Annotated in this window: 213 protein-coding genes, 4 tRNA genes and 2 pseudogenes; 82 read left to right on the top strand and 137 right to left on the bottom strand. The window is 73.0% G+C overall.

The window, feature by feature from the left end; genetic code table 11:
- Positions 1–155 precede the first annotated feature (155 nt).
- From AC4BGE_RS11960 to AC4BGE_RS11930, 7 genes are all read left to right on the top strand, one after another.
- A complete protein-coding gene (locus tag AC4BGE_RS11960) occupies positions 156–683 on the top strand; it encodes a TasA family protein (protein ID WP_490575410.1) in 528 nt (175 codons plus the stop codon).
- A gap of 68 nt (positions 684–751) precedes the next feature.
- Positions 752–1,387, top strand: a complete 636-nt coding sequence (locus AC4BGE_RS11955; protein ID WP_490570665.1) for a signal peptidase I — start codon at positions 752–754, stop codon at positions 1,385–1,387.
- Between the two features lie 125 nt (positions 1,388–1,512).
- Entirely contained in the window at positions 1,513–2,718 is a 1,206-nt protein-coding gene (locus AC4BGE_RS11950) for an Ig-like domain-containing protein (RefSeq protein WP_490570666.1), read from the top strand.
- Positions 2,718–3,116 (top strand): hypothetical protein, encoded by a 399-nt coding sequence (locus tag AC4BGE_RS11945; RefSeq protein ID WP_490570667.1) that lies wholly within the window; start codon positions 2,718–2,720, stop codon positions 3,114–3,116. The genes AC4BGE_RS11950 and AC4BGE_RS11945 overlap by 1 nt, the downstream gene beginning before the upstream one ends.
- Positions 3,117–3,118: 2 nt before the next feature.
- The gene (locus AC4BGE_RS11940) at positions 3,119–3,829 is read left to right on the top strand and encodes a response regulator (RefSeq protein WP_490575409.1); all 711 of its coding nucleotides are present in this window, start codon (positions 3,119–3,121) and stop codon (positions 3,827–3,829) included.
- The gene (locus AC4BGE_RS11935) at positions 3,822–5,057 is read left to right on the top strand and encodes an ATP-binding protein (protein ID WP_490575408.1); all 1,236 of its coding nucleotides are present in this window, start codon (positions 3,822–3,824) and stop codon (positions 5,055–5,057) included. Before AC4BGE_RS11940 ends, AC4BGE_RS11935 begins: the two co-directional genes overlap by 8 nt.
- Before the next feature lie 19 nt (positions 5,058–5,076).
- Complete coding sequence (locus AC4BGE_RS11930; RefSeq protein ID WP_490570670.1) at positions 5,077–5,742, top strand: PaaI family thioesterase; 666 nt, start codon at positions 5,077–5,079, stop codon at positions 5,740–5,742.
- Positions 5,743–5,748: 6 nt separating this feature from the next.
- Here AC4BGE_RS11930 and AC4BGE_RS11925 read toward each other — a convergent pair whose 3' ends face one another.
- The gene (locus tag AC4BGE_RS11925) at positions 5,749–7,263 is read right to left on the bottom strand and encodes an NAD(P)/FAD-dependent oxidoreductase (RefSeq protein ID WP_490575407.1); all 1,515 of its coding nucleotides are present in this window, start codon (positions 7,261–7,263) and stop codon (positions 5,749–5,751) included.
- 259 nt (positions 7,264–7,522) lie between these two features.
- Between AC4BGE_RS11925 and AC4BGE_RS11920 the strand changes: the two genes are divergently transcribed.
- Positions 7,523–8,470 (top strand): ATP-binding protein, encoded by a 948-nt coding sequence (locus AC4BGE_RS11920; protein ID WP_490575406.1) that lies wholly within the window; start codon positions 7,523–7,525, stop codon positions 8,468–8,470.
- 54 nt (positions 8,471–8,524) lie between these two features.
- Here the strand turns inward: AC4BGE_RS11920 and AC4BGE_RS11915 are convergent, their stop codons facing one another.
- The 3 genes from AC4BGE_RS11915 to AC4BGE_RS11905 all read right to left on the bottom strand — a co-directional run bounded on the left by AC4BGE_RS11915 (position 8,525) and on the right by AC4BGE_RS11905 (position 9,175).
- Positions 8,525–8,872, bottom strand: a complete 348-nt coding sequence (locus AC4BGE_RS11915; protein WP_490575405.1) for a metallopeptidase family protein — start codon at positions 8,870–8,872, stop codon at positions 8,525–8,527.
- 58 nt (positions 8,873–8,930) lie between these two features.
- Positions 8,931–9,007, bottom strand: a tRNA-Asp gene (locus AC4BGE_RS11910).
- 95 nt (positions 9,008–9,102) lie between these two features.
- Positions 9,103–9,175: transfer RNA gene (locus tag AC4BGE_RS11905), tRNA-Glu, on the bottom strand.
- 103 nt (positions 9,176–9,278) lie between these two features.
- Between AC4BGE_RS11905 and AC4BGE_RS11900 the strand changes: the two genes are divergently transcribed.
- From AC4BGE_RS11900 to AC4BGE_RS11890, 3 genes are all read left to right on the top strand, one after another.
- A tRNA-Phe gene (locus AC4BGE_RS11900) sits at positions 9,279–9,352 on the top strand.
- A 92-nt stretch (positions 9,353–9,444) separates the two neighbouring features.
- Entirely contained in the window at positions 9,445–10,896 is a 1,452-nt protein-coding gene (locus AC4BGE_RS11895; protein ID WP_490575404.1) for a hypothetical protein, read from the top strand.
- Positions 10,897–10,997: 101 nt separating this feature from the next.
- The gene (locus AC4BGE_RS11890; protein ID WP_490575403.1) at positions 10,998–12,125 is read left to right on the top strand and encodes a Glu/Leu/Phe/Val dehydrogenase dimerization domain-containing protein; all 1,128 of its coding nucleotides are present in this window, start codon (positions 10,998–11,000) and stop codon (positions 12,123–12,125) included.
- A gap of 84 nt (positions 12,126–12,209) precedes the next feature.
- Here AC4BGE_RS11890 and AC4BGE_RS11885 read toward each other — a convergent pair whose 3' ends face one another.
- The 3 genes from AC4BGE_RS11885 to purF all read right to left on the bottom strand — a co-directional run bounded on the left by AC4BGE_RS11885 (position 12,210) and on the right by purF (position 15,332).
- Positions 12,210–12,410, bottom strand: coding sequence for a DUF3073 domain-containing protein (locus tag AC4BGE_RS11885; RefSeq protein ID WP_490575402.1), 201 nt, complete (start codon positions 12,408–12,410; stop codon positions 12,210–12,212).
- A gap of 185 nt (positions 12,411–12,595) precedes the next feature.
- Positions 12,596–13,699: a phosphoribosylformylglycinamidine cyclo-ligase gene (purM, locus tag AC4BGE_RS11880; RefSeq protein WP_490575401.1), complete on the bottom strand. Its 1,104-nt coding sequence runs from the start codon at positions 13,697–13,699 to the stop codon at positions 12,596–12,598.
- Positions 13,700–13,745: 46 nt separating this feature from the next.
- Entirely contained in the window at positions 13,746–15,332 is a 1,587-nt protein-coding gene (purF, locus tag AC4BGE_RS11875; protein ID WP_490575400.1) for an amidophosphoribosyltransferase, read from the bottom strand.
- Positions 15,333–15,540: 208 nt separating this feature from the next.
- On the opposite strand from purF, the gene AC4BGE_RS11870 reads away from it, so the two are divergent.
- The gene (locus AC4BGE_RS11870; protein ID WP_490570679.1) at positions 15,541–17,289 is read left to right on the top strand and encodes a sensor histidine kinase; all 1,749 of its coding nucleotides are present in this window, start codon (positions 15,541–15,543) and stop codon (positions 17,287–17,289) included.
- A 12-nt stretch (positions 17,290–17,301) separates the two neighbouring features.
- Here the strand turns inward: AC4BGE_RS11870 and AC4BGE_RS11865 are convergent, their stop codons facing one another.
- From AC4BGE_RS11865 to AC4BGE_RS11850, 4 genes are read right to left on the bottom strand one after another with little or no spacing between them, the layout of a single operon-like run.
- Entirely contained in the window at positions 17,302–18,648 is a 1,347-nt protein-coding gene (locus AC4BGE_RS11865) for a dipeptidase (protein ID WP_490570680.1), read from the bottom strand.
- A 16-nt stretch (positions 18,649–18,664) separates the two neighbouring features.
- Complete coding sequence (locus tag AC4BGE_RS11860) at positions 18,665–19,474, bottom strand: GNAT family N-acetyltransferase (RefSeq protein WP_490575399.1); 810 nt, start codon at positions 19,472–19,474, stop codon at positions 18,665–18,667.
- A 3-nt stretch (positions 19,475–19,477) separates the two neighbouring features.
- Entirely contained in the window at positions 19,478–19,834 is a 357-nt protein-coding gene (locus AC4BGE_RS11855) for a sterol carrier family protein (protein WP_490570682.1), read from the bottom strand.
- 48 nt (positions 19,835–19,882) lie between these two features.
- A complete protein-coding gene (locus AC4BGE_RS11850) occupies positions 19,883–20,290 on the bottom strand; it encodes a hypothetical protein (RefSeq protein WP_490570683.1) in 408 nt (135 codons plus the stop codon).
- A gap of 55 nt (positions 20,291–20,345) precedes the next feature.
- On the opposite strand from AC4BGE_RS11850, the gene AC4BGE_RS11845 reads away from it, so the two are divergent.
- On the top strand, positions 20,346–20,606 hold the full coding sequence (locus AC4BGE_RS11845; RefSeq protein WP_490570684.1) for a hypothetical protein: 261 nt from the start codon (positions 20,346–20,348) through the stop codon (positions 20,604–20,606).
- A 15-nt stretch (positions 20,607–20,621) separates the two neighbouring features.
- On the opposite strand, the gene AC4BGE_RS11840 is transcribed toward AC4BGE_RS11845, so the two are convergent.
- The 3 genes from AC4BGE_RS11840 to AC4BGE_RS11830 are packed head-to-tail and all read right to left on the bottom strand — an operon-like array spanning position 20,622 to position 24,858.
- The gene (locus AC4BGE_RS11840) at positions 20,622–21,554 is read right to left on the bottom strand and encodes a 2-hydroxyacid dehydrogenase (protein ID WP_490575398.1); all 933 of its coding nucleotides are present in this window, start codon (positions 21,552–21,554) and stop codon (positions 20,622–20,624) included.
- A gap of 11 nt (positions 21,555–21,565) precedes the next feature.
- Entirely contained in the window at positions 21,566–23,851 is a 2,286-nt protein-coding gene (gene purL, locus AC4BGE_RS11835; RefSeq protein WP_490575397.1) for a phosphoribosylformylglycinamidine synthase subunit PurL, read from the bottom strand.
- Between the two features lie 29 nt (positions 23,852–23,880).
- Positions 23,881–24,858 carry a peptidoglycan-binding domain-containing protein gene (locus AC4BGE_RS11830; protein WP_490575396.1) on the bottom strand — a complete coding sequence of 326 codons (978 nt, stop codon included), beginning with the start codon at positions 24,856–24,858 and terminating at the stop codon, positions 23,881–23,883.
- A 235-nt stretch (positions 24,859–25,093) separates the two neighbouring features.
- Between AC4BGE_RS11830 and AC4BGE_RS11825 the strand changes: the two genes are divergently transcribed.
- From AC4BGE_RS11825 to AC4BGE_RS11815, 3 genes are all read left to right on the top strand, one after another.
- Positions 25,094–26,551 (top strand): glycoside hydrolase domain-containing protein, encoded by a 1,458-nt coding sequence (locus tag AC4BGE_RS11825; protein ID WP_490575395.1) that lies wholly within the window; start codon positions 25,094–25,096, stop codon positions 26,549–26,551.
- 110 nt (positions 26,552–26,661) lie between these two features.
- A complete protein-coding gene (locus AC4BGE_RS11820; RefSeq protein ID WP_490575394.1) occupies positions 26,662–26,862 on the top strand; it encodes a hypothetical protein in 201 nt (66 codons plus the stop codon).
- A gap of 185 nt (positions 26,863–27,047) precedes the next feature.
- Complete coding sequence (locus tag AC4BGE_RS11815) at positions 27,048–28,397, top strand: MFS transporter (protein ID WP_490570691.1); 1,350 nt, start codon at positions 27,048–27,050, stop codon at positions 28,395–28,397.
- Between the two features lie 163 nt (positions 28,398–28,560).
- Here AC4BGE_RS11815 and AC4BGE_RS11810 read toward each other — a convergent pair whose 3' ends face one another.
- The 12 genes and pseudogenes from AC4BGE_RS11810 to AC4BGE_RS11755 form a co-directional block, all read right to left on the bottom strand.
- Positions 28,561–28,965 (bottom strand): SdpA family antimicrobial peptide system protein, encoded by a 405-nt coding sequence (locus AC4BGE_RS11810; protein ID WP_490575393.1) that lies wholly within the window; start codon positions 28,963–28,965, stop codon positions 28,561–28,563.
- 31 nt (positions 28,966–28,996) lie between these two features.
- A pseudogene (locus tag AC4BGE_RS11805) lies at positions 28,997–29,299 on the bottom strand (sporulation delaying protein family toxin); the annotation flags it as partial.
- 133 nt (positions 29,300–29,432) lie between these two features.
- Positions 29,433–29,858, bottom strand: coding sequence for an SdpI family protein (locus AC4BGE_RS11800; RefSeq protein WP_490575392.1), 426 nt, complete (start codon positions 29,856–29,858; stop codon positions 29,433–29,435).
- A gap of 90 nt (positions 29,859–29,948) precedes the next feature.
- Positions 29,949–30,434: pseudogene (locus AC4BGE_RS11795) on the bottom strand (IS5 family transposase); the annotation flags it as partial.
- 46 nt (positions 30,435–30,480) lie between these two features.
- Positions 30,481–30,924 (bottom strand): DUF3817 domain-containing protein, encoded by a 444-nt coding sequence (locus tag AC4BGE_RS11790; RefSeq protein ID WP_490570695.1) that lies wholly within the window; start codon positions 30,922–30,924, stop codon positions 30,481–30,483.
- The gene (gene purQ / locus AC4BGE_RS11785; protein ID WP_490570696.1) at positions 30,921–31,589 is read right to left on the bottom strand and encodes a phosphoribosylformylglycinamidine synthase subunit PurQ; all 669 of its coding nucleotides are present in this window, start codon (positions 31,587–31,589) and stop codon (positions 30,921–30,923) included. Before purQ ends, AC4BGE_RS11790 begins: the two co-directional genes overlap by 4 nt.
- The gene (gene purS, locus AC4BGE_RS11780; protein ID WP_490570697.1) at positions 31,586–31,879 is read right to left on the bottom strand and encodes a phosphoribosylformylglycinamidine synthase subunit PurS; all 294 of its coding nucleotides are present in this window, start codon (positions 31,877–31,879) and stop codon (positions 31,586–31,588) included. Before purS ends, purQ begins: the two co-directional genes overlap by 4 nt.
- A 40-nt stretch (positions 31,880–31,919) precedes the next feature.
- Positions 31,920–32,102 carry a hypothetical protein gene (locus tag AC4BGE_RS11775; protein ID WP_490575391.1) on the bottom strand — a complete coding sequence of 61 codons (183 nt, stop codon included), beginning with the start codon at positions 32,100–32,102 and terminating at the stop codon, positions 31,920–31,922.
- Entirely contained in the window at positions 32,102–33,658 is a 1,557-nt protein-coding gene (locus AC4BGE_RS11770) for a long-chain-fatty-acid--CoA ligase (protein WP_490575390.1), read from the bottom strand. Before AC4BGE_RS11770 ends, AC4BGE_RS11775 begins: the two co-directional genes overlap by 1 nt.
- Before the next feature lie 9 nt (positions 33,659–33,667).
- Positions 33,668–34,105, bottom strand: a complete 438-nt coding sequence (locus AC4BGE_RS11765) for an SRPBCC family protein (protein WP_490575389.1) — start codon at positions 34,103–34,105, stop codon at positions 33,668–33,670.
- 3 nt (positions 34,106–34,108) lie between these two features.
- Positions 34,109–35,035, bottom strand: a complete 927-nt coding sequence (locus tag AC4BGE_RS11760; RefSeq protein ID WP_490575388.1) for a phosphoribosylaminoimidazolesuccinocarboxamide synthase — start codon at positions 35,033–35,035, stop codon at positions 34,109–34,111.
- A gap of 10 nt (positions 35,036–35,045) precedes the next feature.
- Positions 35,046–36,371 carry a hemolysin family protein gene (locus AC4BGE_RS11755; protein ID WP_490575387.1) on the bottom strand — a complete coding sequence of 442 codons (1,326 nt, stop codon included), beginning with the start codon at positions 36,369–36,371 and terminating at the stop codon, positions 35,046–35,048.
- 41 nt (positions 36,372–36,412) lie between these two features.
- On the opposite strand from AC4BGE_RS11755, the gene AC4BGE_RS11750 reads away from it, so the two are divergent.
- Positions 36,413–36,721 (top strand): antibiotic biosynthesis monooxygenase family protein, encoded by a 309-nt coding sequence (locus AC4BGE_RS11750; RefSeq protein WP_490570703.1) that lies wholly within the window; start codon positions 36,413–36,415, stop codon positions 36,719–36,721.
- Here the strand turns inward: AC4BGE_RS11750 and atzF are convergent.
- Genes atzF through AC4BGE_RS11730 form a run of 4 tightly spaced genes read right to left on the bottom strand, consistent with a single transcriptional unit; the run spans position 36,705 to position 43,609 of the window.
- Complete coding sequence (atzF, locus tag AC4BGE_RS11745; RefSeq protein WP_490575386.1) at positions 36,705–38,444, bottom strand: allophanate hydrolase; 1,740 nt, start codon at positions 38,442–38,444, stop codon at positions 36,705–36,707. The two genes, AC4BGE_RS11750 and atzF, sit on opposite strands and share 17 nt — an antisense overlap.
- Positions 38,441–42,085, bottom strand: coding sequence for an urea carboxylase (uca, locus tag AC4BGE_RS11740; protein WP_490575385.1), 3,645 nt, complete (start codon positions 42,083–42,085; stop codon positions 38,441–38,443). The genes atzF and uca overlap by 4 nt, the downstream gene beginning before the upstream one ends.
- The gene (locus AC4BGE_RS11735) at positions 42,078–42,740 is read right to left on the bottom strand and encodes an urea amidolyase associated protein UAAP2 (RefSeq protein WP_490575384.1); all 663 of its coding nucleotides are present in this window, start codon (positions 42,738–42,740) and stop codon (positions 42,078–42,080) included. Before AC4BGE_RS11735 ends, uca begins: the two co-directional genes overlap by 8 nt.
- Positions 42,737–43,609: an urea amidolyase associated protein UAAP1 gene (locus tag AC4BGE_RS11730; RefSeq protein WP_490570707.1), complete on the bottom strand. Its 873-nt coding sequence runs from the start codon at positions 43,607–43,609 to the stop codon at positions 42,737–42,739. The genes AC4BGE_RS11735 and AC4BGE_RS11730 overlap by 4 nt, the downstream gene beginning before the upstream one ends.
- Positions 43,610–43,738: 129 nt before the next feature.
- On the opposite strand from AC4BGE_RS11730, the gene AC4BGE_RS11725 reads away from it, so the two are divergent.
- Positions 43,739–44,344 carry a TetR/AcrR family transcriptional regulator gene (locus tag AC4BGE_RS11725; protein WP_490570708.1) on the top strand — a complete coding sequence of 202 codons (606 nt, stop codon included), beginning with the start codon at positions 43,739–43,741 and terminating at the stop codon, positions 44,342–44,344.
- Between the two features lie 19 nt (positions 44,345–44,363).
- Here AC4BGE_RS11725 and AC4BGE_RS11720 read toward each other — a convergent pair whose 3' ends face one another.
- On the bottom strand, positions 44,364–45,854 hold the full coding sequence (locus AC4BGE_RS11720; protein ID WP_490575383.1) for a high affinity choline transporter 1: 1,491 nt from the start codon (positions 45,852–45,854) through the stop codon (positions 44,364–44,366).
- A 195-nt stretch (positions 45,855–46,049) separates the two neighbouring features.
- On the opposite strand from AC4BGE_RS11720, the gene AC4BGE_RS11715 reads away from it, so the two are divergent.
- Entirely contained in the window at positions 46,050–46,931 is an 882-nt protein-coding gene (locus tag AC4BGE_RS11715; protein WP_490575382.1) for an MBL fold metallo-hydrolase, read from the top strand.
- Positions 46,928–47,533 (top strand): TetR/AcrR family transcriptional regulator, encoded by a 606-nt coding sequence (locus tag AC4BGE_RS11710; protein WP_490575381.1) that lies wholly within the window; start codon positions 46,928–46,930, stop codon positions 47,531–47,533. The genes AC4BGE_RS11715 and AC4BGE_RS11710 overlap by 4 nt, the downstream gene beginning before the upstream one ends.
- Before the next feature lie 13 nt (positions 47,534–47,546).
- On the opposite strand, the gene AC4BGE_RS11705 is transcribed toward AC4BGE_RS11710, so the two are convergent.
- The 10 genes from AC4BGE_RS11705 to AC4BGE_RS11660 form a co-directional block, all read right to left on the bottom strand.
- Positions 47,547–48,794, bottom strand: coding sequence for an MDR family MFS transporter (locus AC4BGE_RS11705; RefSeq protein ID WP_490575380.1), 1,248 nt, complete (start codon positions 48,792–48,794; stop codon positions 47,547–47,549).
- Positions 48,791–49,372, bottom strand: a complete 582-nt coding sequence (locus AC4BGE_RS11700) for a cysteine hydrolase family protein (RefSeq protein WP_490570713.1) — start codon at positions 49,370–49,372, stop codon at positions 48,791–48,793. The genes AC4BGE_RS11705 and AC4BGE_RS11700 overlap by 4 nt, the downstream gene beginning before the upstream one ends.
- Entirely contained in the window at positions 49,369–50,055 is a 687-nt protein-coding gene (locus tag AC4BGE_RS11695; protein WP_490570714.1) for a cysteine hydrolase family protein, read from the bottom strand. Before AC4BGE_RS11695 ends, AC4BGE_RS11700 begins: the two co-directional genes overlap by 4 nt.
- An 86-nt stretch (positions 50,056–50,141) precedes the next feature.
- Complete coding sequence (locus tag AC4BGE_RS11690) at positions 50,142–51,137, bottom strand: ABC transporter permease (protein ID WP_490575379.1); 996 nt, start codon at positions 51,135–51,137, stop codon at positions 50,142–50,144.
- A 4-nt stretch (positions 51,138–51,141) separates the two neighbouring features.
- On the bottom strand, positions 51,142–52,056 hold the full coding sequence (locus AC4BGE_RS11685) for an ABC transporter permease (protein WP_490575378.1): 915 nt from the start codon (positions 52,054–52,056) through the stop codon (positions 51,142–51,144).
- Entirely contained in the window at positions 52,040–53,782 is a 1,743-nt protein-coding gene (locus AC4BGE_RS11680) for an ATP-binding cassette domain-containing protein (RefSeq protein WP_490575377.1), read from the bottom strand. The genes AC4BGE_RS11685 and AC4BGE_RS11680 overlap by 17 nt, the downstream gene beginning before the upstream one ends.
- Positions 53,783–53,786: 4 nt before the next feature.
- Entirely contained in the window at positions 53,787–55,358 is a 1,572-nt protein-coding gene (locus AC4BGE_RS11675; RefSeq protein ID WP_490570718.1) for an ABC transporter substrate-binding protein, read from the bottom strand.
- Positions 55,359–55,469: 111 nt separating this feature from the next.
- The gene (locus AC4BGE_RS11670) at positions 55,470–56,099 is read right to left on the bottom strand and encodes a cysteine hydrolase family protein (RefSeq protein ID WP_490575376.1); all 630 of its coding nucleotides are present in this window, start codon (positions 56,097–56,099) and stop codon (positions 55,470–55,472) included.
- Between the two features lie 101 nt (positions 56,100–56,200).
- Entirely contained in the window at positions 56,201–56,797 is a 597-nt protein-coding gene (locus AC4BGE_RS11665) for an antibiotic biosynthesis monooxygenase (protein WP_490575375.1), read from the bottom strand.
- 63 nt (positions 56,798–56,860) lie between these two features.
- A complete protein-coding gene (locus tag AC4BGE_RS11660; RefSeq protein ID WP_490575374.1) occupies positions 56,861–58,303 on the bottom strand; it encodes an FAD-dependent oxidoreductase in 1,443 nt (480 codons plus the stop codon).
- A gap of 26 nt (positions 58,304–58,329) precedes the next feature.
- Here AC4BGE_RS11660 and AC4BGE_RS11655 point away from each other — a divergent pair, with 26 nt between their 5' ends.
- From AC4BGE_RS11655 to AC4BGE_RS11640, 4 genes are read left to right on the top strand one after another with little or no spacing between them, the layout of a single operon-like run.
- On the top strand, positions 58,330–59,520 hold the full coding sequence (locus AC4BGE_RS11655; protein ID WP_490575373.1) for a CaiB/BaiF CoA transferase family protein: 1,191 nt from the start codon (positions 58,330–58,332) through the stop codon (positions 59,518–59,520).
- 31 nt (positions 59,521–59,551) lie between these two features.
- A complete protein-coding gene (locus AC4BGE_RS11650; protein ID WP_490575372.1) occupies positions 59,552–60,439 on the top strand; it encodes a cyclase family protein in 888 nt (295 codons plus the stop codon).
- Positions 60,436–61,923, top strand: coding sequence for an MmgE/PrpD family protein (locus tag AC4BGE_RS11645; RefSeq protein WP_490575371.1), 1,488 nt, complete (start codon positions 60,436–60,438; stop codon positions 61,921–61,923). The genes AC4BGE_RS11650 and AC4BGE_RS11645 overlap by 4 nt, the downstream gene beginning before the upstream one ends.
- A complete protein-coding gene (locus AC4BGE_RS11640; RefSeq protein WP_490570725.1) occupies positions 61,920–63,392 on the top strand; it encodes a dihydroorotase in 1,473 nt (490 codons plus the stop codon). The genes AC4BGE_RS11645 and AC4BGE_RS11640 overlap by 4 nt, the downstream gene beginning before the upstream one ends.
- A 3-nt stretch (positions 63,393–63,395) precedes the next feature.
- On the opposite strand, the gene AC4BGE_RS11635 is transcribed toward AC4BGE_RS11640, so the two are convergent.
- Positions 63,396–64,325: a hypothetical protein gene (locus tag AC4BGE_RS11635; protein ID WP_490575370.1), complete on the bottom strand. Its 930-nt coding sequence runs from the start codon at positions 64,323–64,325 to the stop codon at positions 63,396–63,398.
- 17 nt (positions 64,326–64,342) lie between these two features.
- Here AC4BGE_RS11635 and AC4BGE_RS11630 point away from each other — a divergent pair, with 17 nt between their 5' ends.
- Together AC4BGE_RS11630 and AC4BGE_RS11625 are read left to right on the top strand one after the other, a co-directional pair.
- Entirely contained in the window at positions 64,343–65,365 is a 1,023-nt protein-coding gene (locus AC4BGE_RS11630) for an MDR family NADP-dependent oxidoreductase (RefSeq protein ID WP_490575369.1), read from the top strand.
- Positions 65,362–66,165 (top strand): SDR family oxidoreductase, encoded by an 804-nt coding sequence (locus tag AC4BGE_RS11625; protein WP_490575368.1) that lies wholly within the window; start codon positions 65,362–65,364, stop codon positions 66,163–66,165. Before AC4BGE_RS11630 ends, AC4BGE_RS11625 begins: the two co-directional genes overlap by 4 nt.
- A gap of 99 nt (positions 66,166–66,264) precedes the next feature.
- On the opposite strand, the gene AC4BGE_RS11620 is transcribed toward AC4BGE_RS11625, so the two are convergent.
- The 14 genes from AC4BGE_RS11620 to AC4BGE_RS11555 form a co-directional block, all read right to left on the bottom strand.
- Entirely contained in the window at positions 66,265–67,584 is a 1,320-nt protein-coding gene (locus AC4BGE_RS11620; RefSeq protein ID WP_490575367.1) for a hypothetical protein, read from the bottom strand.
- Positions 67,585–67,788: 204 nt separating this feature from the next.
- A complete protein-coding gene (locus AC4BGE_RS11615) occupies positions 67,789–68,655 on the bottom strand; it encodes an HpcH/HpaI aldolase/citrate lyase family protein (RefSeq protein ID WP_490575366.1) in 867 nt (288 codons plus the stop codon).
- Positions 68,645–69,805, bottom strand: a complete 1,161-nt coding sequence (locus tag AC4BGE_RS11610) for an acyl-CoA dehydrogenase family protein (RefSeq protein ID WP_490575365.1) — start codon at positions 69,803–69,805, stop codon at positions 68,645–68,647. Before AC4BGE_RS11610 ends, AC4BGE_RS11615 begins: the two co-directional genes overlap by 11 nt.
- 10 nt (positions 69,806–69,815) lie before the next feature.
- Positions 69,816–70,250, bottom strand: coding sequence for a Zn-ribbon domain-containing OB-fold protein (locus AC4BGE_RS11605; protein WP_490575364.1), 435 nt, complete (start codon positions 70,248–70,250; stop codon positions 69,816–69,818).
- Positions 70,247–71,395 carry an acetyl-CoA acetyltransferase gene (locus tag AC4BGE_RS11600; RefSeq protein ID WP_490575363.1) on the bottom strand — a complete coding sequence of 383 codons (1,149 nt, stop codon included), beginning with the start codon at positions 71,393–71,395 and terminating at the stop codon, positions 70,247–70,249. The genes AC4BGE_RS11605 and AC4BGE_RS11600 overlap by 4 nt, the downstream gene beginning before the upstream one ends.
- A complete protein-coding gene (locus AC4BGE_RS11595; protein WP_490570734.1) occupies positions 71,392–71,859 on the bottom strand; it encodes a MaoC family dehydratase in 468 nt (155 codons plus the stop codon). Before AC4BGE_RS11595 ends, AC4BGE_RS11600 begins: the two co-directional genes overlap by 4 nt.
- The gene (locus tag AC4BGE_RS11590) at positions 71,856–72,368 is read right to left on the bottom strand and encodes an FAS1-like dehydratase domain-containing protein (protein WP_490570735.1); all 513 of its coding nucleotides are present in this window, start codon (positions 72,366–72,368) and stop codon (positions 71,856–71,858) included. The genes AC4BGE_RS11595 and AC4BGE_RS11590 overlap by 4 nt, the downstream gene beginning before the upstream one ends.
- Complete coding sequence (locus AC4BGE_RS11585; RefSeq protein ID WP_490570736.1) at positions 72,365–73,606, bottom strand: Rid family hydrolase; 1,242 nt, start codon at positions 73,604–73,606, stop codon at positions 72,365–72,367. Before AC4BGE_RS11585 ends, AC4BGE_RS11590 begins: the two co-directional genes overlap by 4 nt.
- Positions 73,603–75,003 carry an MmgE/PrpD family protein gene (locus AC4BGE_RS11580; RefSeq protein ID WP_490575362.1) on the bottom strand — a complete coding sequence of 467 codons (1,401 nt, stop codon included), beginning with the start codon at positions 75,001–75,003 and terminating at the stop codon, positions 73,603–73,605. The genes AC4BGE_RS11585 and AC4BGE_RS11580 overlap by 4 nt, the downstream gene beginning before the upstream one ends.
- A gap of 2 nt (positions 75,004–75,005) precedes the next feature.
- On the bottom strand, positions 75,006–76,286 hold the full coding sequence (locus AC4BGE_RS11575) for a CaiB/BaiF CoA transferase family protein (RefSeq protein WP_490575361.1): 1,281 nt from the start codon (positions 76,284–76,286) through the stop codon (positions 75,006–75,008).
- Positions 76,287–76,291: 5 nt separating this feature from the next.
- Positions 76,292–77,320 carry an LLM class flavin-dependent oxidoreductase gene (locus AC4BGE_RS11570; protein ID WP_490575360.1) on the bottom strand — a complete coding sequence of 343 codons (1,029 nt, stop codon included), beginning with the start codon at positions 77,318–77,320 and terminating at the stop codon, positions 76,292–76,294.
- A gap of 10 nt (positions 77,321–77,330) precedes the next feature.
- Positions 77,331–77,897 (bottom strand): MaoC family dehydratase, encoded by a 567-nt coding sequence (locus AC4BGE_RS11565; protein WP_490570740.1) that lies wholly within the window; start codon positions 77,895–77,897, stop codon positions 77,331–77,333.
- Positions 77,894–78,634, bottom strand: coding sequence for an alpha/beta fold hydrolase (locus AC4BGE_RS11560; RefSeq protein WP_490570741.1), 741 nt, complete (start codon positions 78,632–78,634; stop codon positions 77,894–77,896). The genes AC4BGE_RS11565 and AC4BGE_RS11560 overlap by 4 nt, the downstream gene beginning before the upstream one ends.
- Positions 78,631–78,957 (bottom strand): antibiotic biosynthesis monooxygenase family protein, encoded by a 327-nt coding sequence (locus AC4BGE_RS11555; RefSeq protein WP_490571069.1) that lies wholly within the window; start codon positions 78,955–78,957, stop codon positions 78,631–78,633. The genes AC4BGE_RS11560 and AC4BGE_RS11555 overlap by 4 nt, the downstream gene beginning before the upstream one ends.
- Positions 78,958–79,005: 48 nt before the next feature.
- On the opposite strand from AC4BGE_RS11555, the gene AC4BGE_RS11550 reads away from it, so the two are divergent.
- Positions 79,006–79,845, top strand: coding sequence for a hypothetical protein (locus AC4BGE_RS11550; RefSeq protein WP_490570742.1), 840 nt, complete (start codon positions 79,006–79,008; stop codon positions 79,843–79,845).
- The gene (locus AC4BGE_RS11545) at positions 79,842–80,702 is read left to right on the top strand and encodes an NAD-dependent epimerase/dehydratase family protein (protein ID WP_490575359.1); all 861 of its coding nucleotides are present in this window, start codon (positions 79,842–79,844) and stop codon (positions 80,700–80,702) included. The genes AC4BGE_RS11550 and AC4BGE_RS11545 overlap by 4 nt, the downstream gene beginning before the upstream one ends.
- A gap of 120 nt (positions 80,703–80,822) precedes the next feature.
- On the opposite strand, the gene AC4BGE_RS11540 is transcribed toward AC4BGE_RS11545, so the two are convergent.
- From AC4BGE_RS11540 to AC4BGE_RS11515, 6 genes are all read right to left on the bottom strand, one after another.
- Positions 80,823–82,202 (bottom strand): hypothetical protein, encoded by a 1,380-nt coding sequence (locus AC4BGE_RS11540; protein ID WP_490575358.1) that lies wholly within the window; start codon positions 82,200–82,202, stop codon positions 80,823–80,825.
- The gene (locus tag AC4BGE_RS11535; protein WP_490575357.1) at positions 82,199–82,858 is read right to left on the bottom strand and encodes a neocarzinostatin apoprotein domain-containing protein; all 660 of its coding nucleotides are present in this window, start codon (positions 82,856–82,858) and stop codon (positions 82,199–82,201) included. The genes AC4BGE_RS11540 and AC4BGE_RS11535 overlap by 4 nt, the downstream gene beginning before the upstream one ends.
- 27 nt (positions 82,859–82,885) lie before the next feature.
- Positions 82,886–85,801 carry an ABC transporter permease subunit gene (locus AC4BGE_RS11530; RefSeq protein WP_490575356.1) on the bottom strand — a complete coding sequence of 972 codons (2,916 nt, stop codon included), beginning with the start codon at positions 85,799–85,801 and terminating at the stop codon, positions 82,886–82,888.
- The gene (locus AC4BGE_RS11525) at positions 85,798–86,553 is read right to left on the bottom strand and encodes an ABC transporter ATP-binding protein (RefSeq protein ID WP_490575355.1); all 756 of its coding nucleotides are present in this window, start codon (positions 86,551–86,553) and stop codon (positions 85,798–85,800) included. Before AC4BGE_RS11525 ends, AC4BGE_RS11530 begins: the two co-directional genes overlap by 4 nt.
- Positions 86,531–87,841, bottom strand: a complete 1,311-nt coding sequence (locus AC4BGE_RS11520; RefSeq protein ID WP_490575354.1) for an ABC transporter substrate-binding protein — start codon at positions 87,839–87,841, stop codon at positions 86,531–86,533. The genes AC4BGE_RS11525 and AC4BGE_RS11520 overlap by 23 nt, the downstream gene beginning before the upstream one ends.
- 114 nt (positions 87,842–87,955) lie before the next feature.
- Positions 87,956–90,067, bottom strand: a complete 2,112-nt coding sequence (locus AC4BGE_RS11515; RefSeq protein WP_490575353.1) for a hypothetical protein — start codon at positions 90,065–90,067, stop codon at positions 87,956–87,958.
- 79 nt (positions 90,068–90,146) lie between these two features.
- Here AC4BGE_RS11515 and AC4BGE_RS11510 point away from each other — a divergent pair, with 79 nt between their 5' ends.
- Both AC4BGE_RS11510 and AC4BGE_RS11505 read left to right on the top strand, forming a co-directional pair.
- The gene (locus AC4BGE_RS11510; RefSeq protein WP_490570750.1) at positions 90,147–90,818 is read left to right on the top strand and encodes a class E sortase; all 672 of its coding nucleotides are present in this window, start codon (positions 90,147–90,149) and stop codon (positions 90,816–90,818) included.
- Position 90,819: 1 nt separating this feature from the next.
- Positions 90,820–90,975, top strand: coding sequence for a hypothetical protein (locus tag AC4BGE_RS11505; protein WP_490575352.1), 156 nt, complete (start codon positions 90,820–90,822; stop codon positions 90,973–90,975).
- 20 nt (positions 90,976–90,995) lie between these two features.
- Here the strand turns inward: AC4BGE_RS11505 and AC4BGE_RS11500 are convergent, their stop codons facing one another.
- The 14 genes from AC4BGE_RS11500 to AC4BGE_RS11435 form a co-directional block, all read right to left on the bottom strand.
- Positions 90,996–91,748 (bottom strand): maleate cis-trans isomerase family protein, encoded by a 753-nt coding sequence (locus tag AC4BGE_RS11500; RefSeq protein ID WP_490570752.1) that lies wholly within the window; start codon positions 91,746–91,748, stop codon positions 90,996–90,998.
- Positions 91,745–92,440 carry a hypothetical protein gene (locus tag AC4BGE_RS11495; protein ID WP_490570753.1) on the bottom strand — a complete coding sequence of 232 codons (696 nt, stop codon included), beginning with the start codon at positions 92,438–92,440 and terminating at the stop codon, positions 91,745–91,747. The genes AC4BGE_RS11500 and AC4BGE_RS11495 overlap by 4 nt, the downstream gene beginning before the upstream one ends.
- Positions 92,440–93,243: an SDR family oxidoreductase gene (locus AC4BGE_RS11490; protein ID WP_490575351.1), complete on the bottom strand. Its 804-nt coding sequence runs from the start codon at positions 93,241–93,243 to the stop codon at positions 92,440–92,442. The genes AC4BGE_RS11495 and AC4BGE_RS11490 overlap by 1 nt, the downstream gene beginning before the upstream one ends.
- Positions 93,240–94,193: a hypothetical protein gene (locus tag AC4BGE_RS11485; RefSeq protein WP_490575350.1), complete on the bottom strand. Its 954-nt coding sequence runs from the start codon at positions 94,191–94,193 to the stop codon at positions 93,240–93,242. The genes AC4BGE_RS11490 and AC4BGE_RS11485 overlap by 4 nt, the downstream gene beginning before the upstream one ends.
- Positions 94,190–94,930 (bottom strand): hypothetical protein, encoded by a 741-nt coding sequence (locus tag AC4BGE_RS11480; protein WP_490570756.1) that lies wholly within the window; start codon positions 94,928–94,930, stop codon positions 94,190–94,192. The genes AC4BGE_RS11485 and AC4BGE_RS11480 overlap by 4 nt, the downstream gene beginning before the upstream one ends.
- The gene (locus AC4BGE_RS11475) at positions 94,927–96,234 is read right to left on the bottom strand and encodes an aromatic ring-hydroxylating dioxygenase subunit alpha (protein WP_490575349.1); all 1,308 of its coding nucleotides are present in this window, start codon (positions 96,232–96,234) and stop codon (positions 94,927–94,929) included. The genes AC4BGE_RS11480 and AC4BGE_RS11475 overlap by 4 nt, the downstream gene beginning before the upstream one ends.
- 10 nt (positions 96,235–96,244) lie before the next feature.
- The gene (locus tag AC4BGE_RS11470) at positions 96,245–97,246 is read right to left on the bottom strand and encodes an alpha/beta hydrolase family protein (RefSeq protein ID WP_490570758.1); all 1,002 of its coding nucleotides are present in this window, start codon (positions 97,244–97,246) and stop codon (positions 96,245–96,247) included.
- Positions 97,247–97,256: 10 nt separating this feature from the next.
- Positions 97,257–98,066, bottom strand: a complete 810-nt coding sequence (locus AC4BGE_RS11465) for a hypothetical protein (RefSeq protein ID WP_490570759.1) — start codon at positions 98,064–98,066, stop codon at positions 97,257–97,259.
- An 82-nt stretch (positions 98,067–98,148) separates the two neighbouring features.
- Complete coding sequence (locus AC4BGE_RS11460; RefSeq protein WP_490570760.1) at positions 98,149–99,588, bottom strand: aldehyde dehydrogenase family protein; 1,440 nt, start codon at positions 99,586–99,588, stop codon at positions 98,149–98,151.
- On the bottom strand, positions 99,585–100,799 hold the full coding sequence (locus tag AC4BGE_RS11455; RefSeq protein ID WP_490575348.1) for an FAD-dependent oxidoreductase: 1,215 nt from the start codon (positions 100,797–100,799) through the stop codon (positions 99,585–99,587). Before AC4BGE_RS11455 ends, AC4BGE_RS11460 begins: the two co-directional genes overlap by 4 nt.
- Complete coding sequence (locus AC4BGE_RS11450) at positions 100,796–101,710, bottom strand: isocitrate lyase/PEP mutase family protein (RefSeq protein WP_490570762.1); 915 nt, start codon at positions 101,708–101,710, stop codon at positions 100,796–100,798. Before AC4BGE_RS11450 ends, AC4BGE_RS11455 begins: the two co-directional genes overlap by 4 nt.
- Positions 101,707–103,215, bottom strand: a complete 1,509-nt coding sequence (locus AC4BGE_RS11445; protein ID WP_490575347.1) for an aldehyde dehydrogenase family protein — start codon at positions 103,213–103,215, stop codon at positions 101,707–101,709. The genes AC4BGE_RS11450 and AC4BGE_RS11445 overlap by 4 nt, the downstream gene beginning before the upstream one ends.
- Positions 103,212–104,516, bottom strand: coding sequence for an acyl-CoA dehydrogenase family protein (locus AC4BGE_RS11440; protein WP_490570764.1), 1,305 nt, complete (start codon positions 104,514–104,516; stop codon positions 103,212–103,214). Before AC4BGE_RS11440 ends, AC4BGE_RS11445 begins: the two co-directional genes overlap by 4 nt.
- The gene (locus AC4BGE_RS11435) at positions 104,513–105,799 is read right to left on the bottom strand and encodes a flavin reductase (RefSeq protein WP_490570765.1); all 1,287 of its coding nucleotides are present in this window, start codon (positions 105,797–105,799) and stop codon (positions 104,513–104,515) included. The genes AC4BGE_RS11440 and AC4BGE_RS11435 overlap by 4 nt, the downstream gene beginning before the upstream one ends.
- Positions 105,800–105,948: 149 nt before the next feature.
- On the opposite strand from AC4BGE_RS11435, the gene AC4BGE_RS11430 reads away from it, so the two are divergent.
- Positions 105,949–106,656 carry a GntR family transcriptional regulator gene (locus AC4BGE_RS11430; RefSeq protein ID WP_490570766.1) on the top strand — a complete coding sequence of 236 codons (708 nt, stop codon included), beginning with the start codon at positions 105,949–105,951 and terminating at the stop codon, positions 106,654–106,656.
- Positions 106,657–106,677: 21 nt separating this feature from the next.
- Here AC4BGE_RS11430 and AC4BGE_RS11425 read toward each other — a convergent pair whose 3' ends face one another.
- On the bottom strand, positions 106,678–108,330 hold the full coding sequence (locus AC4BGE_RS11425; protein ID WP_490575346.1) for a carbon-nitrogen hydrolase family protein: 1,653 nt from the start codon (positions 108,328–108,330) through the stop codon (positions 106,678–106,680).
- An 89-nt stretch (positions 108,331–108,419) separates the two neighbouring features.
- Here AC4BGE_RS11425 and AC4BGE_RS11420 point away from each other — a divergent pair, with 89 nt between their 5' ends.
- On the top strand, positions 108,420–109,811 hold the full coding sequence (locus AC4BGE_RS11420) for an MFS transporter (RefSeq protein ID WP_490570768.1): 1,392 nt from the start codon (positions 108,420–108,422) through the stop codon (positions 109,809–109,811).
- Positions 109,812–109,836: 25 nt separating this feature from the next.
- Here the strand turns inward: AC4BGE_RS11420 and AC4BGE_RS11415 are convergent, their stop codons facing one another.
- Genes AC4BGE_RS11415 through AC4BGE_RS11405 form a run of 3 tightly spaced genes read right to left on the bottom strand, consistent with a single transcriptional unit; the run spans position 109,837 to position 112,312 of the window.
- Positions 109,837–110,424 carry a hypothetical protein gene (locus AC4BGE_RS11415; protein ID WP_490575345.1) on the bottom strand — a complete coding sequence of 196 codons (588 nt, stop codon included), beginning with the start codon at positions 110,422–110,424 and terminating at the stop codon, positions 109,837–109,839.
- A gap of 8 nt (positions 110,425–110,432) precedes the next feature.
- Positions 110,433–111,092: an isochorismatase family protein gene (locus AC4BGE_RS11410; RefSeq protein ID WP_490575344.1), complete on the bottom strand. Its 660-nt coding sequence runs from the start codon at positions 111,090–111,092 to the stop codon at positions 110,433–110,435.
- A 5-nt stretch (positions 111,093–111,097) separates the two neighbouring features.
- Positions 111,098–112,312, bottom strand: coding sequence for a CaiB/BaiF CoA transferase family protein (locus AC4BGE_RS11405; RefSeq protein WP_490570771.1), 1,215 nt, complete (start codon positions 112,310–112,312; stop codon positions 111,098–111,100).
- 64 nt (positions 112,313–112,376) lie between these two features.
- On the opposite strand from AC4BGE_RS11405, the gene AC4BGE_RS11400 reads away from it, so the two are divergent.
- The 4 genes from AC4BGE_RS11400 to AC4BGE_RS11385 all read left to right on the top strand — a co-directional run bounded on the left by AC4BGE_RS11400 (position 112,377) and on the right by AC4BGE_RS11385 (position 117,002).
- Positions 112,377–113,315, top strand: coding sequence for a hydroxymethylglutaryl-CoA lyase (locus AC4BGE_RS11400; RefSeq protein ID WP_490575343.1), 939 nt, complete (start codon positions 112,377–112,379; stop codon positions 113,313–113,315).
- A gap of 26 nt (positions 113,316–113,341) precedes the next feature.
- Positions 113,342–114,889 carry a class I adenylate-forming enzyme family protein gene (locus AC4BGE_RS11395; protein WP_490575342.1) on the top strand — a complete coding sequence of 516 codons (1,548 nt, stop codon included), beginning with the start codon at positions 113,342–113,344 and terminating at the stop codon, positions 114,887–114,889.
- Between the two features lie 78 nt (positions 114,890–114,967).
- Positions 114,968–116,284 carry a DUF4437 domain-containing protein gene (locus AC4BGE_RS11390; RefSeq protein WP_490575341.1) on the top strand — a complete coding sequence of 439 codons (1,317 nt, stop codon included), beginning with the start codon at positions 114,968–114,970 and terminating at the stop codon, positions 116,282–116,284.
- Position 116,285: 1 nt separating this feature from the next.
- A complete protein-coding gene (locus tag AC4BGE_RS11385; RefSeq protein ID WP_490575340.1) occupies positions 116,286–117,002 on the top strand; it encodes a hypothetical protein in 717 nt (238 codons plus the stop codon).
- Positions 117,003–117,075: 73 nt separating this feature from the next.
- Here the strand turns inward: AC4BGE_RS11385 and AC4BGE_RS11380 are convergent, their stop codons facing one another.
- The 7 genes from AC4BGE_RS11380 to purD form a co-directional block, all read right to left on the bottom strand.
- Positions 117,076–118,173, bottom strand: a complete 1,098-nt coding sequence (locus AC4BGE_RS11380; protein ID WP_490570776.1) for an NAD(P)H-binding protein — start codon at positions 118,171–118,173, stop codon at positions 117,076–117,078.
- A gap of 38 nt (positions 118,174–118,211) precedes the next feature.
- Positions 118,212–118,532, bottom strand: a complete 321-nt coding sequence (locus AC4BGE_RS11375) for a Dabb family protein (protein ID WP_490575339.1) — start codon at positions 118,530–118,532, stop codon at positions 118,212–118,214.
- 29 nt (positions 118,533–118,561) lie between these two features.
- Positions 118,562–119,335: a maleate cis-trans isomerase family protein gene (locus tag AC4BGE_RS11370; RefSeq protein ID WP_490570778.1), complete on the bottom strand. Its 774-nt coding sequence runs from the start codon at positions 119,333–119,335 to the stop codon at positions 118,562–118,564.
- 129 nt (positions 119,336–119,464) lie between these two features.
- Positions 119,465–119,917 carry a hypothetical protein gene (locus AC4BGE_RS11365; RefSeq protein WP_490575338.1) on the bottom strand — a complete coding sequence of 151 codons (453 nt, stop codon included), beginning with the start codon at positions 119,915–119,917 and terminating at the stop codon, positions 119,465–119,467.
- A 108-nt stretch (positions 119,918–120,025) separates the two neighbouring features.
- Entirely contained in the window at positions 120,026–120,613 is a 588-nt protein-coding gene (locus tag AC4BGE_RS11360; RefSeq protein ID WP_490570780.1) for a DUF1707 SHOCT-like domain-containing protein, read from the bottom strand.
- Between the two features lie 55 nt (positions 120,614–120,668).
- The gene (purB, locus tag AC4BGE_RS11355) at positions 120,669–122,087 is read right to left on the bottom strand and encodes an adenylosuccinate lyase (RefSeq protein ID WP_490575337.1); all 1,419 of its coding nucleotides are present in this window, start codon (positions 122,085–122,087) and stop codon (positions 120,669–120,671) included.
- Complete coding sequence (purD, locus tag AC4BGE_RS11350) at positions 122,084–123,388, bottom strand: phosphoribosylamine--glycine ligase (protein WP_490575336.1); 1,305 nt, start codon at positions 123,386–123,388, stop codon at positions 122,084–122,086. Before purD ends, purB begins: the two co-directional genes overlap by 4 nt.
- A gap of 97 nt (positions 123,389–123,485) precedes the next feature.
- Here purD and AC4BGE_RS11345 point away from each other — a divergent pair, with 97 nt between their 5' ends.
- Positions 123,486–124,274 (top strand): hypothetical protein, encoded by a 789-nt coding sequence (locus AC4BGE_RS11345; protein WP_490575335.1) that lies wholly within the window; start codon positions 123,486–123,488, stop codon positions 124,272–124,274.
- Here AC4BGE_RS11345 and AC4BGE_RS11340 read toward each other — a convergent pair.
- Complete coding sequence (locus AC4BGE_RS11340; protein WP_490570784.1) at positions 124,265–125,107, bottom strand: SDR family oxidoreductase; 843 nt, start codon at positions 125,105–125,107, stop codon at positions 124,265–124,267. The genes AC4BGE_RS11345 and AC4BGE_RS11340 overlap by 10 nt on opposite strands.
- A gap of 103 nt (positions 125,108–125,210) precedes the next feature.
- On the opposite strand from AC4BGE_RS11340, the gene AC4BGE_RS11335 reads away from it, so the two are divergent.
- A complete protein-coding gene (locus tag AC4BGE_RS11335; RefSeq protein WP_490570785.1) occupies positions 125,211–125,828 on the top strand; it encodes a TetR/AcrR family transcriptional regulator in 618 nt (205 codons plus the stop codon).
- Positions 125,829–125,862: 34 nt separating this feature from the next.
- A complete protein-coding gene (locus AC4BGE_RS11330; protein ID WP_490575334.1) occupies positions 125,863–126,531 on the top strand; it encodes a DUF6891 domain-containing protein in 669 nt (222 codons plus the stop codon).
- 16 nt (positions 126,532–126,547) lie between these two features.
- Here the strand turns inward: AC4BGE_RS11330 and AC4BGE_RS11325 are convergent, their stop codons facing one another.
- A complete protein-coding gene (locus tag AC4BGE_RS11325; protein WP_490570787.1) occupies positions 126,548–127,837 on the bottom strand; it encodes an adenylosuccinate synthase in 1,290 nt (429 codons plus the stop codon).
- A 188-nt stretch (positions 127,838–128,025) separates the two neighbouring features.
- Between AC4BGE_RS11325 and AC4BGE_RS11320 the strand changes: the two genes are divergently transcribed.
- Complete coding sequence (locus tag AC4BGE_RS11320; RefSeq protein ID WP_490570788.1) at positions 128,026–128,937, top strand: diacylglycerol/lipid kinase family protein; 912 nt, start codon at positions 128,026–128,028, stop codon at positions 128,935–128,937.
- Between the two features lie 18 nt (positions 128,938–128,955).
- On the opposite strand, the gene AC4BGE_RS11315 is transcribed toward AC4BGE_RS11320, so the two are convergent.
- A complete protein-coding gene (locus AC4BGE_RS11315) occupies positions 128,956–129,933 on the bottom strand; it encodes a DNA-binding response regulator (protein ID WP_490575333.1) in 978 nt (325 codons plus the stop codon).
- 245 nt (positions 129,934–130,178) lie between these two features.
- Between AC4BGE_RS11315 and lysS the strand changes: the two genes are divergently transcribed.
- The 7 genes from lysS (at position 130,179) to AC4BGE_RS11280 (ending at position 137,554) form a co-directional block, all read left to right on the top strand.
- Positions 130,179–131,939, top strand: a complete 1,761-nt coding sequence (lysS, locus tag AC4BGE_RS11310) for a lysine--tRNA ligase (protein ID WP_490575332.1) — start codon at positions 130,179–130,181, stop codon at positions 131,937–131,939.
- A 52-nt stretch (positions 131,940–131,991) separates the two neighbouring features.
- Positions 131,992–132,318, top strand: a complete 327-nt coding sequence (locus tag AC4BGE_RS11305; protein WP_490575331.1) for a hypothetical protein — start codon at positions 131,992–131,994, stop codon at positions 132,316–132,318.
- 171 nt (positions 132,319–132,489) lie between these two features.
- Complete coding sequence (locus tag AC4BGE_RS11300) at positions 132,490–132,864, top strand: hypothetical protein (protein WP_490575330.1); 375 nt, start codon at positions 132,490–132,492, stop codon at positions 132,862–132,864.
- Between the two features lie 13 nt (positions 132,865–132,877).
- The gene (locus tag AC4BGE_RS11295; RefSeq protein ID WP_490575329.1) at positions 132,878–133,303 is read left to right on the top strand and encodes a DUF3151 domain-containing protein; all 426 of its coding nucleotides are present in this window, start codon (positions 132,878–132,880) and stop codon (positions 133,301–133,303) included.
- 27 nt (positions 133,304–133,330) lie between these two features.
- Entirely contained in the window at positions 133,331–134,659 is a 1,329-nt protein-coding gene (locus AC4BGE_RS11290; RefSeq protein ID WP_490575328.1) for an outer membrane protein assembly factor BamB family protein, read from the top strand.
- A 42-nt stretch (positions 134,660–134,701) separates the two neighbouring features.
- Entirely contained in the window at positions 134,702–136,186 is a 1,485-nt protein-coding gene (locus AC4BGE_RS11285) for a DHA2 family efflux MFS transporter permease subunit (protein ID WP_490575327.1), read from the top strand.
- A 102-nt stretch (positions 136,187–136,288) separates the two neighbouring features.
- Positions 136,289–137,554 (top strand): hypothetical protein, encoded by a 1,266-nt coding sequence (locus tag AC4BGE_RS11280; protein ID WP_490575326.1) that lies wholly within the window; start codon positions 136,289–136,291, stop codon positions 137,552–137,554.
- Positions 137,555–137,613: 59 nt separating this feature from the next.
- Here AC4BGE_RS11280 and fbaA read toward each other — a convergent pair whose 3' ends face one another.
- The 3 genes from fbaA to AC4BGE_RS11265 form a co-directional block, all read right to left on the bottom strand.
- Positions 137,614–138,648, bottom strand: coding sequence for a class II fructose-bisphosphate aldolase (gene fbaA, locus AC4BGE_RS11275; protein ID WP_490575325.1), 1,035 nt, complete (start codon positions 138,646–138,648; stop codon positions 137,614–137,616).
- Positions 138,649–138,714: 66 nt separating this feature from the next.
- The gene (locus AC4BGE_RS11270; protein WP_490575324.1) at positions 138,715–139,383 is read right to left on the bottom strand and encodes a YdeI/OmpD-associated family protein; all 669 of its coding nucleotides are present in this window, start codon (positions 139,381–139,383) and stop codon (positions 138,715–138,717) included.
- Between the two features lie 9 nt (positions 139,384–139,392).
- Positions 139,393–140,037: a TrmH family RNA methyltransferase gene (locus AC4BGE_RS11265; RefSeq protein WP_490571070.1), complete on the bottom strand. Its 645-nt coding sequence runs from the start codon at positions 140,035–140,037 to the stop codon at positions 139,393–139,395.
- A 139-nt stretch (positions 140,038–140,176) separates the two neighbouring features.
- Between AC4BGE_RS11265 and AC4BGE_RS11260 the strand changes: the two genes are divergently transcribed.
- Positions 140,177–140,926 (top strand): DedA family protein, encoded by a 750-nt coding sequence (locus tag AC4BGE_RS11260; RefSeq protein WP_490570800.1) that lies wholly within the window; start codon positions 140,177–140,179, stop codon positions 140,924–140,926.
- Between the two features lie 2 nt (positions 140,927–140,928).
- Here AC4BGE_RS11260 and AC4BGE_RS11255 read toward each other — a convergent pair whose 3' ends face one another.
- Genes AC4BGE_RS11255 through pyrE form a run of 3 tightly spaced genes read right to left on the bottom strand, consistent with a single transcriptional unit; the run spans position 140,929 to position 142,588 of the window.
- On the bottom strand, positions 140,929–141,639 hold the full coding sequence (locus AC4BGE_RS11255; protein ID WP_490570801.1) for a hypothetical protein: 711 nt from the start codon (positions 141,637–141,639) through the stop codon (positions 140,929–140,931).
- A complete protein-coding gene (locus AC4BGE_RS11250) occupies positions 141,636–141,980 on the bottom strand; it encodes a PadR family transcriptional regulator (RefSeq protein WP_490575323.1) in 345 nt (114 codons plus the stop codon). The genes AC4BGE_RS11255 and AC4BGE_RS11250 overlap by 4 nt, the downstream gene beginning before the upstream one ends.
- 53 nt (positions 141,981–142,033) lie before the next feature.
- The gene (gene pyrE, locus AC4BGE_RS11245) at positions 142,034–142,588 is read right to left on the bottom strand and encodes an orotate phosphoribosyltransferase (RefSeq protein ID WP_490570803.1); all 555 of its coding nucleotides are present in this window, start codon (positions 142,586–142,588) and stop codon (positions 142,034–142,036) included.
- Between the two features lie 40 nt (positions 142,589–142,628).
- On the opposite strand from pyrE, the gene AC4BGE_RS11240 reads away from it, so the two are divergent.
- Positions 142,629–143,840, top strand: coding sequence for a pyridoxal phosphate-dependent aminotransferase (locus AC4BGE_RS11240; RefSeq protein ID WP_490575322.1), 1,212 nt, complete (start codon positions 142,629–142,631; stop codon positions 143,838–143,840).
- Here AC4BGE_RS11240 and AC4BGE_RS11235 read toward each other — a convergent pair.
- The 3 genes from AC4BGE_RS11235 to clpB form a co-directional block, all read right to left on the bottom strand.
- Complete coding sequence (locus AC4BGE_RS11235; RefSeq protein WP_490570805.1) at positions 143,831–143,971, bottom strand: hypothetical protein; 141 nt, start codon at positions 143,969–143,971, stop codon at positions 143,831–143,833. The genes AC4BGE_RS11240 and AC4BGE_RS11235 overlap by 10 nt on opposite strands.
- A gap of 227 nt (positions 143,972–144,198) precedes the next feature.
- Positions 144,199–145,275 (bottom strand): hypothetical protein, encoded by a 1,077-nt coding sequence (locus tag AC4BGE_RS11230; RefSeq protein WP_490570806.1) that lies wholly within the window; start codon positions 145,273–145,275, stop codon positions 144,199–144,201.
- Positions 145,276–145,345: 70 nt separating this feature from the next.
- Positions 145,346–147,940, bottom strand: a complete 2,595-nt coding sequence (gene clpB, locus AC4BGE_RS11225) for an ATP-dependent chaperone ClpB (protein WP_490570807.1) — start codon at positions 147,938–147,940, stop codon at positions 145,346–145,348.
- Positions 147,941–148,116: 176 nt separating this feature from the next.
- On the opposite strand from clpB, the gene AC4BGE_RS11220 reads away from it, so the two are divergent.
- Both AC4BGE_RS11220 and AC4BGE_RS11215 read left to right on the top strand, forming a co-directional pair.
- Complete coding sequence (locus AC4BGE_RS11220) at positions 148,117–148,662, top strand: response regulator (RefSeq protein ID WP_490570808.1); 546 nt, start codon at positions 148,117–148,119, stop codon at positions 148,660–148,662.
- Positions 148,659–149,438: a pentapeptide repeat-containing protein gene (locus tag AC4BGE_RS11215; RefSeq protein WP_490570809.1), complete on the top strand. Its 780-nt coding sequence runs from the start codon at positions 148,659–148,661 to the stop codon at positions 149,436–149,438. The genes AC4BGE_RS11220 and AC4BGE_RS11215 overlap by 4 nt, the downstream gene beginning before the upstream one ends.
- Positions 149,439–149,442: 4 nt before the next feature.
- Here AC4BGE_RS11215 and AC4BGE_RS11210 read toward each other — a convergent pair whose 3' ends face one another.
- The 6 genes from AC4BGE_RS11210 to AC4BGE_RS11185 form a co-directional block, all read right to left on the bottom strand.
- Positions 149,443–149,703, bottom strand: a complete 261-nt coding sequence (locus tag AC4BGE_RS11210) for a hypothetical protein (protein ID WP_490575321.1) — start codon at positions 149,701–149,703, stop codon at positions 149,443–149,445.
- A 101-nt stretch (positions 149,704–149,804) separates the two neighbouring features.
- Positions 149,805–150,245 carry a heat shock protein transcriptional repressor HspR gene (locus AC4BGE_RS11205; RefSeq protein ID WP_490570811.1) on the bottom strand — a complete coding sequence of 147 codons (441 nt, stop codon included), beginning with the start codon at positions 150,243–150,245 and terminating at the stop codon, positions 149,805–149,807.
- A gap of 2 nt (positions 150,246–150,247) precedes the next feature.
- Entirely contained in the window at positions 150,248–151,402 is a 1,155-nt protein-coding gene (gene dnaJ, locus AC4BGE_RS11200; RefSeq protein ID WP_490571071.1) for a molecular chaperone DnaJ, read from the bottom strand.
- Positions 151,403–151,470: 68 nt separating this feature from the next.
- A complete protein-coding gene (gene grpE, locus AC4BGE_RS11195) occupies positions 151,471–152,148 on the bottom strand; it encodes a nucleotide exchange factor GrpE (protein ID WP_490570812.1) in 678 nt (225 codons plus the stop codon).
- The gene (gene dnaK, locus AC4BGE_RS11190; protein ID WP_490570813.1) at positions 152,145–153,998 is read right to left on the bottom strand and encodes a molecular chaperone DnaK; all 1,854 of its coding nucleotides are present in this window, start codon (positions 153,996–153,998) and stop codon (positions 152,145–152,147) included. Before dnaK ends, grpE begins: the two co-directional genes overlap by 4 nt.
- Positions 153,999–154,179: 181 nt before the next feature.
- On the bottom strand, positions 154,180–155,880 hold the full coding sequence (locus AC4BGE_RS11185) for an ABC1 kinase family protein (RefSeq protein WP_490575320.1): 1,701 nt from the start codon (positions 155,878–155,880) through the stop codon (positions 154,180–154,182).
- A 77-nt stretch (positions 155,881–155,957) separates the two neighbouring features.
- Here AC4BGE_RS11185 and AC4BGE_RS11180 point away from each other — a divergent pair, with 77 nt between their 5' ends.
- Together AC4BGE_RS11180 and AC4BGE_RS11175 are read left to right on the top strand one after the other, a co-directional pair.
- Positions 155,958–156,749 carry a hypothetical protein gene (locus tag AC4BGE_RS11180; RefSeq protein ID WP_490570815.1) on the top strand — a complete coding sequence of 264 codons (792 nt, stop codon included), beginning with the start codon at positions 155,958–155,960 and terminating at the stop codon, positions 156,747–156,749.
- Between the two features lie 24 nt (positions 156,750–156,773).
- A complete protein-coding gene (locus AC4BGE_RS11175; protein WP_490570816.1) occupies positions 156,774–158,003 on the top strand; it encodes an MFS transporter in 1,230 nt (409 codons plus the stop codon).
- 7 nt (positions 158,004–158,010) lie between these two features.
- Here the strand turns inward: AC4BGE_RS11175 and AC4BGE_RS11170 are convergent, their stop codons facing one another.
- The 5 genes from AC4BGE_RS11170 to AC4BGE_RS11150 all read right to left on the bottom strand — a co-directional run bounded on the left by AC4BGE_RS11170 (position 158,011) and on the right by AC4BGE_RS11150 (position 164,314).
- Positions 158,011–158,598, bottom strand: coding sequence for a hypothetical protein (locus tag AC4BGE_RS11170; RefSeq protein WP_490570817.1), 588 nt, complete (start codon positions 158,596–158,598; stop codon positions 158,011–158,013).
- 118 nt (positions 158,599–158,716) lie between these two features.
- The gene (locus AC4BGE_RS11165; protein ID WP_490575319.1) at positions 158,717–159,622 is read right to left on the bottom strand and encodes a ferredoxin family protein; all 906 of its coding nucleotides are present in this window, start codon (positions 159,620–159,622) and stop codon (positions 158,717–158,719) included.
- 20 nt (positions 159,623–159,642) lie between these two features.
- A complete protein-coding gene (locus AC4BGE_RS11160) occupies positions 159,643–162,612 on the bottom strand; it encodes a helix-turn-helix transcriptional regulator (protein ID WP_490570819.1) in 2,970 nt (989 codons plus the stop codon).
- Positions 162,613–162,650: 38 nt separating this feature from the next.
- Positions 162,651–162,797 carry a hypothetical protein gene (locus AC4BGE_RS11155; protein ID WP_490570820.1) on the bottom strand — a complete coding sequence of 49 codons (147 nt, stop codon included), beginning with the start codon at positions 162,795–162,797 and terminating at the stop codon, positions 162,651–162,653.
- A gap of 152 nt (positions 162,798–162,949) precedes the next feature.
- A complete protein-coding gene (locus AC4BGE_RS11150; RefSeq protein WP_490575318.1) occupies positions 162,950–164,314 on the bottom strand; it encodes a formimidoylglutamate deiminase in 1,365 nt (454 codons plus the stop codon).
- Between the two features lie 71 nt (positions 164,315–164,385).
- Between AC4BGE_RS11150 and AC4BGE_RS11145 the strand changes: the two genes are divergently transcribed.
- On the top strand, positions 164,386–164,988 hold the full coding sequence (locus tag AC4BGE_RS11145; RefSeq protein WP_490575317.1) for a nitroreductase family protein: 603 nt from the start codon (positions 164,386–164,388) through the stop codon (positions 164,986–164,988).
- A 16-nt stretch (positions 164,989–165,004) separates the two neighbouring features.
- On the opposite strand, the gene mnhG is transcribed toward AC4BGE_RS11145, so the two are convergent.
- Genes mnhG through AC4BGE_RS11115 form a run of 6 tightly spaced genes read right to left on the bottom strand, consistent with a single transcriptional unit; the run spans position 165,005 to position 171,332 of the window.
- Complete coding sequence (mnhG, locus tag AC4BGE_RS11140; RefSeq protein WP_490570823.1) at positions 165,005–165,373, bottom strand: monovalent cation/H(+) antiporter subunit G; 369 nt, start codon at positions 165,371–165,373, stop codon at positions 165,005–165,007.
- Positions 165,370–165,672 carry an MrpF/PhaF family protein gene (locus AC4BGE_RS11135; protein ID WP_490570824.1) on the bottom strand — a complete coding sequence of 101 codons (303 nt, stop codon included), beginning with the start codon at positions 165,670–165,672 and terminating at the stop codon, positions 165,370–165,372. Before AC4BGE_RS11135 ends, mnhG begins: the two co-directional genes overlap by 4 nt.
- On the bottom strand, positions 165,669–166,226 hold the full coding sequence (locus AC4BGE_RS11130) for a Na+/H+ antiporter subunit E (RefSeq protein WP_490575316.1): 558 nt from the start codon (positions 166,224–166,226) through the stop codon (positions 165,669–165,671). The genes AC4BGE_RS11135 and AC4BGE_RS11130 overlap by 4 nt, the downstream gene beginning before the upstream one ends.
- Positions 166,223–167,917: a Na+/H+ antiporter subunit D gene (locus AC4BGE_RS11125; protein WP_490575315.1), complete on the bottom strand. Its 1,695-nt coding sequence runs from the start codon at positions 167,915–167,917 to the stop codon at positions 166,223–166,225. Before AC4BGE_RS11125 ends, AC4BGE_RS11130 begins: the two co-directional genes overlap by 4 nt.
- Positions 167,914–168,450, bottom strand: a complete 537-nt coding sequence (locus AC4BGE_RS11120) for a Na(+)/H(+) antiporter subunit C (RefSeq protein WP_490570827.1) — start codon at positions 168,448–168,450, stop codon at positions 167,914–167,916. The genes AC4BGE_RS11125 and AC4BGE_RS11120 overlap by 4 nt, the downstream gene beginning before the upstream one ends.
- A complete protein-coding gene (locus AC4BGE_RS11115; RefSeq protein ID WP_490575314.1) occupies positions 168,447–171,332 on the bottom strand; it encodes a Na+/H+ antiporter subunit A in 2,886 nt (961 codons plus the stop codon). The genes AC4BGE_RS11120 and AC4BGE_RS11115 overlap by 4 nt, the downstream gene beginning before the upstream one ends.
- Before the next feature lie 296 nt (positions 171,333–171,628).
- On the opposite strand from AC4BGE_RS11115, the gene AC4BGE_RS11110 reads away from it, so the two are divergent.
- Together AC4BGE_RS11110 and AC4BGE_RS11105 are read left to right on the top strand one after the other, a co-directional pair.
- Positions 171,629–172,717 (top strand): HpcH/HpaI aldolase/citrate lyase family protein, encoded by a 1,089-nt coding sequence (locus AC4BGE_RS11110; RefSeq protein WP_490575313.1) that lies wholly within the window; start codon positions 171,629–171,631, stop codon positions 172,715–172,717.
- The gene (locus AC4BGE_RS11105) at positions 172,714–173,580 is read left to right on the top strand and encodes an HpcH/HpaI aldolase/citrate lyase family protein (RefSeq protein ID WP_490570830.1); all 867 of its coding nucleotides are present in this window, start codon (positions 172,714–172,716) and stop codon (positions 173,578–173,580) included. The genes AC4BGE_RS11110 and AC4BGE_RS11105 overlap by 4 nt, the downstream gene beginning before the upstream one ends.
- Positions 173,581–173,586: 6 nt before the next feature.
- Here AC4BGE_RS11105 and AC4BGE_RS11100 read toward each other — a convergent pair whose 3' ends face one another.
- A complete protein-coding gene (locus AC4BGE_RS11100; RefSeq protein WP_490570831.1) occupies positions 173,587–174,411 on the bottom strand; it encodes a hypothetical protein in 825 nt (274 codons plus the stop codon).
- Between the two features lie 517 nt (positions 174,412–174,928).
- On the opposite strand from AC4BGE_RS11100, the gene AC4BGE_RS11095 reads away from it, so the two are divergent.
- Together AC4BGE_RS11095 and AC4BGE_RS11090 are read left to right on the top strand one after the other, a co-directional pair.
- Positions 174,929–175,072, top strand: coding sequence for a hypothetical protein (locus AC4BGE_RS11095; RefSeq protein WP_181309788.1), 144 nt, complete (start codon positions 174,929–174,931; stop codon positions 175,070–175,072).
- Between the two features lie 146 nt (positions 175,073–175,218).
- Entirely contained in the window at positions 175,219–175,734 is a 516-nt protein-coding gene (locus AC4BGE_RS11090; RefSeq protein WP_490575312.1) for a hypothetical protein, read from the top strand.
- Positions 175,735–175,782: 48 nt separating this feature from the next.
- Here the strand turns inward: AC4BGE_RS11090 and AC4BGE_RS11085 are convergent, their stop codons facing one another.
- Complete coding sequence (locus AC4BGE_RS11085) at positions 175,783–177,549, bottom strand: GDSL-type esterase/lipase family protein (RefSeq protein WP_490575311.1); 1,767 nt, start codon at positions 177,547–177,549, stop codon at positions 175,783–175,785.
- Positions 177,550–177,727: 178 nt separating this feature from the next.
- On the opposite strand from AC4BGE_RS11085, the gene AC4BGE_RS11080 reads away from it, so the two are divergent.
- The 4 genes from AC4BGE_RS11080 to AC4BGE_RS11065 all read left to right on the top strand — a co-directional run bounded on the left by AC4BGE_RS11080 (position 177,728) and on the right by AC4BGE_RS11065 (position 181,467).
- Positions 177,728–178,660, top strand: a complete 933-nt coding sequence (locus tag AC4BGE_RS11080; RefSeq protein ID WP_490575310.1) for a hypothetical protein — start codon at positions 177,728–177,730, stop codon at positions 178,658–178,660.
- Positions 178,661–178,663: 3 nt separating this feature from the next.
- Positions 178,664–179,947 (top strand): methyltransferase, encoded by a 1,284-nt coding sequence (locus tag AC4BGE_RS11075; protein ID WP_490575309.1) that lies wholly within the window; start codon positions 178,664–178,666, stop codon positions 179,945–179,947.
- Positions 179,944–180,570, top strand: a complete 627-nt coding sequence (locus AC4BGE_RS11070) for a TetR/AcrR family transcriptional regulator (RefSeq protein WP_490575308.1) — start codon at positions 179,944–179,946, stop codon at positions 180,568–180,570. The genes AC4BGE_RS11075 and AC4BGE_RS11070 overlap by 4 nt, the downstream gene beginning before the upstream one ends.
- A 156-nt stretch (positions 180,571–180,726) precedes the next feature.
- Positions 180,727–181,467: a LamG-like jellyroll fold domain-containing protein gene (locus AC4BGE_RS11065; RefSeq protein WP_490575307.1), complete on the top strand. Its 741-nt coding sequence runs from the start codon at positions 180,727–180,729 to the stop codon at positions 181,465–181,467.
- Positions 181,468–181,583: 116 nt separating this feature from the next.
- Here the strand turns inward: AC4BGE_RS11065 and AC4BGE_RS11060 are convergent, their stop codons facing one another.
- Complete coding sequence (locus AC4BGE_RS11060; protein WP_490570838.1) at positions 181,584–182,168, bottom strand: hypothetical protein; 585 nt, start codon at positions 182,166–182,168, stop codon at positions 181,584–181,586.
- A gap of 87 nt (positions 182,169–182,255) precedes the next feature.
- Positions 182,256–182,420: a hypothetical protein gene (locus AC4BGE_RS11055; protein WP_490570839.1), complete on the bottom strand. Its 165-nt coding sequence runs from the start codon at positions 182,418–182,420 to the stop codon at positions 182,256–182,258.
- A 142-nt stretch (positions 182,421–182,562) separates the two neighbouring features.
- Between AC4BGE_RS11055 and AC4BGE_RS11050 the strand changes: the two genes are divergently transcribed.
- The 6 genes from AC4BGE_RS11050 (at position 182,563) to AC4BGE_RS11025 (ending at position 188,944) form a co-directional block, all read left to right on the top strand.
- The gene (locus tag AC4BGE_RS11050; protein WP_490575306.1) at positions 182,563–185,955 is read left to right on the top strand and encodes a (Fe-S)-binding protein; all 3,393 of its coding nucleotides are present in this window, start codon (positions 182,563–182,565) and stop codon (positions 185,953–185,955) included.
- A gap of 139 nt (positions 185,956–186,094) precedes the next feature.
- Positions 186,095–186,646: a toxin-antitoxin system HicB family antitoxin gene (locus AC4BGE_RS11045; RefSeq protein WP_490570841.1), complete on the top strand. Its 552-nt coding sequence runs from the start codon at positions 186,095–186,097 to the stop codon at positions 186,644–186,646.
- A gap of 80 nt (positions 186,647–186,726) precedes the next feature.
- Positions 186,727–187,566, top strand: a complete 840-nt coding sequence (locus AC4BGE_RS11040; protein ID WP_490575305.1) for a DUF4097 family beta strand repeat-containing protein — start codon at positions 186,727–186,729, stop codon at positions 187,564–187,566.
- A 38-nt stretch (positions 187,567–187,604) separates the two neighbouring features.
- The gene (locus AC4BGE_RS11035; protein ID WP_490570843.1) at positions 187,605–187,751 is read left to right on the top strand and encodes a hypothetical protein; all 147 of its coding nucleotides are present in this window, start codon (positions 187,605–187,607) and stop codon (positions 187,749–187,751) included.
- A gap of 31 nt (positions 187,752–187,782) precedes the next feature.
- On the top strand, positions 187,783–188,127 hold the full coding sequence (locus AC4BGE_RS11030; protein WP_490575304.1) for a TraR/DksA family transcriptional regulator: 345 nt from the start codon (positions 187,783–187,785) through the stop codon (positions 188,125–188,127).
- Positions 188,128–188,182: 55 nt separating this feature from the next.
- The gene (locus AC4BGE_RS11025) at positions 188,183–188,944 is read left to right on the top strand and encodes a class I SAM-dependent methyltransferase (protein ID WP_490575303.1); all 762 of its coding nucleotides are present in this window, start codon (positions 188,183–188,185) and stop codon (positions 188,942–188,944) included.
- Here the strand turns inward: AC4BGE_RS11025 and AC4BGE_RS11020 are convergent.
- The 7 genes from AC4BGE_RS11020 to dcd form a co-directional block, all read right to left on the bottom strand.
- Positions 188,848–189,855: a glycosyltransferase family 2 protein gene (locus tag AC4BGE_RS11020; protein ID WP_490575302.1), complete on the bottom strand. Its 1,008-nt coding sequence runs from the start codon at positions 189,853–189,855 to the stop codon at positions 188,848–188,850. The genes AC4BGE_RS11025 and AC4BGE_RS11020 overlap by 97 nt on opposite strands.
- 54 nt (positions 189,856–189,909) lie before the next feature.
- A complete protein-coding gene (locus AC4BGE_RS11015; protein ID WP_490570845.1) occupies positions 189,910–190,860 on the bottom strand; it encodes a siderophore-interacting protein in 951 nt (316 codons plus the stop codon).
- Positions 190,861–190,882: 22 nt separating this feature from the next.
- Positions 190,883–191,713, bottom strand: coding sequence for an ABC transporter ATP-binding protein (locus AC4BGE_RS11010; RefSeq protein ID WP_490571072.1), 831 nt, complete (start codon positions 191,711–191,713; stop codon positions 190,883–190,885).
- Between the two features lie 2 nt (positions 191,714–191,715).
- Positions 191,716–192,780 carry a FecCD family ABC transporter permease gene (locus AC4BGE_RS11005; protein WP_490570846.1) on the bottom strand — a complete coding sequence of 355 codons (1,065 nt, stop codon included), beginning with the start codon at positions 192,778–192,780 and terminating at the stop codon, positions 191,716–191,718.
- Positions 192,777–193,814: a FecCD family ABC transporter permease gene (locus AC4BGE_RS11000; RefSeq protein WP_490570847.1), complete on the bottom strand. Its 1,038-nt coding sequence runs from the start codon at positions 193,812–193,814 to the stop codon at positions 192,777–192,779. The genes AC4BGE_RS11005 and AC4BGE_RS11000 overlap by 4 nt, the downstream gene beginning before the upstream one ends.
- Entirely contained in the window at positions 193,811–194,851 is a 1,041-nt protein-coding gene (locus AC4BGE_RS10995) for an iron-siderophore ABC transporter substrate-binding protein (RefSeq protein ID WP_490575301.1), read from the bottom strand. The genes AC4BGE_RS11000 and AC4BGE_RS10995 overlap by 4 nt, the downstream gene beginning before the upstream one ends.
- Positions 194,852–194,955: 104 nt before the next feature.
- On the bottom strand, positions 194,956–195,531 hold the full coding sequence (gene dcd, locus AC4BGE_RS10990; protein WP_490570849.1) for a dCTP deaminase: 576 nt from the start codon (positions 195,529–195,531) through the stop codon (positions 194,956–194,958).
- A gap of 51 nt (positions 195,532–195,582) precedes the next feature.
- Here dcd and AC4BGE_RS10985 point away from each other — a divergent pair, with 51 nt between their 5' ends.
- From AC4BGE_RS10985 to AC4BGE_RS10975, 3 genes are all read left to right on the top strand, one after another.
- Entirely contained in the window at positions 195,583–196,344 is a 762-nt protein-coding gene (locus AC4BGE_RS10985; protein ID WP_490575300.1) for an SGNH/GDSL hydrolase family protein, read from the top strand.
- 40 nt (positions 196,345–196,384) lie between these two features.
- A tRNA-Gly gene (locus AC4BGE_RS10980) sits at positions 196,385–196,460 on the top strand.
- A complete protein-coding gene (locus AC4BGE_RS10975) occupies positions 196,460–197,104 on the top strand; it encodes a DUF2461 domain-containing protein (RefSeq protein ID WP_490570851.1) in 645 nt (214 codons plus the stop codon). Before AC4BGE_RS10980 ends, AC4BGE_RS10975 begins: the two co-directional genes overlap by 1 nt.
- 10 nt (positions 197,105–197,114) lie before the next feature.
- Here the strand turns inward: AC4BGE_RS10975 and AC4BGE_RS10970 are convergent, their stop codons facing one another.
- Entirely contained in the window at positions 197,115–197,573 is a 459-nt protein-coding gene (locus AC4BGE_RS10970; RefSeq protein ID WP_490570852.1) for an RrF2 family transcriptional regulator, read from the bottom strand.
- Between the two features lie 279 nt (positions 197,574–197,852).
- Here AC4BGE_RS10970 and AC4BGE_RS10965 point away from each other — a divergent pair, with 279 nt between their 5' ends.
- Positions 197,853–199,736, top strand: a complete 1,884-nt coding sequence (locus AC4BGE_RS10965) for an acyl-CoA dehydrogenase (RefSeq protein WP_490570853.1) — start codon at positions 197,853–197,855, stop codon at positions 199,734–199,736.
- 76 nt (positions 199,737–199,812) lie between these two features.
- Here the strand turns inward: AC4BGE_RS10965 and AC4BGE_RS10960 are convergent, their stop codons facing one another.
- Positions 199,813–201,558 carry an NHL domain-containing thioredoxin family protein gene (locus tag AC4BGE_RS10960; RefSeq protein ID WP_490575299.1) on the bottom strand — a complete coding sequence of 582 codons (1,746 nt, stop codon included), beginning with the start codon at positions 201,556–201,558 and terminating at the stop codon, positions 199,813–199,815.
- A 43-nt stretch (positions 201,559–201,601) separates the two neighbouring features.
- On the opposite strand from AC4BGE_RS10960, the gene AC4BGE_RS10955 reads away from it, so the two are divergent.
- A complete protein-coding gene (locus AC4BGE_RS10955; RefSeq protein WP_490575298.1) occupies positions 201,602–202,420 on the top strand; it encodes a maleylpyruvate isomerase family mycothiol-dependent enzyme in 819 nt (272 codons plus the stop codon).
- The gene (locus AC4BGE_RS10950) at positions 202,417–203,346 is read left to right on the top strand and encodes an oxidoreductase (protein WP_490570856.1); all 930 of its coding nucleotides are present in this window, start codon (positions 202,417–202,419) and stop codon (positions 203,344–203,346) included. The genes AC4BGE_RS10955 and AC4BGE_RS10950 overlap by 4 nt, the downstream gene beginning before the upstream one ends.
- Before the next feature lie 7 nt (positions 203,347–203,353).
- Here AC4BGE_RS10950 and AC4BGE_RS10945 read toward each other — a convergent pair whose 3' ends face one another.
- From AC4BGE_RS10945 to AC4BGE_RS10935, 3 genes are all read right to left on the bottom strand, one after another.
- Positions 203,354–204,973, bottom strand: coding sequence for a hypothetical protein (locus tag AC4BGE_RS10945; RefSeq protein WP_490575297.1), 1,620 nt, complete (start codon positions 204,971–204,973; stop codon positions 203,354–203,356).
- 86 nt (positions 204,974–205,059) lie between these two features.
- On the bottom strand, positions 205,060–206,313 hold the full coding sequence (locus AC4BGE_RS10940) for a fatty acid desaturase family protein (RefSeq protein WP_490575296.1): 1,254 nt from the start codon (positions 206,311–206,313) through the stop codon (positions 205,060–205,062).
- Positions 206,314–206,344: 31 nt separating this feature from the next.
- Positions 206,345–207,505 (bottom strand): ferredoxin reductase, encoded by a 1,161-nt coding sequence (locus AC4BGE_RS10935; protein ID WP_490575295.1) that lies wholly within the window; start codon positions 207,503–207,505, stop codon positions 206,345–206,347.
- Positions 207,506–207,601: 96 nt separating this feature from the next.
- Here AC4BGE_RS10935 and AC4BGE_RS10930 point away from each other — a divergent pair, with 96 nt between their 5' ends.
- From AC4BGE_RS10930 to AC4BGE_RS10920, 3 genes are read left to right on the top strand one after another with little or no spacing between them, the layout of a single operon-like run.
- Complete coding sequence (locus AC4BGE_RS10930) at positions 207,602–208,759, top strand: PucR family transcriptional regulator (protein WP_490570860.1); 1,158 nt, start codon at positions 207,602–207,604, stop codon at positions 208,757–208,759.
- Positions 208,756–209,184, top strand: coding sequence for a hypothetical protein (locus tag AC4BGE_RS10925; protein ID WP_490575294.1), 429 nt, complete (start codon positions 208,756–208,758; stop codon positions 209,182–209,184). Before AC4BGE_RS10930 ends, AC4BGE_RS10925 begins: the two co-directional genes overlap by 4 nt.
- The gene (locus AC4BGE_RS10920) at positions 209,127–211,019 is read left to right on the top strand and encodes a CotH kinase family protein (RefSeq protein ID WP_490575293.1); all 1,893 of its coding nucleotides are present in this window, start codon (positions 209,127–209,129) and stop codon (positions 211,017–211,019) included. The genes AC4BGE_RS10925 and AC4BGE_RS10920 overlap by 58 nt, the downstream gene beginning before the upstream one ends.
- Before the next feature lie 10 nt (positions 211,020–211,029).
- Here the strand turns inward: AC4BGE_RS10920 and AC4BGE_RS10915 are convergent, their stop codons facing one another.
- From AC4BGE_RS10915 to AC4BGE_RS10905, 3 genes are read right to left on the bottom strand one after another with little or no spacing between them, the layout of a single operon-like run.
- Complete coding sequence (locus AC4BGE_RS10915; protein ID WP_490575292.1) at positions 211,030–212,547, bottom strand: amidohydrolase; 1,518 nt, start codon at positions 212,545–212,547, stop codon at positions 211,030–211,032.
- Positions 212,544–213,458, bottom strand: a complete 915-nt coding sequence (locus tag AC4BGE_RS10910) for a hypothetical protein (RefSeq protein ID WP_490575291.1) — start codon at positions 213,456–213,458, stop codon at positions 212,544–212,546. Before AC4BGE_RS10910 ends, AC4BGE_RS10915 begins: the two co-directional genes overlap by 4 nt.
- A 3-nt stretch (positions 213,459–213,461) precedes the next feature.
- On the bottom strand, positions 213,462–213,608 hold the full coding sequence (locus AC4BGE_RS10905; protein ID WP_490570865.1) for a hypothetical protein: 147 nt from the start codon (positions 213,606–213,608) through the stop codon (positions 213,462–213,464).
- Between the two features lie 51 nt (positions 213,609–213,659).
- Here AC4BGE_RS10905 and AC4BGE_RS10900 point away from each other — a divergent pair, with 51 nt between their 5' ends.
- On the top strand, positions 213,660–214,130 hold the full coding sequence (locus AC4BGE_RS10900) for a PPOX class F420-dependent oxidoreductase (protein ID WP_490570866.1): 471 nt from the start codon (positions 213,660–213,662) through the stop codon (positions 214,128–214,130).
- A gap of 3 nt (positions 214,131–214,133) precedes the next feature.
- Here the strand turns inward: AC4BGE_RS10900 and AC4BGE_RS10895 are convergent, their stop codons facing one another.
- Positions 214,134–215,762 (bottom strand): bifunctional 3'-5' exonuclease/DNA polymerase, encoded by a 1,629-nt coding sequence (locus AC4BGE_RS10895; protein WP_490575290.1) that lies wholly within the window; start codon positions 215,760–215,762, stop codon positions 214,134–214,136.
- Positions 215,763–215,805: 43 nt separating this feature from the next.
- Between AC4BGE_RS10895 and AC4BGE_RS10890 the strand changes: the two genes are divergently transcribed.
- Entirely contained in the window at positions 215,806–216,441 is a 636-nt protein-coding gene (locus AC4BGE_RS10890) for a hypothetical protein (RefSeq protein ID WP_490575289.1), read from the top strand.
- Here AC4BGE_RS10890 and AC4BGE_RS10885 read toward each other — a convergent pair.
- On the bottom strand, positions 216,432–217,826 hold the full coding sequence (locus tag AC4BGE_RS10885) for a serine/threonine-protein kinase (protein ID WP_490575288.1): 1,395 nt from the start codon (positions 217,824–217,826) through the stop codon (positions 216,432–216,434). The genes AC4BGE_RS10890 and AC4BGE_RS10885 overlap by 10 nt on opposite strands.
- Before the next feature lie 50 nt (positions 217,827–217,876).
- Between AC4BGE_RS10885 and AC4BGE_RS10880 the strand changes: the two genes are divergently transcribed.
- Genes AC4BGE_RS10880 through AC4BGE_RS10870 form a run of 3 tightly spaced genes read left to right on the top strand, consistent with a single transcriptional unit; the run spans position 217,877 to position 220,726 of the window.
- Positions 217,877–218,674 (top strand): SDR family NAD(P)-dependent oxidoreductase, encoded by a 798-nt coding sequence (locus AC4BGE_RS10880; protein ID WP_490570870.1) that lies wholly within the window; start codon positions 217,877–217,879, stop codon positions 218,672–218,674.
- Positions 218,671–219,213: an RNA polymerase sigma factor gene (locus tag AC4BGE_RS10875; protein WP_490575287.1), complete on the top strand. Its 543-nt coding sequence runs from the start codon at positions 218,671–218,673 to the stop codon at positions 219,211–219,213. The genes AC4BGE_RS10880 and AC4BGE_RS10875 overlap by 4 nt, the downstream gene beginning before the upstream one ends.
- 37 nt (positions 219,214–219,250) lie before the next feature.
- Positions 219,251–220,726: a carboxyl transferase domain-containing protein gene (locus AC4BGE_RS10870; protein WP_490575286.1), complete on the top strand. Its 1,476-nt coding sequence runs from the start codon at positions 219,251–219,253 to the stop codon at positions 220,724–220,726.
- Positions 220,727–221,473 lie beyond the last annotated feature (747 nt).

The raw sequence follows: 221,473 nt of genomic DNA, 5'->3' as shown, positions 1-221,473 counted from the left end.
GCCGTGTCCTGGGGTCGCCGAAGAGTTCCCACCTGGGGCCGACAGAGGGCAGAAACGTGGCCGTCCTGTGGCTCGCCGCTCCGTAGCGTTTCTTCCATCAACCCGGCCAGTCAGCACCAAGGCTGACAGCCAAAACCCCCCAGGAGCAGAAGATCATGCGCAACACCAAGAAGGTCCTCGTCCCGCTCGCCACCCTCCTCGCCGCCGGCACCATCGCCGTGGGCTCGGGCGCCTCCTTCAACTCGACCTCGAGCAACACCATCAGCTCGGTCACCTCCGGCACCCTGACCCACACCAACTCCAAGGCCGGCCAGGCCATCTTCGCCCTCGACAACATCAAGCCCGGCGACACCGTCAACGGCACCCTGACCCTGAAGAACACCGGCTCCCTCGACGCCAACTTCGGCCTCACCGAGGTCTCCTCGACCAACACCTTCGTCGCCAGCAACCTCACCCTCGTCATCACCGACGCCGCCGGCGGCGAGCCCGTCTACACCGGCACCTTCGGCGGACTCGCCGACGGCATCCGCAAGGACCTCGGCACCATCGCCGCCGACAAGAGCCGCACCTACACCTTCACCGTCGCCCTCGCCCCCAACGCCGGCAACGACAACCAGGGCAAGACCGCCAGCGCCGTCTACACCTGGGACTCCGTCCAGCTGGCCACCACCACCGGCCAGTGAGCCGCAGCCGCGCCTAGCTCGTCCGCACCAGCCCGCCACGCACCCAGCACCGCAGACCAGGAGTCCCCGTGAACAAGCTCGGCAAGGCCCTCCGCCGGCCCGTACGACTGCTCAACACGGTGCTGCTGGTCGCCGTGATGGCGGGCTGCACCGCCTACCTGGTGCCGTCGTTCTTCGGCTACGAGCGCTACATCATCACGGGCGGCTCCATGGCCGGGACCATCGAGAAGGGCTCGATCGTCTTCGAGAAGGAGGTGCCGGTCGACCAGCTCGCCGTCGGCGACGTCATCACCTACCTCCCGCCGTCCGACAGCGGGGTGACGACGCTGGTCACCCACCGCATCAGCTCCATCGGCACCGACGAGAAGGGCGTCCGGGTCTACCGCACCAAGGGCGACGCCAACCCCGACGTCGACCCCTGGAAGTTCAGCCTGCTGGCCGAGACCCAGCCGGTCGCGAGCTACGACATCCCCTACCTCGGCTACGCCTTCATCTTCCTCGCCGACCCCGACCACCGGAAGCTGGTCATCGGGGTCCCCGCCGGGATCATCGCGCTGATGGCCCTGCGCGACCTGGTCGCCGCCCTGCGCCGCAAGGACGGTCACCCGGACGACGACCGGCAGGCCGACGACCCGGAGCCGGGCGTCGAGCTCGCCGACGTCCGGTCGCTGCGCTCCGCCCCGTCGGAGCGCCTCTCCGCGTAGCAAACGGTGGAACTCCCGGGGTCGTCCTGTGGAAGAGCGGTGGTGGGTCATTCACTAGCGTGGGACCCAGCGCCAGAGACCCACCCCGCTCCGCCCCCACCAGTCCAGCCCCGAGAGGAGGACGCATGAGCAAGGCCTTCCGCCCCGTGAACCTGGTCGGTGCCCTCCTCCTGGCCGGCGTCCTCGCGATCGCCTTCCCCGGCTTCTCCGCCGCGGTGTTCTCGGCGAAGACGCAGAGCACCGCGTCGGTCTCGGCCGCCCACGACTGGACCCCGCCCACCGTCTCGCTCACCGCGCCGACCGCGCCGTTCGTCAGCGGCACCGTCCCGGTCACCGCCACCGCCGCCGACGCCCGCTCCGGGATCGCGAAGGTCACCGTCGAGCTGCTGCCCCCCGGCGGCAGCTGGACCGTGCTCTGCGCGCCCACCGCCGCGCCGTACTCCTGCTCCTGGGACACCACCTCGCGGGGCGCCGGCCAGTACTCCCTGCGCGCGCAGGCGGTCGACAAGGCCGGCTACCAGGCCACCTCGACGGTGGTGCGCACCACGGCGGACAACCTCGGTCCCACCGTCACCATGGTCGACCCGGGCGCCACCATCACCGGGGCCAGGACCTTCGCGGTCACCGGCGTCGCCGACGCCGGCTCGGGGGTCCAGGACGTGGTCATCCAGCACGCCCCCACCGGGACCCAGAGCTACCAGGACCTCTGCTCCGTCACCGCCCCCTCGTGGAGCTGCACCATCGCCTCCCCCCCGCTGGCCGACGGCCACTACGACTTCCGCGCCGTGGCCACCGACAAGGTCGGCAACTCGACCACCTCGACCCCGGTCACCAACCGGACCGTCGACGTCGGCTCACCGCTGGCCGCGGCCGACGTGCAGACGGCGAACGGCGGCGGGACCCCCGGCCAGATCGACGCCGGCGACAGCATCACCTTCACCTTCAACCGGCAGGTCGACCTCACCAGCATCTCGTCGGGGTGGAACGGCAACCCCCTCCCGGTCCAGACGCGGTTCGGCATCGGCTTCTTCACCAGCGACAAGCTCGAGGTCCTCGACGTCAAGCTCGGGGAGGTCAACCTCGCCCAGGACTACGTCTTCCTCCCCTTCACCCTGCGCTCCACCATGACCGCCAGGACCGAGCTCTCCGGTGGCAAGTACCGCACCGTGGTGACGGTGGTCTTCGAGGACTCCTCCGGCCTGGTCAGCGGGGTCGTCACCCGCAGCACGCACATGGTGTGGTCGCCCTCCAACCAGGTCCGCGACCTGCTCGGCCGCCCCTCGTCCAGCGCCTCGGTCACCGAGTCCGGCACGCCCGACCGGGAGTTCTGATGACACGACACCACCCCACCCTGGCCTCGCGGCTCGCGGCCGCGACCACCCTGCTCATCGGGCTCCTGCTGGTGCCGCCGATGCTGGCCGGCCCGAGCACCACCGTCCTCCTGCTGGAGGGCATCGGCCTCGTGGTCTCCGTCGTCGCCGCCACCGCGGTCTGGCTCACCAACTCCTTCGAGTCACGCTTCTTCGCGGCGGTGCTCTCGCTGGCGGTCCTGGGCGGGGTCGTGCTCACCCTGACCTTGGGCATGCCCGGCGCCTCCGGGCCCGAGGAGCTGAACGCCGTCCGCGTGCTGTTGGTCGCCGCGTGCGCGCTGCTCCCCGTGCTGCTCCTCGTGGACTCCCGCGTCCGCCGGGAGCGGAGACAGTCGGCGCGCCGCCCGTATCCTCTCTGACCATGCCCACCCACGTGCTCGTCGTCGAGGACGACGACAAGATCGCCGCTCCGCTGGTCCGCACCCTCGAGCGCGAGGGCTACCAGGTGGAACGGCTCGCCGAGGGGCTGCCCGCCCTGCCTCGCCTCGCCAGCGGCGAGATCGACCTCCTGCTGCTCGACCTCGGTCTCCCCGACGCCGACGGGCTCGACGTCTGCCGTCGTGCCCGCGAGGAGGGCTTCGTCGGCGGGATCATCATCCTCACCGCCCGTGACGGCGAGCTGGACCGGGTGGTCGGGCTCGACGTCGGCGCCGACGACTACCTGGCCAAGCCCTTCGGGCTGGCCGAGCTCCTCGCCCGGGCGCGCGCCCTGCTCCGTCGCAGCGGTCACGGCTCCGGCGCCCGCGCCGAGTCGCCCTCGCAGCCGGCCGCGCCGGCCACGGGCTTCCGCGTCGACGTGGCGGCCCGGCGCATCTGGATCGCCGACCACGAGCTCGCGGCCACCACCAAGGAGTTCGACGTGCTCGCGGTGCTCGACGCGACCCGCGGTGCCGTGGTGGGGCGCGAGCAGCTGATCAACGAGGTCTGGGACGCGAACTGGTTCGGCTCCACCAAGACGCTGGACGCCACCGTCGGCCGCCTGCGCCAGAAGCTCGAAGAGGCCTCGGCCCCGGTGGAGATCACCACGGTGCGCGGAGTCGGGTTCCGGCTCGAGGACCGCCCGCATGCGTGAACGGCTCATCGCCGGGTTCGTCGGCCTCGCGGTCGCGGTGGTGCTCCTCTACGGGATCCCGCGTGCCTACCTGCTGGCCGACATGGTGCGTGACCAGGAGACCCGCCTCACCACGAACTCCGCCGAGCTCTTCAGCCTGGCCATCTCGGAGCGCTCCGCCCGGGACGAGCCCACCACCGAGGAGTTCCTCGAGACCCACCGCAAGCCCGGCGTCACCGTCGAGTACGTCGACCCGGCGGGCCAGGTGCTCCGCGCGGGCCCGGCCCCGAGCGGCGACGACATCGTGGCCTCCCGGCCCGTCGCCGGGGGCGGCACCGTCACCGTCTCGGAGTCCGGGGAGCTGGTCGACGAGCGGGTCTCGGAGGCGCTGCTGCCGCTGGTGCTCATCGGGCTCGGTCTGGTCTCGGTCGCCGGGGCGGTCGGCTACTTCCTGGCCCGGCGCCTCTCCCGGCCCTTCGGGGAGCTCGCCCAGGCTGCCGAGCACCTGGGGCGCGGTCGCTTCGACGTGCACTTCCCGCACTACCGCATCCCCGAGGCGGAGGCGATCGGCGAGGCGCTGCGCCGCGGCTCCAGCCAGCTCGACGAGCTGGTCACCCGGGAGCGTGAGTTCGCCGCCAACGCCTCCCACCAGCTGCGCACCCCGATCACCGCGCTGCGCCTCCAGCTCGAGGACCTCTCCATGTGGCCGGAGACCCCGCCCCAGGTCGCCGACGAGCTGGTCAGCTACCTCTCCGAGCTCGACCGGCTCAGCGGCTCGATCACCGAGATCCTGGAGCTGGCCCGCGGGCGACGCCTGGGCGACGCCGTCGAGCTGGACCTCGACGTGCTGCTGGAGGACGTGGCGAACCGCTGGCAGCGCCAGGTGGAGGAGCACGGCCACACCCTCGTCCACGAGGAGTCCGTCCCCACCCCGGCCAAGGTGGTGCCGGGCCCGGTGATCCAGGTGCTCGACGTGCTCATCGAGAACGCGTGCTCCCACGGGCGCGGCCGGATCACGCTGAGCCTGCGCGACCGGGGCGACTTTCACCAGCTGCTGGTCTCCGACGAGGGCCCGCGGACCATCGACGACACGGTCTTCCACCGCGGCGCGACGTCGTCGCAGGCGGAGGGACGTGGCCTGGGCCTGGCGATCGCGGCGGACCTCGCCTCGTCGCTGGGCGGGCACCTCGCGCTGGTCGACCACCCCACGACCACCTTCGGCCTCGCGTTGCCGAAGAGCGCGGGCTGAGCGCGCCTAGACTCCGCGCATGCACGGCTACCAGCACGAGGACCTCTCCCCCGACGAGCTCGCACGCCGCGAGGCGCTCTACGGCCCGTTCACCCAGAGCGTGCGGGAGCTGGCCGACGCCACCCTGCGCACCACCGTCGCCGAGGACGAGCTCCGCCGCGCCCAGGCGGAGATCGAGGCGATCACCGCGCGGCTGCGCGCCAGCCAGCTGGACGGCGCGTTCGGCGTCCACTACAGCAGCGACGGCAGCACCCGCGCCTGGGGCAACGCGGTGGTGGGCCTGCGGAACCCGGTGGCTCCGCCCCTGGACTTCGTCCGCGACCCCGAGGGCCGCGCCACCTCCGACTTCGAGCTCGGGGCCGTCTACGAGGGCCCGCCCGGCCTGGTCCACGGCGGCGTCAGCGCCCTGATCCTGGACCAGGCGCTCGGGGAGGCCTGCGGAGCCGGAGGGCGGCCCGGGATGACGGGAGGCCTCACGATCCGCTACAAGCGGCCCACCCGGCTCGGCACGCTGCGCTGCGAGGCGTGGATCGCCGAGCGTGACGGCTACAAGACCGTCGCGCGCGGCACCATCGGCGACCAGGACGGTCCCACGATCGAGGCCGAGGGCGTCTTCATCGTCCCCAAGTGGGCCCGTGGCCTCTTCGACGCCGCCACCGCCGAGAAGCCCGACCGCTTCGAGTAGCCCCGCTCAGCCCGCAACCCGGCTGGGTGCCGCGGTGCCGCGCTGCCCGTCGTCGGTGAGCCGCGCCTCCTCGCGGGCCTGCTCCTCCAGCTCGCTGCGCCGTCGCTCCTCGGCGTCGCGCCGGGCGGCGTCGTACTCGCCCGGCTCGGAGACCAGCCCGGCCACCCCACCGTCGAGCCGGGAGAGCGCGGTGCGGGCGAAGATCTGCTGCTCGGTGGTGGTCCGCTCCTGGCGACCGCGGCCCACGAACGAGATGGCCCAGTGCAGCAGCGCGGTGATCCGGTTCTTGAACCCGGTGATGTAGAAGAGGTGGACGAAGAGCCACATCAGCCAGGCCGTCACCCCGGTCAGCCGGAGCCGGCCGACCATCGCGACCGCGTTGAAGCGGCTGATGATCGCCATCGACCCCTTGTCGAAGTACTTGAAGGGCCCCTGCGACGCCTTGCCGCGCAGCCGGCCGTCGATCTCCTTGGCCGCGTGCTTCGCACCCTGGATCGCCACCTGGGCGACGCCGGGCAGGTTGTCGAGGGAGATCATGTCGCCGACGACGAAGACCTCCGGGTGGCCCGGCAGCGTCAGGTCGGGGTTGACCTTGATCCGGCCGGCCCGGTCGAGCCCGGCGCCGGTCTGCTCCGAGAGCTGCTTGCCGAGGGGCGAGGCCTGCACCCCCGCGGCCCAGATCTTGGTGACCGCGTCGATCCGGTGGGTGCGACCGTCCTTGTACTTCAGCACCAGCCCGCGCTCGTCGACGTCGGTCACCATCGCGCCGAGCATCACCTCGACCCCCAGCTCCTCGAGCTCGCGGCGGGCGTTGTCGCCCAGCTTGGCGCCGAACGGCGGGAGCACCTGCGGGGCCGCGTCGACGAGGATCACCCGGGCCTGCCGGGTGTTGATCGAGCGGAAGTCCTTGCGCAGCGTGCGATGGGCCAGCTCGGCGATCTGGCCGGCCATCTCCACACCGGTCGGGCCTGCACCGACCACCACGAAGTTGAGCAGGTGGTCGACCGACTCGCCCCGCTTGGCCCCCAGCTCGGCGAGCTCGAAGGCACCGAAGATGCGGCCCCTGAGCTCGAGGGCGTCGTCGATGCTCTTCATGCCCGGGGCGTGCTCGGCGAAGTGGTCGTTGCCGAAGTAGGACTGGGCGGCGCCGGCGGCCACGATCAGCGAGTCGTAGGGGGTGACCGACGAGCGGCCGAGCACCTGGGAGGTGACCGTGCGGGCGGTCAGGTCGATCTCGGTGACCTCGCCCAGCAGCACCTGGGCGTTGCGCTGGCTGGAGAGGACCTCGCGGGTCGGCGGTGCGATCTCGCCCTCGGAGAGGATGCCGGTCGCCACCTGGTAGAGGAGGGGCTGGAAGAGGTGGTGGGTGGTCTTGGCGACCAGGGTGACCTCGACGTCGCAGCGACGCAGCGCCTTGGTCCCGAAGAGCCCGCCGAACCCGGAGCCGATCACCACGACACGGTGGCGGTGGGGGGACGCGTCCTCGGCGGACGCGTGGTCGGGGGACTCGTGGGGGGGCACGGCGTGACCTTCCTGGGGAAGAGGCGGGGCCTGGCTGGACGCGTCAGGACGGGGTAAGTACCCATTCTCCCGCGCGGGAGCGCCCACACCGAAACGTGGGACGAGTTTTCTCGCTCACAGCGGACGGGCGCCTGAGCCGTTATGTTGAAACTTGCAACACGGGGTTCACACCCCCGATGTTTGCGCGGCACGCGACACGGGTAAGCGCGCCTTGCTGGGCTACACCACCATCACCGTCTGCCACTCGAGGACCGACCACTTGCCCCTGAACAAGGATGCGTTGCCTCTCGACCCGGCACCGAGCGCCGTCGCGGACGCTCGGCGCTGGGTGCTGGGGCTGTGCAGGGAGCTGGGGCGCGACGACCTCCTCGACTGCGCCGAGCTGGGCGTCTCCGAGCTGGTGACCAACGCGATCCTGCACGGGCAGGACCCGATCAGCGTCCGGGTCCGTGGCACCCGCGACCATCCCCGCATCGAGGTCTTCGACGGGTCCAGGCGTCCACCGGTCATGGGTGCACCCTCGATGGACGACGCGGGTGACAGCGACCTCGACGAGTTCCTCACCACCTTCGGTCGCGGCCTGTCGATCGTGGCCATGTCGTCGGTGGCGTGGGGGGCCTCGATCGAGCGGGACGGCAAGGTCGTCTGGTTCGAGCCGGCCTCGAACCTCGAGGAGGCCGGTCAGCGCGAAGGCGTCATCGACATCGTCGCCGACCCCGACACCGAATGGCGCCAGCCTCCGGGGGCGGTCACCGTCCGGCTGCTCGACGTCGACCTCAAGCTGTTCCTGAGCGTGCTCACCCAGTACAACAACCTGCGCCGCGAGCTGCGCCTCCTCGCGCTCGCCCACGAGGCCGACTACCCGCTGGCCCGCGACCTCTCGCACATGTTCTCCACTTTCGAGCGGCAGTTCCCCCCCGAGATGCTCGACCGGGTCGGCCAGGCCCTGCGCACCGGCGACCGCCGGGGCGACCTCACCTTCCAGGCCTCGCCGGAGTCGGCGCAGATCTTCGGCACCATGCTGGAGATGTTCGACCTCGCCGACGCGTTCTGCCGCGCCCAGCGGCTGCTGTCCCTGGCCCGCTCCCCCGAGCAGCGCAACCTCCAGGAGTGGCTGCTCGACCAGTTCATCCAGCAGGTCCGCGGCAAGCCGCCGGTCCCGTGGACCGCCCAGAACGCCCCGGCCGCCAACAGCAACGTCTCCTGACCCGGGCGTCGCACCCTCGGCCGTCCCTGCCGCCCACGCGGGGCCACACGCCGCTCAGGCGTAGCCGAGCTCGTGCAGCCGCGCGTCGTCGATGCCGAAGTGGTGGGCCACCTCATGGACCACGGTGATCCGGATCTCCTCGACGAGCTCCTCGGCGTCGACGCACATGTCCAGCAGCGGACCGCGGAAGAGCAGGATCCGGTCGGGCAGCGCGGCGGAGTGGTTGGCTGGCCGCTCGGTCAGGGAGACCCCGTCGTAGTAGCCGAGCAGGTCGGGGTCGTCGGGGGGCGGCTCGTCCTCGACCAGCACCACCACGTTGTCGATCAGCGCGGTCAGCTCGGCTGGGATCTCGTCGAGGGCCTTCTCCACCAACGAGTCGAACACGTCACGGGAGACCTGCATGGCACCACCCTACGCGGGACGAGAAGATGCCCCGGACCATGTGGTCCGGGGCATCTGGTGGCGACCCTGACGAGACTCGAACTCGCGACCTCCGCCGTGACAGGGCGGCGCGCTAACCAACTGCGCTACAGGGCCAAGCTGTGTAGTTTTCTTTCTCCTTGCGGAGCGGGGGAAACTCTAACCCATCCCCCGGCGGGACTCACAATCGAGGCCGCCCCGGGTCTGGACCGCACCCCCAACGGGATTCGAACCCGTGCTACCGCCGTGAAAGGGCGACGTCCTAGGCCGCTAGACGATGGGGGCCAGCGTGCGCACGCCATCCTAGGGCGCCGCGCGTGGCGCACCCAAATGTCGCCCCCCTGGTGTGCCCCCGCGGCCACCGACTGTTGTAGGCTTCCCTGCGCTTGGGCAGGTAGCTCAGTTGGTACGAGCGTCCGCCTGAAAAGTGGAAGGTCGGCGGTTCGACCCCGCCCCTGCCCACAAGCAAGCGAAGCGCCCGGTTCACGTCCCGAACCGGGCGCTTCGCCGTGGTGGCCCCGGGACCGGCGCCGGGTGGCTGCGATGATGTGCGCGTGCTGCCGCCCCTGGAGATCGCCGCGCGCCAGCGGCCCTTCGCCCTCGTCTCGCCCGCCACCGCGACCACGCTCCCGGTGGACGGCACCTCCTCGTGGTTCGCCGCGCCGCGTCCGGCGCCGTACGCCGCACTCGTGGCCGAGCTCGGCGAGCCGGCCGGCCCCGGGCCCGCCGGGCCGCCGGCCGGGAGCGCCGGTCGGGCCGGTGACCGCGACCGGGTGGAGCTGACCCTCGGCTCCGGACAGACCCGGCTGCGCGGCTGGTACGTCCCCGGGACCGGCGCCGTCGGCCTGGACGTCGTCGACACGGCACTGCGCTCGAGCACCCACCGCAGCCGCCGGCACGGCCGGGCCCAGGGGCGGCCCTCGGCCCTGGCGCTCACCCTGACCGGCCTCCACCTGACCCTGCTGTGCCGCGAGGACGGCCGCTGGAACGCACGCGGCCGGGTCGACCTCGCCGGTCGCCTCGACACCCACGACGAGGACTGGCTCGCCGGGATCCACCTGGGCCACCGCTCCGACAGCGCCCTGGTCACCAGCCTGGAGAGCGGCGGGTTCGGCCACCTCGGGCTGCGCGACGTGCGGGTGGTCACCGAGGCCGACGGCAGCCCGGTGCGCCACCGGGGCGACTGGCTGCTGACCGCGACCTCGGCCGGGCCCGGCTTCTTCGACACCGCCCACACCAGCGTGTGGCGCCTGGCCCCCGACTCCTCGCAGCTGACCCACAGCGCCGACCTCTACTTCCGGCGCCCGGACCGGCCGGGGGTCTACGGCGACCACGCCGTCCACCTGCTCCGCGACGACGACCGGTGGCTGGTCGCCACCAGCACCTGGGGCGACTTCGACCGGGTGCGGAACCCGGCGGTGCGCTGCACCCTGGCCGAGACCGACGCCGGGGTGATCGCCGGCGAGCACGTCCTGGACACCCGCGAGCTCCCGCTGCCCACCGACGGCCTGACCTCGGTCGGGGTGTGGGACCCCCACCTGCTGCGCGACGGCGACACCTGGCTCGTCGGCTTCGCCAGCGCCCGGCGGTTCTTCCGTTTCCACCCGTGCCTGGCCACGGGCCCCTCGCTGGAGCGGCTCTCCCTGCGGGCCGCCGCCACCGGTCGGCGGGCCACCGAGGGGGTGACCCTGCTGCGCCTCGACGGCGCCGAGGGGCCGGTCCGGGTGCTGGCCAGCGACGGCCGCGACAACCGGCGCGAGCACCGGGCCCGCTTCCCCGTCTTCGACCTCGACCTGCGCGAGGTCGGCGAGCTCGACGCGCCCTACCCGACCAACCTGCCGTGGCCCACCCTGCTGCCCGGCGGGCAGGGCTGGCGGATGGTGACCTTCAACGGCCGGGGGGCGGGCGGCCAGCTGCTCGGCTACGGCACGCACGGCGACGTGGTCCTGATGGCGCAGACCGGCGCGGGGAGCACCCCGTGTGACCCCGCGGCGGAGCCGCACTAGGCTTCGTGAGGCAGGCCACACACCCCGTGGCCGACCACCCAGCGCCACACCACCGATGTGGCCGCGACGAACCGGCCCTGCCGGAGGAAGCGGGATCTCCCGTGACCAGTCCCTCGATCAGCCCCGACTCCCCCACCACGCCGGGGACGTCCGCGCCCGGCGGCGTCGACGTCTTCGCCGAGGGCTCGCACGAGCAGGTGGTCTTCTGCCACGACCCGGCCTCCGGGCTGCGCGCGGTGATCGCCCTCCACTCCACCGCGCTGGGCCCGGGCCTGGGCGGCACCCGCTTCCACCCCTACGCCTCGACCGACGACGCGGTCCGCGACGTGCTGGCCCTCTCCCGGGGGATGTCCTACAAGAACGCGCTGGCCGGCCTCGACCTCGGCGGCGGCAAGGCCGTGATCATCGGCGACCCCCGCACCGACAAGTCCGAGGCGCTGCTGCGAGCCTACGGCCGCTTCGTGCAGTCGCTGCACGGCCGCTACCTCACCGCCTGCGACGTGGGCACCACCTCCGAGGACATGGACCACATCGCCCGGGAGTGCGACTTCGTCACCGGCCGCACCGTCGCCCACGGCGGCGCCGGCGACTCCTCGGTGCTCACCGCCTACGGCGTCTTCCAGGGCATGCGGGCCAGCGCCGAGCACGTGTGGGGCTCGACCTCGCTGGCCGGCCGTACGGTCGGCGTCGCCGGGGTGGGCAAGGTCGGGCGCCACCTCGTGGCCCACCTGCTCGAGGACGGGGCCGACGTCGTGGTGACCGACGTGTGGGCCCCGGCGATCGACCGGATCCGCCAGGAGCACCCGACCGTGCGGGTGGTGGCCTCGACCGAGGCCCTGGTCGTCGAGGAGCTCGACGTCTACGCCCCGTGCGCGCTCGGCGGCGCGCTCGACGACACGGTGGTCGAGGCGCTGAGCGCGCGCGTGGTCTGCGGCGCCGCCAACAACCAGCTCGCCCACCCGGGGGTGGAGAAGACGCTCCAGGAGCGCGGGATCCTCTACGCCCCCGACTACTGCGTCAACTCCGGCGGCGTGATCCAGGTCGCCGACGAGCTCGAGGGGTTCTCCTTCGAACGCGCCGAGCAGCGCGCAGCCGGCATCTTCGACACCACCCGCTCGGTCTTCGAGCTGGCCGCGCGCGACGGCGTGCCGCCGGCGGTCGCCGCGGACCGGCTGGCCGAACGGCGCATGCGCGACGTCGGCCGCCTGCGCGGCATCCACCTGCCCTGAGAGTCCGTCCTGAGAGCCGGTCCTCAGACCTGCCGTGACCGGCGGATCAGGGAGAACCCGGTGGCCGCGGTGGCCGCGGCGGCCTCAGTCGCGCCGCGGCGGATCCGCGTAGTCGGACCAGTCGTCGAGATAGTCCACCTCCGCGTCGTCCGCGGTGGCGGTAGTACTGCTGTCCGGTTCGCCATGCAGCTCCTTGGCCAGCGCCCCGAAGTCCGTCTCGTGAGTACGGTACTTCAGGTCGCGGGCGACCTTCGTCTGCTTGGCCTTCGCTCGGCCGCGCCCCATAGGGTCCGACCCCCTCGCACGCTTGGCCGGGGCTCTTGGCCCATAGGCCGCGGCGCCCGGTCTCTTGACTGGATACTCGTGGGGATCACGCTACCCGGTGGTGGGGCGTTCTCGCACACCCGGCCCGGCGTTTGGGCGCTCGGAGACCGCGGCGTTCGCTCGCAGCGCAATCCGCGAGCGCCTTCTCACCAGCCCGGGTGCTGCCCCTCCATCAGGACGCGCCCCGCCTCGCCGCTGCCCTGGGCGTCCCGGACGTCGCCGGCGACCCAGGCGCGCATCCCGTGCCGGCCGAGGGTCGCCACGGCGGTGTCCACGTCGTCGGGGTGCACCAGCGCGATCATCCCGACCCCGCAGTTGAGCGTCGCCTCCAGGTCGGGCTGGGAGATCCCGCCGACCCGGCGGACCAGGTCGAAGACCGGCTGGGGCGTCCACGTCGACCGGTCGACCCGGGCGGCCAGCTCCTCGGGCAGCACCCGCTCCAGGTTGGCCGCGAGCCCACCGCCCGTCACGTGGGACATCGCGTGGGTGCGGGTGACGTCGGCCAGTTCGAGGCAGGCCTTGGCATAGATCCGGGTCGGGGTGAGCAGCTCCTCGCCCAGGGTGCCCCCCAGCTCGGGGACCTCCCGGTCCAGCGCCCAGCGGGCACCGCCGTCGGCGGGGTCGCCGAGCAGCACGTGGCGCACCAGCGAGTAGCCGTTGGAGTGGAGCCCGGAGGCCTCGATGGCGACCACCACGTCGCCCGGCCGGACCCGGCCCGGGCCGAGCAGCCGGTCCGCCTCCACCACGCCGGTGGTCGCCCCCGCCACGTCGTACTCGTCGGGGGCCAGCAGCCCGGGGTGCTCGGCCGTCTCGCCGCCGATCAGCGCGCAGCCGGCCTCCACGCACGCCTCGGCGATGCCCTTGACGATCGCCGCGATCCGCTCCGGCACCACCCGGCCGGTCGCGATGTAGTCGGTCATGAAGAGCGGCTCGGCGCCGCAGACGACCAGGTCGTCGACGACCATCCCGACCAGGTCGTAGCCGATGGTGTCGTGGACGTCCATGGCCTGCGCGATCGCCACCTTGGTGCCGACCCCGTCGGTGGAGGTGGCCAGCAGCGGCCGGGTGTAGCGGGTCAGCGCCGAGGCGTCGAAGAGCCCGGCGAAGCCACCCAGCCCGCCGATCATCTCGGGTCGTCGGGCCTTCTCCACCCAGGTCTTCATCAGGTCGATCGCCCGGTCGGCCGCCTCGATGGAGACGCCGGCGGCGGCGTAGGCGTTCTGCCCGGGGGTGGGCTGGGCGTCGGTCACGGCGTACTCCTGGCGGACGGGGCTGGGCTGAGGAGGGGGCTCGGTGTCACGGGCGGCGCAGGGCGTCGGCCGCGCCGGCGCCGCTCAGCGACGCGGCGAGGCCGTCGACGTCGGTCGGGCCGGCGACCGCGAAGCCGCCGCAGGCGTCCCCCGTCTTCTCCAGCACGCCCTTGCCGCGCAGCGTCGGGTCGGGCAGCGCGATCGGGTAGTGACCGTCGAAGCACGCCCGGCACAGGTCGTCCTTGGGCACCGTGGTGGCCTCGACGAGCGTGTCGAGGCCGATGAAGCCCAGGGAGTCGGCGTCGATGGAGCGCTGGATCTCCTCGGTGGTCAACCCGTTGGCGATCAGCTCGGCGCGGCTGGCGAAGTCGATCCCGTAGAAGCAGGGCCACTTCACCGGCGGGGAGGAGATCCGCACGTGGACCTCCCGGGCGCCCGCCTCCCGCAGCATCCGGATCAGGGCCCGCTGGGTGTTGCCGCGGACGATGGAGTCGTCGACGACGACCAGGCGCTTGCCCTCGATGACGTCGCGCAGCGGGTTGAGCTTGAGGCGGATGCCGAGCTGGCGGATGGTCTGCGAGGGCTGGATGAACGTGCGCCCGACGTAGGAGTTCTTGACCAGGCCGACGCCGTACGGGATGCCGGACTCCTCGGCGTACCCGATGGCGGCCGGGGTGCCCGACTCGGGCACCGGCATCACCAGGTCGGCCTCGGCCGGGAACTCCCGGGCCAGCCGCCGGCCGATGTCGACCCGCACGCTGTGCACCCGCTGGTCGTTCATCAGGGTGTCGGGACGCGCCAGGTAGACGAACTCGAAGAGGCAGTGCTTGGGGGCGGCCTCGGCGAACCTGCGGGTGCGCAGCCCACCCTCGTCGACGGCGATCAGCTCGCCCGGCTCGACCTCGCGGATGAAGGAGGCGCCCACGATGTCGAGGGCGGCGGTCTCCGAGGCGACCACCCAGCCGCGCTCCAGCCGGCCCAGCACCAGCGGCCGCACCCCCTGGGGGTCGCGGGCGGCGTAGAGGGTGTGCTCGTCCATCCAGACGAAGGAGAAGGCGCCCTTGACCTGGGGCAGCAGCTCCATCGCCCGCTCCTCGACGGTGGAGTCGGGGTGGTGCGCCAACAGGGCGGTGACCACGCTGGTGTCGTTGGTCGAGACCGGGACCCGCACGTCGAGGAGCCCCTCGAGCTCGCCGGCGGTGACCATCTCGGCGAGCTCGGCGGTGTTGATCAGGTTGCCGTTGTGGGCCAGCGCGATCGAGCCGCTCTCCGTGGGGTGGAAGGTCGGCTGCGCGTTGTGCCAGGTGCTGGCGCCGGTGGTGGAGTAGCGCGCGTGGCCGATGGCCAGGTGGCCGCGCAGGGACTCCAGCGTCGACTCGTCGAAGACCTGGGAGACCAGCCCCATGTCCTTGTAGACGAGGATCTGGCGACCGTTGCTCACCGCGATGCCGGCCGACTCCTGGCCGCGGTGCTGCAGGGCGTAGATGCCGAAGTAGGTGAGCTTGGCGACGTCCTCACCGGGGGCCCAGACGCCGAAGACGCCGCACGCGTCCTGGGGGCCCAGCTCCTGGGGGTCGAGGGCCTGGGAGAGACGACCGTCCCCACCCTTGCGCGTGCTGCTGGACTGGGCCACGGGTCCAGTGTACGGCGGAACGCGGGTGTCGCATGACACAGCCGAATATCGCGATCACGGGGTTGAGAACCCGTTCCGATGGGCACACGTGCGGCGGCGGCGTCAATGTTCGTAATCGGCCGCCCGCTCTCGGGAAGCGCCCTTACTATTCAGTAGGGCATTATCGCAAGAGCCGTACTGCGGCGTTGAGACCGGGAGAACCATCCGCATGAGCGAGACACACGCTGAGGCCGTGTTCGTCGACGCCCTGCACAACATCGCCGTCGGCGTCACCGAGGTGGTCGGCTTCGAGGTCGCCGCCATCAGCGTGGCGCGCGAGGACCGGACCCTGGAGATGGTGGCCGTCGCGGGCAGCATCGAGGCACGCGAGCAGCTGCTCGGCCACCGCACCCCGATCGACGAGATCGAGCTCGAGCTGGCGACCTCGGAGGAGTGGGGTGCGCTGCGCTTCGTCCCGCAGGAGCGGATGAGCCTCGACATCGAGACGCTCGGCTGGGTGCCGGACCTGGAGATCCCCAAGGACCCGGACATGTGGCACCCCCTCGACCTGCTGATGGCGCCCATCTACGACGACGAGGGCGTCCTGCGCGGCCTGCTCTCCGTCGACCTGCCGCTCGACCGCCGCCGTCCCGGCCCCGAGAAGCGCGAGGAGCTGCGCCGCTACGCCGAGCAGACCCGCCGCGCCGTCCTGACCGCCTTCGAGCGCGCCGAGCTCGCCGAGCAGGTGCGGCTGGCCGACGCGGCCCGGATGATCGTGCGGGAGGTGAGCTCGGAGCTCTCCATGGACCGGATCATCGAGGTCTCCCAGCCCGCCCTGACCACCGCCTTCAACTCCTTCGGCATGTGGATCCAGACCTTCGACGAGGACGGCGAGGGCAGCGGCGCGGTCTACGCCTCCAACGGCGCCGAGATCCGGCTCGAGGACGAGCTCAAGGAGATCGCCCGCGCGTCGGCGCGGATGCTGTGGAAGATCCAGGACGTCGTGGTGCTCAACGACGTCATCCCCGCGCTGGGGGTGATGTCGCCGGAGCAGGAGCAGCACATCACCGAGTTCATGAGGACCATCGACGTCACCTCGATGCTCTTCGTGCCGCTGGGCGCGGGCCCGGAGTGCCTGGGCAACCTGGTGCTGACCCGGCGCGGCGGCCGGCTGGACTGGTCGCCGATCGAGAAGCAGGCCGCCCTCGACATCGGTCACGACCTGGGCCGCGCCCTGCTCAACGCGCGCACCTTCGAGCGCGAGCGGCGCCTGATCGACGAGCTCCGCGAGCTCAACGGCTACAAGAGCCGGCTGATCGCCACGATCGCCCACGAGCTGAAGAACCCGCTGACCTCGATCCTGGGCCACGTGGAGATGCTGGAGTCCGTACCGGGGCTGGTCGGCAACGTGCGTGGCTCCATCTCCTCGATGGAGCGCGGGGCGGTGCGGATGCAGCGCCTCATCGACGACCTGCTGGTGCTCGCCCGGGTCGGCGACCCGCACGTGGAGTTCAAGCCGGTGCCGGTCAACGTCACCGACATCGTGCACGACGTGCTCGACCTGCTCCGGGTGACGCTGGAGCGCAAGGAGCTCAAGGTCGTCGTCGAGGCGCCGCGGGAGCCGGTGCTGGCGCTGGCCGAGGAGTCGGGCCTGGACCGGATCTGCGCCAACCTGATCAGCAACGCCGCCAAGTACACCCCCGAGGGCGGCACCGTGACCGTCTCGCTCGAGGCCAAGCGGCGCATCGTCGAGCTGAAGGTCTCCGACACCGGGCTCGGCATCTCCCCCGAGGACCAGGAGAAGCTCTTCCAGGAGTTCTTCCGCTCCACCAACCCGACCGCCGTCGCCCAGCCGGGCACCGGCCTGGGCCTGACCATCGTGCAGCGGATCGTCGAGCGGCACCGCGGCCGGATCACCTTCGAGTCGACCCTGGGCGAGGGCACCACCTTCACCGTCACCCTGCCGCTGGCCCGCTGAAGCGGGCGACCCTCAGCCGGCGAGCTCGGCGAGCTTGGCGAGCATCAGCGCCTCGGCCAGCACCACTCGCTCGAACTCGGCCAGGTGCAGGCCCTCGTTGGCGCCGTGCGCCCGGGTGTCGGGGTCCTCGACGCCGGTGACCAGCACGCTGGCCTGCGGGAAGGTCTCGAGGAACTCCGCGATGAAGGGGATCGAGCCGCCCACGCCCATGTCGACCGGGGCCGTGCCGTCCCAGGCCTCGGTGAAGGCGGCGCGGGCCGCGTCGTAGGCCGGGCCGGTGGCGTCGATCTGGGTCGCCTCGCCGGTGTCGACGACGGTGACGGTGAGCTCCGCACCCCAGGGCAGGTGCCGCTCCAGGTGGGCACGCAGGCACTGCGCCGCGTTGGCGGTGGTGTCGCCGGGGGCGATGCGCATGCTGACCATCGCCCGGGCGGCGGGCACCAGGGTGTTGGAGGCGCCCTCGACCCGGGGAGCGTCCAGGCCGGTGATGCTCAGCGCCGGCTTGGTCCACAGGCGCTCCACCGCGGAGCCGGAGCCGATCCACCCGAGGCCGGGGACGGCCCCGGACTCGGCGCGCAGCCGCTCCTCGGGATAGTCCACGTCGGCGGCGGGCCCGGAGTGGAGGCCCTCGACGGCCAGGTTGCCCTGGTCGTCGTGGAGGCTGGCGATCAGCCGGGAGAGGGTCATCAGCGAGTCGGGGACCAACCCGCCCCACATGCCGGAGTGGACCGCGTGCGTCAGGGTGCGGACCTCGACGGTGGCGCGGACCAGGCCGCGCAGGCTGGTGGTCAGCGCCGGGACGCCGATGTCCCAGTTGCCGGAGTCGGCGATCACGATCACGTCGGCGGCCAGCTCGTCGGCGTGCTGGCGCAGCAGCGGCACCAGGGTCTCGGAGCCGACCTCCTCCTCGCCCTCGATGAAGACGACGACGTTGACCGGGAGGTCGTCGCCGAAGATCCGCAGGGCGGCCAGGTGGGCGACGATGCCGGCCTTGTCGTCGGCCGCTCCGCGACCGTAGAGGCGGCCGTCGCGCTCGGTCGGCTCCCACGGCGGGGAGTCCCAGTCGGCGTGGTCGTTCTCGGGCTGCACGTCGTGGTGGGCGTAGAGCAGCACGGTCGGCGCGCCCTCGGGCCCGGACTTGTGCGCGATCACCGCCGGAGCGCCGTCGTCGCCGTAGCGGGTGACCCGGGCGGTGCAGCCCTCGGCCTCGAAGAGGGCGCGGACGGCCTCCGCGCTCCGCTCGACCTCGCCGGCCCGCTCCGGGTCGGCACTGACCGACTGGATCCGGACCAGGTCCTCCAGGTCGCGGCGGATGCCGGGGAGGACCTGCTGGACCTTGTCACGCAGCTGAGCAGTCATGCCCACCACGATACGTTCAGGGCAGTTGCTCGAGCTCGGTGGTCTGCTCGGTCCCCTCGAAGCCCAGCGACCGGTAGAGCCGGATCGCGTCGTCGTCGGCGTCGGCGACGATCACCAGCCGACCCGCGCCCAGCTCACAGAGCCCGTGCTCGCCGACCCGGTGGACCAGGCTGCCGGCGAGCCCCTGACGGCGGAAGTCGGGGTGGGTCTCCACGACCTGGAAGCGGGCCAGGTCGTGGGTGACCTTGAAGAGGGCTGCGGTGGCGACCAGCCGGTCGTCGAGGAAGGCGCCCCACCGCTGGCCGAGGCCCTGCTGCTCGAGGGCACGCTCGGCGGCGACGCGGCCCCGGGCGTAGGGCTCCACGGTGCGGCGCGACAGCTCGGTGACTGCGAGCGCGAGCGCCACCCGCTGCTCCCAGTCGTCGTCGCCGGCCAGCGGCCGCAGCACGGCGTCGGGGTGCGGGTGGGCCGGCGGCACCAGGGCGGTCGCGGTGAGCGCGACCGAGGTGCTCGCGGTCATCCCGGCGTCCACGAACTCGGCCAGCACCGGGTCGTCGCCGAGCGGCTCGGTGAGGTCGAAGGTGATCGAGCGGTGCCGCGACAGGGGGAACTCGGTGAAGCAGGCCCCCATCACCTCCCGGGCGCCGCCCGGCAGCGGCAGCGCGCGGAGCACCAGGAAGTTGCCCCAGTAGAAGTCGGGGTTGCCAGGGGTGCGGACCACCAGGTGGGTGCCACGGTCCTCCACTTCGGAGCCGCTGCGCTCGAGGAGCGCCAGCTCGGTGCGGAGGTGGAGGGAGCGCAGCGAGAGCACGGGCGAGGTGGGCATGGCTCAATCCTCCACGAGGGGCAGGTAGGGGGTGAGGTCGGCCCGCTGCCCGCTGGCCCGCAGCGAGCCCGCTCCCTCGGCGTCGGCCCAGTGGAGCTTGCCGGTGGCCAGCGCGACCCAGGTGGCGGCGTCCATCTCGACCACCGCGGGCGGGGTGCCGCGGGTGTGCCGGACGCCGGGGATCACCTGCACCGCGGCGTACGGCGGGACCCGCACCTCGACCGAGTTGCCGGGTTCCCGCTCGGCCAGCACCGCCATGAAGTGCTTGGTCAGCAGCTTGAGGTCCGCGGCCGTCGGCTCGGGACGGGCCAGCGCCTCCGCCACGGCTGCGGGGTCGGCTCGGCGGAGTCGGGCGGGCATGGCGTCGACCCTAGCCGTCGGGCCGGGGGGCGGCGCGCGGAGCCCGCGTCAGCTCGCCCGCGCGAGCGGGAAGCCCGCCCGCGCCAGCATCCGCTCGACGCGCTCGCGCTCCAGGTCGTGCAGGGTGCCCGCGGGGAGCTCGCTGAGCCGCTCCTCGAGCTCGAGCACCCGGCACGCGGTGACCAGCACGTCGTCGTAGGCGGCCAGCCAGCCGCGCATCCGGGCGACGGGCGCGCCCGGTGGGGCCTGCTTGATCTCGGTGCCGATGCGCTGGGCGTCCGCCGCGATCCGCTCGATCGGCGGGTTGACCGGCGTGGGCGGCTCCGGGTCGACGAGGTGCAGCGAGCGGCCCACCCGCCGCGCCCGCTCGCGGTAGCGGGCCCAGTCGGCCAGCACCCAGACCAGACCGAGGACGACGGCCAGGACGACCAGCTTGATCACGAGGTCGGTGTCCATGTCTCGATGATGTGTCGTGCGCGGGCGGAGGACAAGGGCTGGCAGGATCGCGGTCGTGACCGCCTTCCTCGCCTGGACCTCGGAGCCGCCCGAGGACCTCGACGGTCCCTGGCTGGAGGCCAGGGAGATCGCGCCCGGACTGCTGGCCATCGAGAGCACCGAGACCCTCTCGGTCGTCTACCACGCCCTGAAGTGGGCGCTGCCGCAGGAGGCGGCCCTCATCGTGGTGCCGGCACCGCAGACGCCGAAGTCGCGCGGGATGGCACCGGGCACCACGACCTGGTTCCGCGAGCGGACGACGCCGCCCGGCCCGTGACCCGGTGGTGACTCGTCAGGCCCCGGCGGGGTCGTGCACCACGTTGCGAAGCGGGCGCCCGGCGACGTAGGCCTCGATCTGGGCGCGCGCCAGGTCCGCCATCCGCGGCAGCATCGCGGTGGTGCCGCCGGCCAGGTGCGGAGTGACCAGCACCCCGGGGGCCGTCCACAGCGGGTGGTCGGGCGGCAACGGCTCCGGGTCGGTGACGTCGAGGGCGAAGGAGAGTCGTCCGGCATGGGCCAGCACGGCCTCGGTGTCGAGCAGCGGCCCGCGGCCGACGTTGACCACCAGCGCACCGTCGGGCAGGCGGGCGAGGAACCCGTCGTCGACCATCCGGCGGGTGTCGTCGGTGAGCGGCAGCACCACCACGACCACGTCCTGGTCCGGCAGCAGGCCGGGCAGCTCCGCGACGCCGTGCACCTCACCGAGCAGGTCGTCGGCCCTCGGGCGGCTCGCCACCGCGGTCACCACGGCCTTGCAGGCGAGCATGCGCTCCGCGATCGCCCGGCCGATGGAGCCGTAGCCCAGCACCAGCACCCGGCTGTCGGCGAGCGAGCGGCGCCCCAGGTCGCGGACCCGCCACTGCCCGCGGTCGCGCACCGCGTCGCCGATCCCCCGCAGGCTGGCCAGGGTGAGCCCGAGCGCCATCTCGGCGGTCGCGTCGTCGTGGACGCCGGTGGCGTTGCACAGCACCACGCCCTCGCCGTGCGCCGGCGACGGCAGCTGCGCGACCATCCCGTCGTAGCCGGCCGACTGCACCTGCACCACCCGCAGGGCGGGGAGGCCGGAGAGGTCCGGGAGCCCACCCGTGTCGTACGGCGCCACCACCAGCTCGACCTCGTCGGCGCGCGGCGGCGGGTCTGCGCCGGCCCAGACCACCACCTCGGCGCCCTCGACCTCGCCCACCGCCTCGCGCAGGGCCGGGGTGGGGAGGACGACGACGGTCATGGCCGGCCCCGTCAGCCCAGCACGGCCGGGAGGGTCGCCGCCCAGGCGTCGCGCAGCTGCGAGACGGGCACGCTGAACTCGCCGTCCACGGTCAGCTCGGCACCGCCGGTGACCCCCAGCCCGGTGAGGCTCACGCCGTGCCGCTCGGCCAGCACCTGCAGGGCCTCGGCCCGGTCGGCGGGTGCGGTGACCAGCACCCGGGCCGCGGACTCGGAGAACAGGGCCACGAAGGGGTCGCCGACCTCGCCCAGCGAGACCTGCGCGCCGATGCCTCGGCCGAACGTCGCCTCGGCCAGCGCCTGGGCCAGGCCCCCGTCGGAGAGGTCGTGCGCGCTGCTCAGCACGCCGCTCCCGACCGCCTCGGCGAGCAGCGCCGCCAGCGCGCGCTCGGCCGCCAGGTCGACGCGCGGCGGGATGCCACCGAGGTGGCCGTGCACGACGTGGGCCCACTCGGAGCCGGAGAGCTCCTCGCGCGTCTCGCCGAGCAGGAAGACCTGCTCGTCCTCGGCGGTGAAGTGGCTCGGCACCCGCTTGGTGACGTCGTCGACCACACCGAGCACCGCCACCACCGGGGTCGGCAGGATGGCGGTCTCGCCGGTCTGGTTGTAGAGGCTCACGTTGCCGCCGGTGACCGGGATCCCCAGCTCGAGGCAGCCGTCCTTGAGGCCGCGGCAGGCCTCGGCGAACTGCCACATCACGTCGGGGTCCTCGGGGCTGCCGAAGTTGAGGCAGTCCGACACCGCGGCCGGGCGGGCCCCGCCGGTGGCGACGTTGCGGTAGCTCTCGGCGAGCGCCAGCTGCGCGCCGGTGTAGGGGTCGAGCTTGGCAAAGCGGCCGTTGCAGTCGGTGGAGACCGCGACACCGAGGTTGGTGTCGGGGTCGATGCGGATCATCCCGCTGTCCGACGGCTGGGCGAGCACCGTGTTGCCGCGCACGTAGCGGTCGTACTGGTCGGTGATCCACGACTTGTCGCAGAGGTTGGGGCTGGCCACCATGCGCAGCAGGGTCTCGCGCAGCTCCTCGCCGCCGGCCGGCCGCGGCAGGGCCTCGGCACCGTCGGCCTGGAGGGCGTCCTGCCAGGACGGACGCGCGAAGGGGCGCTGGTAGGTGGGACCGTCGTGGGCCACGCTGCGCGGCGGGACGTCGACCACCCGCTCGCCGTGCCAGTCGATCTCCAGCCGTCCGGTGTCGGTGACCTCGCCGACCACGACCGCCTCGACGTCCCACTTGGCGCAGATCCCCAGGAAGGTCGCCACGTCCGCGGGCTCGACGACCGCCATCATCCGCTCCTGCGACTCGCTCATCAGGATCTCCTCGGGGGCCAGCGAGGAGTCGCGGAGCGGGACCCGGTCGAGGTGGACGTGCATCCCACCGTCGCCGGCGCTGGCCAGCTCGGAGGTGGCGCAGCTGAGCCCGGCGCCGCCGAGGTCCTGGATGCCGGCGACCACGCCGGCGGCGAAGAGCTCGAGGGTGCACTCGATGAGCAGCTTCTCCATGAAGGGGTCGCCCACCTGGACGCTGGGCCGCTTGGCGGGGCCGGAGCTGCCGTCGTCGTTGGCGTCGAAGGTCTCGCTGGCCAGCACGCTGACCCCGCCGATGCCGTCGCCGCCGGTGCGGGCGCCGTAGAGGATGACCTGGTTGCCGACGCCCGAGGCGTTGGCCAGGTGCAGGTCCTCGTGGCGCAGCACGCCGACGCAGAGAGCGTTGACCAGCGGGTTGCCGAGGTAGGTGGGGTCGAAGACCGCCTCGCCGCCGATGTTGGGCAGCCCCAGGCAGTTGCCGTAGCCGCCGACGCCGGCCACGATCCCGGGGAGCACCCGGTGGGTGTCGTCGGCGTCGAGGGGGCCGAAGCGCAGCGGGTCCATCACCGCGACCGGGCGGGCACCCATCGCCAGGATGTCGCGGACGATGCCGCCGATCCCGGTGGCTGCGCCCTGGTAGGGCTCCACGAACGAGGGGTGGTTGTGGCTCTCCACCTTGAAGGTGACCGCGTAGCCCTGGCCGATGTCGATGACGCCCGCGTTCTCGCCGATGCCCGCCAGCATCTTGCCCGCGGTGGTCTCCTGGGGCAGCTCGCCGAACTGCTTGAGGTGGACCTTGGTGGACTTGTAGGAGCAGTGCTCGCTCCACATCACCGAGTACATCGCCAGCTCGCTGCTGGTCGGACGCCGGCCGAGGATCTCGCGGATGCGCGCGTACTCGTCGGCCTTCAGCCCGAGATCGGACCACGGCTGGGACCGCTCGGGGTCCTGTGCGGCGACGGAAACGGTGTCGAGGTTCTCGAATGCAGCGGCCACGGGCCTCAGCGTAGGCGACCCGGGCGGGGTCACCCGCACGTGCCCAGAAGCACCTTCCAGGTGTCCCGGTCGACCCGACCGGTCACGGGCAGCCCCGCGTCGCGCTGGACGTCGCGGACCAGCGCCTCGGTCTCCGGGCCGAAGGACCCGTCGACGCTCACCTCGAGTCCCACCCCGCTGAGCAGCACCTGGACGTCGGAGACGGCGACGCCGCGGCCCACCCCCGCCCCCTCGACGCCCAACGGCCCCAGGTCGGGGAGCTTGCGGGGGGAGATCAGGCAGGCGCAGGCCAGGCGCGGACCCGCGTCGGGAGCCAGCTGGCGCACGTGCACGTCGCTGCCGCCGATCTCGTCGCGCCGGCGGCACGCCGCCCGGGAGCTCCGGAAGGGCCCCTCGTAGGCGGCGACCGCGCCACTCGTCGCCGAGGCCTCCGCCAGCGCCGCCGCTAGCGCCTCGCAGCTGCGGGGCACGGAGGTCGCAGCCGGCGTCACCAGCACGTACTCACCGGTGCACTCCGCCGGGACGAGATCCTCCGCGGGCCCGCCGTCCTGCTGCTCGGACTCGGGCTTCTCCGACTCCGGCTTCTCCGACTCGAGCGGCGACTCCTCGGACGCGGACTCGGGTGGCGCGGCGGGCAGCCCCGCGCCGGGCTCGACCACCCGGGACGCCGGCTCCCCGACGAGGAAGTGCCAGCCGCCGACCAGCAGGGCCAGCACCACCGCCGTCACGCAGACGGCGCCGAGGATCCTCAGCCCGCGACGTGCCGGCCCGACGGAGCCTCCGTTCCCACTGCTGCCGCCGCTGCCGAGCCCAGCGACCGGGGCGCCCTCACTGGCCGGCACCTGCTCGGTGACGTCCGAGAGACCCGGGTAGACCCGGTCTGCGGTGTCGTCGGCCTCGTCGGGCACCGGGGTCTGGAACCACAGGAGCGCGCCGCAGGTGGCGCACGTGGGCGCCAGCTGCTCGGGGCCACCGCAGTGCGGGCAGGCCGTCGTGAGCCGCTCCATGGTCCCCCCTCACCAGCTCCGGACCGGGTCCGCCCCCGAGGACCGCCGGCTGCGGCGCCGACCCTCCTGCCGGGCGCCGGGCGCCAGCGTAGGTGAGAACCCGGTCCGGGAGCCCGCACGTTCCATCCCCTGAGGCGCGTGGCGGAACTCCCCCGGTGTAGTTCGCGGCGAAGCCTGTGACCAGTGTGACTGCTGAGGTTAGGGTGCCCAGGACTTCCCTCGTTCTGGAGACCTCATGCGCCCCATCCGCCGTCCCGCCCCGCTGACCGCCGGCCTCGCCGCGCTCACCCTCACCGCCGGTCTGCTGGCCGCCGCCTCCCCGATCGCCGGCGCCGACCCGGGTCCGGCCTCTGCCGCCCCGGCTGCCCCGGCCGTCGTGCCGGCCGGCGACCCCGCACGCGCCACCGGCGTGGCGACCGCCGCGAGCGACGGGGCCACCGGCGGGGCCCGGAAGAAGCAGAACGTGGTCACCCCCGGGGACTTCACCGGCTACGGCTTCGACCAGTGCGTCGCCCCCACCCAGAAGGCCATGGACGCCTGGCTGGAGCACTCCCCCTTCCTGGCCGTCGGCATCTACATCTCCGGGGACTCCCGGGCCTGCCGCACCCAGCCCAACCTCAACCCCACCTGGATCGCCACCCAGCTGGCCAAGGGATGGCGCCTGCTGCCGATCGCGCTGGGCCCGCAGGCCTCCTGCGAGCCGCGGTTCCCCCGCTACAAGGACGACTTCAAGATCTCCCCCGCCCCCGGCGACGGCACCTACCCGACGGCGCGCGCCCAGGGCGCCACCGAGGCCGACAAGAACGCCGACGACGCCGCGGCCTACGGGATCACCCCGGGCAGCACCCTGTGGTACGACCTCGAGGGCTTCGACCTCGCCAACACCCACTGCCGGGAGTCCGCGCTGGCGTTCGTCCACGGGTGGGTGGAGCGGATCGAGGCCCGCGGCTACGTGAGCGGGTTCTACTCCAGCGCCGGCTCGGGGATCAAGATGCTCGACGACGCCCGGACCGAGCGGCCCGGACAGTTCCGGCTGCCCCAGCGGATCTGGATCGCCCGGTGGGACGGCCTCGCCAACACCTCCACCACCTACATCGGCGAGGACGGGTGGCGTCCCGGTGGCCGGGTCAAGCAGTACCTCGGCGGTCACAACGAGACGTGGGGCGGCGTCACCATCAACATCGACAGCAACTACCTGGAGCTGGGCCGCGGAAGCGTCGCCGACCCGGAGACCCGGTGCGCCGGGATGCGGACGACCTACCCCCGCTACCACCTGCTCAAGCCGAAGAAGGCGAACCCCAAGCGGGTCAAGATCCTCCAGTGCACCCTGGCCGAGCAGGGCTACTACGCCCACCGGATCAGCGGCAAGTACACCAAGCGGACCCGTGTCGCCGCCATGGCGTTCCAGCAGGCCAAGGGCCTGACCCCCTCGCCGAAGTTCCGCAAGCGTCACTGGGTGGTGCTGCACGCGACCGGCGACGCCCCCGTGCTCAAGGTCGGCTCAGCGGGTGCGGCCGTCTTCCGCCTCCAGCGGGCGCTCAACGCCGCCGGGGCCGGCAAGCTGGCCGGCACCGGGGTCTACGACCTGGCGACCGAGGCAGCCGTCAAGGCCTACCAGGCCCGGCGCGGGATCGCGGCCAGCGGGATCACCAACGCCGCCACCTGGTCGCAGCTGCAGAAGGGCCGCTTCTGAGCGGCGCCTGCGGGCGGACGGGTCGGAGCCAGACCGAGCTCCTCACAGACGGCCGCGACACCCTCTACACCCCGAAGGGCCGCGCGGTCACCCCCGTCACAACAGTCTTCGTGCTCGCCCTGGCGATGTTCTACGCGGCGACCATGACCGTGGCAGGGCGCATCATCGGCGAGATGCTGCACGGCAATGGGTGGGTCTGGGCGCTGGCGGCGGCCGCGCTGTTCGCGGTGGCCGCGCTGGGGCTGGGTGTGCGCGCCGTGCGGTCGGAGGACGGTCCCAGGGGTCTGGACGGGTCCTTCGGCTCCCGATAATCTGCAGCGCCGTACGTTGACCGATTCTCTGAGGTTGCCGTGCTATCACCAGGTGTCTTGCGTGTCCGAGGGAGTACTGCCCGAGCCGGCCGGATCCTTGGCTCCGCCCTGGGCGTACCTGCCGTGGCTGCCCACGACTCGCCCGCCACCGCCGGACCTCCGACCCGATCCCGGCAGGCGCGACCATGAGTGCCACCGGTCAGGAGTTGGCACCGGACGCCAAGCTGCGAGGACGTGCCGCCATCACCCTCGCCGTGGGCGTCGTCGGGCTCGAGTTCGTCTCGGCCGTGTCGACGTTCGTCGCGGGAGCCCTCCTCCCGCTCATCGAGGCCGACCTGGGTGCCGAACGGCAGGTGCCGTTGCTCGTCGCCGGGACGACCATCGGCATGTTCACCGCGCTCCCTCTCGCCTCCCGCATCATCCGCCGCCATTCACCGGCTCGTGTCCTCATGGCGGGACTGGTCCTGTCGGCAGTCGGCTCCGGCGTGGCGGCCGCCGCGCCGACAGCGTGGGCCTTCGCCGGCGGGCGATTCGTGGCGGGATTCGCAGGCGCGGTGCTTGCCGTCTACGGGATCAGCGCAGCGATCAAGCACCTCGAGGACTCGCTGCGCCTCAAGGTGGTCGCGGCGATGTCGGCGATGTGGATCCTGCCCGCCACCGTCGGCCCCTCGCTCACCTTGGCCCTCGAGCACGCCGTCGGGTGGCGCCTGGCGCTGCTGTCGCCCTTGCCCCTCATGATGATCGCGAGGCTGCTGGTCCTGCGGGTGGTCCCGCCGCAGGTACCGGAGTCCACCAAGGAGCGACCCGTGGGCCGCACGTTGCTGGTGCCGCTCGGCGTGACCGCGTTCGTCGTGTTGACCAACTCGCGCTGGTGGTACCTCGCACCGCTCGCTCTGGTGCCTGCTGTGGTCGGCTTCTTGGCGCTGATGCCCGCGGGCACGGCCCGGCTGGTGCGCGGCGCTCCCGCTGCTCTGGCGGGTCTCACCTTGTTCGGAGCCGGCTACTTCGGCGCGAGCAGCCTGATCACTCTGGTGTTCACCCAGACCTTCGGCACCTCGTTGTTCCAAGCGGGCGTCGCCTTGAGCGTGGCACCGATCGCGTGGGCCCTGGGGTCGATGGCCGCCCCCAAGCTGGGCCATGACGGCGCGCCGCCCGGGTACGGCATGACGCTGGCCGCGGCCGGGGTAGCCGCGGTCGGTATCGCTGGCCTGACCGGGTCGTCCTGGGTCGTGGCTCTCGTGGCGTGGACCCTCGTGGGGCTCGGCATCGGTCTGGGCTACCCGGCCCTCTACGTCCGCGCGACCACCTCGGACGGATCCATGACCGCGACCATGCTGGCCGCGGCGGCCATCACGACCGAGTCGTTCGGTGGTCTCGTCGGAAGCACCGCTGCTGGAGGTCTGGGATCCCTGACCGGTGAGCTGGGGCTCGACCGCGCGACCACCTGGTCCCTGGCCCTACTCGGTCTGGCCTGCTTCCTGTCGGCCGCCGCCGTGGCCGCCTCACGGTCGAGGAGCCCTTCGCGCTCAGCGTGATCGCGGAAGGTGAAGGCGACTTTCGCCTGGAGCTCGACGACACCGAGGACTACACCGCGGAACAGGGGGCGGTGATGGAGAACGCGAAGGAAGGGGTAGCCGAAGCGCAGCGCACCTCAACGCCGTCAGCAAGTGACCACCAGCTCCCGCCCACGGCGAGAGCTCACGCGAGACCCTTCCCGGTGGCGCGACGAGAACCCGGGCGGAAGGTGGCCTGGCATACCAGCTCCGCCACCTCAGGGCCTTGGCTGCGTTGGCGGCGGCTCAGACCCCACCAGTTCTGCACCTTGGCCTGGGGTGGGCGGTTGATGTTGACGACCCGGTCCTCGCGCAGCGCGAAGACCACGGCCTCGGATTCGCTGGGCGGCTTGGTGAAGAACGCCCACCCTTGCGGAAGGGTCCCGATCGACGCCCGCCGTGCCGTGCTGCCGTCACGCAGACTCAGCACGTTGCTCGGCAAGGAGAAGAAGATGGACCCGGCGAGGAGGAAGACCACGACGGCAAGCGACACCACGGCGGTGGCCGCCGTGGTGCGCTCGCTCGTTCCTCCGTGGTTGTTCTCGACCACCCGCGCAGTCAGCTGAGTCGAGCGAGGACGTCATGAGCGAGACCAGGTGGTCGCGCTCGAGCTGGGTCTCCTGACCGTCGGAGTCCATCAGGTAGAACCAGGCCAGCACGAGCGTGGCCACGGCGTTGGTGGCCCCTGCCACGTTGGCGTACACGGCGACGTTGGCCGTCACGTAGAGCGTCAGGGCGAAGCAGCCCTTCCACCCGCAGCCCTTCGCGGCGATACGGTTCGAGGGGTCCTCTGTGAGGGCGGCTCGGCTCTGGAGGAAGTCATGGAAGTTGGCCGTGAAGGTGACCAGCGCCGACTCAACGGCCATCGGGTCGCCGGAAGCCATCGCCTTGGCAGTGGCAAGGACCGCAGCGCAACCTGGTCCACGTCCGGCCGGTCCGGGTTGAAACCGAGGAACTGCACGAGGTCCGGGTTCGCCTCTGCCAGCGGGCCGGTGCCCGCGAGGAGAATCTTTGTGCTCATTTCCGCGCTGGAGCGGGCCGTGCAGGCCCGCTCTTTTCTCCCCCATTGGTGATGGCCTGCCGCGCCGCCTTGTTGGCGCGCCGAATAGCGATCCCGAAAAGGACCACGACTGTTGCGGCGGCGACCGCGCAGACGGCAGTGAACGCCGCCGTGGGCTCCCCATCCGACGAGGCCTGCCAGAACGCCAGTGGCGCCGCGAGGCCCAGACCCGTGACGGCCGCGGTCAGCAGCGCGGGCTGGGCGGCGTCATGGCCGGCCTTCCACGCGCCGTCTGAAGCGAGAGTCGCCTTGGTCTTGATGCCGGCGAGCCGGTTAGGCCCCATGCCGCTTGTTGCGCCGACCTGAGTCAAGACGAACTGCAGCAGGCAAACGACTGACAGTGCTGCTGTGACAGTGAGCAGCGGAATGTACGCAGAAGTCATACCAGTTTCCCCCCGAGAGCTGGACGTCGCGGAGGACGGTATCGACACCGATCGGGCCGCGCCAGCATCCCGCTCAGACTGGGTGTGTCCCTATTGGGGCGCCGTCACCCCCCGGTCCACCAGAACCAGCTCGAGCCGGTCGGCGACGCCCTGCCGGGCCAGGTGCTCCAGCATCACCTCACTGGCCCGGTTCTCGTGGGTAGAGGCGGGCACGACCACTGCGGCCACCGGGAGTCCCGTCACGTCGACTGCGACGACGCGCTTGGCGCCCTCGGTTCGGCCGTAGGGTCCGCCACGGTCGTGGAAGGTGAGCCCACCGTTTGAGGCGCCGCGGGCCAGGTGGGTGTCGATGACGACCATCGACGGTGTCTCGTCGGTCCTGCCGTCCTCGATACGTGCGGCCGCGTGCAGAACCGTCAGGGCCCGCGCCCAGGTGCCGTTGCGCGACCACCGGCGGAACTGCGACCAGACTCGCGTCCATGGACCGAACGACGCCGGGAGGTAGCGCCACTGACACCCGGTCCGGGCGATGTAGAGCATGGCGTCCACCACGATTCGCAGGTCATCGGCATGCTTGCGGCCGCGCCTACTCGGTCACTACCCGTGCAATAGGGACACCCAGTCAGACCGGCGGGCCGGCGAACATCGCGCCGGCGAAGAGCACCGCGACCGCGGCGACGCCGACCACGACGCCCTGGAGCGGCTTGCGCACCAGCCAGGCGGCGAGCTTCTCCAGGACACCGGCCGGCTCCTCGGCGCGGAGCCGCCAGGTGTCGCCGAGCAGCCCCTGCTTCTCGGCGTGCGCCTCGAACGGGACGGTGACGAACGGCGGCACCGCGGACAGCAGCCCGAGCACCAGCTGACGCAGCGACCAGCGCTGGTCGACCCAGAGCAGCACGGTGGTCAGGCAGTAGGCGATGAAGACCGCCCCGTGCAGCATGCCGCCGATCCGCACCCCGAGCTCGGTGGTGTCGGTGACGTACTTGAGGAACATGCCGCCCAGCAGCAGCGCCCAGGTCACGGCCTCGGCGCGGGCGACGGCCCGGTAGAGAGTGGTGGGACTCATGCGAAGACGCTTTCCGCGAGACTGGTGAAGAAGCCGAGCCCGTCGGTGCCGGGACCGCAGAGGTCCTCCACCGCGTGCTCGGGGTGGGGCATCAGGCCGACGACGTTGCCACGCTCGTTGGTGACGCCCGCGATGGCGTTGACCGACCCGTTGGGGTTGGGCCCCAGGTAGCGGGCGACCACGCGCCCCTCACCCTCCAGCCGCTCGACCGTGGCGGCGTCGGCGACGTAGTTGCCCTCGCCGTTCTTGAGGGTGATGGTGACCTCCTGGCCCGCCGCGTAGGACGCGGTCCATGGAGTGCGGTCGTTCTCGATCCGGAGCCGCTGGTCGCGGCAGACGAAGCGCTGGGCCTCGTTGCGGATCAGGGCCCCGGGAAGCAGGTGGGACTCGCAGAGGATCTGGAAGCCGTTGCAGATGCCGAGCACCGGCATCCCGCGCTCCGCCGCCGCGACGACCTCGGTCATCACCGGCGCGAACCGGGAGATCGCGCCGCAGCGCAGGTAGTCGCCGTAGGAGAAGCCGCCCGGCAGCACGACCGCGTCGACACCGCGCAGGTCGGCGTCGCCGTGCCAGAGCGCGACCGCCTCGTGGCCGCCGAGCCGGACGGCACGCTGGGCGTCGACGTCGTCGAGGCTGCCGGGGAAGGTGACGACGCCGACCTTCATCGGGTGGCCTCCGTGGCGACCTGGCCGGCGACCTGGGCGACGGTGTGCTCCTCGACGTGGACCTCGAAGTCCTCGATGACCGGGTTGGACAGCAGCGTCTCGGCCATCCGGCGGACCTCCTCGAGCACCGCCTCGGTGATCTCGCCGTCGACCGTGAGCTCGAAGCGCTTGCCCTGGCGCACCTCGCTGACCCCGGAGAACCCGAGCCTCGGGAGGGCGCCGTGGACGGCCTTGCCCTGGGGGTCGAGGATCTCGGGCTTGGGCATGACGTCGACGACGACTGTGGCCACGGGGCAGCTCCTGGTCAGCGGGGGAAGTCCGCCCTCGAGTCTATCGGGGTCCCTTGGCCGCGACGTAGACGAGGGCGACGCCGAGACCGGCCAGCGCGGGCCCGAGCGTGGCCCGGAAGTCCCGCTCCGCGGTCTCGCCGATCCAGCCGAGACCCTGCGCGGTCCACAACGCCCCGGCCACCACCATCAGCAGCCCGAGGACCACCGCCATCCCACGACCCATCAGTCGAGCTCGCGCTTGAGGATCTTGCCCGTCGCGGTCATCGGCAGCGAGTCCCGGAACTCCACGATCCGCGGGTACTTGTAGGCCGCCATCTGCTCCTTGCCCCAGGCGACCAGCTCGTCCTCGGTGAGGCTCGCTCCCGGGTTGAGGATCACCACGGCCTTGATCTCCTCGCCGTGGCTGTCGTGCGGGACGCCGATCACCGCGGCGAGCGAGACGTCGGGGTGGGTGAGCAGGACCTCCTCGATCTCGCGCGGGTAGACGTTGAAGCCGCCCCGGATGATCATGTCCTTCGACCGGTCGACGATGTAGTACCAGCCGTCCTCGTCGCGCCGGGCCAGGTCGCCGGTGCGGAACCACCCGTCCTTCAGCGCCTCGGCGGTGGCGTCGGGGCGGCCGTAGTAGCCCTTCATCACGTTGGGGCCCTTGATCGCGATCTCGCCGATCTCGCCCTCCGCGTCGGTCCAGACCCCCGGCTCGGAGTCGATGAGCCTCATCTCGACGCCGGGGATGGCCGGGCCGATCGAGCCGACCCGCGCGGCCTCGCCGTAGACCGAGAAGCTGGCCACCGGCGAGGTCTCGGAGAGCCCGTAGCCCTCCAGGATGGTGACGCCGAAGCGCCGCTCGAACTCCTTGTGCACCTCCACCGGCAGCGCCGCGCCGCCGGAGACCGCGACCCGCAGGTGGGCGGCGAGCTCCTTGGCGTCGACACCGGCGTCGTCCAGGGCGCCGAGCATCCCCCAGAACATGGTGGGCACGCCCGCGAAGAAGGTGATCTTCTCCTTGGCCATCAGCTGCAGTGCGGCCTCCGCCTCGAAGCGGGGCAGCAGCACCACGGTGCCGCCGTAGGCGAAGGCGCCGTTCTGGATGACGGTCTGGCCGAAGGAGTGGAAGAGGGGCAGCACGCACAGGTAGGTGTCGGGCCGCTCGTGGTCGGCATTGAAGAGCTCCTTGCCGGCCAGCGCGTTGGAGAGCATGTTGCTGTGCCGCAGCTCGGCGCCCTTGGGCTGGCCGGTGGTGCCGGAGGTGTAGAGGATGACCGCGGTGTCGTCGTCGTCGACCTCGACGGAGCGGAACTCCGGCGACTGGGTCGCCATCGCCTGGGCCATCGTCTCGACGCCCTCGAGGGGCGAGTCGGCGCCGAGGTCGGCGGTGATGACGAAGAAGTGCTCGCAGCCGTCGGTGGCCTCGAAGCCCTCGTGGCCCGCCTGGGCCATCGGCAGCTCCGGGGTGCCCTCGAAGCAGAAGTAGGCCTTCGCGTCGGAGTCGGCCAGGTGGTAGGCGACCTCGCGGCCCTTGAGCAGGACGTTGAGCGGGACGACGGTCGCGCCGGCCTTGAGGATGCCGAAGTAGACGATCGTGAAGTAGGGCAGGTTGGGGCAGCTCAGCGCCACCTTGTCGCCGGGCCGGATGCCGCGCGAGACCAGCAGGTTGGCGCACATGTTGGCGAACTGGTCGACCTGGGCGTAGGTCAGCCGGGTGTCTCCCAGCACCACCGCGTCACGGTCGGGGTGCTCGGCTACGGAGCCTTCGAGGAGGGACGCGAGATTCGTCATGACATCAACCTAGGCGATGCCCCGGCGGGCCCGGCGCTCCGCACGTCGCAGGTCGCCGCGGGCGCCCCGCGGGCCGACCAGGTCGAGCAGCCGGCCCAGCGGCCGCCGCCAGCCGGGGGCGTGGGTGACGGTGGTGGCCCGCACCCGGGTCCGGTGCTCGTCGAGCGGGGTGAAGACCAGGTCGAGGGTGACCTCCAGGCCCCGCCACCGGCCGTGCTCGACCCACCGGACGTTGCGCTCCCAGGCGGTGATCTCCATCAGCGGGCGCACCCCCGGCCAGGTCACGTCGTACCACCGGGTGCCGACCCCGGGCTCGGCGTCGCCGGGCCCCATCGGTTCGATCCGGCGCAGGCTGGCCTGCCACGCGGGCCGGTTGCGGGGGTCGGCCAGGTAGTCGAAGACCACCCCGACCGGGAGGTCGAAGTCGTGGCCGACGGTGAACCCCACGGCTCAGAACCGCTCGCCGGTGAGCCGCTCGTAGGCCTCCAGGTAGCGCGCCCGGGTGTGGGCCACGACCTCCTCGGGCAGGGGCGGCGGCGCCTCGCCGGAGGCGCGGTCCCAGCCGGAGTCGGGGCCGGTGAGCCAGTTGCGCACGATCTGCTTGTCGTAGGACGGCTGGGTGCGGCCGGGGTGCCACTGGTCGGCCGGCCAGAAGCGGGAGGAGTCGGGGGTGAGCACCTCGTCACCCAGCACGGTGAGGCCGGCGCCGGTGCCGGAGACCCGGCGGCCGAACTCGAGCTTGGTGTCGGCCAGCACGATGCCGCGCTCTCGGGCGACCTGCTCGGCGCGGGCGTAGACGGCCAGGGTGAGCCGGCGCAGCTCGGCGGCCGGCTCCGCGCCGACCTCCGCCACCACCGCGTCGTAGGAGACGTTCTCGTCGTGGTCGCCGAGCGCCGCCTTGGTGGCGGGGGTGAAGACCGGCTCCGGCAGCCGGGAGCCGTCCTCGAGGCCAGCCGGCAGGGCGATCCCGCAGACCTCGCCGGTGGCCCGGTAGTCCGTCAGGCCCGAGCCGGTCAGGTAGCCGCGGGCCACGCACTCCACGGGGAACATCTCCAGCGGTTCGCAGACCACCGCGCGCCCGGCCACGGCGGCCGGCACGTCGGTGGAGACCACGTGGTGGGGCACGAGGTCGGCCAGCTGGTCGAACCACCACAGCGACATCCGGGTGAGGATCTCGCCCTTGTCGGGGATGGTGGTCTCCAGGACGAAGTCGTAGGCCGAGATCCGGTCGCTGGCGACCATCAGCAGGTTGCCGGCGTACTCGCCCACGTCGAGGCGGTAGAGGTCGCGCACCTTGCCGCTGTGCAGGTGCGTCGCCCCCTCGATCGCCGGCGCGCGAGGGATGCCCAGGGACTCGGGGTGCTGAGGATCGGCCACGGCACGGAGCCTAGTCGTCGGCCCGGCCGTCCCGGTCGCCGTCCTGCCCAGGGGTCGCCCGGCTGACCCGGACCCGCAGGATCCTGGTCTCGCTGGCCTCGACCACCTCCAGCAGCACGCCGTCCACCTCGACGACGTCGCCGACGACGCCGAGCCGGCCCAGGCGGTCCACGACGTAGCCGCCGACGGTGTCGTAGGTGGCGCTGGGCAGCTCCAGCCCGGTCAGCTCGCAGAGCTCCTCGATGTTGAGCGAGCCGTCCACGGTGACGGTGTCGCCCTGCTCGAGCATGGTGTCCTCGGGGTCGTAGCCGGTGTCGTACTCGTCGTAGATCTCGCCCACCACCTCCTCGACGAGGTCCTCGAGGGTGATGATCCCCTCGGTGCCGCCGTACTCGTCGACGACCAGCGCGAGGTGCTGCTGCTCGCGGCGCAGCTGGGCGAGCGAGGCGAGCACCTGGTTGGTGCCCGGCAGCACGGTCAGGGGCCGGGCGAGCCCGGCCACCGGGCTCGCCTCCTGCTCCGGCGTCGCGGTGTAGAGGTCGCGCAGGTGCACGAAGCCGATCACGTCGTCGACGTCCTCGCCGAGCACCGGGTAGCGGGAGAAGGAGGAGTCGGCGACCTCGGCGCGGGCGTCGTGGACCGTCCGGTCGCCGTGCACGAAGACGACGTCGGGCCGCGGGGTCATCACCGCGGTCAGCCGCCGGTCACCGGAGCGGAAGACGTCGGTCAGGATCCGCCGGTGGTAGGGGCGCAGGCCGCGGTGCGTCTCGACGGTGTCGCGCAGCTCCTCGGCCGTCATCTCCTCCTCGATCGCGTCGGGGTCGCCGCCGAGCACCCGCACCACCGCGTCGGTCGAGCGGGAGAGCAGCCAGATCACCGGCCGCATGGCGGTGGCGAAGACGTTGAGCGGCGGCGCCAGCACCTTGGTGAAGCCGACCGCCCGCTGCATCGCCAGCCGCTTGGGCACCAGCTCGCCCAGCACCAGCGACAGGTAGGCGATGAGCAGCGTCATCAGCACCAGGGCGACCGTGTCGGCGACCGACGCGGGCAGGCCCCAGCCCTCGAGCACCGGGGCCAGGTCGGGGGCGATGGTCGCGCCGCCGTAGGCGGAGGAGAAGAACCCGGCGACGGTGACCCCGATCTGGACCGCGGAGAGGAAGCGGTTGGGGTCCTCGACCAGGTCGGCGGTCCGCTCGCCGCGCGGACCGCCCGCCCGGATCCGGCGCACCTGTCCCGGACGCAGCGAGACGATCGCCATCTCGGTGCCCGCGAAGACCCCCCCGACGAGCACGAACACGAGCACGAGGAACAGGTTGGTCAGGGTGGTGGTGTCCACGTCCCTCACGCTAGCGAGGTGCTGGTTTGTAGGCTCGGACCATGTCCGTCGTGAAGATCAACGCCATCACCGTCCCCGAGGGCTCCACCGACGAACTGGAGCGCCGCTTCGCCGCCCGCGCCGGCTCCGTCGAGGACTCCCCCGGATTCCTCGGCTTCAAGCTGCTGCGGCCGACGGGCGGGGACAACCGCTACTTCGTCCTCACCGAGTGGGCCGACGAGGAGTCCTTCGTCGCCTGGCGCGACGGCGACGCCCGCACGGCGCACGCCGGCGAGCGGGCCAAGCCCGTGGCCACCGGCGCCGACCTGCTCGAGTTCGAGGTCGTGCTGGACGTCAAGCCCGGCGGCTGACGCCCGCCTCGTCCGAGGCGAGCCAGGCCAACCAGCCGCCGCTGGCCGTGATGTCGCGCCCCGCGGCCACCGCGTCCTGGGCTGCGCCGAAGCCCACCACCCAGCGGCCCTCGGCCAGCTCCACCCGTCCCAGCAGCATGGGGTCGGGCAGGGCGGCGAGGAACCGGCCGAGCGCGCCCTGCGAGAGCGCCCACAGGCCCCCCTCGATCGCCCTGCCCCCCGCCTGGCCGCCGACCCGGGTCAGCCCCGGCTTGGGCGGGACGGTCCCGAGCGCGGTCAGGGTGTAGGCGGGCGCCGTGCGCGCCACCCCGAGCCACCTGGCTCCCAGCCTCCGCAGCTCGCCCTCGAGCGGCTGGCCGGGCAGGTGCGCGCCGACCACGAACAGCTCCGCGGTCGGCACCGCGGGCTCCGGTCCGGCCCCGGTGGCCACCGCCGGCCACGGCAGGGCGGGCGCCGGGAGCGGCGCCGCCGCCGCGACGGCGTCGGCGGGTGCCGCGGTCGGCAGCGCGACCCGGCGGGCGAGGTCCAGGGCCACGGCGTCGTGGAACGCCGGCGCCACCACCGTGACCCCGAACTGGGCCGGCCCGGCCTCGCCCTCGTCGACCGTCCCGGAGGGCACCGCGACCGCGGCCAGGTCGAACAGGTTGCAGAAGTTGGTGAACGTGCCGACGCGGGAGTTGGCGGCCACCGGTTCGGCGGCGACCTCGGCCACGGTGGGGTGGAACGGCGCGGTCGGGACGAGCAGGGCGTCGAAGCCGGCCAGCGCCGCCATCGAGACCTGTCGCAGCTCCTCGAGCCGGGCCGTGTCACGCACCAGCCGGGAGCCGGTCACCCGGCCGGCGGCGGTGATGATCGAGGCGACGACCGGGTCGAGCCCGGCCGCGGGATCCTCGAGGTGCGCGTCGACGAAGTCGCCGACCGCGCCGTGCCGCTCGGCCACCAGGCCGCCCTCGTAGAGCAGCCGCGCGGCCGCGAGGAAGGAGTCGAACGGCACCGGCTCGACCGTGCAGCCGTCGACGCGGAGCCGCTCGGCCGCCTCCTCGAACGCCTCGGTCCAGCCGGGAGCCATCGCCGGCAGGTGGTCCGGAACGGCCACCCGCGCCGCGGGCGGTGCGGCGAGCGGCGCGTCGGCCGGCCAGGGGCGGGTGCCGGGTCCGCCCGCCATCGCGGCCATCGCCACGTCGGCCGTGTCGAGGTCCCGGGCAAAGATCGTGACCGCGTCCCAGGAGCGGCAGGCCGGGACGAGCCCCGAGACCGAGACGACGCCCAGCGTGGGCTTCACGCCGACGATCCCGTTGAAGGCCGCGGGCACCCGTCCCGAGCCGGCGGTGTCGGTCCCGATCGCGAGGTCCGCCTCGCCCAGGGCCACGGCCACCGCGGAGCCCGAGCTGGAGCCGCCCGAGACGTGGCCGGCGCGGTGTGCGGAGCGGACCCCGCCGTACGGGCTGCGCTGGCCGACCAGGCCGGTGGCGAACTGGTCGAGGTTGGTGACCCCGACGACGGTGGCCCCGGCGGCCCGCAGCCGGGCCACCGCGACCGCGTCGGTCCCGGCCGGGCCGCCGCCGAAGCCGGGGCAGCCGGCGGTCGTGACGAAGCCGGCGACGTCGACGTTGTTCTTCACCGCCAGCCGGAGCCCGGCGAGCGGGCCGGAGGCGGCGGCGAGGTCGCGCTCGACCTCCGCGGCGTCGCGCCGGGCGAGGAACGCCTCGGGCCGGGCGCTCACGCCGCTCCCTCCTGCATCGCCGGGGCGAGCACGGCGAGGGCGTCCCCCGGGGCGACCTGCACCCCGGGCCCGGCCGGCAGCGCCTGCACCACTCCGCCCACCGGGGCGGTCACGGCCGTCTCCATCTTCATCGCCTCCAGCACGACCAGCACCTGTCCCGGCTCGACCACGTCACCGACCTCCACGGCGGCCTTCCACACGTTCGCCACGAAGGGCGCGTCCACCCGGGTGCCCCCCTCGGGCACCTCGACCTCCGTCGGCTCGGGGAGCACGGCGGCCTCGGCGGCCGCCGCCCGCTCCAGCTCGCCCGAGGCCACCCACGCCGTCCGCTCCGCCTCGAAGGCGGCCGCCTGGGTCGCGCGGAACCGCGCGATCGACTCGGCGTTGTCGGCCAGGAACCGTTCGTGCTCGGCGAGCGAGAACGTCCCCTCGGTCGCCTCCAGCGAGGACCGGCCGGCGGCCAGGTCGGCGCGCAGGTCGAGCAGCTCCTCGGGGTCGACCGGGTACCAGCTGATCCGGTCGAAGAACCGCAGCAGCCAGGGGTCCTCGCCGGGCCGCGGGTGGGTCCGCCAGACCTGGGTGGTGCGGCCGACGAACTGGTAGCCGCCGGGGCCCTCCATCCCGTAGATGCACAGGTAGGCGCCGCCGATCCCCACCGAGTTCTCCGCGGTCCAGGTCCGCGCGGGGTTGTACTTGGTGGTGACCAGCCGGTGCCGCGGGTCCAGGGGGGTCGCGACCGGTGCGCCCAGGTAGACGTCGCCCAGGCCGAGCACCAGGTAGGAGGCGTCGAAGACGGTGTCGTAGACGTCCGCCACCGAGCCCAGCCCGTTGATCCGGCGGATGAACTCGATGTTCCACGGGCACCAGGGCGCGTCGTCGCGGACCCCCGCCATGTAGCGCTCGATCGCCTCGCGGGTGGCCGGGTCGTCCCAGCTGAGCGGCAGCCGCACCTCCCGGCTCGGCACCACCAGCTCCGAGACCGGCGGCAGCTCCGCCTCGGCCTCGACCAGCAGTCCGAGCAGGCGCGAGGTGGGCAGCACGTCGGGGTCCACGTGCACCTGGAGCGACCGGATCCCCGGGGTCAGGTCCAGGATCCCGGGCAGCGCACGGGCCGCCAGCGCGGTGTGCAGCGCGTGCACCCGGGCCCGGAGCGCGAGGTCGAGCACCGGCTCGCCGTACTCGACCAGGACGGCGTCGTCGCCCTGCCGGCGGTAGGTCACCGCCGGGCCGCCGGTGCCGTCCAGGCGGCGCAGGACGCCGTCGTCGGCGTCCCGGGACGCGACCAGGGCGGCGAGGTCCAGCCCGCGGGCCGGCGGCGCCTGCGCGGCGCGCACCGGCACGAACCGGACGGTGTCGCCGGGCCGCAGCTGGCCCAGCTTCCACCGGTCGCCGGAGACGACGGTGAGCGGGCAGACGAAGCCGCCGAGGCTCGGGCCGTCGGGGCCGAGCAGGATCGGGGTGTCGCCGGTGAAGTCCAGGGCGCCGACCGAGTACGGCACGTCGTGGATGTTCGAGGGGTGCAGCCCGGCCTCGCCGCCGTCGGTGCGCGCCCACGTCGGGCGCGGACCGACCAGCCGGACCCCGGTGCGGGCGCTGTTGAAGTGCACCTCGTAGCTGGCCGCGTAGAGCTGGTCGACGTCGTCGCGGGTGAAGAACTCGGGGGCGGCGTGCGGGCCCTCGGTGACCGCCAGCTCCCAGACGTCGCCGAAGTCGGCGCGCCGGGCCTCCGGGACGGGCCCGCCGACCGGGCCGACCGCGGGGCCGGGACGCAGCACGTCGCCGGGTCGCAGCGCCCGGCCTCCGTGCCCGCCGAACCCGCCGAGGGTGAAGGTGCTGGCCGAGCCCAGGTAGGCCGGCACGTCCAGGCCGCCGGCCACCGCGAGGTAGGTGCGCAGCCCGGCGGTGGCGTCCCCCACGGCGAGGATGGCGCCGGCCGGCACGACTACCGGCTCGTGCATGGGCACCTCGCGCCCGTCGACGGTCACCGTCGCGGGCGCGCCGGTGACGCAGACGACCGTCTCGTGGCTCATCGTCAGCTCGGGGCCGGTGGCGGTGCACTCCAGCCCGGCCGCGTTCGGCTCGTTGCCGACCGCGAGGTTGGCGAGCCGCAGCGACCGGTCGTCCATCGCCCCGCTCGGGGGGATGCCGACCTGCCAGTAGCCCACGCGCCCGTCGGCGTCCTGCACGGTGGTCATCAGACCGGCCCGGCCGACGGTGATCCGCGGCCCGGGGTCGCGCACCCCGGTCAGGGTGGAGGTGCTGTGGGTGGCGGCCAGCACGTCGGGGTCGCGGACGACCCCGCGGAGCAGCCCGAGGTTGACCTCGACGCCGTCGACCCGGGTCTCCTCCAGAGCCCGGGCGAGGGTGCGGAAGGCGTCCTCGCGGGTCGGCCCGGTGGCCACCACCTTGGCCAGCAACGGGTCGTAGGCGGTCGAGACCTCGGTGCCGGTCTCGGCCCAGCCGTCGACCCGCACCCCGTCGCCGGCCGGCAGCTCGACCCGGGTCAGGGTGCCGGCGCTGGGCCGGAAGTCGGCGGCCGGGTCCTCGGCGCAGACCCGGGCCTCGACCGCGTGGCCGACCACCGGGACCTCGCCGGTGCGCCGGCCGGCGTCGTCGCCGGTGCCGGGGTCCAGGTGCGGCTCCAGGAAGCTGCTGTCACCGCCGGCCAGGCGGAGCATCCAGGCGACCAGGTCGACCCCCGTGACCTGCTCGGTGACCGGGTGCTCGACCTGGAGGCGCGCGTTGACCTCCAGGAACGAGGCCTCCTCGCGCACCGGGTCGTAGACGAACTCCACGGTCCCGGCCGAGCGGTAGTCCAGCGAGGCGACCAGCCGGCGCGCCGAGGAGTGCAGCCGCTCGCGCACCGCCGGCGGCAGCGCGGGCGCCGGCGCCTCCTCCACCACCTTCTGGTGGCGGCGCTGCAGCGAGCAGTCCCGGTCGCCGAGCGAGAGGACGCTGCCCCGGCCGTCGCCGAAGACCTGGACCTCCACGTGCCGGGCGTGCTCGACGTAGCGCTCGGCGAAGACCCCCGAGGAGCCGAAGCTGCGCTCGGCGAGGCCGCGGACCCGGCCGTACGCCGTCCGCACCTCCTCCGCGGTGCGGCACACGCTCATCCCGATGCCGCCACCGCCGCCGGTCGCCTTGAGCATCACCGGGTAGCCGATCCGGCCGGCCTCGACGACCGCCTCGTCGGCGTCGGCGAGCAGGCCGGTGCCGTCGAAGACCGGTACGCCGCAGGCCACCGCCGCCGCCCGTGCGGTGTGCTTGTCGCCGAAGGCGCGCAGCTGCGCGGGCGTGGGACCGACGAACGCGAGCCCCGCGCCCTCCACCGCCTCGGCGAAGTCGGCGTCCTCGGCGAGGAAGCCGTAGCCGGGGTGGACGGCGTCGGCGCCGGTCTCCTTGGCGGCCCGCAGCACCGCCTCCACGTCGAGGTAGGAGCGCTCCGGCGCGGCCGGCCCCAGCAGCACCGCACGGTCGGCGAGCCGCACGTGCGCGGCCGCCCGGTCCGCCTCGGAGAAGACCGCGACCGTGCCCAGGCCCAGGGCCCGGGCCGAGCCGATCACCCGGCAGGCGATCTCGCCGCGGTTCGCCACCAGGACGGTGGCGAGCGGGCGCGCCGCCGGCCCGCTCGGCTCAGGCATGGTCGTGCACGATCATCTCGGCCCGGCTCGGGTCGAACCCGTTGCAGGGGTTGTTGACCTGCGGGCAGTTGGAGACGACGACCAGCACGTCGCGCTCGGCCCGCAGCGCCAGCCCCAGGCCAGGGGCGGAGATGCCGTCGACGATGCCCAGGGCACCGTCGGGGTCGACCGGGACGTTCATGAACCAGTTGACGTTGGAGACCTGGTCGCGCTTGCCCAGGCCGTGCCGCGAGAGCTCGTGCAGGAAGTTGTCGGCGCAGGCGTGCTGGGCGTAGGTGTGGTGCCCGTAGCGCAGCGTGTTGGACTCCTTGGAGCAGGCGCCGCCCAGCGTGTCGTGCCGGCCGACCTCGTCGGCGACCACGGTGAGCAGCGGCGCGGACTCGTTGTCGCGCAGGACGCTCCCGGTGGTGAGGAAGATCGACCCCTGCTCCTGCAGGGTCGCCTGGGCGCTGTAGGCGCGCTCGGGGTCGGCGGCGTCGTAGGCCAGGAAGTCGACGGCCTGGTTGCCGTCGAGGTCGACGATCCGCAGCACCTGGCCGGCGGTGAGCACCCGGGACCAGGGCGCGCGGGGCGCGACGGTCTCGCGGTGGACCTCGGGGCCCAGGGCGTACGGCGTGCCGGCGGTCGTGCCGGCGGGTGTGGTGGGGGCGCTCATCGGGTGGCCCGTCCCTTCCGGTGGTCGGCGGTGTTCTCGTAGGCGCGGCGACCTTCCGGGGTCGCGGTCCACTGCGGGTCCTCGGGGGCCGTGACCCGATCCCGCCAGGCGAGGACCTCCAGCGGCCCGCAGGTCCAGTCGGGGCGCGGGTCGAGGGGGTGCGCGGTGTTGGCGACCAGCAGCACGACCGGCAGCTCGGTGCGCAGGGTCAGGCTCCGCCCGGGCCCGGCGCTGCCGGTCCACCCGGGTCGTCCCTCGTCGTCGACCCGCACGCCCTGGAAGAACGAGACGCTCGGGGCGACGTCGCGGCGGGAGAGCCCGTTCTTGGCCGCGCCGAGCACGAGCAGCTCACGCCCGGCGGGGGTCGGCCCCTCGGGGGCGCCGTCGCCGTAGCGGCGCTCGTTCCGGTCCCGGGTGGAGGTGCCGAAGAGGGTGTCGTGGTGCCCCGAGGTGTCGTCGAGCACGGTGGCCAGGACCCGTCCCTGGTCGCTGAGCAGCAGGTAGCCGCCGCCCGGGTAGACCTGCCACTGGATCTTCACCGTGTCGGCCACGTTGAGCCGCTCCCACGGCATGTCCGCATGGTGCAGCAGGACCGAGGCGCAGGCCTCTCCGTCGGGGTCGGTCAGCCGGACCCGGGTGCCGGCGGCGAGCACCCGGTGCCCGTAGCCGCCGGGCGGCAGCCGGTCGGCCCAGACCACGGCGTCGCCGCTCACCCCCGCCGGCAGGTCGGGGGCGGTGCCGGCGGGCACGGTCGGGCCGTGGTCCACCACGGTGCCCTCCTGGGCCCGGGCGTGGGCGCGGGCGCCCTGCGTGGTGCCCGTCTGGCTGGTGCCGGGATCGGCGGGGGCGGTCTCGTCGGCGGTGCGCACGGCGTCCTCCTGGTGCTTTTCTGTCGAGTGACAGATATTCAAGGTGCCCCGGTCGCGCGTCCGGTCACCACGAGGTGAACGCCATGTAACGAACGGGGCCGGGGGCCCCCGCTGGGTAGGGTCCGACGCATGGCAACCCGCGGCCGCCCCAGGAGCACCGGTCCGTCCACCTCCGGACTCAGCACCGAGGAGGAGATCCTGGCCGCGGCGGCCCGGCTCTTCTGCAGCGAGGGGTACGGCGGCACCAGCACCTACCGGATCGCCGAGGCCGCGGGGCTCTCCCAGGCCACGATGTACCACTACTTCCGGGGCAAGCACGAGATCCTGCTCGTCCTCCTGCTGCGCACGGTCCGGCCCTCCCGCGAGCTCGCCGCCACGCTCGCGGACGAAGAGGCGGGCCCGGCCGAGCGGCTGCGCAGGCTCTGCGCGTACGACGCCCACCTGCTGGCGACCAGTCCGGAGAACCTCGGCGTCCTCTACCTGCTCCCCGAGCTCGGGGACGAGCGGTTCGCCCCCTTCCACGCCGAGCGCCAGGCCCTCTTCGACGGCTACGTCGACCTGGTCGCCGCCTGCCGCGGCGTCGGGCGGGAGGAGGCGCTGCCCACGGCCGAGCTGGTCTTCGCCCTGGTGGAGAGCGTGGTCATGCAGCGCCGGCGGACCGGCACCGAGGGGCTCCGGGCCGACCTCCCCGACCGGATCGCGGAGGCCGCCCTGATGCTGGTCGCCGCCGGCTGACCCCTCAGGACTGCGCCGCTCAGACCGCGTCGGGCTCCGGCACCCTGGTCCGGTCGAGGGCGAGCAGGTCGCGCTCCTCCTCGTCGTGGCCGGCGGTGAGCAGGGAGGCCACGACGAAGGCGCCGATCCCGACCGCCGCCGCCAGCAGCGTCGCCCAGCCGTCGAAGTCGGCGGTGAAGACGTCGTTGGGCAGGTGCAGCAGGTCGTTGTCGAAGCCGTAGAGGGTCGGCGTCATCACCAGGAAGAAGAGCCGGACCACCAGGCCCGCCCCGGCACCCACCAGCGCCCCGGTGACGGTGGCTCCCCGCCAGAAGAGCCCCAGCACGAAGGGGGCGATCAGGCAGGCGAGCATCAGGTCGAAGGCGAGGGTCAGCAGGATGCCGGTCTGGCTCACCCGCAGGGCCAGCAGCGCCCCGACGACCACGACCGGCACCATCGCCGCGCGGGTCCAGCGCAGCAGCGGGTCGGCGTGGCCCGGCGCCACCTCGCGGCGCACGCCGAAGAGGTTGCGGACCGCGACGGCGCTGGTGGCCAGGATCGCCCCCGACGCGGTGGAGAAGGAGGCCGCCACCACCCCGGAGAGCACGAGGACCGCCAGCAGGGCCGGCGCATGGCCGTCGAGGAGCTGGTAGATCACCGGTCCCTGGTCGGCGGTGATGCCGAGCTTGTCGACCCCGCTCAGGGCGATCAGCGACCAGACGGTGCCGATGACCGCGGTCGTGCCGGCGCCGATGAAGCAGGCCTTCTGGGCGATCTCGGGGGTGCGGGCGGCGAAGATCCGCTGCATGAAGTCGATGGCGACGAGGTCGCCGATGCCGAGCGAGACCAGGGTGGCCCAGTTGATCGCGGCGCCCTGACCCGGGTCGGTGAGCTGGCCGAGGTCGAACGGGCCCATGCCCTCGGGCACGGAGAGGCCGAAGGTGGAGGTGAACCAGACCAGCAGGACCACGGTCGCGGCCAGGGTCAGCACCGCCTGGACGACCGAGGTGTAGGCGTCGGAGTAGAGCCCGCCGCCGATCGTGTAGCCGAGGATCAGGAGGACGGCGAGCACCACCCCGACGGCGTACGAGAGCCCGGTGAAGTACTCGACCAGGAACCCCATCGCCACCAGGTTGCCCGCGAGCAGGATGGTGAACGAGGCGATCATCAGCACCGAGGCGCAGACCTCGACCCGGCGGTCGTAGCGGCGGGCGAAGAAGTCCCCCAGGGTGAACAGGCCCATCCGGTTCATCGGCTTGGCCAGGAACAGCCCGGCGAGCAGCAGGCAGACGGCCAGGCCCAGGGCCAGCGAGGCGCCGGCCCAGAAGCCCGCGGTGGCGGAGGTGTCGGTGTTGCCGATGGTGGCGTTGCTGTCCACCGCCGCGGTGGTCAGCGCGACCGCGACCAGGGGCAGCCCGAGCTGGCGGCCGGCCACGAGGTAGTTGGCGCTGTCGCCGTCGACCTTGCGCGCCACCGCGATGCCGACGAAGAGGACCAGCGCGACGGTCAGGCCGATTCCGGTGATGATCATGGCGACTCCTGGGACGGCGGCTTTCTGTCGATCGACAGAAAGTGCTCCCATTTGGCTCCCGGAGGATTTCGGGGGCCGGCCCGGTATCGAACAGCCAGGTAAATTCCTGCTCACTCCCCCGCATCCGGCAGGGAGGAAACACAAGCGTCACACGAGCGACCCACGCCCGCGCCTATCCGCTGATAGGAATGGCTCATGTACGGATACGACACCGGGTTCCACGAGGTCGCCGACCGGGTCTGGCTGGCGCGCTACGAGTGGTACGACGTCTCGGTCACCGTGGTCGGTGGCGACGAGGGCCTGCTGATGATCGACACGCACTCCTCCGACCGGGCCGCCCGCGGCGTGGTCCAGGACCTGCGTCGCGCCGGCCTGGGCGACGTCGTGGCCGTGGTCAACACCCACGAGCACTTCGACCACACCTTCGGCAACACCGCGCTGCGCGACCTCTACGGCCCGGTGCCGATCTACGCGACCGCGGTGGCCGCCGCCAACACGCTGCCCTCCGCGGCCCGGTTCAAGAAGCGCTTCGAGGTCTCGCCGGTCTCGGGGGCGTCGGGGACCACCGGCGCCGACCCCAGGACCCCCGAGGTGCTCGCCACCGAGGTGACCCCCGCCGACCACCCCTTCGAGGGGCGGACCGAGGTCGACCTGGGTGGCCGCACGGTGACGCTGAGCCACCCCGGCCGGGGCCACACGGCGGGCGACCTGGTGGTCACCGTGCCCGACGCCGACCTGGTCCAGGTCGGCGACCTGCTCGAGCAGACCGGGCCGCCGGTCTACTCCGAGGACAGCTATCCGCTGGACTGGCCCGCCACCATCGACCGGGTGCTGGCCGGGATCGGCCCCGACACCTGCGTGCTCCCCGGCCACGGGATCCCCGTCGGGCGCGAGTGGGTCGAGGCGCAGCGCGACGACCTGCGCCAGGTGGCCGACACCATCCGCGCTCTGGTCGCCGACGGGGTGCCCCAGGAGCGGGCCGCGGCCGCGGGACACTGGCCGTGGCCGGTGGACGACTGGCGGTTCACCGGGGCGATCGCGCGCGGCTACGCGCAGGCCGGCGGCGCGCTGCTGTGACCAGCGAGCCCTCCGGCCCGTCCGCCGGCCAGTCCGCCGCCCGCGGCGGCCGGCAGCGGATCGTCGACGTGGCGACCGAGCTCTTCGTCGCCCAGGGATACGCCCGGACGACCACCCGGGACATCGCCCGGGCCGCCGGGATCAAGCAGCCCTCCCTCTACGCCCACTTCTCGGTCAAGTCCGACATCCTGGTCGAGGTGCTCCAGCAGACCCTGCGTCCGACCCTCGAGAGCGCGCGGGCGCTGCTCGAGGACCCCGCGCTGACCGCCCACGAGCGGCTCGCCGTCCTGGTCGACTTCGACGTCCGAGGGCTATGCGAACCGGCGTTCAACATCGGGCTGCTCGGCTACATGCCGGACGTGCGCGACGAGGTCGGCGACACCCTGCTGGGCGTCGGCAGCGACTTCTGGCGGACCTACGAACGGCTCGTCGAGGACGCCCTGGCGGAGTCGGGGCGGCCCCGCGAGGACACCTCCGCGGTGACCAAGGTCGTGCTGACGCTGATCGAGGGCGTGCTCCTGCGCCGGGTCAACGAGCCCGACCTCGACGCCGCGACGGTGGCCGCGCAGACCTGCGAGGCCGTGCTGCGCATCGTCGGCTGAGCGGCCCGGGGGGTCACGCGGTGACGGTGTACGCCGCCCGCGCGGCGGCCCGGCCGGCGCTCTCCCGCTCGGTCCGGGCCCGGCGGCTGAGCGCCAGGGTCAGGCCGGTGAGGAAGAGCACGACCAGGCAGGAGAGCCACAGCCCCTGGGGTCCGAGGGTGGCCAGCGCCACCCCGCCGAGCAGCGAGGCGAGGGTGCGGCCGACGGTCCAGGTCATGCCGTAGAAGCCCTGGTAGGTGGCCAGCAGCCGGGCCGGCGCCAGGTCGGCCACCACGGTGGCCGCGACGGGGAAGACGCCCAGCTCCCCCAGGCTCCACGCGACGACGGCCACCGCGTAGTGCCACCACTCGGTGGCCACCACCTGGACGGCGTACCCCGCCATCGTCAGCGCCACCGCCCAGCTCAGCGCGGTCGTCTTGGTGACCCGTTCCAGCACCCGCACCAGCGGCATCTGCAAGGCGCAGAGCAGCACCCCGTTGAGGCTGAGCAGCAGCCCGTACTGGGAGATCGAGAAGCCCTCCTGGTCCATCACGACCGGCAGCGTGACGGTGCCCTGGATGTAGACCACCATGTAGGCGGTCATGGTCGCGGTGAAGACCAGGAAGACCCGGTCGCGCAGGACCACCGCGTAGGCGGCGCGCAGGCTCATCCGCTGCGTGGCCGCGGGCCGGGGGTCCCCGCGCAGCGCCCACACGAGCACCCCGAGCACCACCATCAGCAGCACCGCCTCCAGGTAGAAGACGACCGCGAACGAGTACCCCGCGAGCCAGCTCGCGAGCAGGGGGCCGGCGGCGAACCCGGCGTTCATCGCCCAGACGTAGAGGCTGTAGGCCCGCTCGCGCTGGTGCGGGGCCACCCGCTCGGTGACCAGCGAGCTCAGCGCCGGGCTGCCCAGGTGCGAGGCGAACCCGTAGGCGAGCAGGACCGCGGAGAGCTTCGCGACGTCCAGCGACTGCGCCAGCACCACCAGCAGCGCCGCGGAGGAGAGCTGGCCGGCGGCGATGACGCGGAGCCGGCCGAACCGGTCGGCGAGGTAGCCCCCGCCCAGGCTGGCCGCCACCCCGCCGAGCCCGTAGGTGGCGGTGACGAGCCCGATGGTCAGCGCGTCCAGACCGCGCTCGCCGCTCAGCCAGGTCGCCAGCAGCGGTGCGACGAACCGGCCCATCGAGAGGACCAGGACGCCGCACCACACCGCCCAGAAGGCCCGGGGCAGCCGCTCACGGAGCGGCCGGCCCGGGCCTTCGACGATCGGCAGGGTCACGCAGGCACGGGTACCGAGGAGACCCACTCCATGACCTCGTCGGAGGTCACCAGCGCCTTGCGCTGGAGGTAGTTGATCATCTTCAGCGCGTCGTCGTGGGCCGGCTTGCTCGACCCGGCGACCACGTCGGTGACGACGTTGATGAAGAAGTCGCGCTGGTGGGCGTCCACGGCGGTGTAGAGCACGCAGACGTCGGTGAAGCCGCCGATCAGGATGAGGCTGTCGACGTCGTAGGACTTGAGCACGATGTCGAGCTCGGTGGCGAAGAACGCCGAGTAGCGGCGCTTGCGGATGTGGAACTCCTCCGGCCTCGGCTCGAGCCCGTGGGCGATCACGTTGTTGGGGTCGTTCTCCAGGCAGTGCGGCCCCTCGGAGCCGTCGAGCTCCCGGCCGATGTCGGCCAGGTGCGGCTTGTGCACCTCCTGGATCCAGACCACCGGGACGTCGGCGGCGCGGCAGGCGTCCACCATGTCGATGGCCTTGCGCAGCTGCTCGTGGTCGTAGGTGCAGAAGTCGCCGCTCAGGTCACCGCCCTGGAAGTCGACGACGACGAGTGCGGTACGGCCCTGGATGTTCATGCGATCTCCTCAGCGATCTCAGCGGTGGTGACGGGGGTGACGGTCTCGAGCCAGTCGTGAACGGCCTGGCTGGTGACCAGGGAGTCGCGCTGGAGGTACTTCATGGAGCGCAGCGCCGCCTCGTGCAGCTCCTCGCCGGAGCCGACGACGAGGTCGGTGATGGTGCGGAAGTGGTAGTCGTACTGGTGCGCGTCGACCGCGGTGTAGTGCACGCAGACGTCGGTCATCCCGCCGATCAGGACGACCGTCTGCGCCCCGTAGCCGCGCAGCACCAGGTCGAGCTCGCTGCCGAAGAACGCGCTGTAGCGGCGCTTGCGGATCAGGTACTCCTCGGGCTTCGGGTCCAGGCCCGGGTGCAGCTCGGTGCGCGGGTCGCCCTCGACGCAGTGCACGCCCTCGGCGCCGTCGAGCTCGCGGCCGATGTCGACCAGGGAGGGCTTGTGCACCTCCTGGATGAAGACGACGGGCACGTCCTTGGCGCGGAACGCGTCGACCAGCTCGACGGCCCGCCGGTTGCGGTCCTCGCGGTCGGGCATGAACCCCCCTCCGGGCTCGTGGGGGACGAACGGGTTCTCCCCGCCGCCCTGGATGTCGACGACGACGAGCACGACGTTGCCGACGGGCTTGAGGTCCTCGGCGGGTGTCCAGTCGGTCACGGGTCGGATGACGGGTTGGGTCGTCATGGCAGGTCTCCTTGCGGTGCGGTGAGGGAGGGGATGTGGGGTGAGAGGGGTGGGAGGCGCGCCTGCGAGCAGGCGCGACGGACCGGTCAGCGGAGCCGGACCCGCGGGTCGATCGCTCCCTGGGCGAGGTCGACCAGGGTGTTGACGACCACGTAGAAGGCGCCGAGCACCAGGGCGATGGTGGCGACCGAGTTGGTGTCGGAGGCGTTGATGGCGCGGACCAGGTACTGGCCCAGCCCGTTCCAGGAGAAGATCTGCTCGACCACGACGAGGCTGGAGAGCATCATCCCGATCTGCACCCCCAGCAGGCTCATGGCCGGGCTCACCGAGTTGCGCAGCGCGTGCCGGCGCAGCAGCTGGCCCTCGGTCTCGCCCAGGGCGCGGGCGGTCCGGGCGTAGCCGGAGCCCATCGCGGTGCCGAGGCCGTCGGCGAGCACCCTGGCCAGGGCCACGCCCGGGCCGAGCGCCGCCGCGACCGCCGGGATGAGCAGGTGCGCCACCGCGTCCAGCGCGTAGGCCGCGTTCCCGGTGAGCAGCCCGTCCACCACGAAGAGGCCGGTCAGGCCCTCGCTGGGCCCGTACGACGTCCGCCCCGAGACCGGCAGCCAGCCCAGCTGGGCGAAGAAGAGCAGCACCCCGCAGGTGGCGACCAGGAACGAGGGCGCGCTCGCCGCGCTGTAGAGGACGAACCGCAGGACGCCGGCCAGCCGACCGCCCAGCGTGTAGACCCGGGCCAGCAGGACGCCGATGACCACCGAGAGCAGGATCGCCCACAGCGCCAGCTCCAGGGTGGCCGGGACCCGGGCAGCCAGCTCGTCGGCGACGCTGCGCCGGGTGCTGAGGCTGAGCCCGAAGTCCCCGGAGAGCAGGCGGGTCAGGTAGTCCCAGTACTGCACCAGGATCGACCGGTCCAGGCCGAGCTCGGCGCGCATCTCGGCGACCGCGTCGGCCGACGCGTTGGCGCCCAGGTAGGCCCGCACCGGGTCGCCGCCGCCGAAGCGGCTGACCACGAAGACCAGCACGGAGAGGGAGAGCAGCACGGCGACCAGCGAGCCGAGCCGGGAGAGGGTGAAACGGAGCATGGCCTCAGGCCCCCTTCGAGCGCAGGACGCCACGCAGGCCGTCGCCCACGTAGTTGAACACCAGGGCCAGCACGCCGACGGCCAGGCCCGGCATGATCGGGATCCACCAGGCGTTCAGGATGTAGTCGAGACCGGCGGAGGCCATCAGCCCCAGCTCGGGCGTGGGGGCCGGCGAGCCGAGACCGACGAAGGCCAGCGAGGCCAGGACCATGATCACCGCGCCGATGTCCAGGCTGGCGGTGATCAGGACCGTCGGCAGGACCGTGGGCACCACGTGCCGGCGCAGCAGCCGCCAGCCGGAGGTGCCGTTGATCCGCGCGGCCTCCACGTGCAGGCTGGTGGCGACCCGGCGCACCTCGCCGCGCACGATCCGGGCGTAGAGCGGCCACCAGACGATGGTGATGCCGATCATCGAGGAGGAGAGCGAGGGGCCGAGCCCGGCCACGATCGCCATCGCGACGATGGTCGCGGGGAAGGCGAGGAAGAGGTCGGTGACCCGCATCAGCAGGCCGTCGACCCAGCCGCCGTAGTAGCCGGCGACGGTGCCGACCACCAGGCCGGCGAGGGCGGCCACGGCGGTCACCACCACGGCGGCGTACAGGCTGGTCCGGGCACCCTCGAGGACGCGGGTGAGGATGTCGAGGCCCAGGTTGTCGGTGCCCAGCAGGTGACCGGAGGTCAGGGGCGCCAGGTAGGGCGCACCCGACGGCACGGTCGACCCGTACGGCGAGAGCCACGGCCCCAGGACCGCGGCCAGGACGACCAGGCCCAGCACCGCGAACGAGACCCGCTCGGCGGTGACCCGGCGGGGGCCGGCGGGGCGGGGTGCCACGCCGGACCGTCCGGGGAGGAGCAGGGCCCGGCGGGGGGCCGCCGGGACCGCGTCGGGCGCGGGAAGGGTGTCAGGCGAGGACCGCATCGAGGAGCCTCCTGCCGTAGTCGCTGGTCATGGTGTCGGTGAGCTGCTCGGCGGGCACCCGCTCGACGATCCGGCCCGCCGAGATGACGTCGACGCGGTCGGCGATCACCCGGGCGGCCGCCAGGTCGTGGGTGACGAAGAGCATCGGCAGCCCGAGGTCGTGCCGGAGCAGGTTGAGCAGGTTGAGCACGCTGGCGGCCACGGAGACGTCCAGGGCGCTGGTCGGCTCGTCGCAGAGCAGCAGCGCCGGGGGGACGACCACGGCCCGCGCGATCGCGACCCGCTGCCGCTGACCGCCCGACAGCTGGCCCGGCCGGCGGTCGAGCACCTCGGCCGGGAGCGCGACCCGCTCCAGGGCGAGCCGGACCCGGTCCTCCTTCTCCGCGCGGTCGAGCCGGGCGTGCGTGGGCGAGTTGCCCAGACGCTCGAGCAGCAGGGCCCGCACCGTCATCCAGGGCGTGAGCGAGGAGCCGGCGTCCTGGAAGACGACCTGGACGCCCTCGCCGCGGTTGCGGTCGACGACCACGTCGCCGTCGTCCGCCGTCTCCAGCCCCGCGGCGATCCGCAGGATGGTGGACTTGCCCGAGCCGGACTCCCCCACCAGGGCCACGCTCTCGCGGGCGCCGATGCTCAGGTCGACCCCGTGCAGCACCTCCTTGCGCCGCCGCCGGCCGAGCCCCCCGGCGGCGAAGGACTTCGTGACCTGCACCATCTCCAGGGCGGGCCGGCGCGGTCGGCCGGTCTCCGCCTCGAAGTCGCCCCAGGTGAGCCGTCCCGCCTGCCAGTGCTGCTCGATCTCGGCTGCGGGGTGCCGCCCGGTCTCGGCCATCGCGGCCACCACCGTCGGCTCCGGCTCCCCGATCGGGCGACTCCGGTCGGTGGTCAGGGTGAGCCGGGAGGAGACCAGCCGCCGGGTGTAGTCGGCGCGCGGGGCGTCGAAGACCTGGTCGGCCGTCCCGTGCTCGACCACCCGGCCGCGCCGGAGCACCGTGACCTCCTGGCACATCGCCCGGGCGACCCCGAGGTCGTGGGTGACGAAGAGGACCCCGCAGCCCAGGCCGGAGCGCTCCCGGGTGAGGAGCTTGAGGATCTCCGCCTGGACGCTCACGTCGAGGGCCGTGGTCGGCTCGTCGGCCACCAGGAGCGCGGGCCGGCGGGCCAAGGCCAGCGCGATCATCACCCGCTGCCGCATCCCGCCGGAGAGCTGGTGCGGATAGCTGCCCAGCACCGCCGCGGGGTCCCGGATCTCGACCTCCTCGAGCCACCGCAGGCTCTCGGCGCGATCCCCGGTGACCAGGCCGAGCATCCGGCCGACGGTCATCATCGGGTCCAGCGAGGACATCGGGTCCTGGAAGACCGTGGTCACCTGCTGCCCGCGCACCCCACCCCAGCCCGCCTCGGCGGACGGGTCCAGCGTCTGCCCGAGCAGGGTGACGGTGCCGCTGGTGCTGACGCCGGGCTCGCGGGTCAGCAGCCCCTGGACGGCCGCCGCGATCGTGCTCTTGCCCGAGCCGCTCTCGCCGACCAGGCCCAGGCACTGGCCAGGCTCGATCGCGAGCGAGACGTCGTCGACCGCGACGGTGACCGCGCCCCGGCCCCGGTAGCCGACGGTGAGGCCGTCCACCGAGAGCACGGGCCGGCCTGCCGACGGGCCTGCCGTCGGTCCGGCTGCCGGGTCCGCCGGCGAGAGGGTCGCGGGTCCCGCGACGGGTGGGGTGGCGGGCATGGCGTCACTCCTCCGGGTGGAGCAGGTTCAGCTCGAGCACGCCGGTGACCACCGGGTGGGTGGCGTCGGCCACGCCCTGCACCTCGGGCTGGGCCACGACCGTGCCGAGCATCGTGCCGACCGAGTACCAGTAGCCCGACCGGCTGACCATCGAGGCGGCCTCGGCGTAGGCGTCCACGTCGTAGGTCTCCACCGCCGTCGCCAGCGTGTCCGCCAGGCCCGGCACGTCGGCGCCGAAGAGGTCCAGGCCACCCGACGGCGTGTAGAACACGAAGCCCCAGGCGTCCGGGTGGGCGGTGTCGGGGTAGCCGGTGAAGAAGGTCATGTCGGGCGCGTCGGCGCCCTTCTCCAGCACGGAGTAGTACGTGCCGGACGCGAAGCCGACGCTCTCCGCGCGGATCCCGGCGGTGTTGAGGACGGCGGCCAGGTTGTCGCTCAGCGCCTTTGCCGCCGGGGTCGACTCGGGGTAGGCGATCCGGATGGTCCTGCCCTCCAGGGCGCCCTCGGCCAGCCGCTCCAGGGCGCCGGGGTCCTCCGGGATCTGCTGCTGGTTGAGGTCGCTGGGGACCAGGCCCTGCGGGAACACCTCGGTGGTCGGCTCGCCGGTCTCGCCGAGCGCGGCCTTGGTGACCGCCGGGAAGTCGATCCCGCCCAGGAACGCGGTCCGGGTCTTCTGGTCGCTGAGGCTGGGGCTCTTCGGGTTCACGAAGAGCGTCGGGGTCTGCATGGTGCGGTAGGTGTAGGTCGCCAGCCCGTCGTCCTTGCTCATCGCGCCGAAGGTCGGGGCGTCGGTGTAGCCGATCAGCCCGTCGAGCTCGTCGTTCTCGAGCTTGAGCTGGATGGTGGACATGCTGGAGATGACGTCGAAGCGGACCTTCTCGTAGCCCGGCTTCTCGCCCCAGTACTCCTCGTAGGCGTCGAGCTCGTAGGAGACGCCCTGCTCGAACGCGCCGTAGGTGTAGGGGCCGGTGCCCGCCTCGTTGGCGTCGAACCAGTCCTCGCCCTTGGCGGTGACGGGGTGCTCGGCCAGCGCCGCGGGGCTGATCATCTTCGGGCCGAAGGGCGAGGCGAGCAGGTCGAGGAAGGAGGAGTTGGGCGCCTCGAGCGTGATCACCACCTCGTGCTCGGAGGGGGTCTCGACGCCGGTGACGCCGGCGACCATGTAGGACGGCCCCTCCCCGACCTCGGTCCGCCGCTCGAACGAGGCCTGCACGGCCGAGGAGTCGAACGGGGTGCCGTCGTGGAAGGTGACGCCCTCGCGGAGCTTGAAGGTGAAGACCGTGTTGTCGTCGTTGGCCGACCACTCGGTCGCGAGCTTGCCGGTGAGCTCCGGCTCGGACTGGCCGGGGACGTAGGCCAGGAGGCCCTCGTAGGCGTTGTTGACGAGGTTGAGCTCGGTGCCGTCGTACGCGGTGTCGGGATCGGGCGTGGGGATGTCGCCGAGCAGGGCGAGGTTGAGCACGGTGTCCTCCGCCCCGGAGGTCGAGCCCGGGGTGGACCCGCTCGCGCAGGCGGTGAGCGAGGCGGTGGCGAGGGCGGAGACGGCGAGGAGCGAGAAGCGCTTGCTGCGAGTCATGGCGGGGACTTTCTCGACGAAGGGGTGTGGCCGGACCGACCGGTCCCGGAGGGGCCGGTCGAGGGGAGGCAGAGCGCGCCCGCGTCGTTGCGAGCGTGTGCCGGGGACTGGTCAGCCGAGAGTTCCGAGCCAGTCGTGGACCGCTCGGCGATGCACCAGGGCGTCGCGTTGCAGGTACTTGATCGCCCGCAGGGCGGCGTCGTGGCGTTCCTGGGAGGACCCGAGGACCAGGTCGGTCACGGTGCGGACGTGGTAGTCGCGCTGGTGCGCGTCGACCGCGGTGTAGTGGATGCAGACGTCGGTCATGCCGCCGACCAGGAGCACGGTCTGGGCCCGGTAGCCGCGCAGCACGAGGTCGAGCTCGGTGCCGAAGAAGGCGCTGTAGCGGCGCTTGCGGATCAGGTACTCCTCGGGCCGCGGGTCCAGGCCGGGGTGCAGCTCGGTGCCGGGCGCGCCCTCGATGCAGTGCACGCCCTCGGCGCCGTCGAGCTCGCGGCCGATGTCGACCAGGGAGGGCTTGTGCACCTCCTGGATGAAGACGACGGGCACGTCCTTGGCGCGGGCCGCGGCCACGAGCTCCACGATGCCCGCGTTCCGGTCCAGCCGGCCCGACATGTAGCCCATGCCGGTGGAGAGGCTGTCGGGGTCGCCCCCGCCCTGGACGTCGACCACCACGAGCACGACGCGACCCACCGGCCGCAGCTCGGCGGCGGGGGTGGTGTCGGTGACTTGGTCCGGCATGGCGGCTCCTCTGGCGGGGTGACAGCCAGGAACCTATCGACCGATAGTTACGGTCCCGTCGCCCTCACGTTACGTCCAGAAGTCGTCGCGTTTCGCCGGGCTCAGCCCCGGGCGTCGCGCCCCGGCTGCAGGAACCACTGCATCCGCCGGGTCGCCCACGGCATGAAGACGTAGGTCATCAGCGGGGTCATCACGCTGATGATCACCAGCACCCGCGGCACCAGCGGCCAGGCGGGGATCAGGTGCGAGGCCGCCCAGTTGGTGCTGAGGCTGAGCGGGAAGAAGACCAGGAAGATCACCACCATCTGCTTCCACCGCGGAGGGGCCGGGGGCGGCGGCTGCTCGCCGGCCACCTCGGTCGAGGCGGGCTCGTCGAACCAGCCCTCGATACCCGTACGGCGCTCGACCCGCCGCTGCTCCACCTTGCCCTCGGCGGAGTCGAGCCACCACCGGCGCTGCGGCGACGTCTCCCACGCCTCCAGCGACGCACGGTCGGCGAACCGGTAGAGCATGTGCCACTCCGTCGACCGCTCCGAGGGCCGCACCCAGCCGCTGCCCAGGAAGCCCGGGAAGCGCTGGGCGAGGCTGTCACCGGCCTGGAGCCAGGCGTGCATCTCGGCCTCGTGGTCGGGGGCGACGTGCCGGGTCACCGCGACGGTGACGGCTTCGGTGGCACTGCGGGCGGCGGAGGCGGACATGACGCCATTGTCGTGGCCCGCGACGCTCCCGAGAAACCGGCGGCACCACGGGTCGCGGTCCGGTCAGCGGGCGGGACCGCCGGCGACCACGCGGTCGCGGGCCAGCCTGGCGCCGAGCAGGCGGCCCAGGGTCAGGGCGGGGGTGAGCAGCATCCCGGAGCAGAAGCTGTTGCCGCAGGTGGCGCCCGCCCCGATCACCTCGCCCACGGCGTAGAGGTCCCCGATCACCTCGCCCGAGTCCCCGCGCACCGCACAGTCGGGGTCGATGTCGAGGCCCTGGAAGGTGACCAGGGTGATGGCGTGGTTGCGCAGGGCGTAGAACGGACCGCGGGCGATCGGCGCCGGCAGGTGCGTGCGGCCGTGCTCGGGGTCCTCCCCCGCGGCGACGGCCTCGTTGTAGGCGCCCACCGTCGAGGCGAGGCCCTCGGGGTCGATGCCGGCGAGCTCGGCCAGCTCGCGCAGGTCCGCGGCGGCGTGCACCCCGGGCCGGGTGTTGGCCATCGCGCGCACCTCGTCCGGCTCCTTGCCGACCACGATCTGGTGGCTGCCGGTGGCCGCGTCGAGGGCGGCGTCGTCGAAGACGGTCCAGAAGGTCTGGTCGGGCACGCCGGTCAGCGCCCGCTCCTTCTCGTCGATGGACGGCTCGTCCTCGGCGACCCAGCGCCGGCCCGAGCGGTCGACGTAGATCTCCCACGGGGGCCGCTCGCTGGTGAGCCGCTGCCGGTCGTGCCAGTTGGCCCGGCCGGGGGCGGTCGGGTCGGGCAGCCCCCCGAAGGTGGGCAGGTAGGTGCCGGCCCCCTGCAGCGCGGCGCCCACCTCCATCCCCAGGTGGAGGCCGTCGCCGGTGGAGGTCCGGGCCGCGGCGGAGACGAGCGGGGCACCCTCGAGCTCGGCGAAGAGCTCCGGGTCGGCGCCGTAGCCGCCGGTGGCCAGCACCACCGCGCCGGCGCGCACCTCCACCTCGCCGCTGCCGCGCTGCACGCTGACCCCCTCGACGGCACCCTCCGGGCCGGTCAGCAGGCCGGTCACCGCCGCGCCGGTCCACACCTCCAGCTCGGCCTGCTCCCGCACCTGGGCCAGCTCGGCCTGCAGCACGTTGAGGATGGAGAGCCCCTCGTCGACCCCGTAGACGGTGCGGGGGGTGAGGTAGGGCTCGTGGCCGTAGACGATCCGCGGTGTCTCCGCGGCGAAGGCGAACCCGCGCGCGGCCAGCCACGCCACGGTGTCGGGCGCGTGCCTGGTCACCAGCTCGACCAGGTCGGCGCGGGCGGTGCCGCGGCTGATCCGCAGCACGTCGTCGCGGTGGGCCGACCAGGAGTCGTCGATCCCGCGCTCCTCCTGCCGCGCCGTGCCGCCGGCCGCCAGGTGGCCGCCGCTGAGGTGCAGCGTGCCGCCCAGCCGGGTGTCCTTCTCCACCAGCAGGACGCTCGCGCCACCCCGCGCCGCCTCGATGCTGCACGACAGCCCGGCAGCCCCGGCTCCGACGACGACCACATCCACTCGCATGGTCGTAGATGATATATGTTCTGCCCATGGGACCGCTGAACGGCTTGCGCGTGCTCGACGCCTCCACCATCCTGGCCGGCCCCCTGGCCTGCCAGATCCTCGGCGACTTCGGGGCCGACGTGATCAAGATCGAGCACCCCACCGCCGGCGACGGGATGCGCGGCCACGGACCGGCCAAGGACGGCGTCCCGATCTGGTGGAAGGAGATCTCGCGCAACAAGCGCACGATCGGCCTGAGCCTCAAGGAGCCGGACGGCGCCGACATCTTCCGCGCCCTGGCCGCCCAGGCCGACGTGGTGGTGGAGAACTTCCGCCCGGGCACCCTGGAGCGCTGGGGGCTCGGCCCCGACGTCCTGCACGCGGACAACCCCGGGCTCGTCCTGCTCCGGATCACCGGCTTCGGCCAGGTCGGCCCCTACGCCTCGCGCGCCGGCTTCGGCACCCTGGCCGAGGCGATGAGCGGGTTCGCCCACCTCACCGGCCCCGCGGACGGCCCCCCGACCCTGCCCGCCTTCGGCCTGGCCGACTCGATCGCCGGGATCGCCGCCTCCTCGGCGGTCTCGATGGCGCTCTACGCCCGCGAGCACAACGGCGGCCGGGGCCAGGTCATCGACCTCAACCTGCTCGACCCGATCATGGCCGCCGTCGGCCCGGGCCCGTCGGTCTACCAGCAGACCGGCGAGGTCGGGATGCGGCACGGCAACCGCTCCACCAACAACGCCCCGCGCAACGCCTACCGCACCGGGGACGACCACTGGGTGGCGATCTCCACCAGCGCCCAGGCGATCGCCGAGCGGGTGATGCGCCTGGTCGGGCACCCCGAGGTGGTCGACGAGCCCTGGTTCGCCGCGGGCCACTCGCGCGCCGCGCACGCCGACGAGCTCGACGAGATGGTGGGCTCCTGGATCGCCGCCCGCAGCCGGGACGAGGTGGTCGCGGCGTTCACCGAGGCCGGCGCGGCGATCGCGCCCGTCTACTCGGCCCGCGACCTCGTCGAGGACCCGCACGTGCGTGAGACCGGGATGCTCGTCGAGGTTCCCGACGACGACCTGGGCCCGGTGCTCCAGCACAACGTGATGTGGCGGATGTCCGGCACCCCCGGCGAGATCCGCTTCACCGGCCGGGCGCTCGGCCAGGACACCGACGAGGTGCTCGACGCCCTGGGCCTGGAGGAGGAGGAGCGCAGCCACCTGCGCGCCCGCCACGTGATCGCCTGACCCGCCAGCCCCACCCGGAGGACGCCGCCCCATGACAAGCCAGACAAGCCAGACACCCCAGACCACCACCACGCCCGTCGGCACGCCCGCCACCGGGGAGGTCACCGCGAGGCTGCTCGACGCGGTGCGCTCCGGCCTGGAGGTCCACGACCTGGGTCGCACGCTCACCGTGGGGATGCCCCAGTCCCCCAACCACCCGGCCTACTGGCACGCCATGCCGCGCCGGCACGGCGACATGGTGCGGGCCGACGGCGGGTCGGCCGCCAACGACATGATCTCGATGGGGACCCACGTCGGGACCCACGTGGACGCCCTGGCCCACGTCTCCCAGGACGGCCGGCTGCACGGCGGCGCCGACGCCGCCGCCGCCCAGGTCGGCGGCCGGTTCGCCGAGCACGGCGCGCACACCATCGACCCGATGCTGCGGCGCGGCGTCCTGCTCGACGTGCCCGCGGCGCTCGGCGTGGAGCGGCTGGCGCCCGGCCAGGAGATCACCGTCGCCGACCTGGAGCGGACCCTGGACCGGCAGGGCACCGAGATCGGCGCCGGCGACGTGGTGCTGGTCCGCTCCGGGTGGGGCCAGCACTTCGACGCCGGGGACGGCGACACCTACCGGGGCCTGACCACCGGGGTGCCCGGTGTCTCGGAGGCCGGCGCGACCTTCCTCGCCGGTCGCGGCATCCACGCCACGGGCGCCGACACCATCGCCTACGAGCAGCTGCGGCCCGGCGCCGGGCACGGGCTCCTCCCCGCCCACCGGGTGCTGCTGGTGGAGAGCGGGATCTACATCATCGAGGCCCTCGACCTCGAGGGGGTGGCGGCCGCCGGGGCCCACGAGTTCCTCTTCGTCATGTCGCCCCTGAAGTTCTTCGGGGCCACCGGCTCCCCGGTCCGGCCGCTGGCCGTGGTGGGCCGGTGAGCGGCTACGCGCCCGCCGTCGGCGCGAGCCCGGCGGGCAACGCCACCGGCGAGGCGCACGGCGGCCCCACCCTGGCCCAGCAGCTCGCCTCATTCGCCGCCCACACCGCCCGCCACGGCGTCCCCGAGGACGTCCGCGACTCGGTCTGCCAGCGCACCCTCGACGTCCTCGGTCTCTGCGTGGCCGCCCACCGGCTGCCCACCTCCGCCGCCGCGATCGGCCACGTGCTCGACCAGGGCGGGCACGCCCAGGCCGGCATCGTGGGCGAGCCCACCCGGGTGACGGCGGCACAGGCCGCCTTCGCCAACGGGGTGCTGGCGCACTCGCTCGACTACGACGACACCCACCTGCCGTCGGTGCTGCACCCCAGCGCCTCGGTGGTCCCCGCGGCACTGGCCGCCGCCGAGCACGCCGGCGCCTCCGGCGAGGCGGCGGTGCGGGCGATCGCGGTCGGCATCGAGGTCGCGGTCCGGCTCGGCATGGCCGGCTACGACGCCGAGCTCGGCAACTCGGTCTTCTTCGAGCACGGCCAGCACGCGACCTCGATCACCGGCGCCATGGGCTCCGCGGTCGCCGCCGCGACGGCCTACGGCCTCGACGAGCGGGGCATCGCCGACGCGCTCGGCCTCACCGCCTCGATGGCCTCGGGCGTGATCGAGGCCAACCGCACCGGCGGCACCGTCAAGCGGCTGCACTGCGGCCTCGCGGCCCAGGCCGGCGTCACCGCCGCCCAGCTGGTCCGCCGCGGCTTCACCGGACCGCCCACCGTGCTGGAGGGGCGGTTCGGGTTCTTCCAGGCCTGGCTGCACGGCCGGTTCCGGGCCGAGGCGGTGACCGAGGGCCTCGGCCAGGAGTGGTCGGTGCCGGGCATCTTCTTCAAGCCCTACCCGGCCAACCACTTCACCCACACCACGGTCGACGCGGGCCGGGCCTTCCGCGCCCGCGGGATCACCCCCGAGCAGGTGGCCCGGGTGGTCGTCGGCGTGGCCGCCTCGACCGTCCGGACGATCGGCGAGCCGATCGAGGTCAAGCGGACCCCCGAGACCGGCTACCAGGCCCAGTTCTCCGGGCCCTACGCGTTCGCCGCCGGCCTGCTCGGCGGGGGCGGGCTCGGCACCAGCCTGGAGGACTACTCCGACGCGCTCGCCCAGGACCCTCTGCGCCGGGAGCTGATGGCCAAGGTCGAGGTCGTCGCCGACGAGCAGTGCGACCGGATCTACCCCTTCCAGTTCCCCGCGGTGGTGACCCTGACCACCACGACCGGGGAGGTGCTGGTCGAGGAGGTGCTGGCCAACCGGGGCGGCCCGGCCCGCCCCCTCTCCGCCGACGAGCTCGCCACCAAGTTCCGCGACAACGTCGCGGGGCGCCTGTCCGCGCGGGCCGCCGACGCCGTGCGCGACGACGTCCTCTCGCTTCACACCGCGACCGACCTGGCCGCGCTCCTCAAGCCGTTGTCCGCCTCCATGCAAGGAGAGTCCCAGTGACCGAGTTCGACGTCCTCCTCACCCACGTGTCGGCGGTGCTGCCCGGCCACGACGCTCCGCAGCCCGTCGACCTGGCCGTCAAGGACGGCCGGTTCGCCCTGATCGAGGCGGGGATCGACCCCGCGCGCGCCGCGCGGGTCGTCGACGGCCGCGGCCGGGTCGCGTTCCCCGGCGTCGTCGACGCGCACCAGCACTGGGGCATCTACAACCCGCTGCCCGACGACGTGACCAGCGAGTCGCGCGCCTGTGCGCAGGGTGGCGTCACCACGTCGCTCTCCTACATGCGCACCGGGCAGTACTACCTCAACAAGGGCGGCTCGTACGCCGACTTCTTCCCCGAGGTGCTCGCCCTGACCGAGGGCCGGGCGCTGGTCGACTACGCCTACCACCTGGCGCCGATGAGCCGCGAGCACATCGACGAGATCGGGTCGCTGGTCACCGACCACGGGGTGACGTCGTTCAAGGTGTTCATGTTCTACGGCAGCCACGGGCTGCACGGGCGCAGCGCCGACCAGTCGCAGTTCCTGATGACCCCCGAGGGCGAGCGGTACGACTACGCGCACTTCGAGTTCGTGATGCGCGGCATCCAGAAGGCACGCGAGGAGAACCCGGAGATCGCCGACCAGATCTCGCTCTCCCTGCACTGCGAGACGGCCGAGATCATGTCGGCCTACACCAAGATGGTGGAGGAGGACGGGACGCTGACCGGGCTCCCGGCCTACAGCGCCTCCCGCCCGCCGCACTCGGAGGGGCTGGCGGTGACCATCGCGTCCTACCTCGCGCACGAGACCGAGCTGCCGACGATCAACCTGCTGCACCTGACCTCGCGGAAGGCGGTCGAGGCGGCGCTGACGATGGCGGCGGCGTTCCCGCACATCGACTTCCGCCGCGAGGTGACCGTCGGCCACCTCCTCGCCGACTGCGACACCGCCCACGGGGTGGGCGGCAAGGTCAACCCGCCGCTGCGCCCCCGGGAGGACGTGGAGGCGCTGTGGGGCTACCTCCTCGACGGGAAGATCGACTGGGTGGTCTCCGACCACGCCTGCTGCAAGGAGGAGCTCAAGTTCGGCGAGCCCAAGGACGACGTCTTCCTGGCCAAGTCCGGCTTCGGCGGCGCCGAGTACCTGCTGGCCGGCATGGTCAGCGAGGGCGGCCGGCGCGGGCTCTCCTACGGCCGGATCGCCGAGCTCACGGCCACCAACCCGGCCCAGCGCTACGGCCTGGGCTCGCGCAAGGGCGCGATCCGGGTCGGGCTGGACGCCGACCTCGCCCTGGTCGACCCCGACTCCACCTGGACGGTGCGCGCCGAGGAGTCGCTCTCCACCCAGGAGTACACGCCGTTCGAGGGCGCCAAGCTCACCGCCCGGGTGACCGACACCTTCCTGCGCGGCACCGCGATCATGACCGACGGCACGGTCACCGACGCCGCTCCGACCGGGAGGTTCCTGTCGCGCCCCGCGGCGGGGTGAGCCTCAGCCGCGCTCGACGACCAGGTGCGGCGCCGCGAAGGGCGGCGTCAGCACGCTGGCCCGGACGACCCCGAACGGGGCCAGGTCGACGGTGACGACCTGCGCCCCGCCCCCGGCGCGGGCCACCAGCGCGTCCAGCTCGTCGGTGAGCACGACGAGGCCGAGCAGCCCGCGCCGCGGTGCCACCGAGCAGCCGAGCAGCGAGCCGCCCTGCTCGGCCTGGCCGTAGTCGACGATGTTGACGTAGGTCTGCTGCCGGCTCGGGCCCACGGTGCTGGACCTGACCCGCAGCTCGGCGTCCACGCCGACCAGCTCGGAGAAGGACGCGTCCACGAAGTCGTACTCGTAGACCACCCCCCACCCGAAGACCCGCTCGTACCAGGCGAGGGTGGGCCCGGCGTCGCTGAGCGGCAGCGAGATGCTGACCGGTTCGCTGGAGACCCGGTCGCGGACCTCGGCGAAGTCGGTGAAGAACTCCTCGGGACCGTTCAGGAACGCGGTCACCAGGTGGTCGGCGCCCAGGTGGTGCGCCTCCCGGAAGCCGCCGTCACCGGTCTCGTACGACGCCTCCTTGCCGATCATCGGGAAGCCCGCCTCCCGGGCGTGGGCCAGCGCGCCCTCGAAGTCCCGGGCGTAGAAGTCGATCACCCGGAAGGCGTCGCGGTGGAGCCGGGTCCGGTCGTCGCGGATCGTCTGCGCCGCCTCCGGCAGCTCGGAGTCGAAGCGGCAGAGCACGGCGCCGGCCGCCACGCCGGGAGTGCGCAGCACCACGACGTCGGTCGCGCACGCCGTGCCGAAGAGCGCGCTGGTGGAGGCCGCGGGCAGCCGGGTGCCGCTCTCGACGCGCATCCCGAAGACGTCGGTCAGCAGCGGCACGTGGTCGTCCGGGGAGCCGGTGGAGATCAGCGGACCGTAGATCCGGGAGGAGGGCATTCGTATATTATATCTTTATGTCAGCCTCGGCTCCGGCCGCCACCCGTGTCGTCGTCGTCGCCTCGTCACCTCGGGGGGTCCCGGTCGCCGCGGACTTCGCGGTCCGCGAGGAGCCACTCCCCCCGCGTGCGCCCGGCCAGCTCCTGGTGCGCGTCGACGCGCTGTCGCTCGACCCCTACCTGCGCTCCTTGCTGGGCCAGGGGCACCTCGACGACCCGCCGCTCGGGCCGGGGCAGGTGATGCCCGGGCGTGCGGTCGCCACCGTCGTGGAGTCCGACGACCCGTCGCTGCCGGCGGGCTCGCTGGTGCTGGGTGAGACCGGCTGGCGCGAGCACGCCGTGCTCCCGGCCGCCCTGGCCTCCCCGGTACGCGTCCCCGACGGCGTGCCGGCCTCCGCGGCCCTGGGGCTGCTCGGCATGCCGGGGCTGACCGCCTACGCCGCCCACGTGCGTCACCTCGCGCCCGGTCCCGGGGAGACGATGGTCGTCTCGTCGGCCACCGGCGGCGTGGGCTCGCTGGCCGGACAGCTGGCCTGCCGCAGCGGGGCTCGCACCGTCGGGATCGTCGGCAGCCGCGAGAAGGTCGCGCTGGCGCACGACCTGGGCTACGACGAGGTCGTGGTCCGCACCGAGGCCGACTGGACCGACCAGCTGCACGCCGCCTGCCCCGACAAGGTCGACGCCTACCTGCACATGGGCGACCAGGCCACCTTGGACGGCGTGGTGGAGCACCTCGCCCTGGGCGCCCGGGTCTCGCTCTGCGGCCTGATCGACCAGTCCAACGGAGCGCCGCCCACCCGGATCCGGGCGGGCGCGCTGATGATCGCCCGGGCGACGGTGCGCGGACTCGTCGTCCACGACCACGCCGACCTCGCCGACGAGCACGTCGAGCACGTCGGCACGCTGCTCGCCGCCGGGGCCCTCCGGCTGGTCGAGGACACCTGGAACGGGCTCGAACAGGCCGGCGCCGCGTTCGAGGCACTGATGTCCGGCCGCAACCGCGGCAAGGTCGTGGTCCAACTTCACCGGGAGGGTGAATGACGAAGAACGTCGTAGTCACAGGAAGCACCAAGGGGATCGGCCGGGCGATGGCCCGCGAGCTGCACCGACGCGGGCACCACGTGGTGGTCAGCGGACGTGACGAGGAGGCGCTGCGCTCCGTGGTCGCCGAGCTCGAGGCGGCCGAGGGAGGCACGGTCGTCGGACAGGTCGTCGACGTCAGCGACGCCGACTCCGTCGAGGAGCTGTGGTCCACCGCCGTCGGCAAGCTCGGCAGCGTGGACCTGTGGGTCAACAACGCGGGGGTCGCCCACACCACGCAGCCCATCGTGGAGACGTCCCCGGCGGCCGTGCGCAGCATGGTGGAGACCAACATGCTGGGCACCATCTTCGGCTCCCAGACCGCGGTGCGGGGCATGACCGCACAGGGAGGCGGCCAGCTCTTCAACGTGCTGGGCGGGGGCAGCGACGGCAAGATCCGCCCCGGCATGGGCGTCTACGGCGCGACCAAGCGCGGGCTCGACATGTTCACCCGCGCCCTGGTCAAGGAGGTCGACGGGACGGGGGTGCGGGTGGGACAGGTGCGCCCCGGCATCCTGATCACGGACGGCTGGCTGCGCGAGGCGGCCGCCGCACCCGAGCAGGTGGCCCAGCAGCGGCGGACGCTCAACATCCTGGTCGACCACGTCGACGAGGTGGCCCCCGAGCTGGTCGCCCGGATGCTGGCCAGCACCCGGAACGGCGACGAGATCGCCTGGCTCACCTCCACGAGGCTGGCCATGCGCTTCATGAACCCCGGCTACGCCAAGAAGAACGACAAGCTCGCCCGCTACGGACTCTGAGCACCACGGCCGGCACACAGCACCGGCAGTCAGCACCGGCACACAGCACTGGCCCCGACGGAGAACCGTCGGGGCCAGTGTCCTGGAGGGGTCCGGGGGTCAGATCTTGAAGGAGCCCTTGGCCTTCGAGGCCAGGTGAGCGGCGTCGCCGCCGTAGCTCACGTTGACCTTGTAGGCGCCCTTCTTGAGCTTCTTGAGGGTGACCTTGCCCTTGCCGTTCTTGATCGTCACCGTGACGGTCTTGAACTTCTTCTTGCCCAGCTTGATCACGACCTTGGCCTTGCCGGTCGCCTTCGCGTCAGCGCCCTTGACCAAGACCGTGAGGACGGCCTGCTTCTTCTTCTTGTTGGCCTTGATCTTGACCGTCGTCTTGGACGACTGGGCCACCGGCACGGTCGGCGTCGGCGTCGGCGTGGCGGTCGGCTTCGGCGGGGTGGTCGGCGCCGGCGGGGTGGTCGGAGCCGGCGGGGTGGTCGGAGCCGGCGGGGTGGTCGGCGTCGGCGTCGGGGTCGGCGTCGGGGTCGGCGTCGGGGTCGGCGTCGGGTCCACCTCAGCGGCCTTCACGCAGGCGATCGAGTTGTCGCCGCCCATGGCGGTCATGCCCAGGGACATCGACTCGATGGTGAGGGTCGTCGGCGCGCCGGTGCCGGTACGGGTCCCGGTCGCGTCGGGCAGTGTGAACGTGCCGTCGCCGGGCTTGGGGGGCGAGTAGGTCTCCGACCCCTCGAGGGCGACGGCCTCGTCGTCGAGCTTGATGCCCAGGTCGACGTCCATCCGGTCGACGGTGACGAACGCAGGCATGCCCGGGGTGAAGCCGTTGGCGAACGACGCGGTCACGTCGGCACCGTCGACGGTGACCTCGGTCTCAGCCGCGTAGGGGAGGTCCCACGCCTGGAAGGTGCAGACGAAGTCCTGGCTGGCGTTCAGGACGACCGCGGGCGGGGCCAGGATCGTGCACGGCACCGTGGCGGTGACGCCGTAGATCGTCAGGGTGACGGAGAAGCTCTCGACCGAGACGGCCTCACCGGCGGTCTCCGAGGCGAGCGTCCCGGCGACCTGCGGCAGCACGAAGTCCGAGTTGCCGGCTGCGGGCGGGGTGAAGGACTTCGATCCGGTGAGGTCCACCTCCTGGCCGTCGACGTCGAGCGTCACGCTCGGGGCGATCGTGGAGATGCCGGGCTGCGCACCGGGCATGCCCGTCTTGAACGGCGTGACGAAGTCGAGGGTGACAGCCGTGCCGGTCACCTCGACGGAGACGTCGCTGGTGTAGATCGTCGGCTCGTAGTTCTGGTACGCACAAGAGGCGGAGAACGACGTCGCGACGGGGGCTGCGGACGCAGTGGTGGTCAGGGCCGGCACTGCCAAAGCCCCGAGCACCAGGGCTCCGGACGCCGCTCCGGCGATTCTTCGAAAACGCATGGGTTCCTCCTCGGTGGCCGCACCCTCGGGTGGTGTGGCCTGGGTCTCAATCCGATAAGATATATGATCGCCTCCACGAGGAACAGGGCTACACACACATTTTTGTGATCTGAAACACTCACGAAACACTCCGGCCGCGTGGGCCAGCGGCCTCAGCGGCCTTCAGCGGCCTTCAGCGGCCCAGGCGCCTCCGACGGCCCGTGGTCACCGCCGCCGGGCGAGCACCAGCCGCGCCTGCCGGGCCACGGCCTCGTCGATCATCCGGCCGCGCGCGTCCAGCGCCACGCCGGAGCCGGCGGCCGCCAGCGCCGCCAGCAGCTTTTCGGCCTCCGCCACCGCCTCCGCAGTGGGGGTGAAGACGTCGTTGACCGTGGCCACCTGCGCGGGGTGGATGCAGGCCCGCCCCATGAAGCCCAGCCGCGCCAGCGCCTCGGTCGAGGCGCGGAGGGCGTCGAGGTCGCGGAAGTCGGTGGAGACGGGGGCGATCGGCGGGGCGATGCCGGCGGCGGCGGAGACCAGCACCACCTGGGAGCGCACCCAGAGCAGCTCGCGCTCGTCGGGCCCGAGCGTGACCCCCAGGTCCGCGCGCAGGTCGGCCTCCCCCACCTGGAGCCGGTGCACCCGGGGCGCGGCGGCGATCTCCGCCGCCCGCAGCACGCCCCTGGCGCTCTCCAGCAGCGGCACGATCCGGGCGGGGGAGCCCAGCTCGTCGAGCAGCGCGGCGGCCGCCGCCACCTGCTCGGGCGTCTCCACCTTGGCCAGGGTCACCCCGGCCAGGCCGCTGGCGGCCGCGACGGCACGGATGTCGTCGAGGGCCGCCGTGCCGGAGTTGACCCGCACCCAGACCTCGACGTCGGTGGGCGGGAGCCCGTCGAGCCAGGTGGCCACCAGGTCGCGCGCCAAGGCCTTGCGGTCCGGGGCCACCGCGTCCTCCAGGTCGACGATCAGCTCGTCGGCGCCGCGGCCCAGGGCACTGCGGAGCTTGTCCGGCGCGTCCCCGGGGACGTAGAGCGCGGAGCGCGACAGCCTCGCTCCCTGACCGGGAGCCCGTCCGGTGAGCTCAGCCGACACGGGTCTCCCCCTTGATCAGCGACTTCGCCACCACCGTGCGGAGGATGTCGTTGGTGCCCTCGCCGATGCTCATCAGGATCGAGTCGCGGTAGAGGCGCTCCACCTCGAACTCCGTGGAGTAGCCGTAGCCCCCGTGCACCTTCATCGAGTCGATCGCCGCCTGCAGCGCAACCTCGGAGCAGAAGATCTTCGCCATCCCGGTGGCCCCGTCCGCGCGCCCGCTGCGCACCGCGTCGGCGGCCCAGTAGGCCATCAACCGGGCCGCCTGCACCTGGGTGCCGAGCTCACCCAGCTTGAGCTGGATCGCCTGGAACTCCGCGATCGGCCGGCCGAACGCCTTGCGCTGCTGGGCGTAGGCGAGCGCCTCGTCGTGCGCCCGCTGCGCGATGCCCACCGAGCGGGCGGCGATGTTGACCCGGCCCCACTCCAGGGCGGAGAGCACCTGCTGCATGCCGCGCCCCTCGACGCCCCCGACCAGCTGGGAGACCGGCACCCGCACGTCGTCGAGCACGACCTCGCAGGACTCGGTGCCCTTGTAGCCGAGCTTGCCGATGTCCTTGGTGACCTCGAACCCGGGGGTGCCGGCCTCGACCAGGAGCACGCTCATCCCCCGGTGCGCCGGGGAGGCGGCCGGGTCGGTCTTGACCAGCACAGGCAGCGGGTCGGCGTAGCGGGCGTTGGTGATCCAGGTCTTGGACCCGTTGACCACGTAGTGGTCGCCGTCGAGCCGGGCGGTGGTGCGGATCCCCTGGAGGTCGGTGCCCGCGTCGGGCTCGGTGAGGCCGATCGCGGTACGGCGCTTGCCGGTGGCCAGGTCGGGGAGGTACTTCTCCCGCTGCTCCGGCGTGCCGTGCATGTGGATCAGCCGGCAGGCCAGCGAGTGGCTGCCCAGGATGCCGGCGATGCCCATCCAGCCGCGGGCCAGCTCCTCGAAGACCAGGGCGAAGGAGATCGGGTCCAGGTCGAGACCGCCGTACTCCTCCGGGACGGTGATGCCGAACAGACCCATGTCGGCCATCCCGGCGACGATCTCGGTGGGGTAGCGACCGCTCTGCTCCCACTCCCGGGCGACCGGGATGATCTCCCGGTCCACGAAGTGGCGCAGCAGCGCCTTGAACTCCGCCTGGTCCTCGTTGAGCGTGAAGTCCATCTGGTGCCTCTCAGGTCTCGGTGCGGGGGATGAAGTAGGGGACGGCCCGGCCGTCGTCGAGATCGGCCCACGCCACGACGACGGGGTCGCCGATCCGCCAGCCGCCGTCCGCCGGCTCCGCGGGCTCCAGGCGGGCGAGCACGACCGGGCCCTCGGCCAGGCGGACGCGCGCCACCGTGTAGGGCACCTCGACCTCGGGCCGGGGCGCCCGGTGCACCACGGTGAAGGTGTCCACGACCCCGGTGCCCGCGACCTCGGCCTGCGCCAGGTGGTCCATCGAGCCGCAGCCGGTGCACAGCGCCCGCGGCGGGTGCTGCACGTGCCGACAGGCCGCGCACTGCTGCACCGTGAGCCGGTGGCGCTCGGTCGCCGCCCAGTAGTCGCACGTGTTCTCGTCGGCGGGCGGGACCGCGCCGGGGGTCCAGGTGACCAGGTGCCCGCTCATCGGTCCACCCCCAGGACGACCGTGGCGTGGGTCGAGAGGATCCCGCCGGTGCCGTGCGCGACGGCCACCTCGGCGCCCTCGACCTGACGGGCGCCGCACTCGCCGCGCAGCTGGCGCACCGCCTCGACGAGGAGCAGGACCCCGAACTGTCCCGGGTGGCAGTAGGAGAGCCCGCCCCCCGAGGTGTTGAGCGGAAGGTCGCCCCCGGGTCGGATCCGGCCTCCCTGGATCAGCTCGAGCGCCTCCCCCTCGCCGCACAGGCCGAGCGCCTCGACGCTGAGCACGGTGGTGAGGGTGAACGAGTCGTAGACCTGGACGACGTCGACGTCGGCGGCGGTGACGCCGGCGCGGGCGTACGCGTCCTGGACGGCGCCCCGCGCCCCCGGGACGGTCAGGTCGCTCACCGCGGTGAACGAGGTGTTGGTGGTCCGCTCGCCGTAGCCGAGCACCTCCACCGGCCGCCGGGCCAGGTCGCGGGCGCGCTCCAGGGAGGTCACCACGACCGCTCCCCCGCCGTCGGTGACCAGGCAGCAGTCCGCCGCCGTCAGGGGCGAGGAGATCATCGGGGAGTCGACCACGTCGGCGACGCTCAACGAGCCCTTCTGGTGCCGGAAGGCCTTGGGGTTGAGCAGCGCCCACTCCCGGGCGGCGACGGCGACCTCGGCCAGCTGCTCACGAGTGCCGCCGTAGCGGTGCAGGTAGGCCTGCGCCGCCATCGCGTAGTACGACAGCGGGAACAGCGGGTCGTAGGGCTCCTCGAAGGCCGCCTCCGGCACCCAGGGCTCGTGGACGCCGCCGAGGCGGCGCGAGCGGGCCGAGCGCTGGTTGGAGGCGAAGGAGATCACCACGACGCTGGCCTGGCCCGACGCGATCGCCTGGGTGGCGCGGGCGAGGTACATCTCGAAGGCGCTGCCGCCGGCGAAGGTCGAGTCGGTCCAGGTGGGCACCACGCCGAGGTAGTCGGCGAGCTGGGTCGCGGAGAAGCGGGAGATGCCGTTGGTGGCGAGGCCGTCGACGTCGGCCAGGGTCAGCCCGGCGTCGGCCAGCGCCCGGGTGACCGCCTGGGCCTGCAGCGTCAGGATCGACTTGCCGGTGACTCCCAGGTCGCACTCCGCCGCCCCGGCGATCGCGACGCCGGTGCTCATGCGGCCCCCGGCCCGTCGGGCGTGCCGAGCAGCACCTCGGCGCGTGCCGGCGCGGCGGCCGCCCGCCCGTCGGTCCCGTCCTCGGCGACCACGACGACCTTCAGCTCCACGGTGAGGCGCTCGGCGCCCACCTCGGTGACCGTGCCGCTGCACCGCAGCCGCTCACCGGCGAAGACCAGGTTGCGGAAGGTGAACTCCAGCCGGTGCACGAACGACTGGGGGCCGAGCCAGTCCTGGAGCATCTCGACCAGCAGCGCGCCGTAGACCTGGCCGTCCACGATCGGGCCGGGGAGTCCCTTCTCCGCGACGTACGCCGTGTCGTAGTGCAGCCGGTGCCAGTCCCAGGTGGCGCCCGCGTAGGCGACCATGTCGGTGAGCCCGATCGTGCGCTCCAGCGGCGGGACCGGGTCGCCGACGGCGATGCTCGCGTGGTCGGCGAAGACGGTCGGGAAGCCCTCGCTCATGCCTGCTCCGTCCCGCTGCGGGCGAGCTCGACGAAGATGATCGTCTCCGCGTTCTCCGCCAGCAGCTCGTCGTCCTGGTTGGTGTAGGTCGCGGTCGAGGCGATGACCAGCATCGCGCTGCCCGAGCCGGTGACCTTCTCGGTGACCGAGGTGATCCGCCAGGTCGCGGTGACCACGTCCTCGGGGCGGATGCGGCGGTGGAAGGTGTAGGAGTTGCCGCCGCGGACCTGGCGGGTGTGCGGGATGTCGAGGTCCCAGGTGTGCCCGGCGTAGCCCTCGTGGTCCATCGGGAGGCCGGCGTACTGGTTGGTCTCGCAGACCAGCGTCAGGGGTGCGGTGACCCCCGCCAGGCCCTGGGCGCGGGCGTAGTCGGGGTCGGAGTACAGCGGGTTGGCGTCGCCGGTCGCGAGCCCGAAGTAGCGGCCCGCGGCGGCCCCGAACGGCTCCGGCGCGGTGTAGACCTTGGTGCGGCCCTCGAGGGCGCGCACCTCGTCGGTGAGCAGGCTCATGGGCGGGCCTCCTGGGTGACGGCCCCGGCGGAGGCCGGGTAGAGCGCGGTCGGGAAGACCTCCAGCAGGAACTCGGGGCGCAGCAGGCTGTGGCACAGCGCCCCGGTCGAGGCCGGCCACGGGGGCCCGAGGAGCCGCTCGCGGACCTCGGCGACCGCCTTGTAGTCGCCGACGGCCGACTCCACGCAGTACTCGGTGGTCTCCAGCAGGTCCGCGGGCCCCAGGCCCGCGTGCTCGAGCAGGTGCAGGATCGCGCCGTAGGTCGCCTCCGCCTGCTTGCCCAGGTCGCCGGCGTGCAGCGCCTGCTGGGACTCCATGTCGAGGGCCGCGAAGCCGGACATGAACAGGGTGCGCCCCGCCTTGACGCCCGGCGCGTAGGTGAGCGTGTCGTAGCGCGACCAGCCGGGGTTCACCAGCTCGAGCGGGTGCCGCGAGGCGGTCACGTCGATGGCCACCAGCGCGCCGGGGGCGTGCAGCCGGCTCATCAGGATGCCGCCGGCTCCCGGGTAGACGCCCCCCTCGTTGTCGCCCAGCAGCTCCTTGCGGACCTTGTGGGTGCCGCGGTAGACCGCGCGAGTCTCCGGGGTCGAGTAGTCGTAGGTGGTGACCGCGTGGCCGAGGGTGAGCCCGACCGACTCCAGCAGCACGCCCGCCCGCTCCAGCACGTAGCGGTACTGGGAGACGAAGTCGCCCTCGAAGACCACGTCGCCGTGCTCGTCCACCGGCGTCACCGTCGGCAGGTAGACGACGCCGTCCTCGCCCTCGGTGATCGAGGAGGCCTGCCAGGTGCCGGCGTCGCGGACCTCGGAGGCCACCCGGAGCTGCCGCCCGCCGCCGCGCACCGCGTGCAGCTCGACCTCGAGCCAGGCGGCACGCCGCACCAGGCGCTCGACCACCACGGTGCGCACGGTCGGCCGGTCCCCCAGCAGCTCGCGGCGCACCCCGGCTGCGTCCTGGTAGGCGTGCAGCCCGGCGATCGTGACGTTCTCGCTCACCCGGGTGACGTCCTCGGGGCCGAAGCCGGCGCCCTCGAGGATCGCCAGGCACTTGGCGTAGGCGATCCGGGCCTGCTGCTCCATGGTGCCCTCGACCGTCATCTTGCCGAGCGCGGGATCGTGGCGCGCCGAGGTGTGCCCGGAGGTCCAGGCGGAGTCGCCCTCGGTGAGACCGAGGCAGAAGGTGTAGCCCTGGTAGGGGAACCAGTCGAACGTGTCGGGCTCGATGGCGGAGAGCGTCATGCGGGGACCTCCAGGGGTGCGTCGGCCGCCGCGGCGGCACGGGTGAGGAGCAGGGTCAGGTCGGTGGCGCCGGGCAGGGCGAGGACCGCCTCGGCCAACGCGTCGGCCAGCGGGCCGGCGTTCCCGGCGAGCTTGGCGCGCAGATCGGCGTCGGCCAGGGGGGCCGACCCGCCGCCGGGGCTGCGGTCGACGTGGCCGGTGACGGTGCGCCCGTCGGCCAGCGTCAGGACCACGTCGCCGGCGGCGTCGGCGGCGACCCCGTGGCCGGGGGTCTCCTCCCAGGTGATCCGTGCGGCGAGCGCGCTGATCTCCGGCCGCTCGAGCTGGGCGGGTGCGTAGGTCTCCACCCCGACGTGGCCGTCGAGGAGCAGGGCGGCGACGCTCCACGGCAGGCTGAACTTGGCGGCGTACGGGCTGGCGGGGTGGGCCAGGTCGCGGTCGGCGACGCAGACCACCGAGGCGGAGTCCGGGTGCACGGAGGCATGCAGCGCCACCACGTCCTCGGCGCCGGCGCCGGCGCCGGCGCCGGCGAGGCCCTGGGCGGCCGCGGCCATGGTGGCGTGGGCCAGCTGGCAGGTCGGCCACGGCTTGATCCCGATCCGGGTGGTCTCCCACACCGAGCCCAGGTCGCGCAGGATGACCCGGACGTCGACCGGTCCGGTGGCCAGGGCGTCGTAGACCCCGTGCGGGCCGTCGAAGACGGTCTCGGGGCCGGTGGCCCCGGCGGAGGCGAGACGGGCCGCCAGGATGCCGGACTGGGAGGCGAAGCCGGGGTGCAGCTGCTTGGTGCTGGCGCCGGTGGCCAGGAAGGCCAGCAGGCCGCCGGCCTGGCTGCCGGCGATCCCGAGGGCGTGGGTGGTGGTGGCGGCGTCCAGCCCGAGCAGCCTGGCGGCGACCGCCGCGGAGGAGAAGACCCCGGCCACCATCGTCGCGTGCAGACCCGCCGCGTGGAAGCCGTGCGGGGCGGCGGAGGCGACCCGGCAGGCGACCTCGTAGCCCACGACCGCAGCGTCGAGGACCGCGCGGCCGCCGGCACCGACCTGCTCCCCCACCGCGAGCGCGGCAGGGAGCACCACGGCGGTGGCGTGCACCAGGCCGCCGGCGTGCGTGTCGTCGAAGTCGAGCGCGTGCACGAGTGTGCCGTTGGCCAGCGCCGCCGCAGGCGCCGAGATCCGGGTCGAGGTGCCCAGCACGGTGGACTCCGCCGGGCCGCCGAGCCCGGTGGCCACGGCGAGCGCCGGGGCGGCGGCGTCGGCACGTACGGCGGCGACCGCGGTGCCCAGGCCGTCGAGCAGGTGGCGCAGCGCGGCGGCGTCGACCTCGGCGGGCACCGCCAGGTCGCCGGTGACCCAGCGGGCCAGCTCGGCGGCGGTACTCGGGGTGTGGTGCGCGGGCATCCTCAGGCCTCCGCAGCCCCGGACGCCTGGGCCACGTCCACGTGCTCCTCGGCCTGGGGTGCCGCGCCGAAGGCACCAGCGGCCTCGAGCTCGGCGATCCGGGCCGCGTCATAGCCGGCGACCTCGGTGAGCACCTCGAGGGCGTGCTCGTTGCGCTGCGGGGCACGGCGGTAGTCGGGCAGCTCGGCGCCCACCCGCACCGGGGAGGCGACCTGGGTGACGGTGCCGTAGCGCGGGTGCTCGGTGGTGACCAGCATGTTGCGGGCGACCAGGTGCTCGTCCTTGAGGGCGGCCTCGACGTCGTTGATCGGGCCGCACGGGATCGCGGCCGGGTAGCACAGCGAGAGCCAGTGGTCGACGGTCTCGGTCGCGAAGATCGCCTCCAGCGCGGCGGTCAGCTCGGCCCGGTTCTGCTGGCGCAGCGTGAAGGTCGCGTACGGCGACCCCTCCTGCGCCCACTCCGGGTGGCCGATGACCTCGGCCAGCCGGACCCAGAACTTCTCCTTGGCGCACCCCACCACGAACCAGCCGTCCCGGGCCTCGAAGGCCTGGAAGGGGACGAGCGAGGGGTGGGCCGAGTGGCTGATCCGCTTCGGCGTGTAGCCGGCGTTGAGGTGCCAGGTGGCGGGATAGGTGAGCATCGCCATCGCCGTGTCGTAGAGCGAGACGTCGCAGTCCATGCCGACGCCGTCGCGCTTCGCCGCGTGCAGCCCCGCCATCAGCGACAGCGCGGCGACGTAGCCGCCGGAGAAGTCGACCAGCGAGAGGCCCGACTTCGTCGGCGGGCCGTCCGGCTCCCCGGTGAGCTCCATCCAGCCGGCCAGGCCCTGGAGCACGTAGTCGTAGCCCGGCTCCTGCTGCCGCGGCCCGGTCATCCCGAAGCCGGACAGCGAGCAGCAGACGATCGCGGGGTTGAGGTGCTTGAGCTGGTCGTAGGTGATGCCGATCTTCTCGGGCACGTCACCGCGCAGGTTGGAGTAGACCGCGTCGGCGTTGCGGACCAGGTCCTCGAAGACCGCGCGACCCTCGGGGGTCTTGATGTCCAGCGAGATGGACCTCTTGTTGCGGTTGAAGGTCTCGAAGAAGAGCGAGTCCTCGCCCTCGAAGTACGGCGGCACGTAGCGGCCGACGTCGCCGCCCACCCGCGGGTCCTCGATCTTGATCACGTCGGCGCCGAGGTCGGCGAGGTGCACGCTGCCGAAGGGTCCCGCTCCGTACTGCTCGAGCGCGATGATCCTGACGTCCTGGAGCGGCTTCATGCGCTGGTCCGGCTGCTGGCTCATGTGCGTCATCCTTTGGTGAGGGTCTCGATGAGGCCGATGACCTCGTCCTGGCCGGCCCGGACCTGCGCCGGGCTCAGGCCGTGGGTGGGGGCCGACAGCTTCACCGCGTCGGCGAGGCCGCGGTAGCCGTCGATCTGCTCCATCACGCGGTCCCGGTCGCCGTTGAGGGTGATCGCGTCCACCATCTCGGGGGTGACCGCGGCTGACAGGTGCTCGGCGCCCCGGCCGGAGCCGAAGACCTCGATCACCTCCTGCTGGGCCTCGCCGAGGCCGTGGAACTCGAAGAAGTCCGCGTAGGAGCGGACGCTGGCGTAGAAGCCCACGTGGCCGCGCACCCGGTCGACGGCGGCGCGGGGGTCCGGGTCCACCGAGCAGCAGGCCGAGACGACCAGCTCGATGTCGGAGCGGGTGCGCCCCTCGACCGCGGCGAGGCCCGCCTCGATCTCGGGGAGGGTGCGTGCGGAGAGGTACGCCGGGGAGCACAGCTCGTGGCTGATCCAGCCGTCGCCGATGCGCCCGGCCAGCCGGGTCATCGCCGGGCCCATCGCCGCCAGGTAGACCGGGATGCGGGCCCTGCGGACCGGGTAGGGACGCTCGTAGCCGCGGATCCGCATCGGCTCGTGCTCGCCCTCGAGCCGCATCTCCTCGCCGCGCGTGGCGTGGGAGACGAAGTGCCGGACGTTGCGGACCACCTCGTCCAGGTGACCCACCGGCTTGCCCCAGCGGGCGTGGTGCCACTCCTCGTTGAGGCGCTTCACCCCCGTGCCCAGGCCCAGGATGAACCGGCCGTCGGCCAGCTCGTCGAGGTCCAGGGCCTCCAGGGCGGTGACCATGGGGCTGCGCACGAAGGCCAGCTGGATGGCCGTGCCGACCTGGGCGGTGCTGGTGGCCTGGGCGATCGCGGCCGCGCTCACGCTGGCGCTGCGGTGCAGCTCGGGCACCCAGATCACCTCGGCGCCGGCCTCCTCCGCGCGGCGCGCCGCGTCCACCAGCTCTGCCAGGGTCTCGCCCCACGGGGCGAAGGTGATCCGCATCGTCGGCGCCTCAGTCCTCGGCGAGGTCGGTGCCGGCCAGCAGCGAGCGCTTGCCCTCGGGGAAGATCCCCTCGAGCTGCTCGGCCCCCTGCTTGTAGACGTAGAACATGCGCTTGAAGGAGCACACCTCGTCGCCGTGCTGGTTCAGGGTGCGGGTCTTGACCGTGACGATGCCGGCGTGCGGACGCTTGGCCGACTCGCGCTTGTCCAGCACGACGGACTCGCTGAAGAGGGTGTCCCCGGCGAAGACCGGGTGGGTCATCCGGATGTCGTCCCAGCCGAGGTTGGCGAAGGCGTTCTGGGTGAGGTCGGTGACCGACTGACCCACCGCGATGGCCACCGTCAGCGTCGAGACGACCAGCGGCTTCCCGAACTCCGAGCGGGCGGCGTACTCGCTGTTGAAGTGCATCTGGTTGGTGTTCATCGTGAGCAGCGAGAAGGAGATGTTGTCGTGCTCGGTGAGGGTCCGGCCGAGCGGGTGCTGGTAGACGTCACCCACCTCGAAGTCCTCGAAGAACCGGCCCTGCCACCCGGGCTTGAGGTTGGCTGCGGAGGATCCCTGCTCGGAGGTGGTCATCGGAGACCTTTCGTGATCGGGTGCGTCGTGCTGGTCGGGTGCTGGTCGGAGGGGTCGGGTACCTGCGCCAGGAGCAGGGCGGCGACGAGCTCGGGCGCGGTCAGGGGCGCGTCGTGCCCGGCGTCCAGCACGGTGGGCTCGGCCCCCTGCGCCTCGAGCCGGGCCCGGGTGTGGGTCGAGGGGTAGCCGGCGGGGGTGCGCGCGCAGAAGGCGAAGACCTCGCGGACCTCGGCCGGCACCGCGGGCACCGGGTCCAGCGCCGGACCCACCGGGCTGGCGCTCAGGCGCGCGTCGATCCAGCGGGCCGTCTCCTCGTCGTACTCGCCGGAGTCGGTGGGGACCGGACGCGCCGGGACGAGGTCGCCCCGCTCCGGGAGCCGGGCCGGCGGCGGGCCCAGGTCGACGGCGCGCTCGCCCGCGACGGGCACGGCCGCGTCGAGATGGACCACGCAGGCGATCCGGTCCGGGATCCGGGCCGCCACCGAGGAGGTGACGAGACCGCCCTGGCTGTGCCCGACCAGGATCACCTCCCGCAGGTCCTCCAGGAGGATCAGTCGGCTGACCTGGTCCGACCAGACCTTGAGGCCGGTGACCTCCCGGACCCGCTCGTGGTGCTCGCCGGCGCCGACCAGGCTGGGGGCGTGCACGTCGTGACCGGCGGCCACGAGGTGCGGCCGGACTGCGCGCCAGGCCCAGCCGCCGCGGAACGCGCCGTGCACCAGGACGAACGTCGTCATGCCCCCGCCTGGGGGTCGGCCTCGTCGAGGACTACCTCGAGGTACTCGCGGGGGTAGGAGTCGTAGGGCTCGAGGTGCTCGTACATGAGCTCGGTGTGCTCGACGTAGCCCTCGGCCCGCGTGCACGCCTCGTAGCTCTCGACGGAGTCGAACCAGCGCAGGTGGGTGAAGTGCTGGCGGTCCTCCACGCCGCGCACCAGGCGCCTGCCGCGGAAGCCGGGCTGCCCGGTGAAGAACCGTCCGAACTCTCCGCTCAGCGAGATGTAGGCGCTCGCGTGCTCCTCACCCGGCTTGGTGCGGGCCTGACTCACCACCACGATCATCGCGTCCACCTCCTGACAGAATAGATCATATATCTATACTCTGTCGGCATGAGCAGCAGCGCCCAGACCAGGACCATCCACGAGTTCCTCGCAGCCAACCCGGACGTCGACAGCTCCGAGCTCTGGGCCGAGTTCTGGCAGATCCTCGGCGAGGCCAAGGAACGGATCGTGGCCGAGCTCCCGGTGCAGCCCCACCCGGCGAGCGAGGGCCTGGACTACTGGGCCACCGAGGACGAGAGCTACGAGGGCTCGATGAGCACCTTCGTGGGCGATCGTTCCGCAGCGGGTCCGGACGCGGAGGGCCCGGCCGTGGAGTGGCTGGTCCACTCCTGGATCGGCAACCGCAGGAACTCGATCCTCGACATGAACCTGCAGGTCTGGCTCGGGCCGGAGATCGACGTCCCGCACCTGATCCTCGTCTTCGGCACGATCCCGCAGATCTTCTTCTACAGCGAACTCGTGGCGCGGCGGGACCTGATGGTCGACGCCGACTACCTCGCCCGCTACTACGAGCCGGAGAACGAGAAGTTCCTGGCCCTGCGCGGCGACGACCGGTTCACCTGGTCGGTCAGCCACGGCACCTACATGCGCGCCTTCCTCTCCCCCGTCGCCCACTCCTACGTGGCCGACCGCACCGAGGACGTCGTGGAGACGCTGCGCCAGGTGGTCCGGGACCGGGTGGACACCTGGCTGGGCTGGGTGCGCGAGGCCGTGGCGACCCCGGTGGAGGAGCGCGCCGCGCTCCGTGCCCGTGACCACCGCGTCCGCACCCTCGGATACACCCTCGACCCGATGAACGAGCTGTCCAAGAAGTTCCTGGGCGCCGAGCGGGTCGATGAGCTGGTCGCGGTCCGCGCCGGCTTCACACAGATGGAGGAGAACGCATGAAGGTCCTTGTCATCGGAGCCGGGTTCGTCGGCTCCGCCGCGGCCGACCAGCTGGGCGCGCTCGGGCACGAGGTGACCGTCACGGCCACCAGCCCGGAGAAGGTCGCCACGCTCCGCGAGCGCTTCCCCCGCGCCGTCGTGCTGCGCGGCTCCGACGAGGCGACGGTCCGCGAGGCCGTGGCCGGCCAGGACGTCGTCGTGGTCACCGCCGGCCCCTCGGCGTCGGGCTCCATGACCCCCGAGGGCCGGGCGAAGACCTACCGCGACGTGCTGGTCACGACCGCCGAGAACGTGGTCGCCGCCGCCGACCCCGGGACGCGCCTGGTGGCGCTCTCCTCGCTCTCGGTCTACGGCGACGCCGCCAACCACCTCGACCTCATCGACGAGTCGGCCCCGGTGACCACCTCCGACGACCCGAGCCCGAGCAACTTCCTGGCCATGGAGCGGGTCTACGCCTCGACCGGCGACCGGGCCACCATCTTCCGGTGCGGTGACATCTTCGGTCCCGGCGACCCGCCGATCGCCGAGAAGGTCGCGATGGCGCACAAGTTCCTGGGCGGGTCCGTGCCGTTCTCCGGTGAGGCCCTGCTCTACCGGCTGCACGTGGCGGACGCCGCCGACGCGGTGGTGCACGCGGTGCACGCCGAGACCGACGGGCTCTTCAACCTGACCCACGCGCAGGTGCCGCCGACCAACGCCGAGCTCTTCGACCGACTCTCGGCCGAGCAGGGGCTGCCGGCCCTGGAGTACCGCGGCGAGATCGCCTCGCCGTCCTCGCCCATCTCGGTGGAGCGGCTCACCGCGAGCGGGTTCGAGGCCTCCCGGTCGTTCGACCCGGCGCTCGCCGCTCTGGCCTGAGGCACGCCGGCCTCAGGCACGCCGGGGCCCGCGGGCCGCGCAGACAAAGACCACCGGGGTGGGCCGTCGGCCCACCCCGGTGGTCTTTGTCGTGGTACTGCGCCTGTCGTGGCGCGCCGGTCAGGCTCCCTGGCGGCGTCGCGGCAGGTGGAGGAACAACGCCACGCCCGCCAGCACGAGCGCGCTGGACCACAGCCCCAGCATCGCCAGCGGCGCGCCCGACCCGGTCTGCGGCAGGGTGCTGGTGCTGGGAGTGCCGCCGGCCGGCGTGCCACCACCCGGCGTGCCACCACCTCCGGGGGTGCCACCACCCGGGCCGGACTCGGCCAGGTCGCCCACGCCGAAGGTGGCCGCGCCCAGGGCGCCGTCGCCCTTCACCGTGCACTCGGCGCTGATCTTCACCCCGGACATCTCGCCGAAGGCGAACGAGAAGCCGGTCACCTCGACGTCCGCCTCGTCGGCCGAGCTGTTCATCTGCGCGGTCAGCGTCGGCACCGGCACCGTGCCGTACGGCTCGGCGTTGACCGTCGAACGTCCCTTCAGCGCCACGGCCGTGCCGCCCATCTTGGCGTTCATGGTGACGTCCATGGTGCCGTTCTCGATCGGCACCGGGGCCAGGCCCGGGATCTCGCTCAGGCTCGCGGCCAGGGAGACCTTCTGGTCACCGTCCTTGGCGCGCGAGCCGGCCAGCCGGACGCTGGGGGTGTAGTCGAAGTCGCTCGCGAAGGGCTGCAGCAGGCAGCCGTAGGTCACCTTCCCCGACGCGGGGCTCCCCTTGCTGCCCGAGCTCTTCGGCTCCTTGCCCTTGCCGGGGTTCTTGGTGGGCTCCGGCTTCTTGCTGGGCTTCTCGGTGGGTGTGGCCGTCGGCGTCGGGGACGCCGACGGGGCCGGGGCCGGGGTCAGCGTCGGGACCGGAGTCGCCGTCGGCAACGGACCGACCGCGCCGTCCACGCCGACGTCGCCGACCGCCCAGGCGAGGGTGGTGCCCTCGACCGGGCAGTAGGTGGGCAGCACGTAGCCCATGGCCGCCGCGTCGATCTGGATGTTCGTGACCACCACCGCGAGGGGGGTCGCCGCGCCCGGGATCGTGGCGGACACCTTCGGCACCGGCACCGGCGCGTTGGCCGGGACGTCGATGGGTCCGCCCGCACCCTCCAGCGTGACCGGCGTGCCGTTGACCGTCGCGGTGATCTTGGCGACGGTCTTGGCGTCCTTGAGCCCGATCGGCACGATGCCGGCCCCGCCCGGCTTCGCCAGGTCGTTGGCCTGGATCTCGAGGTAGGTGTTGGTCCCGTCGGTCTGCGCGGCCACCGTGAGGGAGGCCGCCCAGTCGAACGACGGGAAGTAGGGCCGCTCCGGCGTCGGGGCGAGGTGCGCGGTCTGGCACGTGACCGTCTGCGAGGAGGTCACCGGTGCGGCCGAGGCGGGCGCGGCGATGCTCAGGCTGAGGGCGGCCAGCGAGGTGGCGGCTGCGCCGGCCAGCAGGCGACGCGCCCTCACGCGACGCCCCCCAGGCGACGGGCACCGAGGCCCAGACCGGCCCCGGCCAGCAGCAGCACGACCGCGCCGAGCACGGAGAACGCCACGACCTCGCCGGCACCCGTCTTTGGCAGGGTGTCGTCGCCACCGACGGGGGCCGCCTCGTTCCCGGTCGCGGTCTCCTCCTCGGCCTCCTCGGCCTCCTCGCCACCCGCGTCCTCGGTGGCCGGCTCGGTGGACCCGCCGCCGAAGGTGATCGGGATGACCACCTGGTTGGCCGCGACCGTGGCCGCGTCCTGGACGGTGGGCAGCGGGGCGGCAGCGATCACGCACTGCACCTTGGTGCAGTCGTAGGAGCCGAACTTCTCCTTGACCACGATGGTGAAGGTCCCGATCGAGCCCGATCCGTCGGCGTTGCGGAACGTCGCCCCGCCCTGGAGGTTGCAGTGGCTCGGGCCGGTGTAGCCCTCGATGCACTGCCCGGCTGCGATCTGACCCATCCCGGGTGCGAAGCCCTTGCCGGTGAGTGTCACCTCCTGGCCGTCGGTGAGACCGTCCTTCGCGCTCACGTCGAGCGAGGGGCCGGCGGCGAAGCCCGGCGGCGCGCCGACGAGCGCCACCACGAACAGCGCGATCGTGGCCGCCAGGGCCTTGGCGAGTCTGGCTGTGCTTCGCATGGTGGTTCTCCTCGGGTCGGCCTTGGCTCAGGGGTGGTACTGGGGGGCGTGTGCGGACAGGGGGTCGAGCGGCGTCGTGGGGACGGTCGGGAGCGCGCTCGCGCGGACGGTGGAACGGGAGATCGCGCTCTCGTCGGTGCCGAGGTAGGACCTGATCACCTCGGGATGGTCACGCACCTCGTCCGGGGTGCCGACCGCGACGACCCGGCCGAGGTTCATCGCGACCATCCGGTCGCACAGGTGGGAGAGCAGCGGAAGGTCGTGCTCGATCACGATCATCGTGGTGCCGAGCTCGCGGCGGATCCCGTGCAGCAGCTCGCCGAGCGACTCGCTCTCGCTCTGCGCGATGCCGGCCGACGGCTCGTCGAGGAGCAGCACCCGCGGCTCCAGCGCGAGCAGGCTGGCCAGCTCGACCACCCGGCGCGTGCCGGTCGACAACTCGGAGATCTGCCGGCGGGCGAAGGGGGTGAGGGCCATCCGCTCGAGCAGCTCCGCGGCCTTCTCCTCCTTGCGCCGCTCGGCCTCCCGGGCACCCATCATCGCGGTCCAGAGCCGGGACGGCTCGAGCCGCTCCTGGGCCAGCATCAGGGTCTCCTGGACGGTCAGCGTGCCGAAGAGGGCGGCGTCCTGGAACGACCTGACCAGCCCGACGCGGGCCCGTTGCTCGGGCGTGCGGCCGGTCACGTCGCGGCCGCCGTAGCCCACCCGACCGCCGTCGGGGGCGGTGAAGCCCGCGATGATCTCGAAGAGCGTGGTCTTGCCGGCCCCGTTGGGCCCGATGATGCCGACGATCTCGCCCTGGACCGCCTCCAGGCTGACGCCGTCGACGGCCACCACGCCGCCGAAGCGGCGGGAGACGCCGTCCACCGAGAGCACGGGCAGTCCGTCGGGCTGGGGCTCGTGACGACCCTCGGGGCGCAGCCCCTCCAGACGGAGCGTGGAGGAGAGCGGCGAGGGCGGCTTCTCGTCGGTGCCGTACCGGGCCTGCCGCACGTCGATGCCGGCCCGGCGCGCGACGCCGTCCGCCCACCAGTCGCGGGCCCGTGCGATCAGGCCGCCCAACCCGTCGGGCAGCAGCACGACCACCAGGAGCCAGCCGACCGACAGCGCGGCGCTCCCGATCAGGCCCAGGCTGAACATGCTGGGGATGCCGATGATGATGATCGCCCCGAGGATCGGTCCGCCGGTCAGCACGAGCCCGCCCACGACGGCGATCGCCACCACGTCGATGCTCGCCGCGGCCGGGAACGAGTTGACGGTGAGCTGCGTCTGGCCGTGCCCGATCACGGCCCCGCCCAGCCCGGCCACGGCGCCGGAGATCGCGAAGACCTGCAGCTTCCGGATCCGCGCGCTGACCGTGAAGGCCCGCGCCGCGTCCTCGTTGTCACGGATCGCCTGCAGGGTGCGGCCGAAGCCGCTGTGCCGCAGGTTGCCGACCAGCCAGGTGGCCACCACCAGCATCAGCAGCGCGAAGAGGTAGTAGTCGACGGCCAGCGTCAGGGCGTAGCCGAAGACCGTGGGCTTGGACGGCTGGACGCCGAAGCCCAGGAAGCTGTCGAGCCGCAGCAGCCAGCTCGTGGTGGCCAGCGCCAGGGCCAGCGTGGAGACCGCGAGCGCGAGGCCCTGGAGCCGCATCGCCGGGATCCCGACCAGGGCCGAGGAGGCCGCCGCAGCCGCGATGCCGGCGGCCAGGCCGAGGACGAAGCTGCCGGTGTTCTGCACGGCGTGCACCGAGACGGCGGCACCGATGCCGGCGTAGGCGAACTGGCCCAGCGAGAGCTGGCCGGAGACGCCGGTGAGCAGTCCGACGGAGAGGCCGACGAGGGCGAAGCCGACGACGTTGGTCATCGCCGAGGCCGTGGAGTTGGAGACCACGTAGGCGGCGCCGACCGCCGCGCCGATCAGGGTGGCGCCCATGACCCGGGGGAACCAGCGGACCGCCCACAGCCTGCGGTACTCCGCCGGCAGCGGCCTCATCACGATCCGCTGCCAGCCGACCCGTTCGCGGGCGGCGCGGCCCAGGGCGGGCTGGCGGAGCAGCGCGACGACGATGACCAGGCCCAGCGCCAGCGGCACCGCGTTGCGGGTGTCGGGGTTGGAGAGGAGCAGCTGCTCGAGCACGCCGACGCCAAGCGAGGCGACCACGGCGATCGGGATCGAGGACATCCGGGCGATGACGGCACCGGCCAGGCCCTTGAGCAGGATGTCCGGGCCGAGGGTGTCGATCGACTGGCCGGCGGTGGTCGGGGTGACGAGCATGGCGGAGAAGGCCGCGACGGCGCCGGCGATGGCCCAGGCCAGCGTGGCCATCCGACGCGCGGGGATCCCCTCCAGCAGCGCCGCGTCCTCGTCGTCGGCGGCCGCGCGGATGGCGACGCCGATCCGGTGCTCGCGCAGGAACCAGGCCAGCCCGACGAGCAGCACCGGACCGAGGAGGACCATCGCGACGTACGGCGTGCTGATCGTGGTGGCGCCGAGCTCGAACTGCGGCAGGCCGGGCGGGCGCGGGAAGGTGAAGCCGCTGACGCCGTCGGCGTTGATGATGAGCGCGGCGATCAGGATGAACTGGGAGAGCCCCAGCGTGGCGATCATCCCGATCATCGTGGGGCGCCCGGTCAGGCGCCGGACCACCAGCCACTCGATGCCGGCCGCCAGCCCGGCGGCCACCGCCATGGCCAGCACGAAGGAGAGCCAGTACGGCACCCCCCAGTCGGCCGCGAGGAGCCCCAGGATGGAGGCGCCGAAGACGCCGATGGAGCCGTGGGCGAAGTTCACGAACCGGCTCGACCGGTAGACCAGCACCAGGCCGATGGCCAGCAGGCCGTAGGTCAGGCCGGCGAAAAGGCCGAGCAGCAGCCGGTCGACGCCGAAGTCGAAGCCGGCCAGCGAGAACCGCACGTCGGTCACGGCCATCACCAGGGGGACGTCCAGCACGGGACTCATACCGCCTCCGCCACGTGGCCGCCGAGCATCAGCGTCCGGATCCGGTCGGGGTCCGCGGCGAGCGCTGCCGCGGCGTCCTCCGCGATGACCTCGCCCTTCTCCATCACATAGGCCCGGTGGACCAGGGAGAGGGCGACGTTGACCGACTGCTCGACGACGAGGACCGAGGTGCCCCGTTCGTTGAGCCGGCGCACCAGCTCGCACAGGCCGCCGACCACGACGGGCGCCAGACCCAGCGAGAACTCGTCGATCACCAGCAGCTCGGGGTCATTCACGATCGCCTTGGCCAGCGCGAGCATCTGCCGCTCACCGCCGGACAGCGTGGAGGCGGGCTGGTTACGACGGGCGTCGAGCCGCGGGAAGATCACCAGCGCGGCCTCGACGGCCTCCTTGACCCACTTCTTGTCCTTGGCCGCGTAGCCGTGCATCGTCAGGTTGTCCACGACGGTGAGCGAGCCGAAGGTGGACTGCCCCACCACCTGGCTGAGCCCCGCCTGCACCCGCTTGCGCGGCGACCACGAGGTGACGTCGAGACCCCCGAGGTGGACCGAACCCGCACTGGGGGCGAGGAGCCCGCCGATCACCCGGAGGGCGGTGGACTTGCCCACCCCGTTGGGGCCGAGCAGGGCGACCATCTCGCCACGCTCCACCCGGAACGAGGCGCCGAAGAGGACCTGGACCGGACCGTAGGACGCGTCGATCCCCTCGCACCTCAGCGCGGGGGCCGCGTCACTTCGTGTCGAAAGGGACATCGTCGCCCTCGTATCGGAAGCACTTGCAGTCCTCGGCGAACCTCATCACCCGGTAGGCCCCCGCGGCGGCGCGGGTGCCGTCGCCCATCGCGTTGCCGAAGCCGGACGCGGTCTGGAAGTCGCCGCCCTCCCGGTCGACGACCTCGCCCCAGGCGGCCGCGTTGAGGGGACCCTCGACGCCGTCCGCGCCGAGCTTGAGCAGCTTGACCGCGTCGCAGTATGGCAGCGCCACGCGCGCGGCCTCGCGGGTCTCGAAGGTCTCCCCGACCTCGGCGAAGATGTCGAGGCACTCCTGCTCGGCACCCTCGGCCGGGAACGGCATCACGTCGTCGGCGACGTCCTGGGGCGGGTGGAAGCCGATGCCCACCATGCCCTTCATCGTGTCGCTGGGGACGGTGCCCGGGTTGTTGACGAAGAACGAGGGGTTGTCATAGCTGGAGATCGCGTAGGTGGCGTCGAAGTCCTTCGAGCCGGCGATGGTGGCGAACATCGAGGCCAGCCGGGAACCCCCCAGGAACAGCACCCGGTCGATGCCGGCGGTGGCGAAGGTGATCGCGCCCTGCTCCAGGCCCATGTACAAGGTGCCGATGTCGGTGGTGTCGACCCACGCCACCTCGGCGTCGATCCCGAGCTTCTTCAGCTGCGGCACCCCCTGGTTCTTCACGGTCCGGTCGTTGACCGGCGAGTCGGCCGCCACGATCGCGACCTTGTCGCGGCCCTCGAAGAAGCCCTCCTGGTCGAGCGCCTTGATGTAGGAGGAGACGAAGGCGTCGTACTCGGGGAAGCTCGGGGCCCACAGGTAGGGGGCCAGCTCGTCGTAGAGCGCGCGGTCGTTGGCCACCAGCGAGATGTCGAGCATCAGGGTCTTGCGCTGGGCGTAGCAGGGACGGGCGTTCGACTGGTACTGGCCGGTGAGCACCACCGCGAACGCCTTCTCGTCCTGGGTGACCTCGTTGCAGAGCTGCTCCTCGGTCGCCGGGGAGTCGGTCTCCGCGTCGTACCACCGGAAGACCGCGTCGAGCGAGCGTCCACCGAGGCCGCCGTTGTCGTTGACCCAGTCCTCCAGGGCCTGCACCTGCTTCTCGGGGTCGCCGATCGAGGCGGTCGTGAAGCCGGTCGTCTCCTTGACCTTGTCGAGGTCGACCCCGACGAAGACGACCTTGACCGACTCGTCGGTGGTGCCGGGCCCCGCCGTGGCGGTGTCCACCTCGTCACCACCGCCGGGCATCATGGCGCCGCAGCCCACCAGGGCCAGGGAGAGGGCGGCGCACGTCAGTCCGGAGCGCACTAGCAGCGAGCGGTCTGTGCGTCGTGGACGGCGTTCCCTTGCGTGACCCATGGCTCCCTCTCGATCGGCCGTGGCGAAACTATATACGATATCTGTTTCAGCGCCAGAGCGTCGTCACGCTTTCTGAACAGGCGTGAGCTCCCTGGACGCCATCCACCGGTCCAGGGCTTCGAGATCGATCACCGCGTCGTCCGCGGCCGGGGCAGCATCGGCGGCGGCCCCGACGCCCGTACCGGCGGCCCGCGCCGCCTGCAGCTCCCACCACCGCGCGAGGGTGGCCAGGTCGATGACCGCCTCCCCGTCCCGGGCGGGCGGCGCTCCGGCCGCGACCGGGGCCGCGAGGGCCATGGCCAGGTCGGGACTGGTGCGCCGGCTGCGACGCCGCACCGCCCAGGCGATCAGCACCACCCCGAGCAGGTTGACCGCGAGCAGCCCCCAGGGGTAGGTCTGCCAGCTCAGGGCGAAGCCGCCGATCTCGCCGTCACCGATCCGCCCGGTGACCTGGTAGGTCCCGAAGGCACCCGTCGGCAGCGAGATCGGAACCTCGATGACCCGGGTCTCCCCCGGGGCGAGCGTGCCGATCCCGTCGCTGAGGTAGACCGGATCGGCCTTCTCGTCCTTGCCCACGGCGATGGTCAGCCCCGGAGCACGTGCCTCGTCCTGGCCGACGTTCTCCAGCGTCAGCCTGAGCACCCGCGACGGCGCCCCGCCGAAGAAGTCGCCCAGGTCGGACGAGCCCACCAGCACCGCCTCGGTGACCGCGACCTCCCCGCCTCCGGCCACCGTCTCGGGGGTGCCCGCGACCTCCTCCTCGACCTCCTCCTCGACCTCTCCGTCGACCACGTCGACGTCGAGGTCGAGCGGGGCGGGGATCTCGACCGGCGTCACGACCGACGGGGTCACCGAGCGCGGCACCGTGGTGGGGGGTGCGGCCTGCTGCTGGGGCGGCCCTCCGCCCCCGCCCTTCCGCGGTCCGGCCTTGGCCCCGGGCTCGGAGGCGGTCAGCCCGGCGTCGGCGAGGTCGAGGGTGGCCGAGAGGGCGCCACCCGAGCGCTGCACGGCCCTGATCTCGACGACCTCGCGGCGCGACGCCACCGGGAGCCGGGCGCGGATCCGTCCGCGCGGGCCGGCCTCGACCACCACCCGGGGGCCCATCTGCTTGCCGTCGGCGTCACGCAGGGTCAGCCGGACCGGCTTGCCCGGGTCCCACTGGTCCCCCACCAGCCGCCACTTCTTGGGTCCGGCCTTCTCGTGCGGCGAGACCGTCGGCTCGCCGAGCAGCTGGACGGGTGTCTCGAGCACCATCGCGACGTCCCCGAGGACCGAGGCGCGCACCAGGCCGTCGCCGGGGACGACGTCGTCCGGCACGGGGATCCAGGCGACCGACGAGCCGTCGGCCGCTGTGGGGACGGTGACCGGGAGTCCGCACGCGGGCGGCACCGCCGGGTCCTCGGCCCCCCCGCACAGCACGAGGTCGACGGGACGCTCGGAGGGGAAGCCGCTGAGGGTCACCCCGATCGTGTCGCCCGCCCGGGCGGCGCCGGCGACCCGCTGGCCGGCGACCTCGGAGACCAGCAGGGCGGTGGCCGGCGAGACGACGAAGGGGGTGGCCACTGCGGGGTCCAGCGGCATGGTGGCCGGATTGACACCGCCGGGCACCCCCTCGGTCTGCCCGTTGCAGACGATCCGCTGCCCGAGGGCCGGCAGGTCGTAGACCACCCCGCGCAGGACCAGGGAGAAGGAGCCCGGCACCGTCAGGGGCAGGGCACCGGTGGCGCTGGTCGCCGGGATCGCGGTCGCCCCGGGGGCGAGCGTGAAGGCCGCGGCCGCCGACGGCAGGGCGGTCCGGACCCCTGCGGAGTCGAGGGCGTCGAGGAGGTACGTCGCCGTCCCCGTCGTCTCCTCCGGCCGGGCGGCGACGGCCGGACCGCCCGAGGCGGCCACCGTGAGAGCCCGGGCGCCGCCCACCGCGGTCGCCCCGCTGGTGGCGAGGCGGACCTCGGGCAGCACCGGCGCGACCGTCCAGGGCTCCAGCTGCGTGCTCACGTCGACGTGTCCGGCAAGGTCCTCGACCCCGGCCATCGGGGCCGGGACGTAGGTCCAGCAGCCACCCGTGGGCACCATCGCGGGCACCTCGGCCGCGGCGCTGCCCGAGGCGAGCCCGGGCGCCGCCGAGCCGATGACGACCGCGAGCGCGACGAGGCCGCGGAGACGTCTTTTCGGCATGCACACTCCTGAGCGACTGGACAGCGCGCGGGGACCGGGATCACCCGGGACCGCAGACTCTAGATGATATATTGATGTGGTGTCGAGCACGTGGAAGTCCGCGCCCGCCACCGCCGTGCGTCTCCTCGCCGAGCTGATGCTGACCGCCGGAGCACTCCTCGCGGCCCTCGCCTTCTACCTCCTGGTCTGGACCAACGTGCAGACCAGCTACGCCCAGGCCGGCCACCTCGAGGAGTTCCGCGCCGAGCAGCGCGAGCACCCCCAGGGGCGCAAGGTGGAGCCCCGCACCGGCGACGGCCTCAACGTGCTGCACATCCCCCGGCTCGGCGCCGACTGGGAGTGGGTGGTGGTCGAGGGCGTCGACCTCGAGACGCTCAACGACGGCCCCGGCCACTTCCCCGGCACCGCGCTGCCCGGCAAGGTCGGCAACTACGCCGTCGCCGGCCACCGCGCCACCCACGGCGAGCCGTTCGCCGCCCTCGACCAGCTGGCCGAGGGCGACAAGGTCTACGTGGAGGCGGCGGACGGCTGGTACACCTACCAGGTGACCTGGTCCCGCATCATCGCCCCGACGCAGGTCGACGTCGTCGCCCCGGTGCCCGGCCAGCCCGGCCGCAAGCCCACCGCCCGGACCATGACGCTGGTGACCTGCCATCCACGGTGGGGCTCGACGGAGCGTCTCGTGGTCGGCGCGCAGCTGGTCGAGCGGCGATCCCCCGCGGCCGGTCCCCCGGACGAGCTGGAGGCCTGAGGTGTACGCGTGGATCTGGCGGATGCTGCCGGGCTCGCTCCCGGTCAAGGTCGTCCAGGGCGTGCTGCTGGTGCTGCTCGTGCTGGTGGTCCTCTTCGCGTGGGTCTTCCCCGCCCTCGAGCCCCACCTGCCGATCGACCAGGTCGTCGTGGGCTGAGCCGGGGCCGAGCGGGCGGGTCAGAAGTCCCGCAGCAGAGACCCGTAGCCGTGCAGGCGGTCCTCGATGCCGTTCTCACGCAGCGCCATCCACCAGGTGGCCGCGTTGATCGCGATCACCGGCTTGCCCAGCCAGCGCTCCGCCTCGTCGGCGAGCTCGGTCATGCAGAGGTTGGTGCCGCACTGGACGATCGCGTCCACGTCGTCCTCGTCGACCTCGCACAGCGCCTCGCGCAGGGTCTGCTCGCTCACCTGGGCGATCGACACCGCGCTGGGACAGCTCAGCCCCTTGATGCGACCCACCTCGAAGCCGAGCTCGGTGAAGAAGCGGCGCACGTTCGCGTCCCCGAGGGGGGTGTACGGGGTCACGACCGCGATCTTCCGCGCACCGAACAGGTGCAGCGCGCGCTCGCAGGCCTCCGCGCCGGTGGCCACGCCCAGACCGCCCGACAGCTCCTGGATCTGCTGCACGAACTGGCGGTTGCCCTCCACGCCGTCCCAGAAGGTCTCGGCGCTCATCCCCATCACCAGGTAGTCGGGCTCCATGGTCATGATGCCCTCGACGCAGTCGGCCATCGAGGCCCGGATCTGCTCGAGCAGGGCCTCCATCCCCTCGTCGTCGCCGATCCGACCGTCGCGGATCAGGATCCGCCCGTAGTGGGAGGTCACCCCCGGCACCCGCATCATGTCGAACTCCGGCTGAACGATGGTGTTGGTGCTCGGCGCGATGACGCCGAACTTGCGGCGCCAGCCCAACCGGTCGATCCCGCTCATGCCGTGATCTCCTGCTGCTCGTCGGTGGCCGCCCGTTCGGGACGCCCGGTCAGCTGCTGGTGCAGCCACAGCGCACCCAGCAGGAAGCAGAGCTGCACCGCCGAGTTGGTCAGCTGCTCGGCCCACTGCAGCTCCGCGGACTGGTTCGGTTGCGCGGCCAGGGGCGGGAGCACGTTGGTGCCCAGCACGTAGACGACGAAGAGCACACCCACCGACCTCTTGCCCTGCCGGAAGGCGTGGACCGCCGCCGTCAGCCCCAGGAAGGTGGCGCCCACCGCCGCCGCGATCAGCAGCGGCCAGGTGTCTCCCATCCACAGGGCGCCCACGGCCGCGGCGACGGGGAAGGCGGCGAACGGCCACGGCGTCACCGTGCTGCCGCGGACCGCGCTGAGCAGTGCCCAGGACAGGGCCGCGAACCCGAAGGAGAGGCAGGGGAAGAGGAGGTTCTCCAGGATCGGGTACTCCCAGCACCCGGCGGCCACCAGGAGCTTCCAGACGGCCTTGCCCAGCCCGCCCAGGGTGACCACCAGGGCGCCGGCGAGGGCGACCGGGAAGGCGCTGGGCACCCGCCCGTGCACCGCCCGGGCCACGAAGACCAGGGCCGCGCCGGCCAGCACGACCGGGACGAAGTCCTCGAGGGCGAGCGCGAGGCCGTACTCGGCGCAGACGTCCACCCCGCCGGCGGCCGCCATCAGCGGGCCTCGGCGAAGATGTCGCGCTTGGTGAAGGAGGCCGTCATGAAGCGGCGCGCCGCCTTGCCGCGCGTCAGCCAGGCGACCCGGACGCCGTGCTTGGTCGCGGCCAGGACCCGGTCGGCCAGCCAGGGGGTCACCGTCTCGACCCGGTCGCCCAGGATGTTGAAGATCTTCTTGACCTTCTCGAACCCGTCGGGGTCCTCGGCGTAGTCGCCCACCAGCAGGTCGGTGGCCACGATGCCGGGCGAGAGGAACCCGACCTTGACCGGCGTGCCCTTCGTCTGACGCACCAGGGCCTCGGTGAGGTACTGCACGGCTCGCTTGGAGGCGCCGTAGACGGCCATGCCGTCCTGGTGCTCGCCGCGGGAGCCGAAGCCCTCCATGTTCCAGATCCAGCCACCACCGGGCTGCGCGGCCATCCCCTCGGAAGCCACGGCGCAGCCGTTGATCACCCCCGCGACGTTGACCGCCAGCACGGAGTCGACCTCGTCCGGGTCGCTCTCGTGCAGCGGGCCCCGACGGGTGGAGAGACCGGCGTTGTTGATCCACACGTCGACCCGGCCGAAGGTGGCCGCGGCGTGGCCCCAGAGCAGCCGCACGGCCTCCCGGTCGGAGACGTCGGCGGCCAGCCCGGTGGCCCGCTGCCCCGCGCCGAGCTCGGCCAGCGCCTTGGCGACCGCCTCGGGCGTCCGGCCGCAGACGACCACCCGGCACCCGCGGGCCAGCAGCTCACGGGCGAGGCCGAGACCGATGCCACGGGTGCCGCCGGTGACGACGACCACCCGCCCCTCGCCGCTCATCGCGGCTCCCAGGCCAGGGAGCCGTGGACGAAGTGGGTGCTGGTGTCCCCGCGGAACAGCTGCCAGACGACGGCGAGCTCCCGGGTGTCGGGGTCGATGAGGAACTCGCGCCCCTTGATCTTCTCCACCCCCGTCGCGTCCGGACCGACCAGGTGCTGGCTGGTGAAGAGCGCGCGGCCGTAGGCGGTCGCGTTGCCGTAGACCTCGGGACCCTCGTACATCGTGCGCGCCCCGTCGCGGTAGCGGTCGAGGGTGTACTGCCGGTCCAGGTCGCCGACCCAGGTGACGCGCTGGCGTGCGGAGCGCAGCGACGTCGGGTCGTGCTCGATCGTCACCTCGACCTTGCCCTCGCTCACCTGGTCGGCGCCGTTGACGAAGAGCGTCCCGACCCAGGCACCCGCCTGCTTGGTGGGCAGCACCTGGGGCCGCGAGCCGCGCTCCTGCTCCAGCTCGCGCCACTTGTCGACGAACCGCTGCGTCTCCGGGTTGGTCTGCCGGTCCAGGGTCCGCTTGTAGACGCCGTTGAAGACCGCGCACACCGACCAGCCGTCGTGGAGGACCGAGGAGTACACCTGGGTCTCCCCGTCGGCCAGCACCTGGTTCCAGGTGCGCAGGTCGGCCTGCCACCCCGGGGAGTAGTAGTGCGCGTCGACGAAGAGCCCGTAGGGCTGCCCGGTCCCGTAGAAGTCGGGACCGGTGTAGACCCGGTTCTCGTCGGAGTCCACGACGCCGAAGTCGAACTGGGCGCCCAGCTCGAAGCGGCTGCGCAGCGGGCCGGAGCCCGACAGCCTGGACTCCATCCAGTAGCGGGTCCCCTGCTCGGTCACCTCACTGGCACGGGCGATCGACTCGAAGCCGACGTGGTTGCCCTGCGCGTCGAAGAGGCCGGGGATCCCGTGCCACTCCCCCTCGATCCGCTTCTGCCACTCACTGGCCTCGGCCTGTGTCATGCCGGCAGCTCGTTGCTCACCAGCTGCGCCCGGATCCCCTCGGCCACGGGCTCGGTGATGAGGCGGGAGATCTGCGCCCACACCTTGTCCACCTCGGGGCTGAAGAGCAGGGCCCGGTTGCGGGCGTCGCGCGCGGCCAGGTCGGTGTCGGCCAGGTCGGCCTGCACCTCGGCCGGCACCTCGCCCTCGACCAGCGAGAACCAGTGCTCCAGGTAGGCGGCGACCGGCTTGTCGAGCTGGCCGAAGGCCTCCGGGGTGGCGCGGCTCGCCAGCATCCAGGCCGACATCACGGTGAGCTGGCGGTTGTCCAGCTCCGCGCGGGAGAGGCCGTCGAGTGCGACGACCTCCTTGTAGCTGTCGGTCAGCGGGGTGTGCGCCCAGTCGTTGTAGACCATGTGGGTCCCCGCATCGGCCCGCTGGATCAGGTCGAGGTGGAAGGCCAGGTGGCCGCCCGCCGCGACCGAGTCCAGGGTGAAGTGCGGGACCGGGCTGTCCTCGGGCATGAAGGCGAAGACCATGTGGCTGTCGAGCCCGATCTGCGGCACCACGATCCCCACGTAGACGGCCTTGGCGATCCGGTCGCCGGAGAAGATGCGCACCGACCCGACCGGGTCGGGGCCCATCGCGGAGTGCAGGACCTGGTAGGCCCCGCCGTCCGCGCCGGTGACCTCGGTGAGGCCACCGCGGGCGACCAGGGTCTCGAGGGTGCTGGTGCAGAGGGCTTCGGGGAGGCTCATGCCTTCACTTCCTTGTCCTGGGCGGAGTCCTGGGCGGAGTCCTGCGCGGAGTCCTGGATGGGGTCCTGGATGGGTGCCGGGATCGGCTGGTCGGCGGTCGGCGGCTCCGGGTCGTCCATCACGAGCCGGCGCTCCTTGCGCAGCGGCACCTCGGACTCTCCGCGACCCATCCGCAGCTCGCGGCTGCGGACCTCCTTGTAGTTCCAGGCACTGGCGAGCTCGGGGACCTCCTTGCGCACCGGCGACGGGATGACCCGCGCCTCGACCCGGGCCGGACCCTCACCGACGATGGTGTTGTCCTCCACGCCCCACCCGGCCTCGATCAGCTCCTGGCGACGACGGCGGTACTTGATCGCGTTGTAGTCGCTCTTGACGTGCAGCTCGGCGGAGAGGTCGAACGGCAGCAGCTCCGGGCGGACGGCGTCGACGATGGCCTGGTCCTCGTAGAGGACCTTGAAGATGCGACGACGGGCGTCGCGGTCGGCCCAGGCGCCCTTGAAGAAGGACCGGAGCGCGACGAACTTGACGAGGGTGGTCTCCTCGTCGATCGGGATGTTGACGTCGAAGATCTTCAGCGCCCCCATCGGGGTGCCGATCTCGAGCAGGATCATGTTGGGCAGCCACCAGGTGGTGGAGACCGGCACCGGAGGCCGGTCGGCCAGGGCCTGCTTGTTCGGGTTGATCATGCCCCACAGGCCCTTGGAGCGCGGCGGGTTGAGCTCGATCGACACCTTGCAGTGCCACTCGGACTCCTCGATCTGGAACTCGGGGACCTCGGGCTTCTCCTTGTTGCCGAAGACGCCGCCGTGCACGAACGGCGTGTGCGCGACGTCCACGCCGTTCTCGAGGATCCGCTCGTAGTTCGACTTCCACAGGAACTGTCCGGTGACGGCTCGGTAGTTGACGTCGTCGTCGATGACCGACCAGTCGGGGAGCGGCGGCCGCTCCTCCTCCGGCAGGTCGCCCATGTAGACCCAGACGAACTTGTACTTCTCCTGGGTCGGGTAGGAGTCGACGCGCGCCTTGCGCGGGATGCCCTTGTCGGGGTGCGCCGGGATCTTCTCCACGACGCCCTCGGGGTTGTACTCCCAGCCGTGGTAGGGGCAGACCACGCAGTCGCCCTTGAGCTCACCGTCGGAGAGCGCCGCACCACGGTGCACGCACAGGTCCGAGAGCGCCACGACGGAGTTGTCGCTGTGCTTGCGGTACAGCACCAGCTGCTGACCCAGGAGCTTGACCTTCATCGGCTTCCCGGGCTTCACGTCGGAGCTGAACTCCACCGCGTACCAGAAGTTCTTGAACATTCGGTTCCTCCTAGCGACGACTTACGTCGGCGATCTCGGGTCTGCGATGGTCGTCCCATCGATCCAGCGCGGCCTTGGACTCGGTGTCACCGATGAGCCCGGCAGCGAAGAATGTGGTCACGAGCTCGGCGAGCACGCCGCGCAGGTGATCCTGGTCGGCGTGGGTGGGCTCCTCCAGGAAGCCGCGCGCCGATGTCGCGTCCTCCGGAGCCGCCGGCAGCATGTGGCCGGCTCCTGCGAGCCTCACCAGCCATGCCTCGGCGGCCAGGGGCAGCGCCTCGCGCCAGGTCCGCTGCACCGGGTCGTGGCCGGGCGCGCCGGCCTCCTCCCCGTAGCGGACGGCACTGGCGGCGACCACGCCGTCGGCCGTGCCGGCGACGAGCATCACGGCCGCCTCGGTCGGGGAGGCCAGCAGCGTGCCCGCCTCGAAGCCGAGCTGCTGGGAGGCCATGGTGTGGGCACCGTAGGTGACCACCGCGCGGATCTGGGGGAACCAGGCCGCGCGAGCCGACTGGAGCGCCACCGTGCCGCCCGCGGAGTGGCCGAAGACGCCGACCCGGTCCAGGTCCAGGAGACCGGCCAGCGGGCCCGCCTCCTGCGCCCCCGACAACGCGGACAGCACGGCACCGAGCGCGGGCGTGGTCGGACGCGATCCGTAGCTCTCGGGCGTGACCGCCTCGAGGTCGACGCCGGGGGTGAGCCCGTGCTGGCCGGGGAAGAGCTCGCCGACCCAGTCGAAGGTCACGCAGACCATGCCGGCCCGGGCGAGCGTGACGGCCAGCTCCAGGTATCCGGAGGAGGCCACGTTGATCCCGGGCAGCACGACGACGACCGGGTAGGGAGCGCCGACCGGGTCGGCGGGCAGCACGCCGCTCATCCGCTCGAGCTCGGTGCGCGCCGCGAGCGCCGGGTAGCGCACCGTGACGTGCATCGTGTCGAACGGCGCCGCCGCGCCCGGCACGCGCACGGCCGTGCGGTGGCTGCGCACCAGTCCCGGGTCGGCGATGTCCATGGAGCTGCCCTCAGCGCTGGTGGGGCCGGGGAAGCTGACGGTCCCCGCCCCAGAGGGCACGCACCAGCTGCTGGGTCATCTCCGGCCCGAAGAACCGGTCCCCCATCTCGTTGGCGGGGTCGCGCTCCGCGATGTTGCGGCGCACCAGCTCGTCCTGGGCGGCGAGCTCGGCCTGCTCCTCGGCGGGGACCTGCCGGGCCTCGTCGACCCATCCCAGCCAGCGGTCGAGGTGACGCTCGGCCAGCTCGGTGACGAGCTCGGTGGTGCGGCTGTCGCCCGGGCCCATCATGCAGTAGGCGGTCGGCGAGAGGCTGGCGCGCACGAAGGCGCTGCGGCTCACGAAGGGCTCCAGCCAGTCGTTCTCCGCCTGGACCCGCTCCCACTCGGCGTTGAGCGGCTCGTAGTAGGCGTCGAAGGACTCGGTGTCGACCAGCAGGTTGGACCGCGGCACGGAGTCGAGGAAGAGCCACCCCTGCGGGAAGGCGCCCAGGGCCATGCCGAAGTGCGGCACCCGCACCTGCGGGCCGAGCCAGATGGTCAGGTGCACGTTGACGAAGCCGGCGGCGGCGTTCTCCATGTGCGAGTGGACCATCCAGTCGATCTCGGGCCCGGAGTAGCCGCGGACGCTGCCCGAGGGCCCGTTCTCGCTGGTGAACGCCTCCAGCTCCAGGGTCGAGGGGTCGCGCTCGAGGGCGAACCGCTCCTGCACCTTGGCGCTGAGCCGGTCGACCAGCGCCTTCCAGTCGGCGAAGAGCGCCGTGACGTCGGTCGGCCCGGCGTCGTCGAAGTACTCCTGCACCGACTTGAGGTTCTGGGTCATGCGTCTCCCTCTCGTGAACTGCCTGCTCAAATAATATATTCTATCAACATCGCCCGTGAGGCAACGGCCCAGCGAACTCGTCTCAATCCCCCGGACTCGGGTACGCGGACGCGGAGAGCCCCGCCGCCCCGGCCCGGAAGGCGCCCGGCAGGTGGGTCACGCACGGCTGGACGTACTCCAGCAGCCCGTCGTCGCCGTACTCCCGGCCCCAGCCCGAGCGCTTGACGCCGCCGAACGGCGCGTGCAGCGCCATCCCCGTGCGGTTGTGGGTGTTGACGAAGGTGAACCCCGCCTCGAGCCGCTCGGCGACCTCGAAGGCCCGCTCCTCGTCGGCCGACCAGACCGAGGCGCCCAGGCCGAGCTCACCGGAGTTGGCACGCGCCACGGCCTCCTCGACCGAGTCGTAGGCCAGCACGGGCAGGGTCGGGCCGAACTGCTCGGCAGCGACCACCGGGCTGTCGTCGTGCGCCCCGAGGACCAGCGTGGGCCGCACGTAGTGCCCGTGCGACAGGTCGCCGGCCACGGTGCCGATCTCGACCACCTCGGCGCCCTCCGCGGCAGCCCGGGCGACCAGCCCGCGGACCCGTTCGGCCGACTCCGCGCTGACCACCGGCCCCATGGTGACTCCGGTGGTCAGCGGATCGCCGACGTGCAGCACGCGGTCGGCCGCCCGCACCAGGCCGGCGACCACCTCCTCGAGCCGCGACGCAGGAACATAGAGGCGCTTCAGCGCCATGCAGACCTGACCGCTGGTGGCGAACGCCGCCATCACCAGGCGCTCGTACGCCGCGTCGTCCAGGTCCGCGTCCGGCAGCAGCAGCGCGGGGTCGTTGCCGCCGAGCTCGAGGACGCTCGGGGTCAGGCTGCGCCCGGCCAGCGACGCGACCGCCCGGCCGGCGACGTCGCCCCCGGTGAAGGCGACCCGGGAGACCAGCTCGTGCCCGACCAGCGCGGTGGCCGTCTCGACCTCACCGTGCACCACGCTCACCAGGTGCTCCGGCACCACCGCCGCCACCGTCTCCAGGAACCGGCCGACGGCGAACGGCGCCAGCGGCGACGGCTTCACCACGACGGCGTTGCCGGCCACCAGCGCGGGTGCCAGCTTGAGCGCGGCGAGCACCAGGGGCGCGTTCCACGGGGTGATCGCCGCGACCACCCCGAACGGACGGTGCCTGGTCCGCAGCCGGCCGCGGTCGTCGTCCTGGTGCCGGTCGGCCAGCACCTCGACCGCCCGCCCGGCGTACCAGCGCAGCACGGCGACGGCGAACCCGGCCTCGCCGCGGGCGTCGCCCAGTACCTTGCCGGTCTCCCGGGCGGCGAGCTCGGCGACCTCGTCGAGCAGCGGGTCGAGGGCGTCAGCGGCGCTGCGCAGCAGGGCCGCCCGCTCGGCGACCGGGGTCCTGGCCCACTCGACCTGCGCGAGCGCGGCCGCCCGGACCTGGGCGTCCACCTGGGCGGGGGCGGTGACCTCGACCGTCCCGACCACCTCGTCGGGACGGGCCGGGTTGCGGCGGGTGATCACGGCCGCGTCCCACCCACCATCGCCACCGGGCGTCCGCCCCGCAGCGAGTTGATCATCGAGGTGTTGAGCAGGTGCGCGCGCATCCTCGCCGGGTCGGCGGCCAGCGCGCGCAACTCGTCGTGGTAGGCCCGCTGCGCCTCCGGGTCGTTCTGCCGCAGCCGCTCCCAGTTGTCGTGGGTGATGGTCTTGACGTAGGAGAGCGCCACCTGTCGCCGCGCCTCGCACGCCTCGTCCAGGTCGGCCAGCGTGCCGGCGCCGGTCAGCAGCCGCACCAGGGCGGTGGCCTCCAGGACGGCGTCGTGCAGCCCGCTGTTCATGCCCATCCCGCCGAGGGGGTTGTTGATGTGGGCCGCGTCGCCGACCAGGAGCAGGCGTCCCTTGCGGAAGGTGTCGGCCACCCGCTGGTGCACCCGGTAGAGCGTCGTGTGCAGGACGTCCCAGTCGCGGCCCAGGTCGGCGACGCCGGCCAGGCGCGCCTGGATCCGCGCCGGGTCGATCTCCACCTCGTCGGCGGTGTCGGGGTCCGTCGGGAAGAGGATCCGCCAGTGCTCGGGGGTGCGCAGGAGCACCAGCCACTCGTCGGGGTCGAAGACGTAGTTGACCGCCGCGACGCCCGGCAGGATCGAGGCCAGGTCCTCGGTGGTCGAGGCCACCAGGAAGCGCTCGGGGTAGGTCATCCCGTCGAACTCGAAGCCGGCGCTCTGCCGCACCGCGGAGCTGGCGCCGTCCGCGCCGATCACCCAGTCGGCGGTGAGCACGTCGCCGGCGTCGGTGGTGACCCGCGCGCCCTCTTCGAGGGTCTCGGCCCGCACCACCCGCTGGGAGAAGTCCACCCGCACGTGGTCCAGCTCGCCCAGGGCCGCCAGCAGGATCGGGGTCAGCTTGCTCTGCTCGCACTGCACCCGGAACGGGAACCGGGTGTCCTGCGCCAGCACCCCGAGGTCGAGGTCGGCGATCGGACCGGTACGGCGGTCGCGGTACTGGAAGCCGGTGGAGACGAGCCCGCGCTCCATCAGCGGCTCGAGCACCCCGAGGTCGTCGAGCATCTCCAGGCTCGGCGGGTGGTAGGTCGAGGCGCGGGACTCGGCCGCCAGGCCCTCGCCGGCCTCCAGCACCCGCACGTCGATCCCGGCGCGGGCCAGGACGAGGGCCGCCGTCAGGCCGACCGGCCCCGCGCCGACCACGATAACCGTCTGCTGGTCGTCACTCATGCTTCGCTCCTCACACCGGCCGCCACAGGGGCGGCGTAGCGCTGTTCGTCGTCGAGCAGCCCGGGCAGTCCGACGAGGTCGTTCAGCTCGGGCCAGGCCAGGCGGTCGACCCGCCCGGAGTGGCCGGTGGCCAGGATCTGTTCCATGGTGCGGCGCACGGCGTGCGCCGCGGCCAGCAGCGCGGAGACCGGGTGGATCACCAGCCGCACGCCGACCTGGTGGAGCTCGTCGTCACCGGGGCCGGCGTCGATCGCGCCCCCCGCCTCGGACCGGTTGTAGACCTGGGGGATCCGGTGGCCGCGGGCATCCAGGGCGGCGGCGACCTCACCCAGCTCGGCGAGCCCGGCGCCCTCCACGAAGACGGCGTCGGCGCCGGCGTCGGCGAAGGCCAGGCAGCGCTCCACCACCGAGTCCAGCCCCTGCACCGAGAGCGCGTCGGTCCGGGCCACGATCACCAGGCCGGTCCCTGCCTCGACGGCGGCCCGGACCCGGCCGGCGGCCTCGGCCACGTCGACCACCGACTTGCCCGCCAGGTGCCCGCACCGCTTGGGGGACTCCTGGTCCTCCAGGTGCAGCCCGGCGATCCCGGCGGCGGCGTAGGCCCTGGCGGTCTGCTTGGCCTGGAGGGCGTTGCCGTAGCCGGTGTCGGCGTCCGCGAGCAGCGGCACCCCGCCCAGGGACGGCATCAAGGAGGCCGCCCGGTGCGCGATGTCGGTGCCGTGCACGAAGCCGAGGTCGGGGGCCCCCAGGTCGACCGCGGAGACCGTGGCCCCCGAGAGGCAGACCGCGGAGGCACCGGCCCGCGCGGCCAGGGCCGCGCTGACGGCGTCGAAGACGCCGGGGAGCCGGACCACCGTCGGACCGTCGAGAAGGTCCCTCAGCCGCTGGCTGGAGGGAGTCGCGCCCGTCATCTTCCGTGCAGCGCGAAGCCGCCCTCGACGCCGACGACCCGGGCACAGGTGAAGATCCGGATCGTCTCGGTGGTGCCCTCCTCGCCCATCCCCGAGAGCCCCCAGGCCGGACGCGGCGTCATCAGGTGGAGGCTCATGATCGTGGAGCCGTTCACCTTGACCTCGCCGGCGTGGACCTGGCGGGCCACCGCGAGCGCCGCCTCGGTGTCGGTGCCCACGACGTAGCCCTCGAGGCCGAACGGCGTGTCGTTGGCCAGCGCCACCGCCTCGTCGAGGTCGGCATAGGGGTGCACCGTCGCGACGGGTCCGAACATCTCCTCCTCGGCCGCCTCGGCCGGCACACCGGTGAGCAGGGTGGGGGCCAGGAAGTTGCCCTCCGACGCGGGAACCGGCGTGAAGGAGTGCTCGGTGCCGCCGGCGGCGACCCGGGCCGCGATCTCGGCACGCAGGCGGGCCAGGTGGTCCGGGTGCACGATCGGCCCCAGCTCGGTGGCCGGGTCGAGCGGGTCGCCGACCCGGAGGTCGGCCAGCCGGTGGCCGATCCGCTCGAGCAGGTCGTCGGCCAGCTCCTGCGGCACGACCAGGCGGCCCAGCGCCCGGCACCACTGGCCGTTGAGCGTGGTCAGCAGGTCGGCCGCGGCACGCGCCGCGTCGTCGACCTCGGCGTCCGGCATGACGACGAGCGGGTTGTTCCCGCCGAGCTCGAGCTGGAGGGCGGTGAAGTTGGCGGCACAGGCAGCGGCGATCGCGCGACCCGCGGCCAGCCCGCCGGTGAACGAGACCGCGCGCACCCGCCGGTCGTTGACCAGCCGGCCACCGACCGACGCCCCGCCCTGGAGCAGCTGGAACGCCCCGGGGTCCACCTCGTGCTCGGTCAGCACCCGGTTGACCACGCGGGCCAGCTCGGTGGTGCCCCAGGGCGCGTACTCGCTGGGCTTGAGCATCGTCGGCGCACCGGCCGCGAGCGCGGAGGCGATCTTGTGGGCCGCCATCGGGGCGGGGGCGTTCCACGGCACCAGGCAGAGCGCAGGACCCAGCGGGAGCCGGTGCACCTCGACCGGGTGACCGGACTCGCCGACCTGGGTCTCCAGCAGCACGCCCGCGCGCAGCATCTCGGCGGCGAGGTGGAAGGCGCCGGGGACGATGACGCCGACGATGCTGGTCTGGGAGATCGGCACGCCGGTGGCGAGCGACTCCAGCGCCGCCAGCCGCGGCAGCTCGGCCGCGAGCGCGCCGCCCACGGCGTCGAGGATCTCGGCCCGCCGCTCCACCGGGACGCCGCTCCACCCGCCGGTGACGTGCACCCGGTGCGCAGCCGCGAGCGCGGTCTCGACGTCGCTCTCGGTGCTGGCGACCGCGTCGCCCAGCGCCTCGCCGGTGAAGGGGTCCACCAGTGCGAGCCCCAGTAGGTCACCGGGCGCCGACCAGACGCCGTCGACGAGCTGCTCCACGGCCGGGACCACCAGGCCGGTGCGTGCCACCGGGCTCACCGCCGTCTGGCTCATGCGCGCTCCCCGGCCGGCTTCTGGAAGCTGTCGGTCGTGGTGAGGCCGGCCCAGCCCTCGTTGTCCACGATCATCTTGGCCAGGTCCAGCTTGCCGCGCTCCGCCGGGAACGCCTGCACCAGGCCCATGGCGGTGTCGCGCACGGCCCGGCCGGTCGTGTTGCCCATCAGGGCGCCGGAGGTGCCGCACATCTTCAGGGCCGCCAGGGCGACGTCGTGGGCGTGCTCGCAGATGGCGCCCTTCGCGAGCTTCCAGGACTGCACGACCTCGTTCTTGGGCAGCAGCGGCGGGTCGCTGGCCTCGAGGTCGACCTGACGGCGCAGCCACAGGTGTGCCTCGGCCAGGTGCCGCTCGCCGTCCCCGATGATCACCTGGTGCATCGGGCTGGACGCGATCGGCTTGCCGGTGTCGGCGAAGGTGGCCCGCATGGTGCGGTCGAGCGCGAAGGTCCACGCGCCCTGGGCGATCCCGGCGTAGATGGACGCGATGGCGATCTGGTTGCCGACCCAGGAACCCCGTGACATCTGGGTGGCCCGGGTGAAGGCGCCCGGCACGGCCAGCGCCAGCTCGTCGGGGACGAAGCAGTCCTCCAGGACCAGACCGTTGTTGTCCGAGGCGCGCATGCCCAGGCCGGTCCACGGTGCCCGCGGGCGGGCACCGGCGGTGGCCCGCGGCACCAGGAAGAGCGTCAGCGCGTCCAGCCCCTCGACGTCGTCGCGGCGAGCCGTCACCAGGTAGTAGTCGGCCGACCCGGAGAGGCAGCCGAACGACTTCTCGCCGTTGAGCAGCCAGCCGCCCTCGGTGCGGGTCGCGGTGGTGCGGATCAGCACGTTGGCGTTCGAGGCCTTGACCGCCTCGCTGGCGAAGTTTCCGATGGCCTTCTTCTCCGTCCCCATCAGGTGCAGCACCTTGTGCGCGAAGGCCCGGACCGCCGGGATCTCCTCGTCGCTGTAGAGGCCGGCGTCCAGCGCCGCCAGGGGAAGCATGCCTCGTGAGGAGGACGAGCAGTGGAAGAAGAAGGCAAGTGCGGTGGAACCGCACACGGTGCCGAGGGCGTAGGTCGTGGCCGCGAGGTCGCGCAGCCCTCCCCCCAGACCACCGAACTCCTCGGGCACCACCAGGCCGAGCAGCCCGGCGTCGCCGAGCAGCTTGATGTGCCCCTCGGGCAGCGCACCCGCCTCGTCGGCGGCCTCGGCGGCCGCGGCGATCGTCGGGAGCACGGACTCGACGCGCCGGGCCCGCTCCCGCTCCGCGTCGGTGAGGTCCGGGAACACGAGCTCTGCGGTGGTCTTCGACGTCATCCTGCTGCTCCTACGATCTGGGGGCCGCTGGGCTCTGCCAGCGACGGCGGGGTCAGGGGGGTGGGGGCGCCCGCACGGAGGTCCCGGGCCAGGAGCGTCAGGGCGGCGGAGTCGACGGGGGTGTGGACGTCGACCTCCTCGAGGAGGCGGATCAGGTCCTCGGTGGCCACCGCCCCGTCGATGCCGGCGAGGGTGGTGTCGAAGTGGCGCACCCCGCTCTTGAGGGCGATGATCGCCTTGACCAGTCCGAGACGGTCCCGGTCGTGCAGGCCCATCCGCAGCGGCACGGGACGCGCCAGCGCCACCGCCTCCTGCAGGAAGGCCCGCACCCGCAGCGGGGTGGCGGCGCCCGCCGTGTCGGGGACGGCGATCTCGAGCACGCGCAGTGCCGCGAGCCGCTCGACGGCGTCGAGGACGGCGTCGAGGCGCTCCGGGGCGAACGGGTCCAGGATCCGCACGGCGGCGCGCGCAGCGATGCCGTCCAGGGCCGCGAGCAGCTCCTCGGTCCGGCCGGGCTCCGCGGGGTCGAGCGAGAGCTCCACCGTGCTGACGCCCGCGGAGAGGACGAGGTCGGCCTGGGCCCGGTCGGCGACCAGCACGCTGGCGGTCTCCAGCGGCAGGGTGCGGGGCACCATGGCGCCCGCCTCCTCGAGGCTGGCGGCGCCCGTCAGGTCGGCCACCCGCACCCGGGCGCCGGCGGCTGCCACGCCGGCGGCGACGTGGGCGATCTCCTGGTCCCGCGCGGCGGCTGCCAGGCCGCTGACCACGCCGGAGTCGGAGAGCGTCGCCAGGTCGGGCAGCACGTCGGCGAACTGGCCCCAGCCGCGGGCGTGGAAGAGCAGGGGGGCCGAGCGACGGGCCGCCCTCGCCCCGACCACCTCGCCCACGAAGATCGTGTGGTCCCCGCCCGGGTAGGCGTGGACCACCCGGCAGTCGAACCAGCCCAGCGCCGAGTCGAGCAGCGGCACCCCGGTCTGGTCGGTCGACCACGTCTCCCCGCCGAACCGGTCGGCGCTGTCGTCCAGGCCCGCGAACCGCCTGCCCACATCGGTCTGGTCCTTCGCGAGGACGTTGACGCCGAAGATCCCGCTCGCCGCGATCAGCTCGTGGGAGTAGAGCGTCTTGGTGAGGCAGATCGAGACCAGCGGCGGCTCCAGGCTCACGCTGGAGAACGAGCTGGCCGTCATCCCGTGCCACGCACCGTCGCCCGACAGGGTCGTCACCACGGTGACTCCGCTGGGCCACTGGCTCATGACGTCTCGGAACGTCGTCGTGTCGACCATCTCGGCACCTCCTGGGGACAGAATATACGATATCTGTTTTTGAAGCGAGGGGGTGTCGGGGGATCATGGAGGCGGATCCGGGGCTGCGGAATATATGATCGACACCGGTGGCTGCCGGAGCACCACACCTACGTTCTTGGGAGCACCAGATGAGTCCTCGAGTCAGCGCTGCCAAGGGAGTCCGACCGATCGAGCACCACTCGCTCGTCGACCGCGTCACCGACGAGCTGCACCGCGCGATCCTCAACGGCGATCTCGCCCCCGGCTCCACCGTCTCGATCGTCGACCTCTGCCAGCGCTTCGACATCAGCCACATCCCGGTGCGTGAGGCTCTGCGCCGCCTGGAGAGCGAGGGCGTGATCAGCCTCCGGCCGGGTCGGTCCGCCCTGGTGGCGTCCCTGACCAGCGAGGAGCTGGCCAACATCTACGCGCTGCGCAAGCTGATCGAGGGCGACCTGATCTCCCGCGCCGGCAAGGAGTTCTCCGAGGAGCGTCTGGCCGAGGCCGAGGAGGCGCTGGCCGAGTACATCGGCATCGAGCGCGAGCCCGCCGCCCTCGCCGCGAAGCACCACGCCTTCCACGAGGCCGTGCTGCACGACGCGATCGGTCCCGCCGACGCCAACGTGCTGAGCCTGCTCTGGAAGGCCTCCGACCGCTACCTGCACCTGCTCATGCAGGACCTCGACCACCACCCCGAGACCCAGCAGCGACGCATCGACGAGCACCGCGAGCTGCTCGACCTGGCCCGGGCGGGCAAGTCCTCGCAGCTGCGGGAGGCCTGGATCGCCCACCTCGAGAGCACCGAGACCGCGCTCCTCGACGCCCTGGCCGCCCACGAGGCCGCGGCTGCGGGCTGAGCCTCCGGCGCGGGCCCGGCGCTACCGGACCAGCGCGTCGAGCAGGCGCCAGGGACGACCGTCGACCACGTCGGTGCCCCTGCTGACGAACCGGTTCGTCGCACAGGCGGGTCGCAGGACGCCGGTGACCAGCGAGCCCTGGGCCTCGATCGGCTCGGGACGGCTGATCACGCCGGCGAACGGGTTGCGCCAGGCACCCCACAGGGTGAAGTCGGCCGAGAGCGGGATCAGGGCGGCCCCGCCGAAGCGCCCGACCCGGGCGGAGACGGCGAGGTTCAGCCGGTTCTCCGCCGCCCGCTCCAGCAGCAGCAGGTCCAGGTCGTGCGGCTCGGCCACGGTGAACGGGACGGCGACCACGTCGGCGTCGGCCAGCGCGGCGAGCCGGAAGGTCTCGGGGTAGAGCGCGTCGTCGCCGACCACCACCGCGAGCCGGCCCCAGGGCGCCTGGTGCACCACGATGGCCGGGTCGGGAAGCGCCGGCTCCGGCAGCTCGCCGTGGCGGCGGCTGCGGTGCAGCGCCGGCTGCACCAGCTCGACGCCGGCTGCCGAGACCACCACTCCCACATGCGCGCCGCGGGCGTCGAGCACGCTGGTGACGACCAGGGTGCTCGTGCCCGCCAGGGCCTGGCTCAGGGCCTCGGGCGTCAGGGCGGGGTCGACGTGGCCGCCGGCGAGGCCGTCGGCGTGCGCGGCGAGCTCGGGCAGCACCACCAGGTCGGCACCGTCGGCGATCGCCGCGGCCACCAGCGCCGCGACGTCGTCGTCCGGGGACGGCGAGAGGGCGCAGGCCCGGATCTCCTCGGCCCCCGCCGGCGCGCGCCGTCCGTGCGGCTCCGCGGCCAGGGGCGCGTACGCCGCCGGGCGGCGCGCGGCCATCACGTCCGTGCCGTCCGGGCGAGCCTTGTCGTCGGCCAGGGACAGGTCGATGTCCGCCACGACCACGGCCTCGCCGGTGCGCGGCCCGATCGCCACCACGGTGCCGTCGGGGGCCACCACCTGGCTCTCCCCCGCGCCGTGCAGCCGGTCGACCGGGACGCCGACCTGGGCCGCCACCTTCTCGATGCTGTGCTCGGGGACCAACGGGCCGACCTTGTTGGCCGCGACCACCCAGACCTTGTTCTCCGCGGCCCGCACCGGCACGTGCAGGGACGCCTCGTCGAGGGCGAAGGAGTTGAGGCTGTTGAGCAGCAGCTGGGCGCCCTCGACGGCGAGCGTGCGCGGCGTCTCGAAGATCACCCCGTCCATGCAGGAGTAGAGCCCGACCCGGCCGATCGAGGTCTCCACGACGCCGGCCCGGTCGACCGCTCCGTCGAGGTGGTCGCGCTCGGAGCCCATCAGCACCTGCTTGTCGCTGACCGCCAGGACGGCACCGTCCGGCCCGAAGAGGAGGTTGCTGCCCGCCACGCGCCCGTCCTCGCGGGCCAGCGTCACGTTGGCCATCAGGTGGATCGCGTGCTTGCGGGCCCGTTCGGCGAGGGCGGCGACGAACTCGCCGTCGAGGCTCTCGGCGTGCCGGCGGGCGTGCTCGCGGTCGGCGTACCAGGAGACGTGGTTGCCGAACTCCGGCAGCACCACCACCTCGGCGCCCTGCGCGACGGCGCTGTCGATCATCCGTAGCGCGGTCTCGAGGTTGACCCCCGCGTCCTCGCCCACGGCGTACTGCACGGCGGCCACACGCACCATCCTCGGCACCCCAATCCATATATCTTGTACGATTCTCCCATCCTAACGCCGGCCCCCGGCGCTGAGCAGAGGAGATCGTCGTGACGGACATCCAGCCAGACGAGCCCCTGCTCCACCAGGGGGGCACGGCGCGGCTGCGGGTGCACGCCCGTGGCGACGTGCAGGAGGTCGACCTCGACCGCGACGCGCCGTTCGGCTGGTGGCCCGCGATCGCCATCGCCCTGGTCGCCTTCATCGACCGCGTCGAGATCAACCTGATCGCCGGCGCCCTGCCCGTGATCCAGGACCACTTCGGGTTCAGCGACACGGTGGGCGGCCTGATCCCGACCGCGGCCAGCATCGCCGCGGCGGTGCTGCTGCTCCCCGCCGGCCGCCTCGCCGACCGGGCCCCCCGGGTGGGGACGATCGTCATCGTCGTGCTGATCTGGTCGCTCTGCTCGGTGCTCAGCGGCCTGGCCACCACGTTCCTGATGTTCTTCATGGTCCGCATCGCCATCGGCGCCGCCGGCCAGCTCTACAACCCGCCGGCCTCCAGCCTGCTGGCCGACTACTACCCCAACCGCAGTCGCGGGAAGGCGTACGGCTTCGAGCGGGCCGGCTACTACATGGGGCTCCCCGCCGGGGTGATCATCGGCGGCGCCGTCGCGGAGGCCCTGGACTGGCGGGCGGTCTTCTTCATCGCGGCCGTGCCCGGCCTGTTCATCGCCGCCCTGATGCTGACGGTGAAGGAGCCGGTCCGCGGGCTCGGCGACACCATCGACCGGCTGCGCGCCCAGCGCGTCGGCGTCGCCCCGCCCGAGTCCGAGGCCCACGTGGACCTCTCGGCCTCCAGCGCCAGCCTCTTCGCGGACGCCAAGGAGCTGCTCCGGATCCGCACCCTGCGCGGCGTGATCCTGGCCCAGGCGATGCTCGCCCTCGGGGTGGCCGGGCTCTTCTACTGGCTGCCGACCTTCCTCGAGCGGCTCGAGGACCTCGACACCGACACCGCGTCCGGCCTGGCGGGCGGGGTGGGCGGCACCGGCATCGTGATCGGCATCATCATCGGCTCCCGGCTCGGCGACCGGCACGAGTCGGAGGGGTGGCGCATCAAGCTCTCCACCGTCTGCCTGCTGGTGGGCGCGATCGGCCTGAGCCTGGCGGTGCTGCTCCCCGGGGTCGGGCTCCGGATGGCGATGGTGGCGCTGGCCTGCGCCGGCTTCGCCGGGGCCATGCCCAACCTCACCGCGGCCGCCGCCAACGTGGTCCCGGCCGCCAGCCGCGGCATGGGCTTCGCCCTGCTCCAGTTCCTGACGACCCTGGGCGGCGCCTTCGGCCCGCTGCTGGTCGGCGCGATGTCGGACGTGACCGGCTGGATCGGCTACGGGATGCTCTTCCTGATCCCGCCGCTCTTCCTCTCCGTGATCTTCCTGTGGCTGGTGCGCGGCTCCTACGACGCCGACGCGGCGCGGGCCTCGGGGTCGTTCACCGGGTGAGCCCTGCCGCGCCGCGCGCGGGCGGTCAGCGGGTGTGCACGACCGCCGGCCCGGCGACGTCGGGCACCGGGGTGCCGGCCGGGACGTCGGCCCAGCGCCGGGCCTGCGGCCACAGCACGTCCACGTCGGTGTCGAAGACCAGGCCGGCCGCCGAGGCCAGCCCGCGCAGGGTGCCGACCAGGCCGTCGCGCGGCCCGCGGTCCAGGGTCTCGTCCGCCGCGAGCACCTCGGCGGTGCCCGGCTGCTCGGCCTCACCGTCGGCCCAGCCGCCACCCGCGCCGGAGAACCACACCACCGCGCGCGTGCCGTCGGCGGTGGAGGTGGCCGACCGGGTGGCGTGCGGCTGGACCACGAGTGCCTGACCGACGCCGCACGTCAGCCCGCTGATCCTCAGCGCGCCGGAGAGCACCACCATCTCCTCGCCGGCGGGCTGGTGCCCGGTGGCCTCGCGGCTCCACCCGTCGGGGAACTCCACCAGCACGGTGCGGGTCCCGGCCGCGGCGTCGGCGCCCAGCATCACGATGCCGGCCGGCTGGGCGGCGCCCGCGATGGCGTGCTGACCGCGCACCAGCTCCGCGGAGTCGAGGTCGACGACGGTGACGGGCTGGCTCATGCGGGCTCCTAGAGGGTGGTGAGATAGTCGAGGACGTCGGACTCGGAGACGACGTCGGCGTACTTCGCGTCGAGGTCGAAGAGGTTCTGGTCGTGCGCGGCGGCGTCCCGGTCACCGCAGGCCTCACGGACCACCAGCGGGCGGAACCCGTGCTGCAGCGCGTCCAGGGCGGTGGCCCGCACGCAGCCGCTGGTGGAGAAGCCCACCACGATCGCGGTGTCCACGCCCGAGGCCCGCAGGGTGCTGGCCAGGCTGGTGCCGAAGAACGCGGAGGCGTACTGCTTGGTCACCATCGTCTCCCCGGGCAGCGGGGCCGGGTCGGGCGGAGGTTCGATCCACTCCGAGCCCTCCTCGAAGGCCGCCAGGCCGGGGACCTTGACCGCGAACCAGCCGGCGTCCCGCCCGCCGGGTGCCAGCACCACCCGGGTGAACACGACCGGACGCCCGGCGGAGCGGGCCGCCGCGACGACCCGGGCCGCGCTGGCCCGGGCCGCCTCGAAGCGGCCCTCGCCGTCGCTGAACGGCCCGCCGGCCAGGTAGGCGCGGCAGACGTCGACGACCACCACCGCCGGGACCCGGCCGGGCCCGATCCTGCTCGCGAAGCCGACCGAGGCGTAGTCCTCGGTGCGCCTGTCACCTGCGCCTGCGCCTGCACCCGTGGGCGTCATCGGAGTCAGATCACTCCGCGCTCGGCGAGACCGGCGCGCTGCTCGACGCTGAGACCGAGCAGGTCGCCGTAGACCTCGTCGTTGTGCGCCCCGAGCGCCGGTCCGGTCCACCGGATCGAGCCCGGGGTCGCCGACATCTTGGGCACGACGTTCTGCATCCGCAGCTGGCCGAAGGTCTCGTCGGGGACCTGGACGATGGCCTCGCGCGCCTGGAAGTGCGGGTCGCTGATCATGTCCTCGGCCTTGTAGATGCGCCCGGCCGGCACCCCGCCCTCGTGCAGCAGCTTGAGCAGCGTGTCGGCGTCGTACCGTCCGGTCCACTGCGAGATGTGGTCGTCCAGCTCCTGCTGGCGGTCCCCCCGCCCGACGTGGTCGGCGTAGACGCTGCCGGGGGCCGAGAGCTCGGGCTCGCCCATGAGCGCCGCGAGCCGGCTGAAGACCGAGTCCTGGTTGGCCGCGATCAGGATCAGCTGGCCGTCGGAGGTCGGGTAGACGTTGGACGGCGCGACGTTGGGCAGGATCGCGCCGGTGCGCTCACGCTGGTACTTCTGCACGTCCCACTCGGTGACCGTCGACTCCATCATCGCCAGCACCGCCTCGTAGATGGCACTGTCGACCACCTGACCCTCGCCGGTGACGTCGCGGTGCCGCAGTGCCGCCAGCGCCCCGATGCAGGCGTGCATCGCCGCGAGCGAGTCGCCGATCGAGATGCCGGTGCGGGAGGGCTGCCGGTCGGGCTCGCCGGTGATGTAGCGCAGACCGCCCATGGCCTCGCCGATCGAGCCGTAGCCGGCCCGTCGCGAGTAGGGACCGGTCTGCCCGTAGCCCGAGACGCGGACCAGGATGATCCGCGGGTTGACCTCACGCAGCCGCTCGTAGTCCAGGTTCCACTTCTCCAGCGTGCCCGCGCGGAAGTTCTCCACCACGATGTCGGCCGTCGCGACCAGTCGCAGGAAGAGCTCCTGCCCCTCCTCCTCGCGCAGGTTGAGGGTGACCGAGCGCTTGTTGCGCCCGACCACCGGCCACCAGAGGTAGGCGCCGTCCACGCTCTCCCGGCCCCACTTGCGCATCGGGTCGCCCGTGCCGGGCGACTCCACCTTGATCACGTCTGCGCCCTGGTCGCCCATCAGCGTGGCGGCGAACGGCCCCGCCAAGAGCTGACCCGCCTCGATCACTCGGACGCCGGACAGGGACCCCGTTGCTTGCACCGCACTCTCCATGGGTGGATCATATATCCGATATCTTGTAGTCGGCAGCAGCAGTCTCTTCGAGGAGTGGGCAAACGTGCCGCAAGAGCAGAACCGCGCAGCTGTGGTGGAGATCGTCGAGGTGTCCCCGCGCGACGGTCTGCAGAACGAGCGTCGGGTGCTCCCGACCGGCACGAAGGCCGAGCTGGTCCGGCGCAGCATCGCCGCGGGCCTGCGGCGGATCGAGGTCACCGCGTTCGCCCGGCCCGACCGGGTCCCCCAGATGGCCGACGCCGAGGCGCTGCTGGCCGAGCTGCGCGACGAGCCCGGGCTCAGCCGGATCGGCCTGGTGCTGAACCGACGGGGCCTGGACCGGGCGATCACCGCGGGCTGCGACGAGATCACCGCCGTGGTGGTCGCCTCGGACGGGCTCGCGATGCGCAACCAGGGCGCCGACACCGCCGCCCAGCTGGAGTCCTGGCGCACGATCGCGGCCGACGCCCGGTCGGCCGGCCTGCGCACCAGCGTCATCATCGCGGCCGCGTTCGGCTGCCCCTTCGACGGTGAGGTCGCCACCGAGCGCGTCCTGGAGGTCGCCCGGGGCTGCCTGGACGCCGGTCCCGACGAGCTCGCAATCGCCGACACCATCGGCGTCGGGGTCCCGGCGCAGGTGAGCGAGATCGTCACCGGGTTGCGCGCGCTGGACGCCGACGTGCCCCTGCGTGCCCACTTCCACAACACCCGCAACACCGGCTACGCCAACGCCGTCGCCGCGGTCGCCGCCGGCGTCACGGTGCTCGACGCCTCGGCGGGAGGCATCGGCGGCTGCCCCTTCGCCCCGGGAGCCACCGGCAACATCGCCACCGAGGACCTGCTCTACCTGCTGGCCCGCAGCGGCATCGGCGTCCGCTCCGAGCTGGCCGGTGGCCCCGACCCGGCGCAGGTCGCCGCGACCGGCACCTGGATCGCCGAGGAGCTCGGCCTCCCCCAGGCGCCGGCGATGCTCGGCCGCGCCGGCTGGTTCCCCTCCGCCTGATCCCCCCGAACCCCCAGGAGCTGCAGATGGTCATCAAGTCAGGCGGATCCCCGTTGTCGATCGTCAGCGGCCTGCGCGAGTACGCCGCGGCCACCCCGGGCGCCACCGCCGTGATCGACGGCGACCGGCGGCTGACCTACGCCGAGGTCCACGACCGCTCCAGCCGGCTGGCGCAGCACCTGCTCTCCCTGGGCCTGGCCACCGGCGACCGGGTGGCGGTCCTGCTCGGCAACCGGCTGGAGTACCCCGAGGTCGCGGCGGGGATCGCCAAGGCCGGGCTGGTGGCCGTGCCCCTCAACCCCCGGCTCACCCCGGCCGAGGCGAGCTACATCCTCGAGCACAGCGGCGGCCGGACGGTGGTGCTCGACGCCGCCCTCGGCCCGATCGTCGCCCAGCACGCCGGGGAGCACGGGCTCACCCTCCTGACCCTGGCCGCTCCGGGCGAGGACGTGGGCGGCAGCCCCTACGAGTCCGCCCTGGCGGCCGCCTCGCCGAGCGACCCCGCCGTCGAGGTCGCGGAGAGCGACCCGTTCTGCATCACCTACACCTCAGGCACCACGGGGCGCCCCAAGGGCGTGCTGATCTCCCACCGCAGCCGGGCCCTGACCTTCATGATGAGCGCGCTGGAGTGGGGGTTGGCCAACGGCCGCGTCTCGGCGGCGGTCGCCCCGATGTACCACGGCGCCGGCTTCGCGTTCGGCTACGCCCCGGTCCACACCGGCGGCACGGTGAGCATGCTGAGCCGCTGGGACCCGGAGGCCTTCCTCGACCTCGTCGAGCGCGACCGCGTGCAGTCGGCCTTCCTCATCCCGACCCACGCGCAGGGTCTGCGCGCGCTGGGCGAGGAGGCGTTCGCCGGCCGGGACCTCTCCAGCCTGGACACGCTCTACTTCAACGCGGCAGCACTCCCGTGGGAGCTCAAGCAGTGGGTGATGGAGCGCTTCCCCGCGTGCGGGGTGCACGAGCTCTACGGCTCGACCGAGTCGGGGATCATCACCAACCTGCGTCCGGTGCACATGCGCGAGCGCCCCGGCTCGGTCGGCCACCCGTGGTACCTGACACAGGTCCGGATCGTCGACGACGCCGGGCAGGAGGTCGGTCCCGGCGAGCCGGGCGAGCTGTTCAGCCGCTCGCCGTTCCTGATGAACGGCTACCTCGGCGACGAGGCGGCCACGGCTGCCTGCACCACCGACGACGGCTTCGTGACCTGCGGCGACATCGCGGTGCGCGACGAGGACGGCTTCATCTCGATCGTCGACCGGAAGAAGGACCTGATCATCTCCGGCGGCACCAACGTCTACCCGCGCGAGATCGAGGAGGTGCTCGCCTCGCACCCCAGCGTGCTGGAGAGCGCGGTCGTCGGGGAGCCCGACGAGCGGTGGGGCGAGACGGTGGTCGCCCACGTCGTGCTGCGGCCGGGTGCGGCGCTGGACGCCGCGGCCCTCGAGCAGCACTGCCGCGACCAGCTCGCCGGCTACAAGATCCCGCGGCGCTGGTACCCGATCGCCGTGCTGCCGCGCAACGCGGGCGGCAAGGTGCTCAAGCGGGAGCTCACGGCACCTGTCCTCACCTGATCGGGCCGGGCCGTTCCCGCGGCTCGGGCCGCATGGTTAGATATCATATATTCCCACTTTCGAGCGACGGAGGCGTACGTGCGACCCCATGTGGAACTGATCCAGGAAGACGACTACGTCTGGCATGCCGCCGAGCTGCCCGGTGGTGAGGGGCGCGCCAGCGAGCGCCGCCTCTCCGTCGACGAGGAGGACGGTTCCTCCTCGCTGCGCGTCGACTTCCACACCGACTGGGGCCGCGGCCCGGGCATCCACCACGCCAACACCGAGTACTACGTGCTCGAGGGCGAGATCGACTACGGCGGCCGCAAGATCGGCAAGGGCGGCTACGTCTACGCGCCGAAGGGCGTGCCCAACGACTACCTGCGCATCGCCGAGGGCACCAAGATCCTGCACTACCGCGAGTACGGCGACGCCGGCTTCGACCCGGTCGACTCGCTGGCCGGCGCCACCGCGTGGGCGGACGCACGCGAGGAGGTCATCGTCATCGACTCCGAGGCGATGACGTGGGACGCCGTGCCCAACCCCGGCCCGATGCCCGGGCTCTTCATCAAGTACCTCCACGTCGACCCGACCACCGGGTTCTACACCCGGCTGGTGCACGCGCAGGAGGGCTGGGCCGACCACCGCCTGGCCCACCACCCCTGCTACGAGGAGGCCTACACGACCCAGGGCCACATGGAGTACAACTTCGGCACCCTGGACCTCGGCACCTACTTCTTCCGCCCCGCGCGGGTCAAGCACGGCCACTTCACCACCATGGAGGGCGGCGCCACCTGGTTGCTGCGCTCGGACGGCGAGCTGGCCAACTGGTACACCCAGAACGAGTGGGTGCGCTGGGGCGGCGAGGGCGTCAACTACGGGCCCGAGGGCCTCGACGACAGCCCGCACCCCGCCCTGCGGTGGTCGAGCTCCACCCACGACCTGGCGGAGCCGTGGCGCACCGACGAGGACATGCGCCAGCTGACCGCCTCGTGGCAGTTCCAGAAGGACCAGGGCCGCTACGACACTCCCGTCCGGCACCACGGCTCCGGCGCCGACCGCTCCGCGATCGCGATCGCCAAGGCGCTCGACGCCTTCAACCTCCAGGGCGGGCACGGCGGGCACGAGGGTCACTCGCACGACCACGACCACGACCACTCGCACGACCACGACCACTCGCACGACCACGCGGACGAGGGGCACACCCACGAGCCGGAGGCGCGCGAGGTGATCGACCTCGACTGGGGCTGGAGCGGCCGGGAGACCGAGCACGCCGACGAGCGCACCGACTCCGGCGCCCACAACTGGGGCCAGGGCCGGCCGTGGAAGAAGGGCGACCCGATCCCCGCCCCGATCATCTCCAGCCTCCCGGTGCGCAGCCGCTCCCGCGGGCGCTGGGACGGCGACGGGATGTGAGGTGGAGGTAGCCCACGGCCTCAACGGACACACCCTGGCGATCCTGCTGCACATCCTGCTCTTCGTGTACTGGCTCGGGGGCGACCTCGGGGTCTACTACTCGAGCCGGTTCATCATCAAGCCGGAGCTGCAGCCGGAGACCCGGGCCATCGCCGCGAAGATCATGGTCGGATGTGACATGGCGCCCCGCGTGTCACTGATCCTGTTCGGCGCCAGCGGCCTGACCCTGATGTACTACGGGCCGCTCGGCGACGAGTTCTTCCTGACCGGCTGGATGCTCGCGCTGGCATGGGTCGGCACGCTCACCTGGCTGACCGTCTCGCTGCTCGAGGCCCGCGGCGGCAACAGCCGGCGCGGGCACGTCTACCACCAGGCGGACCTCTACGTGCGCTGGGCGCTCTCCTTCGCCCTCGTCGCGGCGGGCGGCTACGCCATGGTCGTGGCGGAGCCGTTCGGGGTCGACACCAACCCGAAGTGGCTGGCCGCCAAGGTGCTGGCCTACGGCCTGTGCATCCTGTGCGGGGTGATGATCCGCCGGGCGCTCCGCCCGTTCGGGCCCGCGTTCGGGGCGCTGATGACGACCGGCTCGACTCCCGAGGTCGAGCAGGGCATCGTCGGCTCCATCCGCCGCAGCGAGCCCTGGGTCTACGGCATCTGGGCCATGGTGGTGCTGGCGGCGGTGCTCGGCGTGATCAAGCCGGGCTCCACCGCCTTCTGAGACGGCGTCCGTTGAGCGCACCGCCTGCTGGCAGGCGGTGCGCTCAACGGCGTCCGGGGCGCCTCGCGACCCCTCAGACGTCGGTGGGCATCAGGTTGGTGCCGCTCTTCATCCGCTCGCGGAAGCTGCCGGTGGGGAACTCCCGGTCCTTGAGCTTCTCCATGAACCCGCGCAGCGTCCGCTCGCCGTACGCCGGGGCGACGTGGTCGACCACCGACCAGTACTTGGCCGCCTCGAGGTAGTAGGCCACCGGCTCCAGCTTCTTGACCACCTTGCCCATCCGGGTGAGCCGGGCGATCTTCTTGTCCCAGGTGGCCATCGGGACGACGTCCCAGTCGGGCTCGCGGCCGGTCACGTCGAACATCATCTGGCCGGCGGCCTTGAGGGTGACCACGTTGTCCGGGTCCCAGGGGCCGCCGACGGGCAGCACCCGGCCGAGCGCGTCGGGGTCCAGGACCTGGTTGACGATGAACTCGGCCAGGTCCTCGCGGGCGATCGGGTTGACCACGTTGTACTCGCCGTGGTCGAAGATCCGGTACTTCTCGCCGTTCTTGACGTCGCCGAACGTCATCGAGAGGTACGGGTAGTAGGCGGTCGGCCGGATGATCGTCCAGGGCAGCGGGCCGTGGTGCTGGCCGATCAGCTCGCCCTCGACCTGCAGCTTGTAGACCTGCGGGATGAGCTCGGGCCGGTAGGCGCCGAAGTCGCTGATGTGGATGAACTGCTCGACCCGGTGCTCGACCGCGGCCTTGATCCCGTTGACCACGGCCTCGTGGTCGACCAGGCGGCACTCCTCGGCGTCGTTGGGGCGACGGCCGCTGAGCAGCGAGATGACCACCGACGTCGGGGCGGAGGCCACCGCGTCCAGCACGTCCTGCGCGCGGGTGGGGTCGCCCACCACGACCTCGACGCCGGCGAACTCGGGCTCGTCCTTCACCGCGGCGGAGCGGGCCAGCACGGCCGGCGCGTAGCCCCGGCGAGCGAGCTCCGGCAGCAGCGCGCGGCCGATGTAGCCGGTGCCGCCGAGGACGAGGACCCGCTGCCCCGTCCCGGAGCCGCGCGGCCCCGTCACGTAGGTCTGGGAGTCGGTGGTGAGCAGGCGGTCGATCAGGGCGCGACTGCGCTCCTGGGCGGATGCCACGTCAAGGTCGGTGATCGTTGAGAAGGCCATTCATAGATCATATATTGTTCTGCTTCCGGCGCCAGGGCCTAGCCCACCGAGGTCGTCCGCACCGCGGAGTCGTCGTACTGCACGAAGGCCTTGGCGGCCAGCACGGGGGCGATGTGCTCCCTGACCACCGCGACGTGCTCGGGATGGGTCCGGTAGCCCTCCCAGTCGGAGCGGCTGTCGAACCGCATGTGGAACCGCAGGTGGGCGTTGCCCTCGATGAGCCCGGCGTCGCGGACGACCTCGGCGCCCACCAGTCCCGGGATCCGGCCGGGCAGGGCGAGCAGCCCGGCGACCACCCCGTCGACCTGGGCGTCGGTGACGTCGGCGGCGAGGGTCAGGTGACCTACGTGGTTGAACATGGCGCGTCCTCTTCTGTGGGTGGAGCGGGTCAGTGCAGCTCGAGCAGCGAGCCGTGGCCGTGGATCTTGTCGGTGATCTTGTTGACCCGGAACGCGTGCCAGGCGGTGGCCACGTTGATCGCGATCACCGGCTTGCCCAGCTCGCGCTCGAGCTCGGCGGCCACCGCGACGCACTCCAGGTTGGTGCCGCACTGGATCAGCGCGTCGACGTCCGGGCCGTCCACGGAGAGGAAGGCCTCGCGCAGGGTCTCCGGGGTCTCGTCGGCGATCGAGGTGGCCGACTCCGAGCAGAGACCGGTGATCGCGGCGACCTCGTAGCCGAGCTCGGTGAAGTAGGCGACGACCTGCTCGTCCCCCACCGGCTGGTAGGGCGTCACCACCCCGATGCGCCGCGCGCCGAACGCCTTGAGCGCCTCGCCGGCGGCGGTGGCGCCCGTCGTCACCTCGAGCCCGGTCATCTCCCGGACGCCCTGCTCGAACGCCGCGTTGCCGGCCACCCCGCCCCAGAAGGTCTCCGCCGACATCCCCATCACCACGTAGTCGGGCTTGCAGGTCATCACCACCGACAGCGCGTCGGGCAGCGCCTCGTTGAGGCACTCGCGGAAGGCGCCGAACGCGTCGGCGGAGTCGAGCGCCGGCGCCTTGATCATGATCCGGCCGGTGTGCCAGGAGCAGTCCTGCGGGCGCAGGTGGTGGAGCTCGCGCTCCACCGAGGTGTTGGTCGAGGGCAGGACCAGCGCGAACCGGGTCCCCTTGGTCTCGGGGGTACGCAGCACGGCGCCCTGGGCTTCAGCGACGGTCATCACGAGCTCCTCACCTCGAGCAGCCCGAGGGATCGGCGCCGCAGGTGAATAGATCATATATGCATCACGCGCGGACGCCGGCGACAGCATGGCGCCGGGCACGTCCCGATGCCGCAGAGCGCGGTGGGCTCAGGCGTCGCGACTGCGGCGACCGGCGGCCCACGCAGCCGCGGCGACGGCCACCAGGCCCGGGCCCGACCAGAAGGGGAGCAAGTCCCCGAAGCCGAACTCCCCGAAGCCCAGCGACTCCAGGTAGTCGGCGCTAGCCGCGCCCCACAGGAGGAGCAGCCCCGTCACCAGCACCACGACGGCGGCCGCCGGCCGGGCCGCCCTCGCGGAGAGACCCCCGGGCACCAGGAGGGTGAGAGGCACACCGAGGACCAGGCCCAGCACGGCCCCGATGAGCCCGCCGACAACTCCGAAGACCACCATCCCGGCGAGGGTGGAGGCACGCTGTGGGTCCACCACCAGCAGGGGAACCAGCCCGACGATCGGATACAGGGCGCCAAGGACGAACCCGAGGGACAGACCGGTCGGGAGCCACCACGTGTCGGGTCGCCAGGTTGAGGTCATCGCGGGCACGACCTCCACTCTTGAGCATTTGCTCAAATTCGTCAAGCACCGGGGCGTACGCCGCGGCCTCGGGGTGCCGCTGCGCCAGCTCGGCCACGCGCCGGCAGACCTCCTGGGTCAGGCGTCCTCGGCCGGGCCCTGGTCGCGGCCCTGCTCGAGCTCCTTGGCGGCGCGCTTCCTCGCCTTGCGCTCCAGGCGACGCACCTCCTCGGCCACCATGTCCTGGCGGTCGAAGACCGTGCGCCCGTAGTTCAGCCCGGTGCCCAGCAGCACGAACAACGGCCACGGGAAGGCCGGGTCGAAGCTCCAGCCGGACTCGATGCCCGCGGCCGCCCAGATCACCGTGCAGATCAGGGTGGCGGAGAGCATCGACCACAAGGCGTTGCGCCGCTGGTGCTCGTAGTTCTCCAATGCCTTGGCGCGGATCGTCTCGGGCGAGCCCGCGCCGGCCCGCGCGAGCCCGGTGCCGGCGCGGGGAGGCGGGGGGACCAGGTCGGCGACCAGGCCCGGCAGCTCACCCAGGGTGCGGGCGCCGGCGAGCGCCTCCGACCGCTGGTCCAGCTCGTCGCGGTCCATCCGGCCCTCGGCGTAGGCCTGGGCCAGCACCTGCGCGACGGCGTCGCGGTCACGGTCGCCGGCGCGGAGGTGGGCGTGCGCGGGCACGGTCGGGTCCAGGGGCAGCTCCGCCCACGGATCAAGACTCATCGCGGCGCCCCATGCGCCCCATCCTAGGTGGCGCCGATCACGTGCCGGGGTCGCGCTAGAGGATCGCGCCGGGGGCGTACGCCGCGGCCTCGGGGTGCCGCTGCGCCAGCTCGGCCACGCGCCGGCAGACCTCCTGGGCCTGGCCGAGCGCCGCACCGGTGAACTCGAGCGGGTCGGCGACCAGGCCGTCGATCTGCTCGCGCGTCAGGCCCAGGCGGGTGTCGGCGGCGAGCCGGTCGAAGACGTCGTTCTCGACCTGGCCCTTGCGCATGTCGAGGGCGACACCGACGGCGGCCTCCTTGATGGCCTCGTGGGCCACCTCGCGGCCGACGCCGTTGCGGACCGCCGCCATCAGCACCTTGGTGGTGGCCAGGAAGGGCAGGTAGCGGTCGAGCTCGCGCTGGATGACCGCCGGGAAGGCGCCGAACTCGTCGAGCACGGTGAGGAAGGTCTGGAAGAGCCCGTCGGCGGCGAAGAACGCGTCGGGCAGCGCGACCCGGCGGACCACCGAGTCGGAGACGTCGCCCTCGTTCCACTGGTCGCCGGCCAGCTCGCCGATCATCGACAGGTAGCCGCGGGTGACGACCGCGAGACCGTTGACCCGCTCGCAGGAGCGGGTGTTCATCTTGTGCGGCATCGCCGAGGAGCCGACCTGGCCCTCCTTGAACCCCTCGGTGACCAGCTCGATGCCGGCCATCAGCCGGATCGTGGTGGCCAGGTTGGAGGGCGCCGCCACGAGCTGGACGAGCGCGGAGAGGACGTCGAAGTCGAGCGAGCGGGGGTAGACCTGCCCGACCGAGGTGAGCACCTGGTCGAAGCCGAGGTGGGCCGCCACCCGGCCCTCGAGCTCGGCCAGCCGGCCGGCGTCGCCGTCGAGCAGGTCGAGCATGTCCTGCGCGGTGCCCATCGGGCCCTTGATACCGCGCAGCGGGTAGCGGGCCAGCAGCTCCTCGACCCGCCGGACGGCGATCAGCAGCTCGTCGGCGACGGTGGCGAACCGCTTGCCCAGCGTGGTGGCCTGGGCGGCGACGTTGTGGGAGCGGCCGGCCATCACGGTCGTCTCGTGCTCGGCGGCCAGCCGGGCGAGCCGGGCCAGGGCGGCCACCGCCCGGTCGCGGAGCAGCTCGAGGGACTGCTTGAGCTGGAGCTGCTCGACGTTCTCGGTGAGGTCGCGCGAGGTCATCCCCTTGTGGATGTGCTCGTGGCCGGCGAGCGCGCAGAACTCCTCGATCCGGGCCTTCACGTCGTGCCGGGTGACCCTTTCGCGCGCGCCGATGGAGCCCAGGTCGACCTGGTCGACGACGGCCTCGTAGGCCTCGATGACACCCTCGGGCACGTCGATGCCGAGGTCGCGCTGAGCGCGGAGCACCGCGATCCAGAGCTGGCGCTCGAGCACGATCTTGTGCTCGGGCGACCAGATGGCGGCCAGGTCGGCCCCGGCGTAGCGGGTGGCCAGGACGTTGGGGACGGTCATCGGTTCTCCTGATCGGTGGGAGCGAGGGCGGCGGCGCCCTCGACGACGCCGAGCGGCTCGGCGGCGATGTCGCGGCGCCACTGGGCGCCCGGGAACGAGACGCCTGCGACCCCCTCGAAGGCCTTGGCCCGGGCGTCGGCGACGTCGGTGCCGACGGCGCGGACCGCCAGCACCCGGCCGCCGGCGGTGACCAGCTCGGTGGCTCCGCCCGCCGTCGGGCGCAGCGCGGTGCCGGCGTGGATCACGTCGACCGCGGGGTCGGCGTCGAGGGTCTCGGTGCCGACGATGACGTCACCGGCCGAGGAGGACTCCGGGTAGCCGGCCGAGGCCATCACCACGCTGACCGCGGCGCCGTCGCGGAAGCGGGGCGGCGCCACCTGGGAGAGCTCGCCGCGGGCCGCGGCCAGCAGCAGCTCGCCGAGACCGGAGTCGAGGAGGGCGAGCACGGGCTGGACGTCGGGGTCGCCGAAGCGGCAGTTGAACTCGATCACCCGCGGCCCGGCCGCGGTGAGCGCGAGGCCGACGTAGAGGCAGCCGCGGAACGGCGTCCCGCGCCGGGCCATCTCGCCGAGCGTCGGGCGGACGACGGTCTCCATCACGGTCTCGGCCAGGTCGGCCGGCGCCCAGGGCAGCGGCGAGTAGGCGCCCATGCCGCCGGTGTTGGGCCCCAGGCCGCCGTCGTAGATCCGCTTGAAGTCCTGGGCCGGCTGCAGCGGGTGGGCGGTGGTGCCGTCGCAGACCGCGAAGAGGGAGACCTCCGGGCCGTCGAGGAACTCCTCGACCACCACCCGGCCGCAGGCCGCGGCGTGGGCCAGCGCCTCGACCCGGTCGCCCGTGACCACCACGCCCTTGCCGGCCGCGAGCGCGTCGTCCTTGACGACGTACGGCGCCCCGAAGGCGTCCAGCGCGGCAGCGGCCTCCTCGGGGGTCTCGCAGACCCGGGAGCCCGCGGTCGGCACCCCGGCGGCGGCCATCACCTCCTTGGAGAACGCCTTCGACCCCTCCAGCCGGGCGGCCTCGCGGCTCGGCCCGAAGCAGGCGATCCCCCGCGCGGTGACCGCGTCGGCGACCCCCGCGACCAGCGGCGCCTCGGGGCCGACCACGACCAGGTCGACGCCCAGCCGGACAGCGAGCTCGGCGACCGCGTCGCCGTTCATCGCGTCGACGGCGTGCAGGGTGGCCACCGCGCCGATCCCGGGGTTGCCCGGCGCGGCGTGCACCTGGCTCACGGCCGGATCCCGGGCGAGGGCGAGTGCCAGGGCGTGCTCGCGGCCGCCGGTGCCGATGACGAGGGTCTTCACGTGGCGCAAGACTACGTGTCCGGGGACCCGCTCGCGTGCGCTGCTCGCGCCGGCGGGCACGAACGGCCGCTACCCTCGCCCCCCGAGGGGGGAGACGATGAGGCACAGACGCAGGACGGTCGTCGCGGTGGTCGTCGCGGCGCTGCTGGGCGGCTGCAGCTCCACGGTCGACGCCCCGGAGGCCCTGGCCGGGGTCTCCGGCGTGGCGGAGGTCGACGAGACCTGCCTCAAGGGCTCCTGCCAGGTCACCCTCGCCCTCGAGCCCACCGCCGGGGTCGACGAGGTCGTCTCCGTGCTGCGGGCCGCCCGCGACCTCGACGCCGACCAGGTCGACGTGACGGCCCAGGCCGTCGGCGGCAGGCCCGCGCAGGTGAGTCTCCTCGCGGGCTCGGCCGACACCTGGGACGCGGCGGTCGCCGAGCTGCTGCTCGACTACCGGAGAGCCTCGACGCTGGAGCGCGCGGAGATCCTCCTCAGCAGCACCGGCGCGGGGGTGGACCTGCGCAGCGACGCCGGTGCCGGGGCCTGGGAGGTGGCCGAGGACCTGTGGCCCGACGCCGACCTCGGGGAGGGGACGGTCGAGTTCTACGGCTCCTTCACCCGTGTCGACCGGTCGGTCGTGGGGCGCGGCGGCGAGTTCCCGGCCGCGCAGGTCGCCCTCGCCCGCGACCTGGAGCGCGAGCTGGGCGACGCGCTGACGGGCGTCGCGGTCCGTCCCATGACGACCTACGTCGGGGTGCGCGACGCGCGACTGACCGACCGGGTCCGCAAGCTGGCCGCGCGCACCCCGGGGGCGCAGGACGCCGGGCCGCCGGAGGTCTTCGCCACCGACGCGATCCACGACTTCGCCGAGCTGGCCGACGACCCGGACGACACTCAGGCCTGACGGGCCTCCGCCTCGTAGGAGGCCCGCGCTCCCGCGTCGGCGTGGGTGAGCACCTCGTCGGCCCCCATCAGCCGGCGGGCCGCGGTCTGGAAGGGCCGCGGCAGCGCCTGGGAGAGCTTGGTGACGGGCTGGCCCCACCGCGGCGCCCACGCCTCGGGAACCGGACGGCGGATCACGTCGACGACCACCTCGGCGACCTGCTCGGGGTCGAGCGTCGGCACCCCCCGGGTGCGCGCCACCCCGGCGCCCAGAGCGGTGTTGACGATCACCGGCAGCACCATCGAGACCTCCACCCCGGCAGGGGCGAGCTCGGCGCGCATCGCCTCGGTGAAGCCGACGACGGCGTGCTTGGAGGCGGAGTACGACGCCCCGTTGGGCAGGGCCACCCGCCCCACGGCCGAGGCGATGTTGACCACGTGGCCGCGGCCGCGCGCGACCATGCCCGGGGCCACGGCCCGGGTGCCGTTGATGACCCCGAAGGTGTTGACCTCGAAGATCTGCCGGGTGACCGCCGGGTCCTCGGAGAGGAACTCCCCGACCGGCATGATCCCGGCGTTGTTGACCAGCACGTCGATCGGGCCCGCGGCCGCGACGAACCGCTCCCACTCCTCGGGCTTGGTGACGTCGAGGGGGTGCCAGCGCACGCCGAGCTGCTGCGCCGCCTGCTGGAGGTGGGAGATGTCGCGGTCGCCGATGATCACCTCGGCACCGGCCGCCCGGGCCAGCCGGGCGGTCTCGGCGCCGATGCCCCGGGCCCCTCCGGTGATCGCGACGACGCGTCCCTCCAGGAAGCGGGCGCCCCCGCGGCGGCGGGTGCTCGGCGTACGGCTCATGCAGGACTCCTCGGGCGATCTGACAGGGGGCCCTGTCAGTTTCACTGTGACCCAGGTCGCTGTCAACGGGTGTCCACCGGCCGGGTTCGGGCAGGATGGGCACGTGGTCGCACCGGAGCGCAGCTATCGAGGCAGGTCGACGAGCGAGCGCGTGGCGACCAGGCGGGCCCAGCTGGTCGAGGCGACCATCGAGGTGCTCGCCCGCGAGGGCGAGTCGGGCACCACGATGACGGCCATCTGCGTGGAGGCCGGCCTCACCGAGCGCTACTTCTACGAGTCGTTCAGCAACCGCGACGACGCGATGGTCACCGCGCTGGAGACGGTCGCCGCCGAGATCGCCGACACCGCGCTGGCCGCCATGGCCGCCCACTCGCCGGAGCCCACCGCGCAGGTCCGCGCCGCCATCTCCGCGGTGGTCGACCTCCTCGCCGACTCCCCGGCGAAGGGCCGCGTCGCGGTGGTGGAGTCGACCGGGAACGCCGCGCTGCGGGCCCGCCGGCACCAGGTGCTGGCCGGGTTCGCCGACCTGGTCGGCGAGCAGGGCCAGCGGATCTTCGGCGACGCCGCCTGGCCGCCGGCGCGCGCCCGGCTCCACGGTCTCCTCTTCGCCGCGGGCTTCACCGAGGTCCTCGCCTGCTGGCTGACCGACGAGCTGCCCCTGGGCCGCGACGAGCTCGTCGAGCTGGGCAGCGACCTGATCCACGCGGTGCAGCGCCGGTAGCGGGCGAGCCCCCGGGCTCGCCATACTGCGGCGCATGTCCCTCCTCGGTCGCCTCTTCGGCGCGAAGCCCCCGACCCGCACCGCCCCCGCCGCCCCCGAGCCGGCGCTGGACCCCGAGGAGAAGGAGGGTCTGCTGGAGCACCTGCGCGAGCTCGCGGCCGTGGAGTTCCTGACCACGACCGAGCCGCTCGAGGAGCACCTCGCCGAGCTGACCTACGACGCGGTGGCCGAGGGCGTGCCGCGGGCCGAGGCCGAGGCCGCGGTCCGGGAGGAGTGGGACCGGCGGGTGCTGCTGTCCGCCGAGCGCGGCGACCAGGACATGTCCGCGGCCCTGCTGCGGGCCTTCGCCGCGCTGGAGCGCGACGGCGTCCTCGCCCGGGCCCCCCTCGGCTGGGACAACTCCGAGGGCCACCTCCTCGGCACCGAGGCCGCCCAGGAGGCCGGGGCGCACGGCTACGTCTTCTTCCACCACCAGGACGCCACCAGGCTCCTCGACGGCCCCTTCACGCTCTTCCTCCGCTACGGGGCGGCCAGCCACTCCTCCACCGAGCCGGGCAGCCGGCTCGAGGAGGACGCGGCGGTCGGCCGCCAGGTCGCCGCGGCGCTCTCCGCCGAGGGGCTGCCGGTCGACTGGGACGGCCGGGCCGAGGGAGCCATCGAGGTGCCGCAGATGGCCTGGTACGCCGCCCCCGGGCCGCGGTGACCTGGGGCGGTCGCGCTCAGTCCGGGTGGATGACCACGGTCTCCTCGCGACCCGGGCCCACGCCGACGGCCCAGATCCGGGTGCCGCTCATCTCCTCCAGCGCGGTCACGTAGCGCTGGGCGTTGACCGGCAGGTCGGCCAGGGTCCGGCAGCCGGAGATGTCCTCGCTCCACCCGTCGAGGTACTCGTAGACCGGCTTGGCGTGGTGGAACTCGGTCTGGGTCATCGGCATCTCGTCGTGCCGGACGCCGTCGATCTCGTAGGCCACGCAGACCGGGATGCGCTCCCAGCCCGAGAGCACGTCGAGCTTGGTCAGGAAGAGGTCGGTCAGGCCGTTGACCCGGGTGGCGTAGCGGGCGATCACCGCGTCGTACCAGCCGCAGCGGCGGTCCCGCCCGGTGGAGACCCCGACCTCGCCGCCGACCCGCCACAGCTTCTCGCCGTCCTCGTCGAAGAGCTCGGTCGGGAACGGCCCGGAGCCGACCCGGGTGGTGTAGGCCTTGATGACGCCGATGATCCGGTCGATCCGGGTGGGCCCGACCCCCGCGCCCACGCAGACGCCGCCGGCGACCGGGTTGGAGGAGGTCACGAAGGGATAGGTGCCGTGGTCGACGTCGAGCATCGTCGCCTGCGCGCCCTCGAAGAGGACGGTCTTGTCGTCGTCGAGCGCCTTGTTGATGAGCAGCGAGGTGTCGGCCACCATCGGCCGCAGCCGCTCGGCGTACGACGTCAGCTCCTCGACCACCGCGTCGACCTCGATCGCCCGGCGGTTGTAGACCTTGGTCAGCAGCTGGTTGCGCACGTCGAGGGCACCCTCGACCTTCTGGGTCAGGATCTTCTCGTCGAAGAGGTCGGCGATCCGGATGCCGAGGCGGTTGACCTTGTCGGCGTACGCCGGGCCGATGCCGCGACCGGTGGTGCCGATCTTGTTCTTGCCCAGGAACCGCTCGGTCACCTTGTCGATGGTCGAGTGGTAGGACGCGATCACGTGGGCGTTGGCACTGACCACCAGCCGGGCGGGCTCCACGCCGCGCTCCAGCAGGGCGTCGAGCTCGCGGAAGAGCGCCTCCGGGGAGACGACGACCCCGTTGCCGATCACGCAGGTGGCCCCCGGGGTGAGGATGCCGCTGGGCAGCAGGTGCGTGGCGAACTTCTCGCCGCCGACCACGATGGTGTGGCCGGCGTTGTGGCCGCCGCTGGTGCGGACCACGAAGTCGATGTTGTCGGTGGTGGCAGCGAGCAGGTCCGTCGCCTTGCCCTTGCCCTCGTCGCCCCACTGGGCGCCCAGGATGATGATCGCGGGCATCGCAGCCCCCCTGACTCGTAGTGCAGGACGGTTCGCACCGACCCGCACAAAGAAAACAGCTCCGGCACAAGTGCACCGGAGCTCTTGCGCCAGGACTCTACCAAACCGGTCGCAACCCCCGCCCGGGGCGAGGCCGCCGCCGCGGGACGCCGGGCCGCAGCCGTCCCTCTCCGATACTGTCCGACCCCATGGACTCGTTCCTCGTGATCACCAACTCCGGAGCCGGCACCGCCGACCAGGAGGCGCTCGACACCGCCCTCACGGTGCTCCAGGGCAAGGTGTCGGTCGAGGTGACGGCGACCAGCAACCCCGGCGAGCTCGACGGCGTCCTCCACCGCGCCGGCTCCCGGCCGATCGTCGTGGCCGGGGGCGACGGCAGCCTGCACGCGGTGGTCTCGGTGCTGCACCGTCGCAACGAGCTCAAGGACAAGGTGCTGGGCCTGCTGCCGCTCGGCACCGGCAACGACTTCGCCCGCGCCATGGGCATCCCCCTGGACCCGGCCGAGGCGGCCGACGTGCTGGTCTCCGGCTCCGACCGGCCCGTCGACCTGCTGGTCGACGAGGTCGGCGGCGTGGTGGTCAACCAGGTCCACGTCGGCGCGGGCGCCCAGGCCAGCCGCCGTGGCGCCCGCTGGAAGGAGCGGCTCGGCTCGGTGGGGGCCGGCAAGGTCAACCTCGGCAGGCTGGGCTACCCGATCGGCGCCCTCCAGGCGGCCTTCCTGCCCCCGTCGCTGCGGATGCGGGTCGAGGTGGACGGCCGGGTGGTCAACGACTTCGACCGTCCCGTGCTGATGGTGGCCGTGGGCAACGGCACCTCGGTGGGGGGCGGCACCGAGCTGACCCCCGACGCGGACGCCGAGGACGGGCTCATCGACGTGATGATCTCCGGCGCGGTCGGCCCGGTCGAGAAGCTCAGCTACGCCCTCCAGCTGGTCCGCGGGCGCCATCGTCAGCACGACGAGGTCACCTACCTGCGCGGCCGGGTCGTCACCGTCTCGGGCGAGGAGTTCTTCGCCTCCGCCGACGGCGAGATCTACGGCCCGGAGCGGAGCCGCACCTGGCGGCTCGAGCAGGCGGCGTACTCCATGATCCTGCCCTGAGCCTCGCCCCCGGCCCGCTCAGATCCAGCCACGGCGGGCCGCCTCCACCCCCGCCTGGAAGCGGGTGTCGACCCCGAGCTCGATCATCACCTCGGCGATGCGCCGGCGCACCGTGCGCAGGCTGACGCCCAGCGTCCGGGCGATCTGCTCGTCGCGGGCCCCGGCGGCCAGCTCGCTGAGCAGCAGCCGGCGTCCGGGGTGCCTGGCCTCGCCGCCGGTCAGGGCCGGCAGCGGCACGGCCTGGTCCCAGAGCCGGTCGAAGTAGCCGATCAGCAGCTCGACCACCGCCGGGTGACGCATCACGATGCGGCGGTCGTTGGAGACCCCGGGCGGGTCGGGGAAGAGCGCCCGTTCCTCCCCCACGATGGCCAGCCGGGTCGGCACCTCGGGGAGCACCCGCACCTGCTCCCCCGCGGCCAGACGGGCCAGCAGCACCTGCGGCACCTCCTTGACGGCGCGGACCGGATAGATCGTGCGCACCGCCCGGCCCTGGTGCAGCGCCTTGGCCACCGCGGCGAACATCACCGGCTCGCTCGGCAGCTGCCACTGGTCCGGGCGCAGGATGAGCACGTCACCGGTGCCCTGCTCGATCCAGGGCACCAGGACCGAGCCGACCGACGCCCCCTCGAGGACCTCACCGTCGACCCACTCGTGGCCGGCCCTCACCACCTGGCGCGGTCGCTCGACCAGCGAGGTCGGGATCGCCTGGACCAGCTGGTCCAGGCGCGCGGCGGCCGCGGTCAGCGTCCGGCTCTCGTGGAGCAGCAGCTCGGCCACCGCGGCACCCGGCAGGGCGATCCGGAGCACCCCCTCGTCGACCCGCACCATTCCCTGGGCGACCAGCGGGCCGATCTCGGCCAGCAGCTCCCCGGGCTCGCGCATCAGGCTGCGGGCGACGTCGGCCACGTCGGCCCCGTCGGCGGCGCGCAGCTGGTGGTAGAGCCGCAGCGCGGCGGGGGTCAGCTGGAGCGCGGTGGCCAGGGCCCGGTCCTTCATGTTGGCACTTTAGTGCCAATGGCAATAAGTCCCCGAAGGTCGGCGCGCGCCCGTGCTCACAATGGGTTCCACGCGGCTCGTGGGGACGAGCGCCGCGGAGGTCCGGCATCCGGGGGGAGCCGGACCGTCAAACGTCTCGGGGAGCGTGCGCGGCAGCGCCGGAATCGAGCAGGGGACGATTCCGGCGCCGCGACGCCCGCCCGGTAGCGTGAGCGGCCCACCCGCAGACAGCAGGAGCAGCCCTCGTGTCACGTCGCACCCCACAGGCAGAGCCCAGGCCCGGGCAGAGCACCGGCCCGGTCGACTGGGTGACCCGCGCCGCCGACGAGGCCGTCCGCCACGCGGGGCCGGAGACGATCAGCGAGGACAACCCGGTGACCTGCGCCTCGGGCGCCTCGCCGTCGGGCCCGGTCCACCTGGGCAACCTGCGCGAGTTCCTCACCGTCCACTTCGTCGCCGACGAGCTGCGCCGCCGCGGCGTCCCGGTGCGCCACCTCCACTCGTGGGACGACTACGACCGTCTCCGCAAGGTGCCGGCCGGCGTCCCGGCCTCCTGGTCGGAGCACATCGGCCGGCCGCTCTCCGCCGTCCCGGACCCGTGGGAGTGCCACGAGTCGTGGGCCGAGCACTTCAAGGCACCGCTGCGCGACGCCCTCGCCGAGATGGGCGTCGAGATGGAGGAGGTCTCCCAGACGCAGATGTACAAGTCGGGCGCCTACCGCGAGCAGATCCTCACCGCCGTCCGCAACCGCGACCGCATCGAGGACGTCCTCTCCCGCTACCGGACCAAGGCGAAGCCGCCCGAGCCGGTCTCCGAGCAGGAGGCCGAGGCGCTCGAGGAGTCGGTGGCCGAGGCCGACGAGACGGCCGCCGCGGAGGCCGCCGTCCCGGGCACCGGTCCCGACCTGGCCCGGTTCCCGTTCAAGCCCTACTGCCGCGAGTGCGGCCGCGACACCACCACCGCCACGTCGTACGACGACGACACCACCGACCTCGCCTACACCTGCTCGTCCTGCGGCTTCACCGGCGTCACCAACCTGGCCACCCAGGACGAGGGCAAGCTCGTCTGGAAGGTCGACTGGCCGATGCGCTGGACCTTCGAGGGCGTCAACTTCGAGCCCGGCGGCGCCGACCACGCCACCCCCGGCTCCTCCTACACCGTCGGCAAGGACGTGGTGAAGGTCTTCGGCGGCAAGGCGCCGTCGTTCGTCGCCTACGGCTTCGTCGGCTTCGCCGGCATGCAGAAGATGTCCTCGTCGGCCGGCGGCGTGCCGACCGCCACCGACGCCCTGCGGGTGCTGGAGGCGCCGATCCTGCGCTGGCTCTACGTGCGCCGCGCGCCCAAGCAGACCTTCAACATCGACTTCGGCCCCGAGGTCGTCCGGCTCTACGACGAGTGGGACGCGCTGGGCCGCAAGGCGGCCGACCCCGCCAAGCGCGACGCCGCGGTGCTCGCCCACGAGCGGGCCGTCGGCCCGGCGAGCGGCCCGCTGCCCACCTCCGCGGTCAACGTGCCCTTCCGCACCCTCTCCTCCGTCGCGGACGTGACCGCCGGGTCGGCCGACCTGATCAGCGCGGTGATCGGGCGCGTCGGGTTCGCCCACGACTCGGTCGCCGACCTCGAGCCGCGCCTGTCCAAGGCCATGCAGTGGACGAGCGAGTTCGTCCCGGCCGAGGACCGCACCGTCGTCCGGGAGACCCCCGACACCGAGCGGCTCGCCGCCCTCGAGCCGCGCGAGCGGCAGTGGCTCGACCTGCTGCTCGAGCACCTGCCCGCCCAGCTGGAGCTGGAGCCGGTCACCACCGTGGTCTACGGCGTGCCCAAGCTGGCCCACGGCCTGGCGGTCGACGCCGCCCCCACCGACGAGGTCAAGGCCGACCAGAAGGAGTTCTTCCGGCTCCTCTACAACCTGCTGGTCGGCAAGGACCGCGGACCGCGCCTGCCCACGCTGATCGTCGCGCTCGGCGCGGAGAAGGTGCGCACGCTGCTCTCCACGCCATCCTGAGGACCGACGAGCCAGGCCGGAGAGCCAGGCCGAGCGAGGCGAGGAGCACAGCATGGGCGGGGACCCCCTTCACCCCCTCGACATCCCCGAGGACACCAGCAACGCCGGCGTCCTCGGCTGGATGGCGGAGTCGCTCGGGCGCTCCTACGCCCTGCGGCTGGCCGCCTTCGTCGCCCTCCTCTCGGCCGTCGTGGCTGCCCTGAGCACGGACGCTCCGGGCGCCCTGAGGGTGGCGACCATCGTGGTGGGGGTCGCCCTCACCTTCGCGCTGCTCCTCTCCCAGCTCCGCAGCTGGCGGCGCAGCTACCAGTGGTTCCTCATCCTGGCCGTCCTGCTGACGACCGGGGCGCTCTTCGCCTCCGTCGTCCGCCTGGGCTGAGCGGCGGTCCTCGCCCCTTCCGCCACCGCGGGTTTCAAGCAGCCCGGTGCGGGTATTCCCGGCGCTGGGACAAGCTCCAGGAGTTCCTCGACGTCCTCGGTCTCGTCGTGGGCGCGCTCGAGGTCCTCTACGACGCGCTCAACCCCGCCGAGCTGCCGAAGGCGGTGGCCCGTGGCTGAGCGGCGGCCCGAGCTGCCCGCCGAGCTCGTGTCGGCCCGGCAGCGGTTCCGCCGCGAGGCCGCGGAGCTGGCTGCCCTCAGGGAGCGCCCGCTCCTCACCGAGGAGGAGAAGGCGCAGCTGACCGAGATCGCCGAGCGCGGCGAGATGGGCGACCGGATGCGCGACTTCGCCCGGGAGGTGCGCGACGGGGAGGCCGACTGGGAGGGCTTCGTGCGGCGTACCGACGGGCGTGCCCCGCTCTTCGAGGACCTCGTCGCAACGTCGGAGGAGCGGTTCCGCGACGAGGTCGAGGAGGCCCTGGTCCGCTCCGAGCCACCGCCGTGGATCGCCGACCCCCGCCCGGCGACGTGGCCGCCCGGCGGGTGACATGCTGGGGCGCATGAACACCAATCTCCCCCGCCAGGACCTGATGGCCGGTCCCCCCGCCACCCGTCTCCCCGAGGACCCGGCCGCCGCCGAGCTGGCGGCCGGCACCTCCCCGGCCGACGCCGTGCGCCGCCACCCCGCCTCCCCGTACGCCTGGGCGGCGATGGCCGAGCAGGCCCGCGACGCCGGCGCCGACGACGTGACGGTCTACGCCTACTCCCGCGTCGGCTACCACCGCTCGCTGGACATGCTGCGCCGCAACGGCTGGAAGGGCCACGGCCCGGTGCCGTGGGAGCACGAGCCCAACCGCGGCTTCCTCCGCTCGCTCGCCCTGCTGGCTCTCTCGGCTCGCGCGATCGGCGAGACCGAGGAGTGGGAGCGCTGCTCGGAGTTCCTGCGAGACTCCAGCCCCGCGGCGTACGACGCGCTGCTGGGCTGAGGAAACTGGGGGCGGGGGACGGACGTGGTGACGATCACGCGCAGGAATCACGGTGCGGCCCTCCGCGCCTCCCGGCGCGTCGGCGGCGGACTCGTCGTCGGTCTCGTGGCCCTGCTGCTGGGCGCATCGACCGCGCTGTCGGCGGCCGCGACCCGGGCCGAGCCCGGCGACCCGACGTGGCGGAGCACCCCCCGGATCCAGGGCTGGTTCACGCCCGCGCCCCTGTTCGAGGACTCCTCCGCCCCCGCCCTCGACCCACGCTCCGGGGACCTGTTCGTCCCCACCGTCGAGGGCTCCGGACTTGGCCGACCGACGATCTCTCGGATCGACGGACGCACCGGTCGGGTGGAGTGGACTCGCCGCCACGGCCCCGACGCAGCTCACATCCACCACTTCGTGCTCGACCCCACGCAGCAGCGGCTGGTGGCCGGCGGCACCGAGCCCGACGCAGAGGGCTACGCCCACGGCGCGGTGACGGTGCGCGACCTCGAGGGCCGGCTGCTGTGGCGGGTCGTCGACCCCACGGGCCTCCGCCCGGCCAAGACCCACCAGGTGGCCACCGACCCGGTCAGCGGCCAGGTCTGCATGCTCTCCCGGAACTTCTCCCTGATCGCTCACTCGGACCCCACCTGGAGCCTGGCGTGCTTCACCGGCACCGGGTCCCTGGTCTTCGCCCGCACGGGGTTCACCCCCGACCCCCCGGACCGCCTGGTCATCGACCCCGTGACCCACCGGGTCGTGGTCGCGGGAGGCCCGCGGGGACACCGCCCCGGCGGCGTCATGGTCCTCAGCGCGGACGGCGAGCTGCTGTGGCAGCACGAGCTCGAGCGAGGCTTCTCCGTCCGGGACGTCCGGCTCGACCCCGAGCGCGGCCTGCTCCACGTCGCGGGAGCCCGCGGGCGCGTCGCCCGACTCGTGACGAGCGACCTGGACGGCACGGCCGTCCGCCGCGTCGGGCTGCGAGCGGCGGCCTCGCTCGACTCGAGCGTGATCACCGCGTCGGTGCGACCCCGCGACGGTCGCGTCGTCGTGGCCGGCGCCAGCGCGGGGTCGCTGCACCTGCTGACCGTCCGCCCCGGCGGGGGCGTGCGGCGGACTTCGACGCCCGGCTTCACCTGGCAGGCGCGGGTCACTGCCGACCCGGTCACCGGACGGCTCTACGCAGTCGACCGACGGCGCCGCGAGCTCGTCGTCACCGCGCTCAGCCGCTCCGGGCGACGCCTCTGGGAGCACCGGATGCCCGAGGGCAAGAGCTACGGCGGAGCCTCCGGAGGGGTCCTGGACGTGCGACGCGACCGCTTCACCTTCGCCCGCAACCGGACCTACGTCACCGAGCTCGTCCAGCTGCGAAGCTGACCTTCGGGCCCCTCCTCACCGGGGACGAGGCATGATCTGTCGGTGACCCAGACCGTTCGCCCGGCCGCAGCGCCGTCGCTCCCCGAGAACCCCTGGCCCGCCCTGTGGGCCCTCTGCCTGGGGTTCTTCATGATCCTGGTCGACACCACGATCGTCACGGTCGCGACCCCGTCGATCATGGAGGACCTGGACGCCGACGTGAACTCGGTGGTGTGGGTGACCAGCGCCTACCTGCTCGCCTACGCCGTCCCGGTGCTGATCACCGGGCGGCTGGGCGACCGCTACGGCCCCAAGCGGCTCTACCTCGTCGGGCTGGTCGTCTTCACCCTCGCCTCGCTGTGGTGCGGGCTCACCGGCACCATCACCGGCCTGGTGCTCGCCCGGGTCGCGCAGGGGCTGGGGGCGGCGATGATGACGCCGCAGACGATGGCGGTGATCACCCGGATCTTCCCGGCCGACCGCCGGGGCAGCGCGATGGCGCTGTGGGGCGCCACCGCCGGCGTGGCCACCCTGGTCGGCCCGATCCTGGGCGGCGTGCTCGTGGACGCGGCGGGCTGGGAGTGGATCTTCTTCATCAACGTGCCGGTCGGGATCGTCGCCTTCGTGCTGGCCTGGCGGCTGGTCCCCCAGCTGGACACCCACCCGCACCGGTTCGACTGGCTCGGCGTCGCGCTCAGCGGGGCGGGAATGTTCCTGCTGGTCTTCGGCCTCCAGGAGGGCCAGACCTACGACTGGGGCACGATCACCGGGCCGATCACGGTGTGGGGGCTGATCATCACCGGGCTGGTGGTGCTGGGCCTCTTCGTCTGGTGGCAGGCCCGCAACCGACGCGAGCCGCTGGTGCCGCTGAGCCTGTTCGCCGACCGCAACTTCTCCCTGGCCAACCTGGCGATCGCCACCGTCAGCTTCGGCTTCACCTCCATGGGGTTCCCGGTGATGCTCTACGCCCAGCTCGTCCGGGGCTGGTCCCCCACCCAGTCCGGCCTGCTCCTGGTCCCGCTGGCCGTGGGCTCGATCCTGCTCGCTCGACCCGTCGGCCGGCTGAGCGACCGGGTGCACCCGCGCCTGCTCACCTCGTTCGGCTTCCTGGCCATGGGTGGGGCGCTGATCTGGCTCGCGACGATCATGGCCCCGCGCACTCCCGTGTGGCAGCTGCTGGTCCCGCTCGCCCTGCTGGGTGTCGGCAGCTCCTTCCTCTGGTCGGTGCTCAGCACCACCGCCAACCGCAACCTGCCGGTCCAGCAGGCCGGCGCCGGGGCGGGCGTCTACAACGCCACCCGCCAGGTCGGCGCCGTGCTGGGCTCGGCCGCGATCGCCGTCCTGATGCAGTCCCGACTCGCGGCCAACGGGCTCGGTGGCCACGGCGGAGGCTCCCCGGAGACCGCGATGGCGGGCGGCGGACTTCCCGAGCAGGCCTGGCCGGCCTTCAGCCAGGCGATGGGTGAGTCGCTGCTGCTGATCCCGGCGGTGCTGCTGCTCGGCCTGCTCGCCGCCGTGTCCTTCGAGGGGATGAAGCACCAGCGCTGAGAGACAGGGACCGGGACGGGTTTTCGTCGACCCCGTCCCGGGGACAACCCCTGGGACCACCCGCGAGTCTCCCTGTGACTCGCACCGATCTCGGAGGTTCCGATGAGACCCACCACCGCCCGCACGCTGGTCGCGGCAGCCCTGCTCCCCGGCCTGCTCGGCCTGGGCCTGTCCGGCGTCGCCGCACCCGCGGCCGGGCAGGAGGGCGAGGACCGCGCGCCGCTGTGGCGCACCGATCTTCCCGGCGTCCTGCACTCCTACGACCTGGGGTTCGAGGACGGGGCGGTGCTCGACCCCGCGACCGGCGACGTCCTCGCGCACTTCCACGACACCTCCGTGCCGACCGCCCGCACCCGGGTCCGGCGTACCGACGGGGAGACCGGCGAGACGGTCTGGGAGCTCGGACTCGGAGGCGTCGGGTCCTCCAGCACCGAGATGACGATCGACCCCGACGGGGGCCAGGTCGTGGTCTCGACGGGCTCGAGGGTCTACGGGATCGGGCTGGACGGCGAGGTGCGCTGGACCGTCCGGTCGCGCCTGATGGGATTCGGGGCCGACCTCGTGACCAACCCGGCGACCGGCATCAGCTGCCTGACCGGCCACTACGACAACGCCGAGGTCGGCAGGAGGGCCCGCGCCACCTGGTACCTGGCCTGCTACGACCGGGACGGCAACCCCGTGGTCACCCGCCGCTTCGAGCACCGTGGGCTCACCTCCGGGCCCACCGCACTGGGGGTGGACCCCGAGCGAGGCACCTGGTACGTCGCGGGCACCCACCACGTGGTGGGAGGCGGCTCCCGGACGGTGCTGCTCGCCTATCGCGAGGGCGGCAAGCGCCTGTGGCAGGCGACCCGGGACCACCGCGACCGGCGCGCGCGGGTGACCGACCTCGAGGTCGGCGCCGGCGGCGTGGTCCACGTGGGGGGCGGTCGCCGGGCCGGCGCCACCCTGGTCAGCTGGACCGCCGACGGGCGACCGTGGGGCGACCGGAGCTGGAAGTCGGGCCGCATCGTGGAGGACCTGGCCGCCGACGCCCCTGGCCGGCGCGTCGTCGCCGCGCTGGACACCCGCAGGGGGACGCAGGTGCGGGTGCTGCGCCCGCGCGGCCGGACCCTGAGCACGTTCGAGCAGGTGGACCGCTGGGGCGAGGACGCGGTCCTGGCCCTCGACCCGGGCAGCGGCCGGATCTTCGTCTCCGACGGCCACGTGGCCGCCTACGCCTGGGAGGGCACGGCCCAGTGGCAGGGCGCCGAGCGGAGGCTCCGCACCGAGGCGCTTCTGGTCGACCCGGCACGCGACCGGGTGATCGTGCTGGCGAACTCGTTCGACCCGTTCGCCCAGATGCACCTGAGCGCCTACCAGCGCTGACGCGACGACGCCCCCCGGGAGACCCGGGGGGCGTCGGCGTGCTGGGGGCCGGTGCGGGCTCAGGCGCCCAGCGTCGTGCCGGCCGAGCGCAGGTTCTCGCAGGCCTCCACGATCCGCGCGGCCATGCCGGCCTCGGCGGCCTTGCCCCAGGCGCGGGGGTCGTACTGCTTCTTGTTGCCGACCTCGCCGTCGACCTTGAGCACGCCGTCGTAGTTCTGGAACATGTGGGCGGCCACCGGCCGGGTGAAGGCGTACTGGGTGTCGGTGTCGACGTTCATCTTGACCACGCCGAAGTCGACCGCCGCGCCGATCTCCTCGGCGGTGGAGCCGGAGCCACCGTGGAAGACCAGGTCGAAGGGCTTGGCGCCGGCCTCCAGGCCGAGCTCGGCCACGACCGCCTCCTGGGCGGACTTGAGGATCTCCGGGCGGAGCTTGACGTTGCCCGGCTTGTAGACGCCGTGCACGTTGCCGAACGTCAGGGCGGTCAGGTAGCGGCCGTTCTCGCCCGTGCCGAGCGCCCGCACGGTGGCCAGCGCGTCCTCAGGCGTGGTGTACAGCTGCTCGTTGATCTCGTTGGCGACGCCGTCCTCCTCGCCGCCCACGACGCCGATCTCGACCTCGAGGATGATGTGGGCCGCGGCGCACTTGGCCAGCAGCTCCTCGGCGATCTGCAGGTTCTCCTCCAGCGGCACCGCGGAGCCGTCCCACATGTGCGACTGGAAGAGGGGCGCCTCGCCGCGCGCGACCCGCTCGGCGGAGATCTCGAGCAGCGGGCGGACGAAGCCGTCCAGCTTGTCCTTCGGGCAGTGGTCGGTGTGCAGCGCGATGTTGACCGGGTAGTTCTTCGCGACCTCGGCGGCGTACGCCGCGAAGGCGACCGAGCCGGTGACCATGTTCTTGACCGACGGGCCGGAGAGGTACTCCGCACCGCCGGTGGAGATCTGGATGATGCCGTCGGAGCCGGCGTCGGCGAAGCCCTTGAGGGCCGCGTTCAGCGTCTGCGACGACGACACGTTGATGGCCGGGTAGGCGAAGCCCTTGGACTTCGCGGCATCGAGCATCTCGGCGTAGCGCTCGGGGGTTGCGATAGGCATCTGCTGGCTCCTCGGATCTCTTCGCGGTCGACGCCACCCAGCCTAGTCGTCCGGCCGTCGCCGCGCTCAGTCGGCGGGCCCGCCGCCCATCCCGAGCTCGTCGCGCAGCCTGCCCGCCCACGCCGGCTCCGCGCCGTACCGCTGGAAGCCGACCAGGATCCCGCGCGAGCAGCAGGCGACCAGCTCGGCCAGCCGCTTGGCCCGGGTCTCCTCCCGCTTGGCCGAGACGACCCAGTGCACGACCGCACGCCGGTAGGACGGGGTCGCGCCCGCCCAGAACGCCGCCGCCACCGGCACCCCCTCCAGCTCGGCCTGCAGCGGGCCGGGCAGCTCGTCGTCGCGGCCGCCCTCGAAGGAGTAGACGCCGGTCCGGTCGTCGCGCCGGGCCTCGAACGCGGCCAGCCCGGCGGGGCGCATCCGACCCTCGGCGACCAGCCGCTCGACGTGGGCGACGTTGACCTTGCTCCAGTTGCTCCCGACGCGTCGCGGGGTCCAGCGCTGGCGGCGCGCGTCGTCGTCGATGCGCTGGGAGACCGAGTCGATCCAGCCGAAGCAGAGCGCCTCGGGGACGGCCTGCGCCCAGGTCAGCCCGCGATCCGGGACGTGGCTCTTCCACAACCCCATCCAGAGCTCGTCCGCGGTGTCGTGGTGGGCCTCGAGCCAGGCGCGGAACTCCTCCGGCCCGGAGAAGAAGAGGGCCGGCTTCTCGGGCGTCCCCCCTGGTGTGCCGATCATGGGCCCACGCTAGCCCCGCCAGGCGGCCTCGTCGGAGAGGTCGGCGTGCTCCCGGATCCAGCCGTGCATGGCGATCGCCGCCGCGGCACTGGCGTTGATCGACCGGGTGGAGCCGAACTGGGCGATCGAGAAGGTCCCGTCGCAGGCCTCCCGTGCCCCGGCGGAGAGCCCCGGACCCTCCTGGCCGAAGAGGAAGCAGACCCGGCGCGGCATCGCCATGGTCTCCAGGTGCGCCGAGCCGGGCAGGTTGTCGATGCCCAGCAGCCGCACCGGCTCCTCGAGGGAGTGCAGGTACGCGGCCAGCGCCGCGGCGTCCTCGTGGTGGCGCACGTGCTGGTAGCGGTCGGTGACCATGGCGCCGCGCCGGTTCCACCGCTTGCGCCCGACGATGTGCACCTCGGCAGCCAGGAAGGCGTTGGCGGTGCGGACGATGGTGCCGATGTTGAAGTCGTGCTGCCAGTTCTCGATCGCCACGTGGAAGTCGTGGCGGCGGGTGTCGAGGTCGGCGACGATCGCCTCGACGGTCCAGTAGCGGTAGCGGTCGACCACGTTGCGCCGGTCGCCCTCGGCGAGCAGGACCGGGTCGTACTGCGGACCGGTCGGCCACTCCCCCGGCCACGGACCGACGCCGACCTCGGCCTGCCCGTGGGGCATCGGGTCGTACGGCGCGCGGGGCGCGTCCACCTCTGGGTCCACGCCCGACACGTTAGGCGCCGCGGCCGGCCGGCGGCCGAGCAGGTCCGGGTCTCAGCGGGCATGCGGTTCAGTTGGTGGCCCCGTTAGGGTGGCGCGCGTGACCTTGCTCCTGGACCTCCAGCTCCTTCTCCAGCCCCTTCTCCTGGGCATGGACTGGATGGATCCCGACTGGCTGCTGGACCGCTTCGGCGAGGAGCTGTTCTGGCTGAGCCTCGTGATCATCTTCGTGGAGTGCGGGCTCTTCTTCCCGTTCCTGCCCGGCGACAGCCTGCTCTTCGCGATGGGGCTCTTCATCGCCGGCGAGAAGATCGACATCTTCCCCGGCGGCTCGTTCGTCGAGCTGCTGGTCGCCCTCGGCCTCTTCGCCCTGGCCGGCTTCCTGGGCAACGTCGCCGGCTACGAGATCGGCCGGGCGATCGGGACGCCGCTCTACAACCGGCCGGACGGCAGGATCCTCAAGCGCAAGTACTTCGACCAGACGCAGGCCTTCTTCGACAAGCACGGCAACAAGGCCCTGGTGATCGGCCGGTTCGTGCCCTTCGTGCGGACCTACATCACCGTGGTCGCCGGCGTCACCAAGATGAGCCGCCGCCGGTTCTTCACCTGGAGCGCCGTCGGCGCCGTGCTCTGGGTCGTCAGCATCACCATGCTCGGCTACTTCCTCGGTACGGCGTTCCCCGCGCTCGGCGACAACATCGACAAGGCGATCATCGCGATCATCGCCTTCTCGGTGATCCCGATCGCCTGGGAGTGGTGGCGCCACAAGCGGACCAACGCTCCCGGCGCCGAGATCGGCCCCCAGGACGGCGGCCCCGACCGCGACATCCTGGGCCAGGACGTCGACTGACCTCAGCCCGTCAGGACGTCCAGCAGCACGAACACCCACGCGGCGACGAAGCTGACCACCTGGGGCAGGGCCATCAGCCACCGGTGGGCACCGCCCCCTGCGGCGTCGTCCTGGAGGGGCTCCACCACCGGGTCCTCCTCGACACGTCCGGTGAGGGCGCGGACCAGCTCGGCCACCAGGATCACCAGGCCGACGGCCGCCAGCGGCCAGGCCGGGACACTGACCAGCTCCCGCTCGCCGAGCGCGAGGATCGAGGCCGTCTGCACACCGAGGAGCAGGAAGGACCCGGCGAAGATCTTCCACGGGGCGGCCCGCATCACCCCCGGCAGCAGCCGGGGGGTGGCCAGCACCAGCACGAGGACGACGAGGACGACCGCGGCGAGCCCGGCGTCGAGGGAGAACTCCTCCCCCCGCCAGGCCTCTCCCCCGGCCAGTGCGAACGCGAGGAAGCCGAGGACGCCGATCACCGCGTGCACGATCGTGCCCGTGAGGAGGGTGCGGTCCTCGGGCGCCGGCTGCAGGCCGAGCTCCTCGGCGTAGGTCCGGGGCGAGCCGAACGCCTCCTCCGCCGGCACCCCGGCGTCGGCGAGGAACTCCCGGGCGCTCGCCACCGCGTCACCGATCCGGTGCCCGTCGACGTCGAGCAGCCGCAGCTCGAGAGTCAGCTCGGCGAGCCAGCGCTGGTGGTCCTTGTGCAGGTCGGCGGTCGTCATGCGGTCCCTCCCGGTCGGCGCAGGTGGTCGCCCACCATGCGGGTGAAGTCGGCCCACTCCTGGCTCTGGCGGCCCAGCTCGGCGGCGCCGGCGGCGGTCAGGGCGAAGTACTTCCGCCCGGGGCCGCCCTCGCCGGCGCGCCACTCGACACTGACCCAGCCGGCGGTCTCGAGGCGGCCGAGGAGGGGGTAGAGGGTCCCTCCCTTGACCGAGCCGAAGCCCGCCTTCTCCAGGGCCCCGGCGACGGCGTAGCCGTAGGTCGGCCCGTCGGCGAGCACGCGCAGCACGCACAGGGCGAGCGTGGCGCGGACCCAGTCACTGGGCCAGGCGTGGGCAGGCATGACTAGATAGTGTCACTAGTTAGTGAGACTGTCTAGTCGCTCCGCAGGAGCCGTCAGCGGGTGACCGCGTCCAGCTGTGCCTTGGTGAGCACCGGCCGCACCTCGAGCCCGACGTCGGCCAGCGGGTTCTCCCCCGCGGGGCTCCGGTCGATGGCACAGATCACGACCTCGACGATCGCGCCGGCGGCGCGCAGCTCGCGCGTCGCGTCACGGACGGCCCCGCCGGTGGTGATCACGTCCTCGATCAGGGTGATCCGGCGCCCCGCCACGTCGGGACCCTCGGCGAGCTTGCAGGTGCCGTACTCCTTGGCCTTCTTGCGCACGAACAGGGCCGGCAGGCCGGTGCGGGCGCTGACCATCGTGGCGATCGGTACGCCGCCGAGCTCGAGGCCGCCGAGCAGCTCGGTGTCCTCGGGGAGCAGCGGCACCATCTGCTCGGCCACCCGGGCGAGCAGGGTGGGCTGGGCCTCGAAGAGGTACTTGTCGAAGTACTCACTCGCCTGCTGTCCCGACCGGAGGGTGAACTCACCGGTCAGCCGGCAGGTCGCATCGATGTCGGCGGCCAGGCCGGGGTCGTGCAGCGCGGGGGTGTGGAGGGCGTCGCTCATGCCCCGATCCTCCCACTGCGCGGGGGCTACCCTCGCAGGCATGCGCGCGCAGGCGAGACGGCTCGACGGCATCCCCCCGACCATCTTCACCCGGATGTCGGCGCTGGCGACCCGCACCGGAGCCCTCAACCTGGGCCAGGGGTTCCCCGACGAGGACGGCCCGGCCTCGGTGGTGGAGGCGGCGCGCCGGGCGCTCGCCGAAGGGCGCAACCAGTACGCCCCCGGGCCCGGAGTCCCCGAGCTGAGGGCCGCGATCGCCCGCCACCAGCAGCGCCACTACGGGCTGGAGCCCGACCCCGACGCCGGCGAGGTGGCGGTCACCACGGGCGCCACCGAGGGGATCGCCGCCGCGCTCCTGGGATTGGTCGACCCGGGCGACGAGGTCGCGGTGCTCGAGCCCTACTACGACTCCTACCTGGCGATGATCCAGATGGCCGGCGGGGTGCGCCGCCCGGTCACCCTGCGGGCTCCCGACTTCCGGCTGGACGCCGCGGCGCTGCGGGCGGCCATCACCCCGCGCACCCGGGTGCTGCTGCTCAACACCCCGCACAACCCGACCGGCACGGTGCTGACCCGCGCGGAGCTGGAGGAGGTGGCCCGGGTCGCGGTCGAGCACGACCTCGTGGTGGTCACCGACGAGGTCTACGAGCACCTGGTCTTCACCGGCCACCAGCACGTCCCGCTGGCCACCCTGCCCGGCATGTGGGAGCGGACCCTGACGCTCTCCAGCGTCGGCAAGAGCTGGTCGTTCACCGGGTGGAAGGTGGGCTGGGCGACCGGCCCGGCCGACCTGGTCGGCGCCCTGGTGGGGGCCAAGCAGTGGCTCACCTTCACCTCCGGCGCCCCGCTGCAGCCGGCGGTGGCCCACGCCCTGGACGCCGAGGCCGGCTGGCCCGCCGAGCTGGCCCGGGCCCTGGAGGGACGCCGCGACCTGCTGGTCGAGGGGCTCACGGCGGCCGGGCTGGCGCCGTTCACTCCCGAGGGCACCTACTTCGCCCTCACCGACATCCGCGCGCTCGGCTGGCCTGACTCGACGGCCTTCTGCGAGGCGCTCCCCCAGGTGGCGGGCGTGGTCGCGATCCCCCTCCAGCCCTTCTACGACGACGTCGAGGCGGGGCGCCACCTGGTGCGCTGGGCCTTCTGCAAGCAGCCCGAGGTCATCAGCGAGGGGGTACGCCGCCTGGCCGCGGCCGACCTGCACTTCGGGGCCCGGCAGCAGACCGGACCGTCGGCGTCCCGGGGTCAGCGGTAGAGCTGGGCGAAGACCCTGTCCCCGGGGCTCGAGGTCAGGGCGTGGACGAGCACGCTCTGGTCGTGCAGGTAGACGTGGGCGGCGTCCAGGTCGTAGCGGGCCGCCCCCGTGGCGAGGTCGAAGGACCCCACGGACGGCTCGGTCGCGTCGCTCGAGAGGGGACTGACGACCTGGGAGCCGCCCAGGTGCAGCCGAACTCGGGGTTGCGGGGCGCCCGGAGCGCGCCGACCGGCTGGAGCCGCTCGGCCTCCAGGGGTTCGGCGACCATCCCGGTGTGGTCCGCCACGGCGGTCGGCGACGCGGTCGTGGCGTCGGGCCCCCCATGGGGTTCCCCCTCGCTGAGACAGCAGTGAGGAGGCTACTGAGGGGGCCGCGGACCTGCGAGCCAGGTCCGGACGTCGGTGCGGCGCAGGATCACCACCACCATCAGGGCGGCGAGCGCCGGCAGGGCCAGCACCGGGTTGGTCAGCGCGGCGATGAAGCAGGCGACCGAGGCACCGATCGAGAGCACCAGCAGGAGCGTGCCGGCCCAGCGCACGCCGCGCACCAGCAGCACGGCGGCGACCACGGCGGCCAGCGACCAGAGCGCGGCCACCGTGCCGAACGCGTAGGTGGTGGTGAGCAGCATGTCCTCGGTGATCCCTTGCTCGAGGAGGTCGGGCTGCTGCCGCTCGACCTCGGCCATCAGCTGGTCGGGCGAGGCGGCCAGCACCGCCACCCCCAGCGCGGTGATGAGGAAGGTGAGCCCGGCGAAGAGCCAGGTCAGCAGGGCGGCGACCAGCACCACGTCGGGGCGCTTGCCGCGCGGCGCCGGCTGACCGGGCGCGCCCGGGGCCTGCTCGGGCAGCCAGCCGGGCCGGTCGCCGAACCCCTGCACGGGGCGGCCCTCGGTCGCCCCGGCCTCACCGCCCGGGACCGAGGGGGCGGAGGGAGTCGGGGGCAGGACGGGCGCCTGAGGGCCGGCCTGGCCCCGGGCGGTCTCCTTGGCGGAGCCGGGCGGGCTCCACTCCTTGCCGTTGAACCAGTCCCGGGCGGGCTGGAGCCAGAGCATCAGCGACGCCGCGGCCACCAGCGAGGACATGAAGCCGCCCGTCACCACGCCGGCCACGAAGAGCGGGCCGGCCAGGACGGTCAGGCCGATCCGGGCGCCGCGGTGGCGGCGCAGCACGTGCCACCCGAGCACGGCGGCGGCGGTGGCGCAGCCGGCGGTGACCATGGCGGCGGCCCGCAGGAAGGTCATCACCGTCTCCGGCGTCCAGCCCAGGGTGTCGCCGGGCGGGTCCGAGAGGAAGGAGTCGATCGCCTCCCGGGTCTCGAGCGAGCGCATCCCGGAGACGATCTCGAACACGCTGCCCACCACCAGCACGGAGCCGACGATGATCATCCAACCGGCGAGGGTGACCTGGGGCGGGCGGGGATGGGTTGGAGAGCTCACGCCGCCATTGCACCATGTCGCCCCCAACCCGATCCCGGGCGCGGTCGACGCCCGCCCCGGCCGGTCCCGCTCAGCGGTGCAGGACCAGCCCGCCGTCACCGACGTCGACCCGGACGACGTCGCCGTCGGTGACCTCGCCGGCGATCAGCATCCGGGCCAGCGGGTCGCCGATCGAGGTCTGGATCAGCCGGCGCAGCGGTCGGGCGCCGTAGGCCGGGTCGAAGCCGGTCTCCGCCAGCCACTTGCGCGCCGGGTCGCTGACCTCGATGGTGATCCGCCGGGCCGCCAGCCGCTGCTCGAGCAGCACCAGCTGGAGGTCGACGATGTGCGCGAGCTCCTCGGGGGTGAGCGCCTCGAAGATGACGATCTCGTCGAGGCGGTTGAGGAACTCGGGCTTGAACGAGGAGCGCACCACCGCCATCACCGAGTCGCGCTTGGCGTCGTGCTCCAGGGTCGGGTCGACCAGGAAGTTGGAGCCCAGGTTGGAGGTCAGGATCAGCAGGGTGTTGCGGAAGTCCACGGTGCGCCCCTGGCCGTCGGTGAGGCGGCCGTCGTCGAGCACCTGGAGCAGGATGTCGAAGACCTCGGGGTGCGCCTTCTCCACCTCGTCGAGCAGCACCACGCTGTAGGGGCGACGCCGCACGGCCTCGGTGAGCTGGCCGCCCTCGTCGTAGCCGACGTAGCCGGGAGGGGCGCCCACCAGCCGGGAGACCGAGTGCTTCTCGGAGTACTCGCTCATGTCGATGCGGATGATCGCCCGCTCGTCGTCGAAGAGGAAGTCGGCCAGGCTCTTGGCCAGCTCGGTCTTGCCGGTGCCGGTGGGCCCGAGGAAGAGGAAGGAGCCGGTGGGCCGGTTGGGGTCGGCGATGCCGGCCCGCGAACGGCGCACCGCGTCGCTGACCGCCTCGACCGCCTCGCGCTGGCCGACCAGCCGCTTGCCGATCTCGGCCTCCATGTCGAGCAGCTTGGCGGTCTCCCCCTGGAGCATCCGGCCGGTGGGGATGCCGGTCCAGGCCTCCACCACCTCGGCCACCTGCTCGGCGCCGACCTGGTCGCCGACCAGGGGCTCCGCGGCCGAGCCCTCGGCGTCGACGGAGTCGGCCAGGGCCCGCTCGAGCTGCGGGATCTGGACGTAGAGGATCTCGGAGGCCTTCCGCAGGTTCTCCTCACCGCCCTCGCGCTGCAGCTTCTCGGCCTGCACGCGCACGCTGTCGAGGCGGCGGCGCAGCTCGCCCTCGCCCTCCAGGGACGACTTCTCCCGCTCCCAGCGGGCCTCGAGGGCGCGCAGCTCCTCCTGGACGTCGGCCAGCTCGGTGCGCAGCGCCGCCAGCCGCTCGAGCGAGGCCTCGTCGGTCTCGCGGGCCAGCGCGAACTCCTCCATCCTCATCCGCTCGGCGCGGCGGCGCAGCTCGTCGATCTCCTCCGGGGAGGACTCGATCTCCATCCGGAGCCGGGAGGCGGCCTCGTCGATCAGGTCGATCGCCTTGTCGGGCAGCTGACGACCGGTGATGTAGCGGTCGCTGAGCGTGGCGGCCGCGACCAGGGCGCCGTCGGTGATCCGGACGCCGTGGTGGGCCTCGTACTTCTCCTGGATGCCACGCAGGATCTGGATGGTGTCCTCGACGCTGGGCTCGCCCACGAAGACCTGCTGGAAGCGGCGCTCCAGGGCGGGGTCCTTCTCGATCCGCTCGCGGTACTCGTCGAGCGTGGTCGCGCCGATCATGTGGAGCTCGCCGCGGGCCAGCATCGGCTTGAGCATGTTGCCGGCGTCCATGCTGGAGTCGCCGCCGGCGCCCGCGCCCACGACGGTGTGCAGCTCGTCGATGAAGGTGATGATCTGGCCGCCGGCGTCCTTGATCTCCTCCAGGACCGCCTTGAGCCGCTCCTCGAACTCGCCGCGGTACTTCGCGCCGGCCACCATGGCGGCCAGGTCGAGGCTGAGCACCCTACGCCCCTTGAGGGAGTCGGGGACGTCGCCGTCGACCACCCGCTGGGCCAGGCCCTCCACCACCGCGGTCTTGCCGACGCCGGGCTCGCCGATCAGCACCGGGTTGTTCTTGGTGCGGCGGCTGAGCACCTGCACCACCCGGCGGATCTCCGCGTCGCGGCCGATGACCGGGTCGAGCCGGCCCTCCGAGGCCGCGGCGGTGAGGTCCACGGAGTACTTCTCCAGCGCCTCGTACGTCGACTCCGCGTCCTGGCTGGTCACCCGGCGGTTCCCGCGGACCGCGGTGATGCTCTCGCGCAGGCCGTCGGCGGTGACGCCGAGGTCGGTGAGCACCTTCTGCGCGGTGGACTCCACCGTGACCAGGCCGATCAGCAGGTGCTCGGTGGCGACGTAGTCGTCCTTGAGCGAGCCGGCGAGGTCGATGGCGGAGGCCAGCACCCGGGTGAGCGCGGCCGAGGCGGCCGGCTGCTGCACCGTGGACCCGGTGGCGCGGGGCAGCGCGCTCTCGGCCTGCTCGGCCGCGGCCAGGGCCACGTCGGGCTCGACGCCGGCCTTGGCGAGCAGGCTGCGGGCGATGCCGTCGCCCTGTCGCAGCAGCGCGACCAGCAGGTGGACCGGCTCGGTCTGGCTGTTGCCGGCGGTGGTGGCGGCGAGCTGGGCGGCCTCGATCGCCTCCCGGCTCCTGGTGGTGAACTTGTCGGCTCCGAACTGGCTCACGGGTGACCTCCTGCTGATCTGCGAAAACGGGTCGACGCGGGTGGGACGTCATACTTCTCAACGCGGGAGAAGTTGAGTCTGTTCCACTCAACTTTGTGTTTTAGCCGGATCATCCTGCGGCGGGGGTGCCCACATGGCACCATGGGTCCGCTGACCCACGACACGTGGAGGAATTGGTGAAGCTGTTTCGAGGCAACTCCGAGGCCGGGCGCGTCCCGGAACCGGCGCCGCCCGCTGAGGAGACCCCTGAGTCCCCCCTCGTCCCCGACAACGACCGGGGCCCCATCCGCGTGGTCATCGTGGACGACGACGAGGAGGTCCGCTTCGTGCTGCGCATCGCCCTCGACTCCTCCGGGTTCGAGGTGGCCGGGGACGCCGGCGACGCCGAGTCCGCGATGGCGATGATCGCGACCGAGAAGCCGGACATCGTGCTGCTCGACCTGCACATGCCCGAGATCGGCGGCCTGGAGATCATCCCGCTCATCGCCGAGGACTCCCCCCTGAGCCGCGTCGTGGTCTGCTCGGCCATCAGCGCCACCTACATGACCGAGGCCGCCCTCAAGGAGGGCGCCTGGGGCTACATCGTCAAGGGCGTGTCGGCCAAGACGATCACCGAGCACCTGCTCCGCGTCTACGAGGCCGGCGCCGTCCGCCCCATCCGCCCCTACCCCCTGGGGCGCGACTTCGAGCACCGCGACCACGGGGTCCGCGTCGGTCGGTGAAGCCGCTGGAGCTCGTCGCCGACTGCAGCCGGTGCACCGGGCTCTGCTGCGTCCTGCTCCCCTTCCGGGCCGCTGACGGCTTCGGGGTCGACAAGCCCGGCGGACCGCCCTGCCACCACCTGGCGGCGGACGACCGCTGCTCGATCCACGCCGTCCTGCGCGAGGAGGGGTGGCCCGGCTGCACGGTCTTCGACTGCTTCGGCGCGGGCCAGCACCTCACCGAGGTGACCTACGCCGGGCGGTCCTGGCGCGACCCCGGCGCCGACCGTTCCGAGATGGCGGCGGTGCTGTCGGTGATGCGGCTGCTGCACGAGGCGGCGAGCCACCTCCTCGAGGCGGAGCGCCGCGCGCCCGCCCCCGAGGTCGCGCAGCTGCTGGCGCGGGTCCTGCCGCTCACCGAGGGCACCCCCGAGGAGCTGTTGGCCCTCGACCTCGACGAGGTGATGACCGAGGTCTCCGCGGCGCTCCGGGCGGCCTCCGGCCGGGTCCGCGACCCCGGTGCGGACCTGGCCCGCGCCGACCTGGCCGGCCAGGACCTGCGGGGCCGCGACCTGCGGGGCGCCGACCTGCACGGCGCGCTCCTCATCGCCGCCGACCTGCGCGGGTGCGACCTCGACGGCGCGGACCTCCTCGGCGCCGACCTGCGGGACGCCGACGTGCGCGGGGCCGCGCTCGCCGGCGCCCTCTTCCTGACCCGCCCGCAGGTGGCCGCGGCGCGCGGGGACCGCAGCACGACGCTGCCGCCGGGCTTCACCGCGCCCGGGCACTGGCGCTGAGCCGTCAGGAGTAGCGGTGGCTCTTGGCCGCGTGGCCCTTCTCGCGGGTGCACGACTTGCCGCCCATGTTGCGGTGACCGCAGAGCTCCTCGGCGGCGGCGTCGGCCGCCGGAGCGTCCGAGGCAGGCTTCGCCCGCGGCGTCTTGGCCGCGGCCGGCGCCGCCGGGGACTTCGCCTTGGGCTTGGCCGGCGCGCTCCCGGCCCTCTTCATCGTCTGCTCGTAGCGGGCCTCGCGCATCGCCCGCAGGTTGTCCATCTTGCTCATCGGCGTCTCACGGGCTAGAGGCTACGGGAACCCACCGACAGTCCGGGACGCGGCGCGCGACCGGCTCGGTGCCCGGCTCGGTGCCCGGCTCGGTGCCCGGCTCAGTGCGGCGTGCGCCGCCACACCACCACGGCCGCCTGCCGCTGGGGCTGGCGCAGCACCGGCAGCCGGTCGGAGCCACGGTCCAGGTGGCCGTCGCGGCTCCGGCCGGTGGCGCGCCGCAGCGCCTCGCGGGTCGCGGCCAGCTCGGCCTCCAACCCTTCGGCGCGCGCCTGCAGGGCCAGCACCTGGTCGTCGAGCTCGAGGATGCGGCGTACGCCCTCCAGCCCGATGCCGGCCCGGCTGAGGTCGGCGATGCGGCGCAGCAGCTCGAGGTCGCGGGAGGAGTAACGGCGCCCGCCGCCACCGGTGCGGCCGGGGGTGATCAGCCCCATCCGCTCATAGCTGCGCAGCGTCTGGGGATGGAGGCCGGTGAGCTCGGCCGCCACGGAGATGACGTAGACGGCCGCCTCGGGGGACGGCGACCCGAATCCGTCCCTCATCCTCAGGCTCCCTCGAACAGGTTCGTCCTCAGCGGCCGGCCGGCCGTCGCGGCCCGGTAGGCCTCGACCGCCTCGCGGGTCGGGCCGTCGACGCTCGCCGGCACGTGCACCTCGACGGTGGCCAGCAGGTCACCGCGAGTGCCGTCGCGCCGGGTGACGCCCTTGCCGCGGACCCGGAAGGTGCGTCCGTTGGGCGTGCCGGCGGGAATCTTGAGCGTGACCGGGGCGCCGCCCAGGGTGGGGATCTTGATCTCCGCGCCCAGCACCGCCTCGTCGAAGGAGACCGGCACCTCGAGGGTGAGATTGTCGCCGGAGCGGCCGAAGACCCGGTGCTTGCCCACCTTGACGGTGACGAAGAGGTCGCCGGCCGGGCCGCCGTTCTCGCCCGGCGCCCCCTTGCCCTTCAGCCGGATGCGCTGGCCGTCCTTGACCCCCGCGGGGATCCGCGCCTGGATGGTGCGCGAGGAGGTACCTCGACCCGACCCGTGGCAGGTCGGGCAGGGCTCGTCGTAGACCAGCTGGCGGCCCCGGCACGCGGGGCACGGCTCGTTCATCGAGAAGGCGCCGCCCACCGAGGAGACCACGAAGCCGGTGCCCTCGCACTCGGGGCAGACGTGGGGCTTGGTGCCCGGCTTGCCGCCGGTGCCCTGACAGGTGGGGCAGGCGGCGTCGGAGGTCAGCCGCAGCGAGATGGTGACCCCGTCGATGGCGTCGGTGAAGCCGATCGTCGCGGTCGTCTCGACGTCGGCGCCCTTGCGGGCCCGGCTCTGCGGCCGGGTGCGGGCGCCACCGAAGAGGTCGCTGAAGACGTCCCCGAAGCCGCCGCCGCCGGCGGGCCCACCCCGGCCGCGGTCGCCGAACAGGTCGTTGAAGTCGAACCCGCCGGCGCCGCCCGGGGCGCCGCCGCCGAAGCCCACGCCGGACCCGTAGAGCGAGCGCATCTCGTCGTACTTCTTGCGCTTCTCCGGGTCCCCGATGACGTCGTAGGCCTCGGCGACGGCCTTGAAGGTGTCCTGCTTGGACTGATCACCGGGGTTGGAGTCCGGGTGGTTCTCGCGGGCGAGCTTGCGGTAGGCCTTCTTGATCGCGGCCTGGTCGGCGGTCTTGTCGACGCCCAGCACCTTGTAGAAGTCCTTGCTCGCCCAGTCGGCTCGCATGCCGTCGTTGCTCACGTGCTCACCCTCCTCCCGTCGTCATCGACTGTGATCAGTGGTGCCGTGCGCCCTCAGGCGTCCGGCTCGGCCGGGCCGTCCTCGACGGAGGCGGCCTCGTCCTGTGGTGCGGTGCCGCCGGCCGGCGGGTCGACGACCAGCACCAGGGCGGCGCGGACGACCCGCTCGCCCATCCGGTAGCCCGCCTTGGCGACGACCTTGACCGAGGTCTCGGTGACCTCCGGGTCCTCGCCGAGGTGGCTGAGCGCCTCGTGCAGGTTGGGGTCGAAGGCCTCGCCGGGCGCCCCGAACCTCACCAGGCCCGACTGCGCCACCGCCCGCTGGAGGTGGTCGGCGACCATGGCGAAGCCCCCCTCGACCTCGCCCGCCTCCCGGGCCCGGTCGATGCCGTCGAGGACCTCGATCACCGGGACCAGCGCCTTGTAGGCGGCGTTCTCCGCGACGAGCTGGCGGTCCCGCTCGACCCGGCGCTTGTAGTTGAGGAACTCCGCCTGCAGGCGCTGGAGGTCGGCGGTCAGGGTGACGACGTCCTCCTTGGCCTTGGCGGCCTCGGCGCCGGCCGCCTCCAGGTCGGAGGCGATCGCCTCGTCCGCCGTGCCCGACTGCTCGGCCTCACCCGGGCCGGACCCACCGGCCGGGGCCGGGGCCCCCTCCTGGGAGGGGGCCCCGGCCTGGGAGCCGTCGGTCTCGGGACGGTCCGGCTGGACGCTCGGGTCGGAGGACTGGGTCACTTGGACTCACCCTCGTCGGTGGCGTCGTCGACGATCTCGGCGTCCACGACGTCCTCGTCGGCCTCACCGGTGGAGCCGTCGCTGCCCCCGGCCGCGGCCTGGTCGGCCTCGGCGGCCGCATACATGGCGGCCCCCATCTTCTGGCTGGACTCACCGAGCTTGGTGACTCCCGCCTGGATGGTGTCGGCGCTCGCGGACTCGTCGGCCAGCGTGGCCTTGAGAGCATCCAGGTCGCCCCGGACCTCGGTCTTGACGTCCTCGGGAAGCTTCTCGTCGTTCTCGGAGAGGAACTTCTCGGTGGTGTAGACGAGGCTGTCGGCCTGGTTGCGGGCGTCGACCGCGGCACGCCGCTGGGCGTCCTCCTCGGCGTACTGCTCGGCCTCCTTGACCATCCGGTCGATCTCGTCCTTGCTGAGCGCCGAGCCACCGGAGATGGTCATCGACTGCTCGCGGCCGGACGCGTGGTCCTTGGCGGAGACGTGGACGATGCCGTTGGCGTCGATGTCGAAGGTGACCTCGATCTTCGGCACCCCACGCGGGGCCGGCGGCAAACCGGTGAGCTCGAAGTTGCCGAGCGGCTGGTTCTGCGCCCACATCTGGCGCTCGCCCTGCGCGACCTTGATCTCCACCGACGGCTGGTTGTCGTCGGCGGTGGTGAAGATCTCCGAGCGCTTGGTCGGGATGGTGGTGTTGCGCTCGATCAGGGTGGTCATCACGCCGCCCTTGGTCTCGATGCCCAGGCTCAGCGGGGTGACGTCGAGGAGCAGCACGTCCTTGACCTCGCCCTTGAGGACGCCGGCCTGCAGGGCCGCACCCAGGGCCACGACCTCGTCGGGGTTGACGCCCTTGTTGGGCTCCTTGCCGCCGAGCAGGTCCTTGACGACCTCGGCCACGGCCGGCATCCGGGTGGAGCCGCCGACGAGGACCACGTGGTCGATGTCCTTGATCGCGACGCCGCCGTCCTTGAGCACCGACTGGAAGGGCTTCTTGGTCCGGTCGAGCAGGTCGGAGGTCATCCGCTGGAACTCGGCGCGGGTCAGCTTCTCCTCGAAGTGGAGCGGGCCGGACTCGCCGTGGGTGATGTAGGGCAGGTGGATCGTGGTCTCGCTGGAGCTCGACAGCTCGATCTTCGCCTTCTCAGCGGCCTCCTGGAGGCGCTGCTTGGCGATCTTGTCGGCGGCCAGGTCGACGCCGTTGTTGTTCTTGAAGCGCTCGACCATCCACTCCACGACGCGGTTGTCCCAGTCGTCACCACCGAGGTGGTTGTCCCCGGAGGTGGCCTTGACCTCGACCACGCCCTCGCCGATCTCCAGCAGCGAGACGTCGAACGTGCCGCCACCGAGGTCGAAGACGAGGATGGTCTGGTCGTCGCCCTTGTCGAGGCCGTAGGCCAGCGCGGCCGCGGTGGGCTCGTTGACGATCCGGGAGACGTTGAGGCCGGCGATCTCGCCCGCCTCCTTGGTGGCCTGGCGCTGGGCGTCGGAGAAGTACGCCGGGACGGTGATCACCGCGTCGGTGACCGGCTCGCCCAGGTAGGCCTCGGCGTCGCGCTTGAGCTTCTGGAGCACGAAGGCGCTGATCTGCTGGGGGGTGAAGGACTTGTCGTCGATCTTGGTGGTCCAGTCGGTGCCCATGTGGCGCTTGACCGAACGGATGGTCCGGTCGACGTTGGTCACCGCCTGGCGCTTGGCGACCTCGCCGACCAGCACCTCGCCGGACTTGGCGAACGCGACGACCGACGGGGTCGTGCGGGCGCCTTCTGCGTTGGCGATGACGGTGGGCTCGCCACCCTCCAGGACGGCGACGACGCTGTTCGTCGTACCGAGGTCGATGCCGACAGCACGTGCCATGTGAGTTACCTCCGTTGTTGCGTTCTCTCCGGGGTCCCCCGGGAAAGTCTGGTGAAGCCATCCTGCGCCACCGACGGCGAGTCTGACAAACTAGTTGAGTCGACTCAACTCAACTTCGCTCACATCACACAACGCAGGAAGGGACCGGGATTGTTCCGGCGCGGAGGAACTTTTTCCACACCTAGGCGCGATCGCCGGGGCGGGACCGCGGCCGGGCCGCGACCTTGCGGTCGGTGGAGACGATCCAGACCGTCAGCGCGACGCCGGCGAGCACCGCCAGGGTGAAGAAGGTGAGCGCCACCCCGGGCACGCCGAAGATCGTCGGCCCCTCGTCGACCCGCATCATCAGCGAGGCGCCGACCAGCATCGCCGCGATCACCAGACCCAGGGTGAGCCGGTTGGCGACCCGCTGGAGCACCGTGTGGAGCCGCTCCTCGTCGATGGCGTCGACGCGGATCACGAACTCGCCGTCGGCGAGGTTGTCCATGATCCGGTTGGCCCGCTTGGGCAGCAGCTTGGTGAACTCCTTGGCCTCGATCGCCGAGGCCATCAGCCCGCCCGCGCTCACCTTCATCCCGCTGGTCAGGAGGCTGCTGACGTTGTCGCGCAGCGCCGCGGCCGGCGAGAAGTCCGGGTCCAGCCGCAGGGTGGAGGCGTCGAGGTTGAGCAGCGCCTTGCCGATCATCGACATCTCCGCCGGCGGGCGCAGCCCGTGCACGCCGGAGACCCGGCTGAGCTCCACCAGGACCGACCCGGCCTGCAGCTCGGGGCCGGCGTTGACCGCCTCGGAGACCAGGTGGGAGACGTCGTTGCGGAAGGCGCCGGCGTCGTAGTCGGAGAGCTGGTGGCCCATCTCGGCCAGCACGGTGGCGGCCTCCTCGCCGTCGCCGTCGGTGATCGCCAGCAGCAGCCGCACCACCTTCTCCTGCAGCTTGGGCGCGACGGTGCTGACCATCCCCAGGTCGAGCAGGGCCAGCCGGTCGTCGTCGGTGAGCAGCAGGTTGCCCGGGTGCGGGTCGGCGTGCAGCACGCCCTCGGAGAGCATCAGCTCGAGGTAGCAGGCGAAGAGCTGCTCGACCACGGGCGTGGTGTCCCGCTCGACCTGGGAGAGCCGGCCCAGGTCGGTCACCTTGCGGCCCTCGATCCGGTCCATGGTGAGCACCCGGCGGGTGCAGTGGGTCGGCACCGGCTGCGGGACGACGAGCAGGTCGTAGCCCGCGGTGAGCTCGCCGAAGCGGACCAGGTTGCGCGCCTCGCGTCGGTAGTCCAGCTCGCCGGCGAGGGTCTTGCGGAACTCGGTGACGAGCTTCTCGAAGCCGTAGCGGCGCCCCACGTCGGTCCGCTTGTCGGCGAGGTGGGCCAGGCTGGTGAGCGTCTCCATGTCGCCGCGGATCGCGTCCCGGGCCTCGGGTCGCTGGACCTTGACCACCACCTCGCGGCCGTTGCGCAGGGTGGCCGCGTGGACCTGGCCGAGCGAGGCCGCGGCCAGCGGCTCGGGGTCGAAGCTGCCGTAGAGGTCCTCCAGCGTCCCGCCGAGCTCCCCCTCGACGATCTCGCGCACCTCCTCGAAGGCGAAGGGCGCGACGTCGTCCTGGAGCCGGGCGAGCGCCTGCGTGTAGGCGGCCGGGAGCAGGTCGAACCGGGTGGAGAGGAGCTGCCCGAGCTTGATGTAGGTCGGCCCCATCGCCTCCAGGTCGCGGGCGAAGGCCTCCGCCCGGGCGTCGTCCCCGCCGGCGAGCGGCTCGTCGTCGACGCTGAACTCGTCGAGCTCCATGCCGCGCAGCAGGTCGGAGCGGCCGTGACGGTAGGCCAGCCGGGCCAGCCGCGCGTAGCGCCGGGCCGGGGAGGGAGGCGTGGTCGCGGTCCGCGGGGAGCTGCTCATGGGCTCAGAGAATGCCACTAAACACCGACTGCCCCGGTTCCCATCCGCCCAGCGGCGCGGCTCGGTACGGTGGCCGGATGGTGGCACGGCTCGGTGGGCGGCCCGCCGCCCTGGCGGGGCTGGTGCTCGTGCTGCTGGCGGGACTCGCCGTGGCGGGCGCCGTCCTGGTCACCCGCGACGGCCGCGCCGACCGGCCCGGCGGACGCGAGGCCACACCGGCCGCCGAGCTCCCGCCCGACCTGCCCGTGGTGGCGCGGTTCGACCTCGACGAGGCGCCGGGGGCGCGCGTCTTCCGCGACCGGGTCGGCGGTCTGACCGGGCGGGTGGGCCCCGACGTCACCACCACCGGCCGCCACCACCTCTTCGGATGGGTCCAGCCGCACTCGGGGGTCTTCCCCGGCCACACCGACCTGGTGCCGGCGGGACGCCGGCTGCACCGGCTGCTCAACCCCGGCTCGGCGTCGTTCTCCTTCACCATCCGCTACCAGACCCGGCACCGGTTCGGGAACATCATGCAGAAGGGCCAGGGCGAGGCCGAGGGCGGCTACTGGAAGCTGGAGAACCCCGAGCGGGCACCGCGCTGCATGTTCCGCGGGGCAGACGGGCGGACCCGCACCGGCTACCTCGACGGCTTCGACGAGGGCGCCCGCCTCTCCCCCGGCTGGCACACCCTGACCTGCGTCCGCACCCCGGAGTGGGTGCAGATGTGGGTGGACGGGGTGGCCCAGCCGCGCGCGTACGGCGCCACCGGGGTGATCCGCAACGACCGGCCGCTCTCCCTCGGCGGCAAGTCGGCCTGCGACGCCCGCCGGATCACCTGCGACTACTTCTCCGGCCGGATCGACTGGATCGAGTTCCGCAAGGGCTGACTCCGGGTGAGGCAGACTTCCCCGGTGCCCTCCGACCAGCCGCCGTTCCGCCTGCGGGACGTCGCCCTCACCGCCTACGGCCCGACGATCGTCAACTCGATCGGCCACGGCGCCGTGCTGCCGGTGCTGGCCCTGCGGGCGCGCGAGCTCGGGGCGGACGTGCCCACGGCCGCACTGGTGGTCGCCCTGGTCGGCCTGGGCAGCCTGGCCACCGCCCTGCCCGTCGGCGCGCTGATCGCCCGGATCGGCGAGCGCCGGGCCCTGGTGCTGTCCGGGTTGCTGGACGCCGCGGCGATGGTCGCCGCGGCGCTGGCCACCTCCTGGCCGGCGCTGGCGGTCGCGGTCACGGTCAGCGGGATGGCCTGGACCACCTTCCTGGTGGCCCGCCAGGGCTACCTGATCGACGTGGTGCCGCAGTCCTACCGCGCCCGGGCCATGTCGGGGCTCGGCGGCAGCCACCGGATCGGGCTGCTCGTCGGCCCACTGCTCGGCGCCGGGCTCATCCACCTGACCGACCTGCGGGCCGTCTTCGTGCTCGCCGCGGTCGCGTCGCTGGCGAGCGCGGCGATGGCCCGGCTGATGCCCGACCTCGGCGGCGAGGAACGGGCCCGCGCCAAGGAGACCGGTCACCTCTCCGTGCTCGGCGTCGTCCGCCGACACCGCCGGGTGCTGGCCACCCTGGGCGTGGCGGTGGTGGTGATCAGCGCCAGCCGGGCGCTGCGCACCGCACTGCTGCCGCTCTGGGCCGAGCACGTCGGGATGAGCGCCAGCACCACCTCGCTGGTCTTCGCCGTCGCGGCGGCGGTCGACGTCGCGTTCTTCCTCCCCGGCGGTTGGCTGATGGACACCCGGGGCCGGACGGCGGTGGCGGTCCCGGTGGTCGGCGCGGTGGCGCTGGCCTGCTTCCTGCTGCCGCTGGCCACCAGCACCTGGTCGGTCGCGGCCGTGATGGTGCTGATCGCGGTCGGCAACGGACTCGGCTCGGGGATCAACATGACCCTCGGCGCGGACGCCGCGCCCACCGCCGGCCGCTCGCAGTTCCTCGGCGCGTGGCGCCTGTGCGGCGACCTCGGGGTCAGCGGCGGCCCGTTGCTGGTCGGGGCGGCCGCCGCGCTGCTGCCGCTGGCCGGCGTGAGCCTGGCGCTCGGGGCGCTGATGAGCGTGGGCACCGTCTGGGTCGGCTACTGGACCGCCCGGGTCGACGCCCGGCGCCGGGCCGACGCCGCCGACGCCGCCGGCGGGGCACGACCCTGAGGCCGGGTCAGCCGACCTGGACGACGACCTCGTTGGACTCCAGCCCGGTCTCGGAGTCGACGACGCGGAACTTGTTCTCCCCGGTCTGGCCGGTCATCACGTAGGTGCCGAAGCTCTCGCCCTCGACCGAGACGGTGACGGGGAAGTTGCTCCACGCGCCGTCCTCGAAGCGCTGCACCTGGAGGATCGACCCGCCGCCCTGCACGTAGGTGCCGGACAGGTCGATCTGCTGCATCGCCCCGACGGCGCTCTGGCTGGCGGTGAGGGTGATCGCCTTCTCCGGGGCCGCGGTCTCCGACGCGGTCTCGGAGGACTCCGGGGCCGCGGTCACCGAACCCGTGGGGACCGGGCCGTTGGGGTCGAGGGTGATCTGCGGGCCGCTCGGGCTGGCCGTCTCGGAGAACTGCGGCAGCGTCAGCGTCTCGCCCGCGGTGGCCCCGACCTTCGTCTGGCCCTCACCGCCGTCCAGGCCGAGCATCTTGGTGCCGACCAGCACCATCACACCGGCCAGCACGCCCACGACCAGCGCGACACCGGCCAGGGCGAGCAGGCCCGTGAGCACGGGGCGCTCCTCGGACTCGGGACGGTCGCTCACCTGGTGCTCCTGATCGATCGGGCGGGTCTGTGCCGCTCTGGCCGGTCTGGCCGGTCTGTGCTCTGCGGGCCCGTGTCGGCGACCCGCGGGTCATTGTTCCATCCCGACGCGAAGGCGGTCACCTGCTCGGACCAGATGGCGCCCGCCCGGCCGCCACCACCTCGTGAACGGAGGCCGGCTTGGCCTTCAGATCGGCGCAGCTGAGCCGGCGCGGCTCGCCCCGCCGGGTGACCACGCCCACCTGCCAGGGCTCGCCGTCGGCCAGCAGCCGGACCACCCCGTCGCGCTCCCCCACGACCACCACGTCGCCCAGCTCGTCGTGGCCGGTCTCCTCGACCACGTGCAGCTGCGCCACCTGGGCCGCCGGGCTGAGCCCCACCCGGCCGCGCGAGAAGCCGACCGGGTGCCGGCCGGCCCCGAGCTCCTCGACCGCCAGGACCGCCGACTCCGGGTCGAGGCGGCCCAGGGTGATCGCGCTGGGGAGGGCCAGCAGGGTGGCGGAGAACCTGTGGCCGCCCAGGTGGGTGGTCTCCCAGGTCTCCTCCGGCCAACGGGCGGCCAGGGCTGCGGTCACGGGGCGGCCGCGCTCGGCGCAGCACAGGTCGCGGCGGCCGTTGGTGCAGACCAGCAGCAGCTCCCCGTCGTACGGCGTGAGCCCGGGGCTGCGCCCCTGCGCGAGGGCCGCCAGGTCGAGGCCCAGCACCTCGGCGGCGTCGGCCAGCACGGTCGTCTCGATGCTCACCCGCTCCGGCTCCACCACGACGGTGAAGACCCGCACCCCGGGCCCCGAGATCCCGCCGTGGCGGCGGATCAGCTGGACCCGCACCCCGCGCAGGCCGTCGAGCCCGGCGCGCACCTCCTCGGGCAGGCGACTCTGGGCGAGCGCCTTGGAGCCCCAGGACCCGGCGTGCTCCAGGAGGAGGAAGGCCCGCTCGGTCGGCGCGGTGCCGGCCAGCGGCTCGCCGTCGCGACGGCTGGCGGTGGTGCAGCGGAAGGTCGGGTCGGGGGCCGGGGAGGGTGGCACCCGGCCGATTCTGCCGGACCTCAGGTGAGCAGCCCGCGGCGGCGGGCCACGGCGACGGCCTCGGTCCGCGAGGCGGCGCCCAGCTTGCCGAGGATGTTGGAGACGTGGACGCTGACCGTCTTGGTGGCGATGAAGAGCTGCTTGCCGATCTCGCCGTTGCTGCGCCCCTCGGCGACCAGCGCGAGGATCTCGCGCTCCCTCGGGGTGAGGGCGGCGCCGGCCCGGCCCGGGGCCCGGGCGCCCTGCGGGGCGGCACCGAGCGCGTGGAGCGCGGCGAGCAGCGGTGGGGCCTCCAGCACCGCGGCCGCCTCACGCACCTGGTCGGCCACCTCCCGGGCAGCCTCCAGGTCGCCCTCGTGGCGCAGCACCTCCACCAGCCGCAGCCGCGCGCGGGCCAGCTCGTGGACATGGCCGAACGCCGCGAGCTCGGTCTCGGCGCGGCGCCAGGCGGCCAGCAGGTCGGCGCAGCGGACCGGCTCGCTCCCGGGCGGGTCCACCTGCGCGAGCCAGCGCCAGCGCAGGTGCTCGGCCTCCAGCCGGACCGCCCAGGCCCGGGTCTCCGGCCCGTAGGTGAGGTCCTCGTCGTGCAGGTAGCCGACCACCTGGCGCCCGTCGTCGAGGAGCCGGTCGGCGGCGGCCCGGTGCTCCTCACGCTCGGCCGCGGACTGCCGGGACGCGGCGGTGCCCAGCACGCCGAGCGTCTGCGCGGCGAGCCGCAGCCGGGCCTGGAAGAGCTCGCGCCACAGCCGGCCGAGGTTGGCCACGACCTGGCCGTAGGTGGCCAGGGCGGCCGCGGCGTCGCCGGCCTGCTCGGCCAACTCCAGCTCCGCACCGGCCGCGTGCAGCGCGACCAGCCCGTCCTGGCCCCAGAAGTCGCGCAGCTCGGCCAGCCGCTCGGCCGTGCCGGAGAGCCCCCGGGCGGCGCCCACTCCCGCCCCGAAGGTGTCGAGGGTCGCGGCGATCAGCGGCGAGGGGGCCTGCCGGGACTGCGCCGCCGCCTCCAGGACCTCCGCCCAGCGGCCCCGCACGTAGCGCGCGGCGGTGGCCATCACCAGCGCGTCGAAGGAGTACGGAGCCCAGCGCAGGCCCACCTCACGCCCGAGCGCGAGACCCGCGTCGAAGAGCTCCACCGCCTCCTCGAGCTCGCCGCGGTCCTGGTGCAGCCGCCCGAGCGTGTAGTGACCGCGCATCTCGGCCTTGACCGCGCCGCTGGCCCGGGCCTGGGCGATGACCTCGCCCATCGCCTCGACCACGTCGTCGCCGAGGTGCTCCTGGCGCAGGCCGGCCAGGGTGGTCAGGATGTCGGCGCTGAGCCTCGGCAGGTCGAGACGCTGGGTCATCGCCAGGGCGGCGGTGCCGACCTCGCGGGCCTCGTCCTCGAAGCGGTGGCCGGAGAGGATACGGGCGTAGATCGCGTGGGTGCGCACCTGCTGGGCCTCGGTGCCGTCGGCGACGAGCGCCATCGCCTGGCGGATCATCCCGAGCTCGTCGTCGTTCTCCTCGAACTGGTAGACGTTGATCGCCAGCTGGGCGAGGATCCGGCCCTTGTCCACGGCGCCGACGCCGTCGGGCAGGTCGGCCAGCGTGGAGCGGAGCAGCGCCTGGGCACGCTGGGCGTGGCCGGCGCCGGTGAGGGCGTCGCTGGCCCGGAGCACCAGGTCGGCGTGGTTGATCCCGACCTCCTGCTCCAGCGCGGCCACCAGCGCCGGGTCGGCGGCCAGCTCGAGCGCCTGCAGGTAGTGCTGGGCCGCCTCGTCGGGGCCTCCCACCTGCATGGCGGCCGCTCCCGCCTCGACGCTGGCGCGCAGCGCGGTCGGGAGGTCCTGGCCGAGGCGGGCGTGCCGGGCCAGCTCCGCGGAGGTCCCGGGAGTCTGCCCCTGCTGGAGGACCCGGGCGTACGCGGCGTGCCGGCGCACCCGCTCACCGGGGAGCAGGTCGTCGTAGACCGCCTCGGCCAGCAGCGCGTGGCGGAAGGAGTAGGTGTCGTCGCGCTCCGCCTCGAGCACGTGGCGCTCGACGGCCGTGCGCAGCGCCTCCTCCAGCGCCCGCTGGTCGAGCCCCGAGACCGCGGCGAGCAGCTCGTGCCCCACCCGGCGGCCGGCGACCGCGGCGGTGCGCACCACCTCCTGGGTGTCGGCGTCGAGCCGGTCGAGCCGGACCAGCAGCAGGTCGGCGAGGTCGGCCGGCACACCTCCGGTGGCCCAGGTCGCCCCCACCAGCTCCTCCACGAAGAAGGCGTTGCCCTCCGCCCGGTCGACGATGTCGTCGACGTCGGTCGCGGTGATCGGGTCGGGGTGCAGGGCGTGCACCAGCGAGCGCACCGCACCGGCGTCCAGCGGCTCCAGCACCATCCGGTCGACCCGCAGCCGCGACCACTCCGCCACCTGCCGGCGCAGCGGGTGGCGGCGGTGCAGGTCGTCGACCCGGTAGGAGACGACGACGGCGACCCGGCCGGTGAAGGTCCGCGCGAAGAGGAAGCTGAGCAGGTCCCGGGTGGACTGGTCGGCCCAGTGCGCGTCCTCGACGACCACCAGCAGCGGCTGGCTCTGCGCAGCCCGGTCCAGCAGGAGGTGCATCGCCTCGTAGAGGTCGCCCCGCTCGAGCGAGCCGTCGGCTCCCGTGTCGCCGCCCGCACGCACCCGGCGGCCGGGTTGGAGCCGGCGCAGCACGGGCCGGTCGCTCGTCGTCGCCTCGACGACGGCCGGGGCCTCGGCGGAGAGCCGGCCCAGGATCTCGGAGAAGGGGAGATAGGGCAGCGCCGAGTCGGAGAGGTCGAGGCAGTGCCCGGCCACCACCTGCCAGCCCGCCCCCACGGCCCGGTCGCGCAGCTCGGTCAGCAGCCTGGTCTTGCCCACGCCGGCGTCGCCGCCGAGCAGGAGCGCGGTCGTGGGAGAGGCGGGGGGCGTGGCCGGTGCGGCGATGCCGAGCCGGGCGCAGAGCTCTCCCAGCTCGGCCTCGCGTCCGACCATCTCGACGCTTCGATGAGGCACGTCGTCCATCATGGCGTGCCGCGCCGACACGCGCTGGCTCAGCGCATGTCCTCGGAGCCGCGCAGCGGCCCCTGCCAGCGGCGGAGGCGGCGAGACCCCTTCCTGCGACCCTGGCCGAAGGTGCGGCGCGCCCGCTCGGTGCGGTAGGCGACCTCGCTCTGGATGAAGTAGTCGTTGGTCTGCATGACGGGTTCCCTTCCTCGTGGTGACGAGGACGAATCTCCGCTCCTGAGGTAGGGCGTCACATCGGGCTGGTGCCCTAACCGCGGCGGCCGCCCCTGCCCCCCGCGCTGCGCCCGCTACCTCAGAGCTGCCTCACGGCTACCTCAGCGCTGCCTCAGGCGAGCAGGCGGCGGACCACCGCGTCGAGCTCGTGGCCCACCTCGGCGACCTCCCGCGCGACGACCCAGCCGTCGACGACCACGTGGGTGACGTCGGCCGCCGCGGCGGCGAAGACGACGGTGGCTGCGTCCGCACCGGTGCCCGCGGTCCGGACGCTGCGGCTGTCGAGGGTGACCAGGTCGGCCCGGCGACCCACCGCGATCTCACCCGCGTCGTCCCAGCCCAGGGCGGCGTGGCCCCCCACCGCGGCGGCCACCAGCTCCTCGGCCCGCCAGTGGCCCCGCCGCTGGGTGGCGAGCCGCTCGTGCAGCTCCACCGCCCGCATCTCCTCGAAGAGGTCGACCACCGCCTGGCTCCCGGAGCCCAGGGTGACCGGGGAGCCGGCCTCGAGGATGCGGCGGGCCGGCCCCACCCCGTCGGCCAGGTCTCGCTCGGTGGTCGGGCACAGCGACACGGAGGTGCCGGTGACGCCGAGCAGGCCGACGTCCCAGGTGTCCACGTGGGTGGCGTGCACGGCGGTGGTGCGGGTGCCCAGCACCCCGGCCTCGTGCAGCAGCCGCGTCGGGGAGACGCCGTACGCCGCCCGGCAGGCCTCGTTCTCCGCCGCCCGCGCCGAGAGGTGGACGTGGAGCGGCCGGCCTGCCGCCGCCTCCGCGACCAGACGCAGCTGGTCGCGCGGGACCGCCCGCACGGAGTGGATCGCCGCACCGACCCGTGCGTGGTCGAGCCCGGAGAGGGACTTCGCCTGCGCCTCCATCCGCAGTGCCCAGCGGTCGGCGTCACCGTCGCTGCAACGGAGCCGGGCCCCCTGCACCGGCTCGCCGAAGTCGCCGGCGAGGTAGCAGGAGTCGAGCAGGGTGATCCGGATGCCGGCCTCGCGGGCCGCCTCCACCAGCGCCGTCCCCATCACGTTGGGGTCCTCGTAGGGCCCGCCTCCGGGCTGGTGGTGCAGGTGGTGGAACTCCCCCACCGCGGTGATCCCGGCCGCCGCCATCTCCCGGTAGACCCCCCGTGCCAGCTCGAACATCGAGTCGGGGTCCAGCCGCTCGGCGACGTCGTGCACCTGCGCGCGCCACCCGGGAAGTCCGCCCCCGCGGTGCGTGCGGCCGCGCAGCGCCCGGTGGAAGGCGTGGCTGTGGGTGTTGGCCAGGCCGGGCAGGGTCAGCCCGGCGCGCGGGGTGGGGTCCGTCTCCCCGGCCGACTCCGAGGAGCCCGGGGAGACCTCCACCCGTGAGAAGCGGCCGCCCGTCACCTCCACCAGCACGTCGTCCTGGAACCGGCCACCGACCCAGGCCCGCTCCAGCAGGTAGGAGGTGTCGGGGCCGGGTGCCGGCGTCGGCCACGTCTCCTCGAAGGTCACAAGCCCAGTGCACCGCGCGCGGCGACCGGGGTCAATCGACACGACGGAGCGCGGACCGGGAGGATGGAGGGGTGGAGTTCTCCGAGGTCGTACGCCGTCGCCGCATGGTCCGCCGCTACGCCGACGCCCCGGTGGCCCCGGAGCAGGTCGACCGGATGCTCGCGCACGCCGTCCGGGCCCCCAGCGCCGGCTTCTCCCAGGGCTGGGCGTTCCTGCGGCTGGACCGCCCCGAGGACGTCGCGCGGTTCTGGCGCGCCACCTCGCCCGCCCCCGGCGCCACCAGCGCCTGGCTGGAGGGGATGCGCACCGCGCCGGTGGTGCTGGTGCCGCTGGCCTGCCGCGACGCCTACGTGGCGCGCTACGCCGAGCCCGACAAGGGGTGGGACCCCGGCGCCGAGGAGCGCTGGCCGGTCCCGTGGTGGTTCACCGACACCGCGATGGCCTCGCTGCTGATCCTGCAGACCGCGGTCGACGAGGGCCTGGGCGCCTGCTTCTTCGGCATCCCACCGGAGCGGGTGGCGGCGTTCCGCGAGGAGTTCGGGGTGCCGGCCGACCACGCCCCGCTGGGGGCGATCACCGTCGGGCACCCCGACCCCACGACCCCGCCCGGCGGCTCCCCGACCCGCCGGCGGCGCCGGCCGCTCGACGACGTGGTGCACCGCGGCCACTGGTGAGGCGCGGATCCCCGCCTCAGGGCGCCCCGCGCCCGCCGTCCCAGTCGTGCTGGTTCTCGGTGAGCTCGTCGACGACGAGCAGGTCCTCGCGCACCTGACCGGCCCGGAACGAGGCCCGGCCCACCATGTGGCTGGAGACCACGCTGGTGGCCATCTGCAGGATCACCACCAGGGCCAGCATCCCGAGCACCGACGGGTCGCGCAGCCGCAGCGCCAGCCCGAGCACCACGAAGGAGAGGCCGATCACCTGCGGCTTCGTCGCGGCGTGCATCCGGCTCAGCAGGTCGGGCAGCCGGACCACGCCGATCGCGGCCACCAGGGCGAACCCGGCCCCCACCAGCAGGCAGACCGCGGAGGCGACGTCCAGCACCGTCTCGAGGCTCATGGCTGACCACCCTCCTCCTGCTGGTCGTTCTCGGCCTCCACGTCGTCCACGCCGCTGGCGTAGCGGGCCACCGCGACCGACCCGACGAAGCCGACGGCGGCCAGGCACAGGAGCGCGGGCAGCGCCACGACGCTCTCCTGCTGCGCCGACCACACCGCCATCCCGCAGACCATCACCGACATCATCACGTCGAGCGCCATGCTGCGGTCCAAGATGGTGGGGCCGACCGTCACCCGGACGATCAGCAGGCCGGCGGCCACCACCAGGATCCCCGCGGCGACCATGAGGACGACCGTCATCGGGCCTCCTCCTCGGTGATCGGCTCGAAGGCCGCCAGGAAGCGCGCCTCGACCGCCAGGGCCTCGCGCCGGAAGCGCTCCACGGCCTCGAGGTCGGGCACGTCGAGCACGTGCAGGTAGAGGGTGTGGGTGGAGCGTCGCGCCTCCACCACCACGGAGCCCGGCACCAGGCTCAGCATGGCCGCGACGCCGGTGAGCACGAAGTCGGAGGAGCTGTGCAGGTCGACCGCGATCACCGCGTTGCGGACCTGCCGGCGCCGCAGCACCACCAGGGTGACGTCGATGCTGGCCCGGACCACGTCGACCACGAACCGCAGCGCCAGCAGGAGCAGGCGGAACGGGTGGACCCTGGCCTCCAGCCGCACCGGCGGCAGCGGGAACGCGAGGCAGACCAGCACCGCCACGAGCAGCCCGGAGACGACCAGCAGCGGCGACACGTCGCCCCACAGCGCCAGCCAGACCAGCGTCAGCCAGATCAGGGCGAACGGCTGGAGCGGGCGGTAGCGGGCCGGCCGCACCGATCCGTCGCGGCGCACGCGCGTGCGGGGGCTCACCGGCCACTCTCCGGGAGGACCGCCGAGAGGTACGGCGTCCGCTCGACGAGGTCGCGGGCGGCACGGTCGGTGAACTCGAAGAGCGGCCCGGCCACCACGGTCAGCAGCACCGAGAGCGCCACCAGGGCGGCCGCCGGCGCGGTCATGCTGGACGGGGTGGTCCGGCTGTCCTCACCGGCCTCGATCAGCTGGTAGAAGTCCCGCTCGGGCTCGTCGTCGTCGGCGAGCCGTCGCGACTCCGAGAGCACCTGGGCGCTGAGCACGCCACCGGAGGTGTGCACGTGGCCGCGGTGCTCGACCCGGGGCCGGGTGTCGTGGCCCGGCAGCGGGTCGGCGCCGACGTCCTCGATGTCGGCGAGCGCCTCGTGGGCCTCCAGCGGCGTGCGCCAGAAGGCGACCGCCCAGGTCTTGGCCACGGCGTACAGGGTGAGCAGGCTGGTGGCCACGCCCGCGACGATCAGCGTCCAGGCCAGCGGGGTGCCGAGGTCCTGGGCGGCCTGGAGCAGCCCGACCTTGCCGATGAAGCCGGAGAACGGCGGGATGCCGGCCAGGTTCATCGCCGGGATGAAGAAGAGCACCCCGAGCAGCGGCGCGATCCGGGCGAGGCCGCCGATGCGCACCAGGGAGGTGCTGCCGGCGCGGCGTTCGACCAGGCCGATGACGAGGAACAGCGCCGTCTGCACCGTGATGTGGTGGACGACGTAGAACATCGTCGCCGACGCCCCGGCGACCCCCGCCACCGCGATGCCGAGCACCAGGTAGCCGATGTGGCTGACCAGGGTGAAGGAGAGCATGCGCTTGACGTCGGACTGCGCGATGGCGCCGAGGATGCCGACGACCAGGGTCAGCAGGGCCACCCAGAGCAGCATGTCGGTCAGCGGGCTGTGCGGGAAGATCAGCATCTGCATGCGCAGGATGGCGTAGATGCCGACCTTGGTCAGGAGGCCGGCGAAGACGGCCGTGACGGGTGCCGGCGCGGTGGGATAGCTGTCGGGCAACCAGAACGACAGCGGGAAGATCGCCGCCTTGATGGCGAAGGTGGTCAGCAGCAGCAGCTGGAGCATCAGCGAGACGTGCGGCGGCAGCTCGGCGACCCGCTCGGCCAGGTGGGCCATGGTCAGGGTGCCGGTGGCGGCGTAGGTCGCGGCGATCGAGATCAGGAACAGCGACGAGGAGAGCAGCGCCACCAGGACGTAGATGGTGCCGGCCCGGATCCGGGGGCCGGTGCCGCCGAGCGTCAGCAGCACGTAGCTGGCGAAGAGCAGCATCTCGAAGCTGACGAAGAGGTTGAAGAGGTCGCCGGCCAGGAAGGCGTTGGCCACGCCGGCGACCAGCACCAGGAACGTCGGGTGGTAGATCGACAGCGGCGCGGACTCCTCGTCCTCGACCATGCCCTGGCCGATCGAGTAGCCGAGGACGGCCAGGGTCACCAGGGAGCTGACCAGCACCATCAGCGCGGCCAGCCGGTCGGCGACCAGCACGATGCCCACCGTCTCGGGCCACTGCCCCACCCACATCACCTGCGGGCCGGACTGGTCGGCCTCGACCAGGAGCACCGCGGCGATCACGGCGTTGGCCACCAGCACGACCAGGCTGAGCCAGCGCTGGAGCCGGGGCTTGTGGGTCATCACCAGGCTGATGCCGGCTCCGAGGAGGGGCAGCAGGACCGGCAGCGGGACCAGGAGGCTCATGAGTGACCCACCCCGTCCTCCTCCTCGCGCCGGGCCACGACGGCCACGTCGCCCTCGGCGCCGAGGCCGGGCTCCGGCTCGTCCACGAGCTCTCCTTCTGCGAAGTCGCTGGACTGGTCGACCTCGTCGGGGTCGTCGCTCGCCGCCGAGTAGGCCTGCGAGGTGACGTCGGAGGCCGCGAGCCGCCGGATCATGGCGTCCTCGACGTCGTCCTGGACGTCGTCGTGGCCGGTCAGCTGCCAGCTCCGGTAGGCCATGGCCAGCACGAAGGAGACGGTGGCCAGGGTGATCACGATGGCGGTCAGCACCAGGGCCTGGGGAAGCGGGTCCGAGATCGTCTCCTCGGACCCCTCGACCACGATCGGGGCGGCCCCGCCGGGCCCCCCGGAGACCAGGAAGGCCAGGCTGACGCCGTTGCCCATCATCATCAGACCGACCAGGACCCGCGACAGGCTCCGCTCGAGCAGCAGGTAGACCCCGCAGCCGATCAGCGCCGAGGAGGTCAGCACCAGGGTCAGGTTGACGTCGTTCATCGGCCCTCGCTCTCCGCGGCCTCGGCCGCTCGCAGGTCGCGGATCACGTGCCGGTCGATCTGGGAGCCGAGGGCGCGCAGCAGGTCAAGGACCAGCCCGACCACGACGAGGTAGACCCCGATGTCGAAGAAGACCGAGGTGACCAGGTGGATCTTGCCGAGCAGCGGGACCGTGAGGTCCACGATCGCGGTCTGCAGCACCGCGGCACCGAAGGCCAGCGGCACGATGGCGGCCACCGCGGCCACCGCCAGGCCCCCGCCGATCAGCTTGCCGGCGTCGACCGGGGCGGCCTCGTCGAGCTCGTAGCGGCCACCGGCGAGGTAGCGCAGCACCAGCGCCAGCCCGGTCACCATCCCGGCCGCGAACCCACCGCCGGGATCGTTGTGGCCGGCCAGCAGGAGGTAGATCGAGATCATCAGGATGGTGTGGAAGACCAGCCGGGTGATGACCTCGAAGATGATCGAGCGGTTCTCCGGCGCGAGGGTGCGCGGGGCGGGGAGCCAGGCGCGCTTGCCGGCGACCTTGGGCTCCTTGCGGACGCCCGCGGGGTAGGGGATCTCGTGCACCCGGCGGATGCCGGTCCCCCGGGTGTCGAGGAAGACCAGGCTGGCCACGCCGGTCGCGGCGGCCACCAGCACGGCGATCTCGCCGAGGGTGTCCCAGGCCCGGACGTCGACCAGGATGACGTTGACGATGTTGTGGCCACCGCCGTAGTCGACGGCCAGCTCGGGCAGGACCGACGAGACCGGCTCGGCGGTCCGGGACGAGGCCCCGACCAGCAGGAACCCGGCGACCGAGACCGCCACCCCGAGGCCCAGCGCCATCCGCAGGTAGCGGCGGCGGGTCAGCGGGCGGTCGGTGAAGTACTCCGGGAGGCGGCGCAGCGCCAGGACGGCGACCACGACCGTGACGGTCTCGACCAGCACCTGGGTCAGCGCCAGGTCGGGCGCTCCCTGGAGGATGAAGAAGAGCGCGGTGCCGTAGCCCGTCGCCCCGGCCAGCAGCACCGCCCGGAGCCGGCGCCGGGCGCGGGTCGCCATCACGGCCGCGACGGCGATCACCACGCCGATCCCCGCCTGAGCCGGTGTCTGCCAGGCGGTCACGTGGATCACGTCGGTGGTCTGCAGCAGCGTGGACCCCGGGACCAGCACCACGACGAGCAGGATCAACGCCAGGTAGGCGGCGGCCGAGCCCCGCTGGACCACACCGGTGACCTCCACCGCCGTCCGGTCGACCGAGCGCATGGTCCACCGGTAGGCACGCTCGAAGGAGAGCTGGTGGGTGAAGGAGAGCTGCCAGCGCAGCACCGCCCCGCGGGCCGCGAAGAGGAGGCCGCCGAGGAGCAGGGCGACTGCGGTGGCGCCCAGCGGGAGCCCGACCCCGTGCCACAGCGAGAGCTCGGCGGTGTGCGCGCCGGGCGGGAACAGGTCGGCCTGCAGCCCGAGCAGCTCGGTGAGCGGCCGGCCGGCGAAGCCCAGGACCAGGGTGAGCGCCGCCAGCAGCACGGGCCCGGCGGCGAAGCCCCAGGGGACGGCCCGCACGGCGGGCTCCTCGGCGACCTCGCGGTTGCCGAAGGCGCCCCACACGAAGCGGGCCGAGTAGGCGACGGTGAGCACCGAGCCCAGCACCACGCCGGCCAGGACGAGCCAGCCCACCGCGGGCGGCACCCCGGTGCCGTCGCCCTTCTCCGCGACGTCGACCAGGGCGACGAAGACGCTCTCCTTGGCCACGTATCCCAGCAGCGGCGGCACCCCGGCCATCGAGGCGGCCGCCACGGTGGCGGCGACCGCCACCACCGGCATCCGCCGGGCGAGACCGGTGAGGCGGCGCAGGTCGCGGGTGCCGGTGGTGCGGTCGACTAGGCCGACCACCAGGAAGAGGCAGGCCTTGAAGAGGGCGTGGGCCAGCAGCAGCGCCAGGCCGGCCAGCGTCGCGCTGCGGGTGCCGACGCCCAGCACCAGGATCATGAAGCCGAGCTGGCTGACCGTGCCGAAGGCCAGCAGCAGCTTGAGGTCGTGCTGGACCAGCGCCCTGATCCCGCCGAGCAGCATGGTGGCCAGACCCAGGACGATCAGCACCGAGCGCCACCCGGGCACGTCGGCGAAGGCCGGGGCGAGCAGCGCCACCAGGAAGACGCCGGCCTTCACCATGGAGGCGGCGTGCAGGTAGGCCGAGACCGGTGTGGGGGCGGCCATCGCGGCGGGGAGCCAGAAGTGGAAGGGCACCAGCGCCGACTTGCTGATCGCCCCGACCAGCAGCAGGTGGACCGCGACGGTGACCGCCGTCCCGGCCGGCGGGTCGGCCAGGATGGCGCTGATCTGGTAGGTGCCCGCGGCGTTGCCGAGCATGATCGCGCCCACCAGCATCGCCAGGCCGCCGAGCGTGGTCACCAGCAGCGCCTGGATGGCCGCCTGCCGGCTGCTGCGGCGCGTCGGGTCGTGGCCGATGAGCAGGAAGGAGAAGACCGTGGTCAGTTCCCAGAAGACGTAGGTGAGCAGCAGGTCGTCGGAGAGGACCAGGCCGAGCATCGCCGCGACGAAGGCGGTCAGCACGCCGGCGAAGCGGGGCACGCCCGCACTGTCGTCGTGGAAGTACCAGGTGCAGTAGGCCAGCACCACGGCGCCGATGCCCAGCACCACCATCGCGAGCACCCACTGGAGCGCGCCCAGCGAGAACGACATCTCCATCCCGATGCTCGGCACCCAGCTCCAGCTCTCGGCCCGGTGACTGCCGTCGAGCACGTCCGGACCCAGGGTGGCCATCCAGGCCGTGCCGGCCAGCACCACCGCCGCGATCGGCGCGAACGCACGACGGCCCCACGCCAGGACCATGGGAGGGCTCACCAACGAGAGACCGAAGAGTCCGGCGATCAGGATCAGCAACAGGGTCGCCCGTCGGGTGGTGGGTGGCTCGTTGGCGTGCGCGCCGCGGCGCGTGGGGTGATTCTACTGAGGCGGCGCTCAACCGCTGCGGCGGTACCGTCCGCCGCGAGGTGGGGAGTTCAACGCCGCGCTGCGCCCGGTGATCACCCGGCAGCGCGACGTCGAGACGGAGGTGGAGCGGTGGCGCGAGCGGCGTCCGGCTCGGGTGGCGGCCCACCGGCGCCGGGAGTGAGCCGGGCGGTCCACCGTGCGAGGTCCCGGCCCCGGGCCGGGCACTCGCTGTTATCTTCCGCCTCATGCGCTCAGCCAAGGACTTCTTCGCCCCCCTCGCCGTCGGCGCCCCCGCGCCGGTGCGCGAGATCCCGGCCCGGCCCAGCCGCGCCATCCACTTCTTCGACCCGGGCAACCCCAAGATGGCGGCCAAGGTCCCCGACATGGTCGGCAAGGTCGACGTGCTCCTGGGCAACCTGGAGGACGCCGTCAAGGCCGAGAACAAGGAGGTCTCCCGCGAGGGACTGGTCAAGATCGGCCAGTCGGTCGACTTCGGCCCGACCCAGTTCTGGACCCGGATCAACTCCCTGGACAGCCCCTGGGTGCTGGACGACCTGACCACGCTCGTCCCGGCCATCGGCGACAAGCTCGACGTCATCATGGTGCCGAAGGTGCAGGGCGCCGAGGACATCCACTACGTCGACCGGCTGCTCGCGCAGCTCGAGGCCAAGGCCGGCATCAAGAAGCCGATCCTGATCCACGCGATCCTGGAGACCGCGCGCGGCGTGGCCAACATCGAGGAGATCTGCGCCGCCTCCCCGCGGATGCAGGGCCTCTCGCTCGGTCCGGCCGACCTGGCGGCCGACCGGCGGATGAAGACCACCCGCGTCGGCGGCGGGCACCCGGGCTACCTGGTCCGGGCGGACGCCCCGAAGAACGACACCGGCGAGACGCAGTACGACGCGGACCGGACGATCTACCAGCAGGACCTGTGGCACTACACGATCGCCCGGATGGTCGACGCGTGCGCGATGCACGGCATCTACCCCTACTACGGGCCGTTCGGCGACATCAAGGACACGGTCGCCTGCGAGGACCAGTTCCGCAACGCCTTCCTGCTCGGCTGCGTCGGCGCGTGGAGCCTGCACCCGGTGCAGATCAAGATCGCCAACCGGGTCTTCTCCCCCAGCGTGGAGGACGTCGCCCACGCCCGCCGGGTGATCGCGGCCATGGGCGACGGCACCGGCGCGGTGATGATCGACGGCAAGATGGAGGACGACGCCTCCGTCAAGCAGTGCCAGGTGATGGTGCGGCTCGCCGAGGATCTCGCGGCCATCGACCCGGAGCTGAAGGCCCAGTACGACGCCATCGAGGTCGAAGGAGTGCCGGCATGAGCGAGTTCACCCCCCTGAGGTCCGTCCTCTACATGCCCAGCTCCAACGAGCGGGCGCTGGAGAAGGCCAAGAGCATCCCGTGCGACGGCCTGATCCTCGACCTCGAGGACGCCGTCGCCCCCGACGCCAAGACCGCCGCCCGCGACGCTGCCTGCGCCGCGGTCGCCTCCGGCGAGTACGGCCGTCGCACCGTGACCATCCGGGTCAACGGGATCGGCACCGAGTGGCACGACGCCGACATCGCCGCGGCCAGCAAGGCCGGCCCCGCCGCGATCGTGGTGCCCAAGGTCAACAGTGCCGCCGAGGTCGAGCAGCTCGTCGCCGCGATGGAGGCGGCCGGCGCCCCGGCGCACACCAAGCTGTGGGCGATGATCGAGACCCCCGTCGCGATCCTCGACTGCCTCTCCATCGCCCGGGCCTCGGAGCGGCTGACCGCCTTCGTGCTCGGCACCAACGACCTGGTCAAGGAGCTCTACGCCGAGCACGTGCCCGGCCGGGCCCCGATCCTGCCGAGCCTGCACACCGCCCTGCTGGCCGGCCGAGCCGCCGGCATCGCGGTGATCGACGGGGTCTACAACAACGTCAAGGACACCGACGGCTTCCTCGCCGAGTGCGAGCAGGGCCGGCAGATGGGCTTCGACGGCAAGACGCTGATCCACCCCGGCCAGGTGGAGGGCGCCAACGCGGCGTTCGCCCCCTCCGAGCAGGCGGTCGAGGACGCGCGCGGGCTGATCCAGGCCTGGGAGGACGGCAAGGGCTCCGGCGTCGTCACCTACAACGGCCGGATGGTGGAGAACCTCCACGTCGAGTCGGCCCGCCGCACGCTGAGCATCCACGAGGCGGTCCAGGCCCTCCAGGCCTGACGAGGGTCAGCGCCGGGTCAGCCAGGGGGTGCCCTTGCTGGCCCGGGCGGCCCGCCGCCCACCGGCGGGGGCCCGCTGCTTCGGCACGGCGAGGTCCGCGTCGTCCTGCCCGGCCTCGGCACCACGACGGGCGGCCGCCTGCTCCCTGGTGTCGGCGAAGCGCTCGATGGCGGCCAGGGCGCGGGCCTCCACCTCGGCCGAGGAGACGAGCGGAGCCGGTCCCGGCGCGGGACGGCCGGGCACCGTGGACAGCGACGCCGGCGAAGCGGGATCCTCGTCGGCCGTGTCGTCGTCGTCCATCCGGGTCATCGCCCAGCGGGTCCACAGGGCCGACCCCGCGAGCAGCAGGACCACCGGGAACCCGTAGAGGCCCCACGGGATCAGCCGGACCGAGGCCTCGACCGGACTCTCGCGTTCGCCGTCCCGGACCACCCCGGAGACGATGTGCTCGCCGTGCGCGAACCCCGCGAACTCCACCGGCAGCTCGACCGTGACGCGGGTGCCGGGGGCGAGGGGGGCCAGCGCGGGCGCGTCGACGGGCGTCGCCCGGCCGCTCCCGTGCCGCCAGACAAGGTCGAGCGAGGGCGCGGTCTCGGTCTGCCCGTTGTTGTAGAGCACCAGCTCGAGGAGCGGGGTGGGCGCGGCCCCGAACCAGGTCTCGAACGAGCTCGCACCGACGAGCCGGGCCGACTGGACCACGATGCGGGGCTCCTCGCCGCTCTCCGCGTGGGCGGCGGGCGCGGCCCCCGCCAGCGCGAGGCCGATGAGGAGACCCGTCAGCGCCGGCACGAGCGTGCGGAGCCGGGCGCGTGCGGTGCTGCAGACGAACATCTTGCTCCCTCCCGGGCCGGAGGCTCGCAGCGATGCGCTGCGAGCGTCAACCCGGACGATGCCGGTACGCCGAAGCGATGGGCGGATATACCCGATTCTCGGTAGCGGGTGGTGGTGAAGGTGGCGCGGGCCGTGCGGGGGACCCGGCCCGCGCCACGTGAGACGAACCAAGAACCAACCCGAGAGGATCGCCCGGTGTCCGTCTCCTTCTCGGCCCTCCTCCCAAAGGGCCAGGAGCCTGCGTCAGTGGCTTCTCCCAAGCAGCGCCGACGACCTCCCAGATGCCGGCGCTTCTCCTGACGAGCTCCTGTGACGAAGTTGACACCGTCTCGGGCCCACGTCAACGGGGTCACCCAGCAGTTACCTAAAGGTAGGTATTCAAGATGGCAGGTCAGCGGGCTGGAGAGGCCGGCGAAGAAATTGGGTGAAAGTCGAAGGGTTTGGGATCCGTACCCCCGGGTACAACCACGTCACCTGCGGCCGTAACCCGGACGCTCTTAACCAAGGAGGAACAGAAATGGTCGTTCTCGGCCTGATTCTGCTCATCGTCGGCCTCGTTGCCAACATCAGCATCCTGACCACGATCGGCGCCATTCTCCTGGTCGTCGGCCTGATCTTGAACTTCGTCCCGATCGGCGGCAACGCCCGACGGGTCTGGTAGCAGGACCCACTTGTGACCGTGCCTCGCACGGAGTGATGACCCGAGGCCCCCGCGCACGCCGTGGGGGCCTCGGGTCTTCTCGTGCGCCGGTGCGGGGCCGAGTGGCCGCCCACATGTGCTCGACTCGCCGTGGGTACTGACCGGTCATGAACACTGAAGAGATCGTCTGGCTCGTCGTCGCCGTCGTGGTCGTGCTGGCGCTGGTCGCCCTCGCCGCCTGGCTCCTCAACAAGAAGAAGCAGGAGCGGGACCAGGCCGAGCGGGCCCAGCGGGCCGCCGAGCTGCGCAATGAGGCCGACCGCCATGCCGCGGCGCTCCCCGACGCCGAGCTGCGCGCCAAGGAAGAGGCCGTCAAGGCCGAGAAGCTCCGCCTCGAGGCGGAGCGCGCCGAGGAACGCGCCCAGGAGGCGCAGGTCGGCTACCAGCAGCAGGCGGCCCACCACGAGGACCGGCTCCGCGAGGCCGACCGCCTCGACCCGGACGGCACGGCGACGACCACCTCGAGCTCCTCGACCACGGGAACCACCTCGGCCGCCGCGACGAGCGAGGGCACCGACCCGACCCCGGGGCCGGACGCGGCGACCCAGTCCCCGCCCGACTCCTACGAGGAGGGCTACCAGGACGGCCGGCGCGACGAAGCCCCCGGCTCGCACCGCTCCTGAGCCCCCCACACGGGGGTCACCGCCGGTGACCCCCGTGTGTGCGCCGCCTCAGCGGCAGTCACCCCAGGAGCCGCGCTGGTGGGTGCGCGCGCTCCGCTGCGCCTTCCGGTAGGACGCCTTGCGGGAGAAGGCCCCCTTGGCCACCCGCAGGCTCCCCTGGCGCACCAGCTGGCGACCGAGGTCCTTGCCGCCGACCATGACGTAGCTGGCGGCGGAGGCCGCCTTCGCGCGGGGGTCGCGCACCAGGACCGCCTCGGTGCCTCGGGCCAGCTTCTTGCGGACCGCCTTGCGGGCGGCCGGACGACAGGCGGCCGGCGGCTGGGTCACCCCGGCGATCGGGACCACGCGCGTGCCGGCCCCGGCGATGCGCACCTTCACCCGGTCCGGCCGCGGGCTGCCCAGCACGGTGACGCGGACGCGCAGGGGCTCGGTCGGTCCCACGATCGGGGTCTGGGGCGTCACCGATGAAGGCTCCTGGGTCGAGGGCTCGGTCGCCACAGGCTCCTGGCTCGCGGGCTGGGCGTCGTCCGGTCCGGGGCCGGCGGGCGGCTGGTCGGGGCCGTAGACCTCGAGGTCGAAGAGCGAGACGCCGTAGCCGGTGGCTCGCTGCTCAGCCACCATCCGTACGTAGCGCGCGGAGGTCGGGTGGAACGACGCGGTGTCGTGGCCCCCGTCGCCGTTGATCGTCGACCAGACGGTGCGCCACGTGACGCCGTCGTCGGAGACGTCGATCCGGTAGGCCTTGGCGTAGGCCTTCTCCCAGTTGAGGACCAGCCGGTCGACCCAGCGCGATTCGCCGAGGTCGACCTGCAGCCAGGCCCCGTCGGCCCACTCGCCACTGGCCCACCGGGTCGAGGTGTCCTGGTCGACGGCGTACGACGGGGCGTAGCCGTGCTCGGTGCCCGACGCCAGCACAGTCCTGCCGCGGGCGAGGTCCTCACCCATCAGGGTGTCGTAGACGAGCCGGGCGCTGGCCTCCATCCCCGAGGCGAAGGGGTGGTACTCCATCGCCTTGAGCACGTCGATCCAGCGACCCTGCACCCAGGCGTCCTCGCCGGCGCAGGCGTCGTGACCCCGCGAGGGCCCGAAGGTGTCGACGTAGTGGACACCGCGCTCGGCGGCGGCCTCGGCGAGGGCGGCGTTGAGCTGACGCTGGAGCCCGTCGGCCCAGAGCATGTCCTGGCTGGTCATCGGGACCGCCCCGTTGGTGCAGGAGCCGCTCTCGGGCATCAGGCGCAGATAGCCGACCACGGCGACGGTGGCGTGGGGCGAGCGCTCGCGGATCCCGTCGAGGACGCCGAGGACGTCCTTCTTGGTCTGCACGATCTTGGCGGCCATCAGGTCGACCCCGCCCTGGGTGAACTCGTCGCGGCACGGCGAGCCGTCCGGGTCGCTGGGCGCGACCTCCGGGCAACGGTCGATCAGGGTGCCGAAGAGGCCGCCGTCGTTGCCGCCGATGCCCAGCGTCACCAGGTCGGTGTCGGGGCGCAGCGCGTCGAACTGGGGCGGGGCGGTGCCCAGGATCCCCTCCTGGGGCGCGGCCATGTGCTCGGTGCGCGCCGAGGAGCAGGAGACGTCGGTGAGCTCCAGGCCGAGCCGGTCGGCCAGGATCCGCGGGTAGTTGTTGGTGGAGCGGGCGCAGGGGACCAGGGTCGTCGGCGGGATCAGCGGCCCGGCCGTGAAGGAGTCGCCCAGGGCGACGTAGTGGTCGTAGGGGCGGGTCGGCACGGCGGCCTGCGCCGTCGTGGTGCCGGCCAGGACGGTGGCCAGCGAGCCGATGAGGGTGAGCACCACGGTGGCGCAGAGGCGTGACAAGACAGGGACCTTCCGAGAGGCGTACGAATCCGGTGATGTGACAGCACGGTGACGACTGTCACGTCGACCGCTGCAAAGTACGTGACGGGCACCACAGATCTCAACGAGTGGTCCAGACCGGCCCAGCCCGCGGCCCTGGCCCTGGCCCTGACGGATGTTTTGAGCATATGCTCAAACCATGTCGGAGATCCCCCCGATGGAGCCGTTCCCCGCCCCGGAACCCGGGCCGCCGGACCCGCCTCCGCGTACCGGCGGGGCGGCGCGGGCAGGCATGCTCGCGCTCGTCCTCGTCTTCGCCGTCCTCGGGGTGGTCATCTCCGCGGCCACCGGACGCCTCGACTCGGCGCTGCTCTTCGTCGGTATCCCGTGCGCCCTGGCCCTCGCCGTCGGGTGGATCGACACCAGCCGCAGCGGCGCCGCCACCGCCTTCCAGATCACCACCGTCCTGCTGCTGCTGGCCTCGGCACTGCTTCACGAGGGAGCGCTCTGCGTGCTGATCGCCGCACCTCTGGTCTACGGCGTGGTCTTCCTGGTCTTCGGAGTGGTCTCCGCGGCCCGGGGCGCCTTCACCAAGCACCTCGGCGTGCTGCCGCTGCTCGCCGTGCTCGCGCTCGAGGGAGTCGTCCCGGGCCTGCGGGTCAACCCCGACCAGAGCTCGTCGGCCACCGCCACGGTGGCGCCGACCTGCGCGGAGTTCGAGTCGGCGCTGGCCCGGGGCCCCCGGATCGACCCCGACGACGACCGGGGCCTGCTGCTCCGGCTCGCGCAGTACCCCACCCCCGTCGCCGCCGACGGCGGCGGCCTGGCGGTGGGTGACACCTGGGAGCTCACGATGCCAGCCGGCACGATCGCCACCCGGGTGACGGCCAGCGAGGTCACCACCGGCGAGCGCGGCCGACTCTCCTTCGACGTCACCGAGGACACCGCCCGCACCACCCGCTGGGTCACCCTGCGGACCGGCTCGCTGGCCTGGGGGCAGGCCGGCGACGGGTGCCACGCCACGCTGCAGGTGGACTACACGCGCAAGCTCGACCCCAGCTTCTGGTTCGGCCAGATCACCGACCTCTTCATGGGCGCCGGCGCCCAGGCGTTCCTCAACGCGCTGGACTGAGTCGTGGCCCCCGACCCCGGCACGGACGTGCTGCGCAACCTGACGCTCGTGGTCCCGCTGGCGGGGCTGGGGCTCGTGGTGGCGCTGCGCCGCGCAGGGGTGCTGCGAAGGCGACGCCACGACGTCCCGTACGCCGCCCTGGCCGCGCTGCTCGCCTGGGTGGGGATCCTCGCGGTCGAGCAGGCCACGGGGCTGTGGACGTTCGCCGCGGGCCCGACGGACCTGCTGGGGATGCCCCTGGAGACCAGCCTCGGGTGGGCGCTGGCCTGGGGTGCGCTGCCCGTGCTCGCCGGCGGCCGGCTGCTGCTCTGGTGGGGCGCCCTGGCCTGGGTGGACGTGCTGGTGATGCCACGGCTGGAGCCGCTGGTCGTCCTGGGACCCCACTGGTGGGTCGGCGAGCTGCTCCTCCTCACCTCAGTGCTGGCCCCGGCGCTGGTGCTGGGCCGCACCATGCAGCAGCGCTCCCATCTCTGGCTCCGGGTGACGCTCCAGGGACTCACCGTCACCGGCGCCTGCCTCTGGCTCGTGCCCACCCTCGCCTTCCGGCGCGACGGCGGCAGCTGGGAGGCCGTGGTGGCCCACCCGCTCCCGGTCCGCACCGCCCTGCTGGCCACTGCGGTGCTGCTCGGCGTCCCGGTGCTTGCCGCAGTCGCCGAGCTGGCCCGCGTCGGCCGTGGCACGCCATACCCGTGGGACCCGCCGGAGAGGCTGGTCACCACCGGCCCCTACGCCTACGTGGCCAACCCCATGCAGCTGGGCGTCACCGGGATCCTGCTGCTGCTCTCCCTCGCCGCCGGTTCGCCGCACCTGCTCCTCGCCGCGCTCTGCGCCGGCACCTTCTCGGTGACGGTCGCCGGCCGCCACGAGGCGGCGACGATGCGCGACTGGCCCGGGTACGCCGACTACCGCCGCACGGTGCGCGCCTGGCTGCCCCGACGCACCCCCTACGTGCCCGTCGGCTGCGACCTGTGGGTGAGCCGGGAGTGCGGGATCTGCCGGAGCACCGGGGAGGCGATCGTCGCCATGGAGCCGCACGGCCTCACCGTGCGAGCCGCAGAGGAGGCCGGGATCCGCCTGACCCGGATGCGGTGGGTCGGACCCGGTACGGTCGACCGCGGGGTGGCCGCCTTCGCCCGGGCCCTGGAGCACGCCGGCCTCGGCCGCGCCTGGCTCGGGTGGCTGATCCGGCTCCCCGGGGCGACCTGGGTGGTGCAGACCGCCGCCGACGCCTGCGGACTGGGGCCCCGTGAGGCGCCTTCGACCCAGGAGCAGAGGAGCACGGCGTGAGCAGCGCACAGACCCGGCGCAAGCTGATGGACGCCGCCGTCCGGCTGGTCTCCCGGGAGGGGGTCCGTGCGGTGACCGCCAGGGCCGTCGCCGCGGAGGCAGGGGTCAACCAGGCGCTCGTCTTCTACCACTTCGACGGCCTCGACGGGCTGCTGCGCGAGGCCTTCGAGGAGGCCACCGCCCGGATGGTCGCCGGGTACGTCGCCGAGCTCGCGCAGGCGACCACCTTCGCCGACCTGCACGGCGTCGGGGTGCGGCTCGCCGAGAACAGCCGGGCGGACGGCACCGCCTCACTCCTCTCCCACGTGATCGCCGCCTCGCACACCGACGAGACGATGGCGCGACTCCTCGGGGAGCTGCTGCAGAAGTGGCGGACCGCGCTCTCCGAGACGGTCCGCCGGATCCTCCTGGCCCGGGGGCTCGAGGACTCCCTCGACGTCGACTCGCTCACCGACGCCCTGGCCGCGGCATCAATCGGGATGATCACCCTCGACGCCCTGCCAGGACAGCCGCTCGGCTCCACGCTGCCTTCGCTCAGCGGCGTGGCGACGCTGGTCGACCGGGCGGCGCGGCTGCTGCCCGCTCCTCTGGTCCGGCGCCTCCTCGGCCGGGCCCAGCGCTGACCTGGCGGAGCTGGACGGCGACCACGATCTCCACCGCCGCGAGGATCCCCTCCGGCGCTCGCACCGTGACGCACGGCACCGGCGGCCCCGCTCAGGGGTGACCGACCTGACTGGACCAGCGCGAGACGCCCCGCGACCTGGGCCATCATGAGCACCATGACCTCCCGCGCCCTCGCCCTGCTCGGCGTCCTGGTGTCGACCACCGCCCTCCTGGGCGCCGCCGCGCTGCCCGCCGCCGCCGCGCTGCCCGCCGCCGCCGCGCCGCCCGCCGACGGCACCCGGCTGTCGTTCTCCTTCGACAAGGGGCCAGCGCTGGGCCACGGCGACCCCGTCCTCGGCAGCCCTCGTCGGGCCTCCGGCACAGCGGTCACCGACGGCAGCGCCCGGATCAAGCGCGCCAAGGGAGTGACGGGGCGGGCCATGCGCTTCCCGTGCCTGAGCTGCGGCCGCGCCATCATCGAGGTCCCCGACCGCAACTCGCTCGACCCTCGCCAGAACACCTTCGTCTTCGGCGCGTCGGTGCGGCTCACCGCCAACCAGGCGGCCGGCTCCATGAACGTGGTGCAGAAGGGCTGGTACGACGAGGTCGGCGGCCAGTACAAGCTGCAGGTCGACGACGGCGTACCCAGCTGCGTGGTCAACGGCTCGGCCGGGCGCGCCACCGTGCTGGCGGCGGCCTCGGTGGCCGACGGCGCCTGGCACGCACTGGCCTGCCAGCGCGAGGGCAGCGTGGTGGCCCTGCTGGTCGACGGCGCCGTGGCGGCCCAGGTCGCGGTCGAGACGGGCAACCTCGCCAACGCGGCGCCGGTCTGGATCGGCGGCAAGGCCGTCGGCACCAGCGACCCCGACCAGTTCCGCGGCCGGATGGACGACGTCTTCGTCCGCATCCTCCGCTAGCCGGACGGCCGGCCCGGCCTCAGCGCTCGCAGCCGGACTCCTGCTCGGCGCGTGCCCCCCCCACGATCAGCTCCTCGTCCGCCTCGGAGCCCACGAAGGGGAGGGGACCAGCGAGATCAGTGCAGCATCCGGCTACGGGCGACCGCCTCGTAGTAGCGGCTCGACTCGGGCTTCCACAGCAGGAACAGGATGGCGACCGCCAGCACGACCGAGATCAGGTTGAAGACGAGGCCGATCCCTGTGGTGCCCGGCTGGGTGAAGCTGAGCAGGGTCAGGAGCACGTTGAGCACCCCCAGCACGGTGGCGACGATCCGGGCCCAGGAGCGGCCCTGCCCGTTCTTCCAGGCCATCCAGGCCCAGAGCACCACGGCGACCATGCCCACCAGGAAGACGAAGATGAGCGCGCCGGCGTAGGCCGCGTCGATCGTGCTCTGGGTGGCGTTGGGATCGGTCTCCCGCACGGACTCCTCGATGTCCTCCTTGAGGCCGCCGAGGGTGGCCACCCCGAGGATCAGCGAGAGCAGGCTCAGCGCGGCGCCGGCGTACATCAGCTTCACCGCGGTGGCGAGGCTGCTCGGCTGCTGCGGGGCGGCCGTCTGACCTGGCGCCTCGCCCGCCGGGTACCCGGGGTACTGGGGGTACTGGGGGTACTGCGGGTCGGGCTGCTGCGCGTCCGGATCGGACGGGTACTGCTCGGACATGGATCTCCCTCGACCGTGGGTGTGGGCGTGCTCGTCAGTGTCCGACCCTCCCACGCCCGACCCCCGGTCATCAACGACCGGGCGGGGTCAGGGCTGGGGCGCCCCGTCCTCGGAGGTGTTGGTCGCGCACGTCGCATTGGTGCAGACCCGGTCGTCGATGGTGCCGTCGGGGTCCTTCTCGTGGCGGGAGCGATGCTCACGCAGCCTGACCTCGGCGCCGCACACCCGGCACGGCTGGTTGTCGAAGTACACCGCTGACCCTCCTGCCAAGTTACTGAGCGGTAGACTTTATGGACGGGACAGTGCTGACTCGTGCACGGCCACGACATAGGCTCCGCCCTGACGCGTCGTCGTAGGACAGCGCGTGCTGACACCCACGAGGAGCCATCCTTCCATGTTGCAGACCATCGCGATCGTCGTCTCGTTCGCCCTGACCGCCGCGGCCATCGCCATGCTGGTCCCCGCGATCAGGAAGATGCTCGGCGTCATCCGCACCGGCCAGCCCGCGCCGGGCCGCAGCGGCAACCCCGTCGGCCGCACGGTCACCATGCTCAAGGAGACGTTCCTCCACACGCGCATGCTGCAGTGGACGTGGATCGGCATCATGCACTGGTTCGTCTTCGCGGCATTCCTCTTCCTGTCCACCGCGGTGCTGGCGGCGTACTTCCAGCTCTTCAAGCCGGACTTCGCCTGGCCGCTCATCGGTCACTGGTACCCCTACGAGTGGTTCAGCGAGCTGATCGGCCTGCTGAGCACCGTCGGCATCGCCTGGCTGATCGTCTACCGCCAGAAGCACCACCCGCGGACCGAGGGCCGCAAGAGCCGCTTCTTCGGCTCGACCATGTGGCAGGCGTACTTCGTGGAGTTCCTGGCGCTCTTCGAGGGCTCCGCGATCCTCTTCGTCCGGGCCGCCGAGTGGAAGCTCGACGAGGAGGCCGGTCGCGCGCACTACCCGATCACCTCGTGGATGGGCGACGTCCTCTACCCGACCGAGAACCTGGCCACGATCCACAACATCATCTTCTTCATCGCGATGTTCAAGATCGCGCTGGCGATGGTCTGGCTGATGGTGATCGCCCGCAACATCACGATGGGCGTGGCCTGGCACCGCTTCACCACCTGGTTCAACATCTGGTTCAAGCGCGAGGACGACGGCAGCACGGCGCTCGGCGCGATGAAGCCGCTGATGTCCAACGGCAAGGCGATCACCCTCGACGACATCGACGACCTCGACGAGGACTCCGTCCTCGGGGTGGGCAAGCTCGAGGACTTCTCCTGGAAGGGCATCCTCGACTTCACCACCTGCACCGAGTGCGGTCGCTGCCAGTCGCAGTGCCCCGCCTGGAACACCGAGAAGCCCCTCTCCCCCAAGCTGCTGGTCATGGGCCTGCGCGACCACGCCTACGCCAAGGTCGAGGGCACGGAGTCGCACGCCGAGCGGGCCCTGGTCGGCAGCGGCTCGAAGGGCGAGAGCGCCGGCGCCGGGACCGACGTCCTGGACTACTTCTACAACCCCGCCGACGGCGACTTCGTCATCGACGAGGACGTGCTCTGGTCGTGCACCTCGTGCGGCGCCTGCGTGCAGCAGTGCCCCGTCGACATCGAGCACGTCGACCACATCATGGACATGCGGCGCTACCAGCTGCTGGTGGAGTCCAACTTCCCCTCCGAGCTCAACCAGCTCTTCAAGGGCCTGGAGAACAAGGGCAACCCCTGGAACATGTCGCCCAACGCGCGCATGGACTGGGCCAAGGACCTGCCCTTCGACGTCAAGGTCGTGGGCGAGACGATCGAGTCCCTCGACGAGGTCGACTGGCTGTTCTGGGTCGGCTGCGCCGGCGCCTACGAGGACCGCGCCAAGAAGACCACCCGCGCGGTCGCCGAGCTGCTCGACATCGCCGGGGTGAGCTTCGGCGTGCTGGGCAACGGAGAGACCTGCTCGGGCGACCCGGCCCGGCGGGCCGGCAACGAGTTCGTCTTCCAGGGGCTCGCGCAGCAGAACGCGGAGACCTTCAAGGAGTACAAGGTCAAGAAGGTCGTCTCGACCTGCGCCCACTGCTTCAACACGCTCAAGAACGAGTACAAGGACTTCGGCGTCGAGCTCGAGGTCGTCCACCACACGCAGCTGCTCAACCGCCTGGTGCGCGACGGCAAGCTGACCCCGGTCAAGGACGGGGCGGGCGCCGCGAAGCGCTCCATCACCTACCACGACCCCTGCTACCTCGGGCGTCACAACAAGGTCTACGAGCCGCCGCGCGAGCTGCTGCAGATCCTGCCCGGCGCCGAGTACGTCGAGATGGAGCGGAGCAACGAGCGGTCCTTCTGCTGCGGCGCCGGCGGCGCCCGGATGTGGATGGAGGAGAACCTCGGCGAGCGGATCAACGTCAACCGCACCCAGGAGGCCGTCTCCACCGGGGCCGACCAGATCGCGGTCGGCTGTCCCTTCTGCCGGGTGATGCTGGCCGACGGCCTCACCTCGGAGCAGGCCAAGGGCAACGCCCGCGAGGAGGTCGAGGTCCTCGACGTCGCGCAGATGCTGCTGGCCTCGGTCAAGGGCGAGCAGGCGACCAAGGCCGCCCCCGGCTCGTCGAAGAAGGCCGCCGCTGTGGGCGCCAGCGCCAAGGCCGGCCCGGCGACCGACGACGTCGCAACCAAGGACGAGCCCGAGGTCGGGGACGTCACCCAGACCGAGGAGACCGTCACCGAGACCGCGGACGTCGGCCCCAACGCGAAGGCCAGCGGCGGCTCGTCGCTCTTCGACACCCCGGCGTCGGAGCCCACCGCCAAGCAGGAGTCCGGCGGCTCGCTCTTCGACACCCCGGCCGAGCCCGCCGCCAAGCAGGAGTCCGGCGGCTCGCTCTTCGACACCCCGGCCCCGGCCGATCAGAAGACCGAGACCAAGGCCGACACCAAGCCCGAGGCCGCGTCCGACCTCGGCGGCGGTTCGCTCTTCGACCTCGGCTCCGAGACCCCGGCGCCCGCCGAGGCGAAGGCCGAGAAGAAGCCGGAGCCGAAGGCGGAGGCGAAGGCCGCCCCTGAGAAGCCCGCCGCCGACCTGGGTTCTGGCGGGTCGCTCTTCGACCTGGCCGCCCCTGCCGAGGCACCCGCCAAGGCGGAGCCGAAGGCCGAGGCACCCGCCGAGGCGGAGCCGAAGACCGAGGCGGAGCCGAAGACCGAGGCGGAGCCGAAGGCCGAGGCACCGAAGGCAGCGCCTGCCGCGGCCACCCCGACGCAGTCGATCCCCCAGGGCGGCTCGCTCTTCGACATCGCCGCCCCCGAGCCCACCGCCACGGCCGAGCCCAAGCCCAAGGCCGAGCCGGAGCCGAAGGCCGAGCCGGAGCCCGAGGCCAAGCCGGAGCCGAAGGCCGAGGCAGAGCCCAAGGCCAAGGCGGAGCCGAAGGAGACGCCCAAGGCAGCGCCGGCACCGACGCAGTCGATCCCCGAGGGCGGCTCGCTCTTCGACATCGTCGCGCCGGTGCCCGCCGCCAGCGCGACGCCGAAGGCACCCGAGCCCGAGGTCAGGACCGAGGCCGAGGCACAGCCGGAGCCCGAGGCCACGACGGCGCCCCCGGCGCCGGACGGGGCAGCCCTGAGCCAGGCGGCCACCGCCGCCGCGTCGTCCGACGACACGACGGCTGACACGGTCGCGGAGCAGACCCCGGAGCCGGTCGAGGAGCCGACCGAGGCACCCGCCCCGGAGCAGGAGCCGCAGCCGTCCAACGGCGAGGCCCACCAGCCGAAGACGGACGTCGACATCCACGGATCGAGCTCGCTCTTCGACCTCTGAGCCGGACCCCGGCCCCGAACAGCCGCAACCGCCCCGCGCGGTTGCGGCTGTTCCTTTTCTCGAGCAACAACCGAGGTGCTGTCATCGCTGACATCAAACCTCTTGACGTTGACGTCATAATGACGTCATAGTGATGCCCATGGACATCACGCCGTACGTCGACCACCTCCGCCGGGACCTGACGTCCGCAGCCGAGGCCGGCGGCGACGAGCTCCGCTCCGCCGCCGAGCGGCTCGCGTTCGCCCTGGAGCCCGCCGCCCGCCTCGCTCTGATGGAGGCCATCAGCCAGGCGGCCGCGGAGATCACCACCGAGATGCCGTCCGGCAGCGTCGACGTCCGGCTCAACGGCCGCGAGCTCGACTTCGTGGTCGAGCTCGCACCTCCGGCGCACAGCGCCGTGCCACCGCGACCCGTCGCGCCGCCGCCCTCCCCCGAGGACCCCGACGAGGGTCTGGCGCGGGTGACGCTCCGGCTGCCGGAGTCGGTCAAGGCGAAGGCCGAGGAGAAGGCCGCGCAGGCGGGGCACAGCCTCAACACCTGGCTGGTCAACCTGGTGCGCCGGGCGACCGACGAGGACGCCATCAACATCGACATCGACCTGTCGAGCATCCCGTTCCTCGGCGGCGTGGACCCCTTCGGCCGCCCCGGACGCGGTGGCCGCGGCACCAAGCGCATGACCGGCTGGATCTGACCCGCCCCCTACCCCACCTCACCCCCAACCTCACGGAGCCGGCCCGCCGGCGCCGCGGACGAGCACACCCGGAGGCATCCATGTTCCATCGACTCCCCACCCCCGACCCGGTCCAGCTGCGCGTCGAGGTCGGCCGCGGCAGCATCACCCTCGACGCCACCGGCACCCGCGCCCAGGGCGAGACCCTCGTCGAGATCGAGGGACCGCAGGCGGAGCTCGTCGAGGTGGTCCAGGACGGCGGAAGCATCTCCATCAAGGCGCCCCGCCCGCGATTCGGCTTCGGCTCCTCGGACGAGCAGCCGCTCCACGTCACCGTGGCGCTGCCGCCCGGCAGCGACGCGGTGGTGCGCAGCGGCAGCGCCCGCACCAAGGTCTCAGGCTCGCTGGTCACGCTCGCCGTCAAGAGCGGCTCCGGAGACGTGCTCGTCGACCGGCTGGCCGGACAGGCACTGCTCGAGACCGGCTCAGGCGCGATCAAGATCGACGTCGTCGCCGGCGAGCTGCAGGCCAAGAGCGGCTCCGGCGGCATCTTCCTCGGCCACGTCGGCGCCCCGGCGAGCCTCTCGACCGGGTCGGGCGACGTCACCGTGCAGACGGTCGAGGCCGAGCTCGCCGTCAAGACCGGCTCGGGCGACCTGCACGTCGCCGAGGCCGGGGCCGGCACCGATCTCACCATGTCGACCGGCAGCGGCGACGTGCGGCTCTCCAAGGTGCTGTGCGGCCGGGTCGGCGTCCGCGGCGCCTCGGGCGACGTCCGCCTCGGGATCCCGGGCGGCACCCCCGTCTGGACCGACCTCACCACCCTCACCGGGGCGATCCGCTCCGACCTCGCCCCGACCGGTGAGCCCGCCGAGGGCCAGGACCACGTCGAGGTGCGCGCCAAGACCGCCTCGGGGGACATCGTGCTCACCCAGCTGTGAACGAACCGACCCGACCAACCCAGCCTCCAGGAGGAGACATGGACTACACACCCGCCGACATCGAGCTCATCGTCCACAACCGGATCCGCACGCGGACGCCGCAACACCCGCGCCCACCCGTCGTACGCCGGCGGACGCGGCTCGCGCGCCAGCTGCGCCACCTCGCCGACCGGCTCGACGGCTGAGCGCCCTGCGCGTCCGCGCCACACTGGAGCCATGACCCCCGAGGACGCCCGCGCCCTGCTCGAGGAGGAGCGGGCCGTCGCGGTACGCCGGCTGGCCGGCCTGACCGAGGACTTCGACGCCATCGTCGCGGCGTCGCAGGACACCAACGCCGACGACGAGCACGACCCGGAGGGCGCCACGATCGCCTTCGAGCGCTCCCAGGTCGATGCCCTGGTCGGCCAGACCCGGCGCCGCCTGGTCGAGGTCGACGACGCGCTGGCCAGGGTGGAGCGGGGCGACTACGGCACCTGCCGGGTCTGCGGCCGGGCCATCCCCGACGACCGGCTCGCGGCACGCCCGACCGCGCTCACCTGCGTCTCCTGCCCGATGCCATGAGCGAGCCCGGGGAGTCGCCGCGCCTCCCCGCCCGACCACCCCTACCCTCGTGCACATGCCTACCTCCTCGCCCGTGCAGGGAGGATCCCCGTCCCTGCACCAGCCGGACATGTGGTGGTACCGGGCCCGCGCCGACCTCCTTCGCACCGTCTTCGACCCGTGGCTTCCCGAGGGCGGCGCCGGCACGGTCCTTGACATCGGCAGCGCCGACGGGCCGTCGGCCTACTGGACCGGTCGGGACGGCACCGTCGTGCCGGTGGACCCGGACATCCGCGGCCTCGCCCGTGGCGGCGTCTGCGCGATGCTGCCCGACCTGCCCTTCCCGGACGCGACCTTCGACGTGGTGAGCGCCTTCGACGTCATCGAGCACTGCGCCGACGAGGCGGCCGCGCTCCGGGAGGTGCGCCGGGTGCTCCGCCCGGGAGGTCTCTTCCTCATGTCGGTGCCGGCCTACACCTGGGCGTGGTCAGACTTCGACGTCGCCAACGGCCACCACCGCCGCTACACCCGGAGCCGTGCGACCTCCGCGGTCTCGGCTGCCGGGATGGAGGTGGTCAGGGCCACGCACGCCTTCACCTCCGTGTTCCCCGCCTTCGCCGCGCAAAGGCTCACGTCCCGCGTGGCGGAGCGGTTCAGCCGTGACCGCCCTGAGGGCGCCGCGGACGTGGCACCGGTGCCGAGCATCCCCCCGCCGCTGGAGCGCCTCTTCCTGCGCCTCAGTCAGCTGGACGAGAGGGCGCTGGGGCGGTGGGACCTGCCGTTCGGGTCCTCGATCTTCGTCGCGGCGCGCACGGGGGGCTCATCGGCGGAGTCGTAGGCCACGACGTACATCGGGCGGTTCTGCAGGTACTGGTAGGTGCGGCCGATGTACTCGCCGAGGATGCCCAGGCTGATCAGCTGCAGGGCGCTGAACCCCGAGACGATGGCCACCGTCGAGGTCCACCCGGGCATCGTGCGGTCGGCCAGGTGCGCCCCCACCGAGGCGGCCCCGGCTGCCAGCGCCAGCAGTCCGCCGACGAACCCGACGTACGTGGCCGCCCGCAGGGGCGCGGCCGAGACCCCGGTGATCGAGTCGAGGGACAGGTGCACCATGTCGACGAGCCCGTACTTGGCCTTGCCGGCGCCGCGCCGCTCGCGGCGGTACTCCACGACGGCGGAGGGGAAGCCGAGCGCGGGGACGGCGAAGCGGATGACCCGGCCCTGCTCGGGCAGACGGACGACGGCGTCCACCAGGGCGCGGGACATCAGCCGGAAGTCACCGGACTGGGGCTGCGCGTTGCCCTTGGTCATCCTGGCGATCAACCAGTAGAAGACGCCTGCCGTCGAGCGCTTGAACCAGCTGTCGCTGGAGCGGTCGTTGCGGACCCCGTAGACCACGTCGGCGTCGTGCTCGTCGGCCGCGGCCAACATCAGCGGGATGACCTCCGGGGGATCCTGCAGGTCGGCGTCGATGGAGATGACCCGGTCACCGCGGGCGGCTGCCAGCCCGGCGGAGAGAGCCGCCTGGTGCCCGGCGTTCATCCGCAGCGCCAGCACCCGCAGCTGAGGCCACTCACGCCGCAGACGCGCCAGCAGGGCCGGCGTCAGGTCGGTGCTGCCGTCGTCGACGGCGACCACCTCGTACTCCACGTGGAGCCCGTCCAGCACCGGACGCAACCGGTCCACGAGAAGCGGCAGCACCGCCTCCTCGTTGTACATCGGCACGACGATGCTGAGGGACTGGGACACGCGTTCGATAGTAGGAGCGCACGGCTCCCGGCGCGGCGAAAACGGGAGAATGGATCAGGAGCGCATGGCGACGCCACGACGCCAGTAGCCCATGAAGGCGACCTGTCGCCGATCGACCCCGAGACCCTTGACCAGGTGGCGCCGCAGCCCGGTGACCATGCCCGACTCGCCCGCGATCCAGGCGTAGAGCCCTTCGTGGGGCACCGGGTCGTCGGCGACGGCCTCACCGGAGGAGGAGTAGCTCGGCGTCTCCCACAGGTCGGGGTCGACGTCGTCGGGCTCCACCGCGGGGGAGGCCGCCGAGACCCCCGAGACGCCGAGGTGCTCGACCACCGCGGCGTGCAGCCGCTCCCCCAGAGGCGCCTCCTCGCGGGCTATCCAGGTCAGCTCGATGCCGGCGGGGGCGATCACGTCGGGCAGGAAGTCGCCCTCCACGGGCACCTCCAGGAAGGCCGCGCCGAGGGCGTCGGCGGGCAGGTCGCGCAGGATCCCGGCGACAGCCGGGACGGCCGTCTCGTCGCCCACCAGCAGCACCTCGGTGGCAGCCCCGGGGACGAACTCGACCCCGCCGAAGGGCCGCCCGCGCCGCGGGGCGAGGGTGACCACCCGGTCGCCGGGCTTCGCCTGCGACGCCCAGTCGGAGCCCGGGCCGTGCTCGCCGTCGCCGACGTGCAGGACCACGTCGACGACCAGCCGCGTGTCGAGGCCGCTGCCGCGCACCTCGCGGATCGTGTAGGTCCGCATGTGCCCCCGCTCCTCCGCGGGGATGTCCAGCCAGCTGGCGAACCACGACTCGTCGACCCCGGAGAGGTCCGGCAGCTCACCGCCGGCGTGCGGGAAGACGAGCTTGAAGCGCTGGTCGAGGAGCGGCCCGTCGGTGCCGAAGTCGAGGAGGCAGTCGCCCCCCAGCTCGATCCGCACGAAGGTCGGTGAGAGGCGGTGCACGTCGACCACCTCGAGGACGCCGAGCACCAGCGGGAGATCGGGGGCGGTGGTGACAGTCATGGCTGGTCCGTTCGGGGTCGGGTCAGTGGTGGTGGCGGCCCATCGGGACCACCAGCGGGGTGTGGGAGACGGGGTCGTCGATGACCCGGCACTCGAGGTCGAAGACGCGGCGGACCACGTCGGGGGTGACCACCTGGGACGGCGGGCCGGCCGCGACCACCTGCCCCGCCTGCATGGCGACCAGGTGGTCGGCGTAGCGCGCGGCCATCGTCAGCTCGTGCAGCACCATCACGATCGTGGTGCCGCGGGCGGCGTTGAGGTCGCGCAGCACGTCGAGCAGCTCGACCTGGTGGGCCAGGTCGAGGTAGGTGGTGGGCTCGTCGAGGAGCAGCAGGTCGGTGCGCTGGGCCAGGGCCATCGCCACCCAGACGCGCTGCCGCTGGCCGCCGGAGAGCTCGTCGACGTTGCGCTCGGCGAGGTCGAGGGTGCCGGTCAGCGCCAGGGCGTCGGCCACCGCCTCGTCGTCCTCCCGGCTCCACCGGTGCAGCAGGCCGCCGTGCGGGTGCCGCCCGCGCGAGACCAGGTCGGTGACGGTGAGCCCCTCGGGAGCCACGGCACTCTGCGGCAGCAGGCCCAGGGTGCGCGCCACCTGGCGCGAGGGGAGCTTGTGGATCGCCTGCCCGTCGAGCAGCACGCTGCCGCCGGTCGGCTTGAGCAGCCGGGCCATCCCCCGCAGCAGAGTGGACTTGCCGCAGGCGTTGGCCCCGACGATCACGCTGACCCGGTGGTCGGGCACCACCAGGGACAGGTCCTGCACCACGGGACGGTCCCCGTAGCCGAGGCTGACGTGGTCGGCGACGAGGCGCGACGTCCTGCTCTGCTCCACGGTGACCTCCGGACGTTCGTGGGTGATGGTCACGCGACTCTCCTTCCGGTGCGGCCACTGGCGAGCAACCAGAGCAGGAACGGGGCCCCGAGAGCGCCGGTGACGACGCCGGTGGGGAAGTTGATGTCGGCCAGCAGGTAGTCGGCCACGTAGTCGGCGCCCACCACGATGATGGCGCCGACCAGCGCGGAGCCGACCAGCGTGGTGCGCCCTCCGAGCAGCAGCCGGGCGATCGGGCCGGCCAGGAAGGCGACGAAGGCGATCGGTCCCGCCGCTGCCACCCCCACCGCGGTCAGCAGCACCGCCAGCATCAGCACCAGGTCGGAGCGGTGCGAGCCGACGCCCAGCCCGGTGGCGGCGTCCTCGCCCAGCTCGAGCAGCGGCAGCGCGCGGGTGGCCCACACGACGGCGGGGAGCAGGACCAGCAGGGCCAGGGTGAGCAGCCGGATCGTCGGCCAGTCGGCGGAGCTGACGCTGCCGGTGAGCCAGCGCAGCACCAGCTGGGTGTCCCAGACGCTCGCGCGGGTGAAGACGTAGTGGACCACCGAGAGCAGCGCGGCGGCCATGCCGATGCCGGCCAGCACCAGGTGGTGGGTGCCGCCCGGCCCGGCGACCAGCCGGACCAGCAGGGCGGCCGCGACCGCACCGAGGATCGCGGCCAGCGAGACCGGGGCACCTTCGAGGTCGAGGAGCACGATCGCGACCACGGCGCAGGCACTCGCACCCATCGAGACGCCGATGACGTCGGGGCTGGCCAGCGGGTTGCGCAGGGTGGCCTGGAAGACCGCACCGGCCACGCCGAAGGCGACGCCGACCAGCACCCCCAGCACCGCCCGCGGGAGCTTGGCCTCCATCAGGATGAACGACGCACCGGGGATCTCGGCGCCGAAGAGGATCCGGAAGAAGTCCGGGACGGTGAAGGTGAAGTCCCCCAGCAGGACCCGGGCCGCGAAGACGGCGAAGAGGAGCGCCGAGAGCCCGCCGAGCACGAGGCGGCGCCGCCGGCGCGGAGTCCGGCGCGCGCGGCGCACCACGGCGGCCCGCTCGTCCGCGGTGCCGTCGAGCTGCTGCTCGAGCAGCAGGGAGCCGCTCACAGCGCACCCATCCGTCCGCGGCGTACCAGGACGAGGAAGAACGGCACGCCCACGGCGGCCGCCATGATCCCGACCTGGACCTCGCCGGGCGGGAGCACGATCCGCCCGACCGTGTCGGCCAGGACCACCAGCGTCGCACCGACCAGGGCGGCCAACGGCAGGAGCCGGGTGTGCGCGGGACCGACCAGGGCGCGGACCGCGTGCGGGACGACCAGGCCGACGAAGGCGATGGGGCCGGCCAGGGCGGTCGCGGTGCCGGCGAGCAGGACGATCGCCAGGCCCACCAGGGCACGGTCCAGGCCGGCCCGTCGGCCCAGGGCCCGCGCCGTGTCGTCGCCGAGGACCAGCGCGTCGAGCAGCCGGGCACCGAGGACGGCCAGCACCGCGCCGACCAGGAGGAAGGGCAGCCCGGTGCCCAGCACGCCCAGGTCGCGCCCGCTCACGTCGCCGACCTGCCAGAAGCGGAACGACTCCAGGGTGGCCCGGTCGACCATGAGCACGGCGGTGCTCCAGCTGGTCGCCGCCGCGGTCACCGCGGCACCGGCGACCGCCAGCTTGACCGGAGTGGCGCCGCCACCGCCCAGCGACGCGATCCCGTGCACCAGCACGGCGGCGACGGCCGCGCCCGCGAAGGCGAACCAGATGTAGGTCTGGAGGGCGTTGATGCCCACGAGCGAGATGCCGAGCACCATCGCCAGCGACGCGCCCGCGTTGATGCCCAGGATCCCGGGGTCGGCCAGCGGGTTGCGGGTCAGTCCCTGCATCAGAGCGCCGGCCAGCCCGAGGGCGGCGCCGACGGCCGCACCGAGGAGCGTGCGCGCCAGGCGAGCCTCGAAGATCGGGCGGAGCGGGTCGTCGCCGTCGAGGAGCACCGCGGGCGAGAGCGGCCGGGAGCCGATGAGCAGCGAGGTAATGCCCGCCAGGAGCAAGACCACGACCGCTGCCACGCCGAAGCGGGCAGCGGTCGAGGCGCGGCCGCGGGGCCGGTCAGCCGCAGACGGCTGGCCGGCACCCGGGGCCTGGAGCAGGGTCACGAGCCGTTGGCTCCCGCGGCGGCCTCGGCGACCTTCGGCAGGTAGTTCTCCACGATGAAGGGGATGGAGATCGGCGTCGGGTTGGTGATGGAGAGGCCGATGTGCTTGTCGGGCTCGGCGTAGACGTTCCCGGCGGCGAGTGCGGGGATCCGCCCGAGCAGCTTGTCCTTGCGGTAGGTCTCCAGCTCGTCGTCGGACTCCACGTAGGTCAGCAGCAGGTCGGAGTCGAGGCTGTCGGCGTCCTCCGCGGCGACCGTGCCGTAGAACTGGCCGTCCTTGACCGTCTCGCCGACGACGTCGGCGACGACGAGGCCGAAGCGCTCCAGGATGGCGACCCGCGGGTCCTGGGGGCCGTAGATGTCGACCGTGGCCATCTTGGCGGGCGTGAAGTAGGCGAAGACGAAGGAGGTGCCCTGCAGCTCGGGGTGGTCGGCCTTGGTCTCCTCGATCGTGCTGTTGGTCTCCTCGATGACCTCAGCCGCCAGCTCGGAGCGGCCCAGGGCCTGGCCGGCGAGCTCCATCTGGGTCTCCCACGGGGTGACGAACGGAGCCTCGGGATAGGGGACGACCGGCGCGATCTTGCTGAGCTTCTTGTACTCCGCCTCGGTGATCCCCGAGTTGGTCGCCAGGATCAGGTCGGGGGCGGTCTCTGCGATCTCCTGGACCGGGGCGCCGGCGGAGTCGTCGTAGCGCACCGGCGCCTCGCCGCCCACCTCGGCCAGCTCGGCGTCGAACCAGTCGGTGGAGCCCCGGTCGTTGCCGCCCCAGCTGATCTTGACCGACCCGACCGGCACCACGCCCAGAGCCAGGGCGTTGTCCTGGTCGGTCCAGCCCAGGGTGGCCACCCGGGTGGGCTCCTCCTCGATGGTCGTCTCGCCGAAGGCGTGCTCGATGGTGACCGGGAAGGCGTCGGCGTCGGCCGACGACGCGGCCTGCGGGGCCGCCTCCTCCGCGGTGTCGGTGGAACCGGTGCTGCAGGCCGTGAGAAGGCCGAGGCCGGCCAGGGCAGCGGCCAGCCGAAGAGTCGTGCGTCGCATGGGGATCCTCGTGTTAGGGAAGCCTTACCTTTCCAAGGTAGACCCTGCGCGCACCCCACACCAGCCCGGGTGACGTGGTGCACACCCGGGAGCCGGAAGGATCCTCAGATCGGGGTGCGGTGGAACCGTGCGAACGACTTCGACGGGGTCGGCCCGCGCTGGCCCTGGTAGCGCGACCCGTACTTCTCCGACCCGTAGGGGTGCGCGGCGGGCGAGGAGAGCCGGAAGAAGCAGAGCTGCCCGATCTTCATCCCCGGGTAGAGCTTGATCGGCAGGGTGGCGACGTTGGCCAGCTCGAGGGTCACGTGACCGGAGAAGCCCGGGTCGACGAAGCCCGCCGTCGCGTGGGTCAGCAACCCCAGCCGCCCGAGGGAGGACTTGCCCTCCACTCGCGCCGCCACGTCGTCGGGCAGGCTGCAGACCTCGTACGTCGACCCCAGGACGAACTCCCCCGGGTGCAGGATGAACGGCTCGTCGCCCTCGGGCTCCACCATCCGGGTGAGGTCGCTCTGGTCGGCGGCGGGGTCGATGTGGGGATAGCGGTGGTTCTCGAAGACCCGGAAGAAGCGGTCGAGTCGGATGTCCACGCTGGAGGGCTGGAGCATCTCCTCGTCCCAGGGGGTGAGGCCGATGCGGCCGGCGTCGATCTCGGCCAGGATGTCGCGGTCGGAGAGCAGCACGCAGGCACCCTACCGTCGAGAGGCCTTGGGCCGATGCCGGAGAATCCGGCCATGACCTTCCACCGCTACGTCGCACTCGGGGACTCCTTCACCGAAGGCGTCGGCGACCCCGACCCCACCCGGCCCAACGGCCTGCGCGGGTGGGCCGACCGGGTCGCGGAGCACCTCGCGCTGGAGACCGACGACTTCGGCTACGCCAACCTCGCGATCCGGGGTCGCAAGCTGCCGGTGATCCTGGCCGAGCAGCTCGAGCCGGCCCTCGCCCTCGAGCCCGACGTGGTCACGATCCACGGCGGAGGCAACGACGTGCTGCGGCCCAGGGTCGATCTCGACGCCCTCGCCGAGCAGTACGACGAGGCCATCGGCCGGCTCACCGCGAGCGGCGCCCGGGTGGTGATGTTCACCCTCCTCGACCCCGGCCGCAGCGGCATCTACTCGGCGGTGCGCGGCCGGTTCGCGATCTTCAACGAGTGGGCCCGGGAGATCGCCGACAAGCACGGGGCGACCCTGGTCGACATGTGGCGGATGCGCGACGTCGACCTGGCCGCGCACATGGACGAGGACCGGATGCACCTCAACCCCGCCGGGCACCACTACATGGCCCTGCAGGTGCTCGACGCGCTGGGCGTGGAGCACCCGCTGGAGCCCCTGGAGGTGGCCGCGCTGCCGCTGCGCGGACGGCGCGAGCAGCTGCGCGAGAACGTCCGCTGGACCCGCGAGTTCCTCGGGCCGTGGGTGCACCGGCGGGTCACCGGGCGCTCCTCGGGCGACGGGGTGCAGCCCAAGCACCCGACTCTCGACAGGATCCGGTAGCATCCACCACCGTCGGCGCAGCACCACTGCGGTCGGCACTGCGGACGTAGCTCAGTTGGTAGAGCGCGACCTTCCCAAGGTCGATGTCGCGAGTTCGAATCTCGTCGTCCGCTCCATGGATTCCACGGAGTTCACCGGCTTCCCGGTCGCGGCCCTCGACTTCTACGACGATCTCGAGGTCGACAACACCCGGGCCTTCTGGGAGGCCCACAAGCAGGTCTACGCCGAGGCGGTCCGCCGGCCGATGGAGGCGCTGGTCGCCGCCCTGGAGCCGGAGTTCGGCGCCCCCAAGGTCTTCCGCCCCTACCGCGACGTGCGCTTCAGCAAGGACAAGACGCCGTACAAGACCCACCAGGGCGCCTTCGTCGCCGCCGGGGAGGCCACCGGCTGGTACGTCGAGCTCTCACCCCGCGGCACCCGGGTCGGCGCCGGCTTCTACGACGCCTCCGGCCCGCGACTGGCCGCGATCCGGGAGGCGATGGCACGGGAGACCTCGGGCGCGGCTCTCGCCCGGCTGCTGAAGCGCTACGCGAAGGACGGCTGGGAGATCGGGGGCGACCGGCTCAAGACCTCGCCGCGCGGCTACGCCGCCGACCACCCACGGATCGAGCTGCTGCGGCACAAGCAGCTCTTCGTGGGCCGCCCCTACGGCTTCGAGGCCGACGCGCTGGGCCCCGGGCTGGTCGACCGCGTCCGCGACGACTGGCGCGCGCTGCGCCCCCTCGTGGAGTGGATCGCCGACGCCGCACGCGGCGCCTGAGCGGTGCCGCTCAGTGCGGCTGCCAGGCGTCCTCGTCGCCGGTGCGCGAGGTGACGGCCTCGGGCAGCTCGCGTCCCGCGAGCTGGGCGATGGAGACCTGCTCGAAGACCTCGCGCAGCGAGCTGCGGGCCGCGATCCAGACGTGCTGGAGCACCTCGGCGGAGGCGTTGTAGGAGACCGCCTCGGGGCGCAGCCCGTAGACGGAGACCAGCGGACCGTCGACGGCCCGGATGACGTCGGCCACCGAGACCTCGGCAGGGTCGCGCGCCAGGCGCCACCCCCCGGACTGGCCGCGCTGGGAGACCACCACACCACCCTTGCGGAGGTCGGCGAGGATGGCCTGGAGGAACCCGTGGGGGATGTCCTGGGACTTGCCGAGCTCCTCGGCGCTGACCGGTTTGGCGTCGGCGCGCGCCGCCATCTCGATGAGGGCCCGAAGGGCGTAGTCGGACTTGGCGGAGACGCGCATGGGGCCATTTTGGCAGACCCGGCCGCCGGCCGGGTCGGACAGCCTGTTTCCGGGCCTCCGCGCCCCCCTTGAAGGCCCGCGCGAAGAACCTCACGCAACGCCGGTGCGACGTAGGATTGCGCCTCGTTGCAAAGATCACCACCGAACCGCTTGCAGGGCGCTGTCCGCCGAGGCACAATATGTTACTGGCTGGTAGGACGCGTGTGCCTCCAGTCGCCCCGTTACAGGACCGGACCGTCAGGCTCCGGTCACCCCATGAGACCGGATAAGGGTGGGTCAGTGAGCCACTACAAGAGCAACCTGCGCGACATCGAGTTCAACCTCTTCGAGGTGTTCGGCCGAGGCGAGATCCTCGGTCAGGGCCCCTTCGCGGAGGTCGACGCCGAGACCGCCCGCGAGGTGCTGGCCGAGGTCGACCGCCTGGCGCGCGAGGACCTCGCCGCCTCCTACGAGGACAGCGACCGCAACCCCCCGGTCTTCGACCCGAAGACCCACTCCGCGCCGCTGCCGGAGTCGTTCAAGAAGAGCTACCGCGCCTGGATGGACGCCGAGTTCTGGCGTCTCCAGATCCACGAGGAGCTCGGCGGCACCCCGGCGCCGTCCAGCCTCAACTGGGCGATCGGCGAGATGGTGCTCGGCGCCAACGCGCCGGTCCACATGTACGCCGCCGGCGCGCCGTTCGCCGGCGTGCTCTACAAGAACGCCAACGGCGTGGAGCGCGACCAGCGCGTCGCCCAGATCATGGTCGAGCGCGAGTGGGGCTGCACCATGGTCCTCACCGAGCCCGACGCCGGCTCCGACGTGGGTGCCGGCCGCGCCAAGGCCGTCCCCAACGAGGACGGCTCCTGGAACATCACCGGCGTGAAGCGCTTCATCACCTCCGCCACCAACGACATGACCGAGAACGTCATGCACCTGGTGCTCGCCCGCCCCGAGGGCGTCGAGGGCGCCGGCGGCCCGGGCACCAAGGGCCTCTCGCTCTTCTGGATGCCCGAGCACCACTTCGACCACGAGACCGGTGAGCTGACCGGCGAGCGCAACGGCGTCTACGTCACCAACGTCGAGCACAAGATGGGCATCAAGGTCTCCAACACCTGCGAGCTCACCTTCGGCGACCCGCAGGTCGGCGGCGGCGAGCCCGCCAAGGGCTGGCTGGTGGGCGAGGTCCACAACGGCATCGCGCAGATGTTCGACGTCATCGAGAACGCCCGGATGATGGTCGGCACCAAGGCGATCGCCACCCTCTCCACCGGCTACCTCAACGCGCTGGAGTACGCCAAGGAGCGGATCCAGGGCGCCGACCTCACCCAGTCGGCCGACAAGACCGCCCCCCGCGTCACGATCACCCACCACCCCGACGTCCGTCGCTCGCTGATGGTGCAGAAGTCGTTCGCCGAGGCCATGCGCGCCCTGGTGATCTACACCGCCACCTGGCAGGACAAGGTGATGATCGCCGAGCACGAGGGCGAGCACGACAAGCTGGCCGAGGCGGTCAACGACCTGCTGCTCCCGATCGTCAAGGGCTACGGCTCCGAGCGCTCCTGGGTGCTGCTGGGCACCGAGTCGCTGCAGACCTTCGGTGGCTCCGGCTTCCTGCAGGAGTACCCGCTGGAGCAGTACGTCCGCGACGCCAAGATCGACACCCTCTACGAGGGCACGACCGCGATCCAGGGCCAGGACTTCTTCTTCCGCAAGATCGTCAAGGACCAGGGCCGCGCGCTGGGCCACCTGGCCGGCGAGATCGAGGGCTTCATCAAGTCCGAGGCCGGCAACGGCCAGCTCAAGAACGAGCGGGCCCTGCTGGCCAAGGCGCTCGAGGACGCCAACGCCATCGTCGGTCACATGATCAACGACCTGATGTCGGCCGACGCCTCCGCCGAGGGCGGCGACCTGCGCAACATCTACAAGGTGGGCCTCAACACCACCCGCCTGCTGATGGTGCTCGGCGACGTCGTCTGCGCCTGGCTGCTGCTGCGCCAGGCCGAGGTCGCCCTGGGCAAGCTCAACGGCGAGGTCTCGGCCAAGGACAAGGCGTTCTACGAGGGCAAGGTCGCGGCCGCCCAGTTCTTCGCCGCCACCAACCTGCCCCGCCTGACCGCCGAGCGCGCCATCGCCGAGAGCATCGACCTCTCGCTGATGGACCTCGACGAGGCCGCCTTCTGATCCACGCCTGAACCAGGCAGCGACACGAAGGGCCGCACCCGGCTGGGTGCGGCCCTTCGTCGTCCTCGGGTGAGGGTCAGGCGGTGCCGCCCAGCGGCAGGGTGAGCGCCACCTCGCCGGTGGCGCTCACCCGCACCGGGACGCCCCAGTCCTGCTGGTGCACGTGGCAGGCCGCCCCCTCGCCCGGCGTCCCGTCCTCGACGACGTCGCAGGAGGCCGCCCGCGCCGCGACGTGGAGCACCCCCTCCCCCACCGCAGCGTCGAGCTCGAGTGGACGGGTCAGGCCGGTGGAGCGGCCCTCCCCGGCACGCAGCAGGGCCGCAGGCGTCGCGGTCACCATCAGCTGGGTCGCGGGACCGTAGCGGTCGTCCACCTTCTGCCCCGGCGGCGGGGTGAAGACCGCCTCCAGCAGCACCGAGGCGGCCACCTCGGTGACCGGCCGCTGGGTGCGGTGGCTGAAGTCGGCCGCCTGCGCCGACGCGCCCAGCGGCACCCGGGTCAGCCGGTGGGCGGTCGACTCCACGACCACCAGGTGCTCGCCGTCGACGTACGCCCCGCTCGGCTCGGAGAGCCCGGTGGCCAGGGTGGTGAGCTCGCCGGCCGCCGGGTCGAAGCGGCGTACGGCGCCGTTGTAGGTGTCGCAGACGGCCACCGACCCGTCGGGCAGCGCGCTCACCCCGAGCGGGTGCTGGAGCAGCGCCTGGTCGGCCCTGCCGTCGCGGAAGCCGAAGTCGAAGAGGCCGGTGCCGACCGCGGTGCCCACCTCGCCGTCCTCGACCCAGCGCAGTGCCGAGACCTCGCTGTCGGCGAGCCAGAGCCGGTCGCCGACGACGGCCAGCCCGCTGGTCTGCGCCAGCCAGGCCTGGTCCAGGGGCCCGTCACGCAGCCCCTCGTGGGTGGTGCCGGCCGCCACCTCGACCGCCCCCGTCCCGGGGTCGAAGGTCCAGAGCTGGTGGATGCCGGCCATCGCCACCCAGACCCGGCCGCGCCACCACGCGACGTCCCAGGGGCTGGAGAGCCGCTCGGGGCCGTCGCCGGGCATCCACTGCTCCCCGTCGCCGGCCAGCACCCGGACCTCGCCGCCGGCCAGGGCCAGCCCGCGGAGCTGGTGGTGCACGGTGTCGGCGACCACCACGTCGTAGCCCACCTCGGCGGCCACCTCCTCGGGCAGCAGGCAGAGCCCGTTGGGTTCGGCGAAGCCGCCGAACCGGCGCAGCACCGGCCCGTCGGCCGAGGCCAGCTCGACCACCTCGTCGTGACCGGCGTCGGCGACCAGCACCCGGCCGTCGGGCAGCGACAGCGCCTTGGCCGGGAACCGCAGGTCGGTCGGCTCCACCACCGGCGGCACGTACGGCGAGTCGCCCGGCTGCAGGGTGCCGCGCTCGCGGTGCTCGGCGACCTGCTCGGCGAGCAGCCGGTCCAGGGCGTGCACGTGCCCCTCGCCGGCGTACTGGGCCACCACGTAGCCCTCCGGGTCGATCAGCACCAGCGTGGGCCAGGCCCGCGCGGTGTAGGCCGACCAGGTGACCAGCTCGGGGTCGTCGAGCACCGGGTGGTGCACGCCGTAGCGCTCGACGGCGGCGACCAGCGCGTCCGGGTCGGCCTCGTGCACGAACTTCGGCGAGTGCACGCCGACGACCACCAGCTCCTCGGCGTACCTCGCCTCCAGCGGCCGGAGCTCGTCGAGGACGTGCAGGCAGTTGACGCAGCAGAAGGTCCAGAAGTCGAGCAGGACGAATCGCCCACGCAGGTCGGACAGCGACAGGGGGCCGGGGGTGTTGAGCCAGCCGCGACCGGTGAGCTCGGGGGCACGCACGCGCATGTGCCCATTCTCCTGGTCGGCCCCTGAGCCCTAGGCTTCCGGCATGACGCAGAGCGGTTTGGTCCAGCACGTCGACATCTGGTGGCAGGCGATCAGCGACTTCACCGCGCTGCTCGAGGAGCTCGCCCCCGAGGAGTGGTCGGCGCCCACCGACCTCCCCGGCTGGGACGTGCACGCGGTGGTCGCCCACACCGCCCACCTGGAGTCGCTGCTCGCCGGCGGCCGGCACGAGGAGGTCGAGGTCGGCGAGGCACCCCACGTGAGGAGCCCGATGGGCACCTTCACCGAGCAGGGCGTCCTGGCCCGACGCAACCGCACCCCCGACGACCTGCTGATCGAGCTGCGCGAGTCGACCACGCAGCGGCACACCGCCCTGCTCCAGGACCCGCCGACCGACCCCGACGCCCCGGCCCCGGGGGTCTTCGGTGCGCTGGGCTGGTCGACGCTGACGCTGCTGCGCAACCGTCCGCTGGACGTGTGGATGCACGAGCAGGACGTGCGCCGGGCGGTGGGACGCCCCGGCAACCTGGACGGCCCCGGCGCCCGGCACACCGTCGACTACCTCTCCGAGACCCTCGCGCTGGTGCTGGCCAAGCGGGCCGGTGCGGCCCCGGGCTCCACGCTGGCGCTGCGGGTCCAAGGGCACCAGGAGCGCCGGTTCGGCGTCGGGGACGACGGCCGCGGCCGCGAGCTCACCGGCGGGGCGACCGAGGAGGAGCCGACCACCACCCTCGACATGTCGGCGGAGGCGTTCGCGCTGCTCGCCGGGGGCCGGCGCAGCCCCGAGCCGGGAGCGGTCCGGGTCTCCGGCGACTCCGCCCTCGGCGAGCGGGTGCTGGCCGCGATGGCCGTCACCCCGTGAGCGCCACCTGGTCGGTCGACGACATCGGTGACCAGCACGGACGGACCGTCCTGGTCACCGGAGCCAGCCCGGGCGGGCTGGGCCACCACACGGCCCTCGAGCTGGCGCGGCGCGGCGCCCGGGTGGTGCTCGCGGGCCGCAACCAGGCCAAGCTGGAGGCGACCGCCGAGGTGATCCGCGAGCAGGCGCCCGAGGCCGCTCCGGAGCAGCTGCTCGTCGACCTCGCCTCCCTGGAGTCGGTCCGCGCGGCGGCCGGGCGCGCCCGCGATCTCGGCGCCCTGCACGTGCTGGTCAACAACGCCGGGGTGATGGCCACCCCCCAGCAGGTCACCGGGGACGGCTTCGACTTGCAGATGGCGACCAACCACTTCGGTCCCTTCCTGCTGACCGGCCTGCTGCTGCCGCAGCTGGTCGCCAGCGGCGACGGCCGGGTGGTCACGGTGAGCTCGCAGATGCACCGGATGGCCCGGCACGCCCCGCTGGGCGACCCCCGGGCCCACCACGAGCGCTACCGCCGCTGGCCGCGCTACGCGGAGTCCAAGCTGGCCAACCTGTTCTTCACCTTCGAGCTCGAGCGGCGGCTGCGCCAGCGCGACCTGCCGGTGCGGGCGCTGGCCGCACACCCCGGCCTGGCGGGCACCCACCTGACCGCCAACGGCCAGTTCGGGCGCTCCTCGGGGGGAATGGCCTCGATCCTCGACGCCGCGGTCCGGGCCGTCTCCCAGTCGGCCGCCCAGGGCGCCTGGCCTCTGCTGATGGCCGCCACCGCGGACCTGCCCGGCGGCTCCTACTGCGGCCCCGCGGGTCGCCAGCAGATGTCCGGTCCGCCGCGCCTGGTGGGCACCGCCCCGCTGGCCCGCGACGAGGTGGCGCAGCGCCGGCTCTGGGAGCTCAGCGAGGAGGCCGTGGGTCTGCGCTGGCCCTGAGCCGGGTTCAGCCCTTCTTGGCGGACTTGCGCACCACGTCGCGCACCCGGACCAGCCCGCCGACGGTGCCGACGTACGCCGCTCCCTGCGGGCCGAGCGTGACTGCGGAGTAGTGGTTGTTGTAGAGCACCCCGGTGCCGGCCCGGACCGAGAACGCCGTCTCGCCGGTGTGCGCGTCGATCGCGGTCAGGTACCAGGCGGAGACTCCCCACAGCGTGGGTCGCTTGGTCCAGGTGTAGAGGAGGCCGGTCTCCCAGGAGACCGTCGGCAGGGCGGAGGGGGCGACCTCGTCGTTGGTCCAGGAGACCCGGCACTCGCCGTCGACGTGGTCGACCCGCGCCAGGCCGGGCGAGGAGGAGAAGCCCATCGCGGTGGAGCGTGGGCCGGCGTAGCCGTGGTTGTTCTCCACGATCACCCCGGAGCCCACGGAGGCCAACGACGTCTCGGTCGCCGACTCGCCGCCGTCGAAGACAGCCGCGCTGCAGACCTCCTCGCCGGTGGCCCGGTCGACGAAGACGACGTGCAGCCGGGGCTCGGCGTTGTCGGCGATCGCCACCAGGTCGTGGTCGAGCAGGGTCGGCGAGGTGCCGCTGCCCTGCACGAACTGCCCGACCTTCTGCTCGACGCCGCGGTCGTACTCGGTCCGCCAGGAGACCGCCGGCGCACCCTCGGCGTCGACGGTCATCCGGTAGAGCGCGGCGTCGGTGACCAGGAAGACCCCACCTGCCTCGTCGACGGCGAAGGTGTTGGTGATCCGCTCGCCCTCCAGGTGGGTGCCTCGCACCACCCCGGCGACCGGGTCGACCACGCCGACGCGACCGTCGCGGCTGGCCCACCAGATGCGGCCCGTCCAGTCGGGCTTGACCGCGACCAGGCAGTCGGTCTCCGGCACGTGCTCGGCCACGCTCCACGACTCCTCGACCGTCAGGTCGGGATGGCCCTCGGCGTCGGCCGTGCCGATCGCCTGGATCCGCCGCTCCGTGGTCGTCACCACCGCCCGGTCGCCGTTGTCGAGGTAGAACTGCGAGCCGTTGCAGACGTCCTGCCAGGCCGAGGTGCCGGTCTCGGCGCGGTCCGGCAGCCGGGTGGTGCTCAGCGGGCGCATCGAGTCGGGGTCGATGACCCGCAGGACCGCGCCTCGCCGGTCGTGGCAGAGAGCGACGATCCGGCCGTGGGAGTCGAAGGCGACTCGCCCGCACTTCTCCAGTCCGTACCAGGCGGTGTCCACCTCGGGACGGTCGCCCAACGGCCCCGCTCCCCGCAGCGCCCCGCTGGACCACGCGTCGTTGTTGACCGCGTCGGACCCCGCCTGGGCCAGCCAGGGGTTCTGCGGCGGCTCCTCGGCTGCGATGGGGTGGGCGGAGACCTGCTGCCCCTCGTAGCGGGGAGCCACCAGCAGGCCCCCGGCGGTCGGCACCGGCAGGCGCCCGTCGGGCACCACCCACACCAGCAGGGAGGCGGCGACGGCCACGCCGACGCCGATCGCCACCCCGCGGACGGTCACGTGCGGTCGCGGCACGCGGTCGCGCACCCGCGGCACGGCCAGCAGCACCGCGACCAGCACCAGGGTCCACGGACCCACCAGCAGGTAGATGAGCCCCAGCAGGACCACGAGCAGCCAACCCACGTCTCAGAGGCCTCCGAAGCCGGGTGCGCCGAGGCGGATGGGGGAGCTCATGGGCACGAGGATAGTTCCCGTGCCGGGGGGTCAGGTCAGGCGGCCAGCCGGGCGTCCTTCGCGTCCTTGGCGCGGCGGGCCTCCTGGGCCAGGCGGGCCTGGAGGGCACGGCGGGTCTTGCGGTCGCCGGTGGCCATCTTGAACAAGCGCACCAGCTGCTGCGGGGCGTTGCGCACCGTGGTGGTCTCCACGAAGCCGTTGGGCAGGCTGAGCCGGACCACCTTGTGCCAGGCGCTGTAGACCTGCTGGGGCAGCGGACGCTCCAGGTAGGTGAGGCCGTACTTGTCGAAGATCGCCTTCACCTGCGGGGCGACCTCCTTGTAGCGGTTGCTCGGCAGGTCGGGGAAGAGGTGGTGCTCGATCTGGTGGCTCAGGTTGCCGGTCATGATGTGCATGCCCTCGGAGCCGGAGATGTTGGCGGAGCCGAGCATCTGGCGCAGGTACCACTCGCCGCGGGTCTCCTTCTCGGGGATCGCGGCACGCTCGAAGGTCTCGACCCCCTCGGGGAAGTGGCCGCACATGATCACCGAGTGCGACCACAGGTTGCGCACCAGGTTGGCGGTGAAGTTGGCGGCCAGGGTCGGCAGGAACGAACCGGTCGGGATGGCCAGCGCGGGGTGCACGACGTAGTCCTTCGTCATCTGCTGGCGGATCTTCTTCACGGTGTTCTTCGCCCGGCGGGTGAACTCGGGGTCGCGGCGCTCCTTGGGGGTGCGCAGGTTCTTGCCGAGCTCGAGGTCGTAGGCGGCGATGCCGTACTCGAAGAAGCAGGCGTTGATGAAGTTCCACAGCGGCTGGCCGAGGTACATCGGGTGCCACTTCTGGTCCTCGTCGACCCGCATGATGCCGTAGCCGAGGTCGTTGTCCTTGCCCACGATGTTGGTGTAGGTGTGGTGGATCTCGTTGTGGCTGTGCTTCCAGCCCTCGGCGGTGGAGGCGTTGTCCCACTCCCAGGTGCTGGAGTGGATCTTGGGGTCGCGCATCCAGTCCCACTGGCCGTGCATGACGTTGTGGCCGATCTCCATGTTCTCCAGGATCTTGGCGACGCTCAGGCCGGCCGTGCCGACCACCCAGGCGGGCGGGAGGGCGGAGAAGAGGAGCACGGCGCGGCTGCCGAGCTCGAGGTAGCGCTGGGTCTTGACCATGCCCCGGATGTAGGCGGCGTCGTTGGCGCCGCGGTCGTCGAGGACCTCCTGGCGGATCCGGTCGAGCTCGCGACCGATGTCCTCGATGTCCTCGGGGGTGAGGTGTGCGGTGGGGTTCTCGGACTTCTTGGTGATGGTCGTCATGTCGACTCCTTGGGGGGTGGGATCGAGCAGGTCAGTGGTCGAGGGTGCACGGGCCGGCAGCGGCGCTGATGCAGGTCTGGATCTTGATGCCGCCCGGGTCGGTCTCGCCGGGGACGGCGGTGGTCAGCGCGCCGTTGCGCAGGTCGCGGACGGTGCCCTCCTTGAGCGGCAGGACGCAGCCCATGCAGATGCCCATGCGGCACCCGGAGGGCATCAGCACGCCGGCCTCCTCGGCGGCGTCGAGGATCGGGGTGGCACCGTCGTCCTCCACCTCGACCCCCGTGCGGGTGAAGGTGACGGTGCCGCCTTCCCCAGCCTCGACGCGGGAGACTCGGAACTGCTCGACGGTGAGGTCGAGACCGCGCGAGGTGTGGTGCTCCTCGAGGGCGTCGAGCAGGGCGGCCGGCCCGCAGGCCAGGGTCTGCCGCGCGGCCAGGTCGGGGACGAGCGACTCCAGGTCGTCGACGTCGAGGACCCCGTGCACGTCGTCGTAGCGGGGCACCAGCCGGATCAGGCCCGCGGCGTCGAGCGCCTTGAGGTCGCGCAGGAAGATCGAGTCGGGCTCGCTGGGGGCCACGTGCACGACGGTGATGTCGTAGGGGGCGCTGCGCTCGAGGCGTACGACGCCGGAGTCGGCGACCGGGAAGAGGTTGCGCAGCATCCCCACCACGGGGGTGACCCCGGAGCCGGCCGTGACCATCAGGAACTTGCCACCCTCCGGCGGGAGCACGAACTCGCCGTCGGCCTGCTCGAGGTGGACCAGGGTGCCGGGGCTGGCCTCGCGGACCAGGTGGCTGCTGACGACGCCGTCCTGGACCGCCTTGACGGTGATCGAGATGTTGCCGTCGGCGCGCGGACCGTGGGTCAGCGAGTAGGCCCGCCAGTGGCGGACCCCGTCGACGTCGATGCCGACCCGGGTGTACTGACCGGGGACGTGGCCCGCCCAGTCGGCGCCGGGACGGATCACGATGGTGGCGGCGTCGGCGGTCTCCGGCTCGACCGAGACGATCCGGCCGCGCAGCTCGGCGCCGGAGCGCAGCGGCGCGAAGAGGTCGAGGTAGTCGGCCGGCATCAAGGGCGTGGTGGCGGCCTCGACGAGCCTGACCGCGCGGTCCCGGAGGCGCAGCGGAGCGCCACTGCGGTGGCGTCCCCGGCGCGGGGACCCGTTGGTCTCGTTGAGAAGCATGGCCATGGACCCATCATGTCTGGTCGAACGGGGTAGATTCCTGACCACCAGACGTGAAGTTTCGCGTCACAATTGTTCGCAGAAGCCAAAAAGGAGCCTCCGATGGCGCGACACGCCGGTCGTCTCGGTAACGACCACGGTCTGGAGCTCTCCGCCGCCGAGGTGGAGGTGATGCGCAACAGGCTGCCGGCGGTCGCCGACGCGGCCGTCGGCGCCATCATCGCCGAGGTCCCGACGTATGCCAATGCCCTCTCCGGCACGATGGGCGAGACGATCCGCAGCGCGGTGCAGCTGGCACTGGGTGGCTTCATCCAGCTGGCCTCCCGGCGCGCCCGGGCCGGCACCCGTCCCACGGCGCCGGCGATGGAGGGCGCCTACCAGCTCGGCCGGGGCGAGGCGCGTTCCGGCCGGAGCATGGAGGCTCTCCTCGCGGCGTACCGGGTCGGCGCCCGCGTCTCCTGGAGCGAGATGTCGGCCGGGCTGCTCGCCGACGGCGTCGACGCCGAGACCCTGGCGAAGTTCGCCGGTCTGGTCTTCGCCTACATCGACCAGCTCTCGGCCTCCAGCGTCGCGGGCCACAGCGACGAGTCGGCGACCACCGGGCGGATGCGTCAGCAGCTGCGCGAGGCGCTCGGCAACGCCCTGCTCCGGGGTGACGCGCCCGACCTGCTGGTGCGGGCCGCGGCGCGCGCGGAGTGGGAGCTCCCGGAGACGTTGACGGCCGTCGTCCTGCCGGAGGCGCACCTGCGGGCGGTGTCGTCGGCAGTCGACCCGCGGACCATCACCGTGGCCGACCCCGGCACCGAGGAGCTGGTGGTCCTGCTGGTGCCGGACGCCACCCGGAGCCTGCTGCTGCGGGCGGTGGTCGGCGTCCCGGCGGTGGTCGGTCCCACCCGGCCCTGGCTCGAGGCCAGGTCCTCGTGGCAGCGGGCGAGCCGGGCCGCCGACCTCGATCCGGAGATCACCGACACCGAGAAGCACCTCGCTGAGCTTCTCGTGCACGCCGACGCCGAGGCGTTGGCCGACCTGCGCGCCCAGGTGCTGGCTCCGCTGGACGAGCTGGGCCCGGCCGCGCGGGAGAAGCTGACCGACACCCTGCGCGCCTGGTTGCTCCACCAGGGCCGGCGCGAGGCGGTCGCCGAGGCGCTCTTCGTGCACCCCCAGACCGTGCGCTACCGGGTGGGCCAGCTCCGGTCGGCCTACGCCGAACGCCTCGAGGACCCGACCTTCATCCGGGACGCCACCATCGCCCTGGCATGAGCGCAGGCACCGGGGTGATCTATCTCGGGCTCTTCCTCTACACGGTGTGGCAGTGGCTGCCGGGCCGCGCGACCGACCCGCGGATGCGGGCCACCGGCTGGCTGGCCGCCGTCGTCCTGGCCGTCGTCGCTGCTCTCGCGGCGTTCTACGCCTGGCGCCTGGGCGCAGCCACGCCACCTCCCCCGGCACCGCCTGAGCGAGACCTCCTGGGCGACCCTTCCCGCGCAACTGGTGGACTGATGTCGTCCTGGCCCCGTGTCGCCGACATCAACCCACCAGTTCATCAGGGAACGAGCACGGCCGGGCGCTTCGGGCGCGGATCGCTCTTCTCCTGCGCGGGAGGGCTGCCTCAACCTACGCTCGCCCGGTGTTGTGGACAACGAGCCGAGCCGGGCTGCGAGCCCTGGTGGCTGCCCTGGTACTGACCCTCCCCGCCACCGCCCTCGGCGCGAGTGCCGCCGTCTCGGCGCCCGAGCGGACGGCGTCCGGGGGCTCCGCCCGACCCTCCGGCCCGCCCGAGGCGCAGACAGACGGGAAGCGGGTGCGCCTGCGTGGTGCCGTGCCGCGCCTGCGCCGCGCCCCGGTGGTGCTCCAGCGGCACGCGAACGGCCGGTGGGTGCGGGTCGCCGACGCCCGGACCCGCGCCCGCGGTCGCTACGTCTTCACCCGCAAGGTCCACTCGCCCACCAGGTTCCGGGTGGTGGCCCCCGCCCACCGCGGCCGGCCGGCATGGCGCAGCAAGCCGGTCCGGGTGGTGCCTCGTCGCGTCGTCCCGCCCACCCAGCCGCCCACGCCCACGCCCACACCCACGCCGACACCCACGCCGAGCCCGACGCCGACACCGAGCCCGACGCCCACCCCGACGCCCACCCCGGCGCCGAGTCCCAGCCCGACTCCAACGGCAGCGCCGACCCCCACGCCGACCCCCACGCCGACCCCCACGCCGACCCCCACGCCGACGGTCGCCCCGATCGAAGCCGACCCGGAGTTCTTCGGGACGCTGCCGGCTCTCTCGATCACCACCGAGGACGGGCTCCCGATCGTCGACGACGAGGTCTACTCGCGCGCCGACATGGTGTTCGACACCGACGGCACGACTGACCGCGACGGCGACCCGGTGCCCGCCACGGAGCTCTCGGCACGGCTGCGGGTCCGCGGCAACTCCACCTCCTGGGTGCAGGACAAGCTGCCCTACAAGGTGAAACTCGACGAGCGCGTCTCCGTGCTGGGGCTGCCCGCCTCCAAGGACTTCGTGCTGCTCGCCAACGCCTACGACCGCTCCCTGCTGCGCAACACCGCGGCGTTCGCCCTGGCCCGCCGCCTCGCCATGCCGTGGGCCGCCCGCCTGCACGACGTCGAGGTGTGGCTCAACGGCGAGTACAAGGGCGTCTACCTCTTCGGCGAGGGCGTCGAGGTCGAGCCCGACCGGGTCGCCATCGAGCTCGCCGAGCCCGGCTCCGTCCCCGTGGACGGCGGCTTCCTGCTCGAGGCCGACCTGTGGGAGGACGACGACCCCAGCTTCCGCACGCCCAACGGCATCAACGTGTTCATCAAGGAGCCGGGCGACATCTCACCCGAGTTCGCGGCCGAGGTCGAGCGCCAGCTCACGCACTTCGAGTCGGTGCTCTACTCCGACGAGTGGCTCGACCCCGAGCACGGCTACCACTCCCTGGTCGACCTCCGCTCCTTCGCCGACTGGTACCTGCTCCAGGAGACCACCAAGAACCAGGACTCCCACTTCCGCGGGAGCGTCTACCTGCAACGCAGCCGCCACGGGCTGCTCTCGATGGGGCCGCCCTGGGACTTCGACATGACCGCGGGCATCAGCACCGGGTGGGGCCTGGACGACCCCGAACGATGGTTCATGTACCCCGACCCGGATCCGGACGCGCCCTCCAACGAGCCCTGGCTCAGCCCGAGCACCAACCCTCATGGCCACTGGGTGCGCCGGATGCTCCGCGACCCGGAGTTCGTCGAGCTGATCCGCCGGCGCTGGACCCAGGCCGCGCCGGACGTGGCCACCCTCGGCCCCTTCCTCGCCGAGCGGGTGGAGTGGCTGGCGCCGGCGGCGGAGCGCAACTTCGCCCCTGCCCCGGAGGGCGGTGGCCACCTGCTGACCCCTTACTGGTCCGAGGGGCAGCAGTTCCAGCTGGACTTCACCACCTGGCGCGAGCACGCCGACCTGGTGACCGAGTGGTACGCGGATCGGATCCGCTGGCTCGACGACGCCATCGCCACCATGAGGCCAGTCGGCGAGTGAGCCGCGGCGCTCAGCCGCCGGTCGCGTCGAAGACCTGCCGCCCGGCCACCCAGGTGGCGGCCACGTGCTCGCCGGTACGGCGCAGGTGGGCGGCGACCTCGGCGGTGCCCCCGGAGCCGGCGAGCGGGTCGAGGTCGAGCAGCACGACGTCGCCGGGGTGACCGGGGGCCACCGTGCCGCGGCCGTCGACGGAGGCGGCCAGCGCCTCCTGCGCGGTGATCGCCTGCTCGGGGTGCCACGGCTCCCGCTCGTCGGCGGAGCGGTGCACCGCCGCCGCCATCGCCAGCCACGGGTCGAGGGCCGCGACGGGAGCATCGGAGCCCATCGCCAGGACCACCCCGTCCTCGAGCATCCAGCGGAGCGCGAAGCAGCGGTCGCCGCGACCGGGCCAGAGCCGCTCGCTGACGTCGCGGTCGTCGAGCAGGTGGGAGGGCTGGACGCTCGCCACCAGGCCGAGGCCGGCGATCCGGCGTACGTCGTCGCGCAGGATCAGCTGGGCGTGCTCGATGCTGCCGCGGGCCCCGGTCGCCTCGAAGGCGTCGAGCGCCACGGTGACCGCACGGTCGCCGATGGCGTGCACCGCCGCGGTCAGCCCGTGGGCGGTGCTCCGCTCGAGCAGCTCGCGGAGCTCCTCGGGCGACTGGTTGGGGTTGCCGTGCGGGAAGCCGAGCGGCGCCGGGCCGGAGTAGGGGTCGCAGCACCAGGCCGTCTTGGTGTTGAGCGAGCCGTCGCTGATGATCTTCAGCGACCCCATCCGGGCCAGGTCGCTGCAGCCGGGCAGGACGTCGCCGGTGCGCAGGCCGGCCGCGGTCACCTCCTCGAGGCCGGCGGCGTAGGTCGACATCCGGATCCTGAGCAGGTCGGCGCCGCCCTGCCAGCGGCGGGCCCAGTCCTCGTGGCCGCCGCTGAACTCGTAGTCGACCAGCCCGACCACGCCGAGGGAGGCGGCCTGCTCGAGGGTGCGGCGATAGGCGTCGGGGCCGGTGCCGTCGTCGCCGATCACCGCGGAGAGACGCCCGTAGGCGTCGAACCACTCGCGCTCGGAGACGACGCCCTCGCGCAGCGGCAGGTGCAGGATGTTGAGCGCGACGGTGTTGAGCCAGGCGTGGTGGCCGTCACCGGCGATCAGCACGATCGGCTGGTCGCCGCCCAGCGCGTCGAGCATGGAGACGACCGGCGCCTCCGGCCACGCGGTGGACCGGTGACCCCAGCCGATGACCGGGCGCCCGGGCACCTCGGCGAGGCGGTCCGCGACCATCCGCACGGCCTCGGCGGCCGAGCGCACGGGGGTCAGGTCGAGGCGCGAGCTGGCCAGCGTCCACTGGCCGAGGTGGACGTGCTGGTCCCACAGGCCGGGGACGAGCCAGCGTCCCTCGGCGCGTGTCTCCTCCGCGCCGTCGCGGTCCAGCCCGGGACCGACCTCGACCACCTCGCCGGCGCGGATCCGGACGTCGACGGGCCCGTCGGGCACCTCGTCGCGGGGGCGCACGGGCACCAGGCGGACGTCGCGCAGGAGCAGGTGGTTCATGGACGAACTCTAGACCCCACCGTGAGCCACGCCTCCCAGGTCTGGAGGGCCCAGAAGGTGCCGAAGAGCACGAGGAGCAGTGCCTCGACGACCAGGACCCACCCCGGCGCCGCCCCGCCGGCGAGGAGGACGGCGGCGACGACGACCACCACGAGCATGCCGACCGCCACCGCCGTGTAGACCGCGTCCAGTCCCGTCATCCGGGTCTGCGTCCTCCTGGCCTCGCACAGGTGCGAGAAGCTGACGGAGTCGTCGGCGGGGGTGTCGCCGATCCGCTCCAGGAACCTGAGCCCGAGCGTGGTGCGCAGCAGCACCACGCAGCCCAGGAGGAAGAACATCACCACCGCGGCCGGCTCGTGGACGTGCGTGGCGAGCCAGGTGCGGTCGAGGAGGAACAGCACGCTCAGGCCCACCACCAGGACGGGGCCGAGGGACTGCAGGACCGCCCGGGCGGGACCCGTCACCTGCCAGCCGTCCCCCAGCATCGCGGCGGGCAGCAGCGCGCCGACCACCCAGGCCACCGCCGCCACCACCAGCAACGCCCCGATGGCGTACTCGTTGAGCCGGGCGACGGCGGGGTCGAAGGAGGCGAGCGGCTCTCCCGACCCGTCCTTGGGCCAGCACGCCGCGCCCGCCACCAGCAGGCCGAGGCCGCCCGCGACGTTGAGCAGGGTCTGCTCCGTGAGGGTGTCGCCCCGCACCACGACCAGCAGGCAGGCGGCCGCGGCCAGGCCCAGGACGAAGACGGTGCGCGCGTCGGTGTACCAGGCGTCGGAGATCGAGGGCGGCCAGGAGCCGTCGCCGACCCGGGTCGCCAGCGGGGCCAGGAGGACGGTCACCGCCGAGAGGACCAGGCCGAGGCGGAGCGCGAAGTACGTCGCTCTGAGCTCAGCCGAGTCCTGGCGGTGCATCGGCTACCGCCGTCCGCCCATCCGGAGCAGCAGCCACATGCCCACGGCCGTCCCGACGACCATGATCAACCCGAGGATCAACGCGTGCAGGGTCGGGTTCGACGTCGGCGACGTGTCGGCGGCACTGATCAGCAGGAGTTCGGGGCTCACTCCAGGCACGCTAGACCACGGGGCAAGAGGGGCGGCGCTACCGTCTGACCCATGCCTCGCTCGATCGCCACCACCACCCGCGTCGACCTCGACGGCCTCCTGGAGTTCGTCCGCCCCCGGCACCGGTTCCTGCTGGTCACCCGCCGCGCCGACGGCAGCCCGCAGGCCTCGCCGGTGACCGGCGGGGTCGATGACGCCGGCCGCCTGGTGGTGGCCACCTATCCCGAGCGGGCCAAGACCCGCAACGCGCGGCGCCGCCCGGAGGTCGACGTCGTGGTCGTCTCCGACGACTGGAACGGCCCCTGGGTCCAGGTCACCGGAAGCTGCGAGGTGCTCGACGCCGCGGACGGCGGCGAGGCGCTGGACGCCTTCGTGGAGTACTTCCGCAACATCTCCGGGGAGCACTCCGACTGGGAGGAGTACCGGCAGGCGATGGTCGACCAAGGCAAGTCGCTGCTGCGGATCACGCCGACGGCGTGGGGCCCGGTCGCCACCGGCGGCTTCCCGGCCCGCCTGGCCTGAGCGTCACTTCCCGGCCTCGGCGTAGGAGCGCACCACCGCGGTGCTGAGCGGGAAGTCGACCCCCTGCTCGCCGAAGAGCAGCCGCGCCGCGGTGGCGGCCGCGTCGCCCGCCGCCGCCACCACCTCCTCGGCCAGGGCCGACGGGGTGTGCACCACCACCTCGTCGTGGAGGAAGAAGACCAGGTGCGGCCGCGACTCCAACGGGCCCTCGCCACCGAGGCGCCAGAGCCGGTTGCGCAGGTCGGCGATCCAGGCGAGCGCCCACTCCGCCCCGGTGCCCTGCACCACGAAGTTCCGGGTGAAGCGGCCGTAGGCGCGGCGGAAGCGGGCCTGGCTGTCGGCGTCGGGCTGCGGGGCGTCGGGATCGACCTCCCACGCCTCGCCCAACCCGGGCGAGCCGCGGCCGAGCAGCGTGCGCACCACCTCGCCCCGCTCGCCGGCCCGCGCGGCAGCCTCCACCAGGCCGAAGGCGGCGGGGTAGCGCCGGGTGAGGTCGGCGACCATCCGGCCGCTCTCGCCGCGGGTGGCGCCGTACATCGCGCCGAGCAGCCCCAGCTTGGCGTGCTGGCGGGTCGGCACCGCGCCGGAGTCGACCATGCCCTGGTAGAGGTCGGCGCCGCGCGCCGCTGCGGCCAGCGCCCGGTCCCGGCTCATCCCGGCCAGCACCCGCGGCTCCAGCTGGGCGACGTCGGCGACCACCAGCGTCCAGCCGTCGTCCGCGACGACCGCGGGACGCACCTGGGCGGGGAACGACAGCGCGCCGCCGCCGTTGGACGACCAGCGCCCGGTGCTCGAGCCCGCCGGCTGGTACGACGGCCGGAAGCGGCCGCCCTGGACCCACTCGTCGGCCCAGGCCCAGCCGTTGGTCGAGAAGAGGTGGGCGAGCTGCTTGTGGCGCAGCAGCGGCTCGATGGCGGGATGGTCGATCGCGCGGAGCGTGGAGGCGCGGATGTCGGCGACCTCGTGGCCCGCGCGGCGCAGCGCCGCCATCAGCTCGGTCCGTGAGTCGGGGTTGAGGCCGGGCGTGCCGAGGACCCGGCCCACCTCGGCGGCCAGCTCGTCGAGCCGCTGGGGCCGCGACCAGGCCGCGGGGCGCGGTCCGAGCAGGTCGGTCAGCAGCCGTTCGTGGACCTCGGCCCGCCAGGGCACCCCGGCGTGGGTCATCTCCGCCGCCACCAGGGCGCCGGCCGACTCGGCCGCCAGCAGCAGCCCCAGCCGGCCCGCCTCCGGGGAGTCCGCGACGCAGGCCCGCTGGCGCGCGTCCTCGACGTCGGCCCGGAGGTGCTCCGCCTCGTCGTCGGCCGCGAAGAGCCCCGGCTCGGACGGGACGCTGGGGCCGAGCCTGTCCCACACCCCCGACTCCGGACCCGTCAGCAGCGAGGCGTCCGCAGCGGGGGCCCGGCGGAGCAGGTGGTGGCTCAGGCGCAGGTCGTGGCAGCGCTCCACCCGGACACCGGCCGCCAGCAGGGGCGGGTACCACCGGGCGGTGTCGTCCCAGACCCAGCGTGGCCGGTCGATCTCCCGCCGGGCGACGTACGCCGGCAGCTCAGCGGCCGGCAGCTCGAGGCTCTGCCCCGCCTCGACGGCCAGCACCCCCTCCCCCGGCAGGCGGGAGAGGGAGATGCGGGTCATGGCGACAGCCTCCCAGGTCACCCACGCCGCTACGTTGGCACCCATGAGGTGGCAGACGGCTGCGGCGACCGCGGTCCTGGTGGCGGTCGGCGGGGGCGCGGGCTGGGCGGCCCAGCGCGCCACCGACGCCCCGGCCGAGGGCTCCGGACCGGCCCGGCCGGCGCCCGCAGCCGCCCCGCCCCTGCCGTTCCTCACCACCGACGAGCTCACCGAGGACCCGCCGCAGCCGGCGCTGCCCACCGGCCTCCCCCTGGAGGAGACCTCGTTCGGCGCCCCGCCCACCCGGCTGGTCTTCCCGGTCCCGGCCGGGTGGAAGCGGCTCACCAACGCCTCCAACGAGTTCCGGTGGAAGGTCCCGGGGCACCCGCAGGACACCTACGTGCTCCGGGTCACGCAGGTCTCCAGCCAGAAGCGGACCATCGCGCAGCACCGGGAGGAGCGGATCCGCTCGGTCCGCGAGCGCGAGCACGGGCTCCGGCTCCTCGACACCGGCTCCAGCGGGCTGGAGTACACCTACGTCGACGACCTCGGGCAGCGCCGCCACCTCTTCGTGCGCTGGCTCGACCTGGCCGGCAACCCGCACGCCGAGGTGGAGATCAACGTCTCGGCCCGGGAGCGCGATGCCGAGGGTGCGGCCGAGCTGATCGACAAGGTGGCCGGCGGGATGCGTCAGGAGTAGAGGTCCGTCACCTCGACGGCGTCCAGCACCCGCTGGGCACCGGCGGTGTCCTCGCCGCGCACCTGGACCCACAGCACCCGGTCGTCGGCGACCCGGGAGACCCGCTCCACCACCACCGGTGCCGGCGCCGGGCACCCGGTGTGCAGCACCGTCATCGACTCCCGGCCCTCGCCGACGGCCGCGGCGGAGCCGCGCTGCGCCCGGCACTCGGGGTGGCCCGGCGCGTCGGCGGGCAGGTCGTGGCCCTCGAAGAGCGCGACGAAGACGCCCTGGCCCTCGGTGCGCCACCCGGGCCCGGTGCCGACCGCCAGCGCCGGGAACTCCCGGTCCGACTCCGGCGGGGTCCAGCCCGCGTCCTGGACCGACCGGGTCCACCCCGCCGGCACGGTGACGGCGAGCGCCCCCGCGGCGTCGTCGACGCGCACCTCGCCCCCGGTCGCCCCGGCGATCCCCCAGCCGGTGGCGACCCCGACCAGGAGCGCCGCGCCGGACGCGGCCAGCGGCCGGCCCCAGTGCCGGCGCGGGACGACGGGTGTTTCAGCCAGGGGCGCCCCGCGCAGCGTCACGTCGTCCTCGCCGGTCGCCCGCACCAGCTGCTCGACGAACTCCGCGACACAGGTCTGGCGTTCCTCGCGGTCGGTGGCCAGGCCGCGGGTCACCACCGCGGCCAACGACGGCGGGACGGCGTCCCCCAGGGGCGGTACGGCGGGCGGCTCCTGGGCGTCGGCCATCGAGAGGTGCTCCCGCGCCGGTCGGCCGGCGAGCAGCAGGTAGGCCACCGCCGCCAGGGAGAAGAGGTCGGCACGGACGTCGAGCGCCTCGCCGCGGGCCTGCTCGGGGGCGACGTACGACGGGGAGCCGGCGATGACGGTGAGCCGCGAGGCGACCTCGAGCTCCTTGCCCAGGCCCAGGTCGGCGAGCATCGCCCGGACCTGCCTCCCGTCGGGCCCCTCGTCGCCGCGGAGCAGCACGTTGCCGGGCTTCACGTCCCGGTGGAGGACGCCGCGGGAGTGCAGCGCCTCGAGCCCGGCGCCGATCTCGGTCAGCACCCGGAGGGCTGCCGCGCGCGAGAGTGGCCCCTCGGCGAGCCGGTCGGTCAGGGTCCCGGCGTCGGCGTAGGCCATCACCAGGAAGGGGCGGCCGTCGTCGAGCTCGCCGGCGTCGTAGACGGGGACGACGTACGGGGAGTCGACCTTGCGCAGGAAGCGCCCTTCCTCCACGAAGCGGCGGCGCACGTGGGCGTCGCCGGCCCAGTTGTCGGCGAGCACCTTGATCGCGACCGGGGAGTCGAGCTCCTCGTCGTGGGCCAGCCAGACGGTCGCGAACGCCCCGGCGCCGAGTCGACGGCGCACCGGGTAGCGACCGAGGCGGGAGGGCTGGGACATCGGCGTCAGTCTTGCAGCATGGCTCGCCCCCGCCGGGGTACGAACCGCACATGAGCGAGCCCAGCACTGCATCCTCCAGGCCCCTGGCGCTGGTCACCGGCGCGAGCAGCGGCATCGGCCTCGAGCTGGCGCGCCAGTTCGCCGAGCACGGCTTCGACCTCGTGGTCAACGCCGAGGACGCCGCCCTGGAGCAGGCGGCCCAGGAGCTGCGGAGCACCGGCGCACAGGTCCAGGCCGTGCAGGTCGACCTGCGCCGCCCCGACGGGGTGAGCGAGCTGATGACCGCGGTCCGCGAGACCGGCCGCCCGCTCGACGCGGTGGCCCTCAACGCCGGGGTCGGTCACGGCGGCGCCTTCGTCGAGACCGACCTGGCCCACGACCTGGGGATCATCCAGCTCAACATCGTCTCCACCGTCCAGCTGGCCAAGCTGGTGCTGACCGAGATGGTCCGCACCGGTCACGGCAAGGTGCTGGTCACCTCCTCGATCGCCTCGGAGATGCCCGGCGCCTTCCAGGCCACCTACAACGCCTCGAAGTCGTTCCTCCAGTCCTTCACCCAGGGCCTCCAGGAGGAGCTGAAGGAGACCGGCGTCTCGCTGACCCTGCTGATGCCCGGGCCCACCGACACCGAGTTCTTCGAGCGCGCGGAGATGGAGGACACCCCCGTCGCCAAGGGCGCCAAGGACGACCCGGCGAAGGTCGCCCGCCAGGGTTTCGAGGCCCTGATGTCCGGGGAGTCCCGGGTGGTCGGGGGCGGGTGGCGCACCCGCGTGCAGGAGGCGGCCAGCAAGGTGCTCCCCGACCGGGCGAAGTCCGTCCTGCACCGGCGGATGGCCGAGCCGGAGTGACGCCAGAGGAGATCGACGACCTCGCCCGCCGGGCGCAGGACGGCGACCGGACGGCGATGGAGCAGCTGCTGGGCGAGGTCCGGCCCCGGGTGCTCCGGATCTGCCAGGGGGTGCTGCCCTACTCCGACGACGCGGAGGACGCCTGCCAGGAGGCGCTGATCAGCCTCGCCGGCAAGCTCGGTCAGTGGCACCGGCGGGGCCGCTTCACGACGTGGCTGCACGTGGTGGCGCTCAACAGCGCGCGCACGACGTACCGTCGGCTCAGGAGCCGGGCCACGCCCACCGACACCGTGCCGCTGGAGCAGCCGGACCCGCGCACCACCAGCGTGATCGCCGGCACCCGGCTCGACCTCCTCGAGGCGTTGGAGACCATCGAGGCCGAGCACCCGGCCTTCGTGCAGCCCCTGGTGCTGCGCGACGTCTACGGGCTGGCCTACGACGAGATCGCCACCCAGCTCGGCGTCCCGCTCGGGACGGTCAAGGCGCAGATCCACCACGGCCGGAAGCTGGCCCGGCCGCTGCTGCGCGACCAGGCCTGAGGCGGCGTCACGACCCGCCTGGCATAGCCTTCGGCCCGTGACCGAACGCCTCTCCGCCCGCGAGCTCGCCGACCTGGTGCTGGACGCGGGGTCCTGGTCGTCCTGGGACACCCCGCCCGACCACGGCGAGGTCGACCCGGCGTACGCCGACCAGCTGGCGCGGGCCCGCGAGAGGTCGGGCGCCGAGGAGGCCGTCATCACCGGCGAGGCGCGGCTGGACGGGCACCGGGTCGCCGTCGTGCTCGGGGAGTTCTCGTTCCTGGCCGGCTCCATCGGCCGGGCCACCGCCGACCGGTTGGTCGCCGCGATCCGGCGCGCCACCGCCGAGCGGCTCCCCCTGCTCGGCGCCCCGGCCAGCGGAGGCACCCGGATGCAGGAGGGGACGGCCGCCTTCGTGCAGATGGTCCGGATCTCCGAGGCGGTGGCCGCGCACAAGGCCGCCGGGCTGCCCTACCTGGTCTACCTGCGCCACCCCACCACCGGCGGGGTGATGGCCTCCTGGGGCTCCACGGGCCACCTGACCGTGGCCGAGCCGGGCGCCCTGGTGGGCTTCCTGGGCCCGCGGGTCTACGAGGCGCTCTACGGCAAGCCGTTCCCCGAGGGCGTGCAGACCTCGGAGAACCTCTACGCCCGCGGCATCGTCGACGGGGTGATCGAGCCCGCGGGGGTGCGCAACATCCTCGGGCGCACGCTCGACATCCTGGAGCGGGCACGGTCCCCGCTGCCGACGGCCCCCGACCCGGGCGAGGAGGAGGTCGGCGAGATCGACGCCTGGGACGCGGTCACCCGGTCGCGGCGCCCCGACCGCCCCGGGGTGCGCCGCCTGCTGCGCTACGGGGCCACCAACGTGATCCCGCTCAACGGCACCGGCCAGGGCGAGAGCGACCCCGGGCTGCTCTTCGCGCTGGCGCGGTTCGGCGAGGCGCCGTGTGTCTTCCTGGGCCAGGACCGTCGCGGCCAGACCACCGACCACCCGATGGGACCGGGCGCGCTGCGCGAGGCCCGCCGCGGGATGCGGCTCGCCTCCGAGCTGGGGCTGCCCCTGGTGACGGTGATCGACACCCAGGGCGCGGCGCTCTCTGCCGAGGCCGAGAACGGCGGGCTGGCCGGCGAGATCGCCCGGTCGCTGGAGGACCTGGTCACTCTCCGGGCCCCCACGCTCTGCCTGATGCTGGGTGAGGGCAACGGTGGCGGGGCGCTCGCGCTGCTGCCCGCCGACCGGGTGGTCGCGGCGCAGCACGCCTGGCTCTCCCCGCTGCCGCCCGAGGGGGCGAGCGCCATCGTGCACCGTGACACCGAGCACGCCCCGGAGATGGCCCGCGCCCAAGGGATCCGCGCCCTCGACCTCAAGCGCCTCGGCATCGTGGACCGGATCGTCGCCGAGCACCCCGACGCCGCCGACGAGCCCGCGGCGTTCTGCCGTCGCGTCGGTGCCGTGCTCGAGCACGAGCTGCTCGGCCTGCTCGCCAACGGTCCGGGGACGCCGGAGGAGCGGGCGCTGCGGATCCGCTGACCGCCCTCGGACTCCTGCCGAGATCCGATCGACTGGCGACGACCCATCCGGACCAGCCGCTACGTTCGTCGAATGTCGACCTCGGAACGCGTACTCGTCAGCCATCAGGGTGCTGCGTGGCTACCGGCTCACGGTCGAGCCGACGTCGTACTTGCCGGGGTGCCCGCCGTCGCTCCTTCACCCATCTGTCTGGTCCGACTCCTAGTGACCCGTGGCAACAGCATTCTCGTGGAGGCTCGTTCTGACGGCAGAGGGCTCGACATCCCAACCCGTGAAACCCGCGATGGGGCATGGGAAGAACCGCTTGAGGACCTGCTGCGCCAGACAGGGACCAGCGATGGGCACTACGCCCGGTTGCTGGGATACGTGCGCAACGACGTGTCCGGAGCGCCTGACGACTATCCATGGCCCGCACCGCACGCCTACTTCGCGGTCTGGCACTTCCCGTTGCCCCCGCACCGAGACGCACCTGGGATGTGGCTCGACGCGGTTGAAGCCGAAGCGGAGTTGCGTGACCGCCATTGGTGGCCGCTGGCTGCGCATGCGACGCACGCCAAGCCGTAGACCGCGGAGCACCCAATGTGCGCTCAACTCAACGTCTGCCACGATGCGCGGATCTGGCACCCCTCTGTGTCAAGACGCAGCAGGGAGTGGGGTTCTAGGGTGTTGCCTGGCGGGTCCGGGAAGTGACTTGTCCGAAGAGCTGGTGTGGGGATGTGAGCCGGCCGCGCTGGAGTCAGAGTCGTT

This window comes from Nocardioides sp. Z50_6 (genome assembly GCF_058215755.1).
This window is presented reverse-complemented; position numbering and strand designations above follow the sequence as displayed.

Excerpts from the sequence above, each read along its gene's own strand:
- AC4BGE_RS11960 (WP_490575410.1), top strand. The coding sequence starts at position 156 with ATGCGCAACACCAAGAAGGTCCTCGTCCCGCTCGCCACCCTCCTCGCC.
- AC4BGE_RS11950 (WP_490570666.1), top strand. The coding sequence starts at position 1,513 with ATGAGCAAGGCCTTCCGCCCCGTGAACCTGGTCGGTGCCCTCCTCCTG.
- AC4BGE_RS11945 (WP_490570667.1), top strand. The coding sequence starts at position 2,718 with ATGACACGACACCACCCCACCCTGGCCTCGCGGCTCGCGGCCGCGACC.
- AC4BGE_RS11940 (WP_490575409.1), top strand. The coding sequence starts at position 3,119 with ATGCCCACCCACGTGCTCGTCGTCGAGGACGACGACAAGATCGCCGCT.
- AC4BGE_RS11935 (WP_490575408.1), top strand. The coding sequence starts at position 3,822 with ATGCGTGAACGGCTCATCGCCGGGTTCGTCGGCCTCGCGGTCGCGGTG.
- AC4BGE_RS11930 (WP_490570670.1), top strand. The coding sequence starts at position 5,077 with ATGCACGGCTACCAGCACGAGGACCTCTCCCCCGACGAGCTCGCACGC.
- AC4BGE_RS11915 (WP_490575405.1), bottom strand. The coding sequence starts at position 8,872 with ATGCAGGTCTCCCGTGACGTGTTCGACTCGTTGGTGGAGAAGGCCCTC.
- AC4BGE_RS11885 (WP_490575402.1), bottom strand. The coding sequence starts at position 12,410 with ATGGGGCGCGGCCGAGCGAAGGCCAAGCAGACGAAGGTCGCCCGCGAC.
- AC4BGE_RS11870 (WP_490570679.1), top strand. The coding sequence starts at position 15,541 with ATGAGCGAGACACACGCTGAGGCCGTGTTCGTCGACGCCCTGCACAAC.
- AC4BGE_RS11865 (WP_490570680.1), bottom strand. The coding sequence starts at position 18,648 with ATGACTGCTCAGCTGCGTGACAAGGTCCAGCAGGTCCTCCCCGGCATC.
- AC4BGE_RS11860 (WP_490575399.1), bottom strand. The coding sequence starts at position 19,474 with ATGCCCACCTCGCCCGTGCTCTCGCTGCGCTCCCTCCACCTCCGCACC.
- AC4BGE_RS11855 (WP_490570682.1), bottom strand. The coding sequence starts at position 19,834 with ATGCCCGCCCGACTCCGCCGAGCCGACCCCGCAGCCGTGGCGGAGGCG.
- AC4BGE_RS11850 (WP_490570683.1), bottom strand. The coding sequence starts at position 20,290 with ATGGACACCGACCTCGTGATCAAGCTGGTCGTCCTGGCCGTCGTCCTC.
- AC4BGE_RS11840 (WP_490575398.1), bottom strand. The coding sequence starts at position 21,554 with ATGACCGTCGTCGTCCTCCCCACCCCGGCCCTGCGCGAGGCGGTGGGC.
- AC4BGE_RS11830 (WP_490575396.1), bottom strand. The coding sequence starts at position 24,858 with ATGGAGCGGCTCACGACGGCCTGCCCGCACTGCGGTGGCCCCGAGCAG.
- AC4BGE_RS11825 (WP_490575395.1), top strand. The coding sequence starts at position 25,094 with ATGCGCCCCATCCGCCGTCCCGCCCCGCTGACCGCCGGCCTCGCCGCG.
- AC4BGE_RS11815 (WP_490570691.1), top strand. The coding sequence starts at position 27,048 with ATGAGTGCCACCGGTCAGGAGTTGGCACCGGACGCCAAGCTGCGAGGA.
- AC4BGE_RS11800 (WP_490575392.1), bottom strand. The coding sequence starts at position 29,858 with ATGACTTCTGCGTACATTCCGCTGCTCACTGTCACAGCAGCACTGTCA.
- AC4BGE_RS11790 (WP_490570695.1), bottom strand. The coding sequence starts at position 30,924 with ATGAGTCCCACCACTCTCTACCGGGCCGTCGCCCGCGCCGAGGCCGTG.
- purQ (WP_490570696.1), bottom strand. The coding sequence starts at position 31,589 with ATGAAGGTCGGCGTCGTCACCTTCCCCGGCAGCCTCGACGACGTCGAC.
- AC4BGE_RS11775 (WP_490575391.1), bottom strand. The coding sequence starts at position 32,102 with ATGGGTCGTGGGATGGCGGTGGTCCTCGGGCTGCTGATGGTGGTGGCC.
- AC4BGE_RS11770 (WP_490575390.1), bottom strand. The coding sequence starts at position 33,658 with ATGACGAATCTCGCGTCCCTCCTCGAAGGCTCCGTAGCCGAGCACCCC.
- AC4BGE_RS11750 (WP_490570703.1), top strand. The coding sequence starts at position 36,413 with ATGTCCGTCGTGAAGATCAACGCCATCACCGTCCCCGAGGGCTCCACC.
- uca (WP_490575385.1), bottom strand. The coding sequence starts at position 42,085 with ATGCCTGAGCCGAGCGGGCCGGCGGCGCGCCCGCTCGCCACCGTCCTG.
- AC4BGE_RS11735 (WP_490575384.1), bottom strand. The coding sequence starts at position 42,740 with ATGAGCGCCCCCACCACACCCGCCGGCACGACCGCCGGCACGCCGTAC.
- AC4BGE_RS11725 (WP_490570708.1), top strand. The coding sequence starts at position 43,739 with ATGGCAACCCGCGGCCGCCCCAGGAGCACCGGTCCGTCCACCTCCGGA.
- AC4BGE_RS11720 (WP_490575383.1), bottom strand. The coding sequence starts at position 45,854 with ATGATCATCACCGGAATCGGCCTGACCGTCGCGCTGGTCCTCTTCGTC.
- AC4BGE_RS11715 (WP_490575382.1), top strand. The coding sequence starts at position 46,050 with ATGTACGGATACGACACCGGGTTCCACGAGGTCGCCGACCGGGTCTGG.
- AC4BGE_RS11700 (WP_490570713.1), bottom strand. The coding sequence starts at position 49,372 with ATGAACATCCAGGGCCGTACCGCACTCGTCGTCGTCGACTTCCAGGGC.
- AC4BGE_RS11695 (WP_490570714.1), bottom strand. The coding sequence starts at position 50,055 with ATGACGACCCAACCCGTCATCCGACCCGTGACCGACTGGACACCCGCC.
- AC4BGE_RS11690 (WP_490575379.1), bottom strand. The coding sequence starts at position 51,137 with ATGCTCCGTTTCACCCTCTCCCGGCTCGGCTCGCTGGTCGCCGTGCTG.
- AC4BGE_RS11685 (WP_490575378.1), bottom strand. The coding sequence starts at position 52,056 with ATGCGGTCCTCGCCTGACACCCTTCCCGCGCCCGACGCGGTCCCGGCG.
- AC4BGE_RS11680 (WP_490575377.1), bottom strand. The coding sequence starts at position 53,782 with ATGCCCGCCACCCCACCCGTCGCGGGACCCGCGACCCTCTCGCCGGCG.
- AC4BGE_RS11675 (WP_490570718.1), bottom strand. The coding sequence starts at position 55,358 with ATGACTCGCAGCAAGCGCTTCTCGCTCCTCGCCGTCTCCGCCCTCGCC.
- AC4BGE_RS11670 (WP_490575376.1), bottom strand. The coding sequence starts at position 56,099 with ATGCCGGACCAAGTCACCGACACCACCCCCGCCGCCGAGCTGCGGCCG.
- AC4BGE_RS11665 (WP_490575375.1), bottom strand. The coding sequence starts at position 56,797 with ATGTCCGCCTCCGCCGCCCGCAGTGCCACCGAAGCCGTCACCGTCGCG.
- AC4BGE_RS11660 (WP_490575374.1), bottom strand. The coding sequence starts at position 58,303 with ATGCGAGTGGATGTGGTCGTCGTCGGAGCCGGGGCTGCCGGGCTGTCG.
- AC4BGE_RS11655 (WP_490575373.1), top strand. The coding sequence starts at position 58,330 with ATGGGACCGCTGAACGGCTTGCGCGTGCTCGACGCCTCCACCATCCTG.
- AC4BGE_RS11650 (WP_490575372.1), top strand. The coding sequence starts at position 59,552 with ATGACAAGCCAGACAAGCCAGACACCCCAGACCACCACCACGCCCGTC.
- AC4BGE_RS11635 (WP_490575370.1), bottom strand. The coding sequence starts at position 64,325 with ATGCCCTCCTCCCGGATCTACGGTCCGCTGATCTCCACCGGCTCCCCG.
- AC4BGE_RS11630 (WP_490575369.1), top strand. The coding sequence starts at position 64,343 with ATGTCAGCCTCGGCTCCGGCCGCCACCCGTGTCGTCGTCGTCGCCTCG.
- AC4BGE_RS11625 (WP_490575368.1), top strand. The coding sequence starts at position 65,362 with ATGACGAAGAACGTCGTAGTCACAGGAAGCACCAAGGGGATCGGCCGG.
- AC4BGE_RS11620 (WP_490575367.1), bottom strand. The coding sequence starts at position 67,584 with ATGCGTTTTCGAAGAATCGCCGGAGCGGCGTCCGGAGCCCTGGTGCTC.
- AC4BGE_RS11610 (WP_490575365.1), bottom strand. The coding sequence starts at position 69,805 with ATGGACTTCACGCTCAACGAGGACCAGGCGGAGTTCAAGGCGCTGCTG.
- AC4BGE_RS11605 (WP_490575364.1), bottom strand. The coding sequence starts at position 70,250 with ATGAGCGGGCACCTGGTCACCTGGACCCCCGGCGCGGTCCCGCCCGCC.
- AC4BGE_RS11600 (WP_490575363.1), bottom strand. The coding sequence starts at position 71,395 with ATGAGCACCGGCGTCGCGATCGCCGGGGCGGCGGAGTGCGACCTGGGA.
- AC4BGE_RS11595 (WP_490570734.1), bottom strand. The coding sequence starts at position 71,859 with ATGAGCGAGGGCTTCCCGACCGTCTTCGCCGACCACGCGAGCATCGCC.
- AC4BGE_RS11590 (WP_490570735.1), bottom strand. The coding sequence starts at position 72,368 with ATGAGCCTGCTCACCGACGAGGTGCGCGCCCTCGAGGGCCGCACCAAG.
- AC4BGE_RS11585 (WP_490570736.1), bottom strand. The coding sequence starts at position 73,606 with ATGACGCTCTCCGCCATCGAGCCCGACACGTTCGACTGGTTCCCCTAC.
- AC4BGE_RS11580 (WP_490575362.1), bottom strand. The coding sequence starts at position 75,003 with ATGCCCGCGCACCACACCCCGAGTACCGCCGCCGAGCTGGCCCGCTGG.
- AC4BGE_RS11575 (WP_490575361.1), bottom strand. The coding sequence starts at position 76,286 with ATGAGCCAGCAGCCGGACCAGCGCATGAAGCCGCTCCAGGACGTCAGG.
- AC4BGE_RS11570 (WP_490575360.1), bottom strand. The coding sequence starts at position 77,320 with ATGCGGATCACCTTCGCCCCGTGGGGCGAGACCCTGGCAGAGCTGGTG.
- AC4BGE_RS11565 (WP_490570740.1), bottom strand. The coding sequence starts at position 77,897 with ATGACCACCTCCGAGCAGGGATCCTCCGCAGCCAACCTCAAGCCCGGG.
- AC4BGE_RS11560 (WP_490570741.1), bottom strand. The coding sequence starts at position 78,634 with ATGACGACGTTCGTCCTGGTGCACGGCGCGTTCCGCGGCGGCTGGGCC.
- AC4BGE_RS11555 (WP_490571069.1), bottom strand. The coding sequence starts at position 78,957 with ATGATCGTGGTGGTGAGTCAGGCCCGCACCAAGCCGGGTGAGGAGCAC.
- AC4BGE_RS11550 (WP_490570742.1), top strand. The coding sequence starts at position 79,006 with ATGAGCAGCAGCGCCCAGACCAGGACCATCCACGAGTTCCTCGCAGCC.
- AC4BGE_RS11545 (WP_490575359.1), top strand. The coding sequence starts at position 79,842 with ATGAAGGTCCTTGTCATCGGAGCCGGGTTCGTCGGCTCCGCCGCGGCC.
- AC4BGE_RS11535 (WP_490575357.1), bottom strand. The coding sequence starts at position 82,858 with ATGCGAAGCACAGCCAGACTCGCCAAGGCCCTGGCGGCCACGATCGCG.
- AC4BGE_RS11530 (WP_490575356.1), bottom strand. The coding sequence starts at position 85,801 with ATGAGTCCCGTGCTGGACGTCCCCCTGGTGATGGCCGTGACCGACGTG.
- AC4BGE_RS11525 (WP_490575355.1), bottom strand. The coding sequence starts at position 86,553 with ATGTCCCTTTCGACACGAAGTGACGCGGCCCCCGCGCTGAGGTGCGAG.
- AC4BGE_RS11515 (WP_490575353.1), bottom strand. The coding sequence starts at position 90,067 with ATGCCGAAAAGACGTCTCCGCGGCCTCGTCGCGCTCGCGGTCGTCATC.
- AC4BGE_RS11500 (WP_490570752.1), bottom strand. The coding sequence starts at position 91,748 with ATGAGCGGGATCGACCGGTTGGGCTGGCGCCGCAAGTTCGGCGTCATC.
- AC4BGE_RS11495 (WP_490570753.1), bottom strand. The coding sequence starts at position 92,440 with ATGGCGGCCGCCGGCGGGGTGGACGTCTGCGCCGAGTACGGCCTCGCG.
- AC4BGE_RS11490 (WP_490575351.1), bottom strand. The coding sequence starts at position 93,243 with ATGAGCGGCGAGGGGCGGGTGGTCGTCGTCACCGGCGGCACCCGTGGC.
- AC4BGE_RS11485 (WP_490575350.1), bottom strand. The coding sequence starts at position 94,193 with ATGACACAGGCCGAGGCCAGTGAGTGGCAGAAGCGGATCGAGGGGGAG.
- AC4BGE_RS11480 (WP_490570756.1), bottom strand. The coding sequence starts at position 94,930 with ATGAGCCTCCCCGAAGCCCTCTGCACCAGCACCCTCGAGACCCTGGTC.
- AC4BGE_RS11475 (WP_490575349.1), bottom strand. The coding sequence starts at position 96,234 with ATGTTCAAGAACTTCTGGTACGCGGTGGAGTTCAGCTCCGACGTGAAG.
- AC4BGE_RS11470 (WP_490570758.1), bottom strand. The coding sequence starts at position 97,246 with ATGGACATCGCCGACCCGGGACTGGTGCGCAGCCACCGCACGGCCGTG.
- AC4BGE_RS11465 (WP_490570759.1), bottom strand. The coding sequence starts at position 98,066 with ATGACCCAGAACCTCAAGTCGGTGCAGGAGTACTTCGACGACGCCGGG.
- AC4BGE_RS11455 (WP_490575348.1), bottom strand. The coding sequence starts at position 100,799 with ATGAGTGACGACCAGCAGACGGTTATCGTGGTCGGCGCGGGGCCGGTC.
- AC4BGE_RS11450 (WP_490570762.1), bottom strand. The coding sequence starts at position 101,710 with ATGACGGGCGCGACTCCCTCCAGCCAGCGGCTGAGGGACCTTCTCGAC.
- AC4BGE_RS11445 (WP_490575347.1), bottom strand. The coding sequence starts at position 103,215 with ATGAGCCAGACGGCGGTGAGCCCGGTGGCACGCACCGGCCTGGTGGTC.
- AC4BGE_RS11440 (WP_490570764.1), bottom strand. The coding sequence starts at position 104,516 with ATGACGTCGAAGACCACCGCAGAGCTCGTGTTCCCGGACCTCACCGAC.
- AC4BGE_RS11435 (WP_490570765.1), bottom strand. The coding sequence starts at position 105,799 with ATGGTCGACACGACGACGTTCCGAGACGTCATGAGCCAGTGGCCCAGC.
- AC4BGE_RS11430 (WP_490570766.1), top strand. The coding sequence starts at position 105,949 with ATGAGTCCTCGAGTCAGCGCTGCCAAGGGAGTCCGACCGATCGAGCAC.
- AC4BGE_RS11415 (WP_490575345.1), bottom strand. The coding sequence starts at position 110,424 with ATGAGCCAGCCCGTCACCGTCGTCGACCTCGACTCCGCGGAGCTGGTG.
- AC4BGE_RS11410 (WP_490575344.1), bottom strand. The coding sequence starts at position 111,092 with ATGACGCCCACGGGTGCAGGCGCAGGCGCAGGTGACAGGCGCACCGAG.
- AC4BGE_RS11405 (WP_490570771.1), bottom strand. The coding sequence starts at position 112,312 with ATGGAGAGTGCGGTGCAAGCAACGGGGTCCCTGTCCGGCGTCCGAGTG.
- AC4BGE_RS11395 (WP_490575342.1), top strand. The coding sequence starts at position 113,342 with ATGGTCATCAAGTCAGGCGGATCCCCGTTGTCGATCGTCAGCGGCCTG.
- AC4BGE_RS11380 (WP_490570776.1), bottom strand. The coding sequence starts at position 118,173 with ATGGCCTTCTCAACGATCACCGACCTTGACGTGGCATCCGCCCAGGAG.
- AC4BGE_RS11375 (WP_490575339.1), bottom strand. The coding sequence starts at position 118,532 with ATGTTCAACCACGTAGGTCACCTGACCCTCGCCGCCGACGTCACCGAC.
- AC4BGE_RS11370 (WP_490570778.1), bottom strand. The coding sequence starts at position 119,335 with ATGACCGTCGCTGAAGCCCAGGGCGCCGTGCTGCGTACCCCCGAGACC.
- AC4BGE_RS11360 (WP_490570780.1), bottom strand. The coding sequence starts at position 120,613 with ATGAGTCTTGATCCGTGGGCGGAGCTGCCCCTGGACCCGACCGTGCCC.
- purB (WP_490575337.1), bottom strand. The coding sequence starts at position 122,087 with ATGACCGTCCCCAACGTCCTGGCCACCCGCTACGCCGGGGCCGACCTG.
- AC4BGE_RS11345 (WP_490575335.1), top strand. The coding sequence starts at position 123,486 with ATGAGGCACAGACGCAGGACGGTCGTCGCGGTGGTCGTCGCGGCGCTG.
- AC4BGE_RS11340 (WP_490570784.1), bottom strand. The coding sequence starts at position 125,107 with ATGAGCCGTACGCCGAGCACCCGCCGCCGCGGGGGCGCCCGCTTCCTG.
- AC4BGE_RS11330 (WP_490575334.1), top strand. The coding sequence starts at position 125,863 with ATGTCCCTCCTCGGTCGCCTCTTCGGCGCGAAGCCCCCGACCCGCACC.
- AC4BGE_RS11325 (WP_490570787.1), bottom strand. The coding sequence starts at position 127,837 with ATGCCCGCGATCATCATCCTGGGCGCCCAGTGGGGCGACGAGGGCAAG.
- AC4BGE_RS11320 (WP_490570788.1), top strand. The coding sequence starts at position 128,026 with ATGGACTCGTTCCTCGTGATCACCAACTCCGGAGCCGGCACCGCCGAC.
- AC4BGE_RS11315 (WP_490575333.1), bottom strand. The coding sequence starts at position 129,933 with ATGAAGGACCGGGCCCTGGCCACCGCGCTCCAGCTGACCCCCGCCGCG.
- AC4BGE_RS11305 (WP_490575331.1), top strand. The coding sequence starts at position 131,992 with ATGGGCGGGGACCCCCTTCACCCCCTCGACATCCCCGAGGACACCAGC.
- AC4BGE_RS11295 (WP_490575329.1), top strand. The coding sequence starts at position 132,878 with ATGAACACCAATCTCCCCCGCCAGGACCTGATGGCCGGTCCCCCCGCC.
- AC4BGE_RS11280 (WP_490575326.1), top strand. The coding sequence starts at position 136,289 with ATGAGACCCACCACCGCCCGCACGCTGGTCGCGGCAGCCCTGCTCCCC.
- fbaA (WP_490575325.1), bottom strand. The coding sequence starts at position 138,648 with ATGCCTATCGCAACCCCCGAGCGCTACGCCGAGATGCTCGATGCCGCG.
- AC4BGE_RS11270 (WP_490575324.1), bottom strand. The coding sequence starts at position 139,383 with ATGATCGGCACACCAGGGGGGACGCCCGAGAAGCCGGCCCTCTTCTTC.
- AC4BGE_RS11265 (WP_490571070.1), bottom strand. The coding sequence starts at position 140,037 with ATGCCCCACGGGCAGGCCGAGGTCGGCGTCGGTCCGTGGCCGGGGGAG.
- AC4BGE_RS11255 (WP_490570801.1), bottom strand. The coding sequence starts at position 141,639 with ATGACGACCGCCGACCTGCACAAGGACCACCAGCGCTGGCTCGCCGAG.
- AC4BGE_RS11250 (WP_490575323.1), bottom strand. The coding sequence starts at position 141,980 with ATGCCTGCCCACGCCTGGCCCAGTGACTGGGTCCGCGCCACGCTCGCC.
- pyrE (WP_490570803.1), bottom strand. The coding sequence starts at position 142,588 with ATGAGCGACGCCCTCCACACCCCCGCGCTGCACGACCCCGGCCTGGCC.
- AC4BGE_RS11240 (WP_490575322.1), top strand. The coding sequence starts at position 142,629 with ATGCGCGCGCAGGCGAGACGGCTCGACGGCATCCCCCCGACCATCTTC.
- AC4BGE_RS11210 (WP_490575321.1), bottom strand. The coding sequence starts at position 149,703 with ATGAGCAAGATGGACAACCTGCGGGCGATGCGCGAGGCCCGCTACGAG.
- AC4BGE_RS11205 (WP_490570811.1), bottom strand. The coding sequence starts at position 150,245 with ATGAGGGACGGATTCGGGTCGCCGTCCCCCGAGGCGGCCGTCTACGTC.
- dnaJ (WP_490571071.1), bottom strand. The coding sequence starts at position 151,402 with ATGCGAGCCGACTGGGCGAGCAAGGACTTCTACAAGGTGCTGGGCGTC.
- dnaK (WP_490570813.1), bottom strand. The coding sequence starts at position 153,998 with ATGGCACGTGCTGTCGGCATCGACCTCGGTACGACGAACAGCGTCGTC.
- AC4BGE_RS11185 (WP_490575320.1), bottom strand. The coding sequence starts at position 155,880 with ATGAGCAGCTCCCCGCGGACCGCGACCACGCCTCCCTCCCCGGCCCGG.
- AC4BGE_RS11180 (WP_490570815.1), top strand. The coding sequence starts at position 155,958 with ATGGTGGCACGGCTCGGTGGGCGGCCCGCCGCCCTGGCGGGGCTGGTG.
- AC4BGE_RS11155 (WP_490570820.1), bottom strand. The coding sequence starts at position 162,797 with ATGCAGACCAACGACTACTTCATCCAGAGCGAGGTCGCCTACCGCACC.
- mnhG (WP_490570823.1), bottom strand. The coding sequence starts at position 165,373 with ATGAGCCTCGAGACGGTGCTGGACGTCGCCTCCGCGGTCTGCCTGCTG.
- AC4BGE_RS11135 (WP_490570824.1), bottom strand. The coding sequence starts at position 165,672 with ATGACGGTCGTCCTCATGGTCGCCGCGGGGATCCTGGTGGTGGCCGCC.
- AC4BGE_RS11125 (WP_490575315.1), bottom strand. The coding sequence starts at position 167,917 with ATGAGCCTCCTGGTCCCGCTGCCGGTCCTGCTGCCCCTCCTCGGAGCC.
- AC4BGE_RS11120 (WP_490570827.1), bottom strand. The coding sequence starts at position 168,450 with ATGAACGACGTCAACCTGACCCTGGTGCTGACCTCCTCGGCGCTGATC.
- AC4BGE_RS11110 (WP_490575313.1), top strand. The coding sequence starts at position 171,629 with ATGCGCTCAGCCAAGGACTTCTTCGCCCCCCTCGCCGTCGGCGCCCCC.
- AC4BGE_RS11105 (WP_490570830.1), top strand. The coding sequence starts at position 172,714 with ATGAGCGAGTTCACCCCCCTGAGGTCCGTCCTCTACATGCCCAGCTCC.
- AC4BGE_RS11100 (WP_490570831.1), bottom strand. The coding sequence starts at position 174,411 with ATGTTCGTCTGCAGCACCGCACGCGCCCGGCTCCGCACGCTCGTGCCG.
- AC4BGE_RS11095 (WP_181309788.1), top strand. The coding sequence starts at position 174,929 with ATGGTCGTTCTCGGCCTGATTCTGCTCATCGTCGGCCTCGTTGCCAAC.
- AC4BGE_RS11090 (WP_490575312.1), top strand. The coding sequence starts at position 175,219 with ATGAACACTGAAGAGATCGTCTGGCTCGTCGTCGCCGTCGTGGTCGTG.
- AC4BGE_RS11080 (WP_490575310.1), top strand. The coding sequence starts at position 177,728 with ATGTCGGAGATCCCCCCGATGGAGCCGTTCCCCGCCCCGGAACCCGGG.
- AC4BGE_RS11065 (WP_490575307.1), top strand. The coding sequence starts at position 180,727 with ATGACCTCCCGCGCCCTCGCCCTGCTCGGCGTCCTGGTGTCGACCACC.
- AC4BGE_RS11060 (WP_490570838.1), bottom strand. The coding sequence starts at position 182,168 with ATGTCCGAGCAGTACCCGTCCGATCCGGACGCGCAGCAGCCCGACCCG.
- AC4BGE_RS11050 (WP_490575306.1), top strand. The coding sequence starts at position 182,563 with ATGTTGCAGACCATCGCGATCGTCGTCTCGTTCGCCCTGACCGCCGCG.
- AC4BGE_RS11045 (WP_490570841.1), top strand. The coding sequence starts at position 186,095 with ATGGACATCACGCCGTACGTCGACCACCTCCGCCGGGACCTGACGTCC.
- AC4BGE_RS11040 (WP_490575305.1), top strand. The coding sequence starts at position 186,727 with ATGTTCCATCGACTCCCCACCCCCGACCCGGTCCAGCTGCGCGTCGAG.
- AC4BGE_RS11035 (WP_490570843.1), top strand. The coding sequence starts at position 187,605 with ATGGACTACACACCCGCCGACATCGAGCTCATCGTCCACAACCGGATC.
- AC4BGE_RS11030 (WP_490575304.1), top strand. The coding sequence starts at position 187,783 with ATGACCCCCGAGGACGCCCGCGCCCTGCTCGAGGAGGAGCGGGCCGTC.
- AC4BGE_RS11025 (WP_490575303.1), top strand. The coding sequence starts at position 188,183 with ATGCCTACCTCCTCGCCCGTGCAGGGAGGATCCCCGTCCCTGCACCAG.
- AC4BGE_RS11015 (WP_490570845.1), bottom strand. The coding sequence starts at position 190,860 with ATGACTGTCACCACCGCCCCCGATCTCCCGCTGGTGCTCGGCGTCCTC.
- AC4BGE_RS10995 (WP_490575301.1), bottom strand. The coding sequence starts at position 194,851 with ATGCGACGCACGACTCTTCGGCTGGCCGCTGCCCTGGCCGGCCTCGGC.
- AC4BGE_RS10985 (WP_490575300.1), top strand. The coding sequence starts at position 195,583 with ATGACCTTCCACCGCTACGTCGCACTCGGGGACTCCTTCACCGAAGGC.
- AC4BGE_RS10975 (WP_490570851.1), top strand. The coding sequence starts at position 196,460 with ATGGATTCCACGGAGTTCACCGGCTTCCCGGTCGCGGCCCTCGACTTC.
- AC4BGE_RS10970 (WP_490570852.1), bottom strand. The coding sequence starts at position 197,573 with ATGCGCGTCTCCGCCAAGTCCGACTACGCCCTTCGGGCCCTCATCGAG.
- AC4BGE_RS10960 (WP_490575299.1), bottom strand. The coding sequence starts at position 201,558 with ATGCGCGTGCGTGCCCCCGAGCTCACCGGTCGCGGCTGGCTCAACACC.
- AC4BGE_RS10955 (WP_490575298.1), top strand. The coding sequence starts at position 201,602 with ATGACGCAGAGCGGTTTGGTCCAGCACGTCGACATCTGGTGGCAGGCG.
- AC4BGE_RS10940 (WP_490575296.1), bottom strand. The coding sequence starts at position 206,313 with ATGACGACCATCACCAAGAAGTCCGAGAACCCCACCGCACACCTCACC.
- AC4BGE_RS10935 (WP_490575295.1), bottom strand. The coding sequence starts at position 207,505 with ATGGCCATGCTTCTCAACGAGACCAACGGGTCCCCGCGCCGGGGACGC.
- AC4BGE_RS10930 (WP_490570860.1), top strand. The coding sequence starts at position 207,602 with ATGGCGCGACACGCCGGTCGTCTCGGTAACGACCACGGTCTGGAGCTC.
- AC4BGE_RS10925 (WP_490575294.1), top strand. The coding sequence starts at position 208,756 with ATGAGCGCAGGCACCGGGGTGATCTATCTCGGGCTCTTCCTCTACACG.
- AC4BGE_RS10915 (WP_490575292.1), bottom strand. The coding sequence starts at position 212,547 with ATGAACCACCTGCTCCTGCGCGACGTCCGCCTGGTGCCCGTGCGCCCC.
- AC4BGE_RS10910 (WP_490575291.1), bottom strand. The coding sequence starts at position 213,458 with ATGCACCGCCAGGACTCGGCTGAGCTCAGAGCGACGTACTTCGCGCTC.
- AC4BGE_RS10900 (WP_490570866.1), top strand. The coding sequence starts at position 213,660 with ATGCCTCGCTCGATCGCCACCACCACCCGCGTCGACCTCGACGGCCTC.
- AC4BGE_RS10895 (WP_490575290.1), bottom strand. The coding sequence starts at position 215,762 with ATGACCCGCATCTCCCTCTCCCGCCTGCCGGGGGAGGGGGTGCTGGCC.
- AC4BGE_RS10890 (WP_490575289.1), top strand. The coding sequence starts at position 215,806 with ATGAGGTGGCAGACGGCTGCGGCGACCGCGGTCCTGGTGGCGGTCGGC.
- AC4BGE_RS10885 (WP_490575288.1), bottom strand. The coding sequence starts at position 217,826 with ATGTCCCAGCCCTCCCGCCTCGGTCGCTACCCGGTGCGCCGTCGACTC.
- AC4BGE_RS10880 (WP_490570870.1), top strand. The coding sequence starts at position 217,877 with ATGAGCGAGCCCAGCACTGCATCCTCCAGGCCCCTGGCGCTGGTCACC.